The sequence below is a fragment of the Streptomyces sp. TLI_146 genome (assembly GCF_002846415.1).
Classification (GTDB): domain Bacteria; phylum Actinomycetota; class Actinomycetes; order Streptomycetales; family Streptomycetaceae; genus Streptomyces.
In genome coordinates, this window is sequence record NZ_PJMX01000001.1 from 5,985,137 (window position 1) to 6,215,822 (window position 230,686).

Consider the following 230,686-nt stretch of genomic DNA (forward strand, 5'->3'; position numbering starts at 1 on the left):
CCGCCTGGTGGACCTTCTCCATGTACTCCCAGGGGAGCAGGGCCACCGAAACGTCTCCCCAAATGTTCCAGTTCACCGTACTCAGATCGGCGGTCACCGCCACGACGGGGCGAGTCATAGAATGTCGTCCTTCCCAATTCCAGCGAAATCGAGTTTCACTAGAGCGTTACTAGTGCGCTTCTCGGGTGCGCTCCACTTGTCCGCAGCGGGTACGGAGGCTTGGATCAAGAATTACATAGAGAACGCCTCTTTGGAAGAAATCCCAAAATAGGTATCGTGGAAACACCGCCGCTTTGTGGAGGAAAGCGGCCCGTCATCGCGCGCGTTCAACTGCGAGCTGATCGCAGTCGAACACCCCTATGGGGCGTGCGATGCCCTTGCGTACCCTCACGACAAGTGATCGGTCCATCGACCAATCGGTCCATCGGTCAAATAAATGGGGGAGACAACCATGACGGCCGCGACAGAGAACCCCGGCGCCCGTATGTATCAGGAGTTTCTCGGTGTCCATGCGATCCTGCGCCGGGGAACGGAACTGGTGGCGAACGCATTCGAGCGTCTCGGCGACGGCGACCAGGTCAGTGTCAAGGAACTCATCGACACCACGCAGTGGCTCATCGACTTCACGCATCACCACCACGAGTCGGAGGACGAGCTTTTCTGGCCCGTCCTGCACGGGCTCTACCCCGAGTCGGTGGCCTCCTTCGACACCCTCAACGAGGAGCACGCGGAGCTGGACCGGGAACTCCAGGGCCTGAGCCGGGCGGTGGAGCTCCTGACGGCGGCCAACGAGGCGGGCGAGCAGATCGGCGACGCCGCGGTGACCGAGGCGGCCCACGCCGGCACGGCGGCGGCCCGCAAGGTCCGCGACATCCTGGCGGGCCACCTCGACACGGAGGAGCCGGTCGTACGCGACCTCTTCCCCGGCGTCCCCGGCCCGGAGATCGACCGCCTGCGCACCGCGATCACCGAGGGCAGCCCCAAGTCCGGCGGCCACCTGGTCTTCGGCCTCCTGGAGGACCCGGACCTGGCCGAGGGCTACGACGAACTCATCGCCAGCTTCCCCCTGCCCTTCCGCTCCCACCGCCCCGAGCTGCTCCAGATGTACGTGGCCAGCAAGAAGGCGCTGGGGCTCGCGTCGGACTGACGGCAGGGCACGGCGGCACATCCCATCCCCATGATCGGGATCGCACAGCGGCCTCCCGGCGTTGTACGGGCAGGAGAGCCCACACGGAGGTGACCGCTCGTGTTCGGTAGTGCGCTCAATGAGCTGTTCCAGCCTGGGAAGCGGCATGCCGAGGAGGAGAAGCGGCGGCTGGAGATCACCCTCGACGAGGTGGGGGACGCGGACCCCGGGCGGGGGCCGATAGACCTGGGGAGCGGCACCGTTCTCATACGGGTCCCGCCGCCCGTCCCCGACGAGGAGTAGCGCTTACGCCGAAGGGCCCGGCACCCCGTTGAGGAACGGGGTGCCGGGCCCTTCGCCGTACAGCCGAGCGCTACGCGTCGAAGACCTCCGACACCAGCTGCTCCTGCTCCTGCTCGTGGCGCTTCTTCGAGCCCACCGCGGGCGACGAGGAGTGCGGGCGCGAGATGCGGCGCAGGCGCTCGCCGTGCGGGATGTCCGCGCCGACCGCCAGGTCCAGGTGGTCGATCAGGTTGAGCGCGATGAACGGCCAGGCACCCTGGTTCGCCGGCTCCTCCTGGGCCCACAGGTACTTCTCGGCGTTCGGGTACTTGGCGATCTCGGCCTGGAGCTCGGCACCCGGCAGCGGGTACAGACGCTCCAGACGGATCAGCGCCGTGTCCGTCGCGCCGCGCTTGTCGCGCTCCGCCTTCAGGTCGTAGTAGACCTTGCCGGCGCAGAAGACGACCTTGCGGACCGCGTTCGGGTCGACGAACTCGTCACCGATCACCGGGCGGAAGCCGCCGGTGGTGAACTCCTCCGCCTTCGACGCCGCCGCCTTCAGACGCAGCATCGACTTCGGGGTGAAGACGATGAGCGGCTTGTGGTGCGGGTTGTGCACCTGCCAGCGCAGGAGGTGGAAGTAGTTCGACGGGAGCGTCGGCATGGCGACCGTCATGTTGTTCTGCGCGCACATCTGCAGGAAGCGCTCGGGGCGCGCGGACGAGTGGTCCGGGCCCTGGCCCTCGTAGCCGTGCGGCAGCAGGAGCGTGACGCCGGACGTCTGCGCCCACTTCTGCTCGGCGGAGGAGATGAACTCGTCCACGACGGTCTGCGCGCCGTTGACGAAGTCGCCGAACTGCGCCTCCCACATCACCAGGGACTCGGGACGGGCCAGCGAGTAGCCGTACTCGAAGCCCATCGCCGCGTACTCGGAGAGCAGCGAGTCGTAGACGTTGTACCGCGCCTGCTCCTCGGTGAGGTACATCAGCGGGGTGTAGTCCTCGCCCGTCTCCTGGTCGACCAGGACCGCGTGGCGCTGGCCGAAGGTGCCGCGGCGGGTGTCCTGGCCGGAGAGGCGCACCGGGGTGCCCTCCATCAGCAGCGAGCCGATGGCCAGGGTCTCGCCCATGCCCCAGTCGATCGTGCCGTCCTCGACGGAGGCGGCGCGGCGCTGGAGCTGCGGCATCAGCCGCGGGTGGACCTTGATCCGCTCGGGGATGTTCACCTGCGACTCGGCGATGCGCTTCACGACCTCCTGGGAGACCGCGGTGCTCACCGCCGCCGGGAACTCGGCCTGCGGCTCGGGGGACTGGATCTCGCCCGGGTGCGAGGTGGCCTCGCGGACCTCGGCGAAGACCTTCTCCAGCTGGCCCTGGAAGTCCTGGAGCGCCTGCTCGGCCTCTTCCAGGGTGATGTCGCCGCGACCGATCAGCGACTCGGTGTACAGCTTGCGCACCGAGCGCTTCTTGTCGATCAGGTTGTACATCTGCGGGTTGGTGAACTGCGGGTTGTCGCCCTCGTTGTGACCGCGGCGGCGGTAGCAGATGAGGTCGATCACGACGTCCTTGTTGAACGTCTGGCGGAACTCGAAGGCCAGGCGGGCCACGCGGACCACGGCCTCCGGGTCGTCGCCGTTCACGTGGATGATCGGGGCCTCGATCATGCGGGCCACGTCGGTCGCGTACATCGAGGACCGGGAGGACTCCGGCGCCGCCGTGAAGCCGACCTGGTTGTTGATGACGATGTGGACCGTGCCGCCGGTGCGGTAGCCGCGCAGCTGCGACATGTTCAGGGTCTCGGCGACGACACCCTGGCCCGCGAAGGCCGCGTCACCGTGCAGGGCGACCGGCAGGACCGTGAAGTCCGTGCCGCCCTTGTTGATGACGTCCTGCTTGGCGCGGACGACGCCCTCCAGGACCGGGTCCACCGCCTCCAGGTGCGAGGGGTTGGCGACGAGCGAGACCTTGATCTGCTCGCCGTCCAGGCCCGTGAAGGTGCCCTCGGCGCCCAGGTGGTACTTGACGTCGCCGGAGCCGTGCATCGACTTCGGGTCGAGGTTGCCCTCGAACTCGCGGAAGATCTGCGCGTACGACTTGCCCACGATGTTGGCGAGGACGTTCAGGCGGCCGCGGTGGGCCATGCCGATGACGACCTCGTCCAGGCGCGACTCGGCCGCGCTGTCGATGACCGCGTCGAGCAGCGGGATGACCGACTCGCCGCCTTCGAGGCTGAAGCGCTTCTGGCCGACGTACTTGGTCTGCAGGAACGTCTCGAACGCCTCCGCCGCGTTCAGACGGCGCAGGATCCGCAGCTGCTCCTCGCGCTCCGGCTTGGAGTGCGGGCGCTCGACGCGGTCCTGGATCCACTTGCGCTGCTTGGGGTCCTGGATGTGCATGAACTCGATGCCGGTGGTGCGGCAGTACGAGTCGCGCAGCACGCCGAGGACGTCGCGCAGCTTCATCAGGGACTTGCCGGCGAAGCCGCCGACCGCGAACTCGCGCTCCAGGTCCCACAGGGTGAGCCCGTGCTCGGTGATGTCCAGGTCGGGGTGCTTGCGCTGGCGGTACTCCAGCGGGTCCGTGTCGGCCATGACGTGGCCGCGGACCCGGTAGGAGTGGATCAGCTCGAAGACGCGCGCGGCCTTGGTGACGTCGTCGTCGTGCGAGGCGTCGATGTCCTTGAGCCAGCGGACCGGCTCGTAGGGGATGCGCAGCGACTCGAAGATGCCGTCGTAGAAGCCGTCGTCGCCGAGCAGCAGGTTGGCGACGATCCGCAGGAACTCGCCGGAGGCGGCGCCCTGGATGACCCGGTGGTCGTACGTGGAGGTGAGGGTCATCACCTTGGAGATGCCCAGCTTGTTCAGGGTGTCCTGGGAGGTGCCCTGGAACTCGGCCGGGTAGTCCATCGAGCCGACGCCCATGATGACCGACTGCCCGGGCATCAGACGCGGCACGGAGTGGACGGTGCCGAGGCCGCCGGGGTTGGTCAGGGAGACCGTGACGCCGGAGAAGTCGTCCATCGTCAGCTTGCCCTGGCGGGCCCGCTTGACGATGTCCTCGTACGCCTGCCAGAACTCGAAGAAGTTGAGCGTCTCGGCCTTCTTGATGCCCGCGACGACCAGCTGGCGGTCGCCGTTGGGCTTCACCAGGTCGATGGCGAGACCGAAGTTGATGTGCTCCGGCTTGACCAGGGTCGGCTTGCCGTCCTTCTCCGTGAAGGAGTAGTTCATCGACGGCATGGCCTTGATGGCCTGCACCATCGCGTACCCGATGAGGTGGGTGAAGGAGATCTTCCCGCCCCGGGCGCGCTTCAGGTGGTTGTTGATCACGATCCGGTTGTCGAACAGCAGCTTCACCGGGACCGCGCGCACCGACGTGGCCGTCGGGACGTCGATCGAGGCGTGCATGTTCTTCGCCACGGCGGCGGCGGGGCCGCGCAGCGTGACGTACTCCGGACCGGCCGGGGCCTCGGTCGCCGGGGCAGCCTTGGCCGCGGGCTTCGCCGGGGCCGGGGCGGCCGCGGCGGGCTGCGCCGGAGCGGCGGGGGCCTGGGCGGCGGGGGCCGGCGCGGGCGCGGCCGGAGCCGGGGCCTGGGCGGCGGGCGCCGGGGTGACCGGGGCCGGAGCGGCGGGCGCGGCAGGGGTGGCTACCGCAGCCCCCGCGGCTGCGGCGGGAGCCCCCGCGACAGGCTTGTCCGCCGTGCCGGAGGCACCCGGCTTGTAGTCGGCGAAGAAGTCCCACCAGGCACGGTCGACCGAATTGGGGTCCTGGAGGTACTGCTGGTAGATCTCGTCGACGAGCCACTCATTGGCACCGAAGCCGGCTGCAGGGTTCTTGCCCTGCCCGTCTTGGTCGGTCGAGACGCTCGAATTACTGGGGGACTGAGACGACACGGCGGCAACCGCCCTCTTCCGCTTCACAAGGTGATGGACAGCGGAAATAAAGGCTACGCCTCCCTGGCCTGGAGGTGCAGACCGGGCGTGCCACAGTCGCGTAAGTCACACCGGAAAGCGAGTTTCAGGGCAGGATTTGGCGGGAAACAGATCAGGTTCGGCTGGCGAGTGGGTACGCCACAGCGCGGTTGCGACCCCGCTGGAGCCGCATCCCCTGACCACTCACACCCCGCTTGCAGCGGCTCCACTGGAGCGGCTGCGCCGCGCGAATGTCTGCTTCCGGTTCGAACCCTACGTCAATTCGTCGTCCGGGGTACGCCCGGAAGGGTGACCTGGATGCGGCATCCGCGTGATGATTCGGCCACGCCGATGTGGCCGCCGTGCAGATCCACCGCCCAGCGGGCGATCGCCAGGCCCAGGCCCGTACCGCCGTCGCTGCCCGGCCCGTGCGGGGCCGAGGCGTCGCCCCGGTTGAACCGCTCGAAGACCCGGTGCCACTCGGACTTCGGGATGCCCGGCCCCTCGTCCAGGACCTCCAGGTCCAGGGACTCGGGCTGCGGGCCGCGCCGGGCCCGTACGGTGACGCGGCCGTGCGGCGGCGAGTGCTTGACCGCGTTGTCGATGAGATTCGCCACCACCTGGTGCAGCCGCTCCCGGTCCGCGTGCGCGGTCAGCTCGGGCGGCGAGACGTCCAGGTGGAGATGGACGTCGGTACGCGTGTGGTTGCCGGACCCGGAGGACAGGCCGCGCCGGGAGGCGGCCAGATTGGCCTCCTTGAGCACCCCGGACAGATACGGCCACACCTCGAAGCGGTGCGCCCGCAGCGGGACGACGCCGTTGTCCAGGCGGGACAGGTCCAGCAGGGTCTCCACCAGGCGCCCCAGCCGTTCCGTCTGCTTCAGGGCCGTGCGCATCGTCTCGGGGTCGGCGGCCGAGACGCCGTCCACCACGTTCTCCAGGACCGCCCGCAGCGCCGCGATCGGGGTGCGCAGCTCGTGGGAGACATTCGCCACGAGTTCCTTGCGGTGGCGGTCCACGGCCTCCAGGTCGTCCGCCATGCGGTTGATGGTGGAGGCGAGGTCGCCGAGCTCGTCGCGGCGGCCGTCGCCGCGCACCCGGCGGGTGTAGTCGCCGTGCGAGATCGCCCGGGCGACGGTGTTCATCTCGTCCAGCGGCGCGGTCAGGCCGTGCGCCACGAACTGGGTGATGAGCAGGGTGGCTATCACCGAGAAGACGGTGATGAACCGCAGCTCGGTGCGGGTCTGCACGGCCACCATCAGCAGCCCGGTGGTGATGAAGACCGAGACCACGACCAGTGAGCCGAGCTTCGTCTTGATGGAGATGGAAACCTCCCTCAGGCCGCCCCTCAGCCTTTCGCGCACCCGGTCGCGGGCCCCGGCGCCCGGCCCGTTCCGCCGGGCCCGCCCGTTCACCGCCCCGGCCGCCGCCCGGCTCATGGCGCCGGGGTCTCCAGTGCGTAGCCCACGCCGTGGACCGTGCGGATGCGCTCGGCCCCGATCTTCCGGCGCAGCGCCTTGATGTGGCTGTCCACGGTACGGGTGCCCGAGGCGTCCGCCCAGTCCCAGACCTCCGCGAGCAGCTGCTCGCGGGAGAGCACCGCGCGCGGGGTGTTGGCCAGGCAGCTCAGCAGGTCGAACTCGGTCGGGGTGAGGTGCACGTCCTCGCCGCGCACCCGGACCCGGCGCTGCGCGTGGTCGATCTCCAGCTCGCCCAGCCGCAGGATCCCGGTGCGCGGGGTGGCCGCCGCGAGCGTGGCCCGCTCGACCCGGCGCAGCAGCACGTGCACCCGGGCCGCCAGCTCCCGCATGGAGAACGGCTTGGTCATGTAGTCGTCCGCGCCGACGCCCAGACCGACCAGCATGTCCGTCTCGTCGTCGCGCGCCGTCAGCATCAGCACCGGGACCGGCCGGCGGGCCTGCACCCGGCGGCAGACCTCCAGGCCGTCGAAGCCCGGCAGCATGATGTCCAGGACCATCAGGTCCGGCTGCCACGCCTCGGCCGTGTCCACGGCGGCCGGGCCGTCCAGGGCCGTCTGGACCTGGAAGCCCTCGGCCCGCAGCCGTGCCGCGATGGCGTCGACGATCGTCGTGTCGTCCTCGACGACCAGCACCCGGCGCTGGGCGCCGGGGGTCGCCGCGACGCCGTTGTGGGTGGTGTGTGCCTGCTCCATCGCCCCGCCCTGATATTGCTTCCGGGGATCCGTGGGGTGATCCCCTGTGTCCGTCAGAGACTAGAGGCACCGGCCGCGTCCCGGCTACGCAGGGCGAACGGCGAGATGGACCACGTCAGGGACGCCCCGGGCAACTGTGATCTCTTCGGTCCTAACCCCGGAGAATCCGGCATTACGGAGAGCCTCCTCGAAGGCGGGGGACGGCTGCGCGGACCACACCGCGAGGACTCCGCCGGGGGTGAGCCGGTCCCGGCAGGCCGCGAGACCGGCGGGGGAGTAGAGGCTGCCGTTGCTTTCGGTGACGGTCCAGTCGGGCCCGTTGTCGATGTCCAGGCAGAGCGCGTCGAAGGTGTCCTGGGCGCTCGTCACGTACGCGACCAGATCGGTGTGCAGGACCTCGGTGCGGGGGTCGGCCAGGGCGGCCTCGGAGAGCGGTGCCAGGGGCCCCGAGCGGTGCCAGTCGACGACCGCCAACTCGCGTTCCACCACGGCGATCCGGCCCCACCGGGGGTCGGCGGCGGCGTGCGCGAGCGAGAAGCCGACGCCGAGCCCGCCGATGAGCACCGAGGGCCGCTCGCGGCCGGCCGGCAGCGCGTCGCGCGCGGCGTCCACGAGCAGCCGCTCCGAGCGCCCGTCGGAGGTGTCCATCAGGAACGTGCCGTTGGCGATGATCTCGAAGTGCGGGCCGCGCCGCCGGAGCACGACCTCTCCGTACGGCCCCTCGCGCCGGTCGAGTACGACCGGGACGGCGATCGGGTCGGCGATGGACATGCAAGGACCTCCTCGAAAGCGGAGCGAACGGCTCGGAGGCCGACGCGCGGCCTGCGTCAAAGGTTGTCCAATGTGGCACAAGTCATAGACGTGAAGGGGAGCGTTCGCAGAGGGTGAGCGTTGTACAAGCGTAAGCATCAAGGCCGGACGATCACCGGCGCGGCTTGTGGTTCCGGGCGTGTGTGCGGCGCCCGGTGGAAGGGGCCTCACCGGTGAACCCTGGAACGGCGCGGGACCACGCGCGGCTGCTCGACGGCATCCCGCGGCAGCGGCCGACGGCCCGGCGGACGGGCGACGAGACGCCGGAGGGCGGGGACATCGCGAAGAGCCCCGCGGCGGCCGGGACGCCCGCCGGTCCGCAGGTGCGCGGACTGCTGCGCCGCGCCGTCCAGTTGCTGCCGACCCCGACGGGCACGCCCTTCACCTTCGCGTACACCCTGCTGCTGCTCCTCACGTCGCTGTACGTGGAGGTCGGCGACCCGGACACGGTCCGCACGCTGCTCGAAGGCTCCAGCACCGATGTGCAGCACCTCAGCCGCACCCCCGTGCTCGTGCTGCTCGCCAGCGCGCTGTGGATCGCGGGCGGCATCTCCTCGCCGTGGGCCGTCGGCTTCGTCTTCATCCTCACCGCCCTGGAGCGCCGCGTCGGCGGGGTGCGCACGGCCGGGGTGTTCCTGCTCGGGCATGTGGTGGCGACGCTGGTGACCGAGGTGCCGGTGGGCGTCTCCGTGATGGCGGGACAGCTGCCGGACTCCTCGCTGCACCGCCTCGACTACGGCATCAGCTTCGGCCTGATGGCGAGCGTCGGCGCGCTCGCGGGGCTGCTGCCCCCGCTGCTGCGGTGGCCGCTGCTCGGCGTGATGGCCGTGCTGCTCATCCAGGACCTGCTGGACATGGTGGATCCGCTGGCCAGCTGGGGCCATCCGACCGCCCTGCTCGTCGGCGTCGTCTGCTGGCCGGTGCTGCGCCGGGCGGACCGGCGCCGGTCCGGGCGTACCGACGAGCCGTCAGCGGTAGCCGACGGGCAGCTGGGCTCGTACGTTCCGTAGCGCCGGGCCCTGGTGGATGTCGTCGGTCAGGACGACGTGTCCCTCGTACGTGTACTGGTACATCAGCGCGTCGGCGATCGGGCGCCCGGTCGGGCGCGGCGGCAGATGCGCGAAGTCGGCGTCCTTGAGGGCGGTGCGGAGCCTGGCCAGGGCGTCGGGCGTCAGCGTCCCGGTGGTGGTCTTCCCGTCCCGGCTCGTCGAGGTGTACGAGCCGTCCTCCTTGACCACCAGCTCGTTGTGGAGCCCCGCGAACCCGCCGCTCACCACCATCTTGAGCAGCTGCGCGTGCTGGGCGGGCGGCGTGGGCGTGGCGCTCTCCGGCGAGCTGGGCGGCGGCGAACTCGGCGGCGGGGTCTGCGCGCTCAGGGTGCCGCTCGGCGCCGGGGCGGTCGACTTGGAGGCGCCGTCCGCCGGGGAGCTCGTGGAGTCGCAGGCCGTCGCCGCGAGCAAGGTGACGAGCAGCAGCGCTCCGGTCGTCGTCCAGGTCCTGCCCGTGTGGCTCATGCAGCCGAGGATGCCGGATCGGTGGGAGCGAAGTACAGGCTCGCCATCGGCGAATGCGTCGTCCAGCCGAGCGATGTGTACAGCGCCTGCCCGTCGGGGGTGCCCACCAGGACGCCGGTGGTGGCGCCCGCCGCGTGCGCGCCGCTCTGGAGCGTGCGCATGACCAGGCTCGCGAGCCCGCGGCGCCGGTGCTCGGGCGACGTCTCGATCTGGTCGGCCACGGCGGTCGCGCCGGTGGGGGCGATCTGGCCGCGCGCGGCGAAGTGGCCCGCCTCGGTGCGCACCAGGACGCGCAGCACGCCGCCGGTGGTCCAGCGGGTCAGCGTGTAACCGGCCGGGACCTCGGCGGGGGCCGGGGCCAGCGGCACCGTCATCAGGAAGCCGGGCTCGTCGCTGTGCCAGCCGGGGCCGAGCCACGGCCGGACCGTGTCGCCTTCCGCGAAGAGCTTCAGCCAGGTGCCGGGCGCGGTGGTCGCCTCGACCAGCTTGCGCACCGAGGCCTCGTCGGGCTCGGGCAGGACGTGCCGGGAGACCTGCTTGACCTGGCCGACGTCGATGGTCCAGCCCCAGGGCTCGGCGACCGGCGCCGCCGCGCCGCGCGACACGACCCACCCCTTGGTCCAGGCCTCGACGAGCTCCGGTACGGATTCCATGGCTGTCCTCCCCGTAATAGCGATAGAGCCGATGTGAGTAATAGTCCCTATCGCTCTACGACTCTTACAAGAGGTGATCGCTCAGAGCGAACAGCCGGTGGGGAACATTCCTTGGCTCACATGCATTGAGTCGGCATAGCTCAACTTGACTGCCGAAGGGGAGATCATGGCTCACTCGTCCGCACCGCTCACCCTGCCTGTGCTGCCGCTCGACGACGAGGTCGTCCTGCCCGGGATGGTCGTGCCGCTGGATCTGTCCGACACCGAGGTGCGGGCCGCCGTAGAGGCCGCCCAGGCGGCCGTCCGGGCCGACGGCCCCTCGGCGGGCAAGCCCCGGGTGCTGCTCGTCCCGCGCGTCGACGGGGCCTACGCCGCGACCGGCGTCCTCGGCACCGTGGAGCAGGTCGGCCGGCTCTCCGACGGCGACCCGGGCGCGCTCATCCGCGGTGTGGCGCGGGTGCGCATCGGCGCCGGCACCACCGGCCCGGGCGGCGCCCTGTGGGTGGAGGGCACCACGGTCGAGGAGACCGTCCCCGACCCCCTGCCCGGCCAGGTCGCCGAACTGGTCAAGGAGTACAAGGCGCTCGCCACCGAGTGGCTGAAGAAGCGCGGCGCCTGGCAGGTCGTCGACCGCGTCCAGCAGATCGAGGGCGTCTCGGCCCTCGCCGACAACTCCGGCTACTCACCCTTCCTCACCACCGCCCAGAAGGTCGAGCTCCTGGAGACCGCCGACCCGGTCGCCCGCCTCAAGCTCGCCACCGAGCACCTGCGCGAGCACCTCGCCGAGCAGGACGTGGCCGAGTCCATCGCCAAGGACGTCCAGGAGGGCGTGGACAAGCAGCAGCGCGAGTTCCTGCTGCGCCGCCAGCTCGACGCCGTACGCAAGGAGCTGCGCGAGCTCAACGGCGAGTCGGAGGGCGACGCGTCCGACGACTACCGGGCCCGGGTGGAGGCCGCCGACCTCCCCGAGAAGGTCCGCGAGGCCGCCCTCAAGGAGGTCGAGAAGCTGGAGCGCTCCAGCGACCAGTCCCCCGAGGGCTCCTGGATCCGCACCTGGCTGGACACCGTCCTGGAACTCCCGTGGCAGGAGCGGACGGAGGACGTGTACGACATCGCGGGCGCCCGCGCGGTCCTGGACGCCGAGCACGCGGGTCTGGAGGACGTGAAGGAGCGCATCACCGAGTACCTGGCGGTCCGCAAGCGGCGCGCCGACCGGGGTCTCGGCGTCGTCGGCGGGCGGCGCGGGGGCGCGGTGCTCGCGCTCGTCGGCCCGCCCGGCGTGGGAAAGACGAGCGTCGCCGAGAGCGTGGCCCACGCCATGGGCCGCAAGTTCGTCCGCGTCGCCCTCGGCGGCGTCCGCGACGAGGCCGAGATCCGCGGCCACCGGCGTACGTACGTGGGCGCGCTGCCCGGCCGGATCGTCCGGGCCGTCAAGGAGGCCGGGTCGATGAACCCGGTGGTGCTGCTCGACGAGATCGACAAGATCGGCTCCGACTTCCGCGGCGACCCGGCCGCGGCCCTGCTCGAAGTCCTCGACCCGGCGCAGAACCACACGTTCCGCGACCACTACCTGGAGGTCGAGCTCGATCTGAGCGACGTCGTCTTCCTGGCCACGGCCAACGTCCTGGAGGCCATCCCGGAGGCGCTGCTCGACCGTATGGAGCTGGTCCGCCTGGACGGCTACACCGAGGACGAGAAGGTCGTCATCGCCCGCGACCACCTGCTCCCGCGCCAGCTGGAGCGGGCCGGGCTCGACGCCGGCGAGGTGGACCTGGAGGAGGCCGCGCTGCGCAGGCTGGCGGGGGAGTACACCCGCGAGGCGGGCGTGCGGAACCTGGAGCGCTCGCTCGCCCGGCTGCTGCGCAAGGTGGCGGCCCAGCACGAGACCGGCGAGCGCGCCCTGCCCTTCACGGTCACCCCCGACGACCTGCGCGCGCTGATCGGGCGCCCGCACCACGTCCCCGAGTCCGCCCAGGACCCGGCGGAGCGGCGCACCTCGGTGCCCGGCGTGGCCACCGGCCTCGCGGTGACCGGGGCGGGCGGCGACGTCCTGTTCGTCGAGGCGTCGCTCGCCGACCCGGAGACGGGCGCGGCGGGGCTGACCCTCACCGGCCAGCTGGGCGACGTGATGAAGGAGTCGGCGCAGATCGCGCTGAGCTTCCTGCGCTCGCACGGCGCGGAGCTGGAGCTGCCGGTGGCCGACCTGAAGGACCGGGGCGTGCACGTCCACTTCCCGGCGGGCGCGGTCCCCAAGGACGGCCCGAGCGCGGGCATCACGCTGGTGACCGCCCTGTCCTCGCTGCTCAGCGGACGCCTGGTCCGCACCGACGTGGCGATGACCGGTGAGGTGTCGCTGACCGGGCGGGTGCTGCCGATCGGCGGGCTGAAGCAGAAGCTGCTCGCGGCGCACCGGGCGGGGATCACCACGGTGGTGATCCCCAAGCGCAACGAGCCGGACCTCGACGACGTCCCCGCGGAGGTCCTGGAGAAGCTGGAGGTCCACCCGGTCAGCGACGTCCGCCAGGTCCTGGAGATCGCGCTGTCCCCGGCGGAGGTGCGGGTGCCGGTGGCCGCGTAGCGGCCGGTTTGGCCCGGTGTTCGTCTGCGGCCCGTGGTGGGTTGCTCGCGCAGTTCCCCGCGCCCCTAGGTATTTAGGGGCGCGGGGAACTGCGCGCTCAGCCACCCACGGTCCGCAGACGAAGCACTCCCCGCACTACGCTCGCACCGCCCGCTCGTACAGCCCCCGCGCATGCGAGTCGAACAGCACCGCCGTCGACGCCACATCCGTGTCGCCGCCGCTCAGCACCCCGATGAGGCGGCCGCGGTGGTCCGGCCCCCGGTAGTCCGCCAGCCACGGGCTGCCGCTGGTGCCCGTCCAGAACCCGGCGCAGTCGATCCGTACGTCGCTCGCCAGATCGGGGTCCGGGCGGGTGTCGGTGGTGCAGGCGATGGGCCGGTTCTCCGGGTTGTGGTCCTCGTCCGGATAGCCGAAGACGGTCACCCGGCGCCGCGGCCCCGAGCTCCAGTCGGGCTGGGCCGCGCCCACCACGCTTTGCACGCTGCGGCCCCGGGCGTCCGGCTCCAGGGTCAGGAAGGCGTAGTCGAAGGAGTCGTCGCCGTCCCCGGACCACCGCTCGTCGGTCTGGACGGCTCTGACCTTCCAGGTCCCGTACGGGTACGAGCCCTTGACCGCGCCGGAGAAGCCGGGCGCGAACGCCATCGAGCCCGCCGTCCCGGCGTCCGCGCAGTGCGCGGCGGTGGCGACGACGTTGCCCTTGGGGCTGGCGACGACGCTGGCCGTGCACCAGTGCCTGTCGCCGTCGACCAGCACGCCCACGGACGGCAGCCCGGACGTCGCGGCGGCGGACGACTGCGGAGCGGGCGCGGGCGGCACCTCGTCGGGCCGGTCCTGCTGGGGCGCCGACGCGGCCGACGACCAGCCGCACCCCGTGACCAGGGCCAGCATCCCCGCGGCGGACACCCGCCCCACCCTTCGCAGCACGCGCATGGAGACCATCCTGTCGTATGACGGGACGCGGCGCGGTGAGGCCCCCGGAGCGCGTCGGCGCGCCGGGGGCCGTGGCGTACTAGCCGTTGGCCAGTGCCTGGAGCCGGTCGTAGGCGCCGTTGAACTTCGAGTGGTCGCCGACGGTCGGGCCCGACGATGTGTACTGCCACATCGTGTAGTAGCCCCAGCCGGCCGGAAGGGTGCCCGGGTCGGTGTTGTAGCGGGCGATCCACAGCGGGTTGGTGGAGCCGAAGGCGGCCGAGTTGCCGGTGCACTGGGTCCACCAGCTGGTGGCGGTGTAGATGACCGCGTCACGGCCGGTGCGGGCCCGGTACTGGTTCACGAAGTCGCGGATCCAGTTGACCATCCCGGCCTGGGAGAGCCCGTAGCAGGCGGCGCCGTACGGGTTCCACTCGATGTCGAGCGCGCCCGGCAGCGTACGGCCGTCGCGCGACCAGCCGCCGCCGTGGTCCACGAAGTAGTTGGCCTGGGTCGCGCCGCTCGTGGTGTCCGGCGTCGCGAAGTGGTACGCGCCGCGGATCATGCCGACGTTGTACGAGCCGTTGTACTGCTGCGCGAAGTACGGGTTGGTGTAGTACGTGCCCTCGGTGGCCTTGACGTAGGCCCACTTCACCCCGCTGTTCCACAGGGTGCTCCAGGCGACGTTGCCGTTGTGGCTGCTGGTGTCGACGCCCTCCGTCTGGACGGCGCGGGTGGAGCGGGGCGGGCCGCCGGTGCCGTCGTGCGCGGCCACGCCCATGCCCATGGTGGCGGAGCCACGGGCGGGGGTCTGGGCCGCGCCGGAGATGCCGGGGGCGGTGAGGAGGAGGGCGAGGGCCGAGAGGAGGATTCCGGCCGCGGCGAGGGGACCGCGGCGGGCCGTTCCGGGTCTGTGCACGGGCATTGCGTGCCTCCGAAAGGCGTGGGTGGGGGGACGTGCCGGGGAATCGACATGTCGTTGTGGACATGTCATACGGGAAAAGCTACGCACGTAGACCGTGACGCGAAAGAGGTTCCGGAACTGTCATTGGCCCAGGCCTCTGGCAGGACGACGGAGGCCGGTGCGAGCTGCGCCGACCACGCGTCGCTGCAAATAACTTTCAGCCGTGGGCAGTTGGCGGTCCGCCGGCCGCTCCCGCCGTGCCGCCCGCCTCCCCGTCCGGTCCGCCGGGTCGCATTCGCGCCAAAGTCCTCATGTCAACTCACATGCCCCATTGAGGAGTTCATGCCCCACAGGCTTGCATGGTCATGACCAGTCGGCGCCCACCGGCGCCACCGGCCTCCCCTGTGCGGCCGACGCCGTTCGCGGGAGGCACCTCGCAACGGCCCGTGGAGGAAAGACCTTGCACAAGCCCAGAGCAGGCAGAGCCGGAGCAAGCACCACCCGGGGGAGCAGGACGGGCGCGGGGGTGGCCGCGTTCCTGGGGGCCGCCGCCCTCCTCGCCACCGCGGTACCGGCGGCCCACGCCGCGCCACGGACGCAGACGCCGGCCGCCGACGTCGTGCCCGGCAGCGGCACCGAGACCCCCGCCCTCGTCGACGGCCTCCACGAGAGCGCCGACGCCAAGGCGGCGCCCGCCGACGCGGCCCGTAGCCACCTCGCCGCCAAGGAGAGCCGCTACCGGATAGCCGACCCCGGCCGCGACCTCACCCCCGTACAGACGCTGAAGCAGGGCGCGGACGAGACCGTACGGCTTCAGCAGAAGCACCATGGCGTCGAGGTGCTCGGCGGCCAGTACGTGGTGCGGATGGAGAAGAAGGACGGCAAGCGCGTCGTCACCGGCACCTCCGGCAAGTACTTCACCGGTCTGACCGCCGGCACCCGGGCGACCGTCGCCGAGGACGTCGCCGTGCGCCGGGCCGTCACCTCGGTCGCCGCCCGCATCGGCGGCGCCACCCTCGGCAAGAAGGACGTCCAGCCCGCCGAGGGCGCGAAGACGAAGGCGGCCGCCGCCCTCAGCGGCAAGGCGGGCGGCCTGGTCGTCGTCCCCAAGGGCGCGGGCATCCTCACCTACCGCGTCACCGTGCGCGGCACCGACACCGCCACCGGCAGGCCGGTCCTCCAGGACGTGTACGTCGACGCGCACGCGGGCTTCCCGGTACTCCAGTACAGCCTGATCAAGACGATCACCGCGCCGAAGCCCGCGGACGGGGCCGCGAAGCCCACCGCCGCGAAGCCCGCCGCCGCGCGGCAGGCGCCCGCCGCCACCACCCACCCCGGCACCAGCGGCACCGGCGTCAAGTACAGCGGCGAGCAGGTCCCGCTGGACATCTACTTCGACGAGGCGGCCAAGCAGTACAGCCTCGTCGACTACGCGCGGATGGCCACCACCAGCAAGAACACCCTGCACACCTGGGACGCGCGCGCGGTCGACGTCGACGACGCCTCGGGCCGCTGGCCGGCCGGGCTCAAGGAGTTCACCAACGCGGCCCCCGACTACAGCGGCGACGCCACCGCCGCGGGCGCGGTCGACGCCCACTGGGCGGCCGGGCAGGTCTACGACTACTACAAGAAGGTGCACGGCCGCGACAGCCTGGACGGGCGCGGCATGACCATCAACTCGCTGGTCGGTGTGACGTACGCGGGCGGCCCGTTCGTCAACGCCTTCTGGGACGGCCAGAAGATGGTGTACGGCGCCGGGGACGAGCAGTACAAGACGCTCTCCGCCGACCTCGACGTCGTCGGCCACGAGATGACCCACGGCGTGGTCGAGAACACCGCGAACCTCGTCTACGCGGGCCAGTCCGGCGCCCTCAACGAGGCGCTCGCGGACTACTTCGGCAACGCCATCGACGTCACCGCCGGCGGTACGAAGATGGACGACCCGGACTCCGGGCTCCTCGGCGAGAACCTGTGCCGCACCGCCAAGCCGCGCGAGTGCGCCTTCCGCGACCTCAACGACGGCCGCACCACGGCCAAGGACTACCTCGGCGTCACCTTCGGCACCGACAACGGCGGCGTCCACCTCAACTCGACCATCATCTCGGGCGCCCTGTGGGACATCCGCCAGGACCTCGACCCGAAGGACCCCTTCCTCGCGGACCGGCTGGTCTACAAGGCGCTCTCCACGTACATGACCCCGCTGGACGGCTACACCGACGCCCGCAACGCGGTCGTCGCGGCCGCCAAGGACCTGGGGCTGTCGGCGAAGCAGCAGAACGTCGTCAAGCGGTCGTTCAACGCCCACGGCATCGTGCCCGGCTGGGAGAACGCCATCGGCGTCGACTCCGACCGCCTCTTCGGCAAGCTCAACATCGCCGGTACGGGAACGGCCGCGGGCGGCGGCTGGTGGGCCACGTCCAAGTCCAACGACGACGGCAGCGAGGCCTACTCGGTCTACGCCGGGCGCGTCGACGGAAAGGGCACGCCCAAGCTGATCAGCCCCAACGACGGCCGCTACCACGTGTATCCGGCCACCGACGGCAAGACGGTGGTGTGGGCCGCGTTCGGCACGTCCAGCCTCGACATCCTCTCCCGCCCGATCGCGGGCGGCCCGATCAAGACGCTGTACACCTCGTACACCAACGTCCAGAACCTGCACGTCGAGAACGGCACGGTGGTCTTCGAGTCCTTCGACCCGTTCGGCGGGCGGCACGTCGGCTTCCTCAAGCCCGGCGACCGCGAGCCCACCTGGGTGGACGGCGGCCGCTACGAGCTCGGCACCGGACTGCCCTCGCTGAAGAACGGCAGGATCGCGTACGCCAAGCTCTACCCGGGCGCGACCGACTACCGGATCGGCACCGAGACGTACGACATCGCCACGGGCAAGACCCAGCTCGCCCAGCAGCTCGGTGAGCCGCAGGGGATCGGCCAGACCGGCATCACCGGCAAGAACGTGTTCTGGCTGGTCGACGAGAACCCGGCCGACCAGGGACAGATGGCGGTGCGCCGGTCCACCCTGGAGGGCACCGGCACGGTGGACATCAGCGCCGAGTCCGGCCCCGGCGCGCTGATCCCGTTCGACCTGACGGCGTCGGACGACGCGGTCACGGTGAACACCCTGCTGCCGGACACCCAGTACCGCAATGAGACCCTGCCCAAGCTGTGGCAGCTCAGCGCCGACGGCACCCGCAGGGAGCGCCTCTCCTGCAACCGCGGCGAGCAGCTGTACCCGTCCGCCGCGGGCGGCCGCCAGGTCGTCTGGCTGGACGGCACCACCGGCTGGACGGACCTGGTCACCCGGGAGCGGCCGGCCGGCACCTGCTGAATGCTGAATGGGCTCCCCGCATGACGCGTAATTGAGCCAAAGGGCCCCCGGTGCTCGGCGCCGGGGGCCCCTGTCCACGGGGACTGGGAAATACTGTCCCGTCGGGACAGCGTGGGATGGGAGCTGATGTGCACGGTCCGGACCAGGAGTTTCTCGCACTCGAACGCGAGCTGGCGGTGTTCCTGAGGCGTGCCCGGGCGTCGTCGGGCGAGATGGCCCGCGCGGTCCATCCGGAGCTGGAGGCCGCGGCCTACGGGCTCTTCGTGCGCCTGGAGGAGGGCGGCCCGCAGCGGGCCACCGAGCTCGCCGCGTACTTCGGCGTGGGCAAGGCGACCATGAGCCGCCAGCTGCGCGCCCTGGAGGACCTGGGCCTGGTGGCGCGCGAGCCGGACCCGGCCGACGGCCGCGCCTCGCTGGTCCGCCTCACCGAGGAGGGCCTGGCCCGCTTCCGCCGCGTCCGCGACGCCCGCCGCGCCCAGTACGTCACCAAGCTGGCCGACTGGGACCGCAAGGAGATCGCGGAACTGGCGCGGCTGCTGCACCAGCTGAACGCGAGGGCGGACATGCAGGAACCGGGGACGCAGCCCCGTTAGGGGCGCGGGGCGGTGACATTTGCGGCTCCGCCGCGCGGGCGCGCCCAGCCCCCACCGGCCCGCAGTCGCGACTCAAAGCTCCACGTACACGGCGGTGGCGTCATCGTGCGTCTTACTGCGCCGCAGATACGTACGGTCCACGTCACCCCGCTCAAGCTCCCGCACCCGGTCGATCAACCCCTGCGGCCCGGCCTTGCGCAGCAGAGAGAGACATCCAGCCCAGTCGCCCTCGCGAAACGTCTCGACCCACCGCGACGCCCCGTCCGACAGGGCGGCCAGCGCCCGTACATCCCGTACGGGGGTGCGGCCCGTGACCGCCCGCGAGGCCACCGACGGGTCCGCGGCCGCCGTGAAGAACCCACCCTCCCGGTTACGGGCGACCGCGTCGGCCACCTCGTCCGACACCAGCGCGGACCGCGGCACCCGGTCGAGCCGGTCGTCCAGCACCGCCCGGACCACCCCGTCGGGCGACGAGAGAAGCAGCACGGAGTCGGACAGCACCAGATGCTCCACGACCTCCTCGTCCCAACGCGCCACGACCACCGTCGCCTGAGGCGTACGGGGGTGAGAAAGGTCACAGGTGCCGCGGTGGGCGTCGGCGGTGCGCCTGATGGACTCCGCGAGGATCGCGGTCAGCGGTATGTCGCGCCGCGAACCGGACAGTTCGGTCAGAGCGCCGCCGAGCCGCGCGGTGAACCAGGGCACGTCGTGCACACAGTCGCCGTTGCCCGGCGGCGGGGTCACCCCGTCGAGCACCACCAGCACCCCGCCCCGTCCGGCGGCGGGCAGCACGGTGGCGGCCCAGTCCTCGTTGGGGCGTGCGGGGTCACCGGGGGTCGTGGCGAGTTCGATGCGCATACGGCCAGTCTGCACGACGCCTCCACGCGGCCTTCATGGCGGCCAATTGGCCTGGACCACCGGGCCGTCACGCGGCTCCGGCCGGGCCCGACGGCCCGTCGGGAAGCTGTGGGCGGGCATCCTGCCAAAGGCCGCGCGGAAGTTCCAACCGGCCTTCCGCGCGAGCGGTGGCGGCCATTCCGCGGGAGTTGATGGCCAACTCCCGAGTGTTGTTCACTCGTTCGGGTGGCGGAGTGGATGTTGCATGCCTCCTTCCGAAAACCACTGGAATGGTCGGAAGCCGTGCAGGGGTGGGAACGCGTCGCACACGACGCACAAGACGCATGACCGGTCGTCACCTCGGCTTCATGGGTGGACGAGTCAAGATTGAGAGCACCGGTGCAGAACAAGCGGCCTCGGGGCAAGGGCGGCGAGACCGACAAGGGCGCCGCGGGCGCTGAGGGCGCCGCGGACACCGCGGGCGCCGGACGCCCCGTGCGCGTACGGACCCGGCTGGTCACCTCGGTCGCCGTGGTCTCGCTCACCGTCCTGGGCGCGGGTGCGCCCACGCTGCTCACCGCCTCCTCGGACCTCAACGAGTCCCAGAACCTGGTCACCCTGGCCGAGCTGAACCAGCAGGCCGTCACCCTGGCCCACGCCCTCGCCGACGAACGCGACGACGTCGGCGCGTACATCGCGGGCGGCCGCGACCCGCGCAAGGACGCCGCCCTCAAGGACCGCGCCACCCGCGTCGACCGGCGCATCGATGAGATCCGCGCCACGGCCCCCGCGGCCCTCGGCCGCGACCTGGCCACCGTGCCCTCCCTGCGCCGCACCGCCCTCACCGGCAAGGGCACCGCCCTGGAGGCGCACCGCACGTACTCCGACGTGATCGTCAAGCTGCTCGGCCTCGCCGACGAGCTGGCCGACAAGACGCCGCCGCGCGCCGCCGAGGCCACCCGCGCCCCGGCCGACCTGGGCCGCGCCGTCGAACAGGCCTCCGCCACCCGGGGCCTGCTGGTCGCCGCGCTCTCGGTGCCGCAGAAGCCCGGCACCACGGTCTACGACCCGATCTCCGGGCGGTACGTACAGAAGGAAGCGGCCGACGGCGAAGAGGGCCGCACCCGGGACGCCCTGAGCGCCGCCGGGCAGCAGGCGCGGGTGCGCGAGCAGTCCGCGCTCGCCGACTTCGACCAGGCGGCCGCCCCCACCGCGCGCGAGAAGCTCTCCACCACGGTCACCGGCCCGGACGTGGACGCCGCCGAGCGCTATCTCGCCCGCCTCACCGACCAGCCCCAACTCAGCGCCTCCGACCGCAAGCTGGGCGCCGACAAGGTCGCCGCCGCACTCACCGCGCGGATCGACCGGATGCGCGGCACCGAGTCGGCGCTCGCCACGGCCGAGGTGAAGCGGTTCGAGGCGCTGCGCGACGACGACGTGAGCGACCTCGAACTCCGGGTCGCGCTCATCGGCGCCCTGCTGCTGCTCGCCGTCGGCGTCTCCTCCGGCACCGCCCGCAGCCTCACCCGGCCGCTCGCCGTGCTGCGGCGCGGCGCGGCCCGGCTGGCCGCGGCCCCCGAGACGGAGGAGCCGGTCCGCTTCACCGGCCGCAACGACGAGTTCGCCCAGGCCGTACGGTCCCTCAACGCCCTGCACGACCGGCTGCGCGAGCACGCGGGCCGCGCCGACGCCCTCGGCGCGGAGCTGGCCGCCGCCCGCGAGGGCCAGACCGCGCTCGCCGTCGAACGGGCCGAACTCGCCGAGTCCGTACGGGAGTTGACCGCGCAGCTGGAGCGGGGGCGCGGCACTGTGCAGCACACCTTCGTCAACCTCGGTCTGCGCAGCCTCGGCCTGGTCGAGCGGCAGCTCGGCATCATCGAGGGCCTGGAGGAGCGCGAGCAGGACCCCGACCAGCTCGCCACGCTCTTCAAGCTCGACCACATGGCCACGGTCATCCGCCGCCACGGCGAGAACCTGCTGGTCCTCGCGGGCGCCGAGCACCACCACAACCACCCGGGACCGGTCCCGCTCGTCGATGTGCTGCGGGCCGCCGTCAGCGAGATCGAGCGGTACGAGCGGGTCGTCATCCAGGCCCTGCCGCCGCACGCCCAGGTCGCCGGGTTCGCCGCCGACGACCTCAGCCACCTGGTCGCCGAGCTCCTGGAGAACGCCACCTCGTTCTCGCCGCCGGACGCCCAGGTCCAGCTGTCCGGCTGGCAGCTGGAGAGCGGCGAGGTGATGCTCTCGGTCCAGGACGAGGGCATCGGGGTGAGCCCGGCGCGCCGCACCGAGCTCAACATGCGGCTCGCGGACCCGTCGACGTACGAGCCGGGAGAGCCCGGCACCGAGGCCGGAGGGCTCGGGCTGCATGTCGCCGCGCTGCTCGCCCGCCGCCACGGGGTGCGGATCGAACTGCGCGAGCAGAAGCAGGGCGGGCTGGCGGCCGTGGTCGTGCTGCCCGAGGCGATCCTGCCGAAGACGCCCCCGGCCGCGCCGCCGCACGTGGCGCCGGTACCGGGCGACGCGCCGCGCTTCACGCTGCCGGGCGCGCTGGCGGAGGCCAACTCCAACGTGCTGCCCGAGCGGACGGAGCGCACGGGGGAGATCCCGCTGCCCGCCCCCGCGCCGCAGGCGGAGGCCGAGGCGGAGGCCGAGGCGGAGGCGGACACGCACGAGCGGGTCGACGAGCCGACGTTCGAGATGCGGCTCCCGACGCCGGAACCGACGCCGGAACCGACGCCGGAACCGACGCCGCGGCTCGCGCCGGAGCAGCCCGCCGTGACGGCGGAGGCCGAGCCCCGGACCACCGTCCCCGCGCAGCGCGTCACCGACAAGGGGCTGCCCAAGCGCACCCCGAAGGTGGTCAAGGCGGGCACCACCGCCCCGGCCCCGCGCAAGGGCGGCGCGGAGGTCGCCGACGCGCTGCGGCGGCGGCTCGGCGGGTTCCAGCAGGGCGCCCTGGAGGGCCGCAGGCACGCCGAGACCGAGATCCAGGAAGCACAGAGCGAAGCACACGTCGAAGAGAAGAAGGCATCCAGGCCACAGACGGGGGAGACAGTCGAGGAGGCACGCAGTTGACTGCGACCGGCACCGGCACGTTCGGACTGAGCAGCGAAGCCCGCAATCTGCACTGGCTGTTGCGGAACCTGGTCGAGGAGGTGCCGGGACTCCTCTCCGTCGCGGTCGTCTCCTCGGACGGTCTGCTGCTGCTCTCGTCCGACCCGGACCAGCGGCCCGCCCGCACGGAGCCCCGCCCCGAAGGGCCGCGCGGCTCCAGCGCCGACCTCGCCACCATCGTCTCCGGCATCGGCAGCCTCACCCACGGTGCCGCGCGGCTGATGGACGGCGGCGGCGTCAAGCAGACCGTGGTCGCGATGGAGGAGGGCAGCGTCTTCGTCATGGCGATCAGCGACGGCTCGCTGCTCGGGGTGCACGCCACGCCCGACTGCGACGTCAGCGTCGTCGCTTACCACATGGCCCTCTTCGTCGGCCGCGCCGGACACGTGCTCACCCCCGAACTCCGCAGCGAGCTGCGCCAGTCGATGGAGGCCGTCCAGTGACCTCGTCCGCATCCGCCCCGAAGCTGCCGATACGGGGCAGCGGCCGCAAAGCCGCGCGGGTCCGCCCGTACTCGCTCACCGGCGGGCGCACCCGCTTCGGCCATGTGCTCCTCGTGGAGACGTTCGTCGCGGCCATCGAGGCGCCCGAGGAGCGCAAGGCGCTGGGCGGCTCGCCGCTGCGGATGATGCCGGAGATGCGGGCGATCGTGGAGATCTGCCGGGCGATGCGTACGGTCGCGGAGATCTCGGCGCTGCTGAGGATGCCGCTGGGGGTCGTCCGGGTGCTGCTCAGCGACCTGGCCGACCAGGGAAGGATCCGTGTGTACGGGACCGGGCACGGCCCCGGGCGGCCCGACCGCGCGCTGCTCGAAAGGGTCATGAGTGGACTCCGCCGCCTCTGAACTCCTGGCGCCCGAACCCGCCGTACCCGTCGAGGAGGAGCTGCGGCCCTGGCAGCAGGACCGCACCAGGGCCCCCATCGCCACGAAGGTGGTGGTGGCGGGCGGCTTCGGCGTGGGGAAGACGACGTTCGTGTCGTCCGTCTCGGAGATCACCCCGCTCCAGACGGAGGCGGTGATGACCGAGGCGAGCGAGGGCACGGACGACCTCTCCTCGACCCCGCAGAAGACCACCACCACGGTGGCCATGGACTTCGGCCGCATCACGCTCGACGACGACCTCGTCCTGTATGTGTTCGGCACGCCCGGGCAGCAGCGGTTCTGGTTCATGTGGGACGACATCGTGCGCGGGGCGATCGGCGCGGTGGTGCTCGCCGACACCCGGCGGCTGTCCGACTGCTTCCCGGCGCTCGACTACTTCGAGAGCTGCGACCTGCCGTACATCGTGGCGGTCAACCACTTCGAGGGCACCGAGTCGTTCGACCCCGAGGACGTACGGGAGGCGCTGACGGTGCCGCCGCACATCCCCGTGGTGATCATGGACGCGCGCGACAAGATCACGGTGATCGAGTCGCTGCTGGCGCTGGTGGGGCACGCGCTCGAAGAACTGCCGGAGTAACGGGGCGCGCCCCCAGCTCACTTGCTCCCGTATTTGCTCACGTATCTGCTGACGTATCGGAGAACACTCGCATGCGGCGAATCCTGATAGTCGGGGCCGGTCAGTCCGGGCTCCAGCTGGCCCTCGGACTCCAGTCGAAGGGGTACGAGGTCACCCTGATGTCCAACCGCACGGCCGACGAGATCCGCTCTGGGCGGGTCATGTCGACGCAGTGCATGTTCCACACGGCGCTCCAGCACGAGCGGGACCTGGGCCTGAACTTCTGGGAGTCCCAGGCCCCGCGCATCGAGGGCGTGGGCGTCTCGGTGGCCGGGCCCGACGCCTCCCGCCCCGTCGACTGGGTCGGCCGCCTCGACGGCTTCGCGCAGTCGGTCGACCAGCGCGTCAAGATGGCGGGCTGGATGGAGACGTTCGCGCAGCGCGGCGGCCAGCTGGTGATCCACGGGGCGGCGGTCTCGGACCTGGACTTCTTCGCGCGGACCTACGACCTGGTGCTGGTGTCGGCGGGCAAGGGTGAGCTGGTGTCCATGTTCGGCCGCGACGCCTCGCGCTCGCCGTACGCGGAGCCGCAGCGGGCGCTCGCGGTGTCGTACGTGCACGGCCTCGGCCCGCGTCCCGAGCACCCGGACTTCGACGCGGTCCGCTGCAACCTGGTGCCCGGGGTGGGCGAGCTGTTCGTGATGCCGACGCTGACGACGTCGGGCCGGGCGGACATCCTCTTCTGGGAGGGCATCCCGGGCGGCCCGCTGGACGTGTTCCGGGGCGTGACGGACCCGGGCGAGCACCTCTCCCTGACCCTGGAGCTGATGGAGCGCTTCACGCCGTGGGAGTACGCGCGGGCGACGAAGGTCGAACTGACGGATGCCGGGGGCACGTTGGCGGGACGCTACGCGCCCACCGTCCGCAACCCCGTCGGCCGGCTGCCCGGCGGGGGACTGGTCCTGGGCGTGGCGGACGTGGTCGTCGCCAACGACCCGATCACCGGGCAGGGCTCCAACTCGGCGTCCAAGTGCGCGGCGTCGTACCTGGCGTCGATCGTGGAGCGGGGTGATCAGGCGTTCGACGAGGAGTGGATGAAGTCGACCTTCGAGCGGTACTGGGCTACTGCGCAGCATGTGGTGAAGTGGACCAACGCGATGCTGGGGGTGCCGCCGGAGCATGTCCTCAACCTGATCGGTGCGGCGGGCGAACTCCAGCCGGTCGCGGACCGCTTCGCGAACGGCTTCGACGACCCGTCGGACTTCGAGAACTTCTTCTTCGAGGAGGAGAAGGCGGGGGCGTATCTGGCGGCGGCGTCGTCGCAGGCGGCGTAGGTTCCCCCACCCCGCCCCTTCCCTAAACCCTCCGGGGGTGGGTGGGGGTGGAGGCTCGTTTCCCGGGGGCTGCGCCCCCGGACCCCTCTCGGGGCTTCGCCCCGGGCCCCTGTTCGTCTGCGGGCCGTCCCCAACTGGTCGCGCAGTTCCCCGCGCCCCTTAGATGCGCCCCTCCGGGACGCCCCCTGCTGGGCGCGCCCGCGCGGCGGAGCCGCACATGTCACAGCCCCGCGCCCCTGGGGGGTACGGGCGAGTGCGATGGCGAAGCCGAGCACTTCAGGGGCGCGGGGAACTGCGCGAGCAACCCAGCACGGTCCGCAGACGAACTCAAGGGACCCCGGCCGCCCGCCAGAGGCCACGCGGCGGAGCCGCACATGTCACAGCCGGGAAGGGGCGGGGTGGGGGTCACTCCCCCGGAGGGGCATCCGAGCCGTAGCCCTCGTCCGAGTCCGCGTCCGGGGCCGAGTCCGACCCCGCTCCCACCGGCAACCTCGGCGGCCGATAGGACCGCACCGCCCCCGCCCCCGGATCCGGCCGAACCGCCCCCAACAGGGGGTTCGACGCGATCGGGGAGATCTTCACCCGGGTGCCGGGGCGCGGTGCCTGCACCACCAGGCCGTCCCCCAGGTACAGGGCCACATGCGTCGCCCCGGGGTAGTAGACCACCAGATCCCCGGGCCGCAGCGCCCGCAGCGGAACCCGCCGCAGCGACGCCCACTGCTCCTGACTCGTCCGCGGAATGGCCCGCCCCGCGTGCGCCCACGCCTGTGACGTCAGGCCGGAGCAGTCGTACGAGCCCGGCCCCTCCGCCCCCCACACATACGGCTTGCCGAGCTGGCCGACCGCGTACCGCAGCGCCTGCTCGCCCTCCTCCGACGGCGCCCGCACCCCGCTCAGCGCCCCCGTGGCCAGCAGATCCCGCTGGGCCTTCGCCGTTCCGTCCCGCTCCAGGCGGGCCAGCTCGGCGAGTTGGTCCTCGCTGAGGGACGCGAGCAGGCCCTCCACGTCCTTCAGCCGGGTGCGTACCTCGTCCCGCGCCCGGCGCTGGCGCGCGGCCAGCAGGGCCTGCTCGTCCAGCGCCTTGCGCGCCGCCCGCGCCATACCGTCCGCCCGCTTCTCCGTCGCGGCGAGCCGCGCCAGAGACGCCCGGCGCTCGTTCGAGGCGCGCTGGACCAGATGCCCTTGGTCGAGCGCCCCCTGCGGGTCCCTCGCCAGCAGCAGCTGCATATACGTGGAGAGTTCGCTGCGGCCCTGGTACTGCTCCCGGGCCAGCCGCCCCGCCGCCTCCCGGCTCCGCGCCAGCGCGACCCGCGCCTTCGTCAGCCCGGCCGCGACCTTCCTCTCGTCCGCCTTGCGCCGCTTCAGCTGCTCCTCGGCCGCGTTGTACGCCTCGGACGCCTCCTCGGCCTGCCGGTACAGCGTCTGCAACTGCGTCAGCAGGCCGGACACCGAACTCTGCGGCGGAGTGGGTGCGGCCTGCGCCGCGGGGACGCCCGACACGAGCGCCGCCGCGACGGCCGCCGCCGTGCACACCGTACGCAGGGATCTCATCGACACGTGCTCACCTCCGGTCGGATGGTGGCACGGTGATCCGGGGCGCGGCCCGCCGAGTCGGGTGAACGGTGCGGATCCTTCCCCCGTACGGCCGCACCGCGGTGCGGCCGCTTGCCCCCGCGCCCGTCATGTGCGTACGGGAGCGGGGGAGTACGGCTAGCGCACCGGCAGCGCGTACAGCGTCGCCCCGTGCCACACCACCGCCGCGTCCGCGCCCGCCGCCACCGCCCGGTAGGTGCCCCGGTCCGCCGACTGCTCCTTGGAGCCCGCGTCCTGGAACTTCCACAGCCGCTCGCCGCTCGCCGCGTCCAGCGCCGTCACCTGGAACGGGTCGAGCGCCAGGACCGTACGCCCGGACGCGCTCGCCACCGTGCGGGTCTCCACCGGGGTGGTCGGCGCCAGGTCGGTCGAGCCGACCCACATCTCCCGGCCGTCCGGCGCGGCGACCGCCGCCACCTTGGTGGTGGTGTCGGGGGCGTACACAACGCCCTTGTTCAGAAGGGGAGTTCCGTAGGTTCCCGCGCCCTTCCCGCGCTGCCAGCGCAGCTTCGTCGTCTCCAGGTCGAACGCCTGGAGGCCGCCGCCCGCCGTGGTGAGCAGTGTGCCGTCGGGCGACAGCACCGCCGCGTCGGTGGGCAGCACCGCCCCGTACGACCGCGCCCACAGGTCCTTGCCGGTCTTCGGGTCGAGGGCGAAGAACTCCGCGAGCACCTGCTTGGCGCCCTTCGGCGGGGCGGCGGCGGGGCGCCGCGCGATCAGCCGGCCGCCGACGGCACTCGCCCACTCGAACGTCTCGCCCCGGCCGAGCGGGCGGCGCCACAGCGTGGTGCGGGTGGCGATGTCGTACGCGTACAGCGCGGTGTCCTTGCCGGTCGTGGCCGTGAACCACACCGTCGTGCCGTCGTGCGCGCGTACCTCGGGGGTGCCCATGCCGGGTGCGAGCTGGGCGTACGCCACCTTCTGGCGGATCGCGCCGTCCGCCACCGCGAACCAGGTGAAGTCGGTGGGGCCGACGCCGAACGCCACCGCCGCGTCCGGGCCCGCCGGCTGGAGCTGGGCGAGACCGGCGAGCTCGGGGCGGGTCCAGAGCTGTCTGCCGGTGCGCAGGTCGACGCCGGTGGGCGTGGCGCCGGGCACGACCAGGACAGCGCCCTGGACGAGCGGGGTGCCGAGGAGCTTGCCGCCGGGCACCGCGTATCCCCAGCGGGCGGTCGGGGGCGCGCCGGGCACCGGCTGCGGGCGGGCGGCGGGCTTGCTGTCGGCGGCGGGGGCCTTGCCGTCGCCGTCGTCCCCGTCGAACGCCAGCACCCCGGCCGCGCCGACCGCGAGCCCGGCCACCGCCGCGAGCCCGGCGGTCAGCAGCGACCGGCGGTCGGCGGCGAGCCGGGAGAGGGCGCCCGCGGGCGGGGCGGCCCGTGGCGCCTCCTGCGGCGGTACGGGCAGGGGCTGCGGCGCCGACCAGGCGGGCTGCGGGGGAGCCTGCCCGTTCAGGGCCGGGGCGGGCAGCGGGGCCGCGGGCTGCGGCACCCGGTCGGCCACCACCGGGCCGGGCAACTCCTGGGCCCGCGCGGCCCGTTCCGCGATCGCGGCCGTCAGACGCGGCGGCAGCCACCCCGCGCCGGGCCCCGGGGCGACCCCGCCGGGGACCAGCTCGGCGGCCACCTCGGCCGGGGCCGGGCGCGACCCGGGCGCCTTGGCCAGACACCGGCCGAGCAGGGGGCGCAGGGCGGCCGGGACCGGGGTGAGGTCCGGGACCGAGTGCGCGATGCGGTGGGCGGCCGCGTCGGCCGGGCCGGAGTCGAAGGGACCCGCTCCCCCGGCCGCGTACGCGAGGAGCATGCCCAGCATGAAGACGTCGGCGGCGGGGCCGGGCTGCTCGCCCGCGACCTGCTCGGGCGTCAGATAGCCGACGGTGACGCCGAGGCGGCCGCCCTCACCGGCGCTCGCCGCGCTGGCGCCGCCGAGCACGCCGAAGGCGGTGACCAGCGGCCCTTCGGCGGTGAGCAGCACGACATCGGGGCCCAGGCCCTGGAAGGCCTCGCCGGTCACCGCGTGCGCCCGCTCCAGGGTGGCGGCCAGCGCCGCGCCCAGGGTGCGCACGGCCTCCTCGGGCAGCGGCCCGGCCAGCGCCACCGCCTCGGCGAGGGTGAGCGCGGCGGTGAACGGGGTGGCCAGCCACGGCAGCCACTCCTCGGGGCCGGTGGCGAGCACCGGCGGCACCCAGGGCCCGGCGAGCCGCTCGGCGGCCTGCGCCTCGGCGCGGAAACGGGTGCGGAAGGCGGGCAGCGCGGCCAGGTCGGGGCGGGCGGCGGTGACACAGACCCCGCGCCCGTCCGCCCCGTGGGCGAGATAGACCCGGGCGGTGCCGGTCTCGCGCAGCCTGGCCCGCATCCGGTACGGACCGAGCTCGCGCGGTTCCTCGGCGGTCAGCGCCTCCATGGTTCAACTCCCCCTGCGGCACGGCGTGGACCAGCGAGCCTATCGCGCCACAGGAGCCCCTACGCGCGCGGCTTCGGCTTGGTCCAGGGCCAGCGGCGCGGCTCGCGCCCCTCCGGGACGTAGGTGTACTTCCAGCCGCGCGGCAGTCCGAGGCGCTTGCCGTGTCCGGCGGGTTCGCGCCGGTAGGCGTGGACGGTCGGCGGACCGCCGTCGGCGTCCGGGACCGGGACCTCGTACCACTGGGGCGGCTTGTCCGTGGGGCCGACCAGGACGGGCAGGACGCGCCCGTCGAGGGGCCCGCCCACAAAGAGGGTGTTCTCGCTTCGCACGCCTCAAGTGTCACACCGGTGCGGGCCGCGCCGCACGCGTCACAGCAGGTGGGCGGCTTCGGCCAGGACCGGGAGCACCCGGCGGGCGAGGAGTCCGGCCGGGCCGTCGGCGGGCTCCAGGGCCAGCGCGGCCCGGACCACGGCGGCCGCCTGCGGGTCGGTGGCGGCGGTCGCGGTGAGCAGGGCCACCAGGTGGTCGACCAGCCAGTCGCGCAGCTCGGGCAGCGGCGGCTGCTTCTCCTCGTCGAGCCAGATCAGGGAGGCGGCCTCGACCGCCGCGATCCAGGTGCGCACCATCATCCGCAGCCGCGCACCCGGGCTCTCCACCCCCAGGTGGAGGAGGATCTGCTCGGCGGCGGCCCGGCGCACCTCGTCGACTATCGCGGTCGTCCGGGAGGTCTCGGCGACGCTGCCGCCCTGGAGCAGGGCGGAGAACCCGGCGTCGTGCTCGTCGACGAAGGCGAGGTAGCGGTCCAGGGCGTGGGTCAGGCGCTCGGTGAGCGGGCCGGTCTGGGGCTGGGCGAAGCAGAGTTCGAGCTCGTCGGCGGCCGAGCGCAGCGCCGCCTCGTACAACTGCTGCTTGCCGCCCGGGAAGTAGCGGTAGACCAGCGGGCGCGAGACCCCGGCCGCCTCGGCGACGTCGTCGAGCGAGACGTCCTCCGGCGCCCGGTGCGCGAAGAGCGACAGCGCGGCGTCGAGGAGCTGGGTGCGGCGCTCCTCGACGCTGAGCCTGCGGTACGCGGGGGTGGCGGCCGGTGAGGTCATACGGGCAGCGTAATCCCCGGGCCGGCGCTTCAGGCCGGTGCTCGCGCGCGGTTGGCCGGGAGTGAAGGGCCCGGCGAACGGTTCCGCGAACGGTTCGGGAAAGGGCTCGGTGAAGGGCATGCGGGGCCGGTCAGGCCAGCAGACCCGAGCTCTGCCACAGCCGGCGGCCCACGCCGCGCAGCACGCCGATGTCGTCGAGGAAGTCGGTGAGCCGCCGGGCGCCGTTCTGCATCACCTCGCGCCGGTGGCCGCTGGCCTTCACCTGGGCGACGGCCTCCCGGCGGTCCAGGCCCACGTTCTCGTACACCTGGGGGTTGACGAAGCAGGTGGAGAAGACGCGGGCCGCCTCGCCGCAGCTGACCCGGGTCAGCTCCCGCTCCCAGGCGGGCGCGGTGACCATCTGGCGCCGCAACTCCTCCCGGGCGTACCGGACATGGCGGGCCTCCTCGACCACGTGGATGCGGGTGACGCCGCGCATCAGGGTCTGCACCCGGTCGTCCGGGAAGGTCAGCCGCTGCATCCAGTCGAGGATCTCCTCGCCGAGCAGGGTGGCCGCGAAGGAGCCGGGGGTGGTGGAGACGGTCTTCAGGACGCGCGCGAGGTTGTGGTAGAGCCGGGGGACCGGGTAGGTGGGCGATCCGGCCTTCTGGATCATGCGGGCGAACATCATCGAGTGGCGGCACTCGTCGGCGATCTCGGTGAGCGCGTAGCGGACGTGGTTGCTGGTGACCGGCTTGTCGTAGATGTGCCGTACCAGCAGCTGCATCAGGATGATCTCGAACCAGATGCCGAGCGAGCCGAGCGAGGCGGCCTCGTGGCGGGACAGCTCCTGGCGCTGCTCCTCCGACATCTTCCGCCATATCGGGGTGTCGTAGAGGGAGAGCAGCTCCGGCGGCCAGAACCACTTGCCGTCCTCGAACGGCGCGTCCCAGTCCAGTTCCTTGTCGGGGTCGAAGGAGTGCTTGGCGGACGACGCGAGCAGCCGCTCGGCGACCTCCTCGCGGTCCCGGAGCAGGCCGAGCGCGTCGCGGAGCACTTCGCTGTCGGTCACGGTCGTCATGGCGGGGGCACCTCGGTGGGAGTCGGCCTCGAAGGGGGTTACCGGCGGTCAACTCTTATGAGACTGCTTGTCAGCAAGCGCGTCAATCCCTTCGGCCCGACTTGTTGACCCGGCGTCTACCAACGTGTGAGCCTGCCAAGGAGCCAACGTGTAACGGTCAGTCAGGTAGTTCCGCGAGGCGAAGGAGCCGCACGTGTCGACGCACGACCTCTATGTGAACGGCCCGCAGGACCCCCTCTGGGAGATCCCGGCCTCGGGAGCGGCGCGCTTCAGCTGGGACTATGACGACGGACGCGAGCGACTCCTCGCCCTCTACCAGAAGGGCAAGGACAAGCAGTGGGACGGCGCCAAACGGATCGACTGGGACACCGAGGTCGACCCGTACGACCCGCTGGGGACGCCCGACGAGTCGCTGACGCTGTACGGGACGCGCCACTGGGCCAAGCTGACCGGGAAGGACAAGGGCGAGCTGCGCAGGCACTACGCCTCCTGGCAGTTCAGCCAGTTCCTGCACGGCGAGCAGGGCGCGATGGTGTGCGCGGCGCGGATCGTGGAGTCGGTGCCGGACCTGGACGCGAAGTTCTACTCCGCCACCCAGACCATGGACGAGGCGAGGCACGCGGAGGTCTACTCCCGCTTCCTCCACGACAAGATCGGCATGCTCTACCCGGTCAACGACAACCTCCAGGGGCTGCTCGGCGACACCCTGCGCGACTCGCGCTGGGACATGCCCTACCTCGGGATGCAGGTCCTCATCGAGGGCCTCGCGCTCGCCGCCTTCGGCATGATCCGCGACACCACCGACAAGCCGCTGCCCAAGCAGATCCTCGCGTACGTGATGCAGGACGAGGCCCGGCACGTGGCCTTCGGGCGGATGGCCCTGCGCGACTACTACAAGCAGCTGAGCGACGCGGAGCTGCGCGAGCGCGAGGAATTCGTCATCGAGGGCTGCTACTTGATGCGCGACCGGCTGCGCGGGGTCGAGGTCCTGGAGAACTTCGGCATCTCCAAGGCGGAGGCCGAGCAGTTCTCGGAGGAGAACGAGTTCCTGCACCTGTTCCGCAAGCTGCTGTTCAGCCGCATCGTCCCCTGCGTCAAGGACATCGGCCTGTGGGGCAAGCGCCTCCAGCAGGCGTACGTGGACATGGGCGTCCTGGAACTCGGCGACTCCAACCTCGACCTGCTGATGGCCGAGGACGAGGAGATCGCGGAGCAACTGGACCGCGACCGTTTCGCCCAGGAGGAGACGGAGCGGGTGGCGGAGGTGGAGCAGATGATCGCGGAGGGGGCGGCGGGCTGAGGGCCGGGGCGGGGGCCGGGCCCTCGCGTCCGGCTTCGCCCCACGGGGCGCTCACTCAGCAAGCGCCGCCTCCATCACCGCCTTGGCGATCGGGGCCGCGTCGCCGCCGCCGCTGATGTCCGCGCGGTTGGCCTCCGCGTCCTCGACGACCACCGCCACCGCCACCGCGGGCTGGCCCGCGTCGGCGGCCTGGGCCCAGGAGATGAACCAGGCGTAGGGGTGGCCCCGGTTGCCCACGCCGTTCTGGGCGGTGCCGGTCTTGCCGCCGACCTTCGCGCCGGGGATCGCCGCGTTGGTGCCGGTGCCCTTCTCCACCACGTCCACCATCAGCCGCTGGAGCTGCGCGGCGGTGGTGGGGTTCATCGCCTGGCGGTAGGTGCGGGGGCCGTTCTGGGCGACCGTGGTGCCGCGTGCGGTGGTCGTCCGCTCCACCAGGTAGGGGTACTTGAGCTCCCCGCCGTTGGCCACCGCCGCCGCGACCATCGCCATCTGAAGGGGCGTCGCCGTCGTGTCGAACTGGCCGATGGAGGAGAGCGCCAACTGGTCCGGACCCATTTTCCTGTCGAAGTTGGACCTGGCCACCCCGGACGGGATCCGCAGCCGAGTGTCGTTGAACCCGAACCGGCCCACCGCCTCCAGTATCCCGGGCAGCCCCACCTTCACCCCCAGGTGCGCCATCACCGAGTTGCAGGAGACGACCACGGCGTACGCGAGCGAGGCCTTGCCGCAGCCGTCCGCCTCGTTGGGTAGCGCGGTGGTGGTGCCGGGCAGCACATAGGGGTCGGGCGTGGTGGTCGGCGCGTCCACATCGGTCACCGCGCCCGCGTCGAGCGCGGCCGCCGCCGTCACGATCTTGAAGGCGGAACCCGGCGGATAGGTCTGCCGGATCGCCCGGTCGAGCATCGGCTGGTCGGGGTCCGCGTTCAGCGCGGCCCAGGCGCCCTTGACCGCCCGCCCGGTCCCCGACAGCCGCCCCGGATCGTACGAGGGGCTGCTGACCAGCGCGAGGATCCGGCCCGTGCCCGGCTCCAGGGCGGCGACCGCGCCCCGCCTGCCGGCCAGCCCCCGGTAGGCGGCCCGCTGCACGCCCGCCCTGATGGTGGTGACCGCGTCGCCGCCGCGCTGCCGCTTGCGGGTGAGGCCGCCCCACAGCGGCTTGAGCAGCGGCGAGGTGCCGGAGAGCACCGGGTCCTCGGCGGCCTCGACGAGCGTCGTGCCGTACACCTGCGAGGCGTATCCGGTGATGGGCGCGTACAGCGGTCCGTCGGTGTACGTGCGCTCGTACCGCAGCGGCTGCCCGGTGTCCTTGGAGCCGGTGACCGCGTCGCCTTCCACCAGGATGTCGCCGCGCGGCTGGCCGTAACGGGCCAGCGTGGTACGGCGGTTGGCCGGGTCGGCGTCCAGCGCGTCGGCCTGGAGGACCTGGACGCGGGCCGCGTTGACCAGCAGCGCCACCAGGAGGAGCAGACAGCAGGCGGCGGCCCGCCGGATGTAGCGGATCATCGGCTTCCCGTCCGGACGGGGGTGATCGCGTCGCTCTCCACGGCCGGGCGCGGGGTGCGCGCGCTGTCGCTGACCCGGATGAGGAGCGCCACGATCACCCAGTTGGTGACCACCGAGGAGCCGCCCTGGGCCAGGAACGGCATCGCCATGCCGGTGAGCGGGATCAGCCCCGTCACCCCGCCCGCGATCACGAACACCTGGAGGGCGAGGATCGAGGCGAGCCCGACGGCGAGCAGCCGCCCGAACGGGTCGCTCAGCGCGAGGGCCGCGTGGTAGCCCCGGGCGACGAGCAGCGCGTACAGCAGGAAGACGGCCGTGAGGCCCGCGAGGCCCAGCTCCTCGCCCGCCGTCGCCAGGATGAAGTCGGACTTGGCGGCGAACCCGATCAGGATGGAGTGCCCGGCGCCGAGGCCGGTGCCGAGCATGCCGCCCGCCGCGAAGGCGAAGAGCGACTGGGCGAGCTGGCCGGGGCCCTGGCCCGCCTCGATGGAGGCGAACGGGTGGAGCCAGTCCTGCACCCGGCTGTGCACATGCGGTTCGAGCGAGCCGACGGCCGCCGCGCCGGCCGCCGCGAGCAGCAGCCCGACCGCGATCCAGCCGGTGCGGCCCGTCGCCACGTACAGCATGATCACGAAGAGGCCGAAGAAGAGCAGCGAGGTGCCGAGGTCGCGCTCCAGGACCAGGAGGCCGACGCTGAGCAGCCAGATCGCGACGATCGGGCCGAGCACCCGGCCGGTGGGCAGCTGGAGGCGCCAGACGCGGCGGCCGGTGTACGCGAGCGCGTGGCGGTTGGCGGCCAGGTATCCGGCGAAGAAGACCGCGAACAGGATCTTGGCGAACTCGCCCGGCTGGAAGGAGAGTCCGCCCGCCCGGATCCAGATCTTGGCGCCGTTGACGGCGGGGAACGGGATCGGCACCGCCATCAGGGCCAGGGCGGAGGCGGCCGAGAGGTAGGCGTACCGCTGGAGGACGCGGTGGTCGCGCAGGGCCAGGACGACCGCCGTGAAGAGCCCGACGCCGATCGTGGACCAGACGAGCTGGGTGGCGGCGGCGCCGCTGTGCGGGGTCTCCAGGTCGAGGCGGTGGATCAGGACCAGGCCGAGCCCGTTGAGCAGCACCGCGATGGGCAGCAGCAGCGGGTCGGCGTGCGGGGCGCGCTTGCGGACGGCGAGATGGGCGAGCAGGGCGAGCAGTCCGAGGCCCGCGCCGTGGCGGGTCGCGTCGGGCGGGACGGCGCCGCTCTTGGCCAGGCCCACGCCCGCGTATCCGTAGACCGAGACGAGGACGGCGCAGACGAGCAGCGAGAGTTCGACGCCCCGGCGCTTGGCGAGGCGCGGGACGGGCGGGGGGACGTCCGCCGCCGTCGGTGCGGTCATGTCGGGCAACGTAGCAAGCCGGGGCGCCTATGTCCCTTATGTCATAGTGTGCCGAGGGGGCGGGAACGCCGAGGCGGGCAACCGCGGGCGGAAAACTGACGGACCGTCACTGAGGAGTACGGCCATGGGGCCCGTGGAGTTCATCGTCCTCGCCTTCCCCGAGGAGCAGCTTCGGGTGCGGGCCGTCGACTCGCTGGTGGGGGTGCGCAGGTCCCGGGCCGTACGGATGGTCGACGCGCTGGTGGTGACCAGGACCGCGGCGGGCGAGGTGCTCGCCGCCGAGCTCGACGAGTTCGAGGAGCTCGCCGGGGTGCTGGTCGGCGAGGGCGTCGAGCGGCTGATCGGGCCGGAGGACGTCCAGGAGGCAGCGGACCTGCTCGACCTGGGCAGTTGCGCGCTGGTGGTCCTGATCGAGCATCTGTGGGCGGAGGAGGCGGCGAAGGGGGTACGGGCCGCGGGCGGGCATGTCGCCGGGTCGGTGCGGATCCCGCTGGAGCGCCTGGAGGAGGTCAGGGCGGCCCTGGCCGCGCGCACCGAGACCGTACGAGAGGAAGGCTGAGCCATGTTCATCCGGCCCGCCAAGGCGGCGGTACGACCCGTGGTGCGCCCGTCCGGCGCCCCGCTGCTGCGCGGTCTCCTGGTGGGCGGCCCGCGCCCGGCGAAGCGCGCGCCCGCCCCGCAGGAGCCGCCCGGGGAGGGCGGCCCCGGCGACGCCGCACTGGTGGACCTGCTGGCCCGGCTGGGACGGCTGGCTCAGCAGGGAGTCCTCACCCCCGAGGAGTTCACGGCCGCGAAGGCGAGACTGCTCGGGCTGTGAGGTGACGGCTCAGGGACGGGCTCTCAGCACCAGCGGGGCGCCGGGCCGATGTTGTCGATGTACAGCGCCGAACCCCAGGCCCAGGTGCCGTCGCTCAGCAGGTACCAGCGGTTGTCGCCGTCGACGCTGCCGCCGCGGGTCTTGCAGAAGATGTGGACGATCGAGCCGTACCGCGCCATGCCGATGACTCGGCTGCTACGGGTCGGCTTGTCCCGCAGGAGCAGGCCGGACTTGGCCGTCACCCGGCCCTTGTAGTCGTTGTGGACGGATTCCTCGGCGGTCGCGGGACCGGCCGCCGCGAGGGCGGCGACCGCGCCGGTGGCCATGCACAGGCCGAACAGGGCAAGCGGGGAACGGCGGGACACAGTGCCTCCTGGGGAGTGGAGGGCCGTGCTCCACGGCCCTTGGCTCGCCCCGCTCACGTTAGGTTCGCTCGTTGCCGCCCGCAAAGTGCTGAGACCCGTCCGGGTGCCCGGATCCGTCCGGTGCGCCGTCCGGGTCCACGTACTCCGGCAGGGTCAGCCGGGCCACCGCGCCGCCGTCCGCCGCGTTGGCGAAGCTCAGCCGGGCGCCGAGGACCGACGCCTGGCCGACCGCGATGGTCAGGCCGAGCCCGTGGCCCTTGTTGCCGCCCTCGGTCCGGAAGCGCTGGGGACCGTGGTCGAGCAGATAGGGCGGATAGCCGGAGCCGTGGTCGCGCACGGTCACCACCGGCCCGTCCACGCGCAGCTCCACCGGCAGCGCGCCGTGCTTGTGGGCGTTGCCCAGGAGGTTGGACAGGACCCGCTCCAGCCGGCGCTTGTCGGTCTCCACACAGGTGTCGCGGACGATCACGAGCTCGGTCTGCGTCCCGGAGCCCCGCACCACGCGCTCCACCAGCGGCCCCAGTTGCTCCAGGTCCAGCTCGACCCGCTCGCTGCCCGCCTCCAGGCGGGAGATCTCCAGGAGGTCCTCGGTGAGCGAGCGCATCGCGTTCACCCGGTCCCGTACCAGCTCGGCGGGCCGCCCCTCGGGCAGCAGTTCGGCGGCCGCGTGCAGTCCGGTCAGCGGGGTGCGCAGCTCGTGGGCCACGTCCGCGGTGAAGCGCTGTTCGCTGAGCAGCTTGTTCTGGAGCGTCCCGGCCATGGTGTCGAGCGCCCCGGCGACCGTGGCCACCTCGTCCTGGGGGCGCGAAGGGTCCTTCGTACGGGGGTCGTTGACCCGGGCGTCCAGGTCGCCCGCGCCGATCCGGCGGGCCACGGTGGCCGTCTGGTGCAGCCGGCGGGTGACCCGGGTGACGCCGAAGACGCCGACCAGCAGGGTCGCGCCGATGGCGAGGATGGAGGAGCCGAGGATCGCCTGGTCCAGGCCCGTGATGGTGCGGGCGCTCTGGCTGTAGTCGATCGAGACCGCGATCGCGCGGCCGTCGGCCGGGCCCGCCGCCCACATGGTGGGGCGGCCCTTGTCGTCGGCGACGAGCGTGCCGCGCTTGCCGGAGACGGCGAGCCTGCGCAGCGAGCCGGGCAGGTCCTGCGGGTCCAGGCCCGCGCCCGGCGGCGGCGGCTCGCCCGCCTCGTACGCGCGCGAGACCTCCTCCAGCTTGTCCAGCGCCTTGTCACGGGCCTGGCCCACGGTCTGCCGGGTCACCGAGACGTGCACGAGCACACCGAGCAGCGCCGCGAGCGCGCAGCACATCACCGTGATGAAGACGGCGGCCTTCCAGGTGAGCGTCGCCGTCCAGGCGGGCAGGCGCGGGCCCCTCACCGGGCGCTCGCGGAGGCGCGCGGCGACGGGCCGGAGGTCTTGGGGCGGGGCACCGGGGCCGGGGAGTGCTGCGGCTCCACCCGGATGATCTCGTCGCGGGTGGGCAGCATCGCGCGCTGGTGGTCGTCCCACGACCAGGCCGTGCGGTACTCGTACCCGGGGATGCCCGCGGAGACCGAGTGCAGGATGACGTCCCGCCCGGCCAGCTCCACGCCGATCAGCTGGTCCGAGGTGGACATGATGCGGGTGAGGGCGCCGCGGCCGGGCATGTAGCAGCGCACGGCCAGCTGCTGCTCCGGCATCTTGATGCCGAGGATCAGCTCGTCCCTGCCGTCGCCGGTCAGATCGCGGTAGTACGCCCTGAGCACCGGGCAGCCCTTCGGTTTCGCCCGGCACTGGTTCAGCTGACGAACCGTTTCCTCGTAGAGCCCGTCGGTGCCCGTGTACTGGTCGGGGTGGGCCCGCACCTCGGCCTGGACGACCGCGACCGGGTCGAGCGCGCGGACGTCGTCGCCGGGCACCTTGATGCCGGGCACCCGTTCCGTCTGGCCCTCGCCGAAGTCCAGCGGCGTCGTCGTGGGCTTGGGCAGGTCGGGCCACAGATGGACCGGGCCGACGGCCGTGGGCGTCGCGCCCGCGCCCTCCAGGCCGCCCGCGTTGCCGCAGCCGGCCAGCAGCAGGGCCGCGGCGCCGGCAGTGAGCAGCAGGAGGGCCGCGCGGGCGGGACGGCGGTGGCGGGTCAAGGTGCTCCTGTCGTGCGGGCGGTGGCGCCGGGAGCGGCACCGCTCCCGGTCTATTTCACCTTCACCAGATCGGCGTAGAAGATGATGTTGGCCGAGCGGTGGCCGTTCCTGATCGGGCCGCCGCAGGTGATGAGGCGGAGTTCCGGGCGGTCGGTCTTCCCGTAAACCTTATTCGTAGGGAAGTCTGTTTTGTCCACTTGCTGTGTCTCGCGGATCCGGAAGACGGCGGTGGACCCGTCCGCCCTGCCGACCTCGATGACGTCCCCCACGTGCATCTTCTTCACGTCCCGCATGAGGGCCGGGCCCTTCGCGGTGTCGTAGTGCGCGACGATCACGGACGCGCCCTTCTCGCCGGGCGTGACGCTGCCGGTGTACCAGCCCGCCAGTTCCGCCTTGTCGACCGGCGGCACCTCCAGCGCCTGCTTCTCGTCCAGCCCGAGCCGCAGCACCGGGCTCGCGTCGACGCCCGCCGCCGAAATCACCACCCGGGTCGGCTCGCTCGCCTTCAGCGGGCCCACCTGCTGGCGGGCCTGGGTGGTGGTGGCGTTCTGCACGGAGACGTCGGGAGCCTTGGCGCCGGACGAACCCGAGCCGCAGGCCGCGACCCCGCCGCCCACGGCGAGGGCGAGCGCGGCGGCGGCCGCGAGCCGGGCCGTGCGGCGCGGGCGGGAGGGGGTGGACGCAGTCATGTCCACCACCGTAGGCGGGCGGTGTCGCGGAGCTTTCCCGGCTCTGTAACAGCTCTCCACAGCCGGGCGGCAGCGCGCCTACTGCTGGTAGGGGTTCTGCCCGTGCGGCTGGCCGGGGGCCTGGCCCTGCATCTGCTGCGGCTGGGCCTGGTAGCCCGGCTGCGGCGCGGCGGCCGTCGCGAGCAGCTGCTCGGCGGCCTCCTTGGTGATCTGCTGCTCCATGCCGCAGAAGGTGCACTGCGTGCGGTACTTGGTGGAGACCGGGAAGAGCGGGATGAAGAAGAACGTGAACTTGGTGACGTGCTTCCGCAGGCTGTGGGCGGCCGGATTGCCGCAGTTCCCGCAGACGAGCGTCATCATGGCGAGCTGGTACAGATATCCCTTGGTGCCCCATATGAGCATTGGACTTCCCCTCCCGAGGTAAAGCGGCGCGCATGGCACGCGGTAGCGGCTCCGCACTATACGAGCCGCGATATTGCCCTGCGCGGCCGGTGCTGCTCCCATGGTCGTGGGGTGATGCGGGATGTCGGGACTGCGGGTGACACCGGTGCACCGGCACGGACGGGCACGGCTGTACGTCAGCCTCCCGGACGGGCGGAGCGCCGCCTGGTACGACCGGGACAGCGGGCGGGTCAGCCTGCTCCTGGAGGAGTGCCGCGACGCCGTCCTGGCCGCGCTCGCGCCCTTCGTGGTGGGCGAGGTGACGGTGGGCCCGCCGCCCGTACCGACCTCCGCCGACCTGGCCCGGCTCTCCCTGCACCCCGACGACGACCTGGCGCCGAACCGCCCCGGCGAGGCGCTCCTGGGCGAGCTGGAGTCCGCGGGCCCGCCGCGCCGCTTTCGCGAGGACCCGCGCCGGGTGCTGCTCGCGGCGCAGGAGCGGGTCGGGGCGGGCCTGGACGCGTTGGAAGGGGCGGGGTGGCGGGTGCTGCACTCGGTGCCGCTGCCGGGGGACGGGCTGCTCGACCACCTCGTGATCGGCCCGGCCGGGGTGCTCACGTTCCGTACGGTCGCGGCGCACCGGCGCCGGGTGCGGATCGCCGACCCGCTGGTCGGGGTCGGCCGCGGCGCGCCGTCGCCGGTGCTGCGCTGGGTCCGCCGCGACGCGGAACGGGCGTCGCTGGCGCTGGCGGTGGGGGTGCGGGGGGTGCTGGTGCTGGCCGACCCCGACCGCGTCGACCTGCCCGCCCCGCCGGGCGACGTCCGCGTCCTGCGGGACACGGAGCTGCCGGGGCTGGGGCGGCTCGGCGGGGTGCTGAAGCCGGCGGATGTGGAGGGGCTGTATTGGAGGGCCCGGGACCGCCGGACGTGGCTGCGGGTGTGATGCCCCCACGGTGATCGAGGCGGCTCTCCCAGGGGCTGCGCCCCCGGACCCCGTTCGTCTGCGGACCGTGGATGGCTGGTCGCGCAGTTCCCCGCGCCCCTTAAATGCTCGGCTTCGCCATCGCCTGAGCCCGTACCCCTTAGGGGCGCGGGGAACTGCGCGACCAGCCCCCACCGGTCCGCAGAGGAACGGCACCCGGGGCGGAGCCCCGAAGCGGGGTGCAGGGGCCGCAGGCCCCGCCCGGGGGCCGGGGGCGTAGCCCCCGGGAAAGCCGTCCTCAACCCCCACCCACCCCCGGAGGGTTCAGGGAAGGGGCGGGGTGGGGGCATCACACCCGGTGCAGGCGCAGCACCGTCGTCACCCCCAGCCGCGCAGACCCCCGCTCCACCTCCGCCAGCAACCCACCCCCCTCCACCGGCGTGTAGCCCACCTCCCCCCACCCCGGCGCCACCGCCGTCCGCGTCGGAGACGAAGGCGGCAACCGGGCCCGCCCCGCCTCCGCCCGCAGCGCCGACGACAGCGGCGTCGACACCGTCACCGCGTCGTCCCCCGGCAGCACCAGCACCAGCGCGCTGGGGCGGCCCGCCGGGCCCACGTATCCGACCACCACCCCCTCCCACGTCTCCGTGTGCCGCAGCTTGCGCCACGTGCGCGTGCCGCCCCGGTACGGGGAGTCCTCCCGTTTGGCCACCAGGCCCTCGATCCCGCTCGCGGGGAGCGTCTCGTACCAGGTCAGGGCCGTTTCCACGGAGCGGGTCGCCGGGACCGGCTGGAGCGGGGGGCCGAGGGGGGCCAGGAGGGACACCAGGCGGGACCGGCGCTCGCCGTAGCCGAGGCGCCGCACGTCCTGCCCGCGGTCCGCCAGGACGTCGAACGCCGCGTACGACGCGGGCAGCCGGGCCGCGAGCAGACCGGCCCGCCCCGGCGTCGCCGCCGCCCGCCGCTGCACCGCCGCGAAGTCCGTACGGCCGCCCGTCCACACCACCACCTCGCCGTCGAACACGCACCCCGCCGGGACGGCGAGCGCCGCCGCCACCAGATCCGGGAACGCGGCCGTCACGATCCGCCCGGACCGGGCCTGGAGCACCACCCCGTCCGCCTCCCGGAACACCACCATCCGGTGGCCGTCGAACTTCGGCTCGTACCACCAGCCCGGCCCGCGCGGCAGCTCCCGTACCGACTGGGCCAGCGCCACCCGTACCGGCGGCCGCACGCTCACGGCAGCCGCCCCGCCCGGTTGAGGTTGATCAGGGGGGCGAGCAGATCACCGTCGCGCGCCAGCCGGGGTTCTATGTCGCCCAGCAGGAAGACCAGGTCAGCGGCGCTGCCGCAGGACTCCACCTCCTCCCACGACACCGGCGCCGACACCGTCGGCCGCTCCCTCGCCCGGAGCGTGTAGGGCGCCGCCGTCGTCTTCGCCGCCGCGTTCTGGCTGTGGTCGACGAACACCTTGCCGGGGCGGAGCGTCTTCGCCATGCGGTGCGTGACCAGGCCGGGCAGCGCCGCCTCCGCCTCCTGGGCGAGGCCCTTGGCGTACTGGGAGACCCGCTCGGACGGGGTCGGCTCCAGGGGGACGAGCAGGTGCAGGCCCTTGGAGCCGGAGGTCTTCGCGTACGCGTGCAGGCCGTCCGCCGTCAGGCGCTCGCGCAGCCACCGCGCCACCAGGCAGCACTCCACCACCGTCGCCGGGGCCCCGGGGTCCAGGTCGAAGACCATCCGGTCGGCGCGCGCCGGCGCGTCCGCCTGCCACTGCGGGGTGTGGAACTCCACCACCAGGTTCGCGGCCCACATCAGGGTCGACAGGTCCGGGACCGTCACCTGGCGCGCCTCGCTGTCCTCGGAGCGCGGGACCGGGGCCGTCTTCACCCAGGAGGGTGTGCCGGGCGGGGGATTCTTGGTGAAGAAGAGCTGGCCCTCGGGCCCGTCCGGGTAGCGCAGGAACGACACCGGCCGGTTGTGCAGATGGGCGAGGAGCGCCCCGGCGACGGACGCGTAGTAGTGCAGCACCTCGCCCTTGGTGGTGCCGGTCGCCGGATACAGCACCTTCTCCAGGCGGGAGAGCGCGATCCGTCGCCCCTCCACCCATGTGATCGGCGTCATACGATGAGAATCCCACTATTCCCGACAGAGGGGATGAAGAGTGCGATCCATATGGAACGGTGCGATCTCATTTGGGCTGGTCAGCATTCCGATCAAGCTCTTCAACGCTACCGAGAGCCACTCGATCTCGTTCCGCCAGATCCACACGGAGGACGGCGGCCGGGTCCGCTACCGCAAGGTGTGCGAGCTGGACGGCGAGGAGCTGGACGCGTCCGAGATCGGCAAGGCGTACGAGGACGCGGACGGGTCGCTGGTCCCGATCACCGACGACGACCTGGCCGCGCTGCCGCTGCCCACCGCCAAGACCATCGAGATCGTGGCGTTCGTGCCGGCCGACTCCATCGACCCGCTCCAGATCGACACGGCGTACTACCTCAGCGCCAGCGGCGTCCCGGCGGCCAAGCCGTACACCCTGCTCAGGGAGGCGCTCAAGCGGAGCCGGAAGGTGGCCGTCGCCAAGTTCGCGCTGCGCGGGCGCGAGCGGCTGGGGATGCTGCGGGTCGTGGACGACGTCATCGCCATGCACGGGCTGCTGTGGCCGGACGAGATCCGCGCCCCCGAGGGCGTCGCCCCGGACAGCGGGGTGAAGATCCGCGACGCCGAACTCGATCTGGCCGACGCCCTGATGGACACCCTCGGCGAGGTCGACGTCGACTCGCTGCACGACGACTACCGGGAGGCCGTGGAGGCCCTGATCGCCTCCAAGGCGGGCGGCGCGCTGCCCCCGGCCGAGGCCCCGGAGACCAAGGGCGGCGGCAAGGTCATCGATCTGATGGCCGCGCTGGAGAAGAGCGTGCGCGCGGCGAAGGAGGCACGCGGGGAGGAGGGGGCGGAGCCCGCCGAGGTCACCGAGCTCAAGTCGCGCAAGACGGCCGCCAAGAAGACGGCCAAGACGGCGGCGAAGAGGACGGCCAAGACCGCCACCAAGACCACCTCGGCCAAGACGGCGACCAAGTCGACCTCGAAGACCGCCGCCAAGAAGTCGGCCGCGTCCCCCAAGGCCTCCGCCGCCGGTGCCAAGAAGTCCACCGCCACCACGGCCAAGAAGGCCGCGAAGAAGGCGGCTCCCCGCAAGCGCGCGTCGGCCTGACGGCCTTCGTACGCCCACGGGGAGCCCGTGCGGGCGCTCCTCAATACGTGGTCACGCGCTCCGGGCCACCGGCTCGCCCAGCGCCTCCAGCTCCGCGTCCAGGTCGCGCGCCTGCACCTCGCGGGGCAGCGCGAACATGCCGAGCGCCACGAGCACCAGGATCCCGACCCCGTACCACAGGCTCAGGTCGAAGCTCTTGACGAAGTTGTGGCTGACGGCCTTCTGGCCCTGCTCGGTCAGGATCGGCTGGACCTTGTCGGCGCCCGGCACCGAGGAGGGCTGACAGCTGGCCGGGACCTTGGTCGGGTCCGACTCGGCCGACCGGTCGTGCACACAGGCCCGGAAGCCCTTGACGATGTCGTCGACGCCGCCCGGCTGCACCCCGGCGGTCACCAGCTCCTGGCGCAGGGCCGGGGTGACCTTGTCGACGCCGTGGTCCGAGTCGTCGGCCAGATGGCCGAAGAAGAGCACGCCGACCAGGGCGACACCGAGCGCCATGCCGACCTGCTGGGTGGTGCCGAGCAGACCGGAGGCCGAGCCCGCGTCCTTGACGGGCACCTTGGTGAGGATCGCGTCGATCATCGGGGCGACCACCAGACCGAAGCCGAAGCCGGTCACCACCAGCGGCGCGATCATCTGCCAGGACGGGATGCCCGGACCGTAGTGGTGGGCGACGAAGATGTACGCGACGAAGCCGAGCGCGTTCAGGAGCGCCCCGCCGATCAGCGTCAGGCGCCCGATGCGCGGGGTGAACACCTCGACCGCCAGGCCGGAGCCCGCGGCGGCACCGACCGCGAAGGCCGCGCCGGTCAGACCGGCGCGCATCGGCGACCAGCCGAGACCCAGCTGCATGTACAGCGTCCACACCAGGAAGAAGCCGCCGAGCGCGATCCAGAACAGCGTCCACACCAGCATGCCCGCGGTGAACGCCCGCTCCTTGAACAGGCTGAGCACCACCAGCGGCGAGCCCACGGTCCTGGTGCGGTACCGCTCGAAGGCGACCAGGATGCCGAACACCACGACCGAGCCGCCCATCAACAGGAACGTCCAGGCGGGCCAGTCGAGCGCACGGCCCTCGGCGAGCGGGTAGACCAGCATCAGGATGCCGGTCACGGCGATCACCACGCCGATCGGGTCCAGCTTGGGCGCGGCGGGCGACTTCGACTCGCGTACGAAGAACCAGGCGGCGATCAGCGCGCCGACGCCGACCGGGATGTTGACCAGGAAGATCGGACGCCACTCCAGGTCCGCGATGTTCGCGTCGACCAGCACACCGCCGACGATCAGACCGGCCACCGACGCCGAGCCGAGCACCCCGCCCCAGATGCCGAGCACCTTGCCGCGCTCCTCGGAGGGGAACGTGACATGGATGATCGCCAGGATCTGCGGGACCATCAGCCCGGCCATGGCGCCCTGGAAGAAGCGCGCGCCGATGAGCATGCCGGGGCCGCTCGCCACACCGCACAGGGCCGAGGCGACGGTGAAGCCCGCCACGCCGATGAGGAACATCTTCTTACGGCCGTAGATGTCGCCGAGCCGCCCGCCGGTGATCAGCAGGGCCGCGAAGCCCAGTACGTAACCGGCCACGACCCACTCGATCTGGGTGTAGTCGGCGTGCAGGTCCTTCTGGATGCTCGGGATGACGACGTTGACGATCGTCACGTCGAGCATGTCCATGAACCCCGCCACCAGAACGATGATCAGGGCGAGCCAGCGGCGGGGGTCGAGCGGAGGCGCTTCGCCGGACGCGTCGGCTCCGGCGTGGGTGTCGTGAGTCATGGCGTTTCTACCTCTGGCCGATCGTGGTGACCGGGGCCGTACGCGCCCGGTCGTGACGGAAGGAGCGTGATGAGACGAGTGCCATTTGCGGGTCTCCTTGCCACAGCGGCAGGAAAAAGTGCGTCACCAAGATGACGACACAGGGTCCGGGGGTGTGACTTTTCGCAGGTCACACCCCTTTTCCAGGGCTGACGCCCGGTCTGCGGCCGGTCCGGCGCCGCCCGGGCAGGCGGCCGCCCCGCGGATCGCCGGGGCGATCGGGCGGGGCGGGGGCCCGGACGGGCGGGCGGGACGGGGAGGGCGCATGGAAGCGCCCTCCCGCAGAGGATGTCGCGCCCATGACAGGACGACACCACCGCTCAAGAAGGCACTCACATGCTCCGACGGCCTGAAACGGCACCTAAGCCGCTCAAGTCGCTCAAGCGACCGGCTGCTTGTCGGTGTACTCGGCGAGCAGGCGCTGGGCCTCCGCGTCGGCCTCGCCCGCCGGGACGAGGACACCCTCGGGGGTGAGGCGCCGCGGCTCGGTGCCCGCCATCCGCCAGTCGAACTTCGCCGCCAGCTCGAAGAGGTCGGACTGGATCAGCGGGCCGCCCTTCTCGTGCTCGGCGGCGAGCGCGGTCGGGTGGTACAGCTCGTATCCGCCCGGCAGGTGCAGCGTCAGGAAGCGGCAGCCGTCCTCCACCGTCGTGGACCAGGTGTGCTCGGTGCCCTTGGAGATGTGCGCCATGCCGCCGGGGCCGAGCGTGGTCACCTCGCCGTCGATGTACATGACCAAAGAGCCCTCCAGGACGAAGTACGTCTCGTCGGACTCGGCATGCGTGTGGAGCGGCGGTCCGGGGGTGGCGGCGGCTATCTCGCCTTCCACGAGGGCGGCGGCACCATCCGTGGCACCGCTCGGCAGGACGATTTCAAACCCGCGGCGGCCGTCGGGACGGTCCTCGGGGTAGATGATGGTCGTCATGAATCCCTCTCTGGCTTGATTTCTCTCAAGTGGTTACGGGTTTAGCACGGGGTCGCGGGTGCGGGTCAAGCAGCGCTCAACTTGCCCGTCGGGCGCGGCTCCAGTGGCACTCCGGCCCCCTGGACAACAGCTCTAGCACGCCTGTGTGCGAGCGCGGGATTTCCGCAGTTGGACACTTGTGGAGAGGTCCGGCCGTCCCGTCGACGAAATTGCCAGGAGTTCGGGGATGTGGGAAGGAAAGCCCCGCGACTGTCCATTTTCCGTCCGGCATCCGTCCGGCGACTGTCCGATGTCCATCCGGTGTCCGGCCGGTTTTATGCGTACCGCGATCGGGCGATTTCCCGAAATGCCGACGGGCGGGCACGGGACGCGGTGAGCGCCCGTACCCGCCCGTCGGACGGCCGTCGGCTCAGACCCGCTCGGGGGTCCGTACGTGCTCGGGCAGGGGCCCGTACCCGATCATCCGGGCGATCAGCTTCCGCATCGGCCGCACATGCTCCGCCACCGCCAGGAACCGCGGCGGCTTGGACTCGCGGGTGCCGTGCAGCGTCGGCGCGATGAGCTGGTTCTGGAGCAGGATCTGCATGCGCTGGATGGCGACCACCGGGGGCAGCCGCCGCCGCTGCACGGCCGCCAGGTCCTCGGTGCTCACCGTGCCCCGCCGCAGCGGCTCGGCCAGCAGGTTGGCGGTGGCCACCGCGTCCTGCACGGCGACGTTGATCCCGAACCCGCCGACCGGCGACATCGCGTGCGCGGCGTCCCCGATGAACAGCAGGCCCGGCCGGTACCAGCGCTTGAGCCGCTCGACGCGGACCTCCAGCATCCGGGCGTCCGAGAACTCGATCTTGTCCGGCCGGTCGCCCATCCACGGCAGCAGCGCGCGCACGCTGCCGCGCAGCGACTCGATGCCCTCGGCCTGGAGCTCGGCGTACCGGCCCTTGGGGATGACGTACGCGAACTGCCAGTACGTATCCCGGCAGATGCCGATGAGCAGGCCCTGCTGGCCCATGCGGATGAACGTGTCCGGCGGGTCGCTCTCCTCGCGGGGGATCCGGAACCACAGGTCGTCCATCGGCGCCCCGAAGCCCTGCGGGACGAGCCCGGCCGGGCGGCGCAGCACCGAGTCGCGGCCGTCGGCGGCCACGGTGAGCTCCGCGCGCAGCTCGTGCTCGCCCTCGGCGTCGCGGTAGCGCACGCCCCGGGCGCGGTCGCCCTCGCGGATCAGACCGTGCACCTCGGCCCCCATCCTCAGATGGAAGTTCGGGTACTTGGCGGCCTCGGCGGCGAGCAGGTTGAGGAAGTCCCATTGGGGGACGAAGGCGATGTACGGATACGTGCCGGAGAGCAGCCGCTGGTCGGCGACGAGCACGTCCTGGGTGTCGGTGACCATGTTGATCCCCGGCGTGGTGCGGTGCGGCAGCTCCAGGAAGCGCTCGGCGAGCCCCAGCTCGGCGAGGACGTCCAGGGTGGAGGGGTGGATCGTGTCGCCGCGGAAGTCCCGCAGGAAGTCCCGGTGCTTCTCCAGGACGGTGACCTCGATCCCGGCCCGGGCGAGCAGCAGCCCCAGCATCGCGCCGGCCGGCCCGCCCCCGACGATGCAGCAGGTGGTTGTCTCGGTTGCCATTCGTGCCACCTCGGCGTTGCGCATGGATGTCGTACTGAGTCGATCTCGGCGAGCATGCCCCACGGTCGCGGCGGGTGCCAAGGCCGGACAGATCGAACGGGGCGTCAGATCCCTTGCGGGAAGCGGAAGTTGAGGTTCACCGGAGCTCCGTGGTGCCGGATCACCAGGTCTGGCCGCCCTGCTGGCGGGTGGCCGCGTTGAGGCGGTTGTAGAAGTTGCTGACGGCGATCCACAGCACCAGGGCCGCGAGCGGCTTCTCCTCGTAGTGCCGGGCTGCCTCGTCCCAGACCTCGTCGGGGACCGGCTCGGCACGGTCGTTGAGCCGGGTCACGGACTCGGTGAGGGCGAGCGCGGCCCGCTCGGCGTCCGTGAAGTACGGCGTCTCGCGCCAGGCGGCCACCGCGAACAGGCGCTCCGCGCTCTCGCCGCCCTTCATCGCGTACCGGGTGCCGGAGTCCACGCAGGCGCTGCATCCGTTGATCTGGCTGGCGCGCAGATGGACGAGGTGCATCGTGGTGGCGGGCACTCCGGCGCTGTGGGTCGCCTTCTGAAGTCCCCGAACGGCCTCCATCGCCCCCGGGACGAGCGTCGCCGGGCTCGGCATCCGTGCTTCCATGACTGTTCTCCTGGCTGCCACTCGTCGTGTGGCCTGGGCTCCGACTGTCATGGAATTGACGAAGTGGGGCGGGGAAGTGTGACGGCGCTTTCGGGCCCGGTCCTCGTCCGCGGGCCGGTGGGGGCCGGTCGCGCCCACGTGTCCGGGCCGCTCGTGGCACAGCCTCGCGCCCCCGGGAGGTGCGGTGCCGCCGGAGCTCTCAGCTCAGCCCTGACGTCCTGAACACCTCTCGCGCCGTCTCCCTGTCCACCCTCGCCGAGATCTGCCGCAGCGCCGTCTCTCCGCACCGGAGCGTCCCGCGCGTCACGCTCGTACGGGCGTCCGCGTCCAGCAGGCGCCACAGCGGGGGGTTGGCGACGAGGACCCGGGGGTCGAGCTCGGCCCGCCCGCCCTCCGCGTCGCGCAGGACCAGGCGCTGGGCGACCCCGTCCGACCAGCGCACCGACACCAGCCGGTCGGTGCGCACGGCCCGGGTGCGCAGCGGCCCGCGCGCGACCAGCAGGCCCTGCCCCGCCGACACCCGGGCCGGCCACAGCACCAGGAGCAGCAGCACGGCCAGGCCCGTCCACAGCGCGCCCCGCCAGGGCGTGAGGGTGCCCGCGCCGGTGTCGATGAGCAGCAGCAGACCGAGCAGCACGGCCGCGCACCCCACCGCCGAGCGGGCCTCACCCGCCCAGGTCCGGTCGTACGCGGCGGGCGGAGCAGTACGGAGTGTCCGGCGTCCCATGGCTCTCATGCCCGTGACGCTAAGGACGCCGCCGGGGCCCGTTGGCGTCCGCTGACGAACCGTTGACGCCCGCCCGGAAAGTCTTGACGGCGGGCATATGGCCTCCTGACGCCACCGCCATGGCCCTCCCTGGCCGGAAGCCGCGTATGAAAGGCGTCAAGGACGCGCCAGTAGCCGTCAGGGGGCCGTCAACGAAACGTGCGGCGGCCGCGCGGAGGGGTTTGCTCTAGAGGTCCGCCCATTTCCCGCTCATTTCCGAGCCTCTTCGAGTTCTGGAGTTCGCGATGGCCGATCTGGCCTTCGTCGTCACCACGATCGCGGTTTTCGCGTTGGTGGCGCTCATTGCCAAGGGGGTGGCGAAGCTGTGACTGCCGAGAACATCGTCGGTCTGATCGTGGCCGTCGCCCTGCTGGGATACCTCGTCCTCGCCCTTGTGTACCCGGAGAGGTTCTGAGTCCCGCCATGTCTCCTGTTCTTTCCGGTGTGCTCCAGTTCGCCGCGCTCGCGGCGGCCCTGGGCCTGTCCTACCGGCCGCTGGGCGACTACATGGCCCGCGTCTACTCCTCCGAGAAGCATCTGCGGGTGGAGAAGTGGATCTATAAGGCCGTGGGTGCCAACCCGTCCACGCAGATGCGCTGGCCCGCGTATCTGCGGGGCGTGCTGGCGTTCTCGGCCGTGAGCGTCCTGTTCCTCTATCTGCTCCAGCGCCTTCAGGGGCATCTGCCGGGCTCGCTGGGTTTCGTGTCGATTCCGGCGGATCAGGCGTTCAACACGGCGGCGTCGTTCGTGTCGAACACCAACTGGCAGTCGTACTCGGGCGAGCAGGCCATGGGTCATGTGGTGCAGACCGGCGGCCTGGCGGTGCAGAACTTCGTGTCCGCGTCGGTGGGTATCGCGGTCGCGGTCGCTCTCGTACGAGGTTTCGCCCGTTCGCGGACGGGTGAGCTGGGCAACTTCTGGTCCGATCTGGTGCGCGGCACCGTGCGGATCCTGCTGCCGATATCGGTGGTGGGCGCGCTGGTGCTGGTGGCGTGCGGGGCGATCCAGAACTTCGCCGGTATTCACGAGGTCGGCCAGTTCATGGGTGGTTCGCAGCAGTGGAACGGCGGGGCGGTCGCCTCGCAGGAGGCGATCAAGGAGCTGGGCACGAACGGTGGCGGTTACTTCAACGCCAACTCGGCTCACCCCTTCGAGAACCCCAACGGCTTCTCCAACCTGTTTGAGGTCTTCCTGATTCTGGTGATCCCGTTCGCGCTGACGCGCACCTTCGGAAAGATGGTGGGGAGTGTTCGGCAGGGGTACGCGATTCTGGCGACGATGGTCACCATCTGGGTCGGGTTCACCGCGTTGATGATGTGGACCGAATTCGCCCACCACGGACCGGCGTTCGACGTCGCGGGTGGGGCGATGGAGGGCAAGGAGACCCGGTTCGGTATCGGCGGCACGTCGATCTTCGCGGTCGCCACCACGCTGACCTCCACGGGCGCGGTGGATGGTTTCCATTCCTCGCTGACCGGTTTCGGCGGTGGTATCACGCTGCTGGGGATGCAGTTGGGCGAGATCGCGCCGGGCGGTACCGGTTCGGGTCTGTACGGGATGCTGGTGATGGCGATCATCGCGGTGTTCCTGGCGGGCCTGATGGTGGGGCGCACGCCCGAGTATCTGGGCAAGAAGATCGGCACGCGGGAGATCAAGTTCGCGGCCTGCTACATCCTGATCACTCCGGCGCTGGTCCTGGTGTTCACGGCGATCGCGATGTCCCTGGATTCGACGGGCGCCTCGATGACGAACTCGGGTGCGCACGGCTTCTCCGAGGTGCTGTACGCGTACACCTCGGGTGCCAACAACAACGGCTCCGCGTTCGCCGGTCTGAACGCCAACACCGAGTGGTTCAACACTTCTATCGGTCTTGCGATGTTGCTGGGCCGGTTCCTGCCGATGGTGTTCGTGCTGGCGCTGGCGGGTTCGCTGGCGGAGCAGAAGCCGATCCCGGAGACGGCGGGCACGCTGCGCACCAACAAGCCGCTGTTCACGGGCCTGTTGGTCGGCACGATCCTGATCGTGACCGGTCTGACCTATTTCCCCGCGCTTGCGCTGGGACCGCTGGCGGAGGGGCTGGCGTCATGAGTACTGAACTGAAGCAGCAGGAATCGCCGGCGCCGAGCCGTGCCCCGCACAGCGACGTCCCTACCGGTCACAAGGACCAGGGGAGGGTCGGCGGGGGCCTGTTCGACCCCAAGGCGCTGGTGAAGTCCTTCCCGGACGCGATCAAGAAGCTCGACCCCCGGGTGATGGTCAAGTCGCCAGTGATGTTCGTGGTCGAGATCGGGTCGGTCCTGACCACGGTCCTGGCGGTCAAGGACCCGGGGGACTGGTTCGGCTGGGCGATCGCGGGCTGGCTGTGGCTGACCACGATCTTCGCGAACCTCGCGGAGGCGGTCGCGGAGGGCCGGGGCAAGGCGCAGGCCGACACCCTGCGCAAGGCCAAGACCGACACGGTGGCCCGGCGTCTGGTGGGCTCCACGGAGGAGCGGGTGCCCGGCACCGAGTTGAAGATCGGTGACCTGGTGGTCTGCGAGGCGGGCGACATCATCCCGGGCGACGGTGACGTCGTCGAGGGCGTCGCGTCCGTGGATGAGTCGGCGATCACGGGTGAGTCCGCGCCGGTGATCCGCGAGTCCGGCGGCGACCGCAGCGCGGTCACGGGCGGTACGAAGGTGCTGTCCGACCGGGTGGTCATCAAGATCACGACGAAGCCGGGCGAGACGTTCATCGACCGGATGATCAACCTGGTCGAGGGCGCGGCACGCCAGAAGACCCCCAACGAGATCGCCCTGAACATCCTGCTGGCGTCCCTGACGATCGTGTTCCTGCTGGCGGTGGTCACCCTCCAGCCGTTCGCGAAGTACGCGGGCGCCGAGCAGTCGATGATCGTGCTGGCCGCCCTGCTGGTCTGCCTGATCCCGACGACGATCGGCGCGCTGCTCTCCGCGATCGGCATCGCGGGCATGGACCGCCTCGTCCAGCGCAACGTCCTGGCGATGTCGGGCAGGGCGGTGGAAGCGGCGGGCGACGTCTCCACGCTCCTGCTGGACAAGACCGGCACGATCACGCTGGGCAACCGGCAGGCGTCCGAGTTCGTGCCCGTACGCGGGACGACCGAGGCCGAGGTGGCCGATGCCGCGCAGCTGTCCTCGCTGGCCGACGAGACCCCCGAGGGCCGCTCGATCGTGGTGCTCGCCAAGGAGAAGTACGGGCTGCGCGAGCGTCACCAGGGCGAGTTGACGGACGCCGAGTGGATCGCGTTCACCGCCCAGACCCGTATGTCGGGCGTGGACGTGGACGGGCGCAGGATCCGCAAGGGCGCGACCGGGTCGGTCGTGGCGTGGGTGAAGGAGCGGGGCGGCAGTGTCTCCCAGGACGCGCAGGCGCTCACCGACCGGATTTCCCAGGCTGGTGGCACGCCGCTGCTGGTGGCTCTGGAAGACGCTGAAGGCGCCCGCGTCCTCGGAGTGATCCACCTCAAGGACGTGGTGAAGGAGGGGATGCGGGAGCGGTTCGAGGAACTGCGCCGGATGGGCATCAAGACGGTCATGATCACGGGTGACAACCCGCTGACCGCGAAGGCCATCGCGGAGGAGGCGGGCGTGGACGACTTCCTCGCCGAGGCCACCCCCGAGGACAAGATGGCCCTCATCAAGCGCGAGCAGGCCGGCGGCAAGCTGGTCGCGATGACGGGCGACGGCACCAACGACGCCCCCGCGCTGGCCCAGGCGGACGTGGGCGTGGCCATGAACACGGGCACGTCGGCCGCCAAGGAGGCCGGCAACATGGTCGACCTCGACTCCAACCCCACCAAGCTGATCGAGATCGTCGAGATCGGCAAACAGCTCCTGATCACCCGAGGCGCGCTCACCACGTTCTCCATCGCCAACGACGTGGCGAAGTACTTCGCGATCATCCCGGCGATGTTCGCGGTGGTCTACCCGGGCCTGGACAAGCTCAACATCATGAGCCTGCACAGCCCCGAGTCGGCGATCCTCTCGGCGGTCATCTTCAACGCCCTGATCATCATCGCCCTCGTACCGCTGGCCCTGAAGGGCGTGCAGTACAAGCCGACCAGCGCCGACAAAATGCTCCGCCGCAACCTCGGGATCTACGGCCTGGGCGGCCTGGTCGCCCCGTTCATCGGCATCAAGCTCATCGACCTGCTCATCACCCTCATCCCCGGAATCGGCTGATCCGTCATGAACAACTCGGTATCCCACACGGCCCGGTTGATCGGCGCGGGCCTGCGCGCCCTGCTGGTCCTCACGGTGATCTGCGGCGTCCTGTACCCGCTCGCCGTCACCGGCATCGCGCAGGCCGCCTTCGGCGGCAAGGCGAACGGCTCGGAGGTCAAGTCCGGCGGCAAGGTGGTCGGTTCGGAGCTCATCGGCCAGCGCTACGACCTCCCCAAGAAGAACCCCTCCGACCCCGAGGAGGCGGCCCGCCCGGACCCGCACTGGTTCCAGCCGCGCCCGTCCAACGGCCTGGGCTCCAACAAGGCCAACGGCGTCAACACCCAGTACGACCTGCTGGTCTCGGGTGCGACCAACCTCTCCGGCGACAACGACAAGCTGATCCAGCAGATCAAGGACGCCAAGGCGGCGGTGGTACGGGACAACTCGACCCCGACGTACAAGGTCAACCCCTCCGACGTCCCCGCCGAAGCGGTCACCTCCTCCGGCTCGGGCCTGGACCCGGACATCTCCCCGGACTACGCCAAGCTCCAGATCCACCGGGTGGCGCAGGTGAACGGCCTGCCGGTGGCGACGGTGGAGAAGCTGGTCGCGGACCACACGAGCGGCCGCATCCTCGGCTTCATCGGCGAGCCGCGCGTCAACGTCCTGAAGCTCAACATCGCGCTCAAGGAGACAGCGGGGAAGTGACGGGCTTAGACCGTGTCCTACATGGTGAGTTTGAGTAAACGTTTGTAGCAGCAGATGGCTGCGGCGAGGCCAAGAAAGGCCAGGTAGTTGATGGGTTGGCGTTCGTATCGGTGGTTGAGTCGGCGGTAGCCGGTCAGCCACGACATCGTCCGCTCGATCACCCACCTGCGGCGGCCGAGGCGTTCGCTGGACTCGATGCCCTTGCGGGCGATGCGGACACCGATGTGCTTGCCCCAGAGCCATCGTCGCAGGTGGGGGATGTCGTACGCCTTGTCTGCGTGCAGCCGTGTGGGTTTGGAATCGGCTGCGTGGGTTTCGTGTCCCATGTGGAAATGGGACAGCATCGGCTTCAGGGCGAGGCTGTCGTGGGTGTTGGCCGCGGAGAGTCCGACCCGGAGGGGCAGGCCGTCCGCATCGGACAGGATGTGCATCTTGGAACCGGGCTTACCCCGGTCCACGGGACTCGGACCTGCAAGTTCGCCCCCTTTTTCGCGCGGACGTGAGCCGAGTCGAGGACCGCACGGGACAGATCCACCAGGCCCTGCTCGTCCAGGAGCTGGAGAACCCGCTGGTGCAACCGGCCCCAGACCCCGGCACGCGACCAGATGAGGAAGCGACGATGCACCGTCGACTTCGACGCACCGAAGCAGGGCGGCAGAGCGCGCCATGCGCACCCACTGACCAGTACGTAGACGATCGCGGCGAAGACCGCCTCGTCATCAATGTTCGCGACTCCGCCGCCCTGCGGACGCACACGCGCCGGCGGCAGCAACGGCCTGGCCAACTCCCACAGACCAGCCGGAACGATCCAACCCCACCGCCCACTCCCCATAACCCACTCAACGACCAACTGGCCATGTAGGACACGGTCTTAGGGCGGGGTCGGGGAGCGGGCCGATGACCAGGGTGCTGGTGGTGGAGGACGAGCCGCAGCTCGTACGGGCGCTGGAGATCAACCTCAGAGCGCGCCGGTACGACGTGGACGCGGCCCCCGACGGCGAGACGGCCCTCACCCTGGCCGCCGCGAACCCACCGGACGCGGTGCTCCTGGACCTGGGTCTGCCGGACATGGACGGCATCGACGTGATGCGCACCCTGCGCCGCTGGTCACGGGCGCCGATCCTGGTGGTCTCGGCCCGCAGCACCTCGGACGAGAAGGTGGAGGCGCTGGACGCGGGGGCGGACGACTACATCACGAAGCCGTTCAGCATGGACGAGCTGCTCGCGAGGCTGCGGGCGGCGACGCGGCGGGGGGACGGGGGCCGGGGCGGAGGGAGCCTTGAGGCGGACCCCGCCGACGGGGCCGCCCCGGCCCGGGTGTCGACTCCCTCCTTCACCCTGGACCTCCTGGCGAAGAAGGCGACCCGGGACGGCGAGCCCGTACGCCTGACACCGACGGAGTGGCACCTCCTGGAGGTCCTGATACGCCACCGGGGCCGCCTGGTCACCCAGCGCCGGCTGCTCCAGGAGGTCTGGGGCCCGACGTATCGCACCCAGAGCAACTACCTCCGCGTCTACATGGCCCAACTGCGCCGCAAGCTGGAGGCGGACCCGTCCCACCCCAGGTATCTGGTGACGGCCCCGGGGATGGGCTACCGCTTCGAGGAGTGAGCGGCCGCGATGCGGGGGGAGAAGGCGGCTCATAGACTGGCCGTGGCGATATATCCCTGTTGGTACGGATAAGGGAGATGCGGTCCATGTCCAAGCGAGGTAACAAGCGACGCGCACGGAAGAAGAAGAGCGCGAACCACGGAAAGCGCCCGAACACCTGAGCCCGTAGGTCGATGGGCCCATAGGCCGCCGACGTGTCGGCGCCGTGCGGACCGCTGTTCACCGCCCCTACTGGCACGTTGTGCCACCCCTCGGGGCGCGGAGGCGCCATCCCTCACCCCAGGCGGGGCCGCAGGCCGTTGTGCCCGCGGCCCCGCTCCGGCGTTGGGGTCAGGACGGGTCGCCGTACTGGAGGCCGCGGCCGTTGGTGCCGATGTAGACGCGCCCGTAGGTATCGGGGTCGCCGGTGACGACGCCACCGCTGATGTTGCCCCACTGGTGGGCGTCGTCGTTGACGCGGAGCCAGGTGGCGCCCATGTCGGTGGAGCGGAAGACGCCGAAGACGTCCTTGACGGTACCGATCAGGTACAGGGCCTGGTAGGAGGCGCCGGGTGCGGCCTTTCCGAAGCCGAGGGCGGAGGCGGACTTCACCGTGCTGAGCGTGGTGAAGGTGCGGCCGCCGTCGGTGGAGTGCAGCAGCCCCTTGTCATGGCCGGCGATCCACAGGTCCCCGGCGATGCCGGGGACGGCCGTGAGCCGGCCGTCGGGCAGGTTGCCGGCGCGGGCGGTGAAGGTCGCGCCGCCGTCGGTGCTGGCGTAGAGCGTGCCGCCGGCCAGTGAGTAGAAGGTCCTGGCCGAGGAGCGGTCGGCGACGACCACGGCGTCGTTGCCCAGGCCGCTGACCCTCGACCAGCTCGCCCCCTTGTCGGTCGAGCGGTACGGGGCCTGACCGGCCTCGGTCCAGACGATGCTGGAGCCGTCCGCCGCGAGCGCGATGTGACCGTCCTGGGCACTGGGCACCGGCTCGGCCTTGAAGCCGTTCCAGCTGATGCCGCCGTCGGTGGAGTAGGCGCCGTCCTGCGCGCCACCCCGGCCGACACGCACCATCATCGAGGGGTTGGACTGGGCGAAATCGATGTCGGTGCTGTTGGCCATCATCGGGTTGCTCAGCCGCCCGGAGGGCACCTTGGTCAGGTCGTCGTGGCGGAAGCCGCCCTGGTCACCCATGGCGGTGATGACGGCGGCGCCGCCGGGAGGGGCGATCGCGTCCATCAGCGCGGTCTCCTCCAGCCCTCGGGCGCCCATGCTCCAGTGGCTGGTGCCGCCGCTGTCGGAGGCGCCGGCGTCCTTGCTGCGCAGGATGCCGTTGCCGGTGCCGTACAGCACGTGCCCGGAGTTGAAGGGGTCGATGGCCAGGGCGGTCATCCAGTGCCCGGTGTGGGTGCCGACGTAGGGAGCGCCGGAGGCGTCGCGCACCGACTTGTCGGCCAGTGCCTTCCAGGTGGTGCCGCCGTCGGTGGTCCGGTAGATCTCGTCCTCGGGCCACCAGCGGCCGAGGGTGGTGACCATCACCGTGGACGGCTTCTGCGGGTCGACGGCCAGACCGGAGAACCCGTAAGAGCCCTGGGACGGGGAGATGTTCTTCCACGCCCCGCCCGTCGGCGTGTACTTCCACACCGAACCCCCTGTTACGCCGTTGGGCCCGAGGTTGTTGGTGTACGTCAGGTACAGCGAGCCGTCACCGGAGACCACGCCGTGCTGCGGCATCTGGCCGGTGGGCTGCCCGGAGACGGCCTGCCAGGTGCTGCCGCCGTCGGTGGAGCGGTAGAGGGAGGTGGACTTGTCAGCGACGCCGACGTAGATCGTCCTGCTTCCGGCCGGGCCGTACGTCACGAAGGAGATGCCCGCGCCGCTGCCCGCCCCGTCCTTGACGGGGAACGAAGAGACCTGACTCCATGTCACACCGTGGTCGGTGCTCCGCCACAGGCCGTTCTTGCGGGTACCGAGCAGCAGGGTGCCGTTGTTCGCGGGGTCGATCACCAGCCGTTCGCCCGCCCCGCGGCCGTCCTCGTTGGCGCCCAGCTTGAAGGGCAGATCGGTGCGCTGGAAGGTGCGGCCACGGTCCGTGGAGCGCAGGATCGCGCCGTTGCCCGCCCAGCTGTTGGTGTAGGTGCCCGCCCCGAGGTAGAGCCGGTCGGGGTCGACGGGGTCGGTGGCCAGTGCGTCGATGCCCAGCAGGTTCCAGTCCTTCTCGCCCACCCAGTCGGTCAGCGGGATCCACTGCTCGGCCGCGGTGTCCCAGCGGTAGGCGCCGCCCATGTCGGTGCGCGCGTACAGCAGGCCCTTCGCACGCGGGTTGAACACCAGCCCGGTGACGTAACCGCCGCCCACCACCCGGGCGTTGTTCCACACATACGGCCCGGTTCCGGCCGTCTGGGACTCGGCCGTCCTCACCAGCTTCCACTGCTGGTTGGTGCTGCCCTTGCCGGGATACTGGATGACCACCGCGCCGTCGGCCGTGGAGCCTCCGGAGACGTCCAGGACCTGGCCGCTCCCGCGGGAGGTGAAGGTGACGGCGTCGGAACCGCTCACCTCGTCGATCCGCCACTCCTGAGAGGGGGAGGAGCTGTCGGTCTGCTGCTCGGCGGCGGCCGCCTGGGCGGACGAACCGCCCGCTATGCCCAGCACTTTGCCGCTGTTGCGGTTCACCAGCTCGTAGTAGCCGTCCCCGGCGGGTCGCAGCCTCCACTGCTGGTTGGCGGTGTTCTGGTCGGTCCACTGCTGGATGCGGGTGCCGTCGGCGGTGGAGAAGGCGTTGACGTCCAGCGCCTTGCCGCTGCGTACGGAGACCAGCCGGTAGTAGGCATTGCCGTCGACCGTCGCGGCCTGCGAATCGTCCTGCACGAACAGGAGATACGGCACGACGAGAGCGGGCGCTCCGAGCAGCAGTCCGGTCGCGGTCCAGCGGCGGCGGTGACGCCCGCGGCGCCCACCGTTCGTGGGGTTCTTCATGGGGGGTTGTTTCTCCTCGCGTATCACCGTGGATCGGGCAGTCAGCGCTGCGGGGTGAGGACACCCGGCCGGTACGGCAGCCGGTCGTAGGGGCCGTCCGCGGTGGGGGACTTGCCCTGGTAGAGGAACTGCAGGTGGCAGGGGTCGATCGTCATGGTCTGATCGGGGTTGGTGCGGATCAGATCACCGTGGCTGATGTCGTGGGTCCAGGTGGCGCCGCTGTTGGCCTTGCCCGCGAAGGGGCTGCTCTCGGTGGCGGCCTGCGGGGTCCACGTACCGTTCAGGCTGGTGGCCGTGAACGAGCGGAAGTAGCGCCCCTGCGCACCCTTCGCCTCGACGATCATGAGGTACTGCTGCCGGCCCTGGACCTTGTAGACCTGGGGGGCCTCGAACAGCTTGGCCTCCGTATCGCTCATGACCGTCGTGTACGACGAGCCGAAGCTGCCCGGGAAGTTCCCGATCGGCATGCTCGCGCGGTAGATCTTGCCGTTGTCACCGGCGAAGAACAGGTACATGTTCTGGTCGTCGGCGATCAGGGTCTGGTCGATCGGGCCGGTGGGGGAGTCGGTGCGGGGGATGCTGCCGGTGAACAGCGGCTGCGGCGCGGACCAGCCGTTGGGGTTGGTGGGGTCGCTCGACGTGCGGTAGATGAAGGGCCACTGGCCCCACTGGTACGCGAGGACCCAGACCTTCTTGGGCGCGAAGTAGAACAGCGTGGGCGCGACCGCGGGCTGGTTCATCGCCTTCTGTCCGGCGGACGCCATGTCCGACCAGTCGGTGAAGGGGCTGAACGTCATCGAGCCGTACTTCGACCCGTTGAAGTTCGACCCGTAGACCAGGTGCTTGCCGCCCAGCACCACGTGGGTGAAGTCCTTCAGCGAGGCCCACCCGTTCGCGGGCTGCGCCAGGGCACCCGTCGAATTCCACTTGTACGTCGACGGGAGCGCGCACGTGCCGCCGCCCGATCCGGACGGGGCGGTCCACTTCTGGTTGCCGACGCCGCCACAGGCGTGCAGCTGGATCTTCGTGCCGTTGGCGGTGGCCGCGCCGACGGCGTCGAGGCACAGCCCCGACCGGACGCCGGTGATCGTGCCGTTGGTGTTGATGTCCCACTGCTGGTTGGTGCCGCCGTTGCAGTCCCAGATGACCACCGCGGTGCCGTTGGTGGTGCCCTTGTTCTTGGCGTCCAGGCACTTGTCGCCGTGGATCTTCAGCTCCTTGCCGGCGGTGTGGGTCCAGCGCTGGTTGGCCTGGCCGCTGCAGTCCCACAGCTGCGCCTGGGTGCCGTTGGCGGTGGTGGAGGCGGGGATGTCGATACAGCGGCCGGAGGCCACGCCCTTGATCTCCCCCGTACTGGTACCGGTACCGGTACCGTCGGACGGCTTGCTCGGGGTGGTAGCCGGGCCGGAGTTGAGGGCACTCATGACGGCGGCGTACGCGGGTTTGGGCTTGCCGTTCCTGTCGAACAGGAGCGGGCTTTCGCCGCTGCGCCAGGAGTCGCTGTCACGAACGCCCCACACCGTGATGCCGGTGCAACGGGCCACGGACAGGCATGCTTTGACCGCGTCGGCGTAGTGGGTGGGCGATGCCTGGGCGATGTCCAGCTCGGTGATCTGGACATCGACGCCCAGGGCCGCGAAGTTGGCCAGGGTGGTCTTGAAGCTCGCCGGCGGGCCGCCCGCTCCGAAGTGGCTCTGGAGCCCGACGCAGTCGATGGGAACGCCGCGGGACTTGAAGTCCTTGACCATTCTGTAGACGCCCTGGGTCTTGGCGTCCGACCAGTTCTCGATGTTGTAGTCGTTGTAACAGAGCTTGGCCGAGGAGTCGGCCGCACGGGCGGTGCGGAACGCCTCCTCGATGAAGCCGTTGCCCAGAACCTTCTGGAACACCGAGCTGCGGAGCCGGCCGCCGGGGCCGTCGGCGAATGCCTCGTTGACCACGTCCCACGCGTAGATCTTGCCCTTGAAGTGGGTCATCGTGGCGGTGATGTGACGGTTCATCACGCCGCGCAGCGTGTTCGCGTCGCCGATCGAGCCGACCCAGGCCGGGAGCTGCGAGTGCCAGACCGTGGTGTGGCCCCGCACGCGCTGGCCGTTCGCCTTCGCACGATCGACGATCCGGTCGGCGCGGCCGAAGTCGAAGTTGCCGCGGGACGGCTCGACGGCGTCCCACTTCATCTCGTTCTCCGGGGTGATCATGTTGAACTCCCGGTCGACGATCGCGGTGTACGCCGAGTCGCCGAGCCTGCCGGCGGCCACAGCGGTGCCGAAGTACCTGCCCGAGGGGGCCGCCTGCGTACCCAGGCTCGCGGCTCCGGCGGAGCTGGGGAGGAGCGTCACGACACCGGCCACCACCGCCGCGGCCGACAGTCCTATCGTCACTGTCCGGCGACGCCGGCTGAGCCGGTGCAGGCCCTTCATGATTCTCCTCGGGGGTCGCGGGTCACCCTGGGTGCCGTGATCGTGGGGGCGTGTCGCGTCATGGGAGGGGCTTTCTTCCGGGGATACGTCAAAGGGGTATCGGGGAACCCGCCACGCCTGCCCGTCTTGGTGAGCGGCGGGAAGAGCACCCCATGTAAAGGAGGCTTCCGCCCTCGCGGTCTCGTAACGGAAAAGTCGCGCCGTCCGGACGATTGCTCAGTGATGCATCTCGCGGGCAGAAAGCGTTATGCCGAGCCCCGCGGTCTGGTCGTCGCTGTGGAAAGGGCGCGCCGCCCTGATCACCAGTGCGGGTTTTCGGAATGGCGGCAGCGGTCGATGAATACGGGCCGAAGCCGGGTCACATGGAGTGCGGGCCGAAGCCGGGTCACATGGAGTACGGGCCGAAGCCGGGTCACATGGAGTACGGGCCGAAGCCGGATCACATGGAATACGGGACGAAGCCGGATCACCTGCTCAAGGAGCGGTTCTCAGGCCCATTCTCAGGCCCAGGACCTGCGCAGGATGAAGGAAGCCTGGCCGGCGAAGGCCCGAGTGCCGTCGGACCCGTCGAGCCAGACGCCACCGTCGCGGTGGCGGATGACCGATCCCGGATAGTTGTGCGCGTGCAGGGTCACCGACCCGGCGACCGCCCCCGGGCGAGGACAGAAGGTGGCGTCTTCACGGAACAGCTCGCTGCCGTCGTTGCTGCTCAGCCGCAGCCGCAGGTAATGGTGGCGGAGGTACCGGCCGTCCGCGGCGCGGAAGGTGACGCACCGTGTGTCGGCCAGCCCCCCGACGACCGTGAAGGTGGCCCGCTGCCGTGTCTGCGTGCTGCTGGACGTGGAGACGCGGCCGAGCGTCGTGAAGTCGCCGGCATACGTGAGGTACAGGGCGGACTGGTCCACGGACTCCAGCGACTGTGCGCCCAGCGGAACAGTGCCTGCGGAGGCGGACGGACTCACCGGGGATGGTTCGGCCGACGCGGTGGTGCGCGACGGGATCGGCGTGGGAGTGCCGACCGTGGGGTCGCCGGCCGTAGGGGTGGCGACCGTAGGAGTGGCGATGACCCCGGGCTCCCGATGCGCCGGTTCGGGCCAGCTCGCGTAGGTGGCGATCCCGGCGATGAGCACCGCGCCGGTGGCGAGGCTCACCAGCTGGTGAGCGCTCGCCGCGTGGAGTTTGCCGATCAGCGGGCTGTGGAGACCGCCTCCCGCCGTCGCCGTGCCGGCGGCGGCGTGTGCCGTGGCCAGCCCGGCGGCGCTCGCGGCCGTGCCCGAGAGCAGGCCCTTGGCGGCCAGCGCGGCGACGAGCCCGGCAGGGACGGCCAGCGGCGCGAGGCTGAGGAGCAGTAGTTCGGCCGGAACCCGTTCTGTCGTCGTCGCCCCGCAGACCGGGCAGCCGCGGGTGTGCCGCGCGATCCGCTTGCGCCACACCGATGCGGGGAGACCGTCCCAGCCGACGACGGTCTCGTTCAGCTGCGGACAGCGCGGGTCGGCCTCCAGCGCGGCGACGATCGCGCGGCTCAGTTCCAACTGCTCGCGCATGCGTTGCAGGCGTACTCCGACGTGGGCGACGGTGAGTCCCGTCGCGGCGGCGATGTCGTCACGGCTCAGCGAGCCGGCGCGTTCCTGCCACCACAGCGACAGCAGCGCCCGGTGGTCCTCGTCGAGCCACCGGGCGGCTTCGACGGCCTGTCGGCGCTCGTCCGACAGATGCAGACGCAGGATCGTGACGTCCTCGGGTTCGGCCCCGGCGTCCGGTATCCGGCGTGCCTCGTCGATGACCGTGGTGCGGTCGGCGAAGGTGCGTTGCCGGTGCCAGTGGGTGTTGATCTGGCGGAGCGTGATCGACACCAGCCAGGACCGGAAGCTCTCCGGGGCACGCAGGGCAGGCAGGTCGCGCACCACGCGCAGCAGGGTCTCCTGGACGACGTCGTCGGCGTCGGCGTGTCCGCTCAGCGCTCGCCCGACGATGTTGTAGACCAACGGCAGGTACGCGGCGATCAGCTCCTCGCGCGCCCGGTCGTCACCGGCCTGCGCCGCGACGACCAGCCCCGCGTGGTCCGCGTCCATGAGCCCCATTCCCACCTTCCTCAGGGGAGCGGCCTTCCCGCAGGGAAACGATCCGCCGAGTACGGCGCCTCACCTTAGCGTCGGCAAGGTACGCGGCCAAAGCCTGCGCCGTAGGCCCACGGACCGGCCCGTACCGGCTTTGGAGGGGCTGGTACCACGCGGTGTGGACTTGCCGGTGATGCTTCATGGTCCATGCTCCATGGCCGACTCCCACAGATCATCTGGGTGCGTTCGAGTAGTCGGCGGCCAACTCGTGGAAGTGATCACTGTGATGCACCCGCTTCCGGCAGCACCCACCGGCACACGCAAGAAGACCCCGCACCCAGCGAAGTGGCTGGTGGCGGGGTCTTTAGGCACCTACTGAAAGGTGCCCCCGGCAGGATTCGAACCTGCGCACACGGCTCCGGAGGCCGGGTGAGGGCTGGCGGTGGTTGCTGCGCTGACCTGCTGCTGGGCGGTCGCCCGGGGGTCTGGCGAGGAAGATCATCACGTCCCTATTACGTGGGGCCCGATGTGCGCTTGCTCGTACGGCCGTATCGTCGAGTGCATGATCTCGGGCGACGGCAGCACGCAGGGCGGCGCGACGGAGTTCACGGCGGAGGCGGTGGGTTCCGTGCTCCAAGAGGCTTGTCGGCAGGCCGACTTGGAGCCATCGGGTGCTGAGTTGGTGCGGCTGGGGTCGAACGCGGTGTACCGGCTGGCGGCCGTGCCTGTGGTCGTGCGAATAGCCCAGGACCTGGACGCGCTGGGGGAGATGCAGCGGGTCGTGCGGCTGGCCCGTTGGCTGGAGGCGGAACGCTTTCTGGCGACTCGGGTATGGGGCAGCTTCGAGCAGCCGCTCGTGGTCGCCGGCCGTGTGGTGACGTTCTGGGAGAGCGTCCAGGAGCGCGAGGAGTACGGGACGGTCGGGGAACTGGCCGATCTGCTGCGGCGGCTGCACTGGCTGGAGGAGCCGGAGTCGCTGAGACTGCCGTACTTCGATCCGTTCGCGAAGCTGTCGGGCTCGCTGCGGCGGTTAGACGGGGTGAGCGGCGTATCCGGCGAGGACCGGGAGTTCCTGGATGAGCGGGCCGGGCGCTTGCAGAAGGAGTACGACCGGATCGACTTCGTGCTGCCTTTCGGGATGATCCATGGGGACGCGAACGTCGGCAACGTGCTGCGGCACCGGAACGGCTCGGCTGTCCTGATCGACCTGGACGGCTTCGCTCTGGCACCGCGGGAGTGGGATCTCGTCCTCACGGCGATGTACTACGAGCGGTACGGCTGGCACACGCGTGAGGAGTACCGGGAGTTCGTCTACCGCTACGGCCTCGACCTGATGAACTGGCCTGGGTACTCCGTGCTCGCGGACGTGCGCGAGCTGATGATGGTCGCGTGGATGGGGCAGCAGGTGGCGACAAGCGCCAAGTCGGCGGGGGAGTTCGCCCGCCGGGTGCAGTCACTTCGGACGGGGGAGGGACGGCGGGAGTGGAAGCCGTTCTGATGGGTGGCGGCTCGCGTCACCTGGTGGCGAGGCTCGTGGTTGCGATCCACAGTCGGTGCTCGGCGGCCTGGTCCTCGAAGTTCCTCACGACGGCTGAGGAGTTCCCCGTACGGGAGAGATGGGCGCGGAACTCCGCCAGGTAGCTCACGCAGCGAGCGGACTTCAATTGCTCCCCGAGATCTAGCGCGTCCAGAGCCACTCGGCAGGCTTCCTCCGGCTCTCCAGCCCGTAGATGGGCGTCCGCCAGGATCATGGTCGCGAAGAAGTCGCTCCGTACGTGGTTGCCGCTCATCGCGTTCTCGGCGTTGGCGACGGCTTGCCGGGCGCTGTTCACGTCGCGGAAGCAGTGCGCGGCCTCGGCCGCGAGCTCGGTCGTGTCGAAGTACGAGATCCACTCGGGCTCGTCGTCGCTGTTCTTGCTGTCGAGCGCGTTCGTGGCGGCCACCAGGGCGCGCTCGGTGGCCTTGCAGTCGCCCGTACGAGCGAGGGCGCGAGCCTCCATTGCGTGGAACTGGGCCCGGAGCGTCGGCGTCGCCACGGTGGAGATGCCCATGAGGGCGGCGCGTGCGAGCGTGGCGGCCTGCGTGTACCAGCCGAGGAAGGTCGCCTGGTGGCTCATGGCCGAGAGGATGCTTCCGGCGAGACGCCGGTCATTGGCGTCCTGGGCGAGCCGGAGGGCTTGGAGGAAGTACCGCTGCGCGAGTCCGTGGTGGCAGGCGTCATACGACATCCAGCCGGCCAGGAGCGTGGCCTCGGCGACGGCGGAGAAGAGCACGCGGCCGACCGCTTCCGTGTACTGCCCGGTGAGGAGCGGTGCCACGTCCCGGCTCAGATACTGGATCACGGCGTGCCGCGCGTGATCGCCACCGAAGCGATCGTCGAGCTGGGCGAACATGTCGCTGGTCGCCTTGATCGTGGCCACGTCGGCCAGTCCGACGCGGACGCGTCTCCCGTCTTGGTCGCTGGGGAAGGCTGGCTCCGGCGCCACGAGCCACCGAAGGGAAGCCTCGTTCCACGCGGGCTCGGAGGGTTCGGCGGTGAGGAGTGGTTCGTACCCGTTGAGGTCCGCGCGCCACAGCCGATCGACGTTGTCAAAGGCGGCTTCGGGGCTTGCTGGGTACGAGGCATCGAGCAGACCGGAGTCCTGGCTCCCGACATGGTTGAGCCCGAGCTCGGCCGCACTGACCCCGAGTGCAGTGCAGATCAACGGGCCGTAGAACTCGTCGGGGACGCTGTGGCCGTTCTCCCAACTGGCAATGCGTCGCTTCACGCTGGCATCGGCCGGGAGCTGGTGTCCGCAGTGCGCGGCGAGCGTACGCAGCTCGCGGACCAGCCGCGGTTGGCTCCAACCGCGATTCGTCCGGGCCGTGCGTAAGTGGCTGCCGACTGACTGTGTCGGGTCCGTGGTCGTCGCCCCCTCCATAGCGCCGCGACGGTGCCTGAGTTTCCCGCGCGTCTGAATGTACGGACTCGAAAGCGCCGATGTGAGGGGCAGACCGTAGTTCGGTGAACCGGGCGAGCGGGTGACGGGGGATGACGAGCCCGTCAGGTGGGCGTCATCCCCCGTCGCCACTCGTCATCTGCCCAGCTCAGGGGCCTTGGCGAGAGCCTGTCTCCACGCCGGTTGACTGCCGCCGGGTGAGAGCGACTTGGGGTGAGATGACGTGCAGAGGATGACCAAGAGGGGTGTCGAGTGGCTATCGGCTGCGTCGGAGGAGCCGAGCGTATGCCAGGCGGTCTGGCGGGAGAATCCGCGGCTTCCCTACCTGTTGCCCACCGGGCGTCTCTTCGACGTCGTGGTGGTTCCCCAGCGGGTCGGGCTTGAGGTCTTCGATCAACTGGTGCGCCGACAGATGCCGGTTGGGCCGGTCATGACCGACCGGAGGGCTCAGCAAGTGGGCTTCTTCCTCAACTCCGACTGGCGGAAGTCGTTCGAGGACTTCGTGTGCAGGGAGACGGACAGTCCGCCCGAGTACAAGTACCTCGACGACGGCTCCTATGTCGTCGTGCCGGGTCCGATGCCCCTGGCGGGCGACCGGTACGAATGGCTCCGCGCGCCCCTTCGCCGGCCGGAAGCCAACCCGCAGCGCCCGGCCGCGCTGGCGGTCATGCTCGTCGCGGCGGCTGACCTGGTCGCTCGGGTCGAGCACTACGGCGAGCGGTACTCGACACCTGCGGCTGTGGCGAGCCAGGTCCTGGAGGAGGCTGGGCCCGATGCGCAGTGAGGGCGAGCCGGACAACGACACGGCTCACTGGTCGCCGTTGGACAGCGACTCCTGGTACGCCGCGCGGAACGCGACGGCTGCCCTCCGCGACGTCCTCACGGCGGCGGGCATGGAACGGGACTTCCCGTACCTGAGAGCGGAATCGAATGCCTTCGGTCACGGCCTGGTCGAGCTGGGCCGTGTGTCCCCGGTGACGGCGGAGCGCCTGGCGGAACTGCTGCGCCTGGCGGCTGCGTGCGCCCGGACTCCGGACGGCACGTGCAGCCAGAGCCCGAGCCAGTAGGAGCGGAGAGGGGTAGACGAGATGACAGACCCACGAGGAGTGGTGGCGCGTCGGGCAGAGGACTTGGAGCCCGGGGTGCCGTACGTACGAGGCTGGCTGAGGGCCCGGCGTGGAGCGATGGCCTTGGCAGAACAACTGGCAGGGCTCGGCCTGGACACGGACTTCCCCGGCCTGAAGGCGGACGTGAACGTGAGAGGCGAGGGCCTGGTGTGCCTGGGCGCGATACGCCCGGAGACGGCTGAGTTGCTGGCGGAGCTGATCACGGCAGGGTTGTCCGCTGAGATGGCTGCTAAGGCGAAGCGCTCCGAGGCTCCAGCTGCCTGACTGATCCCCGTATCTGTGGTCGGCCCCCGCGACGGGCCGGGACCGGCGCCCCAGCGCCGCAGCCCGGCTTGGCGCGGGGGCCGACCACGCCATTGAGGTCAGAGCCGAGGCGCAGGCAAGGACCACAGAGTGAGCGACACCGCTGCGTATCCAACGGCACGACGACAGACGCGACTTGAGGTCTGAGCACCTTGTCGCAACATCTGCTAATGTCGTCGTCGTGAAGGGGTGTGAGGCTGAAGAAGCCCGTTGCGGTTCGTGACCGCTGGCATCCACAGAAGAGGGAGGTCCGGGTTCGAGTCCCGGCGGGTAGCTTAACTGGAAGAGCGCCCTCTTTTCACTTCTACCACCCTGCTCTCTGCATTGCTGCGGTTCCCTCAGCGTTGGTCAGATTGAGCGCCTGGTAGTAGCTGCGGAGGAAGCCCGCCAACTTTCTTTTACGCTGTGCAATGTGGACCAGCTGCGGGTGTTCGGAGACGAAGTCTTCGAGTGCAACGTCGGCCCACGTGTCGCGTGAAAGACCGTCCCTGAGCGCGAAGTTCATTTCCTGTGATATCCGCTTTGTTACCGCTAGTGCTAGCACTAGCTCTCCGTGTGAGAAAGTAACGGGGACGCCGATCTTAACGCGGGTAGCCGGGGAATCGCCCGTTACTTTCATCCACTGGGCGAGTGCCCTATGAGATAGATTATTGGCTGCCGTGACAAGTCCCTGCTGGGGTTTTCCGCCTGCATGAATCACTGCGTTACGCATGCGGCGAATCAGGTGGTATTGCTCGATAGAATCACTTGGGAGCTGTTTACCGATCTTCTGTTCGAACAGCCCATGCATAGACGATGCACGTGCATTTCTTATTTCCGCTGAAGTGATTTGCCCATCCCTGAGTAAGAGGGCGAAGCAGGTATTGGCGAAGTCCTCATGAATGGCGAGGGCGTAGGGTACAGCCATAGCGCCTAGGTGCTGCTCCGCTTGAGACAGCAGCGAGCGGGCATTCGCCGTCGTGAGGTTCATGCGCCGAATATGGGGCACTGCCGGGAATATCTCGGGCAGAAGGCGAGTGCTGCCATCGGTCAGGCTCAGCGTGTTCTCTGCGAGGCGGGAGCCTGCCAGTAGTGCCATCATGGCATCGCTCGCCCTGACTCTCTCCTGGTCGTATGCTCGGTACTCGGGGAAATGTACGACGGTCACGTTTGCCCTCTCATACCGTTAGCCAGAGATAGTCGTCTTTGCCGATAACGCCTTCGAATTTCGGAACACGTAGACCTTTGCTGAAAACCGCATACTCGACCCCTAAGTGACGCACCTGCGCACTGTGCGATATTTCGAACTGAATGCACCGGTGATTGGGGTACAGGCTTTCTGTAATCCGGCTCTCGGCGTCGTAGGTCAGAATCCATTTAATGGGACTCGTGGACAAGACCGATGCTAGTTCGTTGTGGTCTTCTGAACTAAGGCTGTCCATGTAGAGACGGTCGCCCTGTACTAGGTATGGCGGGTCTACATACGCTACGACATTCTCACCCAGGTACTCAAGGCTCTGGAGGTGATGCCGGCCATCCTGTTGCGACAAGGAGACGCGGTCTCGATGCGATCCAAGCAGTTCTATACGCTTTGCTAGCGCTTCACGGTTGAAGCGTGCATCTATCTTCCACTTACCTTTCTGCTCGAATCCTCCGATGGGGCGAGCTCGAAGGATTCCCGATCGGTTGCTTCGGTTCAGGAAGAAGGTCGCAAACCCGAGCTCTAGATCGTCTTTTCCTAAAGGCGCAGCGTACGTGTCGGCGGCCATACGCCAACTTTCGATCGTCACCTCGGCGTCGCGTACCATAGCCGCGAATTCGCCGGTCCTGGTAAAAACACACCGCCAGAAGGCGGCGATTCCTGGATCTGCATCATTCAGATGTATGTGATCTACGGTGCCGTCAATGAGAAGTTTAAGTGCAGCGCCAGCGCCTCCACAGAACGGTTCCGAATAGTGAGTTGGTCGGGGATTCTGGGAGTCAATCAGGTGTTTGATATATCCGGCTAGGCGAGCCTTTCCGCCTGGGTAACGGAGAGGGCTAATGTATCTCGTCATTTGGGATTTTCCCCCAAATACTCGTCCAGCTTTAGGAGCATGGGTGTGTAAACCACGCTGAGTGTCGTGATATCCACGATCATGGGTTGGACGTCCCATTGATGCATGAAGCTGTGTAGATTTTTAACAGACAAAGCACCGTCGTTCTGAGACATCCTGCGTGCTTCGTCGAGCTTCCTGTCCGTACTTTCTGGGTCGATATGGCGTAGAGCGACCCCGATTCGATCCCGCAGCTTGTCTTGCCGTCGACGCCAATCCTGCCTTTCTGCTGCCTCTGTCACGGCGATGTCGATGACGGCGCGGATCATGATGGCTGCAACGTTTGGCGACTCGGCGATGACAATTTTCTTCGCCTCGTTCAGGATCTTTGCCGTCCTAGGGCTGATATTCCGCATGACGACATTTTGAAAGACGCGTTTGTCTTGTTGAGGTCTATTGGGTCCCGAGGCTCTTGGGCTGGCGTGTGTGGAGAGTTGACTTTGTGTTTGGGTGGCGGCAGGGGGGCTCGACGTTTTCTGCTTTGGCGTGAAGCGGGGATGAACCAGGCGCTGAGAATTCTGTGGTAGATCATCTTTGATTGCGCCGAGATACTCGCTACGCTGGTCCTTGCTCTTCACCCTAGATACCGAGAGGTGGGTTGCCAAGTCAGAGAACAGACGTCGCACCGAGTTATGCATTGCTTCCGGCTCATACTCGGCCAGGATTCCGTCATCCCGGAAGTCAAACCCCAGGGAATTCCTGACTTTAGGGTCGGAAAGCAGGCGAGCGAGAGTGGTGAGCCGCGTCGAGCGAACAATCTCTATGTCGCGCAACAACTTCTCGTCGAGGCTGTACCACTCCGATACTTGCTGCATAAAGCGCAGGGCTTTTTCGGTAGGGGTTTTCTTCTCTGCGAAACGTGTCTTTTGTTCGGTGGTCCAGGGCTGGATTCCGACACCCTCGTTTTCGCCGGTGTGTCTAAGGGTGATCCAGTGACGTGCTTCTTCCCTGCTCTCCGCCACCACGCAGCGTACGGATTTAGGGTAAGAATGGCGGCGCGCGGAAATTGCAAACATTTGCCGAATGCGAGGATCTTCGACTAAGGATGGATCGGCAAGCGCCTTGAGTGCCGCGATTCTACGGTTCCCCTCGATGATGACTGGATGGTCGTCTTCATAGACTACGACAGGGAATTCGGTGGGATTAACTCCCTTTTGGGCGATGTCTTGAGCCAATCGCAATAGCTTCTCGGGGTCCTTCCCAAGCAGAGCTGCGATGGCTTCGCGTGTCGTTGGTGTCGGCACAGCATGTCGGGGGTTGTTACCGTCCAGTCGTAAGTCCGCCACCGCGAAGTCCCTCTGTTCCATGGGGAGATGATCGCATCGTGGAGCCGCTGCGTGGTAGCGGTCGTCAAAGATCGCTGTGGATGCTCGGTGGAACAACCGGTTGGCGGAACGGGTTTGGCCGGGGGCCTGTCCGGTCTGGGGAGCTGGCCGTGAAGCCGACCGGCCCCATCCGCAGCGTCCCCCTTCTCCGACGTCAGGCCGCTGATCGCTGTGCCCGCGGCACGGGCACCGGTCTTAGCTCCGAGCGGTGAGCGAAGCGAGCCGCCTTGATTAAGTAGAGAAAGTCTGAGCCAGGTGCCGCGTCAGAGCGTGTACGAGAGTTCCAAGTCATCCCCCGGGAGGTGGAACTCCTCCAAGGCGAGCGGCCTGCCCCCGGTCCTCAGCGTCACCCGCAGGATGTGGAGCATTGGCACCCCGTTGGGCAGGCGGAGGGCCTTCGCCTGGTCAGGGAGGGGCATCCGTGTGCGCAGGTACTCCGTGAAGTGGAGTTCGTGACCCAGGTCGGCCAGCGCCGCGTAGAGCTCCGGAGCCGGAGGAGGAGCCTCCTCCTCGTATGTCGTCGTCGGGGCCCTCGAAACGGGGGCTCACTGGTTCATCGACCTGCGGCGGGTGCCGCACTGGCTGATCGTGGGAGCGACCCGCTCCGGTAAGTCCACGCTGATCAACGCACTCGTCGCGGGCCTCGCTCCGCAACCCGTCGCGCTGGTCGGGATCGACTGCAAGGGCGGCATGGAGCTCTCGCTCTACGGGCCCCGGCTCTCCGCCCTCGCGACCAACCGCGCCCAGGCGGTCAAGCTCCTGGCCGCGCTCGTGGACGTGACCCTCGACCGGATGGCGGTCTGCCGTGCGGCACACGTCCGGAACGTGTGGGGCCTGCCGGATGAGCAGCGTCCTGTACCCGTGGTCGTGATCGTCGACGAGATCGCGGAGTTGTTCCTGATCGCGAGCCGGAGCGAGAAGGACGAAGCGCAAGCGGCGGCCACTGCCTTGATCCGCCTGGCCCAACTTGGCGCGGCGCTCGGCGTGTTCCTCATCGTCGCCGGACAGCGTATCGGCTCCGACATGGGACCGGGGGTCACGGCCCTCCGCGCTCAGCTCGCCGGGCGAGTCTGCCACCGGGTCTCAGACCCCGGTACGGCGGAGATGGCGCTGGGGGATCTCAACCCCGACGCCCTCAAAGCGGCTCAGGCCACCACACCCGAACAAGCCGGTACGGCGGTGCTCGCCTCCGGGGACGGCTGGGAGCGTGCTCGCTCCCACCTGGTCTCGGAGGAGGACGCTGAGGCCATCGCGGCCGAGTACGCCCACCTCACCCCCTACATGCCGGAACTCATCGACGCGATGAGCGGGACGACCGCACGTATCGAACGCCTCGACCGCGACGGCAGCGAGTGAGGGGAGAACGCCGTGCTCGTATCCATGTCGGCCGTGGTGCTGCTGGGCCTGCTGATCTGGTTCCTCCTGCGCATCCGCTAGCTGCGGTGGGCCGACTTCTTGATGTGCAGAGCGTTCGGCTTCCTGCTGGCCGACACCGTGGCCGCGCCGGCCGTACAGGCGGTCCTGGTCGGAGTCTCCGGCTTCCTCGGCCAGCTCCACTTCTGATCCACCCCCAGCACGCGTAAGGAGAGGTGAACCATGCCGAAATCCGTCGTCGCTATCCCGCCCGAGGAGCGGCAGTGATCGCCCGGATCAAGGGTTCCCAGCGGGGCGCGAAGTCGCCAAACCCGACCCCGCCGGGGACCCACTCCATCCGCCACGTGAGCAGTGAAAGGAGTACTTATACCTTGTCCATCGCGAGTCATTCGTGCAAATCCCCTCGGCCGCAATGTGAGTTACGGGATGAGGAGCGTCCGCTGCCTCGGCCGTGAGCAGGTCGTCATGGTCGGACTGGACGGAGCTGAGCACCGTCTCTTCCCCGCGCACGCCGCCGCGCTCTGGCTGACCGAGCCGACTCTCCGGTTCAGTGCCAAGACGCCGACGGAAGCGATCGCGGCTGTGATGCGCCAGGCGTTCAGGGGGTCCCGATGAACGCCCCGACGGGGAGCATTGCCGCTCTCCTCGACCGAGCCGCGGAGCCCGGCTTCGACGCATGGCGCCGGAACATCATCCGCCTCGGCGGCTGCACGAACCCCGTCCACCTGGTCGGCAGCGCGACCGTCTTCGACGCGGGGAGCGGGGAAGCGCTGTGGGCGTACGCCTCTGATGTGTACGGCGGGCGCCTGCTGACCTCCTGCGGCAACCGCCGGTCGTCGGTCTGCCCGACCTGCGCACGCCTCTATCAGGCGGATACGTACCAACTTATCCGGGCCGGGCTGGTCGGCGGCAAGGACGTCACCGAGGAGGTGGGTGGGCACCCCCGGGTGTTCGCCACCCTCACCGCTCCCGGCTTCGGGCCGGTCCATACGCGGCGTGAGCGCGACGGCCGGGTACGCGTCTGCCGACCGCGTGGGGCGGGGGAGTCCTGCCCACACGGTCGGCCGGCGGGCTGCCTGCTGCGGCACGGCGATGGTGACGCCCGGCTCGGAGAACCGCTCTGTCCTCGCTGCTATGACTACGCGGGCGCGGTGCTCTGGCAGGCGAACGCCGGACACCTGTGGCATCGCTTCGCCGTGGAGCTCCGGCGTGAACTCGCCCGCCGAGGCGGGCTCTCGCGGGGCGAGCTGGGGGAGTGGGCGCGGCTCTCCTACGCGAAGGTGGCCGAGTACCAGCGTCGCGGTCTGGTCCACTTCCACGCGGTCGTGCGGCTGGACGGCCCGGACGGCCCGGGGACCACCCCGCCGGCTGGGCGTCGACAGGGCTCCTCGCGGAAGCGGTGAGCGCGGCTGCGGGCGCGGTACGTCTCGTTGCGCCTGGCCCGGACGTCGTGGGGCGGCGTGTGCTCCGGTTCGGTCGACAGATCGATGTACGCCACATCGCGGCCTTCGGGGCTGGGGAGTCGCTGACCTCTGCGGCTGTCGCGGCCTACATCGCCAAGTACGCGACGAAGGGCGCCGAGTCGGCCGGCGCAGTGGACGGGCGCATCCGCCGGGCGACCGACCTGGTTCTCCTGCCGGTACGGGCGCACACCCTCCGCATGATCGGTACGTGCTGGTGGCTCGGCGGGCTCCCGCCGTTCGAGCCGCTGGGGCTGCGGCGGTGGGCGCACATGCTGGGGTACGGGGGCCACTTCTCGACCAAGTCGCGGCGCTACTCGACGACGCTGACAGCGTTGCGCACGGCGCGCGCGGATCACCGCGCGGAGGAGCAACGGGCGGCGCTCGGTCTGGGGGAACGGTCCACCGTCACGGTGGGCGCGTGGCGGTACGCCGGGCGCGGCTACTCGCCGGAGGCGGCTCTCATCGCGGCCTCGGTCCGCGAGGGCGGTGGTCCTCATGGCGCGTGAGCGGACTGCCGAACTCCTCACCGTCCGCCAGGTCCTCGACGAGCTGGGCGGGATCTCCCGGCGCACCTTCTACCGCTGGCGCGATCTCCGCATCGCACCCCGCTGCATCCGCCTCCCCAACGGCGAGCTGCGGGTCCGGCGTGACGTGCTCGCGGCCTGGCTGGAGGAGCTGGCGGAGGGGGCCGCCTCGTGAAGTCGTACAAGGTGGTCGTCTGGAAGCTCAGCATCAACAGGTCCGCCAAGAAGCCGACGTACCTGGTGCGCTGGTCAGTGGATGGTGAACCGTTCCACGAGTCGCACAAGACGAAGGGCCTGGCCGACCGCTTCCGCGCGAAGTTGCTGGGGGCCACGGACATGGGTGAGCCGTTCGACACGGTGACGGGGCTTCCCGACTCCTTACGAGGGGGAAAGGCGTCCCTGTCCTTCCTGGAGCTCTCGGTCAAGTACATGGATCACCGGTGGGTGGATGCGTCGGCGAAGCAGCGGGACAGCATGACTGATGCCCTTTCCACGGTCATCCCGTCGTTGGTGAAGCCGCTGAGAGGGAAACCGAGCCCGGAGGAACTGCGGCGGGCATTGCGCTCCTACCTGCTGCCGCCTCCGCGACGGGATCGGGAACAGCCGGAGGAGGTGGCGGCTGCCGGACGCTGGATCGGGAAAGCGTCGCTTCCTGCGCCGGAGCTGCAAGACGTGGCCAGAGCACACGATGTGGTGGCCGCTCTGGAACGGCGGCTCGACGGCAAGCCTGCGGCCACGCAGACCTATCGGCGGCGGCGAGCGGCCGTTTTCAACGCTCTTGAGTACGCAGTCGAGTTGGAGATGTTGACTGCCAATCCGCTCGGTCGTGTGCGGCGCAAGCGCGGGCGCAGAGCCCTTCAGGAAGTCGACCGTCGCGTGGTGGTCAATCCGGGGCAGGCCCGGGAGCTGTTGGCCGCGGTGACCTATGTCGGTGGTTACGAGCGAGCCAGCGGTTGGCGCTTACGGGCGTTCTTCGGATGCCTGTACTACGCGGCGCTGCGGCCGGCAGAGGCGTTGGGCCTCCGGCTGTCCGATTGCACCATTCCGGAAGAGGGCTGGGGCCGCATCGAGGTGGCCGAGACGCGGCCGACCGCGGGGAAGGCGTGGACCGATTCCGGGGAGGCGCACGACCGGCGCGGGCTGAAGCAGCGGGCGGAAGGGGAAGTGCGGGTGGTGCCGAGACCGCCCCCGCTCGTACGAATGCTGCGGGAGCACGTGGAGGTGTTCGGCACGGCCAAGGACGGGCGGCTCTTCAAGAGCGAACGGGGCAACGTCGTTGCGGCGTCCTCGTACTCCCGCGTCTGGAAGCAGACACGGGAGCTGGCACTCCAGCCAACGCAGACGGCATCCGTACTGGCCTCCCGGCCGTACGACCTGCGCCACGCGGGCGTCTCCCAGTGGCTCAACTCCGGCGTACCCGCACCAGAGGTGGCGGCCCGTGCCGGGCACTCCGTGGACGTGCTGCTCAAGATCTATGCCAAGTGCATCGACGGTCAGGAGCAGGAAATGAACGACCAGATCATGGTTGGACTCGGAGAAACAGCCTAACGCTGTGGAATTTGCGACTTGGGGACCGGGGATCAAAACCCGGTCCCCAAGTCATTCATGTGGCGCGCCGATTAGAAGTGCAGAACTGCGTAGATGTCATGGACTACGCCGCCATGGTGTGAGCAGGCTCCTTGTTTGCCGATGGAACTTGATGGCCAGCCATCGGCGCACCCTGTCCCGCTTGGCATGTCGACCCATGCCACCGTCTCCGGGGTATCCAGCACCTGTTGGGCCTGGGAGCGGTCTGACCAGTTGAAACAGGCTTGGTGCTGAAGGATGACCTCCGATGCTTCCCCCAGGTACTTCCTGCGCTGGTTGTATGCAATCAGAATCCACTTGTCCGTAGCGTTTGATTTTGGAATGTATTCGTTGCCAGGCCACGGAGATGAAATCGGGTCACCGATGACAGGAATCTTCTCTAGGTCCGCCTCCTTGACCGCCGCTGCGCGCTGGCTCCGGGGGGCTTTGCATGCTGCCTCGATCGCATCGTGCTGCCATGCGCGCCAGATGCTCCAAGCGATTGCGGCGACGACGAGGCTGAGTATCCCCATCATGATGATCTTCACGGTCTGGACAAGCTGCGCGTCCCGCCGTGCAAGCGCGTCCCGCCGCTCGCGATGCAGCTCGGCAACCCGCTCTCTTTCCGCTGGGGTGGCGTGGTAGCGACATGCTCCGGTTTCCGTCGCTCGGAGTCGGCATGGTGTGCCCTTGGTGGTCGGCCGTCCACACGGGGGTGAGGCCCTTGTGCTCGGCCGGGGTCGGTATCGGCCTGCTGGGCGCCGGGGGCTTCGCGGCATAGGAGCGTTATAGCGAGTGCGAGCTCGGCCGTCTCCGGGTCTCGCAACTGTGGTTGGAGATCGTCCAGTACCTGGGCGGCCGCGGTGGTGGGCACGCGTGCTGACCTGGGGGGAAGGGTTCCAAGGTCATTACGTCGTCATTACGTGATCACTGTCATGCGGCCGCTTCCGGCGGCATCCGACTGCACAAGCAAGAAGACCCCGCACCCAGCGAAGTGGCTGGTGGCGGGGTCTTTAGGCACCTAGTAACAGGTGCCCCCGGCAGGATTCGAACCTGCGCACACGGCTCCGGAGGCCGTTGCTCTATCCCCTGAGCTACGGGGGCGTTCACCGCTTGGCGGCGACGGGTTGAACACTACCAGCTCTCGCGGGGTGGCTGTGAACAGGTATTTCCGGTGGCCGGCGGGGGTGGGGTCCCCCGCAGGGGGCGGAAGTGGGGAAAACCCGGACGCGGCGACGGTCGCGGACCTAACCTCGAGATGTGTCAGGCGTGTCCGGCCGGGTGCTTGTTGTCGACGACAACAAGGTCATCCGGCAGCTGATCAGGGTCAACCTCGAGCTGGAGGGCTTCGAGGTCGTGACCGCGGCCGATGGTGCCGAGTGTCTGGAAGTGGTGCACCGGGTCTGTCCGGATGTCATCACTCTGGACGTCGTGATGCCGCGGCTCGACGGGCTGCGTACGGCCGCGCGGCTGCGGGCCGACGCGCGTACGCGGCATCTGCCGCTCGCGATCATCAGTGCCTGTACGCAGTACGAGGTGGAGAACGGGCTCGCGGCCGGTGTGGACGCGTTCCTGGCCAAGCCCTTCGAGCCGGCCGAGCTGGTCAAGGTCGTACGGCAGCTGATGCACCGGGAGGCTCCGCCGTCCGCCGACGGCAACAGGGAGCCCGGACGAGCCGGTCGGGCGGCCGGTACGAGTCGCGGCTGAGCCGCGTCAGCAGGGGGTATGCCTTTTGGGCCCGCCCCGGTGCGGACCCCTATTCCCGTCAGTCCCTATTCCCGTCAGTCCCTCCGGCCCCGCCGACAGCCACGGGCCGCCCGTACGAGTCGCGGCTGCGGGGGCGGCTGAGGGGTAGGGGAGTACGGCCCTCGCCCCCGGTGGAAGCCACCCGCCCCGAGCACGGGCGCGCCCAGTCCCGCCCGCGCCTCCACCCAGGCCCCGCCGCACACCCATCCCCCCCGCCCCCCCGAAGGCCCCCCCGCCCACATCCCGAAACCGATTACCCGCCCCCACCCCCCTCTCCCATACGCTGTTCCCGTGACCCCCGCAGAGCTCTCCCGTACCGTCGTGCGCGCCGTGCGCAGCGCCGTCGACGAGGGTGGGCTTCGTGTGGTCGTGCCCGAGGACGTCAAGGTCGAGCGGCCTCGGCCGGGTGGGGGCGGGGACTACGCCAGTGCCGTCGCGCTGAAGCTCGCCGCCGCCTCCGGGCTCGCTCCCCGCGCCGTCGCCGAGGCCCTGCGCGGGCACCTCACCGGCGCCCCCGGGGTCGCGCGCGTCGACATCACCGGGCCGGGGTTCCTGAACTTCACCCTCGACCCCGGGCCCGCCGCCCACGACGAGCTCGTACGCCGGGTCCTCGCGCTCGGGCCGCGCTACGGCCACGGCGACTCCCTCAGCGGGCAGCACACCTCCTTCGCCCCCGTCGACGAGCCCCGCGCCCGCGCCGTCACCTCCGTGGTCGTCGAGCTGCTGCGGTCACAGGGCGCCACCGCCGAGATCACCCCGTACGGGAACGAACGACTCCACGTACTCCCGGACCCGGACCCGGAGACCGCACGTGTCGCCGGTCCCGACGCCGCCCGCTGGGCCCACCTCCGCGCCGCCGCCCACGACCGGCCCGCGCTCGCCGCCGAGCTCCTGGCCCAGCGCGACAGCAACCCGTACTTCCGTGTGCGGTACGCGTACACCCGCACCCGCGCCCTCACCCGCAACGCCCACGACCTGGGCTTCACCAGCGCCCCGGGCGCCCTGGAAATCCCCGAAAGCGGCCCCGGCAACCCTGACGCCCCCCACCGTGCCCCCGGCAACCCCGGCGTCCGGGGAGCCACCCACCGCACTCCGGACCACGCCCCCGGCGACCTCGGCCTCCCCGAAACCGCCCCCGGCAACCCCGCCGCCCCAGCAGCCACCCCCCGCACCCCGGACCGCACCCCCGGCCCCACCCCCCTCCACCACCTCCTCACCGACCACCCCGACGTCCTCCTCCGCGCCGCCCGTCTCGCCGCCCCCGACCGGGTCGCCCGGCAGCTCGAAGCCGTGGCCGACGCGCTGCTCGACTTCCAGCACTGTGTGCTGCCGCTCGGGACGAGAAACCCTTGGCCGCCCACCGTGCCCGGCTCGCGCTCGCCGAAGCCGCCGGGGCGGTGCTCGCCGGTGGCCTGTCCCTGTTCGGTATCGACGCCCCTGAATTCCTGTGAACTCGTGACAGCCGTACGAGTCGTGAGAGTTGTGAGAGTGACCGCATGAGCCGTTCCGCACACCCCGCCGGGCCCCGTCACGCCGACGTCCTTCCCGAAGGGCACTACTCGGCCCCGCCCGCCGACCTCAACTTCCTCGACCCGAAGGTCTGGTCGCAGACCGTCGGGCGCAACGCCGACGGGCTCGCGACCGTCGCCGGACTCGATGTCGCCTCGCTCGCCGAGGAGTTCGGGACCCCCGCGTACTTCCTCGACGAAGCCGACTTCCGCTCCCGCTGCCGCGCCTGGGCCGACGCCTTCGGCAAGGATGCTGACGTCTTCTACGCCGGGAAGGCTTTTCTCTCCCGCGCCATCGTCCGGTGGCTCCACGAAGAAGGGCTCAACCTCGACGTCTGCTCCGGCACCGAGCTCGCCACCGCCCTCTCGGCCGGAATGCCCGCCGAGCGCATCGCCTTCCACGGCAACAACAAGTCGGAGGGGGAGATCCGGCGGGCTGTCGAGGTCGGGGTCGGGCGGATTGTTCTGGACTCCTTCCAGGAGATCGTCCGCGTCGCCCACATCGCCCAGAGCCTCGGCAAGCGCCAGCGCGTCCAGATCCGGGTGACCGTCGGCGTCGAGGCGCACACCCATGAGTTCATCGCCACCGCCCACGAAGACCAGAAGTTCGGCATCGCGCTGGCCGGGGGGCAGGCCGCCGAGGCCGTTCGGCGGGCGCTGAAGCTCGACGGGCTGGAGCTCATCGGGATCCACTCCCACATCGGGTCCCAGATCTTCGACATGGCGGGGTTCGAGGTCTCCGCCCGGCGGGTCGTGCAGCTGCTCGCCGACGTGCGCGACGAGCACGGCGTCGAGCTGCCCGAGATCGACCTCGGCGGCGGGCTCGGCATCGCGTACACCTCCGACGACGACCCCCGCGAGCCGCACGAGATCGCCAAGGCGCTCAACGAGATCGTCACCCGCGAGTGCGAGGCCGCCGGGCTGCGTACGCCGCGCATCTCCGTCGAGCCGGGGCGCGCGATCGTCGGGCCCAGCGCCTTCACGCTGTACGAGGTCGGGACCATCAAGCCGCTGGACGGGCTGCGGACCTATGTGAGCGTCGATGGCGGCATGTCCGACAACATCCGGACCGCCCTCTACGACGCCGAGTACTCCGTCTCCCTCGTCTCGCGCACCTCCGACGCCGAGCCGATGCTGGTACGGGTCGTGGGCAAGCACTGCGAGAGCGGCGACATCGTCGTACGGGACGCGTTCCTGCCCGCCGACCTGGCGCCCGGCGACCTCATCGCGGTGCCCGCCACCGGGGCGTACTGCCGCTCCATGGCCAGCAACTACAACCACGCCCTGCGGCCGCCCGTCGTGGCCGTCCGCGACGGCGAGGCGCGCGTCATCGTGCGGCGCGAGACCGAGGAAGATCTCCTGCGGCTCGACGTCGGATGATGAATAAATGAATAGATCGATGAATAAATAGTGGAATATGTGTCTCAGGATCCGGACGGAGGGCAGAAACCTCCGTCCGGTGAGTGAGACTGGTTGGCATTCAAGCTGGTAGAAGGAAACGAGGTCGGATGATGCGTACGCGTCCGCTGAAGGTGGCGCTGCTGGGCTGTGGAGTGGTCGGCTCAGAGGTGGCGCGCATCATGACGACGCACGCCGACGACCTCACGGCGCGCATCGGCGCGCCCGTGGAGCTCGCCGGTGTCGCCGTGCGCCGGCCCTCGAAGGTGCGCGAGGGCATCGACCCCGACCTCGTCACCACCGACGCCACCGCCCTCGTCAAACGCGGCGACATCGACGTCATCATCGAGGTCATCGGCGGCATCGAGCCCGCTCGTACGCTCATCACCACGGCTTTCGAGCACGGCGCCTCCGTCGTCTCCGCCAACAAGGCGCTGCTCGCCCAGGACGGCGCCGCGCTGCACGCCGCCGCCACCGAGCACGGGCGGGACCTGTACTACGAGGCCGCCGTCGCCGGTGCCATCCCGCTGATCCGGCCGCTGCGCGAGTCGCTCGCCGGTGACAAGGTCAACCGGGTGCTCGGCATCGTCAACGGCACGACCAACTTCATCCTCGACAAGATGGACTCCACCGGCGCCGGGTACCAGGAGGCGCTCGACGAGGCCACCGCCCTGGGGTACGCGGAGGCCGACCCGACCGCCGACGTCGAGGGCTTCGACGCCGCCGCCAAGGCCGCCATCCTCGCCGGGATCGCCTTCCACACCCGGGTCCGGCTCGACGACGTGTACCGCGAGGGCATGACCGAGGTCACCGCCGCCGACTTCGCCTCGGCGAAGGAGATGGGCTGCACCATCAAGCTGCTCGCCATCTGCGAGCGTGCCGCCGACGGCGGGTCCGTCACCGCGCGGGTGCACCCGGCGATGATCCCGCTCGACCATCCGCTGGCCTCCGTGCGCGGCGCGTACAACGCCGTCTTCGTCGAGGCCGAGGCCGCCGGACAGCTGATGTTCTACGGGCCCGGCGCGGGCGGCGCGCCGACCGCCTCCGCGGTCCTGGGCGACCTGGTCGCGGTCTGCCGCAACAAGCTCGCCGAGTCCACCGGCCCCGGTGAGTCCGCGTACACCCAGCTGCCCGTGAGCCCCATGGGCGACGTGGTGACGCGCTATCACATCAGCCTCGACGTGGCCGACAAGCCGGGTGTGCTCGCCCAGGTGGCCACCGTCTTCGCCGAGCACGGGGTGAGCATCGACACCGTGCGCCAGCAAGGCAAGGACGGTGAGGCCTCCCTCGTCGTCGTCACCCACCGCGCGGCCGACGCGGCCCTCACCGGGACCGTGGACGTGCTGCGGGGGCTCGACACCGTGCGGGGTGTCGCCAGCATCATGCGTGTTGAAGGGGAGTAACGAGCAATGACCCACCAGTGGCGCGGAATCATCGAGGAGTACCGGGACCGGCTCCCCGTCTCCGCTACGACCCCGGTCGTCACCCTCCGCGAGGGCGGCACGCCGCTCGTGCCCGCGCAGGTGCTCTCCGAGCGCACGGGCTGCGAGGTCCACCTCAAGGTCGAGGGTGCCAACCCGACCGGGTCCTTCAAGGACCGCGGGATGACGATGGCGATCACCCGGGCGAAGGAGGAGGGCGCGAAGGCGGTCATCTGCGCCTCCACCGGCAACACCTCCGCCTCCGCGGCCGCCTACGCGGTACGGGCCGGGATGGTCTGCGCCGTGCTGGTGCCGCAGGGCAAGATCGCGCTCGGCAAGATGGGCCAGGCGCTGGTGCACGGCGCGAGGATCCTCCAGGTGGACGGGAACTTCGACGACTGCCTGACGCTGGCGCGCGGGCTCTCCGACAACTACCCGGTGGCGCTGGTCAATTCGGTCAACCCGGTCCGCATCGAGGGCCAGAAGACCGCCGCGTTCGAGATCGTGGACATGCTCGGCGACGCGCCCGACATCCATGTGCTTCCCGTCGGCAACGCCGGCAACATCACGGCGTACTGGCGCGGTTACCGGGAGTACGCGGCCGACAAGCTGGCCACGCACACCCCCCGGATGTGGGGCTTCCAGGCCTCCGGCTCGGCGCCGATCGTGCGCGGCGAGGTGGTCAAGGACCCGTCGACGATCGCCACCGCGATTCGCATCGGCAACCCCGCGTCCTGGCAGTTCGCGGAGGCCGCGCGCGATGAATCGGGCGGTCTCATCGACGAGGTGACGGACCGTGAGATCCTGCGGGCCTACCGGCTGCTCGCCGCCCAGGAGGGCGTCTTCGTGGAGCCCGCCTCCGCCGCCTCGGTCGCCGGTCTGCTCAAGGCCGCCGAACAGGGTCTGGTCGACCCCGGCCAGAAGATCGTGTGCACGGTCACCGGCAACGGCCTGAAGGACCCGGACTGGGCCGTCGCGGGCGCTCCGCAGCCGGTCACGGTCCCGGTGGACGCGGCGGCCGCGGCCGAGCGCCTCGGTCTGGCGTAGCCAAAACCCGTACAACGCCGTGCAACTCGGCACGTAGGGGCGCAGGGGGCTCGCGACACGCATCGTGCGCCTCCTGTGCGCCCTATGTCGCCACTGAACCTTCCTTCGATAGGCTGTACCCAACCCACCCCGCCGCATATGCCGCGGTGCAGTTGCCCCCGTGGCCGTCGGGTCTTGGGTACCTCTTCGAAAATCTCGCAGCAGTCTCACAAGGAGAGTCATCAGAGCGATGGCCGGTCCCGCATTCCGCGCCGCCGCCGTACGGGTGCGCGTCCCCGCCACCAGTGCCAACCTCGGCCCGGGTTTCGACTCCCTGGGCCTGTCACTGGGGCTGTACGACGACGTGGTCGTCCGCGTCGCCGACTCCGGCCTGCACATCGACATCGCGGGCGAGGGCGCCGAGACGCTGCCCCGCGACGAGAGCCACCTCCTCGTACGGTCGCTGCGCACCGCGTTCGACCTGCTCGGCGGGCAGCCGCGCGGCCTGGAGGTCGTCTGCGCCAACCGCATCCCGCACGGCCGCGGCCTGGGCTCCTCGTCGGCCGCCATCTGCGCCGGCATCGTCGCGGCGCGCGCGGTGACCATAGGCGGCGACGCCCGGCTCGACGACGCGGCGCTCCTTGAGCTGGCCACCGAGATCGAGGGCCACCCGGACAACGTCGCGGCCTGTCTGCTCGGCGGGTTCACGCTCTCCTGGATGGAGGGCGGAGCCGCGCGGGCCATCAGGATGGACCCTGCGGATTCCGTCGTTCCGGTGGTCTTCGTGCCCGGCAAGCCGGTGCTGACGGAGACCGCGCGGGGACTGCTGCCGCGCACCGTCCCGCACGGGGACGCGGCGGCCAACGCCGGGCGTGCGGCACTGCTCGTGGAGGCGCTGACCAGGCGCCCCGAGCTGCTGCTCCCGGCCACCGAGGACCGGCTCCACCAGGAATACCGGGCACCGGCGATGCCCGAGAGTGTGGCGCTGGTCAACCGGCTGCGGGCGGACGGCGTCCCCGCAGTCATCTCCGGCGCGGGGCCCACGGTCCTGGCGCTGGTCGAGGACGGTGCGGCCGACAAGGTCGCACGGCTGGCGGGCGACGGGTGGGCCGCGAACCGGCTCCGCCTCGACGCCTCGGGCGCGAGCGTCCTGCCCCTGGGGTCCTAGGCCATCGCGGTCATAGGGGCGTCAGGGCGGGACGCGCGGCTTGCCGGTGATGAGAGGGGGAATGTTTGTTGGATCCGGTAGTGTTAACCTCAAGTCTGCATCGGTCGTCATTGTGGCGCGGTGCTTCGTGTCCCCTTCAGGGACCGCCTTTCTTCCGGGAGCCTCCCAAACCGCCAGCGCAGCCTGCCTGAGCAGTTTCCGAGCACGCTCCGGAACCGGCACGACACCCCCCGCTTTTCCTCAGGGGGCCGAGTAGGGGAACTCGGGCCGGACCCCACGCACGTTTATCTCTCCGCCGTACGCGGCGGACCACCGCCCCGGCACGGTCAGTGACCCCAGGTCACGGGCCATGTTCGGACAGCACAACCGGTCGCCGAGCCAGACAGGCCGACGTCCGCTCCAGGGAAGGACCCTTCGTGAGCGACACCACCGATCTGATGGGCGTGACTGCCGACACTTCTGTCGGCGACGCCGCGCCCGCCGCAGGTGCTGCCTCGGGCACCACCTCACGGCGCCGCCGCTCCGGCACCGGCCTCGACGGCATGGTCCTGGCCGAGCTGCAGCAGGTCGCGTCCGGCCTCGGCATCAGGGGCACCGCGCGGATGCGCAAGAGCCAGCTGATCGAGGTCATCAAGGAGGCGCAGTCCGGTTCCGGCTCCGCCGCCCCGGCCAAGGGCGCCGACGCGGCCGAGACCAAGCCCAAGCGCCGCGCCACCTCCAAGGCCCGTACGGGTGACGAGGCCGCCGAGAAGCCTGCCGCCCAGCAGCAGATCGAGATCCCCGGCCAGCCGGCCTCCGACGACCAGCCCGCGGGCGAGCGCCGTCGCCGGCGTGCCACCGCGGCCGCCGGATCGCCGGAGAGCGCGACCGCCGTCGCCGAGCCGCAGACCGCCAAGGCCGAGGCCAAGGCGGACGTCCGGGCCGAGCAGAAGACCGACGCCCAGCCGGACGCCAAGGCCGCCGAGGCCGTCGACGGCGCCGAGGGCCGGCGCGAGCGCCGGGACCGCGGCGAGCGTGGCGAGCGCGGTGGCGAGCGGGGCGACCGCCAGGGCCGCCAGCGCGGCGACCGTGACCGCGGCGAGCGGGGCGAGCGCCGCGGCAAGGGCGACGACCAGCAGGGCCAGGGCGGCCAGCGCCAGCAGCGCCAGGGCGGCCAGGGCCAGCAGAACAACGGTCCCCAGGACGACAGTTACGACGACGAGGGCCGCCGCGGCCGCCGTGGCCGTTACCGGGACCGCCGCGGCCGCCGCGGTGGCCGTGACGAGTTCGGCGCCGAGCCGCAGGTCAACGACGACGATGTGCTGATCCCCGTCGCGGGCATCCTGGACATCCTCGACAACTACGCGTTCATCCGGACCTCCGGCTACCTGCCGGGCCCGAACGACGTGTACGTGTCGCTGGCCCAGGTCCGCAAGAACGGTCTGCGCAAGGGTGACCACGTCACCGGCGCCGTGCGGCAGCCGAAGGAGGGCGAGCGCCGCGAGAAGTTCAACGCGCTGGTCCGCCTGGACTCGGCGAACGGCATGGCGGCCGACTCCGGCCGGGGCCGTCCCGAGTTCAACAAGCTGACCCCGCTCTACCCGCAGGACCGCCTCCGTCTGGAGACCGACGCGGGCGTGCTGACCACGCGGATCATCGACCTCGTGTCGCCGATCGGCAAGGGCCAGCGAGGCCTGATCGTGGCCCCGCCGAAGACCGGCAAGACCATGATCATGCAGGCGATCGCCAACGCGATCACCACCAACAACCCCGAGTGCCACCTGATGGTCGTCCTGGTCGACGAGCGTCCGGAAGAGGTCACCGACATGCAGCGGTCGGTGAAGGGCGAGGTCATCTCCTCGACCTTCGACCGCCCGGCCGAGGACCACACCACGGTCGCCGAGCTCGCCATCGAGCGTGCCAAGCGTCTGGTGGAGCTGGGTCACGACGTGGTCGTGCTGCTCGACTCGATCACCCGTCTGGGCCGTGCGTACAACCTGGCGGCCCCGGCCTCCGGCCGCATCCTGTCCGGTGGTGTCGACTCGACCGCGCTGTACCCGCCGAAGCGCTTCTTCGGTGCCGCGCGCAACATCGAGGACGGCGGCTCGCTGACCATCCTGGCCACCGCGCTCGTCGAGACCGGCTCGCGCATGGACGAGGTGATCTTCGAGGAGTTCAAGGGCACCGGCAACATGGAGCTCAAGCTCGACCGCAAGCTCGCCGACAAGCGCATCTTCCCGGCGGTGGACGTGGACGCGTCCGGCACCCGCAAGGAAGAGATCCTGCTCGGCAGCGACGAGCTCGCCGTCACCTGGAAGCTGCGCCGGGTGCTGCACGCGCTCGACCAGCAGCAGGCGATCGAGCTGCTCCTGGACAAGATGAAGCAGACGAAGTCGAACGCCGAGTTCCTGCTCCAGATCCAGAAGACGACCCCGGGCAACGGCAACGACTGACGTCACCGCCACAGCCTGCGAGAACGCCCCCGGCACCTCGGTGCCGGGGGCGTTCTCCGTACGTACGAGGCCCTGCTGGCCGTACGAGAGCTTCACCACAGGCCCAGGGCGTTCTTAAGGCGTTCTTAGAACCCTGTGCAACCCTTCTTGGTGCTTCTCCGTCTGACAAGTGTCGACAAACCGTGCCTGACAGACACGGCGGGGGGTACCAGGAGCGGCAGCGAGGACTGAGGAGAACATGGCCGAGCAGAGCGAGAGCGGCAGCGCCCGAATAACCGGCGGTGGCCGGGGACGGCGCCGCAAGCGCCCCACCACGCGCCGCCGCGCCGTGAAGATAGCGGCCTGGTCCGCGGCGGGCGTCGTGCTGGCCGGCGGGGCCGGCCTCGGGTACGTCTACTTCAAGCTGAACGGCAACATCAAGGGCGTCGACATCAACGCCCAGCTCGGCACCGACCGCCCCCAGGACGTCGACAACGGCTCCATGGACATCCTCGTCCTGGGCTCCGACTCCCGGGCCGGCGCCAACAAGGAGTACGGCAAGGACGACGGCGGTGCCCGCTCCGACACCGCGATGGTCGTCCACGTCTACGAGGGCCACAAGAGCGCCAGCGTCGTCTCCATCCCGCGCGACACCCTGGTCACCCGGCCGTCCTGCGCCACCACGGACGGCAAGACCGACCCGGGCGGCAAGCGCCAGATGTTCAACACCGCGTACGAGGTCGGCGGCCCGGCCTGTGCGGTCAAGACGGTCGAGCAGATGTCCGGCATCCGGATGGACCACTACATCGAGGTCGACTTCACCGGCTTCAAGAAGCTCATCGACCAGCTTGGCGGGGTGCCCGTCACCACCGCGAAGCCGATCAAGGACACCAAGAGCCATCTGGACCTGCCGGCCGGGAAGCACACCCTCAACGGCGAGCAGGCGCTCGGCCTGGTGCGCACCCGGCACGGCGTCGGCGACGGCTCGGACCTCGGCCGCATCCAGCTCCAGCAGGCTTTCATCAAGGCGCTGATCGAGCGGGTCAAGGGCGTGGGCGTCTTCACCAGCCCGACCAAGCTGTACGGGCTCGCGGACGCCGCCACCAAGGCGATCACCACCGACTCCGACCTGAACTCGATCAACAAGCTGATCGGCTTCGGCAACGGGCTCAAGGGCCTGGGCGCCGACGACGTCCACATGGTCACCCTGCCGGTGATGTACGACCCGGCCGACCTCAACCGCGTACTGCCCCAGCAGGCCCAGTCCAGGCAGGTCTGGGACGCCCTGCTGAGGGACCAGCCGATCCCGGCCTCCGCCACCAAGGACTCGGCGGGCGACAAGGGTGACGCGGGCGCCGTGGTCACAACCGGCTGACCTGCGGTTTCGCCGAGCGGGACGGGCCGTGGAATAGATCGGGGCAGACCCCGGTTTTGGGAGATACGGCCAGTCCTGGCAGACTGGTACGTCGGCCCCGGTTCACGTGTGCGCATTCCCGCGCGGACGACCCGGAGCCCTCCCTGAACTAGGAGACACCTTGAAGCGCGACATCCACCCCGAGTACGTCGAGACGCAGGTCAGCTGCACCTGTGGCGCGTCGTTCACCACCCGTAGCACCCTGGCCGAGGGCACCATCCGTGCCGAGGTCTGCTCCGAGTGCCACCCGTTCTACACGGGCAAGCAGAAGATCCTCGACACCGGTGGCCGCGTGGCCCGCTTCGAGGCCCGCTTCGGCAAGGCTGCTGCCGCCAAGAAGTAGCGAGCCACTGCGCCGGTCTTCGGCCGTCCCCGTGCGGGGCGGCTGGGACCGGCGCTTTGCCGTCTGCCGCAGCCACTCAACGATTACTCAGGAGCCCCCGATGTTCGAGGCGGTCGAGGAACTGATCGGCGAACACGCCGGTCTGGAGAAGAAGCTCGCCGACCCTTCGGTCCACGCCGACCAGGCGAACGCGCGCAAGCTCAACAAGCGCTACGCCGAGCTGACGCCGATCGTCGGGACGTACCGCTCCTGGAAGCAGACGGGCGAGGACATCGAGACGGCCAAGGAGTTCGCGGCGGACGACCCCGACTTCGCGGCCGAGGTCAAGGAGCTGGAGAAGCAGCGCGAGGAGCTGACGGAGAAGCTGCGGCTGCTCCTGGTCCCGCGCGACCCCAGCGACGACAAGGACGTCCTCCTGGAGATCAAGGCGGGCGCGGGCGGCGACGAGTCGGCCCTGTTCGCCGGCGACCTGCTGCGGATGTATCTGCGGTACGCCGAGCGCGTCGGCTGGAAGACCGAGATCATCGACGCCACCGAGTCCGAGCTGGGCGGCTACAAGGACGTCCAGGTCGCGGTGAAGACCAAGGGCGGCAACGGCGCCACCGAGCCCGGCCAGGGCGTCTGGGCGCGGCTGAAGTACGAGGGCGGGGTGCACCGCGTGCAGCGCGTGCCCGCCACCGAGTCGCAGGGCCGCATCCACACCTCCGCCGCCGGCGTGCTCGTCACGCCCGAGGCCGAGGAGGTCGACGTCGAGATCAACATGAACGACCTGCGCATCGACGTGTACCGCTCGTCGGGCCCCGGCGGCCAGTCCGTCAACACCACCGACTCGGCCGTGCGCATCACGCACGTCCCGACCGGTGTGGTCGCCTCCTGCCAGAACGAGAAGAGCCAGCTCCAGAACAAGGAGCAGGCCATGCGCATCCTGCGCTCCCGGCTGCTCGCCGCCGCCCAGGAGAAGGCCGAGGCGGAGGCCGCCGACGCCCGGCGCAGCCAGGTGCGTACCGTGGACCGCTCCGAGAAGATCCGCACGTACAACTTCCCGGAGAACCGCATCTCGGACCACCGAGTCGGCTTCAAGGCGTACAACTTGGACCAGGTGCTCGACGGCGACCTGGACGCGATGATCCAGGCGTGCGTCGACGCCGACTCCGCCGCCAAGCTCGCCGCGGCGAGCTGACACCCGTAAGACACCCGGCACTTCCCCCGCCGCACGACCGGGCGGGGGAGGCCCATTGCAGCCCGGAGGACCAGCGTGCCGCAACATTCTGGGGGGCGAACCCCAGGCCCCCGCAGTGTGCTGCTCGCGGAGGTGGCCCAGGCCACCCAGCGGCTGGCCGACGCCGGCGTGCCCTCGCCGCGCTTCGACGCGGAGGAGCTCGCCGCGCACATCCACGGCGTCAAGCGGGGAGAGCTGCACCTGGTCAAGGACGCCGACTTCGACGCCCGGTACTGGGAGGCGATCGCCCGTCGTGAGGCGCGCGAGCCGCTCCAGCACATCACCGGGCGGGCGTTCTTCCGCTATCTGGAGCTCCAGGTCGGCCCCGGCGTCTTCGTGCCGCGCCCCGAGACCGAGTCGGTCGTCGGCTGGGCCATAGACGCCGTGCGCGCCATGGACGTGGTCGAGCCGCTCATCGTCGACCTGTGCACCGGCTCCGGCGCGATCGCCCTCGCCATGGCCCAGGAGGTGCCCCGCTCGCGGGTGCACGCCGTGGAGCTGTCCGAGGACGCGCTCAACTGGACCCGCAAGAACGTCGAGGGCTCGCGCGTCGTGCTGCACCAGGGCGACGCCCTGACCGCGCTGCCCGAGCTGGACGGCCAGGTCGACCTGGTCATCTCCAACCCGCCGTACATCCCGCTCACCGAGTGGGAGTACGTCGCCCCCGAGGCCCGGGACCACGACCCCGAGCTCGCCCTCTTCTCCGGCGAGGACGGCCTCGACACGATCCGGGGCATCGAGCGCACCGCCCACCGGCTGCTGCGGCCCGGCGGCCTCGTCGTGATCGAGCACGCCGACACGCAGGGCGGCCAGGTGCCCTGGATCTTCAACGAGGAGGCCGGCTGGGCGGACGCGGCCGACCACCCCGACCTGAACAACCGTCCGCGCTTCGCCACGGCCCGCAAGGCCCTGCCGTGACCGCCGTCACCCCCAACCGCTTCAAGACCGCGTACGTGTACGAGGAGGCCCCGTAAATGGCTCGGCGATACGACTGCAACGACGCGACCGACCGCACGACCGGTCTGCGCGAGGCCGCCTCCGCAGTGCGCCGCGGTGAGCTCGTCGTCCTCCCGACGGACACCGTCTACGGCATCGGCGCCGACGCGTTCAGCTCCGAGGCCGTCGCTTCCCTGCTGGACGCCAAGGGCCGCGGCCGCAATATGCCCACCCCCGTCCTGATCGGGTCCCCGAACACGCTGCACGGCCTGGTCACGGACTTCACCGAGCAGGCGTGGGAGCTCGTCGACGCGTTCTGGCCGGGCGCCCTGACGCTGGTCGCCAAGCACCAGCCGTCCCTCCAGTGGGACCTGGGCGACACCCGGGGCACGGTCGCGATCCGGATGCCGCTGCACCCGGTCGCCATCGAGCTGCTCACCGAGGTCGGCCCGATGGCCGTCTCCTCCGCCAACCTCACCGGGCACCCCTCGCCCGAGGACTGCGACGCCGCGCAGGGGATGCTGGGCGACGCCGTGTCGGTGTACCTGGACGGCGGCCCCACCCCGGGCATCGTCCCGTCGTCGATCGTCGACGTCACGGGCAAGGTGCCGGTGCTGCTGCGCGCGGGCGCGCTCGACGCCGACGAGCTGCGCAAGGTGGTACCCGACCTCGAGGTGGCGAATTGACAGCCCCTGAGACGGGGCGTGGCATAGGCACCGGGCTCACCGGCACCACCTTCCGCATCCTCCACGTCAGCACCGGCAACGTGTGCCGCTCGCCCATCACCGAGCGGCTGACCCGGCATGCCCTGACCGATCGCCTCGGCGACCCCTTCACGGGCGGTCTGATCGTGGAGAGCGCGGGTACCTGGGGCCACGAGGGCGCCCCGATGGAGGCCAACGCGGCAGCGGTCCTGGCGGACTTCGGCGCGGACGCCTCCGGCTTCACGGGGCGCGAGCTCCTGGACGAACACGTCATCACCGCGGACCTGGTCCTCACCGCCACCCGCGACCACCGCGCCCAGGTCATCTCCATGGGCCACTCGGCGGGCCTGCGCACCTTCACCCTGAAGGAGTTCACCCGCCTGGTCCGCGCCATAGACCCCACCACCCTGCCGGACGCCTCGCAGGAGGGCATGGTCGAGCGCGCCCGCGCCCTGGTCCGCGCGGCCGCGGCGCTGCGCGGCTGGCTGCTGGCCCCGAGCGCGGAGGCGGACGAGGTCAACGACCCGTACGGCGCCCCGATCACGTTCTTCCGCTCGATCGGCGACGAGATCAATACGGCCCTGGAACCGGTCGTGACGGCCCTGACGGGTGTGCGCGCGCCGCACTGACGCGAATCCACTGACGGGAATCCGTCGGGCGCCGGTGCGCGCGTCGGCCTACATTGGATCTGACGCCTCACACCACCCCCTGTCAGGCCCGGAGACCCCGATGACGGTCACCACCGCAGCCGTGTCCGCTGCCCGCGCCACCGCCCCCGAGGGGGCGCTCGACGCCCTGCGGCGCCAAGATCCCGAGATCGCCGACGTGCTGCTCGGCGAGACGCGGCGGCAGGCCACCTCGCTCCAGCTCATCGCCGCCGAGAACTTCACCTCGCCCGCCGTGCTCGCGGCGCTCGGCTCCCCGCTCAGCAACAAGTACGCCGAGGGCTACCCCGGCGCCCGCCACCACGGCGGCTGCGAGGTCGTGGACGTGGCCGAGCGGATCGCCGTGGACCGGGCCAGGGCGCTCTTCGGCGCCGAGCACGCCAACGTACAGCCGCACTCCGGCTCCTCGGCCGTGCTCGCGGCCTACGCGGCGCTGCTGCGCCCGGGGGACACGGTGCTGGCCATGGGGCTCCCGTACGGGGGACACCTCACCCACGGCTCGCCCGCCAACTTCTCCGGCCGGTGGTTCGACTTCGTCGGCTACGGCGTCGACCCGGAGAGCGGCCTCATCGACTACGAGGAGGTCGCGGCCCTCGCCGAGCGCCGCCGCCCGAAGGCGATCGTCTGCGGCTCGATCTGCTACCCGCGCCACCCCGACTACGAGGCGTTCCGCGAGATCGCCGACTCGGTGGGCGCCTACCTCATCGCGGACGCGGCGCACCCCATGGGCCTGGTGGCCGGGGGAGCGGCGCCCAGCCCCGTCCCGTACGCCGACGTGGTCTGCGCGACCACCCACAAGGTGCTGCGCGGCCCCCGCGGCGGTCTGCTGCTGTGCGGCGGGGAGCTGGCGGCCCGGATCGACCGGGCGGTCTTCCCGTTCACCCAGGGCGGCGCCCAGATGCACACCATCGCCGCCAAGGCGGTCGCGTTCGGGGAGGCGGCGACCCCGGGGTTCACGGGGTACGCCCATCAGGTGGTCGCCAACGCGCGCGTGCTCGCGGCCGGGCTGGCCGCCGAGGGGTTCGGCGTGGTGACCGGCGGCACCGACACCCACATCATCCTGGCCGACCCCGCTCCGCTGGGGGCCGACGGAAGGGCCGCCAGGGGCCGTCTGGCGGGCGCCGGGCTCGTCCTGGACACCTGCGCCCTGCCGTACGACGAAGCGCGCGGCATCCGGCTCGGTACGGCCGCGCTGACCACCCAGGGGATGGGCGAGGCGGAGATGGCGAGGATCGCGGTGCTGTTCTCGGCTGCGCTGCGCGGGGCCGCCGAGGCGGGCGGTGGGGCGGGCGGTGGGGCGCATGCCGACATCCGTGCCGAAGTGCGGGAGCTCGCGGGAAGATTTCCCCCGTATCCGCACTAGATGGGGTTGATATCCCCACTGGATGGGGTTGACTGCAACCATCTCGTGTACCCGCATGTCCTCAACCATGTGGGCGCGAAGCTAGTGTGTGGGGCTGAGATGGCCAGCGATACCTCTGGGGCAGCCCGTGCGTGAATACCTGCTGACGCTCTGCGTCACGGCCGCGGTGACCTACCTGCTCACCGGGCCGGTGCGGAAGTTCGCCATCGCGACCGGCGCGATGCCGGAGATCCGTGCCCGGGACGTGCACCGCGAACCGACGCCGCGGCTCGGCGGCATCGCCATGTTCGGCGGGCTGTGCGCGGGCCTGCTCGTCGCCGACCACCTCGACAGCCTCAACGGCGTCTTCGAGCGCTCCAACGAACCGCGCGCGCTGCTCTCGGGCGCGGCCCTGATCTGGATCATCGGCGTCCTGGACGACAAGTTCGAGATCGACGCCCTGATCAAGCTGGGCGGTCAGATGATCGCCGCCGGTGTGATGGTCGTGCAGGGTCTGACGATCCTGTGGCTGCCGATCCCGGGCGTCGGCGCGGTCTCGCTCACCTCCTGGCAGGGCACGCTGCTGACGGTCGCCCTGGTGGTGATCACCATCAACGCGGTGAACTTCGTGGACGGCCTGGACGGCCTCGCCGCGGGCATGGTCTGCATCGCCGCCGCGGCGTTCTTCATGTACGCGTACCGGATCTGGTTCGGGTACGGCATCGAGGCCGCGGCCCCGGCCACCCTCTTCGCCGCCATCCTGATGGGCATGTGCCTGGGCTTCCTGCCGCACAACATGCACCCGGCGCGGATCTTCATGGGCGACTCGGGCTCGATGCTGATCGGGCTCGTCCTCGCGGCCGGCGCCATCTCCATCACCGGCCAGGTCGACCCGGACGCGCTGCGGATGAACCTCAGCCTCAGCGGCAGCGAGCGCGAGGCCACCCACGCGATGCTCCCGGTGTTCATCCCGCTGCTGATGCCGCTGACCATCATCGCGATCCCGATGGCCGACCTGGTGCTGGCGATCGTGCGGCGCACCTGGAAGGGCCAGTCGCCGTTCGCCGCCGACCGCGGCCATCTGCACCACCGGCTCCTGGAGATCGGCCACTCGCACAGCCGGGCCGTGCTGATCATGTACTTCTGGGCGGCCCTGATCGCCTTCGGGACGCTGGCGTACTCGGTGCACTCGGCGTCGATGTGGATCGTCTTCGTGATCGTCGCGCTGAGCGCGGTCGGTCTGGTCCTGCTGCTGCTCCCGCGCTTCACCCCGCGCGCCCCGCGCTGGGCCGAGGCGTTCGTCCCGCCGCGCTACCGGCGCCGTACGCGGCTCGCGACGGCGGCCGCGGGCGCGGAGGGCACCGAGGAGTGGGACGAGGCCGAGGAGGAGCGCACACCGGTCGGCGCGGGCGTCTCCGGCGTCAACGGGGCGACCGCCATCGGCCCCCGTTCGCGCTTCCCCGACCGGCGGAAGACCGGCGCGTCACGCTGACGAATTGCCGCACCGAGCCCCAATACCAGACAAGTTGCCGCTCGCTCTGCACATGCGCGCGCGTTCACTCTCATGTGTGACGGGCAGCACACCATCATGGTAAAGACCTCATCAAATAGTTTGTGATACGGTTCACGAGACCCGGCAACAGAGCCGAAGGACCGTAGTGCGACGGCCCATTGGCCCGAGGGATCCCCTCGGCCGGGGCCTACGCTCGTCCATGACGACACCCTGCCCCCACCCAGTAAGCGGAGCTGCCGCCATGCCGTCCAACGACGCCCGCACCCTCCTTCGGACCGCCCTTCCCACCGCTGCCGCCGGCGCGATCGCCGTCGCCGTCAGCGCTGGGGTCGCGGGCGGCAAGGGGGCCATCGGCGCCGTCATCGCGACGGTCGTGGTCATCGGCTTCATGGGTATCGGGCTGCTCATCCTGGAACGCACGGCAAAGAACCTGCCCCACCTGTTCCAGGCCATGGGGCTGATGCTGTACACGGCTCAGTTGCTGCTGCTCTTCATCTTCGTCGCGGTCTTCAAGGACACGACGCTGTTCAACCCCAAGGCATTCGCCGCCACGCTCATCGCGCTGACCCTCGTCTGGATCGGCATGCAGGCACGTGCGCACATGAAGGCCAAGATCCTTTACGTCGAGCCGGATTCGGAGGCTCAGAAGCCCACGAAATCCGGGTCTTCGTCGTGAAAGGTAGGGGCGGAATAAATGCGAGTTCGAGACCCTGCTATCGTCCGGTGCCAACTGCGGCACTGCGGGCGCGGGCATCTGAGCTGACGCCTGCTCGATCGCGAGGCTTGATGCCCGACCGCCGCCCCATCATCCGTAACACCAGTCCAGTGCCGAACCGCGGCTGTGCGCCGCGCCGACACAACGAGGTTGCCGTACCTATGCGCCACGCTGAAGGAGCCCGCGGTGAGTGCTGACCAGACCCAGCTCGCCTTCGACTGGAACTGCCGCATCCTGTCTGACAACGGCTGTGGCTTTCCGGCTCCGGGCCTGAACTCCTTCCTCTTCAAGCCGCTCTTCACCGTCGGCGGCTATGAGTTCAACAAGGTGATGCTGCTCGCGCTCGTCACCACGGTGCTCGTCAGCAGCTTCTTCTGGGCGGCTTTCGGCAGGGCCAAGGTGGTCCCGGGCAAGCTCCAGATGGCCGGCGAGGCCGGCTACGACTTCGTACGCAAGAACATCGTGTACGAGACGCTGGGCAAGAAGGAGGGCGAGAAGTACGTCCCCCTGATGGTCTCGCTGTTCTTCTTCATCTGGATCATGAACATCTGGTCCGTGATCCCGCTGGCCCAGTTCCCGGTGTCCTCGGTCATCGCCTTCCCGATGGTCCTCGCCGGCCTCGTGTGGGTCGTCTGGGTGGGCCTGACGTTCAAGCGTCACGGCTTCGTCGGCGGTCTGAAGAACATCACCGGCTACGACAAGTCGCTCGGCGCGGTCCTGCCGCTCGTGATGGTCATCGAGTTCCTCTCGAACCTGTTCGTCCGGCCGTTCACGCACGCGGTGCGACTGTTCGCCAACATGTTCGCCGGTCACCTGATGCTGGTCATGTTCACGGTTGCCTCCTGGTACCTGATGAACAGCTACATGATCCCGGCCGCCGGTGTCTCGTTCGTCATGACCATCGTCATGATCCTCTTCGAGCTTTTCGTGCAGGCCGTCCAGGCGTACGTCTTCGTGCTGCTGGCCTGCTCGTACATCCAGGGCGCTGTGGCCGAGCACCACTGAGTCCTGGGCCCGCCCCGCAAACCCCCAGTCGTCCGGTGGCCAACCCCCACCGGTCCATGAAAGAGAAGGAAGAACTGGCATGTCCCAGATCCTCGCTGCCTCCGAAGTCACCGGCTCGCTCGGCTCGATCGGCTACGGCCTCGCGGCCATCGGCCCCGGCGTCGGCGTCGGCATCATCTTCGGTAACGGCACCCAGGCCATGGCCCGTCAGCCCGAGGCCGCCGGCCTGATCCGCGCCAACCAGATCCTGGGCTTCGCGTTCTGTGAGGCGCTCGCCCTCATCGGCATCGTTATGCCGTTCGTGTTCGGTAAGTAAGCACCTATTACTGACACACATCGACGAAAGGCACTGATGTGATCGCCAACCTGGTTGCACTCGCGGCCGAGGAAGAGCAGAACCCGCTCGTACCCGCGGGCCCCGAGCTGCTCGTCGGCGCCATCGCCTTCGCCATCGTCTTCTTCGTCTTCGCCACGAAGCTGCTCCCGCGTATCAACAAGACGCTGGAGGAGCGGCGCGAAGCCATCGAGGGCGGTATCGAGAAGGCCGAGGCCGCGCAGACCGAGGCTCAGAGTGTGCTGGAGCAGTACAAGGCCCAGCTCGCCGAGGCCCGCCACGAGGCTGCCCGCCTGCGCCAGGAGGCGACCGAGCAGGGCACCGCGCTCATCCAGGAGATGAGGGCGGAAGGCCAGCGGCAGCGTGAGGAGATCATCGCTGCCGGCCACGCCCAGATCGAGGCCGACCGCAAGGCCGCGGCGCACGCGCTCCGTCAGGACGTGGGCAAGCTCGCCACCGACCTGGCCGGCAAGCTCGTCGGCGAGTCCCTTGAGGACCACGCCCGGCAGAGCCGCACCATCGACCGCTTCCTCGAGGGTCTCGAGGACGCTTCGAAGGCCGAGGCCACGCGATGAACGGAGCGAGCCGCGAGGCACTGGCTGCCGCGCGCGAGCGTCTCGACGCGCTGATGGACAACACGTCCGTCGACGTGGCGAAGCTCGCCGGGGAGCTGGCGGCCGTCACCGCGCTGCTCGACCGCGAGGTGTCGCTGCGCCGGGTCCTCACCGACCCGTCGCAGCCCGGTGAGGCCAAGGCCGAGCTGGCCGGGCGCCTCCTCGGCGGCCAGGTCGGCGGCGAGACCGCCGACCTGGTGAGCGGCATGGTCCGCTCCCGCTGGTCGCAGTCGCGCGACCTGGTGGACGCGCTGGAGGAGCTGGCGAACACCACCGACCTCACGGCCGCGCAGAAGGCCGGCGCGCTGGACGACGTGGAGGACGAGCTGTTCCGGTTCGGCCGGATCGTCGCCTCCAGCACCGACCTGCGCTCCGCGCTGACGAACCGCGCCGCCACCACGGCCGCCAAGGGCGAGCTGCTCGGCAGCCTGCTCGGCGGCAAGGCGAACGCGGTCACCGAGCGGCTCGTCACGCGTCTTGTGACCAAGCCGCGTGGACGTAGCCTGGAAGCGGGACTCGAGTCCCTCTCCAAGCTCGCCGCGGAGCGCCGGGACCGCATGGTCGCCGTGGTCACCTCGGCGGTACCGCTGACCGACGTGCAGAAGCAGCGCCTCGGCGCCGCTCTGGCGAAGGTCTACGGCCGCCAGATGCACCTGAACCTGGACGTGGACCCGACGGTCCTCGGCGGGATCTCGGTGCGGGTGGGCGACGAGGTCATCGACGGCACGATCGCGCAGCGTCTCGACGAGGCGAGCCGGCGACTGGCCGGCTGACCTGCCTCGGCAGCGTCACCTAAGTACACAGCATGACAGCGGCCCGGTTGGGCCGTGCAGAACTTGCAGAAGATTCCTGGGGGTCGCCCCCAGACCCCCTAAGAAGCTTCAGGCCCAACAAGGAGAGCAGGGAACCCAGATGGCGGAGCTCACGATCCGGCCGGAGGAGATCCGGGACGCACTGGACAACTTCGTCCAGTCGTACCAGCCGGACGCGGCCTCGCGCGAGGAGGTCGGAACGGTCAGCGTTGCCGGCGACGGCATCGCGAAGGTGGAGGGCCTGCCCTCCGCCATGGCGAACGAGCTGCTGAAGTTCGAGGACGGCACCCTCGGTCTCGCCCTCAACCTCGAGGAGCGCGAGATCGGTGCGATCGTCCTCGGCGAGTTCAGCGGCATCGAGGAGGGCCAGCCGGTGCAGCGCACCGGTGAGGTGCTCTCCGTCGGCGTCGGCGAGGGCTACCTCGGCCGCGTCGTCGACCCGCTCGGCAACCCGATCGACGGTCTCGGCGAGATCGCGACCGAAGGCCGCCGCGCCCTCGAGCTGCAGGCCCCGGGCGTCATGGTCCGTAAGTCGGTGCACGAGCCGATGCAGACCGGCTACAAGGCCGTCGACGCGATGGTGCCGATCGGCCGTGGCCAGCGTCAGCTGATCATCGGCGACCGTCAGACGGGTAAGACCGCTCTGGCCGTCGACACGATCATCAACCAGCGCGACAACTGGCGCTCGGGCGACGTGAACAAGCAGGTCCGCTGCATCTACGTCGCCATCGGCCAGAAGGGCTCGACCATCGCGTCCGTTCGCGGCGCCCTGGAAGAGGCCGGCGCGCTCGAGTACACGACGATCGTCGCCGCCCCGGCGTCCGACCCGGCCGGCTTCAAGTACCTGGCGCCGTACACCGGTTCCGCCATCGGCCAGCACTGGATGTACGCCGGCAAGCACGTCCTGATCATCTTCGACGACCTGTCGAAGCAGGCCGACGCCTACCGCGCCGTGTCGCTGCTGCTGCGCCGCCCGCCGGGCCGCGAGGCCTACCCGGGCGACGTCTTCTACCTGCACTCGCGTCTGCTGGAGCGCTGCGCCAAGCTCTCCGACGACATGGGCGCCGGTTCGATGACCGGTCTGCCGATCGTCGAGACCAAGGCGAACGACGTGTCGGCGTTCATCCCGACCAACGTCATCTCCATCACCGACGGCCAGTGCTTCCTGGAGTCGGACCTCTTCAACGCCGGTCAGCGCCCCGCGCTGAACGTCGGTATCTCCGTCTCCCGAGTCGGTGGTTCCGCGCAGCACAAGGCGATGAAGCAGGTTTCGGGTCGTCTCCGCGTGGACCTCGCCCAGTACCGCGAGCTGGAGGCGTTCGCCGCCTTCGGTTCCGACCTGGACGCCGCGTCGAAGGCCTCGCTGGAGCGCGGCAAGCGCATGGTCGAGCTGCTGAAGCAGGGCCAGTACCAGCCGATGCCGGTCGAGGAGCAGGTCGTCTCCGTCTGGGCCGGTACCACCGGCAAGATGGACGACGTCCCGGTCAACGACATCCGTCGCTTCGAGTCGGAGCTGCTGGAGCACCTGCGCCGTGAGCGCAAGGAGCTCCTCACCTCCATCGCCGAGGGCGGCAAGATGTCGGACGACACCCTGACGTCGATCGCTGACGCCATCGCCAACTTCAAGCAGCAGTTCGAGACCTCGGACGGCAAGCTCCTGGGCGACGACGCGCCGGTCTCCACCAGCAAGTGACGACGGAAGGGACCTGACTCATGGGAGCGCAGCTCCGGGTCTACAAGCGTCGCATCCGTGCCGTCACGGCGACCAAGAAGATCACCAAGGCGATGGAGATGATCGCCGCCTCGCGCATCGTCAAGGCGCAGCGCAAGGTGGCGGCGTCGATGCCGTACGCGACCGAGCTCACCCGTGCGGTGACCGCGGTCGCGACCGGCTCGAACACCAAGCACGCCCTGACCACCGAGGTCGAGGCGCCGACCCGCGCCGCGGTCCTGCTCATCACGAGCGACCGCGGTCTGGCCGGCGGCTACTCCTCGAACGCCATCAAGCAGGCGGACCGGCTCATCGAGCGGCTGCGCGGCGAGGGCAAGGAGGTCGACTCGTACATCGTCGGCCGCAAGGGTGTGGCCTACTACGGCTTCCGTGAGCGCAAGATCGCGGATTCGTGGACCGGCTTCACCGACAGCCCGGCCTACGCCGACGCCAAGCGCGTCGCGGCGCCGCTGATCGAGGCCATCCAGACGGAGACGGCCGAGGGTGGCGTCGACGAGCTCCACATCGTCTACACGGAGTTCGTGTCGATGATGACGCAGAACCCGGTGGACAACCGGATGCTGCCGCTGTCGCTGGAAGCGGCCCAGGAGGAGAGTGGCGCGAAGGGCGAGATCCTTCCGCTGTTCGACTTCGAGCCGTCGGCGGAGGACGTCCTCGACGCCCTGCTGCCGCGCTACGTCGAGAGCCGTATCTACAACGCACTGCTGCAGGCGGCCGCTTCCGAGCACGCCGCCCGCCGCCGTGCGATGAAGTCGGCCACCGACAACGCCGGGGACCTCATCAAGAGCCTCTCCCGGCTTGCCAACGCGGCCCGCCAGGCCGAAATCACCCAGGAAATCAGCGAGATCGTCGGTGGCGCGAGCGCCATGGCCGACGCGACCGCGGGGAGTGACAAGTAATGACGACCACTGTTGAGACGGCCGCCGCCACGGGCCGCGTCGCCCGGGTCATCGGCCCGGTCGTCGACGTGGAGTTCCCCGTCGACGCGATGCCCGAGATCTACAACGCCCTCAAGGTCCAGGTCGCAGACCCGGCCGAGGACGGCAAGCTCAAGACCCTGACCCTTGAGGTCGCGCAGCACCTGGGTGACGGCCTCGTCCGTACCATCTCGATGCAGCCGACCGACGGCCTGGTCCGCCAGGCCCCGGTGACCGACACGGGCGAGGGCATCACCGTCCCCGTCGGTGACTTCACCAAGGGCAAGGTCTTCAACACCCTGGGTGAGGTGCTCAACTACCCCGAGGCGAACGCCGAGGTCACCGAGCGCTGGCCCATCCACCGCAAGGCCCCGAGCTTCGACGAGCTCGAGTCCAAGACGGAGATGTTCGAGACCGGCGTCAAGGTCATCGACCTTCTCACCCCGTACGTCAAGGGTGGAAAGATCGGTCTGTTCGGTGGTGCCGGTGTCGGCAAGACCGTTCTGATCCAGGAAATGATCTACCGCGTCGCCAACAACCACGACGGTGTGTCGGTGTTCGCGGGCGTCGGTGAGCGTACCCGTGAGGGCAACGACCTCATCGAGGAGATGGGCGACTCGGGCGTCATCGACAAGACCGCCCTGGTCTTCGGTCAGATGGACGAGCCGCCGGGCACGCGTCTGCGCGTCGCGCTGGCCGGTCTGACGATGGCGGAGTACTTCCGTGACGTCCAGAAGCAGGACGTCCTCTTCTTCATCGACAACATCTTCCGGTACACCCAGGCGGGTTCCGAGGTGTCGACCCTGCTCGGCCGTATGCCCTCCGCGGTGGGCTACCAGCCGAACCTGGCCGACGAGATGGGTCTCCTCCAGGAGCGCATCACCTCGACCCGTGGTCACTCGATCACCTCGATGCAGGCGATCTACGTCCCCGCGGACGACCTGACCGACCCGGCCCCGGCCACCACCTTCGCCCACCTCGACGCGACGACGGTTCTCTCCCGTCCGATCTCCGAGAAGGGCATCTACCCGGCCGTGGACCCGCTGGACTCGACGTCCCGCATCCTCGACCCGCGGTACATCGCGGCGGACCACTACGCGGCCGCCATGCGTGTCAAGGGGATCCTGCAGAAGTACAAGGACCTCCAGGACATCATCGCGATCCTCGGTATCGACGAGCTGGGCGAGGAGGACAAGCTCGTTGTCCACCGTGCCCGTCGCGTCGAGCGCTTCCTGTCGCAGAACACCCACGTCGCCAAGCAGTTCACCGGCGTGGACGGTTCGGACGTGCCGCTCGACGAGTCGATCACCGCGTTCAACGCGATCTGCGACGGTGAGTACGACCACTTCCCCGAGCAGGCGTTCTTCATGTGCGGTGGCATCGAGGACCTGAAGGCCAACGCCAAGGAGCTGGGCGTCTCCTGAATCGTCTGACTCGTAAGAGTCGCGTTTCGGCGGAGAGGGGCGGGCGCGTCCCGCCCCTCTCCGTACGCCCACTAGACTTTGACCCAACACCCGGCAGCAACCGCCGGGTGGTGACCCGAGGAGCCCACCTTGGCTGCTGAGCTGCACGTCGAGCTCGTCGCCGCGGACCGCAGTGTCTGGTCCGGCGAGGCCACCCTGGTCGTCGCGCGCACCACGTCCGGCGACATCGGCGTCATGCCCGGTCACCAGCCGCTCCTCGGAGTGCTGGAGTCCGGCCCGGTGACCATCCGTACGAGCGAGGGCAGCACCGTCGTCGCCGCTGTGCACGGCGGGTTCATCTCGTTCGCTGACAACAAGCTCTCCATGCTCGCGGAGATCGCGGAGCTCGCGGACGAGATCGATGTCCAGCGTGCCGAGCGGGCGCTGGAGAGCGCCAAGTCGGCCGAGGACGGCGCCGCCGAGCGTCGCGCCGAGGTCCGGCTGCGTACGGTGTCGGTGCGCTAGCACCCCGCCGAAGAGTTTTGCCCTCAGCCGCGGTCACGGGTCTGGAATTTTCCGGACCCGGCCGCGGCTGAGGCGATGCAGGCACAAGAGACCGGGGCGATCCCCCGGCCCCGAATGGAGCGAGGAGGTCGGTGTAGATGACCCTCGTTCTGCTTGTGGGCGGCCTGGTCGTCGCGCTGGTACTGGTGGGACTCTTCGTCTTCGGTCTGCGCCGGCGGCTGATCCAGCGTTCCGGCGGGACCTTCGACTGCAGTCTGCGCTGGGACGTGCCGGAGGGCGGCGACCCCAGCGGCAAGGGCTGGGTGTACGGAGTCGCGCGGTACAGCGGTGACCGGATCGAGTGGTTCCGTGTCTTCTCGTACGCGCCTCGGCCGAGGCGGCTCCTGGAGCGGTCCGCGATCGAGGTCGTGGCGCGCCGTAAACCGGCGGGCGAGGAGGAGCTGGCGCTCCTGTCCGACGCGATCGTTCTCGGCTGTACGCATCGGGGCGTGCGCCTCGAACTGGCGATGAGCGAGGACGCGCTGACGGGTTTCCTGGCGTGGCTGGAGGCGGCGCCACCGGGCCAGCGGGTGAACGTGGCGTAGGGGTTTCCCCCACCCCGCCCCTTCCCGAAGTCCCTGGCGGGCGCCGGTGTGCCCTAAGGGGCGCGGGGAACTGCGCGACCAGCCCCGCACGGTCCGCAGTCGAAGGCCGAAGCCCTCGTTTTCTGTTTGTCCGCGGGCCGCTGTGGGCCGGTCGCGCCCGCGCGGCGGAGCCGCACATGTCACAGCCCCGCGCCCCTTGGGCACCCCCCGCTGTGGGCAGTCGTTCCGCTGGGGCGGAACGGGTGGGCACAGCGGACCACCGGCCCGCGGACGAAGGGGCAACACCGGGGGAGGGGGACGGGCCCTCGCCCCGATGCCGGACCCCGGGGGCTACCTCAGCCCCGAGTCGATCGCTGTCATCAGCTCGCCGCCAGCCGTGTCGCCGCTGAACTCCCAGAAGAACGCGCCCTTAAGCCCCTGCGTCTTCACGTACGACATCTTCCCCGCGATCGTCGACGGCGTGTCATAGCTCCACCAGTTGGAGCCGCAGCGGGCGTACGCCGTGCCCGCGATCGTCGACGTCGCCGGGCAGCTGCTCTTGAGGACCTTGTAGTCCTCGATGCCCTGCTCGTACGTTCCGGGCGCCGGCCCCGTCGCCGTACCGCCCGGCGCGTCCTGGGTGACACCGGTCCAGCCGCGGCCGTAGAACCCGATCCCCAGGTTGAGCTTGCTCGCCGGGATTCCCTTGCCCCGGTACTTCTGGATCGCCGCGTCCGTGTTGAAGCCCGCGATCGGGATGCCGTTGTACGAGGTGAGCGGCGAGTGCGGAGCCGTCGGCCCCTTCGCGTCCCAGGCACCGAAGAAGTCGTACGTCATCACGTTGTACCAGTCGACGTACTGTGCGGCTCCGGCGTAGTCGGCCTGGTCCATCTTGCCGTTGGCGGAGCCGTCGGCCGTCACGGCCGCCGTCACCAGGTTGGCGGAGCCGAACTTCGCCCGCAGCGCGGACAGCAGGTTCTTCAGCGCGGCCTGGCCGCTGGTGTCGCAGGAGAGCCCGCAGGCGTTGGGGTACTCCCAGTCGATGTCGATGCCGTCGAAGACGTCGGCCCAGCGCGGGTCCTCCACCAGGCTGTAGCAGGAGTTGGCGAATGCCGTGGGGTTGGCGGCCGCCGCGCCGAAGCCGCCGGACCAGGTCCAGCCGCCGAACGACCACAGCACCTTGATGTTCGGGTACTTCTTCTTCAACTCGCGCAGCTGGTTGATGTTGCCCGCGACCGGCTGGTCCCAGGTGTCGGCGGTGCCGTCGACGCTGGAGGAGGCGTCGTACGTCTTCTGGTAGTCGGCGTAGGCGTCACCGATGGCGCACTGGCCGTTGGTGACATTGCCGAACGCGTAGTTGATGTGGGTCAGCTTGGCCGCCGAGCCCGAGGTGACGATGTTCTTGACGTGGTAGTTGCGCTGGTAGACGCCCCAGTCGGTGAAGTAGCCGAGCTTGACCGCGGAGCCCGGGTTCGGGTTGCCGCCGCCCGTCGTGGTGACGGTGGCCGAGCCGGAAGAGGGGCCCGTCTGGTCGGCGGTGTCGCGCGCGGTCACGCTGTACGTGTACGTCGTCCCGGCGGTGAGGCCCGAGTCGGCGTACGTCGTGCCGGTCACCGTCGCGATCTTCGCCGAGCCGCGGTAGACGTCGTAGTTCTTGACGCCCTTGTCGTCGGTGGCGGCGGTCCACGACAGGTTCACCGAGGTGTCGGTGACGCCGCTCGCCGTCGGAGTGCCCGGCGCGGAGGGCGGGTTGTCGCCCGGTGGCGTCGTACTCCCGTCGCAGGAGCCGCCGTTGAGCTTGCAGCCGGACGGGGCGCCGGGTCCCGCGCCGTTGAAGCCGAAGGTGACACTGGCGCCGGGCGCCAAGGTGCCGTTGTACGACTTGTTCTTGGCCGTCCAGTGGTTGGCGTCATGGGTGACGTCCGCGTCCCAGAACGAGGTCACGGACGTACCGGAGGGGTAGTCCCACTCCACGGTCCAGGAGGTGAGCGTCGTGGTGCCGGTGTTCTTGACGGTCCACTGGGCGCCGAAGCCGGAGCCCCAGTCCTGGGTCTTGGTGTAGGTGGCGGTCGCCGAGGCGGCGGCCGCGGCGGGAGTGGCGCCGGCCAGGCCGACGAGTGCGGCCAGGGGAAGGGCCAGCGCGGTGAGGACGGCCGCGGCTCTGGTTCTGAAGCGGGTGCGGGTGCGGATGCGCGTGGGAGTGCTCAAGGAAGCTCCTCGAGTGAGGTCCGACGGGTGTGGGGGTGGGACCCTGCTCCGCCCGGTGAGCACACGGTGGGCCGTGGGCGCGCTCACACAGCAGTGCCGTGAGCGTAGAAAGGTCTGTACCAACCGTCAAGAGGTCCAGACCAACGGCCGGAAGTCGCCGTCAGACGCCCAACTCCTGTGCCAGTACGGCCGCTTGGACCCGGCTGCGCAGCTCCAGCTTCCCCAGCAACCGGCTGACATGGGTCTTCACCGTGGCCTCGGCCATCGCCAGGCGACCCGCGATCTCGGCGTTCGACAGCCCCTGCCCGATGCACGACAGCACCTCCCGCTCGCGGCGGGTCAGCGCGTCCAGGGCGGCCGGGAGCACGGCGGGCGCCCTGGACGCCGGGGCCGCGAACTCCGCGATCAGCCGGCGGGTGACGGCGGGGGCGATCATGCCCTCGCCGCGCGCGACCGTCCGTACCGCCTCGATCAGGTCCCTCGCCTCCGTGTTCTTCAGCAGGAAGCCCGCCGCACCCGCCCGCAGCGCCCCGAAGACGTACTCGTCGAGGTCGAACGTCGTCAGCACCAGCACATCCGCCAGCCGCTCCGCGACCACCCGGCGGGTCGCCTCGACCCCGTCGAGCCTGGGCATCTGCACATCCATCAGCACCAGGTCCGGGCGCAGTTCGCGGGCGAGCCGGACCGCCTCCTCGCCGTCGGCGGCCTCCCCGGCCACCTCGATGTCCGGGGCGCTGCCCAGGATCAGGACCAGACCGGCCCGTACCGACGACTGGTCCTCCGCGACCAGTACCCGGATCGTCATGTGGTCGACTCGCTTTCCTGGATGGGCAGTTCGGCCCGGACCCGCCAGATCTTGGTGCCGTCGTCCGCCGCCTCGGGGCCCGACTCGAAGCTCCCGCCGAGCAGTACGGCCCGCTCCCGCATCCCGACGAGCCCCGCGCCCGAGCCCGGCGCGCGCGGCCCCGGACGTTCACCGTACGGGCTGGTCACCCGGACCGTCAGCGCCCGCCCGGTGTGCGCGAGCGCGGCGGTGACCGTGCCCGGGGAGGCGTGCTTGAGGGCGTTGGTGAGCGACTCCTGGACGATCCGGTACGCGGCCAGCTCGACCGGGGCGGGCAGCGCGGCCCCCTCGGGGCGGCTGTCGTCGAGGGCGAAGTCGAGCCCGCTGGAGGCGCCGTTCGTACGGGCCTGGGCGATCAGCGCGTCCAGGCCCGCCAGCGTGGGTGCGGCGGCCGGGGTGCGCCCGGCGCCGCTGTCGCGCAGCAGCCCGATCAGCCGGCGCATCTCCGCGAGCCCGTCCACGCTGTTCGTCCGGATCACGGTGAGCGCCCGGCGGGTGGTGGCGGGGTCGTCCAGGGAGAGCGCGGCGGTGGAGTGGATGGCGATCGCCGAGAGGTGGTTGGCGACCATGTCGTGCAGCTCGCGGGCCATCCGGGCGCGCTCGGCCACCACCGCCTGGGTGCGGTCGATCTCGGCGAGCAGCGCGGTCTGCTCGGCGCGCAGGGTGGCCGCGTCGGCGGCGTCGCGGTGGTTGCGCACCAGCGCGCCGGTGGTGGCGGGCGCGAACGAGACGAGGCCGGTGAGCAGCCCGATCAGCAGGGCCTCGGGCTTGTGCAGCCAGGCCAGGAAGCCGATGGCCGTCGCCACGGAGATGAGCCCGGTGGTGACGGGGATGCGGCGGGCGGCGGCCGGGGTGCCGTACAGGACGGCCGCGTAGACCAGATCCGTGAACATCAGGACCGTCACCACACTGCCGAGCGTGAACTGGTCCGCGACGATCGCGAAGGTGCCGGTGACCAGGGCGAACCGCGGGGCGGTCCGGCGTACGAGTTCCAGGGCGGCCGTCACGGCGAGCGGCAGCAGCACCCACGCGCCGCCCAGCGGGCGCCCGCCCTGGGTGTGCAGCCCGAGCGCCCAGCCCGCCAGGCCGGTCAGCAGGCCGACGACGGCGATGATCACGTCGTGGCGGTGCGGGCGGCGGCGGAAGAGGTTCACGTTCCCATGAAACACGGGGCCGGGGGCCCGGGCCTCCACGCGCGGGGCGATCCCGCGCTCCATCGAATACGCCGAAGGATGCAGTGTCGTTTCCTCACTGCCGACGACGAGCGGGCCCGATCACGGGCCGACGCTGGAAGGGAGTCCGAGAGAACGGGGAACACCGTGATCGTCACACTGATCGTCATCTGCGAGGTCGGCTTCTGGGTGCTGCTCGCCACAGGCCTGGCGCTGCGCTACCTCGCGAAGCTGCCCAGGACGTCGGTGGCGGTCCTGCTCTGCGAGCCGCTGCTTGAGGCACTGCTCCTCGTCGTCACCGTGATCGACCTCAAGAACGGCGCCGAGCCGGACTGGAAGCACGGCCTCGCCGCCGTGTACATCGGCTTCTCGGTGGCGATGGGCCACTCCATGGTGAAGCGGGCCGACGCCTGGTTCGCCCACCGCTTCGCGGGCGGCCCGCGCCCCGCCAAGGCCCCGGCGGGCGGCGCGGCCCGCACGCTCCACGAGTGGAGGACGGCGGGCCGCTGGGTCCTCGCCGCCGTGATCGCGATCGGTCTGCTCCAGGGCGGGATCTGGTACGTGGGCGGCGACGGCGACACGGACTCCCTGCGGATGTGGCAGCAGCGGATGCTGTGGCTGATCGGCATCAACCTGATCATCGCGCTGAGCTACACGCTGTTCCCGAAGCGGGTGGATGCGGCCGGGTCCCGGCGCTGACGGGCCCCGACGCGGGGCCGTCGCGTGGGTGCGACCGGCCGCGCCCGGTCCACAGAGATCAGCGCTCGCCGCCCGGCACCCACAGCACGTCCCCGACCTCCTTGTTCGCCGTCCTGGCGAGGATGAAGAGCAGGTCGGAGAGGCGGTTGAGATAGGTCGCGGTCAGGGGATTCATCGACTCGCCGTGCACCTCGAACGCCGCCCACGTGGAGCGCTCGGCGCGGCGCACCACCGTGCACGCCTGGTGCAGCAGCGCCGCGCCCGGCGTACCGCCCGGCAGGATGAAGCTGCGCAGCTTCTCCAGCCGCTCGTTGAAGCGGTCGCAGTCCGCCTCCAGCCGGTCGATGTAGAACTGCTCGACCCGCAGCGGGGGGCATTTCGGATCCTCGACCACCGGCGTCGACAGGTCCGCGCCCACGTCGAACAGGTCGTTCTGCACGCGGGTGAGGACCTGCACGACCTCCTCGTCGAGACCGCCGAGCGCGATCGCCGTGCCGAGCACCGCGTTCGCCTCGTTGGCGTCCGCGTACGCCGAGATCCGCAGATCCGTCTTGGGCGTACGGCTCATGTCACCCAGGGCCGTGGTGCCCTTGTCGCCGGTGCGGGTGTAGATGCGCGTCAGATTGACCATGGGGCCAGCCTAGTTACGCGGGGGCCGTGCGCCACGCTTCTGTGCCGACCGTCACGGCCCCCCGGCGGTACGGACATTCCCCGCCCAAGTACGCGGTACGGGACGAGCGATGGGGTCCGTACGGGCCCCGGTGAGACGCCGCTCACCCGTCTTGGTGTGATGTCCGTCATCCGAGACGTGACGCGCATCTCTTACGGCTCCCAAGATGCCTCACGGCCGATAGCCTCCGCCGGAGAGCCGTATCAGTAAGCCGTCAAAGGGGTGTGAAGTGGCCAGGAAGCTCGCCGTCATCGGGGCCGGACTCATGGGTTCGGGCATCGCGCAGGTCTCGGCCCAGGCGGGCTGGGACGTCGTCCTGCGCGACGTCACCGACGAGGCGCTGGCCCGTGGCACCGACGGCATCAAGGCCTCGTACGACAAGTTCGTGAGCAAGGGCAAGCTGGCCGCCGAGGACGCGGAGGCCGCGCTCGCCCGGATCACCACCACGACCGACCTGGACGCGGCGGCCGACGTGGACATCGTCGTCGAGGCCGTCTTCGAGAAGCTGGAGGTCAAGCACGACATCTTCCGTACGCTCGACAAGATCGTGCGGCCGGACACCGTGCTCGCCTCCAACACCTCCGCCATCCCGATCACCAAGATCGCGGCGGCCACCGAGAACCCCGAGCGGGTCGTCGGCGTCCACTTCTTCTCGCCGGTCCCGATGATGCAGCTCTGCGAACTGGTGCGCGGCTACAAGACGAGCGACGAAACCCTGGCCACCGCCCGGGAGTTCGCCGAGTCCGTCGGCAAGACCTGCATCGTCGTCAACCGCGACGTCGCCGGTTTCGTCACCACCCGGCTGATCTCGGCGCTGGTCGTCGAGGCCGCGAAGCTCTACGAGTCGGGCGTGGCCACCGCCGAGGACATCGACCTGGCCTGCAAGCTGGGCTTCGGCCACGCGATGGGCCCGCTGGCCACCGCCGACCTCACCGGCGTGGACATCCTGCTCCACGCCACCAGCAACATCTACACGGAGTCCCAGGACGAGAAGTTCGCGCCGCCGGAGCTGATGCGCCGGATGGTTGACGCGGGTGACATCGGCCGCAAGAGCGGGCAGGGCTTCTACAAGCACTGATTGACGCACCCTCACCTCCCCTCGCCCCGGAATCACTCCATGGGGTGAATTAGGTATCGGTTCGCTTACAGACGGCAACTTCCCTGCGGTCTGTGCAGTCAGTTGGTGCAGTAAGAGACGACAGGCAGACAGGCATACGGAGCACTCCGGGGAGTACATATGCACATCAGGGGCGACCACGTCGAGCTGGTCGTCGGGGGCCGCCTCGACGTCCGCAGCGCGGCGGACGCCCGTACGGTCCTGCACTCGGCGGTCGACGACGGAGCCGGCGACCTGGTGCTCGACCTGACCGAGCTGGACTCCTGGGATGCCACCGGCCTCGGTGTGATCATGGGCGCCCACCGGCGGGCCGGCCGCTGCGGCCGGCGCCTGGTGCTGCGGGGCGTGCCGCCCCAGATGCAGCGCCTGCTGGTGGCGACCCGGTTGCACCGCATCCTCGCCATCGAGGGCGGCATCGCCGCGGAGGCGCTGCCGCGCGTGTGAGCGCGCGGCGCCACTGCCGTACGAGACGCGTACGGGCCTGTTGAGAACGACCTGTGCGGCAGTTGTGCAGGTGATGTGGAATCCGGTCCTCCGCACGCAATCCTCACCGGACTGTGACGCTCTGGGCGGGGTGGCACCCCGCCCGTTCGGAGATACTGGCCGAAGGTTTAGGGTGCGGTCTCCCGCCGGTCGACATCCCTGCGGCGGGTACCGGACCAGAGCGACAGCGCAGTGCGTAGCGGCCGGGTGGGGCAAGGTTACGCAGGCGTATCTGGGGGGCTTTCACCATGAACCCGATGGACACCCGGGGACCGGACGACTTCGACCACGAGCAGGACGGACCGGGCACCGGCGCGGGCGCACCGCGCAAGGAGCGCGACCGCGACGCGGTCACCCCGGAGATAGGCGCGCGCGCCGCCGGACTCGCCCGCACGGTCCAGCTCGTCTCCGGCGACTTCCTGCTCACCGTCAACCCGGTCGACGGCAGCGAGATCGAGCCCTGCCCGCCCGGCGAGATACCCGGCCGCCCCGAGCGCCAGTCCGCCGCCGAGCGCGCCGAGCGGGAGCGCGCCCTGCGCCCGCCGGTGCCCGCCGGGCCCGCGGCGCCCGCGCCGGTCCTGTTGGAGCGCGGCGAGGAGCGCGAGCGGCTCGTGCGCCTGCTGGGCCGGGGCCGCTCGGTCCGGCTGACCGGGCCCGCCGGATCCGGGCGCACGGTCCTGCTCGACGCGGTCGCCGCCGACTGCGCCCAGCTCGCCCCCGACGGCGTCGTCCGCCTCAGCGGCCACCGCCGCACCCCCCAGGAACTGCTGTACGAGCTGTACGCGACGGTCTACCGCGCGCCGCTGCACCGGCCCGACCGGGCCGGGCTGCTCGACCAGGTGCGCGAGATCGGGGCGGTCGTCCTCGTCGACGACCTGGAGTTCGGCGGCGCGGCCCTCGAAGAGCTGCTCGCCGCGGCCCCCGAATGCGCCTTCCTGCTCGCCGCGACGCCCGAGGTGGCGGCGCCGCCGGCCGAGTCGCACCTCGAAGAGGTCTTCCTGACCGGACTCGGGCGCAGCGCCTCCCTGGAACTCCTGGAGCAGGCCGTGGACCGGCCGCTCAGCGACGAGGAGGCCAACTGGGCGGGCGACCTCTGGTTCGAGTCGGAGGGCCTGCCGCTGCGGTTCGTGCAGGCGGGCTCGCTGCTGCGGCAGCGGGACGGGCTGCGCGGCGAGGGCATACCGCGTGACGAGTTCGGACTGCCGGTGGACGAGCCCTCCGACCTCTCCGTCTTCTCGGCCGAGGGCCGCGAGGTGCCGCTGCCGTCGCTGGGCGAGGGCGCTGCCGCCGCCGCGCCGCTGGCGGCCCGGCTCGGGCAGGCCGCGCGGGAGACCCTGCGGTTCGCCGTCGCGCTCGGCGGCGAGGTGCCGCACCAGGCGCATCTGCCCGCGCTCGTCGGGGACACCCACGCGGACGCCGCGCTCGGCGAACTGCTCGGCTGCAGGCTGCTCTCCCCGGTCGGTACGCGCTACCGGCTCGCGGCGGGCGTGCTCACCCAGCTGGAGGCGGCTGGGTACGGGGAGGAGGCCGCGGAGCGTGCGCACACCGCCGCCCAGCACTACGCCTGGTGGACCGGGCACCCCTCGGTCACGCCCGAGCGGGCGGCGGCGGAGGCGGACGCGGTCCTGGCGGCCCTGGGCGCGCTGGTGCCCGGCGGCGACGCCGGCCACCCCGCGACGGCCGTCAAGCTCGCCCGCAGCGCGGCGCCCGCGTTCGCGGCGGGGCTGCACTGGGGGGCGTGGGAGCGGACCCTGCGGATCGGCTCGGCGGCGGCCCGGCTGACCGGCGAGGTGGCGGAGGAGGCGTACTTCCACCACGAGCTGGGCGTCCTGGCGCTGTGCGCGGGGAACGTGGACCGCGCCCGCGCCGAGCTGGAGGCGTCCATCGGGCTCAAGGGCGCGCTCTCCGACAAGCGGGGCACGGTCGCGGGGCGCCGCGCGCTGGCCCTGGTCGAGGACCGCTCGGGCGGCCCGGTGGTCTCGGGCGGCCGCACGCCGTCCGGCGACGAGGTCCCCGCGGCACGTTACGAGGAGTCCCAGTCGCCCCCGGCCGGCGTCCCGGTCCCCGACGCCACTCCCACGGTGCTGATCCCCAGGGGGATGGCCCCCGCCAAGCGGGCGCTCTTCACCGGTACGCGTCGCAATCTGGTGGCGGCGGGTGCGGGGGCGGTGCTCGCTGCGGTCCTGGGCACGGTGGTGACGCTGGGCGCGACGTCCGGCTCCGAGGCGCCCGACAAGGTCGAGCAGCGCCAGTCGGCGAACGAGGACGCGGCGGATCCGGGTCTCCCGGCGGACGCGCCGACATCGGGTGCGCCGTCGCACGGCTCCGGGTCGGGGGCGGGGTCTACGGCCCCGACGCCGTCGAGGCGGGGGACATCGGGGACGGCCCCGTCGTCCCCGTCCGACCGGCCGTCCTCCACCACGTCCTCCGGCAAGCCGTCCACGCCGTCCAGCAAGCCGTCGAAGCCGAGCGGGAAGCCGACGACGTCTACGGGTGGGACGTCCACGACGGGTGGGACCAGTACCGGGGGAACGTCGACGGGCGGGTCCACGACGGGGACTTCCGGTGGAAGCTCTGGTGGGACGTCGACGGGGGGTACGTCTACCGGGGGCACCACGGGTACGACCGGTGATACCACCACGGGGCCCACTACCGGGGGGTCTACGACGGGTGGGTCCACGGGTGGATCGACTGGTGGGACGACGACGGGCGGGGATCCCACGACGGGTGGGTCTTCCACGGGCGGGACGTCCACGGGGGGTACCTCGTCGGGCGGGACGACGGGGACGACGACAGGCACGACGACGGGCTCCACGCCCTCGGGCGGTACGTCACCGAGCGGCAGCGCGTCGCCCACGGCGTGAGTCTCCCCGCCCCGCCCCTTCCCTGAAGCCCTCGGCCGGGCGGCTTGGCTCGTCGGCTGCGGGCTGGTCGCGCAGTTCCCCGCGCCCCTTAAATGCGCCCCTGCGGGGCGCCCGGGTGCTTCGTCTGCGGGCCGTGGATGGCTGGTCGCGCAGTTCCCCGCGCCCCTAACTACCTAGGGGCGCGGGGAACTGCGCGAGCAACCCAGCACGGTCCGCGGACGAACGAAGCGGGGTGCAGGGGCCGCAGGCCCCGCAGAGGGGGCTGGGCGCAGCCCGGCCGGGGTCCTGGGGGCGCGGCCCCCGGGAAACCGAGGGTCAGAACAGGCGGAGCTTGTCGTCCTCGATGCCTCGCATCGCGTCGTAGTCCAGGACCACGCACCCGATGCCCCGGTCCGTGGCCAGCACGCGGGCCTGCGGCTTGATCTCCTGGGCCGCGAAGACGCCCCGCACCGGCGCGAGGTGCGGGTCCCGGTTCAGGAGCTCCAGGTAGCGGGTCAGCTGCTCGACTCCGTCGATCTCGCCGCGGCGCTTGATCTCGACCGCCACGGTCCCGCCGGACGCGTCCCGGCACAGGATGTCCACGGGGCCGATCGCCGTCGCGTACTCGCGGCGGATCAGGGTGTACCCCTCGCCCAGCGTTTCGATCCGGTCCGCGAGCAGCTCCTGCAGGTGCGCTTCCACGCCGTCCTTGATGAGGCCCGGGTCCACGCCCAGCTCGTGCGAGGAGTCGTGGAGGATCTCCTCCATCTTGATGATGAGCTTCTCGCCCGCCTTGTTCACGACCGTCCAGACGCCCGCATCGTCCCCCGTCCCCTCCTTGAGCGTGCAGGGCGGAGACATCCAGTTGAGGGGCTTGTACGCCCGGTCGTCCGCGTGAATGGAGACACTGTTGTCCGCCTTCACCAGGATCAGCCGGGTGGCGGAGGGCAGATGGGCGGTGAGGCGGCCCGCGTAGTCGACGGAGCAGCGGGCGATGACGAGACGCATGGTCGGCAACGCTACTCGAATCCCCCCGCCGAACGCGATTCGTCCGGCAAAGCGCTGTTCGTTATTGGCCGGTTACGTGCCAAGTACCTGTCGCAGCCACCACGCCGCGCCTACCGTGTAAGCGGGAGGTTGTCGGTCAGGCACGCTGCGTGGCCGACTTCGTTCCTTTCCCTGCCCGTAAGACCCCCTCCCCGGGGTCGCGAGAGGAGAAACCATGTCGCTCGACGTCTCACCGGCCCTACTCGAACAGGCCGAGCGAGGCGAGGTCGACGAAGCTGATTTCGTCGACTGCGTCCGGACCTCCCTGCCGTACGCATGGGAGATGATCAGTTCTCTGGTGGCTCAGCTGAGGGTGGACGGTGGTGAGTTCGCCGACAACCAGACGCCTCCGCCGGACGAGCAGGCGCGCGGCCAGCTTCTGCGTGCGCTCGCGAGTGACGCCATCCGCGGTTCGCTCCAGCGGCACTTCGGTGTCCGTCTGGCGTTCCAGAACTGCCACCGCGTCGCCGTGTTCCCCCTGGACCCCTCGTCCGACGAGCGGCTCGCCCGCTTCACCTCGGTCCGGGGCCAACTGCTCAACCAGTCTCCGGAGTTGAGGGACTGCTGACGGCTTCGCCGCCGCTCCGCATCGCGGGAGGTGCAACTGATGCGGAGCGGGGGCCCTTTGTGCGGCCCCGAGACCCCGCGCCCCACTGGGCGTCGTCCCCCTCGGGCCTCACCCCAGCAGCGGCAGCACTTCCGCGCCCAGCCTTCGTACGTTCTCCTCCGTCGCGGCCAGGTCCCCCGATCCCTCCACCAGGAAGGCGAAGCGCGTGATGCCCGTCTTCTCCGAGGTCGCCGCGATGCGGTCGGCCGCCTGGCGCGGGGTGCCCACCGGGTGGAGGCCGCACAGCAGTTCCGTGTACAGCACCGGGTCGCGCATCGCGCGGTGGCGGCCGTCGACCGTCACATGCGCGTCGAGGCCCTGTTTGAGCCAGCCCGGCATCGCCTTGAGCAGTGTCTCGGCGGCCCGGGCGCGGTGGTCCTCGATCTGCGCCACCCCGGCCGACACATGCGGCGCGGCCGCGACCGCCTCCGGTGCCACGCCGGACGCCAGCGCGTGCGAGCGCCACAGCGCGACCATCTCCGCCTTCTCGTCGTCGCCGCAGTGCATCCCGAGCAGCATCGGCAGCCCCCGCTCGGCGGCCAGCCGCACGCTCTTCGGCGAGGTGCACGCCACGATGACCTCGGGGCTCGCCGGACCTTCCGACAGCAGCTCGTCGGGCCTCGGCACCACCGGGACCTCCCGGAAGGTGAAACGTTCTCCCGCGCTCGACACCCGGGGTTCGGACAGCCAGCGCAGCAGCAGGTCCAGGGACTCCGGGAAGCCCTCCTCGTACGCCCGCAGGCCCGCTCCGAAGACCTCCAGGTCGACCCAGGGGCCGCCGCGGCCCACGCCCAGCGAGAACCGCCCGCCGGACGTCAGGTGCAGCAGCGCCGCCTGCTCGCCCAGCGCCACCGGGTGCGCGCTGGGCAGCACGCTGACCGCCGTCCCCACGCGGATCCTTCTCGTACGCCCCAGGAGCAGGGCGGCCAGCGTCACGGCCGACGGGCACACCCCGTACGGAACGAAGTGGTGTTCGGCGAGCCACACCGAGTCCAGGCCCGCTTCCTCGGCCACCTCGGCGGACCGCACCGCCCGGTGCAGTGCTTCCCCCTGGCCCTGGCCCGGGAATTGGGCTGCCAGTACAAAAGTTCCGACACGCATCGCCTTCTGCCTCTCTCGCGGCCGACGCGGCTCCCCCTCTTACCGGCAACAACGCCTGACAAGTGCCAAGGGCACGGCCCAGCGCGAACTTCTTGCGATAGTCCGGTAAGTGTCCCCCGTACGAGTTACCGTGCCACCCCTGTACGAGCTCGGGTACCCGGGGCAAGTACCTCTACGCTGGAGGCAGTCATCCGCCCGGCCCCGTGAGGTGTTTCCGTGTCCCCGCGCCGCAACCGCCCCAAGCCCAAGGGCGGCGACCAACCGACCGAACCCACCGGCGGGGCGGGGGAGCGCTTCGGCCTCCAGCGCTCCGAGACGTACCAGGGCGAGGAGTGGTCCGTCCGGCACGTCAGCGGTGCGAGCGCGCAGGGCAAGCGCTACCGCTGCCCGGGGTGCGACCAGGAGATCCCCTCCGGCGTTCCGCACGTGGTGGCCTGGCCGGAGTACGGCGGCGTGGACGACCGCAGGCACTGGCACAAGGCCTGCTGGAACGCGAAGGACCGCCGCACCAGCAGGGTGCAGCGGTCCAGGAACGCGCCCAGATACTAGCCGCCGGGTCAGACGTCCCGGCTGTTCAGCGCGGCGAACGCGCCGCCGAGCGCGGCGGCCGTGACGGCGCCCAGGATCAGCAGCGGCGTCCAGCCGGTCGGGCCCGAGTCGCTCACCGACGAGTCGTAGAACACGGCCAGTTGGCTGGGGATCGAGTACTCGAACAGCGCCTGGCGCACCCCCTCGAGCGACGGCGCGAACATGAACAGCGCGAGCACCAGCGGCAGCAGCACCACGCCGATCATGACCGTGATCGCGCCGGCCGAGTGCCGGATCAGCGCGCCGACCGCCAGCGAGAGCAGGCCGAGCGTGGAGACGTAGAGGCTGACGCCGACCGTCGCCTTGAAGAGCTGCGAGCCGGTCGGCTGCTCGGCGGAGCTCACCATCCCCATCTGCAGCATCGCCACCAGGCCGGTGCAGAGCGTCACGATGACGAAGGACAGCAGGAAGAAGACGACCGACTTGGCCGCGAGGATCCGGGCCCGGCTGGGGCACGCGGTCAGCGTCGTGCGGATCATCCCCGTGCCGTACTCGGAGGCGATGGTCAGCACGCCGAGCGTGATCACGCAGATCGAGCCGAGCAGCACGCCGTAGAAGCCGAGGCTGAGCAGCGGGGTGTCGCCCATGTGCGCGTCGGAGGCGTTGACCGCGACCGCCGCGAGCAGCCCGATGCCGAGCACGAGCAGGATGAGCACGCCCAGCGTCCACATCGTGGAGCGCACCGAGCGGATCTTGGTCCACTCGGAGGCGAGCGCGTCGCCGAGGCTGGCGGGCCGCACCGGGATCGGCGAGGTGTACGTCCCGAGGGGCGCACCCGGTGCCTGCTGCTGGTAGGGGGTGGTCATCGGGCGTCCTCGGGCTTGGTCAGGGCGGGGGCGGGCGCGGCCGCGGGCTGGGCGGCCGGGGGAGCGTCGGGGGCGGGCTGCGGGGCCGGGGCAGGGGCAGGGGCCTGCGGCACGGGCGGGGCCGCCGGGGCCTGTCCGGGGGCCTGCGGGGCCGCGTACGGGTTCGCTCCGGGCGGCGGCGGGGCGTACCAGCCCTGCGTCGGCACCTCGGGGATCACCGGCGGCGGCTGGTACCCGGGCGGCATCGGCTGCATCAGGCCGGACTTCTGGTCGGCCGTGGAGCGGTAGTCCACCGCGCCCTGCGTCATCCGCATGTACGCCTCTTCCAGCGAGGCCTGGTGCGGCGACAGCTCCCACAGGCGGACGTCCGCGCCGTGCGCGAGGTCGCTGATGCGCGGCAGCGCGAGGCCGGTCACCCGCAGGGCGCCGTCCGGCTCCGGCATGACCTGGCCGCCGGCCTCGGTCAGCGCGGCCGTCAGCTTCTCCCGGCCGGCCGGCTCGGGGGTGCGCACCCGCGCGAAGTCGGCGGAGTTGTGCGAGATGAAGTCCTTGACGCTCATGTCGGCGAGCAGCTGGCCGCGGCCGATCACGATGAGGTGGTCGGCGGTCAGCGCCATCTCGCTCATCAGGTGCGAGGAGACGAAGACGGTCCGGCCCTCGGCGGCGAGCTGCTTCATGAGGTTGCGCACCCACAGGATGCCCTCGGGGTCGAGGCCGTTGACCGGCTCGTCGAAGAGCAGCACCTGCGGGTCGCCGAGGAGGGCCGCGGCGATGCCGAGCCGCTGGCCCATGCCGAGCGAGAACCCCTTGGAGCGCTTGCCCGCGACCTCCTGGAGGCCGACGACCCCGAGCACCTCGTCGACCCGGCGGGCCGGGATGCCGGAGAGCTGGGCGAGCGAGAGCAGGTGGTTGCGGGCGCTGCGGCCGCCGTGCACGGCCTTGGCGTCGAGCAGCGCGCCGACCTGGCGGGGCGCGTTGGGGAGCGTACGGAAGGGGTGGCCGCCGATGGTGACATGGCCGGAAGTGGGCTGGTCCAGGCCGAGGATCATGCGCATGGTCGTCGACTTGCCGGAGCCGTTGGGCCCCAGGAAGCCGGTGACGGCGCCGGGCCTCACCTGGAAGGAAAGGTTGTACACGGCTGTCTTGGCGCCGTAGCGCTTCGTCAGGCCGACTGCCTCGATCATTCTCCAGCCCCATCGACGGTGTGGGTCGTCGGGGCGGTGGCGGATCGCCAGGGTGCCCCCGTATGAGTGAGGAGCTTATCGAGGACTTTACGGTTCCGGCCAAGCGATGAGATGCACGTTACGTAGGCTTATGCCCGAAAGGTGCAGTGCGGTGTCGCGCCCGTAAGGGGCGCGGGGAGTTGCGCGGCCGGCCACGGACGGCCCGCAGTCGAATCACCGCACGGCCCGGCGGAGCGCTAGGCATCGCGCTTCTTCAGGACCAGGTAGCCGCCCACGAGCGCGGCGATCACCCACAGCGCCATGATCCCCAGCCCGGCCCACGGGCCGTACGGCGGCGGCTCGCTGTTCATCGCGTTCGGGACCACCTGCATGATCTTGGAGCCCGCCTGGTCGGGGAAGTAGCGGGCCACCTTCTTGGCGCCCGGCACCGCCGACAGGATCTGTGAGATCAGGAAGAAGAACGGCATCAGGATGCCGAGCGAGAGCATCGAACTGCGCAGCATCGTGGCCACGCCCATCGAGAAGAGCGCGATCAGCGCCATGTAGAGGCCCGCCCCGAAGACCGCCCGCAGCACGTTGGGCTCGCCGATGGTGGTGCGGTGCGGGCCGAGCAGCGCCTGGCCGAGGAAGAACGAGAGGAAGCTGGTCGCCATGCCCACGACCAGCGCGAGCGCGGTGGCGACCAGGAGCTTGGAGAAGAGGAAGGTGGCCCGCTGCGGCACGGCGGCGAGCGAGGTGCGGATCATGCCCGAGCTGTACTCGGTGCCGACCACCAGGACGCCGAACACCACCATCGCCAGCTGCCCGAGCACCATCCCGGAGAAGCTGACGAAGGTCGGGTCGAAGGTCAGCCGCTCGGCCGGCTTGAGGTCGTCGAACTGCGACTTCATCAGCGCGCACAGGGCCGCGCTCACCGCGACCGTGACGACGAGCGCGCTGATGAGCGTCCAGGAGGTGGAGGAGACCGTACGGATCTTGGTCCACTCGGACTTGAGGACCGCGGGTACCGATGCCATGGGTCAGACCCCCTCGCCGTCGGGTGCCGAGCGCTCGGCCGTGAGGTTCCCGGTGGAGCCCTGGACCTTCGTCCGGTAGCTCTCGCCCCAGTTCGGCGTGGTCGCCGGGGGCGGCCCGTGGGCGGTGTCCGAGTGCGCGTGGTACTCCACCGACCCCGCCGTCATCTGCATGAACGCCTCCTCCAGCGAGGCCTGCTGGCCGGAGAGCTCGTGCAGCACGATCTGGTGCTGGGCGGCCAGTTCGCCCAGCCGCTCGATCCTGCCGTTCTCGACCTCCAGGGCGCCGTCGGCGGTCTGGGTCACGGTGATCCCGTTCCGCGCCAGCACATCGAGCAGGTGTTCCCATTGCGGTGAGCGCAGCCGTACGAAACTCCGCGAATTCTGCCGAATGAAATCCGCCATCGATGTATCGGCGAGCAGTCGGCCCTGGCCGATGACGATCAAATGATCCGCCGTCAGCGCCATTTCGCTCATCAGGTGAGACGAGACGAAGATCGTTCTGCCCTCCGCCGCGAGGGCTTTCATGAGATTGCGGATCCAGTGAATTCCCTCGGGGTCCAGACCATTGACGGGTTCGTCGAACATCAGGATCTCGGGGTCGCCGAGCAGCGCGGAGGCGATTCCGAGCCGCTGGCCCATGCCGAGCGAGAACCCCTTCGACTTCTTCTTCGCCACGGCCGTCAGGCCGACCGTGTCCAGCACCTCGGCGACCCGGCGCTCCGGGATCCGGTTCGACTGGGCGAGGCACAGCAGGTTGTTGTACGCGCTGCGGCCGCCGTGCATCGACTTGGCGTCCAGGAGCGCGCCGATGTACTTCAGCGGCTCGTCGAGGTCCCGGTAGTGCCGGCCGTCGATGCGCACGGTGCCGCTGGTCGGGTTGTCGAGATCGAGCATCATCCGCATGGTGGTGGACTTGCCGGCGCCGTTGGGCCCCAGGAAGCCGGTCACCACACCCGGTCTGACCTGGAACGACAGGTCGTCCACCGCGGTCTTGGAACCGAAGCGCTTGGTGAGACCGGCTAGCTCGATCATGTCGCCACGCTAAAGGCGGACAAAGCCCCCCGCCACCGGAGTGGCGAGGGGCTTTCGACCGTACGCACGCAGCCCACGGGGGAGGAGCTGCGGGACCTTCGGGACTAGCGGGACTGCTGCGCCGGAACGCCGCGCGAGACGGGCTCGTCGTCGACCGGGGAGCCGGCCGCCGCGACCGCCGCACCCGTCAGGGTCGCCAGCATCTCGCGGACGTTGGTCAGCTGCGCGTTGATCGAGTCGCGGCGGTTGGTGAGCGCCGCCAGCTCGCGCTCGGATTCCGAACGGATGCGGTCGGCCTTGGCGTTGGCGTCCGCCACGATGTCCTCGGCCTGGCGCTGGGCCGTCTCGACCGTCTGACGGGCCCGGCGCTCCGCGTCCGTACGCAGCTTCTCGGCCTCCAGGCGCAGCTGCTCGGCGCGGTGCTCGATCTCGGCGAGACGCTTCTCCGCCTTGGCCTGACGCGAGGCCAGGTCGCGCTCCGACTGCTCGCGGCGCTTGGCGAGGTTCGTCTCGAAGTCGGCCGCCGCCTGCGCGGCCTTGGCGCGGGTCTCCTCGAAGAGGGCGTCCGCCTCCTCGCGCTTGGACTGCGCGTCCTTCTGCGCCTCGGAGCGCAGCGTGGAGGCGTCACCCTTCGCCTTCTCGACGATCCGGACGCCCTCGTCCTCCGCCTTGGCCTTGCGCTCGGCAGCGAACGATTCTGCGTCGTTGCGCACCTGCTGGGCCGCCGACTCGGCCAGCTCGCGGTGCTGTTCGGCAGCGCGGCGGGCCTCCTCGCGCAGGTCCTTCGCCTCTTCCTCGGCGAGACGGAGGATCTTCTCGACCCGGGCACCGAGACCCGCGTACGACGGCTCCGCGTCGTTCACCTGGGCCTGGGCGTTCTGCGTTTCGAGGTGCAGTTCCTCGATGCGCTTTTCCAGAGAAGTGATCCGTGCCAGAGCGCTGTCACGGTCGGCGACGAGCTTGGTAATGCGGTCGTCCACCTGACCGCGGTCGTAACCACGCCGCACGAGCTCGAAGCCGAAGGGGGAGGAAGTGTCGCTCATGGGGTTCCTGTCGAATGAGACCGGTGAGGTGATAGGGGGAATCCTAGGGGCCCAGGCGGCGTGTCATCGAGCGTATGCCCGTTTGATCTGGAGAATGTCCAGCCTTTTGAGTGGCTAGGCCTCCGAGGACTTGCCACTCGAACGGGTACCCCCGGCGGCCGCACCCGCCTTGGCCGCCTCCTTGCCGCCGGAGGACGGGGCCTCGAAAGACTCCAACGCCTCAAGTACGTCCTGGACACGGGAGATCTCGGCATTGATGTCCGCCCGGCGCCGGACCAGCATGTCCAGCTCGCGCTTGCCCTCCTCGACCGTGCGCCGGGCCTCCGCCGCCGCCTCGTCGCGCAGCTTCGTCGCCTCGCGGATCAGCTCGGCCTTCTTGGTCTCCGCCTCCTTGAGCAGCGCTTCGGCCTTCTTCACGGCCGCGATGCGCACCTTGCTCGCCTCGGAGTTGGCGTCCGAAAGCAGCTCCTTGGCCTTCGCCTCGGCCTGGGCCGTCTGCTCGGTGGCGGCCGTGACGAGCTTGTCGACGCGCTCGCCCGCCGTCTTCATCTGCTCGGCGCTCTCCCGCCGGGCCCGCTCGTGCAGCTCCTCGATCTCCGACTCGGTCCGCGCGCGCACCTCTTCGGTGCGCTCCCTTATGGCCGTCGCGTCCGCCCGCGCCCCGGCCAGCAGCTCGTCCGCGTCCGTACGGGACTTCTCCACCAGGGAGTTGCCCTCCACGGTCGCCTCGGCGACGATCCGCTCGGCCTCCTTGCGGGCCGCGCCGACCATCGTGTCGGCCTGCTCCTCGGCCAGCGTGGCCGCGAGCAGCGCCTCCTCCTGGGCCTTGGCCATGAGCTGGTCCGCCTGCTCGGCCGCGTCCGCACGGCGCTTGTCGGCGGCCGTACGCGCCTCGTCGAGCAGCCGGTCGGCCTCCTCGCGCGCCTCGGTACGGATCTTCTCCGCGGCCTCCTCGGTCCGGGCGCGGCTCTTCTCGGCCTCCGCGCGGATCCGCTCGGCGGCCTGCTGGGCGGAGCCCACGGTCTCGGCGGCCTCGGCGCGCAGCCGCTCCGCCTCCGCGTTCGCCTCGGTGAGCACCCGCTCGGCCTCGCCGCTCGCCTCCGCGACGAGCTTGTCGGCCTGCTCGGCGGCGTCCGCCCGGCGCTTGTCGGCGGCCTGGCGGGCCTCGTCGAGCAGCCGCTCGGACTCCGCACGCGCCTCGGTGAGGATCCGCTCGCCCTGCTCGCGGGCGTCGGCGACCGTCTGCTCGGCCTCGGCGGCCGCGGCGCTCAGCACCGAACTCGCGTCCGCGCGCGCCTCGGTGGTGACGAGCTCCGCGTACGTGTCGGCCTCGGACGTGGTGCGCTCGGCGTGCGCGGTGGCCTCCGCGAGGAGGCGGTCGTGCTCCGACTGGCCCTCGTCGCGCAGCTGCTGGGCCTCCGCCACCAGCCGCTCGGCCGTGGCCGTCGACTCGGCGGCGAGCCGCTCGGCCTCCGCGGTCGCCTCGGTGACCAGCCGGTCGGCCTGGCTCGCGGCGTCGTTGCGGATGCGGTTGGCGTCCTCGCGGGCGTCCGCCCGGGTGCGCGCGGCGTCCTGCTCGGACGAGGCCAGCGCGTCGGAGGCCTCGGTGCGCATCCGCTGCGCGTACTCCGACGCGTCCGAACGCGCCTTCTCCGCCTCGGCGATGGCGTCCGCGACGGTCCGCTCGGCCAGCTCCTTGGCGGCCTCCGACTCCTCCTGCGCCCGGGCGCGGACGCGCTGGGCGTCCTCGGCGGCGCGCTCGCGCTCGGCGTGCGCGTCGGCGCGGAGGCGGTCCGCCTCCTCCTGCGCCTCCGTCTTCGTACGCTCGGCCACGTGCTCGGCCGTCGAGCGCAGCCCGGCGATCTCCTGCTCGGCCTCCTCGCGCAGCCCCGCCACCGAGTCCCGCACCTGCTGGGCGGTCTGCTCGGCGGCCGCGACGAGCTCGGTGGCGCGCCGGTCGGCCTCCTCGCCGAGCCGCTGCGCCTCGGCCTGCGCCTCCTCCACCCGCTTGCGGGCGGAGGCGAGCAGCTCCTCGCTCTGCTCGCGGGCCTGCGCCCGCTCCGAATCGGCCTCGGCACGCGCCGAGTCCAGCGTCTCCCCGGCCTCGCGGCGCCGACGCGCGGCCTCCTCCTGGGCGGCGGCCAGTGCCTCGGCGGCCTCGGCCCCGACCCGCTCGGCGGCGGCCGCGGCCTCCGCGCGCATCCGGTCGGCGGTCTCCTGCGCCTCGGTCTTGAGCCGCTCGGCCTCCGCGGCCGCCTCGGACCGCAGCCGTACGGCTGCGCCCTCCGCCTCGGCACGGGCGGTCGAGGCGTCGGCGGCGGCCTCGGTGCGCAGCCGCTCGGCCTCCTGCTCGGCCTGCGCCTGGAGCGTACGGACGCGCTCGGCGGCCTCCGTACGAAGCCGGTCGGTCTCCTCGGCGGCCTCGCGCCGGATCCGCTCGCTCTCGCCGCGCGCCTCGGTCAGCGCCTGCTCGGCGGAGGCGTGCCGCTGCTCGGCCTCGGTGTGCAGCCGCGTCAACTCGTCGGCGGCGTCGGCCTGGCGGGCGGCGACGGACCGCTCGGTCTCCTCGCGCAGTGTGGCGGCGGCCTGCTCGGCGGCCGTCCGGACGGCCTCGGCCTGCTCCTCGGCCTCGGCGCGCATCCGCTCGGCCTCGGCCCGGGTGCGCTCCAGGGTCTCCTCGGCCTGCTTGCGCAGCGTCGTGGCGCGCTCCATGGCCTCGCCGCGGACCCGCTCCGACTCGGCCCCGGCCGAGGTGCGCAGCTCCTCCGCGTCGGCCTTCGCCTTGGTCAGCAGCTCCTCGGCGGTCCTGGCCGCCTCCTCGATCTGCTGGACGCCCTCGCGGCGGGCCTCGCCGCGGATGCGCTCGCCCTCGGCGACCGCCTCGGCCCGCAGCTGCTCGGCCTCGCCGCGCAGCCTGCGCGCCTCCTCCTGCAGCTCGACCGTCTTGGCCCGGTACTCCTTGGTGTCGTCCTTGGCTGCGCCCTTGAGCTGGTCGGCCCGCTCCTCGGCCTGCGAGCGCAGCCGGTCCGCCTCGGCCTCGGCCTCGCGGCGGATCCGCTCGGCCTCCTCGGACGCCTTGCGGGTGGTCTCCTGGGCGTCCGCGGACGCCTTGCTGAGCACCTCCTCGGCGGCCCGGGCGGCCTTGGCGAGCTGGGCGGCGGTGTCCTCGGCCGCGCTGGTACGGGCCTTCTCGGCGGCCTCGGAGACCGTCGCCTCGGCCTTGGCGCGCGCGTCGGCGAGCACCTGCTCGGCCTCCGCCTTCAGCGCCTCGGACTCCTTGGTCGCCTCGGCGACGAGCCGGGCGATCTCCGTCTTGGCGGTACGGGTGCGCTGCTCGTTGGCCGACTCGGCGCCCGCGAGCTGCTTGGCCGCCGAGTCCTTCGCCTCCGCCAGCACCTTCTCGGCCTCGGCCCGCGCCTCGCGCAGCGCCGACTCGGCCTCCTGCATCCGCTGCTCGGCGGCCCGGCTCAGCTCGGCCGCCTGCTGGCGCGCCTGGTCGGACTCGGCGGTGGTGGACGAGCGCAGCTGCTCGGCGTGGGAGGTGGCCTCCTGGGCCTGGGTGGAGGCGGCGTTCAGCAGCCGCTCGGCGTCCTTGCGGGCGCGCAGCAGGATCGCTTCGGCTTCCGCACGGGCCGACTCGGCCTCGGAGCCCAGCCGTTGGCGGGTCTCCTCGGCGACCCGGGCGGCCTCCGCGCGGGCGGCGGCCAGCGCCGCCTCGCTCTCGGCGCGCGACTCCTCCAGCAGACGCCGGGCCTGCGACTCGGTCCGCGCCCGCAGCTGCTCGGCCCACGCCACGTTCTCGTTGACGTGCGACTCGACGGTGGCGCGCCGCTCGGCCAGCTCCTGGTCGAGCCGCTGGCGGCGGTTGACCGCCTCCGCGTGCAGCTCGGCCTGGAGCCGGGCCTGGTGCTCGGCGTGCTCCTGGAGGATGCGCTGGGTCTGGGCACGGGCGTCGCGCAGCTCGCGTTCGGCGTCCGTGCGCAACTGCTCGGCCTGCATCTGCGCGTTGCGCAGCAGCTGTTCGGCCTGGTAGCCGATGTCCGCGGCGTCGTAGGCAGGACGCGTCGCGAGGTTGCGGCGCGCCTCGTGCAGCTTGGCGCGCAGCACCTCGACCTGGTAGCCGAGGTCCTCGGCGTGCTGAACGGCCTTCTCCCGCTCGGTCTTCAGCCGGTCCATCTCGGCCTCGAACCGCGAGAGGTGGTCGTCAGGCCGGTGGCTGTCCTGGCGTTCGTAGCCCCGCACTGCGCGGTCCCATCCGTCCCCTGGTCGCGAACACTGCCCGTACGAGCACCGTCCGACGACGGACGGGCCCCCGGTGAATGGTGTCAGATCGACAAGGGGGCGTGGGTCCCAGGCCCCGACCCGACCCCGGCCCGGAAGGGCCCACTGTACCGGCCCCGGAATCCCGGGGTCAGTGCTCCGCCGCCGAGGTGACCAGTTCGGTCAGTACGCCGTGGCAGTCCTTGGGGTGCAGGAAGGTGATCCGGGAGCCCATGGAGCCGATCCGGGGCTCGTCGTAGAGGACCCGGACGCCCTTGCCGCGGATGGCCTCGGCGTCCCCATCGACGTCGGCGGTGCCGAAGGCGATGTGGTGCACGCCCTCGCCGTTCTTGGCCAGCCACTTCCCGACCGCGGAGTCCTCCCGGGTGGGCTCCAGGAGCTGGAGGTAGGAGGCGCCGCCGTCCGACGTACCGTTGATCTTGAGCATGGCCTCGCGTACGCCCTGCTCCTCGTTGACCTCGGAGTGGAACACCTCGAATCCGTACGTAGCACGATAGAACTCGACGGTCTTGTCGAGGTCGAAACAGGCGATCCCGATGTGGTCGATGCGCGTCAGCATGGGACCAGTGGAGCGCCCCGGGAGGTGGTTACGCAACGTGCGCGCGATCACACCGGCTGCCCGGTGACGCCGCCGGTACCGCTCAGTACATTTCCAGTAAACCCTCGTTCACTCCTCACCTCCCAAGGGGCTGTGCCTCATGTCTGGAACGACCGGTACCACTTCAGTGATCGTCGCGGGCGCCCGCACGCCCATGGGCCGACTGCTCGGCTCCCTCAAGTCCTTCTCGGGCGCGGACCTCGGCGGTGTCGCCATCAAGGCGGCGCTCGACCGGGCGGGCATCGGCGGCGACCAGGTCCAGTACGTGATCATGGGCCAGGTGCTCCAGGCCGGCGCGGGCCAGATCCCGGCCCGCCAGGCCGCCGTCAAGGCCGGCATCCCGATGAACGTGCCCGCGCTCACGATCAACAAGGTCTGCCTCTCCGGCCTGGACGCGATCGCGCTCGCCGACCAGCTGATCCGCGCCGGCGAGTTCGACGTGGTGGTGGCCGGCGGCCAGGAGTCGATGACCAACGCGCCGCACCTGCTGCCGAAGTCCCGCGAGGGGTACAAGTACGGCGCGATCGAGATGCTCGACGCGATGGCGTACGACGGTCTGACCGATGCCTTCGAGAACATCGCGATGGGCGAGTCCACCGAGAAGCACAACACCCGCCTGGGCATCGAGCGCGCCCCGCAGGACGCGTTCGCGGCCGCCTCGCACCAGCGCGCCGCCGCCGCCCAGAAGAACGGGCTCTTCGAGGCCGAGATCACCCCGGTCGAGATCCCGCAGCGCAAGGGCGAGCCGGTGATCTTCGCCAAGGACGAGGGCATCCGCGCGGAGACCACCGTGGAGTCGCTGGGCAAGCTGCGCCCGGCGTTCGCCAAGGACGGCACGATCACGGCGGGCACCTCCTCGCAGATCTCGGACGGCGCGGCCGCGGTCGTGGTCATGTCCAAGGCGAAGGCCGAGGAGCTGGGCCTGGAGTGGATCGCGGAGATCGGCGCGCACGGCAACGTGGCGGGCCCGGACAACTCGCTCCAGTCGCAGCCGTCGAACGCGATCCTGCACGCGCTGGGCAAGGAGGGCCTTGAGGTCTCCGACCTCGACCTCATCGAGATCAACGAGGCGTTCGCGGCGGTCGCGGTCCAGTCAATGAAGGACCTCGGCGTCTCCCCGGAAAAGGTGAACGTCAACGGTGGCGCGATCGCCCTGGGCCACCCCATCGGCATGTCGGGCGCGCGCGTGGTGCTCCACCTCGCCCTCGAACTCAAGCGCCGGGGCGGCGGTACGGGTGCGGCGGCGCTGTGCGGCGGCGGTGGCCAGGGCGACGCGCTGATCATCAAGGTCCCGGGCAAGTAGGCGCTGTTCCCGCGGTACGTACGCACTGACACTGGTCACTGAACCGAACGGAGCGGCAATGGTGGACGTCCCCGAACTGGTGGCACAGGCGAGGGAGGGCCGGCCGCGTGCGGTGGCCCGGCTGATCTCGCTGGTCGAGGGGGCGTCCCCGCAACTGCGCGAGGTGATGGCGCAGTTGGCTCCGCTGACGGGCGGGGCGTACGTGGTGGGGCTGACGGGATCGCCCGGTGTCGGCAAGTCGACATCGACGTCGGCGCTGGTGACGGCGTACCGGCGGGCGGGGAAGCGGGTCGGGGTGCTCGCCGTCGACCCCTCCTCGCCGTTCTCCGGGGGCGCGCTGCTCGGCGACCGGGTCCGGATGTCGGACCACGCCTCCGACCCCGGGGTCTACATCCGTTCCATGGCCACCCGGGGCCACCTGGGCGGCCTCGCCTGGTCGGCCCCGCAGGCGATCCGCGTCCTGGACGCGGCGGGCTGCGAGGTGATCCTGGTGGAGACGGTCGGCGTCGGCCAGTCCGAGGTCGAGATCGCCTCCCAGGCGGACACGTCGGTGGTGCTGCTCGCGCCCGGCATGGGCGACGGCATCCAGGCGGCGAAGGCCGGAATCCTGGAGATCGGCGACGTGTACGTCGTCAACAAGGCGGACCGGGACGGGGCCGATGCCACGGCGCGGGAGCTCAACCACATGCTGGGCCTGGGGGAGGCCCGGGGCGCCGGTGACTGGCGCCCGCCCATCGTCAAGACGGTGGCGGCCCGCTCCGAGGGCATCGACGAGCTGGTGGAGGCGCTGGAGAAGCACCGGGCGTGGATGGAGGAGCGCGGGGTGCTGGCGGAGCGGCGGCTTTCGCGGGCGTCGCGTGAGGTGGAGACGATCGCGGTGACGGCGCTGCGGGAGCGGATCGGTGACCTGCGGGGCGACCGCCGCCTGGACGCGCTGGCGTCCCGCATCGTCGGGGGTGAGCTGGATCCGTACGCGGCGGCGGACGAGCTGGTGGCGGGCCTGACGACGGGCTCGTGAGCTTTGCCCCACCCCGCCCCTTCACCTAGACCCTCCGGGGGTGGGTGGGGGATTGAGGTGTGTTCCCGGGGGCTACGCCCCCGGCCCCCGTTGCGGGGCCTGCGGCCCCTGCACCCCGCTACGGGGCTCCGCCCCGGACCCCGCTCCTCAAACGCCGGAGGGGCTGATCTGGCGTCGGGCCCCGCTCCTCAAACGCCGGAGGGGTTGATTTGGCACCGGACCCCGCTCCTCAAACGCCAGAGGGGCTGATCTGGCGTCGGACCCCGCCCGAGCGGCCGATGCTGCCGGCGCCGGAGGTGCCTTCAGGGGCGCGGGGAACTGCGCGACCAGCCCCCGCCGGCCCGCAGATCAACGCGAAAGCGGGGCGCGGGGCGCGGGCCGCAGGCCCCGCCCGGGGGTCTGGGGGCGCAGCCCCCGGCAGCCCGCCTCAACCCCCCCACCCACCCCCGGAGGGTCTAGGGAAGGGGCGGGGTGGGGAAAGAACCCCTCAGAGCTTGCCCCGGTGGCCGCGCAAATGCTCCGCCACCGGCGTCAGCGACGCCCGCAGCTCCGCCAGCGCCTCACTCGACAGCAGATCGATGAAGTGCTTGCGCACCGACGCCACATGGTGCGGCGCCACCTTCTCCATCGTCTCCACCCCCGCCTCGGTCAACACCGCGAACAGCCCCCGCCGATCGGACTCGCAGTTCTCCCGCCGCACCAGACCCGCGTTCTCCATCCGCGTGATCTGGTGCGAGAGGCGGCTCTTGGACTGAAGGGTCGCGGCGGCGAGGTCGCTCATGCGCAGCCGCTGCCCCTCGGCCTCCGAGAGGTTGACCAGGATCTCGTAGTCGTTGTTGGTCAGGCCGAACGGCTGCAGGTCCTTTTCCATCTGGTGCGTCAGCATCCTGTTGACGTCCAGATAGGTACGCCAGGCGCACTGCTCGCTATCGGTCAGCCAGTTGGTGGCCGTCTCGGTCTCCATATGTGGATTCTACCTAAGAAGTTGAATTCTGAACGAAGCCTGGGAGTGTGACGCCCCGCACGCACCGGCACAAGGGTGCGTCAGCCGCCCGGTCCAGGTCGTGGTCAGCGCCTGGCAAGGGTGCACGCGTTCGACGTCACACTCCGCAGACTACCGCTCACAGGCCGAAGCGACGCTGGAGGTCTCCGAGCTGGCCGGGAAGACGCGGTACCGAACCCGCCGCCCCGCCCGCCCCGGCCGGCACTCCACCGCCCGGAACGCCCGGCTCCGCAGGCACTTGCCCGGTTGTCTGCTCGGCCATCAGCACCTCGGTGGACTGGAGCAGCACCGTACCGGCGCCCACGAACTCGAACTGGTGCTCCTCGCCGGACGTCCCGCCGAGCCCCGTCAGTGACCGGATTCCGCCCAGTACGCCCGTCATGTAGCCGTGATCGTAGTGGTGGCAGGGCGACGGACAGTCGGCCCAGCCGACCAGCGCCTGCGGGTCCACCCGGATCGGCGGCTCCATGAACACCACCGGTCCGTTGGACGCCGCCACGAACTTCCCGGTTCCGATCAGGGTGAGGAAACCCGGGACGATCGACTGCTTCAGCGCCAGCGTCGGCTGGTAGGCGAGCAGGTTCCCGGCCCGGATGGTGAGGTTGCCGTCCTCCAGGTCGTACGAGTTGACGTCGAAGGCCCGGTCCGCGAGCAGCATCTTCCCGGAGCCCTCCGCCACCACCCAGTCGCTCGCGTGCAGCGGCGAGTGGAAGCTCGTGCGCAGCAGCCGGTCGAGGCGGCCGTGGCCGATGCCGTTGAACTCGATGCGCCCGTAGTAGGCGATCATCTTGCCCTTCTGCAGGAACCACTGGCTCGACTTGAGCTCCACGCAGAAGGTGTACTTGTTGACGTTGTCGTCCGCGGGCAGGGAGTGCGGGTCGAAGATCACTGGGCCGGTCACAGCTTCTCCTCCGAGGCCTGGACGTACACCGCGCCGCTTCCGGACAGTTCGAGCTGGAAGGCCTCTCCCGAGCCCCGGCCCACCATGTCCCGCCAGCCCAGCGCCGTGGACAGCTTGTTGCGTACGTCGCCGTGGTGGGCCACGTACGCCTGCGGGTCTACGTGGACCGGGCGCTGCGGGGTGATCGGCAGCTCGATCACGCCGCCGTGCGCCATCACGGCGACCGCGCCGTGGCCCTTGAGCGTGGTGGTGAACAGGCCCTGGCCCGTCACCTGGCCCCGGACCATGCCCATGACGCCGCCCTGCGAGCCCATGAACATCGTGCCCTGCTGGAGGGTGCCGTCGAAGGCGAGGAGGCGGTCCGCCTCCACGTACAGGGTGTCCCCGGCGAGGTTGATCACCTGGATGTGGTGGCCGCCGTGGCCGAACATCACCGTCCCGCTGCCCTCGACCGTCATCAGCGGGGTCGCCTCGTTGGCCACCCGCCGGCCGATCATCGACATCAGACCGCCCTGGCCGCCCTGCATGTTGGGCGTGAACGACACCTCGCCCTTGTACGCGAGCATCGCGCCGCGCTGGCTGAACATCTTCTGGCCGGGGGCCACCGTGGCCTCGACCATCTTGGAGTTGATCTCGCGGAAGGGCATCAGACGTCCCCGCCGATCGTGTTGCGCTCGCTGGGCTGCACGTACACCAGTCCCTCGCCCTCGAAGCGGATCTGGAACGCCTCGCCCGAGCCCTCGCCGAGCAGGGTGCGGAAGGTCACCCCGGACTGGAAGTGCTGCTGGAGGTTGCCCTGGTGGGCGATGTACGCGCCGGGGTCGACCGCCAGCGGGTACTGCGCGGACACCCGCAGCACCACCGCCGGGCCGTCGGAGACGATCGCCGCCTGGCCGTGGCCCTCGACCGTGGTCGTGAACAGGCCGTTGCCCTGGGTCGCCCCGCGCAGCCCGGTGAAGGTCGTGCCGGTGCGCAGCCCCGCGTCGGTGGCGAGCAGATTGCTCGCCTCGACCCACAGCTTGTCGCCCTGGAGGGAGACCAGGTTGATCTCGGAGGCCCGGTCGGCGAAGTAGCAGGTGCCGTTCCCCTTCACCTCCATCACGGTCATGGATTCGCCGGTGAGGCGGCGGGTCACCATGCCGCGGATGCCCTCACCGCCGCCGGACATCTTCTTGAAGGCCATCTGGCCGTCGTAGGCGACCATCGAGCCGTTCTTCGCCTTGACGGCGTCCCCGGTCATGTCGACGGCCAGCACTTTGCTGCCTTGGAGTCGGAACGTTGCCACGGGCTGACGTTAGCGGCCCCGCCCCCGCCCGACCAGGCCCCTCGGGAGCCGGGCCCCGGCCCTCGGGGACCCCCGCCAAGATCCCGGCGCCGCCGATGTCACAATGGAGAACGTTTGTGCTCGCGTTCACAAGCAACACCCTCCGACCCTCCCACCGAAGGTGCCCCCGTGGACATCAAGACCGCATCCGCCTTCCACCGCCTCCGGCTGGTCTCGGCCCCGGAAGCCGTCTCTTTCCTGCTGCTGCTCGTGTGCTCGGTGCTGAAGCGGACGACCGACGTCAACGCCGTCCCGGTGATGGGCGCGATCCACGGCATCCTCTTCATCCTGTACGTGATCTTCTGGGCCGACGCCTGGAACAAGGCGAAGTGGCCGGTGAAGACCGCCGCCCTGTACTTCGTCCTGTCCGTGCTGCCGTTCGGCGGCTTCGTGGCCGAGCGCAAGCTCAAGCGCCAGGCCGAGGACGCCCTGATCGCCGCCCGCGCCCGCAAGGAAGGCGTGGTCGGAGCGTGATCGTCGCCTTCTCGGTCACCCCGCTGGGCGTCGGCGAGGACGTGGGGGAGTACGTCGCCGACGCCGTCCGCGTCGTACGCGAGTCGGGGCTGCCGAACCGGACCGACGCCATGTTCACCTCCATCGAGGGCGAGTGGGACGAGGTCATGGACGTCGTCAAGCGGGCCGTCGCCGCCGTCGAGGCCCGCGCCCCGCGCGTCTCGCTCGTCCTGAAGGCGGACGTCCGCCCGGGCGTCACCGACGGGCTGACCTCCAAGGTGGAGACGGTGGAACGGCACCTCTCCGGCTGACAGCCTGATTCCGAGAGCCCGCCTGTCACGAGCCCCCGGCCGCCCCGCGCGGCACCGGGGGCTCTTCCATGCCGTACCGCCCGGCAAACCGCGCGGACGAGAACCGCTCACTCGGAGTACTCCAGTCGACACGCCGAAGAATCTCCACTTTCGTGGTGATATCTACCTGGCTCGATCAGCTGGAGGGCACAGTGCGGTCGGAGAGTCCGTCGGAGCAGTACGACTACGAGGCCCACAGCCGGCTCGCCGGACCGCTCACGGAACCGGACCGGGCGGCCTACCGGGTGCGGTACCGAAGTCTCCTCTCCAGCGAACCCCGCCGAATACGCGCCGTGCTCCTGATGACGCTGGCGCCCGTACTCACCGCGGCCCTGCTCGTCTACCTCGTCTGGCCCACCCACTGGGTGGAGCGCGAGGGCGGTGACGAGTGGCTGGTCGGCCTGGACATCGCGATGCTCGTCGCGATCGGTCTGATCGAGCTCTTCATGGTCGTCAACGTGGTCTCCATCGCCCACGCCACGATGGTCGCCCGGGACCCCATACCCGTGTACCCCGAGCCCGGTACCCGCGTCGCCTTCCTCACCACCTGGGTGCCCGGCAAGGAGCCCATGGCCATGGTCCGGGCCACCCTGGAGGGCGCGGTCCGCCTCCACCACCCCGGCCCCCTCGACATCTGGCTCCTGGACGAGGGCGACGACGAACGGGCCAAGGCGCTCTGCGAGGAGCTGGGGGTGCGCCACTTCACCCGCAAGGGCGTTCCCGAGTGGAACCGCAAGAAGGGCCCGCACAAGGCCCGTACCAAGCACGGCAACTACAACGCCTGGCTCGCCATGCACGGCGACGGCTACGACTTCTTCGCCTCCGTCGACACCGACCATGTCCCGCTCCCCAACTTCCTGGAGCGGATGATGGGCTACTTCCGCGACCCCGACGTCGCGTTCGTGGTCGGCCCCCAGGTCTACGGGAACTACGACTCGCCCGTCACCAAGGCCGCCGAGTCCCAGCAGTTCCTCTTCCACGCGCTGATCCAGCGGGCCGGCAACCGCTACCGCGCCCCGATGTTCGTCGGCACCAACAACATCGTCCGGATCACCGCACTGCGCCAGGTCGGCGGGCTCTACGACTCGATCACCGAGGACATGGCCACCGGCTTCGAGCTGCACCGCCGCAAGAACCCGAGGACCGGGCACTACTGGCGGTCGGTCTACACCCCGGACGTGCTGGCCGTCGGCGAGGGCCCGGAGTCCTGGACGGACTTCTTCACCCAGCAGATGCGCTGGTCGCGCGGGACGTACGAGACGCTGCTCAAGCAGTACTGGAAGGCGCTGTTCCGGGTCCCGCCCGGGCGGCTCCTCTCGTACACCCTGATGCTCGTCTACTACCCGATGACCGCCGTCAACTGGCTGCTCGGCATCGTCAGCTGCGTCCTGTTCCTCTGGTTCGGCGCCTCCGGCACCCAGGTCTCCGCCTCCGTCTGGCTGATGCTCTACAGCGACGCCGCCGCCCTCCAGATCGGGCTCTACCTCTGGAACCGCCGCCACAACGTCTCGCCGCACGAACCCGAGGGCTCCGGCGGCCTCGCCGGGATGGGGATGTCCGCGCTCTCCGCGCCCATCTACCTCAAGTCGCTCGGCTCGGCCGTCCTGCGCACCCGCGGCCGGTTCGTCGTCACCCCCAAGGGCGGCGAGGCCAGCCCCGACCGGCTGTGGACCTTCCGTATCCACCTCTTCTGGGCCGCCGTGCTCGTCGTGTCCCTCGCCGCCTCGGTCCACTACGGCCACACCCATGCGGCGATGCGGACCTGGGCGGTCCTGGCCCTCGCCATCGCGCTCGCCCCCGTCGCCGTCTGGTCCTGGACCGCCCGGCGCGAGCGCGCGGCCGCCCGGCGGCGGGCCCTGGCCCGGCCCGCCGAGGCCGAGGGGGCGGAGGCCGCCCTGGCCACCACCACACCGGCCGCCACGACGACCGGAGGGAACTGACCCATGGCCTACCGGCCCTCCAAGAGCACCAAGAAGACGCTCCTCGGCGGCGGCGCGGTCCTGCTGCTCGCCGGGCTCAACGCCCCGGCCGCGCTCTCCTTCGCGGAAGAGCAGTACCACGCGTACCAGATCCGCCGGCCCGACTACATGCGCAAGTACGGCGCCTGGGACACCGTCGACATCCCCGCCAAGTACCGTACGAACGCGATCCACGCGGCCCTGCTGCACACCGGCAAGGTGCTGATCATCGCCGGGTCCGGCAACAAGCAGGAGAAGTTCGACGCGGGCTCCTTCGACACCGTGCTGTGGAACCCGAAGGACAACACCTTCAAGAAGGTCCCCACCCCCGAGGACTTCTTCTGCTCCGGCCACGCCCAGCTCCCCGACGGCCGCCTCCTGGTGGCGGGCGGCACCGCCCGCTACGAGGTCCTGGGCGCCCAGGTCAAGCGGGCCGGCGGCGGGATGCGGGTCAAGAACGAGAATCCGGACAAGCCCGTCACCATCAAGAAGGGCACCAAGTTCCGCTCCCCGTCGGGCGTCGAGTACGTCTCCAAGTTCGACGTCACCGTGCCCCGGGCCAAACGCGAGTTCGTGGTCAGCTACTACGCGACCGGCCAGATGAAGCCCTGGAAGACCAAGGTCACCGCGGCCGAGGCCCGGGTCTTCGTGGAGGCGACCGCCGAGGGCCCCAAGGCGGTGGCCACCGACCAGGCCCAGTACGAGATCGAGGGCCTCAAGGGCGACGACGCCGAGAACACGTACGGCCTCGCCGAGAAGATCACCATGGACAAGCAGGACTTCCAGGGCATCCGGGCGGCCTACGAGTTCGACCCGAAGGCGGAGAAGTACATCCCCGTCGCCCCGATGCGGGAGGCCCGCTGGTACCCGACGCTCACCACCCTCCAGGACGGCAGGGTCCTCGCCGTCTCCGGGCTCGACGACGTGGGCGTGATCCTTGCGGGCGACAACGAGATCTACGACCCCAAGACCAAGAAGTGGGGCAAGGGGCCCTTCCGGTACTTCCCCACGTACCCCTCGCTCTTCCTCACCAAGAGCGGCAAGCTCTTCTACTCCGGCGCCAACGCGGGCTACGGGCCCGCCGACAAGGGCCGCGAACCCGGGCTCTGGGACATCTCCACCAACACCTTCACCAAGATCGACGGCCTCGGCGACGGCGACCAGCTGGAGACCGCCAGCTCGCTGCTGCTCCCGCCCGCCCAGGACCAGCGGTTCATGCTGCTCGGCGGCGGCGGGGTCGGCGAGTCCAAGAAGTCCACGCCCCGCACCGCCCTGATCGACCTCAAGCAGGACAGCCCGGCCTTCAAGACCGGGCCCGCGCTTCCCCAGGGCACCCGCTACCTCAACAGCGTGATCCTGCCCGACGACTCCGTCTTCACCAGCGGCGGCTCCGAGGACTACCGGGGCCGCGGCGCCAGCAACATCCTCAAGGCCCAGTTCTACGACCCCGCCGCCAACGCCTTCCGCGAGGCCGCCGACCCCACGGTCGGGCGCAACTACCACTCCGAGGCGCTGCTGCTGCCCGACGGCCGGGTCGCCACCTTCGGCTCCGACTCGCTCTTCGGCGACAAGGACAACACCAAGCTCGGCAAGTTCGAGCAGCGCATGGAGATCTACACCCCGCCCTACCTCTACCGCGACAAGGACAAGCGCCCCGCCCTCGGCGACGGCCCGCAGGCGGTCGGCCAGGACCGCCGCGCCACCTTCCCCACCGCCCACCCCGAGCGGATCGCCAAGGCCCGGCTGATGCGGCCCAGCGCGGTCACCCACACCACGGACGTCGAGCAGCGCTCGATCGACGTGCGGCTGACCAAGGACAAGAACACCGTGACGGTGGAGGTGCCGCGCGACAAGGCGCTCGTCCCGCCCGGCTGGTACATGCTCTTCGTCACGGACGCCGAGGGCACGCCGTCCGAGGCGAAGTGGCTGCTGATCGACTGAGCGCCGGGAGGGGCCGCCCGCTCAGGCGGCCGAGCGGCGGGCCAGGCCCAGGGCGTACTCCGGCCACCAGGCGCCCGCCGCCGGCCCGCCCCGGCAGGTCCCGTCCGAGTCGCCGGGCCGCTTGATCCACAGATACGCGTCGAGCAGCGGGTTCCCGGTGCTGGTGGTCGGCGCCGTGCCGAGCGCCCGGCCGGGCGGGTTGCACCAGGCCTCGCCGGGGTCGTCGAGCAGCGGCCCGGCCCCGTTGCGGCTGGTGTCGATCACGAAGTGCTTGCCGCCGAGCCCCTGCGAGACCTTGGTGCCGTACGCCCGTACGGCCTCGTCGGTCTGGAAGTTGGAGACGTTCAGCGCGAACCCGTCGGCGCGGGCCACCCCCGCCCGGGTCAGTGGGGCGACCAGCTTGGCCGGGTCGGGGATCCACGCCGGGTTGCCCGCGTCCAGGTACACCTTGGTGTTCGGCAGCTTCTTGAAGTGGTCGATCGCCTCGTTGAGCAGCTGGTAGCGCTCGTCCCAGTGCTCGCGGGTGGTGCAGCCGTCGACCATGTGGGCCACCGCGTCCGGCTCCAGGATCACGATCGCCTTGGCATCCCCGATCGCCTCGGCGAACATGCCGAACCAGGTGCGGTACGCGGCCGTGTCCGCGGCCCCGCCCGCCGAGAGCCCGCCGCAGTCGCGGTGCGGGATGTTGTACGCCACCAGCAGGATCGTGCGCTGGTCCTTGGCCGCGCCCGCCACCGCCCGGCGGATCCCCGGCCCCGGGTTGTCCCACGCGGGCCAGTCCGCCATCGGCCGGTCCGCGATCCGCCGCAGCACCTCGGCGTCGGCGGTGCGCCCCTGCGCCTCCCAGATCTTGATCTGCTTGGCGGCGCTGCTGTCCGGGTCGACCCAGAAGGGTCCGCCGGGCGCCGGTTCCGCGCCCTCGCCCGTGGAGTGGCGCTGGGCGGCGGAGGTGGCGGCGGGGTCCTGGTCGGGGGAGCCGGAGCAGCCGACGGCCAGGGTGAGCAGCGCGGCGGCGAGGAGGGTGCGGTGCCGGGCGTTTCTGTGCCGGGACATGCGGCTCCCTGGGGTCACAGGCGTACACAGGACGCGAACAATCGTGACATATCGGTCACTCTCCGCGAGGGAGCGCCACGGGCCGAAGTGTGAGACGGGGCTGACCGCCATATGACCAGTCGGTAAGGTCGACGCGTGCCCAAGCCGCTCAGCCTCCCGTTCGACCCCATCGCCCGCGCCGACGAACTCTGGCAGCAGCGCTGGGGGCCGGTCCCCTCCATGGGGGCGATCACCTCGATCATGCGCGCGCACCAGATCCTGCTCGCCGAGGTCGACGCGGTCGTGAAGCCGTACGGGCTGACCTTCGCGCGGTACGAGGCGCTGGTGCTGCTCACCTTCTCCAAGGCGGGTGAGCTGCCGATGTCCAAGATCGGCGAGCGTCTGATGGTCCACCCCACGTCGGTGACGAACACCGTGGACCGCCTGGTGCGCTCGGGGCTCGTCGACAAGCGGCCCAACCCCAACGACGGGCGGGGCACGCTGGCGTCCATCACGGACAAGGGTCGCGAGGTCGTCGAGAACGCGACGCGGGATCTGATGGAGATGGACTTCGGGCTCGGCGTCTACGACGCGGAGGAGTGCGGGGAGATCTTCGCCCTGCTGCGGCCGCTTCGCGTTTCCGCGCGCGATTTCGAGGACGAGTGAGAGCTCGGGGCGCGGTGCGATCGGTCGGCTGCGGGTTGTCGTGGGCTGGCCGCGCAGTTCCCCGCGCCCCTAAAAGCGCCCCTCCGGGGCGCCCCGGGAATTGCCGCGCAGCGGCATTCTCAGGGGCGCGGGGAACTGCGCGAGCAACCACCCACTCACTCGCGGACGAACCCCGGGCCTAAAAGGGGCGCGGGGAACTGCGCGACCAGCCGCAGACGGCCCGCAGCGGGGCAGCGCAAGATCGCGTCCGCGCGGCCGTTAGTCTCGTAGGCATGAAAAAGAGCGTGTTGACCCGCTACCGGATCATGGCCTACGTCACCGGTGTCCTCCTCGTCCTGCTCACCCTCGGCGTGATCGCCAAGTATCTGCTGGACATGGACGGCGCGGCCGACTTCACCAAGATCGTGGGCATCGCGCACGGCTGGCTGTACGTGCTGTACCTCGTCTGCGCCTTCGACCTCGGCTCCAAGGCGAAATGGCCGGTCGGCAAGCAGCTCTGGGTGCTCATCGCGGGCACGATTCCCACCGCCGCGTTCTTCGTCGAGCGCAAGGTCTCCCGTGAGGTAGAGGCCCTGGTCACGGACCCGGCGCCGGTCGCGGCCCAGGCGTAGCCTCACCGCCCACGGAGAACCGTGGGCGGTCTGCCATCGACATTTACTAGGACGTCCTAGTAAATTCGAAGGTATGGACGCTGACGCCATCGAGGAGGGCCGCCGACGCTGGCAGGCCCGTTACGACAAGGCCCGCAAGCGGGACGCGGACTTCACCACGCTCTCCGGGGACCCGGTCGAGCCCGTCTACGGGCCCCGTCCCGGCGACACCTACGAGGGCTTCGAGCGGATCGGATGGCCCGGCGAGTACCCGTACACCCGGGGTCTGCACGCGACCGGCTACCGGGGCCGGACCTGGACGATCCGGCAGTTCGCCGGGTTCGGCAACGCCGAGCAGACCAACGAGCGCTACAAGATGATCCTCAAGGCGGGCGGCGGCGGCCTCTCCGTCGCCTTCGACATGCCGACCCTGATGGGCCGCGACTCCGACGACCCGCGCGCGCTGGGCGAGGTCGGCCACTGCGGCGTCGCCATCGACTCGGCCGCCGACATGGAGGTCCTGTTCAAGGACATCCCGCTCGGCGACGTCACCACGTCGATGACGATCAGCGGTCCCGCCGTGCCGGTGTTCTGCATGTACCTGGTCGCCGCCGAGCGGCAGGGCGTCGACCCGGGCATCCTCAACGGCACGCTCCAGACCGACATCTTCAAGGAGTACATCGCGCAGAAGGAGTGGCTCTTCCAGCCCGAGCCGCACCTGCGTCTCATCGGCGACCTGATGGAGCACTGCGCCGCCGGGATCCCCGCCTACAAGCCGCTGTCCGTCTCCGGCTACCACATCCGCGAGGCCGGGGCCACGGCCGCGCAGGAGCTGGCGTACACCCTGGCCGACGGCTTCGGGTACGTGGAGCTGGGCCTCTCGCGCGGTCTGGACGTGGACGTCTTCGCGCCCGGCCTCTCCTTCTTCTTCGACGCGCACCTCGACTTCTTCGAGGAGATCGCCAAGTTCCGCGCCGCGCGCCGGATCTGGGCCCGCTGGATGAAGGAGGTGTACGGGGCGAAGTCCGACAAGGCGCAGTGGCTGCGCTTCCACACCCAGACGGCCGGTGTCTCGCTGACCGCCCAGCAGCCGTACAACAACGTTGTACGGACGGCGGTGGAGGCGCTCTCCGCGATCCTCGGCGGCACCAACTCGCTGCACACCAACGCGCTGGACGAGACGCTCGCCCTGCCCAGCGAGCAGGCGGCCGAGATCGCCCTGCGCACCCAGCAGGTGATCATGGAGGAGACGGGTGTGGCCAACGTGGCCGACCCGCTCGGCGGCGCCTGGTACGTGGAACAGCTCACCGACCGGATCGAGGCGGACGCCGAGAAGATCTTCGACCAGATCAAGGAGCGCGGGCGCCGGGCGCACCCCGACGGGCAGCACCCGATCGGGCCGATCACCTCGGGCATCCTGCGCGGGATCGAGGACGGCTGGTTCACCGGGGAGATCGCCGAGTCGGCGTTCCAGTACCAGCAGTCCCTGGAGAAGGGGGACAAGCGGGTCGTGGGCGTCAATGTGCACCACGGCTCCGTCACCGGTGACCTGGAGATCCTGCGGGTCAGCCACGAGGTGGAGCGGGAGCAGGTCCGTGTCCTGGCGGACCGCAAGAGCGGGCGTGACTCGGCGCGGGTTCAGTCCGCTCTGGACGCGATGCTGTCCGCCGCGCGCGACGGGTCGAACATGATCGCGCCGATGCTGGACGCGGTGCGGGCGGAGGCGACGCTGGGGGAGATCTGCGGGGTGCTCCGTGAGGAGTGGGGCATCTACGTGGAGCCGGCGGGCTTCTAGCGCCTAGCCGTCTGTGGCTGATCGCGCAGTTCCCCGCGCCCCTAGGTGGTTCGTTGTCCGCGGGTCGTCCCCAACTGGTCGCGCAGTTCCCCGCGCCCCTAAAGGCCTGTGGCTGAGCCGGGTTCTCCGGCTGCGGCCAAACCCTTAAGGGGCGCGGGGAACTGCGCGACCAGCCACGCACGGTCCGCAGGCGAACGAGGGTTTCAGGGGCGCGGGGCGCGGGGTTACGGGGACCACGTCACCGCGAACTCCGCACCCCCGCCCGCCGCATTCCGGACCGACAGTTCCGCCCCGTGCGCACGGGCGATCTGGCGGGCCATCGCCAGGCCCAGACCCGAGCCGGGCAGCGCGCGCGCCCGGTCCGCGCGGTAGAAGCGGTCGAAGACGTACGGCAGGTCCTCCTCCGCGATGCCGGGGCCGTGGTCCCGTACCGTCAACCCGCCGACGGACAAGGTCACTTCGACCGGCGCTCCCGGCGGGCTGAACTTCGCCGCGTTGTCCAGGAGGTTGGACAGCAGCCGGGCCAGCCGGGCCGGGACGCCGGGGAGCGTGGCGGAGGCGTCCGCCAGGTCGAGGCGGAACGGCGTGGACGGCCAGTGCGCGCGGGCCGTGTCCACCGTGTGGGCCACCAGCGGGGCGAGGCGCACCTCCTCCAGGAGCGGGGTCGGCTCCTCGTCCCTGGCCAGGTCGATCAGGTCGTTGACCATGACCGTGACCTCGCGGATCTGACGACCGAGCGCCGAGGACGCCCGGGTGCGCTGAGCCTCCGTCAGGCGGTCGGCCCGCGCCAGGAGTTCGGCGTTGGTGCGCAGCGCGGTGAGCGGCGTGCGCAGCTCGTGGGAGGCGTCCGCGACCAGTCGGCGCTGGGCGGTCACCGACTGCTCCAGCTCGCCCAGCATGGTGTTGAAGGACGCGGCGAGCCGGGTCACCTCGTCCTCCTTGCCCAGCGGGCCCGGCGGCAGTTCGATGCGGTGGCTGGGGTCGCGGGTGGCCGCGATGTGCTCGGCGGTCGCGGTGAGCCGGGCGACCGGGGCGAGGCCGGTGCGCGAGACCCAGTAGCCGAGCCCGGCGGCGAGCAGCACCCCCGCCGCGCCGACCCCGGCGAGCAGCCGGGCCGCCTGGCGTACGCCCTCCTCCACGGTGTCCGCCCGCAGGGCGACCTGGAGCGCCTCGCCGCGCGGCAGCGTGGTGGTGAGCATGCGGGCCGGGTGGCCGGAGACGTGGATGTTGGTGAAGTACGGGCGGCGCTGCCCGGCCGCGACCTCGCGGGCCTGGGGCGGGACCGGCAGGAGATAGGGCTTCGCGGGGTCCTTCGCCCGGTCCCTCGGGACGATCTGGGCGCAGGCCGGGGCGGCGAGGAAGCGGCACTCGCCGTTGATCACGCCGGGTGCGGCCCCCCGGTTCTGCTGGGCGGCCAGGGTCGCGGACTGGGTGAGGTTCAGGTCGAGCTGGTGGAACAGCTCGTAGCGGATCACGAAGAACGCGGCCGCGCAGACACCGAGCGCGACCAGCGCCACCGCCGCCGAGGCGGCCACGGCGAGCCGGGTGCGCAGCGGGCGCCTGCGCCGCCAGCGGGCGCCTAGGGCCTGTCCGGCGGGTCTCGTCGGCGCGCGCCGACGGCGCGCGCTCACGCGGTGTCCAGGCGGTAGCCGACGCCGTGGACGGTGTGGACGAGCCGGGGCTCGCCGCCCGCCTCCAGTTTGCGGCGCAGATAACCCACGTACACGGCGAGGGAGTTGGAGTCCGGGCCGAAGTCGCGGCCCCAGACGAGTTCCAGGATCATCTCGCGCGGCAGGACCTGGCCGGGGTGGCGCATCAGCAGTTCGAGCAGGGCGGACTCGGTGCGGCTGAACTCCAGGGGGCGTCCGGCGCGGTGGCCGGTCCGGGTGGCCGGGTCGAGGACCAGGTCCGCGAAGACCAGCCGTTCGGGGTCCGGCTCCTCGGGGGCGGCCCGGCGCAGCAACGCCCGTACGCGCGCGACCAGTTCGTCCAGGGCGAAGGGCTTGACCAGGTAGTCGTCGGCGCCCGCCTCCAGGCCGTCGACACGTTCGCTCACCGAGTCGAGCGCGGTCAGGACGAGGACGGGGGTGCGGTCTCCGAGCGCCCGCAGCCGGCGGCAGACGGCCAGACCGTCCAGGACCGGCATCATCACGTCGAGGACCACCGCGTCCGGCTGCCAGGCGGCGATCTCGGCGAGCGCCGCGAGCCCGTCGACGGCGCCCCGCACCTCGTATCCCTCCACGGTGAGGCCGTCCTCCACGGCGGCCCGCACCTCCGGCTCGTCGTCGACGACGAGGATGCGGGCCGGGGGCCGGGCGTGTGCGCTGCTGCTCATGGGCAAAGAGTGCCAAACGCCGCTCTTAGAAGCCTCTTAAGCCACCCCGCGAACCTTCGGGGCATGCGCACACCCTCTCTGTCGTGATCGGTGCGGGCGGCACCGGCGGCCACATCTACCCCGGGCTCGCGCTCGCCGAGGCGCTGCGCCGGGCCGTCCCGGACGCGGTGATCTCGTTCGTCGGTACGGAACGGGGCCTGGAGGGCGAACTCATCCCCGCCGCCGGATACCGGCTGCACACCGTCGACATGATCCCCTTCGACCCGGCGCTCGGCGCCCGCCGCTATCTGCTGCCCGCGGCGCTGCTGAAGTCCGGCGCGCAGTGCCGGGCGATCCTGCGGGCTCAGGGCGCGCAGGTCGCGGTGGGGATGGGCGGCTATCCCAGCGCGCCCGTCATCGTCGGCGCCAGACTCGCCGGACTGCCCAGCCTGATCCACGAGTCCAACGCTGTGCCGGGGCGGGCCAACCAGTTCGCGGCCCGGCTCACCCGGAACATCGCGGTCGCCTTCGACCGCAGCCGGGCGCATCTGGCGGGCGGCGCCGACGCCGTCACCACCGGGATGCCGATCGCCTCGGCGCTGGCCGGACTCGACCGGCCGTCGCTGCGGGCCGAGGCCCGGCGGGCGCTGGACGTGCCGCCCGGGGCGCGGCTAGTGCTCGTCAACGGCGGCAGCCTGGGCGCGGCCCGGCTCACCGAGGCGGCGGTCGGGCTGGCCCGGCGGTGGCAGGGGCGCGACGACGTCCATCTGCTGATCAAGACCGGTCCCGCCGCCCTTGAGGAGACCCGGCGGCGGCTGACCGGGCTGTGGGGCGCGCGGGCCGTGCCGTACCTCGACCGGATGGACCTCGCGTACGCGGCGGCCGATCTGGTGGTGTGCCGGGCCGGTTCGGCGACGGTCGCGGAGCTGGCCAGCACGGGGGTTCCGGCGGTCCTCGTCCCGTATCCGCACGCGCCCGGCGACCACCAGACGCACAACGCGCGGGTGCTCTCGGAGGCCGGGGCGGGGCTGCTGCTCCCGGACGCCGAGACCACGGCCGACCGTCTCGCCTCGCTCGTCGAGCCGCTGCTCGCCGACCCGGCGCGGCTCGCCGCGATGGCGGGGGCGGCGGATCCGGGCCCCCACGCGCGGGCGGCGGAGCTGCTGGCGGCGCGGGTGCTGGAGCTGGCGGGGGCGACCACTTTTCGTACGAAGGAGCACGCAGCATGAACATGAACATGAAAACGAACTGGAACGACCGGACCGTCCTCGTCACCGGGGCCGAGGGATTCATCGGTTCGACCCTCGTCGACCTGCTCGTCGAACAGGGCGCGCGGGTGCGGGCGTTCGTGCACTACAAGCCGTACGCCGAGAAGGGCCATCTGGCGCACCTGCTCGACCACCCGGCGGTCGAGATGATCGCGGGCGACGTACGCGACGCCGGGCGGGTGGCGGACGCGGTCGCCGGGTGCGACACCGTCTTCCACCTCGCCGCGCTGATCGGCATCCCGTACAGCTACGACTCGCCGGGCGCGTACGTCCAGACGAACGTCGTCGGCACGGAGAACGTCGCGGAGGCCTGCCGCCGGCACGCGGTGCGGCGCCTGGTGCACACCTCGACGAGTGAGGTGTACGGGACGGCGCGGACGGTACCGATCGCGGAGGACCACCCGCTCCAGCCGCAGTCGCCGTACTCCGCGTCGAAGATCGGCGCGGACGTGCTGGCGCTGTCGCACTGGCACGCGTTCGAGCTGCCGGTCACGGTGGTGCGGCCGTTCAACACGTACGGGCCGCGGCAGTCCGCGCGGGCGGTGATCCCGACGATCCTGGCCCAACTGCACGCGGGGGCACGGGAGATCCGGCTCGGCTCGCTCACTCCTACGCGTGATTTCACGTACGTGACGGACACCGCGCGCGGGTTCCTGGCGGTGGCGGAGTGCGAGCGGGCGGTGGGCTCGGTGGTGAACCTCGGGTCCGGCCGCGAGATCGCGATCGGCGACCTGGCGACCGCGCTGATCGAGGCGTCGGGCCGGGAGGCACGCATCGTGGTCGACCCGGCGCGCCTGCGGCCCTCGGGCAGCGAGGTGGAACGCCTCCTGTCCGACAACTCCCGGGCGCGGGAGTGGGCGGGGTGGGAGCCGGAGATGTCCCTGGGGGAGGGCTTGAAGCGGACGTCCGCGTGGGTTGAGGAGAATCTGGGGGCGTTCGGGGCGGGGTACGCGGTGTGACCGGCTGAGTAGCCCCCACCCCGCCCCTTCGGGCCGCCCCAAGGAAGCCGCGCAGCGGCATGTGAGGGGCGCGGGGAACTGCGCGACCAGCCACCCACGGTCCGCAGCCGAACGCGCCACCGCCCCGCACCGCAAAGGGGTTCGGGGGCGCAGCCACCGAGGGTGGGATCAGGCCGTCGCCTGCAGGCCCGTGCAGATCAGGAGGGTGAAGTCGCGGGCCCACTCCCGGTCCACCGGCTCCGCGCTCACCAGCGCCCGGTGGACCACGGCCCCCGCCACCACATCGAAGATCAGGTCGGCGTGGCGCGCGGAGGCGACCGCGTCGTCCTCGTACGGCAGCTCCCCCCGCACCTGCGCCCGCTCGCGGCCGATCAGTACGAGCCGTTTCTGGCGGTCCACGATCGCCGAGCGGATCCGGCCGCGCAGGGCGTCGTCGCGCGTGGACTCCGCGACCACCGCCATCAGCGCCGTCTTGGTCTCGGGGCGCTCCAGGATGGACGCGAACTGGAGCACCACGCCCTCCACGTCCGCCGCGAGGCTGCCGAGGTCGGGGAGTTCCAGCTCGTCGAAGAGGACCGCCACGGCGTCCACGACCAGCTCGTTCTTGCCCGCCCAGCGCCGGTACAGCGTCGTCTTGGCGACGCCCGCGCGGGTCGCCACGTCCCCCATCGTCAGCTTCGACCAGCCCAGTTCCACCAGCGCCTGCCGGGTCGCCAGCAGGATCGCCGCGTCGGCCTCGGGGCTGCGGGGGCGGCCGGGGCGCGCGGTTCTGCCGGGGCTGGAATCGGAACACATGACGTACGACCATACCGGCCGGTAAGGAATGCGCTGTGGGAGAGATCACGGCGCGTTCGGGGCCTTCTCCGGGCGCTCCCGTACCGACTCCAGTTACGCTACGACTCGTAGCGAAAGACTCCAGCGGTCTTTGAGCGACAACCACAGAACAGCAGTACACGCAGGGCCGCAGGCGCCGGGTGGGGACCCGGGTGCGCCGGGATCCTGCCACCGGTTGAGCACACTCGCGCGCGGAAGGGGGAGGATGTACGCATGCAGCCTAGGAACATGTCCATGAGCGGCGTCGTCGACCTCGCCGCGGTGAAGGCGGCCGGTGAGGCCAAGGCCAAGGCGGAGCAGGCCCGAGTCGAGGCCGCCCGTCAGGGCGGGGGCGCGGCCGTACCGCCGTCGGCCCTCGTGATCGATGTCGACGAGGCCGGGTTCGAGCGCGACATCCTCCAGCGTTCGGCCGAGGTGCCGGTCGTCATCGACTTCTGGGCCGAGTGGTGCGAGCCGTGCAAGCAGCTCGGCCCGCTCCTGGAGCGGCTGGCCGCGGAGTACAACGGCCGCTTCCTGCTGGCCAAGATCGACGTCGACGCCAACCAGATGCTGATGCAGCAGTTCGGGATCCAGGGGATCCCGGCGGTCTTCGCGGTGGTCGCCGGTCAGGCGCTGCCCCTCTTCCAGGGCGCCGCCCCCGAGGCCCAGATCCGCGAGACCCTCGACCAGCTGATCCAGGTCGCCGAGGAGCGCTTCGGCCTCACCGGCATCGCCGTCGACGCCGACGCGGACACCGCGCAGGCCCCCGCCGCGCCCGCGGCCGGTCCGTACGACGCCCTGCTCGAAGCGGCCGTCAGGGCCCTGGACTCCGGCGATCTGGCCGGCGCGGTCCAGGCGTACAAGAACGTGCTCGCCGACGACCCCGGCCACCCCGAGGCCAAGCTCGGCCTCGCCCAGGCCGAACTGCTGCGCCGAGTCCAGGACATGGACCCGCAGCAGGTCCGCAAGGACGCGGCGGAGAAGCCCGCGGACGTCACCGCCCAGATCGCCGCGGCGGATCTGGACCTGGTCGGCGGACACGTCGAGGACGCGTTCGGCCGGCTCGTCGAGACCGCCCGGGTCACCTCGGGCGAGGACCGCAACGCGGCCCGGCTGCGGCTGCTCGAACTCTTCGAAGTCGTCGGCACCGACGACCCGCGGGTGACCAAGGCCCGGGGCGCGCTGGCACGAGTTCTTTACTGAACCGGGGCGCGGTCTCCGGGCCGCTCCAGGGGCGCTGAGCTGTCGTCGCGTGCAACTACGCGGCTGACGATTTGGCGACACGGAGACAAGCGGCGGCCGCGTTTTACCAAAACTTGGTAAACGCGGTCGCTGTTACTGGCAGTAAATTGAACTGCTTCTTACGTCCGTATTGAGACGTCTATTTCCCCTTCTGTCCGGTGACTTGGGGGTACGAAGTGTGGCGACCCGATGCCGGGCTGTCGTGCCACGGTTATCCCTCCGTTACTGGCAAGTAACGAACCCCCTTGCGCCCCTCCTCCGAATGGACCACGATCGGCCACGCTCGGTCCAATAACGCACCAGCCCGACAGCCACTCGGGGCTGCGCGTTTCTGGGTCCCCACCGAGCCGGCCGGCGGCCCCGTCGCCGACCGTGGACAGGGGGGTCTCCGCTCACCGGCGGGGCCTGTCCAGCAGGTTGTGCGTGATACGCGTCAGGCGCGACCAGTGGTTGTCGCTCGGGGGTGATCGCCGGTGCTTTCGGACGCGGTACGCGCCTGAAGACTCGGGCGCTCCTTCCCGAGGACGTAGCACTTCTCCCATCCCTGGACAGCCTGCGAAGGTCCGTCCCGGAGATGTACGTCCGAGAAGGAGGAAAGTCATGGAGTCCCAAGTTCGTGGCGGGACCAGATGGAAGCGGTTCGCGCTGGTCATGGTGCCGAGCGTCGCCGCCACGGCGGCGATAGGCATCGGGCTCGCCCAGGGTGCGCTGGCGGCTTCGTTCAGTGTGTCCGGTGTTGACTTCAAGGTCACGGCGGACCAGCTGGTCGGCCACAACATGCTTCAGTACGGGTCGATCGACAGCGGCGCGGGCAAGAACCACCCGGTGGTCGTGTCCGGCTTCAACCACGCCGAGATCACCAATATGTGCCAGTCCGTCGTGACGCCGCTCCCGTTCGACATCCCGGGCATCGGCAAGGCCGTCACGATGAAGATCGAGGCGGGCACGGAGGCGGGCAAGCCCGTCGTGGCGGACAACATCTACCTTGATGTGTCCGAGCTCGACACCGACGCGACGTTCAAGAACATCGACATCGGCGTCGCGGCGGGCGAGGGTCAGGGCACGGGCGACGAACGTGTCGAGATCCAGCCCGGCAAGAAGGGCACGCCGGGCGAGAGCCCCAGCCAGTACGGCTTCGCGCAGCGCGCCAAGGAAGTCGTTCTGGACGGGGTGCAGCAGCGTGCGTGGGCAACCACGGCGGCCAGCTTCAAGCTCAACGGCCTGAAGCTGCGGCTGTCCGGTGGCTCCAACGAGTGCCAGCTCAAGCCCAAGGCTCACTAGAGGCCTCACCCGGCGGTCGGCGAGAGCACGACCCTTCCGGCCGCCGGGTCCTCTTCCTTTCACACAGCAACAGCGGTACCAGGGAGCTGTTTTCCATGAGCGCCGAGACCACAGGTTCCCGCGGGTTCACCTACTGGCGACTTCGTTTCCGTGCCTGGCGGGGCCGCAGGCCGTTCTGGGCGGGGCTGTTCACCATCGCCGGTGGCGTGCCCATCATGTACTTCCCGTACGCCAACATGCACCTGGGCAACATCACGCTGGCCATGTCGACGACGGCCGGGGCGGGTTCGCTGATCATCGGCGTACTTCTGGTGACGCTGGGCGTGACGATGTGGTTCCACCACATCGTCCGGGTGTTCGCCGGTATCGCGGCCATCCTGCTGGCGCTGATCTCCCTGCCCGTCGCGAACTTCGGCGGCTTCGTCATCGGCTTCCTGTTCGCCCTCTTCGGCGGGGCGCTCGCAGTCGCGTGGGTGCCCGCGAAGCCCAGAAGGCGTGATCTGCGCGCCAAGGCCGCCGACCCCTCGGGCGATGAGCCGGACGCACTCCCGGAAGAGGGCAGTGTCCCCGGCCCGCGCGAGGAGGAGTTCGGAACGGCCGCCACGGAAACGACAGTTGACGCCAATGGCGGGAGGAACAGTGCGGGGTGACGAGACGCAGCTGGGCTCGACCGGAGGCGGCGACTCCCGTGGGAGAGGCGGGCCGCGCCACGCGGCCCCGAGGAAGTCGCTGCTGACGAAGCTGCACATGCCCGCGGGCAAGGCGATGGCCCTTGCGGCCATGCCGACGGCCATGTTCGTCGGGATGAGCCTCACGCCCAAGCTCGCGATGGCGGACGACAAGACGGACATCCCGTTCGCGCCCGGCCCCTGTGTGACGCGCTCCGACCAGCCGAGCGAGTCGCCCAGCCCGTCGTCGAGCAAGTCGTCGAAGCCGACGCCGAGCCCGTCGTCCTCCGCTTCCCCCTCGTCCTCGGACAAGGACAAGGAGCCGACCCCGACGACGACGCCGTCGGCGGACAAGGCGCAGCAGAGCCAGCAGATGCCCGCGGGGAAGACCTCCACGCAGGCGCCGACGACGAAGCCGTCCACGACGCCCGCGCCCGCGCCCACGTCCACCAAGTCGACCAACCCGCTCGACCCGTTGGGCCTGGGGGACGTGCTGGGAGACATCCTGGGCGTACACCCGAGCAAGTCGTCGGCACCGGTGACCCCGAAGCCGTCGTCGACCGCGACGTCCACGCCGACGACGAAGCCGACCACCAAGGCTCCGACGCCGAAGACGACGACGGCCAAGCCGTCGACGAAGCCGGTCACGAAGCCGGTTGACAAGACGGCCGAGGCGATCCGCGAGGCGGCCGCGCAGGCGGGCCAGAAGGTCGAGGACCTGGCGGACAACGCCAAGGGCCTGGACGCCAAGAAGGACCCCGCGGTCCCCGACGGCGCCAAGCAGCCCTTCCCGTGTCCCACGGCGGACCCGAAGGCCCTGGCCGACGCCAAGCTCGCCGCGGGCGTCCCGCTGCTGCCGGACCAGCCGTGGATCCTCAAGACCTCCAAGCTGACGCTGGGCGGCCTGAACTACGAGGGCATCGTCGAGGTCAAGACGGGCAGCGGCAAGATCAAGAAGGTCCTGAAGTTCACGGCGAAGTCGGTGGACATCGACAACCTGCACCAGCTGGTCTACGGCCCGGAGCTGAACGGCAAGCCGACCACCGCCCACGTCAAGGCGCGCGCGGGCTCCACGTCGGAGATCCGCAACGGCACGGTGACGATGTACACGGAGGAGCTGAAGGGCAACCTCTTCGGCCTCATCCCGATCACGTTCAGCCCGCAGAGCCCGCCGCCTCTGAACATCCCGTACGTCTTCTTCACGAACGCGACGGTCCACCAGGCGGGCCAGTTCGGCGGAACGCTGACGGTCCCGGGACTGCAGAACTACATCACGGACGGCAGCCCCGAGTAGCCGTACGCGCACAAAAGCCCATCCGGGAGCCGCAGTTGAGCCGTGGCCCGCACCGATATCCGGTGCGGGCCACGGCTGTTCGGCGGCGAGGGGGACAATCACCTGAAGACCTGCCGTACCCTTTAGGGGCTGGGATGAGGAAACGCGCGACCGGGGGCAGGCCCTCATGCGCCGCTTCCCACGGGAAGTGGCCCGGAGCGGGCGCGCCCCCTACCCCCTCCGCCGCACCCTCACCGGCCTCCGCTTCAACACCACATAAGCCACCCCCGCCGCCACCGCGGCCCCCGCCCCCAGCCCCGTCCAGCCCAGGACGCCCATGCCGGAGGAGTCCGTGGTCGTCGCCGCCGTGCCGGCGGGCTTGGGCGGGGGCGTGGGCTTCAGGGCGTCCAGGGTGCCCACCGGCTTTGCCTTGCCCACTGCCGTGAAGCCCCAGTCCAGCAGGGCGCGCGTCTCCGTGTAGACCTTGTCGTGCTTGTTCTCCTGGGGGTTCATCACCGTCACCAGGATCGTGTGGCCGTCGCGGGTGGCGGCTTCGGCCAGGGTGTTGCCGGCGTGGGTGGTGTAGCCGTTCTTGCCGCCGATCAGGCCGGGGTACTTGGGTACGCCGCCGATGCCGGACAGCATGCGGTTGGTGTTGGAGATGCCGAACGGCTTGCCCTTGGTGTTCGGGCCGCCCGGGAACTTCGCGTCCGCCGTCGCGCAGTACTCCTTGAAGTCCTTGTTGCGCAGGCCCGAGCGCAGGAACAGGGTCAGGTCGTACGCCGAGGAGACCTGGCCCTCCGCGTCGTAGCCGTCGGGGCTGCGGACGTGGGTGTCCTTGGCGCCCAGCGCGTCCGCCTTCGCCTGCATGTCCGTCACCGTCTTCGGGACGCCGCCGTTCATCGACGCCAGGACGTGCACCGCGTCGTTGCCCGAGCGGAGGAACACGCCGCGCCAGAGGTCGGCCCCCAGGTACGTCTGGCCCGGGACGATGCCGACCGCGCTGCTGCCGTCGCCCATGCCCGTGAGCTCCGCCGGCTCCACCTTGTGGCTCGCCGTGCCCGGGACCGCCGGCAGCACCGTGTCCGCGAAGAGCATCTTGAGGGTGGAGGCGGGCGGCAGCGGCCAGTGGGCGTTGTTGGCGGCGAGCACCTGGCCCGTGTCCGCGTCCGAGACCATCCAGGAGAGCGCGGAGAGACCGGCGGGCAGCGCGGGGGCGCCCTCGCCGGTCTGCGGGCCCGGGCGGCCCAACTGCTCGCCGCCGAGCGTGGACATGGACGCCGGGGGCTGCTTGGGGGCCCCGGCGCGCGGTACCCCGGGGCTCGGCTTCCCGGGCGACGGCGTGCCCGGCTTCACCGGGTGCGCCGCCGCCGGGGCGACACCGGAGACCGCCGCCGCCACGGTGAGGGCGACGGCCGCCAGCGGGCGGTTGAACTGCACAGTTATCGGGGCACGCATGAACGCGAACGTACCCCACGGAATATGTAGATCCTGTTGCGGGCACTCCGCGACTGGGCAACGGAGACGGTAAAAGGTTTCCCTGTACGGGGGAGGGCCGTGCCCCGTACAGGGAAAGTGCCGCCGCCCCGGCGCCCGGGGGCGGCCCCGGGACTCCTCCCGTGCCGCCGCCCCGACGCCCGAGGGCGGCCCCCCGGGACTCCTCCCGTGGTGCCGCCCTCGAACCCGTACGTACTACTGAGGGGCCGTCAGCCCTGCTGGCCGCCGCCCAGGTGGTGCACCCGGACCATGTTCGTGGTGCCGGGGACGCCGGGGGGCGAGCCCGCCGTGATGACCATCGTGTCGCCCTCGTTGTAGCGCTTGAGCTTCAGCAGCTCCGCGTCGACGAGGTCGACCATCGCGTCCGTGTTGTCCACGTGCGGGACGACGAAGGACTCGACGCCCCAGCTCAGCGCCAGCTGGTTGCGGGTGCCGGCGTCCGTGGTGAAGGCCAGGATCGGCTGGGCCGCGCGGTAGCGCGAGAGGCGGCGGGCCGTGTCGCCCGACTTGGTGAACGCGACCAGCGCCTTGCCGTCCAGGAAGTCCGCGATCTCGCAGGCCGCGCGGGCCACCGAACCGCCCTGGGTGCGCGGCTTCTTGCCGGGCACCAGCGGCTGGAGGCCCTTGGAGAGGAGCTCCTCCTCGGCGGCCTCGACGATGCGGGACATCGTCTTGACCGTCTCGATCGGGTAGGCGCCGACCGAGGACTCGGCGGAGAGCATGACCGCGTCCGCGCCGTCCAGGATGGCGTTGGCCACGTCGGAGGCCTCGGCGCGGGTCGGGCGCGAGTTGGTGATCATCGACTCCATCATCTGGGTCGCCACGATCACCGGCTTGGCGTTGCGGCGGCACAGCTCGATGAGGCGCTTCTGCACCATCGGGACCCGCTCCAGCGGATACTCGACGGCGAGGTCGCCACGGGCCACCATCACACCGTCGAACGCCATGACGACGCCCTCCATGTGCTCGACGGCCTGCGGCTTCTCGACCTTGGCGATGACCGGCACCCGGCGGCCGACCTCGTCCATGACCTTGTGGACGTCCTTGACGTCGTCGGCGTCGCGGACGAAGGAGAGCGCGACCAGGTCGCAGCCCATCTTCAGGGCGAACCGCAGGTCCTCGACGTCCTTCTCGGACAGGGCCGGGACGTTCACCGCCGCGCCGGGCAGGTTGATGCCCTTGTGGTCGGAGATGACACCGCCCTCGATGACGATGGTCTTGACCCGGGGGCCCTCGACCTCGGTCACCTTGAGCTCGACGTTGCCGTCGTTGATCAGGATCGGGTCGCCCTTGGAGACGTCGCCCGGCAGCCCCTTGTAGGTGGTGCCGCAGATCGACTTGTCGCCCGGGACGTCCTCGGTGGTGATGACGAACTCGTCACCGCGCACCAGCTCGACGGGGCCCTCGGCGAACTTCTCCAGGCGGATCTTGGGCCCCTGGAGGTCGGCGAGCACGCCGACCGCCTTGCCGGTGTCGGCGGCGGCCTTGCGGACACGGTCGTACCGTTCCTGGTGCTCTGCCTGGGACCCGTGGCTGAAGTTGAAGCGGGCCACGTTCATACCGGCCTCGATCAGAGCAGTCAGCTGCTCGTAGGAGTCGACGGCGGGGCCCAGTGTGCAGACGATTTTGGAACGGCGCATGAGGCGATCCTATCGGTTTGTTTCGCTCCGGAATATTCCGTCTGGTGGAATGTACAAATGGGCGGAGGCGCGCTCAGTCGTGGCCTCCGGCCCGGTCCCGCTCAGGCTCCGGACCGGACCAGTGCGTACGTCTGCGTCGCGATCTCCAGCTCCTCGTCCGTGGGTACCACTGCCACGGCCACCCGCGCGTATTCCGGCGAGATCAGCCGCGGCGCGTCGGACCGTACGGCGTTGAGCTCGCCGTCGACCGCCAGCCCCAGCTCCTCCAGACCCAGCACGGCGGCCTCGCGCACCGGCGCCGCGTTCTCGCCCACCCCGGCGGTGAAGGCGACCGCGTCGACCTTGCCCAGGACCGCGTAGTAGGCGCCGATGTACTTCTTCAGCCGGTGGATGTAGATGTCGAAGGCGAGCGCCGCGCGCCGGTCGCCCTCGTCGATACGGCGGCGGATCTCGCGCATGTCGTTGTCGCCGCAGAGCCCGACCAGACCGCTCTTCTTGTTGAGCAGGGTGTCGATCTCGTCCGTCGACATCCCGGCCACCCGCTCCAGGTGGAAGATGACGGCCGGGTCGACGTCGCCCGAGCGGGTGCCCATGACCAGGCCCTCCAGCGGGGTGAGACCCATCGAGGTGTCCACGCAGACCCCGCCTTGGACCGCCGACGCCGAGGCGCCGTTGCCCAGGTGCAGCACGATCACGTTGACCTCGGAGGGGTCCTTGCCGAGCAGCTTCGCGGTCTCGCGCGAGACATACGCGTGCGAGGTGCCGTGGAAGCCGTAGCGGCGGATGCGGTGCGCGTCGGCGGTCTCCACGTCGATCGCGTACCGGGCCGCGTGCTCCGGCATCGTGGTGTGGAAGGCGGTGTCGAAGACGGCCACCTGCGGCAGGTCCGGGCGCAGCGACCGCGCGGTGCGGATGCCGGTGATGTTCGCCGGGTTGTGCAGCGGGGCGACCGGGACGAGCCGCTCGATCTCCGCCATGACCTCCTCGGTGATGACGGTCGGCGCGCTGAACTTCAGCCCGCCGTGCACCACCCGGTGGCCGATCGCGGCGAGCTCGGGCGAGTCCAGGCCGAGCCCGTCCTTGGCGAGCTCCTCGGAGACCGCCTTCAGGGCGGCCGCGTGGTCCGCGATCGGGCCGGTCAGCTCGCGCTTGTCGCCCCCGGTCAGCGGGGTGTGCACCAGGCGGGAGGTCTCCTCGCCGATCCGCTCGACCAGGCCCACCGCGAGCCGCGCGGAGTCCGCCATGTCGAGCAGCTGGTACTTCACCGACGACGAGCCGGAGTTGAGTACGAGGACGCGCGACGGAGTCGGGTCGGTGCTGGTCATGCGGAGGTCTCCTGCCCCTTTGCCTGCGCCTGGGCCTGGATGGCCGTGATGGCGACGGTGTTGACGATGTCCTGGACGAGGGCGCCGCGCGAGAGGTCGTTGACCGGCTTGCGCAGACCCTGGAGCACCGGGCCCACGGCCACGGCGCCGGCCGAGCGCTGCACGGCCTTGTAGGTGTTGTTGCCGGTGTTGAGGTCCGGGAAGATCAGGACGGTGGCCTGCCCGGCCACCTCCGAGCCCGGCAGCTTGGTCGCGGCCACCGACGGCTCCACGGCCGCGTCGTACTGGATCGGGCCCTCGATCCGCAGGTCCGGGCGCGCCTCGCGGACCAGCTTGGTGGCCTCGCGGACCTTGTCGACGTCGGCGCCGGAGCCGGAGGTGCCGGTCGAGTACGAGAGCATCGCGATCCGGGGGTCCACGCCGAACTGGGCGGCGGTGGCGGCCGCCTGGACCGCGATGTCGGCGAGCTGCTCGGCGTTCGGGTCCGGGTTGACCGCGCAGTCGCCGTACACCAGCACCTTGTCGGCGAGGCACATGAAGAAGACGGACGACACGATCGAGGCTCCCCCAGAGCCTGAAAGGGCCTGGGAGGTGCCCCCAGGCTTCGTCTTGATGATCTCGAAGGCCGGGCGGATGGTGGCGGCGGTGGAGTGCACCGAGCCGGAGACCATGCCGTCGGCCAGGCCCTCCTGGACCATCAGGGTGCCGAAGTAGTTGACGTCCGCGACCACGTCGTACGCGAGCTCCACCGTCACGCCCTTGTGCGCGCGCAGCTGGGCATACCGCTCGGCGAAGCGCTGGCGCAGCTCGGAGGTGTGCGGGTCGGCGATCTGGCACCTGGTGACGTCGATGCCGAGGTCGGCGGCCTTCTTGCGGATGGCCTCGACGTCGCCGAGCAGGGTGAGGTCGCAGACGTCGCGGCGCAGCAGCACGTCGGCGGCGCGCAGCACGCGCTCCTCGGCGCCCTCGGGGAGCACCACCCGGCGGCGGTGCGCCCGGGCCTGCTCCAGCAGCTCGTGCTCGAACATCATCGGGGTGACGCGGCCGCTGCGGGCCACCGACATCCGGGCCAGCAGGTCGGCGGTGTCGGTGTGCCGCTCGAAGAGGCCGAGCGCGGTCTCCGCCTTGCGCGGGGTCGCGGCGTTCAACTTGCCTTCGAGGGCGAAGAGTTCCTGCGCGGTGGGGAAGGAGCCGCCGCTGACCGCGACCACCGGGGTGCCGGGCGCGAGCCGGTCGGCGAGCTTGAGGATGGCCTCGCCGGGCCGCTCGTCCAGGGTGAGCAGGACGCCCGCTATCGGGGGCGTCCCGGCGCTGTGCGCGGCCAGCGAGCCCACCACCAGGTCGGCGCGGTCGCCCGGGGTCACCACCAGGCAGCCCGGGGTCAGGGCGTTGAGGAAGTTCGGCAGCATGGCGCCGCCGAAGACGAAGTCGAGCGCGTCCCGGGCGAGCCCGGCGTCATCGCCGAGCAGAACCGTTCCGCCGAGGGCCGAGGTGATCTGGGCGACGGTCGGCGCGGCCAGCGCGGGCTCGTCGGGCAGCACATAGCAGGGCACCGGGAGGCGGGCCTTGAGGCGCTCCGCGATGGCCTCGCGGTCCTGCGGGTTCACCCGGTTGACGACCATCGCGAGCACATCGCAGCCCAGTGCCTCGTAGGCGCGGTGGGCGTTGCGCGCCTCGGCCCGCACCGACTCGGCCGGCTGGCCCTTGCCGCCGACCACCGCGATCACGGACGCGCCGAACTCGTTGGCCAGGCGCGCGTTGAGCGAGAGCTCGTCCGGGAGCTGGGTGGCGGCGAAGTCGGTGCCGAGGACCAGGACCACCTCGTAGTCGCGGGCGACCTTGTGGAAGCGCTCGACGAGCTGGGAGACCAGTTCGTCGGTGCCGCGCTCGGCCTGGAGCGCGGAGGCCTCGTGGTAGTCCATCCCGTACACCGTCGCGGCGTCCTGGGACAGCCGGTAGCGGGCCCGGAGCAGATCGAAGAGGCGGTCGGGGCCGTCGTGCACGAGGGGGCGGAAGACACCCACCCGGTCCACTTGGCGGGTCAGGAGCTCCATGACTCCCAGCTCGATGACCTGGCGGCCGTCTCCCCGGTCGATCCCGGTCACGTACACGCTGCGCGTCACGCGTGCTCTCCCGTTCTGTCTGCGTCGTTACTGGTGGGCGGCTCGGGCGGGGGTCCCGGGCGGTGGTCCTGGAGACGGCTCCCGCGCAGGAAAAAAACGCGACGGGGCAGCCTCGTCCTCTTGACAATACCTCTGCGGGTGGCTAAAGCGCCCGCCGGACGGAGGTGGGGGCGAAGGTCCCGGACCCCGGGGGCGGAAGGTCCCGGACCCAAGGGGCGAAAGGCCTCCGGCCGGAGCAGCGCGGCGGCGCTGGGAGCGCGGGGCCCGTGGGGTGCGTGTGACAATCGGGTCGTCGGCCCGGTTCCTCGCGCCGGCGGGCACGGCACCACAGAGCAGGAGACTGAGTCACGATGCGCATCGGAGTCCTCACCGCGGGCGGCGACTGCCCGGGCCTGAACGCAGTGATCCGGTCGGTCGTGCACCGCGCCCTGACCGGCCACGGCGACGAGGTCATCGGCTTCGAGGACGGGTTCAAGGGCCTGCTCGACGGCCACTTCCGCCCGCTCGACCTGGACTCGGTCAGCGGCATCCTGGCGCGCGGCGGCACCATCCTCGGCTCGGCCCGCCTGGAGCGCGCCCGGCTGCGCGAGGCCGCCGAGAACTGCGCCGAGCTGGCCCGCCGTTACGGCATCGACGCGCTCATCCCGATCGGCGGCGAGGGCACGCTGACGGCGGCCCGGATGCTCTCCGACGCCGGGATGCCGGTGGTCGGCGTGCCGAAGACCATCGACAACGACATCTCCGCCACCGACCGCACCTTCGGCTTCGACACGGCCGTCATGGTCGCGACCGAGGCCATCGACCGGCTGAAGACCACCGCCGAGTCGCACCAGCGCGTCATGGTCGTCGAGGTGATGGGCCGTCACGCGGGCTGGATCGCGCTGGAGTCCGGCATGGCCGGCGGCGCCCACGGCATCTGTCTGCCCGAGCGGCCCTTCGAGGTCGACGACCTGGTCAAGATGGTCGAGGAGCGCTTCGCGCGCGGCAAGAAGTTCGCGGTGATCTGCGTCGCCGAGGGCGCGCACCCCGCCGAGGGCGCCATGCCGTACGAGAAGGGCGCGATCGACCAGTACGGTCACGAGCGGTTCGCCGGCATCGGCAACCGGCTGGCCATCGAGCTGGAGCGGCGCCTGGGCAAGGAGGCCCGCCCGGTCATCCTCGGCCACGTCCAGCGCGGCGGCGTGCCCACCGCGTACGACCGCGTCCTCGCCACCCGGTTCGGCTGGCACGCGGTGGAGGCGGTGCACCGGGGCGACTTCGGCAACATGACGGCGCTGCGGGGCACGGACGTGGTGATGGCGCCGCTGGCGTCGGCGGTCACCGAGCTGAAGACGGTCCCGGCGGACCGGATGTTCGAGGCGGAGTCGGTGTTCTGAGGGGAGCCCCCTCTTGCTCCGTGTTCACCTGCGGGCCGTCGCCAACTGGTCGCGCCCACGCGGCGGAGCCGCACATGTCACAGCCCCGCGCCCCTGAATGCGCCCCTGCGGGGCGCCCCGCAGGGGCGCGGGGAACTGCGCGAGCAACCCGCCACTCGCCCGCAGACAAAGGCCGGGCACTACACCTGCGCCAGCGCCCAGAAGTGGTCGACTATCCGCTCCAGGAACTCCCGGCCCGCGTCGCCCGCCGTCGGCTCGGCGGTGGAGCCGCTCGACCCCCAGCTCATCGTCGACACCATCCGGCCCTGGTAGTCGGTGTGCAGCTGCTCCAGGACGTCCTGGAGGTGGTGGCGCGGGAGCGGCAGCAGTTTGGAGGCCGGGCGGACGTACGCCTGCCAGCGCGTGGTGACCGCGCTGCGCAGCAGCTCCGCCAGGTCCTCGTGCTGGCCGGTCGCGGTGACGTACTCGCGCAGCGACAGGTTCAGCGCCTGGGCCAGCGCCTCCGACTGGCGCTCGTTGCCGCGCCAGCGGCCCGCCTCCTCCATCCGGAGGTACGCCCCCGCGTCGAGTCCCACCCGCCGGGCCAGGTCCTCCGGGCTGAGCCCGCGCGCCATCCGGTGCTCGCGCAGGGTGGCGGCCGCGGCCATCAGATCGCCCGGCGAGCACCACAGCACCCCCGCGAGCGCGGTCAGCTCACGGGAGTCGGGCGTGCCGAAGCCCTGTTCCCAGGAGGAGACGGTCTCGGGGGAGACCCGCAGCCCGTACTGGGCGTACAGGCCGTAGGCGACATGGCCGGGCGCCATGCCCAGCGCCTCGCGCAGACGGCGCATGGCGGGGGCGTTGAACGGCGGGGTGGGGTGCACGCGCACACCGTAGGTGCACAGGGTGACGGATGACCACGGTGTGTTCACCCAAATCTGTCAGTCCGTAGGAAGGTACGGCTCCATTTATCGGGTGCGTCACAACCCGTCCCTCACCCCTTGACCGCCCCGCCCAGGGCGAATCCGCCGCCGAGCCGCTGGGCGATGACCACGTAGAGCAGCAGCACCGGCGTGGAGTAGAGGATGGAGAACGCCGCCAGCTCGCCGTAGACCACCGAGCCGTAGTTGCCGAAGAAGGTGAAGATCGAGACCGAGGCGGGCAGCCGGTCCGGCGAGAGCAGCAGCATGAAGGGGACGAAGAAGTTCCCCCACAGCATGATGAAGGTGTAGATCGTCACCACTGTCACACCGGGACCCATCAGCGGCAGCACCACCCGCCACAGCGTCTGCGGCATCGACGCCCCGTCCGTCCACGCCGCCTCCTCCAGGACCCGGGGCACGCCGTCCATGAAGTTCTTCATCAGCCAGATGGCGAACGGGAGTTGCGCGGTGGCCAGGAACAGGGCCGTGCCGTACACCGTGTCGATCAGGTCGACCTGCACGAAGAGCCCGTACACCGGGACCATCACCGCGGTGATCGGCAGACACGTGGTGAACAGGACCGTCAGGAGGTACGGGCGGGTCAGCCGGGAGCGGTAGCGGGAGAGCGGATAGGCGGCCAGCACCGCGCACACCACCGTCAGGGCGGTCGCGCCGCCGCACAGCACCAGGCTGTTGAGCATCGGCGTGAAGGTGATCTCGTCGGTCCACACGGCGGAGAAGTTGTCCAGGGTGGGGTTGCCCGGCACGCGGACCCGCAGGTCCGCGTCCGTGTCGAGCGAGGAGAGCAGCAGCCACAGCAGCGGCAGCGCGAACGCGGCGGCGACCGCGAGCAGCGCGGCGTCGGCGGCCAGCCGCTCCCGGGTCCGGCGGCGCACGCGTCCCAGCACCCTCACACCTCCACCTTCATCAACCGCAGATAGACGACCGAGAACAGCGCCCCCACCAGGAGCAGCAGCAGCGCCACCGCCGTCCCGTACCCGATCAGGCTCTTCAGGAACGCCTGGTCGTACATGAACACCGGGAGCGTCTGGCTGCGCCGCCCCGGGCCGCCCCGGGTCATCGCCCAGATCAGCCCGAACACGGAGAGCGTCTGGAGGGTGTTGAGCATCAGGTTGGTGCCGATGGAGCGGCGGATCATCGGCAGCGTGATGTGCCACAGGCGGCGCGGCCCGCTCGCACCGTCCACCTCGGCCGCCTCGGTGATCTCCTGCGGGATCTCGGCGAGCGCGGCCGAGTAGATCAGCATGGAGAAGGCGGTGCCGCGCCAGACGTTGGCGAACGAGACCGCCAGGATCGGGAGGCCGAACAGCCAGTTCTGGGTGGGCAGATGGAGCCAGTCGAGAACGGCGTTGAGGGTGCCCTCGCGGCGGAAGAAGGCGTACAGCAGGAACGCGGCGACGATCTCCGGCAGCACCCAGGCCGCGATCACCAGCGTCCCGGTGAGCGTGCGCACCGGCCGCGAGGCGCGCCGCATCAGGGCGGCGAGCGCGAGGCCCAGGGTGTTCTGCCCGAGGATCGAGGAGACCACCGTGAACACCACCGTCAGCCATACGGCGTTGCGGAAGCCGGGGTCGGCGAACGCCCGCCGGAAGTTGTCGAACCCGACGAAGCCGGTCCCGGACGAGCCGGTGAGCTGCATGTCGGTGAAGGCGATGTAGACGCAGTAGCCGATGGGCCCGGCGAGGAAGACCAGCAGGAGGAGGGTGGCGGGGGCGAGGGGCAGCCAGCGCAGCACAGCCCCTCCGGCCTTCGAGACGCGGGGCGCCGCGGGCAGAGCCCCCGGCGCACGGTCCGCGCGATCGCCACGACGCCCGCCGCTCACCGCGACGTCACCGCACCCCCGGCGATCGTCCGCACCTGGCCGTCATAGGCCTTCGCCGCCTCGGCCGCTGTCGCATCCCCCGTGGTCACCGCCTCCATCGCCTCCCCGATCGCCGAGGAGACCTGCGGATACACCGGCAGTGCCGGGCGGTAGTGGGTGTACTTCACCAGGCCGGTGAAGAAGTCGATGCCCGGCATGGACTTCAGATACGCCGGGTCCTTCGCCACGTCGTCCCGCACCGCGATCTGCGCGTCCACCACCGCCCACCTGGCCGCGTTGGCCGGGGTCTGCATCGCCTGGAGGAACTCCCAGGCCGGCTCCGGGTTCCCGGCCTTCTGCGGGATCGCCCACGTCCAGCCGCCGGACAGCGAGACCCGGCCGGGCGCCTGCCCGTCCTTCGTCGGCATCGCGGCCTGCCCGAGCACGCTCGGCCACCGCGGCCACTCCTTGGCGCCCTTGGGCCCCCAGAACTGGCCCAGCCACGAGCCGTCCAGCGCGATCGCGAGCTTGCCCTCGGGCAGCCACTCGGTGGCGACGCGGGTGTTCACATTGGGGTCGAGCGCGTCGGAGACGTCCGGGCCCAGCTTCTCGCCGTACACCGTCCGGACGAAGTCCAGCGCGTCCTTGAAGCCCTGCGAGCCGGTGACCCACTTCTTGGCGGCCGGGTCGTACAGCGGGTTCTCGCCGGTCCCGTACAGCAGCATCTCGAAGCCCTGCATCACCGCCGCCTCGCCGACCGCCTTGCCGGTGAGGACGTTGAGCGGGATGACGCCGGGGACCTTCTTCTTGACGGTACGGGCCGCGTCGAGGATGTCCGCCCAGGTGCGCGGCTGCCAGTCGACGGGCAGCCCCGCCTTGGCGAAGAGCTGCTTGTTGAACCACAGGCCCCGGGTGTCGGTGCCGTCCGGCACGCCGTACGTCTTGCCGTCCTCGGCCTTGGCGGCCGCCTTCGCCGTGGGGACGAAGCGGTTCCAGGCGTCCCACTTGGCCAGCCGGTCGTCCAGCGGTCTCAAGTACCCGGCCTTGATGTCGGAGTTGATACGGAAGGTGTCCTCGTAGACCAGGTCCGGCGCGGTCTTCGCCGAGCGCATCATCTGCTGGGCCTTGGTGGCGTAGTCGTTGTCCGGGGCCTGGATGGGGACGAGCTTGACCTTCTTGCCGGGGTGGTCCTTCTCGAACTGCTCCTTCACCGACCGGAGGAAGTCGTCCTTGAAGCGCACCTTGTTGTCGGTGGAGCGGTTGTAGGCGATCTTCACGGTGGCGGAGTCGCCGCCGGAGTCGCCGCAGGCGGCGAGCGAACCGGCGGCGAGCGCGGTGGCGAGGACCAGCGGGGCTACGGCGGTGGGGCGCACGGCACGACCTCCTCGGGCCACGAATGGCTGCCCGGTGAACGTAAAGCTGCCCCGGGGCATGGTCAATGGGGCCCGTCGGCCGCCGCGACCGACCGGCAGCTTGTCTGATGGATCGTCAAGTCGCTTGTCAGCGGCGGGAGTCGACCCAGCGGTACTGGAGCTCCGGGCGGCCGATCTGCCCGTACTGCGGGGTCCGCTCGGCGCGGCCCGTGGTGACCAGGTGCTCCAGATAGCGGCGTGCGGTGATGCGCGAGATGCCGACCGCCTCGGCCGCCGCCGACGCGGTGACGCCCGTCGGCGAGGACCGCAGGGTGCGGGTCACCGCCTGGAGCGTGGGCGCGCTCAGCCCCTTCGGCAGGGCCGTGGGCTGCGGGGCGCGCAGGGTGGACAGCGCCCGGTCGACCTCCTCCTGCCCGCTGGCCTCCCCGGCGGTCGCGCGGAACTCGGCGTACCGCACCAGCCGGTCGCGCAGGGTGGCGAAGGTGAAGGGCTTCAGGACGTACTGGACGACGCCCAGCGAGACGCCCTCGCGCACCATCGTCAGATCGCGGGCCGAGGTCACCGCGATGACGTCGGCGCCGTGCCCGGCGGCCCGCAGCGAGCGCACCAGCTGGAGGCCGTGCCCGTCCGGCAGATACAGATCGAGCAGCAGCAGGTCGACCTCGACGCGCTCAAGCGCCCGCAGCGCCTCGGCCCGCGAGTGCGCGGTCCCGGCCACCGTGAAGCCGGGCACCCGGCCGACGTACAGCCGATGCGCGTCGGCGGCGACCGGGTCGTCCTCGACGACCAGCACTCTGATGGGCGCCGCGTCGGCCGTCATACCGGCACCACCCCACCGCGCAGCGGCAGCCGTACGGTGAACTCGGCGCCCCCGTACGGCCCTTGCGCCAGCTCCACGCTTCCGCCGTGCCGCGCGACCGTCATCCGCACCAGCGCGAGCCCGATGCCGCGCCCCGGGCTCTTGGTGGACCAGCCGCGCTCGAAGACCGCCTCCACGGCGGCCGGGTCGACCCCATTCCCGCTGTCCGCGACCCGCACCACCAGCTCCTCGTCCTCGGTGGTGAGGGTGACCGCGACCCGGGCGCCCGCACTGCCCTGGGCCGCGTCGACCGCGTTGTCCACCAGGTTGCCCAGAACCGTGACCAGGTCGCGGGGCGCCACGGTGGGCGGCAGCAGCCCGTCCTCGATGGCGCTGCCCTCGGTCAGCGTCAGCTCGACGCCGTGCTCGTTGGCCTGGGCGGCCTTGCCGAGCAGCAGCGCGGCGAGCACCGGCTCGCCGACGGCCGTGACGACCTGGTCGGTGAGAGCCTGGGCGAGCTCCAGCTCGGCGGTCGCGAACTCCACGGCCTCCTCGGTCCGGCCCAGCTCGATCAGCGAGACCACCGCGTGCAGCCGGTTCGCCGCCTCGTGCGCCTGCGCCCGCAGCGCCTGGGTGAACCCGCGCTCGGAGTCCAGCTCACCCGAGAGCGCCTGGAGTTCGGTGTGGTCGCGCAGGGTCACCACGGTGCCCCGACGGCCGCCGCTGGAGACCGGGCGGGTGTTGACCACCACGATCCGGTCGGCCGTCATATGGACCTCGTCCGCCCTCGGCTCGCTCGCCAGCAGCGCCCCCGCGAGCGGCGCGGGCAGCCCGAGCTCCGCCACCGACCGGCCCACCGCGTCCTCGCCGAGCCCGAGCAGCTCCCGGCCGCCGTCGTTGATCAGCGCGATCCGGCGCTGCCCGTCCAGCATCAGCAGCCCCTCGCGCACCGCGTGCAGCGCGGCCTCGTGATAGTCGTGCATTTGACTCAGCTCGGCCGCGTTCATCCCGTGGGTGTGCCGCCGCAGCCGCGCGTTGATCACGTACGTGCCCAGGCCGCCGAACGCCAGCACCCCCGAGGCGACCGCGAGCAGCGCCGCCACCTGCTTGCGCACCTGCTCGCTGATCTTGTCGATGGTGATGCCCGCGCTGACCAGGGCGGTGATCCGGCCGTGGTCGCGCACCGGCGAGACGACCCGCACGGACGGCCCGAGCACCCCCATGTGCGTCTCGCTGAACGTCTCGCCGCGCAGCGCGGGCCGGATGTCGCCGAGGTACTTGCGGCCGATCTCGCCGGGCACCGGATGCGTCCAGCGGGTCCCGTCCGGCGCCAGGATCACCACGAAGTCGACGCCCGAGGTGTGCCGCAGGGTCTCCGCGTACGGCTGGAGGACCGCCGTCGGATCCGGGGAGCGGACCGCCTCCACGACCGCGGGCGAGGTGGCGACGGCGGTCGCGATGGCGGTGGTCTGCCGTCGGGCGGTCTCCTCGGCCTGGGCGCGGTCCTGGACGTACGAGTAGAGCGCGCAGCCCGCCACGATCGCCGCGACCAGCACCACCTGCATGGCGAAGAGCTGGCCCGCGAGGCTGCGGGGACGGGGTATGCGCATGCCGGACAGTGTGCACCCGCGCACGTCACCGTCAGGACAAGCCGCGTGAACGAAATGCACGCAAGGGTGACCGGGGTCACAGGCTGGGCGATAGTCGCGGGGATCCATCGAGCCCTCGGGACACAGACGCACGTACGCGGGACGCGTACGGAATCAGTAGGAGGCACCCCGTGACCGCAGCAGCCGCCAGGCGGGACCGTACGCACTATCTGTATCTGGCCGTCATCGGTGCCGTGCTCATCGGCATCGCCGTCGGCTTCGCCGCCCCCGGGGTGGCCGTCGAGCTCAAGCCCATCGGCACCGGCTTCGTGAACCTGATCAAGATGATGATCTCGCCGATCATCTTCTGCACGATCGTGCTCGGCGTCGGCTCGGTCCGCAAGGCCGCCAAGGTCGGCGCGGTCGGCGGACTCGCGCTCGGCTACTTCATGGTGATGTCGACCGTGGCGCTCGCCATCGGCCTGGTCGTCGGCAACATCCTGGAGCCCGGCTCCGGTCTGCACCTCACCGAGGCGACGCGGCACGCGGGCGCCAAGCAGGCCGCGGGGGCCAGCGAGTCCACCGCGGACTTCCTGCTCGGGATCATCCCCAAGACGATGGTCTCCGCCTTCACCGAGGGCCAGGTCCTCCAGACCCTGCTGATCGCGCTGCTCGTCGGCTTCGCGCTCCAGGCGATGGGCTCGGCGGGCGAGCCGGTGCTGCGCGGCATCGGGCACATCCAGAAGCTGGTCTTCCGGATCCTGTCGATGGTGATGTGGGCGGCGCCGGTGGGCGCGTTCGGCGCCATCGCGGCGGTGGTCGGCGAGACCGGCACGGACGCGCTCAAGTCGCTGGCCGTCATCATGGTCGGCTTCTACATCACCTGCGCGCTCTTCGTCTTCGTGGTCCTCGGTACGCTGCTGCGCCTGCTCGCCGGGGTGAACATCTTCCGGCTGCTGAAGTACCTGGGCCGCGAGTTCCTGCTGATCCTGTCCACCTCCTCCTCCGAGACGGCGCTGCCGCGGCTGATCGCCAAGATGGAGCACCTGGGGGTGAGCCGGTCGGTCGCGGGCATCACCGTCCCCACGGGCTATTCGTTCAACCTGGACGGCACCGCGATCTACCTCACGATGTCCTCGCTCTTCATCGCCAACGCGATGGGCGACCCGCTCAGTGCGGGCCAGCAGATCTCGCTGCTCCTGTTCATGATCGTCGCCTCCAAGGGCGCGGCCGGAGTGACCGGCGCGGGCCTGGCGACCCTGGCCGGCGGCCTCCAGTCGCACCGCCCCGAACTCGTCGACGGCGTCGGCCTGATCGTCGGCATCGACCGCTTCATGAGCGAGGCGCGGGCGCTGACCAACTTCGCGGGCAACGCGGTCGCCACGGTCCTGGTGGGCACCTGGACCAAGGAGATCGACACGGCGCGGGTCGAGGAGGTCCTGGCGGGCCGGATCCCGTTCGACGAGGTGACCTTCGCGGCGAGCGACCCGCACGGGCCGGCGCCGGCGCCGGAGAAGCAGCAGGTCACGCTCGCCAAGGACCCCGTCGCCGCGGATGTCCCCGAGGCGAGGGAACCCGCCACCCCCTGAACGCGTCCGGACGGGTGTCCACTACCGTGCGGGGCGTCCGTCCGGAAGAGGGTGACGGGGAGAGCGAGCACAATGAAGATCGACTGGGACCGGCGCACCTGCGCACGCCGGGGGCACGTCACGTACGAGCCGAGCGAGGCGGAGCTGCGCGAGCGGCTGCGCGCCCACACCGGACTCGGCGAGGCCTGGCGCTGTCTGCGCTGCGGCGACTTCGCCCTGGGCACCCCGCACGGCTCGGGGCCCGCCGAGGACGCACCCCTGGTGCCGCGCGGCAAGGTGCTGCGGGACCTGTTCATCCTGCGGTTCCTGGCCGTGGAGCGGCTGGTGCGCGGGGTGTTCATCGTCCTGGTGGCGGCCGCGGTGTGGAAGTTCAGCAACAGCCAGGACTCGGTGCGCCGGCTCTTCGACGAGAACCTGGACGTCTTCCGCCCGGTGTTCCAGCACTTCCACTACGACCTCGACCACTCGCCCGTCGTGGGCACCATCCAGAAGTCCTTCGGCTACAAGCACTCCACGCTGGTGGCGGTGGCGGCGGCGCTGCTCGTCTACGCGCTGATCGAGATCGTGGAGGCCGTCGGGCTGTGGCGGGCCGACCGCTGGGCGGAGTATCTGACCGTGGTCGCCACGGCGATGTTCCTGCCGCTGGAGGTCTACGAGCTCACCGAGAAGATCAGCTACCTCAAGATCGTCACGCTGGGGCTCAACATCCTCGCCGTGCTCTACATCCTGCTCTCCAAGCGCCTGTTCGGCCTGCGCGGCGGGCGGGCAGCCTTTGAGGCGGAGAGGCACAGCGCGTCGCTGATGGAGGTCGAGGCGACGGCCGGCCTCGCGGTGGGGACGACGTGAAGGGAACCGGCACGATGAGCGACACGAGCAAGAAGTTCGCAGTGGTACTCGCCCTGCTCCTGGGCACGGCCCTGGTGGCCCCGGCGGCGGCCGAGGCGGCGCCGGGCGCGGTGGTGCGGACGGTGTCGGTGACGGCACCGGTGGCGGCGCCCGACGCGCTCGCGGGCACGGCCGCCGCGCACCGGACCCACGGCAAGTCGTCCCATGTGACGCTCGCCAAGCCCAAGAAGAAGAAAAAGAAGAAGAGCTTCCTCAAGAAGCTGGGCATCTTCCTGCTGGTGATCTTCCTGCTCTTCGTGGCGGCCGTGATCCTGGTGATCTGGCTGATCGTGCGGCGCATCCGCAGGCGCCGCACGAGCCACTGACGTACACCCGTACACTCGTACACCGGTCAGGGCAGCAGCGCCCGCTCCCCGTCGGTGAGGACCAGATCGGCGGCCGCCGCCGAGTCCCGTACGGACTCGGGGCGGCTGCCGCCCGGAATGGGGATCACGTTCGGCGAGCGGTCGAGCAACCAGGCCAGGGCGATCTGCTGCGGGCTGACGCCCCGGGCGCGGGCCACGGAGTGGAACCCGTCGTACGAGGAGTCGGCGGCGATCGCCGAAGCCCCGTCCAGCGAGCTCCGCGAGATCCCGCCGAGCGGACTCCACGGCAGGAACGCGATCCCCAGCTCGGCGGTGAGCCGCAGCTCGGGCTCGGCGTCGCGGACGGCGGGGGAGTACCGGTTCTGCACGGACACCAGCCGGTCCCCGAGGACGTCGTGGGCCTGCCGGATCTGGTCGGCGTCGACGTTGGAGATCCCGGCGAGCCGGACCGTACCGTCGTCGATCAGCTCGCGCAGGGCGCCGAGCGAGTCGGCGTACGGGACGGCCGGGTCGGGCTTGTGCAGCTGGTAGAGGCCGAGGGCTTCGGTGCCGAGCCGCCGCAGCGACCGCTTCGCGGCCCGCTTGAGGTGCTCCGGCCGCCCGTCGACGCTCCAGTCCCCGTCGTCGGTCCGCCCCCGCCCGCCCTTCGTGGCGACGAGGACGCCGTCCGTGTCGCCGCCGTACGAGGCGAGGGCGCGGGCGAGGAGCAGCTCGTTGTGGCCGGGCTCGCCGCCGGGGGCGTAGTACGAGTCGGCGGTGTCGAGCAGGGTCATGCCCGCGTCGAGCGCGGCGTGGACGGTGGCGAGGGCGCGGGCCTCGTCGGGCCGCCCTTCGATGGACAGGGGCATGGCGCCGTACCCGATGGCGCCGACCTTCAGATCCCCGAGTGTGCGGTAGCGCATGTCAGTTGTCTCCCTTGGCGGCCGAGAGCGTCTGCGCCACGGCGTCGTCGAGCCAGTCCTTGGTGTGCGAGAAGGCGAAGCCGAGCCGCTCGGCGCGGGTGTTGGCCATGCCGTACGAGCGCCGGAAGGAGAACGGCGAGACCTCGCCGACCTCCACCGCCCGGTACCGAGCGGGCCCGCTCCCGATCGCGGCCACGATGTCCTCGGTGGTGAGCGGCCCGTGCGAGGCGGCGTTGACCGGCCCGGTGAAGCCCTGCCCGGCCGCCCAGAAGAGAAAGCCGGCGATCTCGTCGACGTTGATGTAGGTGGCGGGGTGGCTGACCGGCGCGACGGCGATGGGCTCGCCGTCGCGCAGCCGCTCCGCGTAGTGGGTGACGCGCCCGGTGAAGTCGTCGGCGCCGCCGAGGACGTGGGCGACGCGGACCGAGACGTATGGGAAGTCGGGCGCGGCGGCGAAGACGGCCTCGGCCTGGCGCTTGCCCTCGCCGTAGTGCGCTTCGAGGAACTCCGGGTCGCCCCAGGGGAGTTCGAGGTCGACCGCGACCGTGCGCGGATCGACGGCGCTCTCCGGGACCGGCTCGGCCGAGTCCTCGTACTCGTACACCTCGACGGTCGACGTCATCACGTACCGGCGGGTGCGGTGGGCGAAGACGCGGCGGGCGGCGGCGGCCTGGCGCGGGGTGTAGCAGACCTGGTCGAGGACGACGTCGAACGTCCGGTCACCGAGGACGGCTTCGAGGGCGGCCTCGTCGTCGCGGTCGGCGACGAGGTGCTCGACGCCGGGAGGGGGTGGGGAGGACCCCCGGTTCAGTACGGTGACACGGTCACCGGCGGTGACGAGGCGGGCGATGAGCCGCTTGCCGAAGTACCGGTTTCCGCCGATGACCAGCACGTTTCGGGTGGGGACGGGCATGTCGAATGTCATGCACACAGTGTTACGTTGACGGGCGGCATCCTGAAGGGGGAAACATGGGAGAACTGTCGGCTGTACCGAAGGAACCACGGAATTCAAGGGCGTTGACCCACGATTCCTCAACGGCCTTCGATCAGGTGGATCGGCAGCTCCTCGAACTGGTCCAGTCGGAGGGCCGGATCAAGCTGAGCGAGCTGGGGCGGCGGGTGCGGCTGAGCCCTGCCGCCGTGACGGAACGGCTGCGGCGGCTGGAGGCGGGCGGGGCGATCACGGGGTACGGGGCGCGGGTCGACGCGGCCCGGCTGGGCTACGGCATCCAGGCGTTCATCCGGGTCAACCCGCACGGCGGCTACACCCTGAAGCACCCCAGGACGCTGGAGCTGATGGAGCGCGAGGAGATCCGGGAGGTGCACCACGTGGTGGGCGAGGACTGCTGGATCATCAAGGTCGCGGTGACGGACACGGGGCACTTGGAGGAGGTGCTGGCGGAGGTGTCGGCGCTGGGGCGGACGACGACGTCGATCGTGCTGTCGTCGCCGGTGAGCGGGAAGCCGCTGCTGCCGCCGGGCTGAGCTGGATGCTTACCTGGGGGTGGGTAGCTGACAATTAAGTCGGTACTTGTGGGGGGTTGGGGCGGAACGAAGGATCGCCCCATGACGATTTCCGAGACACCTTCCAAGGCATCTTCCCAGGAAGCCCCTTCAGCCGTTCCCGTAACTGTTCTCGGCCTGGGCAACATGGGCCGCGCGCTCGCCGGGGCGTTCCTGTCGGCCGGGTATGCGACCACCCTCTGGAACCGCACCCCCGGGCGCGGCGACGACCTCGTGGCCCGGGGCGCGGTGCACGCGCCGAGCGCGGCCGACGCGGTACGGGCGAGCGCGCTGACCGTGGTGTCGCTGGTCGACTACGACGCGGCCGAGGCGGTGCTGGCGCCGCTCGCGGAGGCCGGGGCGTTCGAGGGCGGCCGGGTGCTGGTGAACCTCACCTCGGACACGCCCGAGCGGTCCCGTTCGGCGGCCGAGTGGGCGGCCGAACACGGCATCGCGTACCTCGACGGCTCGGTGATGGTCCCGACGACCGTCGTCGGCGGCCCCGAGGCGCTGATCTTCTACAGCGGGGACCGCGAGGCGTTCGAGCGGTACGAGGGCACGCTGCGGGCGCTGGGCGCCAGGGCGACGTTCCTGGACGAGGACCCGGGTCTGGCGGCCGTGTACGACCTGGCGATGCTCGACTTCTTCTACACGGCGATGTCGGGCCTGATCCACGCGTTCGCCCTGGCGGGCGCGGACGGGGTGAAGGCGGCGGCACTCGCCCCCCACCTGGACACGATCTCCGCGATCCTGCCGCCGCTGGCGGGGGCGATGGCGGCTCATGTCGACGCGGGCGAGTACCCCGGCGACCTGGGCAACCTGGCGATGGAGACGGCGGGCATCGACCACATCCTGCACATGTCCCGGTCCCGGGGCCTGGACGTGACGGTCCTGGAGGCGGTGCGGGCGATCGCGGGCCGCGCGCTGGAGAAGGGACACGGGGGCGACGACTGGTCCCGCACGGTGGAGGAGATCCGACCTTGAGGCCCCCCACCCCGCCCCTTCCCTGAACCCCTCCGGCGGGGGGCCGGGGGCGTTGCGTTCGTCTGCGGGTCGTGGTGGGGTGCTCGCGCAGTTCCCCGCGCCCCTCAGGGGGTACCGGCGAGGGCGATGGCGAAGCCGAGCCCTTCAGGGGCGCGGGGAACTGCGCGACTAGCCCCCACCGGCCCGCAGGTCAACACGAAAGCGGGGTGCAGGGGCGCAGCCCCGCCTGGGGCCCGGGGGCGTAGCCCCCGGGAAGTCCACCTCAACCCCCCACTCACCCCCGGAGGGTCTAGGTGAAGGGGCGGGGTGGGGCTTCCTCCCTTGCCTTGACGTCTGCGTCAAGGATTACCGTCGACCTCATGCGAATCGGCGAGCTGGCCGCAAGGGCAGGAACCACCACCCGCGCGCTGCGCTACTACGAGTCGCGCGGGCTGTTGACCGCGCGGCGGGCGGAGAACGGGTACCGCGCGTACGACGAGGACGACCTGCGGCTGCTGCGGCAGATCCGGACCCTGCGGGACTTCGGGTTCGAGCTGGAGGAGACCCGGCCGTTCGTGGAGTGCCTGCGGGCCGGTCACGAGGCCGGGGACACCTGTCCCGCCTCGCTCGCCGTGTACCGGCGCAAGCTGGCCGAGCTCGACGGGCTCATCGGGCAGCTCCAGTCCGTACGCGACCAGGTCGGTGAGCAGTTGGCCCGGGCGGAGTCGGCGCGGGCCGAGCTGGAGGCCGGTTCGCTGGTGCCCGGGGTCCCCGGGTGCGAAATGACGGGTATGGAGGAGGGGTTGGGATGAGCGTGCAGGCCGTGGGTGTGGACGTCGTGACGGACGCGACCTTCGAGGCGGAGGTGCTGGCGGCGGATCTGCCGGTGCTCGTGGAGTTCACCGCCGAGTGGTGCGGACCGTGCCGGCAGCTCGCGCCGGTGCTGAGCCAGATCGCCTTCGAGGAGGGCGACCGGCTCAAGGTGGTCCAGCTGGACGTGGACAAGGACCCGGAGACGACGCTGAGGTACGGCGTGCTGTCGATGCCGACGCTGATGGTGTTCCGCGCGGGCGAGCCCGTGAAGTCCATGGTGGGCGCGCGCCCCAAGCGCCGCCTGATGCAGGAGCTGGAGGACGTCCTGTAGTACTTGCCTGCTGGTAGGCGATAAGTTCAGAGAAACCAAAAAGCCCCGGTCCGATTATTGCGGCCGGGGTTTTTCTCTGCGTATAGTGAGTTCTTCGTGTGCGTTCTGTCGGAATGCGCGCGAAAAGCCCTTACAGAAAGCACTGTATCGCGTCAGGAGCGGAATTGTCAACCGAGGAAATTCGGAAAGAACAGCAATTCATCGATGGGCTCTACGCGCGCCTCGAAGACCTGCGCGAGCAGGCCGAGGTGTCGGTGCGGCGCGCCCTGGCGCAGGTCGGGACCGGTCTCCAGGCGCGGCTCGAACGCGATGTGCTGGTGGCCGAGCAGTCCGGGCTGCTCAGCGCGCTCGACGGCGGCGAGAACGGACTCTGCTTCGGCCGCCTCGACTTTTCCGACGGGCGCGCCCACCACATCGGCCGCATCGGAATCCGCCGTGACGACAAGGAACGCACGCCGCTGGTGATCGACTGGCGGGCCGATGTGGCGCGCCCGTTCTATCTCGCCACCGGGTACACCCCGATGGGGCTGCGCCGCAGGCGGCACCTCACCACCCAGGGGCGCACGGTCACCGCGCTGCACGACGAGATCCTCGACCTCACCGACGCGGCCCGCACCGGGCACGAGGGCGCGGACGCCGACGCCGTACTGCTCGCGGCGCTCGACGCGGCCCGTACCGGCCGGATGCACGACATCGTGCAGACCATCCAGGCCGAGCAGGACAAGGTCATCCGGGCCCCGCAGCGCGGCGTCCTCGTCGTCGAGGGCGGGCCCGGCACCGGCAAGACGGCGGTCGCGCTGCACCGGGCGGCGTATCTGCTCTACGCGTACCGCGAGCAGCTGGCCCGGCGCGCCGTGCTGATCGTCGGCCCCAACCCGGCGTTCCTCGGCTACATCGGCGAGGTGCTGCCCGCGCTCGGCGAGACCGGTGTGCTGCTCGCCACCATGGGCGAGCTCTTCCCCGGTGTGCACGCCACCGGCACCGACACCCCGGCCGCCGCCGAGGTCAAGGGGCGCGAGGAGATGGCCGGCGTACTCGCGAAGGCCGTCCGCGACCGGCAGACCGTGCCGCACACCGCCGCCGAGATCGACCACGAGGGGTACGGGACGCTCAGCCTCGACCGGGCCATGGCCGAGGACGCCCGCTGGCGCGCCCGCGAGACCGGGCTGCCGCACAACTTGGCCCGCCCGCACTTCGCCTTCCACATCATCGACGCGCTCACCGCGCAGCTCGCCGAGCGGATCGGCGCCGACCCCTTCGGCGGCGAGAACCTGCTCGGCCCCGACGACCTCGCCCAGCTCGGCAAGGAGATCGCCACCAGCCGCGAGGTGCACGCGGCGATCGAGGAGTTCTGGCCCGCGCTCACGCCGGAGCGGTTCGTCGCCGACTTCCTGGCCGACCCGTCCCATCTGGCGGACATCGACGCGGAGTTGATCCGCCGCGAGGGCGGCGAGTGGACTCCCGCCGACGTGCCGCTGCTGGACGAGGCCGCCGAGATCCTCGGCGAGGACGACTCGGCGGCCCGCGCCGCCGCCGAGGCCGAGCGCCAGGACCGGATCGCGTACGCGCAGGGCGTCCTCGACCTCTCCGCGGGCTCGGAGAGCTTCGAGTTCGAGGACGAGGAGTCCGAGCTGCTCGCCGCGCACGACATCATCGACGCCGAGCGGTTCGCGGACCGCCACGAGGAGGCCGACCACCGCAGCGCCGCCGAGCGCGCCGCCGCCGACCGCACCTGGGCGTTCGGCCACATCATCGTGGACGAGGCGCAGGAGCTCTCCGCGATGGCCTGGCGGCTGCTGATGCGCCGCTGTCCGACCCGCTCGCTCACCCTGGTCGGCGACCCCGCCCAGACCGCCGACGCGGCGGGCGTCGGCTCCTGGCGGCGGATCCTTGAGCCGTATGTGGAGGACCGCTGGGAGCATGTGCGCCTGGGGGTCAACTACCGTACGCCCGCCGAGATCATGGAGGTGGCGGCGCAGGTCTGCCGCGCGGTGGACCCGTCGTTCGAGCCGCCGAGCTCGGTACGGGCCACGGGCGTGCGGCCCTGGGCGCGCGAGGCGGCGCCGCACGCGCTCGCCGAAGCCGTCGCCGAGGCGGTGAAGGCGGAGACCCCCGAGGCCGGGCGCCTCGCGGTCGTCGCGCCCCGCACCCTCCACCCCGCGCTGCACGCGGCGCTGCCGGACGTCCCGCCGGGCGAGCCCGATCTGACCCGCCCGGTGGTCCTGCTGGATCCGCGTCAGGCCAAGGGCCTGGAGTTCGACACGGTCCTGGTGGTGGAGCCCGCCGAGTACGGGGTGAGCGATCTGTACGTGGCGCTGACCCGGGCCACCCAGCGCCTCGGCGTGCTGCACTCGGCGCCCCTGCCGAAGGCGCTGGCCCAGGCGCTGGAGGGCTGACTCACACCGGCCGCCGACTCACACCGGCCGCAGCCACACCGTGGCCAGCGGCGGCAGGGTCAGCTGGATGCTGACCGGCTGCCCGTGGCTCGGTGTGGAGTCCGGCTTGAGGGGGTCCTCGTTGCGGATGTCGCCGCCGCCGTAGCGCGCGGCGTCCGTGTTGAGGACCTCCGTCCAGGCGGGGACGGTGTCGGGGACGCCGAGCCGGTAGTCGTGGCGGACCACCGGGGAGAAGTGGGAGACGGCGAGCAGCGGGGCGCCGGAGGCGTCGTGGCGCAGGAAGGCGAAGACGTTGTCCTCCGCCGCGTCGCCCGCCACCCAGGCGAAGCCGCCCGGATCGGTGTCGCGCTGCCACAGCGGCGGGGCGTCGCGGTAGACCGTGTTCAGGTCGCGCACCAGGTCGCGTACGCCCCGGTGGTCGGGTTCGGCCGAGTACGACGGGTCGAGCAGCCACCAGTCCGGCCCGGTGGTCTCGGACCACTCCGCTCCCTGGGCGAACTCCTGCCCCATGAAGAGGAGTTGCTTGCCGGGGTGCGCCCACATGAAGCCCAGATAGGCGCGGTGGGTGGCCCGCTGCTGCCACCAGTCGCCGGGCATCTTGGAGACCAGCGAGCGCTTGCCGTGGACGACCTCGTCGTGGGAGATCGGCAGGACGTAGTTCTCGCTGTACGCGTACACCATCGAGAACGTCATCTCATGGTGGTGGTACTTGCGGTGGACCGGCTCGTGGGCCGCGTAGCCCAGCGAGTCGTGCATCCAGCCCATGTTCCACTTCAGGCCGAAGCCGAGCCCGCCGAAGCCGCCGGGGCCCACGTGGTGGGTCGCGCGCGTCACGCCGTCCCACGCCGTGGACTCCTCGGCGATGGTGATCACGCCCGGGCAGCGGCGGTAGACCGTGGCGTTCATCTCCTGGAGGAAGGCCACCGCGTCCAGGTTCTCCCGGCCGCCGTGCTCGTTGGGCGACCACTCGCCCTCCTCGCGCGAGTAGTCCAGGTAGAGCATCGAGGCGACCGCGTCCACCCGCAGCCCGTCGACGTGGAACTCCTCGCACCAGTACGTGGCGTTGGCCACCAGGAAGTTGCGGACCTCCTTGCGGCCGTAGTCGAATTCGAGGGTGCCCCAGTCGGGGTGCTCAGAGCGCGCCGGGTCCTCGTGCTCGTACAGCGGCCGCCCGTCGAAGTGCGCCAGCGCCCAGTCGTCCTTCGGGAAGTGCGCGGGCACCCAGTCGACGAGCACCCCGATCCCGGCCCGGTGCAGCGCGTCCACCAGGAAGCGGAAGTCGTCCGGGGTGCCCATCCGGGCGGTGGGGGCGTAGAAGCCGGTCACCTGGTAGCCCCAGGAGCCCCCGAAGGGGTGCTCGGCCACCGGCAGGAACTCGACGTGGGTGAAGCCCAGGTCGCGTACGTACGCCGGGAGCTGCTCGGCCAGTTGACGGTACGTCAGGCGAGGCCGCCAGGACGGCAGGTGCACCTCGTACACCGAGAACGGGGACTCGTGGACCGGCCGGTCGCCGCGCGCCGCCATCCACAGGTCGTCCTGCCACACGTGGTGCGACGCGGTCACGATCGACGCGGTCGCGGGCGGCACCTCGGTGCGCCGGGCCATCGGGTCGGCCCGCAGGGTGTGCGAGCCGTCGGGGCGGGCGATGTCGAACTTGTAGAGCGCGCCCTCGCCGACGCCCGGCAGGAACAGCTCCCACACGCCGGTGGAGCCGAGCGAGCGCATCGGGTACGCAGTGCCGTCCCAGTAGCAGAAGTCGCCGGTGACGCGGACGCCCAGCGCGTTGGGGGCCCAGACGGTGAACCGGGTGCCGGGCACGCCCTGGTGGGTCATCGGGTGCGCGCCCAGCGCCGTCCACAGCTCCTCGTGGCGGCCCTCGCCGATCAGATGCAGATCGAGCTCGCCGAGCGCGGGCAGGAAGCGGTACGGGTCCTCGGCCTCGATCTCGTTGTCGTCGTAGGTGACGAGCAGGGAGTACTGCGGGACCGCGCGCAGCGGCAGCACCCCGCTGAACAGGCCGTCGCCCTCGTCGTGCAGCTCGGCGCGGAGGCCCTTGGCCAGGACGGTCACGGCCTGCGCGTACGGGCGCAGCACCCGGAAGGCGACACCGCCGCTCACCGAGTGCGCGCCCAGGAGCGCGTGCGGGTCGTGGTGCGCCCCGGCCAGCAGCCGGGCGCGGTCCTCGGCGGCGAGCGGCCGTGCGGCCCGGACGCCGTGGCTCCCCGCGCGCTTCGGCTTCGGCGGCGCGTCCGTCTTAGACGACTTGGGGCGGCCGGGCCGGGCGGGGTCGGGGTTCTGCGGGCGGGCGGTCACGGGTACGGCCTCCTCGGGGGTGGTGCGGGGGTCGGGGTCAGTCCTGGGCCAGTCGGCGGACCGCCGCCATCGGGACGGCGAGCCAGTCGGGGCGGTGCCGGGCCTCGTACAGCACCTCGTACACCGCCTTGTCGGTCTCGTACGCCCGCAGCAGCTCGGGCTCGTCGCGGGGGTCGGTGCCGGCGCCCGCCGCGTAGCCCGCGCAGTACGCGTCCCGGCAGGACTCGGCCCACTCCGGGCGCCAGGGGAGCTGGGTGCGGGCCGCGTAGTCGAAGGAGCGCAGCATCCCGGCGACGTCGCGGACCGGCGGCTGCGGGCGGCGGCGCTCGCTCAGCGGGCGGGCGGGCTCGCCCTCGAAGTCGATGACCGCCCAGTCGCCGGTGCCGGTCCGCAGGGTCTGGCCCAGGTGCAGATCGCCGTGGACGCGCTGGGCGGGCCGGGGCCCGGTCACCTTCGTCACCGCGTCGAACGCGGCGCGCAGGCCGGGCACGTAGGGCAGCAGCGTCGGCACCGCCTGCGCGGCCGCCTCCAGGCGCTCGTGCATCGCGGCCGCCAGCAGCTCGGTCTGGGCCCGGCCGAGGCTGACCACCGGCAGCGCGGCGGCGAGCGCGGTGTGCACCTCGGCGGTGGCCCGGCCGAGCGCGTGCGCCTCCCGGGTGAAGTCGCGCCGGTCCGCGAGCGCGCGCAGCGCCAGCTGCCAGCCGTCCTGGGAGCCGCGCAGATACGGCTGGAGCACGGCGAGCGTGGCGTCCTCGGGCCGCTCGGTCTGGATCCAGGCCGCGGGCGCGGGCACCCGGGGGCACCCGTGCCGGGCCAGGACCAGCGGAAGCTCCAGGTCGGGGTTGACCCCGAAGTGGATCCGGCGGAATACCTTGAGGATGAACGTATCTCCGTACACCAGTGAGGAGTTGGACTGCTCGGCGGCGAGCAGGCGCGGCGCGAGTCCGGCGGGGACGGGGACGCCCCCGTCGCAGCCGAAGCGCAGCGGTCCCAGCCGCCCCGGGGTGCGCAGCCGTTCCAGGAGGAGGGCGGCGATCTGGGGGTCCTGGAGCGCGTCGTAGACGGTGAGCCCGGTCAGCGGTCCGGCGGTGGCGTGGCCGACGAGCGCGGGGGCGAGCGGCGGCGGCAGCACCTTCCGTACGCCTAGGAGCAGCTGGTAGACGTCGCCGGCCTCGGGGGCGGCGCCGGGCTGCTCGGCCCGGACGAGCAGGTGCAGACAGCCCGGCAGCAGCTCGGTGACCGAAGCCAGCGAGAAGCCGGTGACCGGGCGGCCCTTGCCCGCGAACCAGCGCTGTCTGGGGAGCCATTCGTGCAGCAGGGGCGCCAGCGACGGCAGCAGCGCGACGGGAGTCAGGGTGGGTGCGGCCTTGGGCATGGCAGCGCGTCCTTTCCCCGGGCTCACAAGGATGTGCGGAGAGTGTCCCGGATTGCGGCATTGGCTGTCCGGCGGCGCGCGGAGCGTCCGGTGTGCCTCTGGGAGCGGTCCGGAGCGTCGCTGAGGAGAGTGCCCCGGGCGGGCCGGAGGAAACCGGCCCGCCCGGGGCCGCCCTGAGGCGCCCTCAGGGCGGGAGAACTAGCCGATCACGATGCAGTCCTTGCGCAGCCGGAACCAGTAGAAGCCGTGACCCGCCAGGGTCAGCAAGTACGGCCACTGGCCGATGGCCGGGAAGCGCACCCCGCCGATCAGCTCCACCGGATGGGCGCCGGCGAAGGCCCGCAGATCCAGCTCGGTGGGCTGGGCGAACCGCGAGAAGTTGTTCACGCAGAGCACGAGGTCGTCGTTGTGCTCCCGCAGGAACGCCAGGACCGCCGGGTTGGAGGACGGAAGCTCGGTGTACGAGCCGAGACCGAAAGCGGGGTTCTGCTTGCGGATCTCGATCATCCGGCGGGTCCAGTGCAGCAGCGACGACGGCGAGGCCATGGCGGCCTCCACGTTGGTCACCTGGTAGCCGTAGACCGGGTCCATGATCGTGGGCAGGAACAGCCGTCCCGGATCGCAGGACGAGAAGCCCGCGTTGCGGTCGGGCGTCCACTGCATGGGAGTGCGCACCGCGTCCCGGTCGCCCAGCCAGATGTTGTCGCCCATCCCGATCTCGTCCCCGTAGTAGAGGATCGGCGAGCCGGGCAGGGACAGCAGCAGGGCGGTGAACAGCTCGATCTGGTTGCGGTCGTTGTCCAGCAGGGAGGCCAGCCGGCGCCGGATGCCGATGTTGGCGCGCATCCGGGGGTCCTTGGCGTACTCCGCGTACATGTAGTCGCGCTCTTCGTCCGTGACCATTTCGAGGGTCAGCTCGTCGTGGTTGCGCAGGAAGATGCCCCACTGGCAGGTCTTGGGGATGGCCGGGGTCTTGGCGAGCACCTCGGAGACCGGGTAGCGGCTCTCGCGGCGCACGGCCATGAAGATGCGCGGCATCACGGGGAAGTGGAACGCCATATGGCACTCGTCGCCCCCGGCCGCGTAGTCGCCGAAGTAGTCGACGACGTCCTCCGGCCACTGGTTGGCCTCGGCGAGCAGCACCGTGTCCGGGTAGCTCGCGTCGATCTCGGCCCTCACCCGCTTGAGGAACTCATGGGTCGCGGGCAGGTTCTCGCAGTTGGTGCCCTCCTCCTGGTAGAGGTACGGGACGGCGTCGAGGCGGAAGCCGTCGATGCCCAGGTCCAGCCAGAACCGCAGCGCGGCCAGGATCTCGTCCTGGACGGCCGGGTTCTCGTAGTTGAGGTCGGGCTGGTGGGAGAAGAAGCGGTGCCAGTAGTACTGCTTGCGGACGGGGTCGAAGGTCCAGTTGGAGGTCTCGGTGTCGACGAAGATGATCCGGGCGTCCTGGAACTGCTTGTCGTTGTCGGCCCAGACGTAGTAGTCGCCGTACGGGCCCGCGGGGTCCTTCCTCGACTCCTGGAACCACGGGTGCTGGTCGCTGGTGTGGTTCATCACGAAGTCGATGATCACGCGCATGCCGCGCTGGTGGGCGGCGTCCACGAACTCCACGAAGTCGGCGAGGTCGCCGAACTCCGGGAGCACCGCGGTGTAGTCCGAGACGTCGTAACCGCCGTCCCGCAGTGGGGACTTGAAGAAGGGCGGCAGCCAGAGGCAGTCGACCCCCAGCCACTGCAGGTAGTCGAGTTTGGCGGTGATGCCCTTCAGATCCCCTACGCCGTCGCCGTTGCTGTCCTGGAAGGACCGCACGAGCACCTCGTAGAAGACGGCCCGCTTGAACCATTCGGGATCGCGGTCCTTGGCGGGAGTGTCCTCGAAGGTGTCGTGGACGGGCTCGTTGACGATCATGGTGTGGGTGACCCTCCGATCGGCGGGGACGGTCGCAGGACCAGGACGTGCGCGGGCGCGCGGCCCGGCTCTAGGCGCACGTAGTTGGTCCTGCCCCAGTGGTAGGTCTCACCGGTGAGCTCGTCGCGCACCGGGACGGACTCGTGCCACGAAAGGCCGAGTTCCGGCATGTCCAACGAGACCGTGGCCTCCTGGGTGTGGTGGGGGTCGAGGTTGGCGACCACCAGAACGGTGTTCGACCCCGAGCGCTTGCTGTACGCGAGCACCGCGTCGTTGTCGGTGTGGTGGAAGCGCAGCGAGCGCAGCTGCCGCAGCGCGGGATGGCGCCGCCGGATCCGGTTGAGCGAGGTCAGCAGCGGGGCCAGCGAGCGGCCCTCGCGCTCGGCCGCCTCCCAGTCCCGGGGCCGCAGCTCGTACTTCTCCGAGTTCAGGTACTCCTCGCTGCCGTCGTGCAGCGCCGTGTTCTCGCACAGCTCGTACCCCGCGTACACACCCCAGCTCGGCGAGAGCGTCGCCGCGAGCACCGCGCGCACCTCGAAGGCGGGGCGGCCGCCGTGCTGGAGGTAGGCGTGCAGGATGTCGGGGGTGTTCACGAAGAAGTTGGGCCGCATGTACGCGGCCGCCTCGCCGGTCAGCTCGGTGAGGTACTCGGTCAGCTCCTGCTTGGTGTTGCGCCAGGTGAAGTACGTGTACGACTGCTGGAAGCCGATCCGGGCCAGCGTGTGCATCATCGCGGGCCGGGTGAACGCCTCGGCCAGGAACACCACGTCCGGGTCGGTCCCGTTGACCTCGGCGAGCACCTGCTCCCAGAACACCACCGGCTTGGTGTGCGGGTTGTCGACGCGGAAGATCCGCACCCCGTGGTCCATCCAGAACCGCAGGATCCGCACGGTCTCGGCGACCAGCCCCGGCATGTCGCGGTCGAAGGCGAGCGGATAGATGTCCTGGTACTTCTTCGGCGGGTTCTCGGCGTACGCGATGGTGCCGTCCGCCCGGTGGTGGAACCAGTCGGGGTGCTTGTCCACCCAGGGGTGGTCCGGCGAGCACTGGAGCGCGAAGTCGAGGGCCACCTCCATGCGCAGATCGCCGGCCGTGCGCACGAAGTGGTCGAAGTCGTCGAGGGTGCCGAGGTCCGGGTGGACGGCGTCGTGCCCGCCGTCGGGCGAGCCGATGGCCCAGGGCACGCCGACGTCGCCGGGCGCGGCCGACAGGCTGTTGTTGGGGCCCTTGCGGAAGGTGGTGCCGATGGGGTGGACGGGCGGCAGATAGACCACGTCGAAGCCCATCGCGGCGACCGCGGGCAGCCGCTCGGCGGCGGTCCGGAAGGTGCCGCTCACCGGCGGCCTGCCGGGCTGGACCACCGCGCCCTCGGAGCGCGGGAACAGCTCGTACCAGGACCCGAAGAGCGCCCGCTCGCGCTCGACCAGCAGGGGCAACGGCTCGCTGGCGCTGACCAGTTCGCGCAGCGGGTAGCGGGTCAGGGCCGCGTCGGCCTCGGGGGTCAGGGCCGCGGCGAGCCGGGCGGCGGCCGGGCGGGCGCCGTCGCGCAGGGCGTCCACCGCGGCGAGCACCGCCTCGCGCCCCTTGGTCTTCGGCACCCCGCGCGCGGCCCGCTCGTACAGCGCGGCGCCCTCCGTGAGGACCAGCTCGGTGTCCAGACCCGCCGGGATCTTGATCCCCGCGTGCCGGCGCCAGGTGGCCACCGGGTCGCTCCACGCCTCGACCGTATACGACCAGTGCCCTTCGGCCGCCGGGGTGACCTCGGCGCCCCAGCGGTCGGTGCCGGGCGCCAGCTCGCGCATCGGCGTCCACGGGCCGGGCCGCCCACGCGGGTCGCGCAGGACCACGTTGGCGGCGACCGCGTCATGGCCTTCTCGGAAGACGGTGGCGGTGACCAGGAAGGCCTCGCCCACCACCGCCTTCGCCGGCCTTCTGCCGCAGTCGACGGCGGGGCGGACGTCCAGGACGGGGATACGGCCGATGGGCATATTCACGGGCTCACCTGGTGGCTGGTGGGTACGGGGCGTGGCGGGGTCTGATCTTTGTAACTGCTCCGTTGACGTTTGACGGGCTGCGGGCATGGCCGCTCCTGTCCGCGTTCACTCGGGTGGCGGTCAGCGGTTGCACAGACGGCGTCCTACCGGAGGAGCCTTCCACAGGCTACGAGTGGGCATTCCGGTGGTTTGTTAACTACCTGGGCGTAACGGATCGGACAAGGAAACGGCCCCGTCTTTCGGCGGGGCCGCACCAGAATTTGCCTACCCACAAGTTCAGTTGGCATCCGGGCCACCGTCCACGCGCAGCAGGCGGTCGGGCGAGCCGGGACCGGCGCGGGTGATCCGGCCGGTGGCCGCCCGCGCGGTCAGGGCCGCTCCCACCTCGGCGGGATCCGCCGCCGGGTACCCGCCGAGGTACAGCGCGGCCGCGCCCGCGACGTGCGGCGCCGCCATCGACGTGCCCGACAGCGTCCGGTACGCCGTGTCGCCCGTGTTCCACGCCGAGACGACACCCGTACCCGGGGCGAACAGATCAAGTGCGGAGCCCCAGTTGGAGAAGGAGGCCCGGGCGTCGTCGCGGTCGCTCGCGCCGACCGTGATCGCCTCCGCGACCCGGGCCGGGGAGTGGCGTGCGGCCGGTTCCCCCTCGTTCCCGGCCGCGACCGTGAAGGTCACCCCGGCGGCGACCGCGCCCCGCACCGCCCGGTCGAGCTCCGGGCTGGGGGCGCCGCCCAGGCTCAGATTGGCGACGGCGGGGCGGTGGGCGTGGCGGGTCACCCAGTCGATCCCGGCTATCACCCGGGCGGTGGTGCCGGTGCCCCGGTCGTCCAGGACGCGCACGGCCACCACCGCCGCGCTCCCCGCCACGCCGGTCGTCGCGCCCGCCAGGGTCGCCGCCACATGGGTGCCGTGGCCGTTGCCGTCCTGGGCGTCGGCGTCGTCGTCCACGAAGTCCCAGCCGCTGCTCGCCCGGCCGCCGAACTCCCGGTGGGTGGTGCGCACCCCGGTGTCGATCACATACGCAGTGACGCCCGCACCGCCGCCCCGCGGCCAGGTCACCTGCGGCGCCGGGGCGGGCGGGGCCCCGCCCGGCCGGTCGTCCTGGCGGTGCTCCAGGGCGACGGCGCTGTCCTGCGCCACCGACACCACGCCCGGGTCGGCGGCCAGGCGCCGGGCCCGGCCGGCGTCGGCGCGGACCGCGTAGCCGTTGAGGGCGGTGCCGTACGTACGGCTGATCCGGGCCCCATACCGGGCGGCGAGCTCGCGGCCCGCCGCGGAAGAGGCGCTGGTGGAGTCCTTGAGCGTGACGATGTAGCTGCCGCCGACCGCGCCCGGCGCGTCCGCGCCGAGCACGCGCCCCTCGGGCGGCGCGGCCCGGGCGGGCAGCGCGAGGACCAGCGCCGCCACCGTGCCCAGCGCCGTCAGCGCCCCGGCCGTGCGCAGCCGTGTACCGCGTGTCGCTCCCATGCCGTGGTCCCCCTCGGGCTCGGCCGACCTTCGCAGCCTCCCGCCCCCGGGGGACGCCCACAAGGGCGCACGCCGGGGGCGGTCGCTTCCGTGCGCCGTGGTAGTGCGAGGCGCCCGCCCACTACCTTCGAGGGTGAAGGGCAGTCGAACAGAGCTGTACGTCCCCCTTGTTGCGTACATCCCCTGCGAAGGTGGAACACGTGAAGGCAATCCGTCGATTCACCGTCCGCCCCGTCCTCCCCGAGCCCCTGCGGCCGCTGAGTGAGCTGGCCCGCAATCTGCGCTGGTCCTGGCATCCGGAGACCCGCGAACTGTTCCGGTCCGTCGACCCCGAGGGATGGCGGGCGGCCGGAGAGGACCCCGTGCGCCTGCTGGGGTCGGTCTCCGCCGCCCGGCTCGCCGCCCTCGCCGAGGACCGCCGCTTCGTGCGGTCCCTGACCGCCTGCGCCGACGACCTCGCCGACTATCTGGGCGGGCGGCGGTGGTACCAGGAGCAGCCCGAGGGGCTGCCCCGGGCCATCGCCTACTTCTCGCCGGAGTTCGGGATCACCGCCGCCCTGCCGCAGTACTCGGGCGGGCTCGGCATCCTCGCCGGCGACCACCTCAAATCCGCGAGCGACCTCGGCGTGCCGCTGATCGGGGTCGGACTCCTCTACCGGCACGGCTACTTCCGCCAGTCCCTCTCGCGCGACGGCTGGCAGCAGGAGCACTATCCCGTCCTCGACCCCAACGAACTGCCGCTGTCACTGCTGCGCGAGGCCGACGGCGAGCCCGCCCGGATCCGTCTGCACCTGCCCGGCGGCCGCGCCCTGCACGCGGTGGTCTGGATCGCCCGGGTCGGCCGGGTCCCGCTCCTGATGCTCGACTCGGACGTGGAGGAGAACGGCCCGGGCGAACGCGAGGTCACCGACCGGCTGTACGGGGGCGGCAGCGAGCACCGGCTGCTCCAGGAGATGCTGCTGGGCATCGGCGGGGTGCGGGCGGTGCGCGCGTACTGCCGGATCACCGGGCACCCCGCGCCCGAGGTCTTCCACACCAACGAGGGCCACGCGGGCTTCCTCGGCCTGGAGCGGATCCGGGAACTCGCCGGTGAGGGGCTGGAGTTCGAGGCGGCCCTGGAGTCGGTGCGGGCCGGGACCGTCTTCACCACCCACACCCCGGTCCCGGCCGGCATCGACCGCTTCGACCGCGAACTGGTCGCCCACCACCTCGGCGACGACGGCGAACTGCCGGGCGTCGACGTCTCGAAGATCCTCCAGCTCGGCATGGAGACCTACCCGGGCGGCGAGCCCAACCTCTTCAACATGGCCGTGATGGGGCTGCGCCTGGCCCAGCGCGCCAACGGCGTCTCCACCCTGCACGGCGAGGTCAGCCGGGAGATGTTCGCGGGCCTGTGGCCCGGGTTCGACCCCTCGGAGGTGCCGATCACCTCCATCACCAACGGGGTGCACGCGCCGACCTGGGTCGCGCCCGAGGTGTTCCGGCTCGGCGCCCGGCAGATCGGCGCCGGGCGCGCCGAGGACGCGCTGACCGTGGGCGGCTCGCCGCGCTGGGACGCGGTCGCCGACATCCCCGACAGCGAGATCTGGGAGCTGAGGCGCGAGCTGCGCGAGCAGCTGGTCCTCGAAGTGCGCGAGCGGCTGTACGCGTCGTGGCGCACCCGCGGGGCCGGTACGGCGGAGCTGGGCTGGGTGGACGGGGTGCTCGACCCCGACATCCTGACCATCGGCTTCGCCCGCCGCGTCCCCTCGTACAAGCGGCTGACCCTGATGCTCCGCGACCGGGACCGGCTGATGGAGCTGCTGCTCCATCCGACCCGGCCGGTGCAGATCGTGGTGGCGGGCAAGGCGCACCCCGCCGACGACAGCGGCAAGCGGCTCGTCCAGGAGCTGGTGCGGTTCGCCGACGACCCCCGGGTGCGTCACCGCATCGTCTTCCTGCCCGACTACGGGATGGCGATGGCCAAGAAGCTCTACCCGGGCTGTGACGTGTGGCTCAACAATCCGCTGCGGCCCCTTGAGGCGTGCGGGACCAGTGGGATGAAGGCCGCGCTCAACGGGTGCCTCAACCTGTCGGTCCTGGACGGCTGGTGGGACGAATGGTACGAGCCGGACTTCGGCTGGGCGATCCCGACCGCCGACGGCTCCGCCACCGACGAGGACCGCAGGGACCAGCTGGAGTCGACGGCCCTCTACGACCTGATCGAGGACCGGGTGGCGCCGCGCTTCTACGACCGGGGCGAGAGCGGGCTGCCCGGCCGCTGGATCGAGATGGTCCGCGAGACCCTGGCCTCTCTCGGCCCCAAGGTGCTGGCGGGGCGGATGGTGCGGGAGTACGTGGAGCGGCTGTACGCGCCCGCCGCCCGGGCCCACCGCGACCTGGGCCCGGACACGGCCCGGGAGCTGGCGGCCTGGAAGGCCCGGGTGCGGGCGGCCTGGCCGCAGGTGGCGGTCGACCATGTGGAGGCGGTGGCCGCGACCGCGCCGAACGGGCACGCGGAGCTCGGCTCCACGCTCGCCCTGCGGGTGCGGGCCGGCCTCGGCGGGCTCCAGCCGGACGACGTGGAGGTGCAGGCGGTCGCCGGGCGGGTGGACGCCGCCGACACCCTCGCCGAGGCCCGTACCGTCGCCCTGAAGCCCGCGGGCGGCCCGGACCTGGAGGGGCGCTGGGTGTACGAGGGCCCGCTCGCCCTGGACCGGACCGGCCCCTACGGCTACACGGTCCGCGTCCTGCCCGCCCACCGGCTCCTCGCCGACGGCGCCGATCTCGGCCTGGTCGCCCTGCCGACCGAGGCGACGGGGGAGGGGGCGGGGGTGCTGATGCGCTGAGCGGAAATGGGTTGTACCGTACGTCGGCCGCTGCCATGCGCCCCGTACGGAACTGCGAGGTCCGATTGTGAACCCTGTCGAGAATGTCACCGCTCGTCCCATACATCCGTATGGGGCCTGGGTGGCACGCACGGGCCTCGCGCTGCTGCCCTTCGCCTCTCTGGGCCTGCTGTGCCCGGTGCCGTCGCTGGTGATCGCCCTGCGGCGGCACCGGAGCGCGGACTGGGTCGCCTTCGCGGTCTTCTGCGCGGTGTGGGTGTCCTGGGTGCTCCAGCTGGCGACCACCCCGGACACCACGCACGGCATGCGGTTCGCGGCCGATGTGCTGCTCATCGGGCTGTCCACGGCCGGGGCGTCCGCGCACGCCTGGAAGGCGTGGCCGGCGGCCCGGCAGTCCCCGAACGAGAACGGCAAGAGCACGTACGGCAATCTCCCGGGGGGCGACCCCCGGACCCTCAGCAGTACGGACGGGGCAGAGGGGTACAACGGACCGCAAGCGCAAGGTGAACAGCAGTGAAGCAGGTCAAGCAGGTGCGTCAGGCGCAGGCGGCGAAGGCCGCCCGCGAGGAGCAGGACAAGCAGGGCCGATACGCGCGCTACCGGCTGCGGTTCGCCCGGCTCACCGCGCTGGCGCGGGTGCACCGGCGCCGGGTGTGGATCGCCGCGGGCGCGGCGGCGGCCGTGGTCGTCGCCGCGGTGCTGGTCTCGGTGCTGGACAAGGACGACAAGCCGGGGCCGCCGGATCCGCGGGCCCGCCAGTACAAGAACGTCGACGCCTGTCTGCTGACCGGGGACAAGGGTGTGACCGAGGGCACCGAGGGCGCGCCGGTATGGGCGGGGATGCAGGACGCCTCGAAGGCCACCCACGCGCGCGTCAACTTCGTCCCGGTGACGGACGAGCAGACCGCCGCCAACGCCACCCCGTTCGTCAACAGCCTCATCCAGCGCTCCTGCGACGTGGTCGTGGCGGTCGGCAAGGCTCCGGTGGCGGCGGCCGAGGCGGCCGCGAAGGCCCACCCCAAGGTCCGCTTCGTGGTGGTCGGCGGCGAGGCCGCGGCGGCCAATGTGACGGCCGTGAAGCCGGGTGACGGAGTGAAGGCGGATGTCGCCCGGGCCGTCGAGCAGGGGGTCAATACACCCGGATAGCCCGGAATTTGTTGTTCCGCACCGCATGAACATGGCAAAGAAATGTCAAAGGATCATGGGGTGGAAGCAACCTCCGTAAAACCGTGAGGCACGATCGCCTGGCTTTGTCTTCTGTAAGCCTCGCGTAAGTAAAGGCTGCCTCAATGCGCGCTCGATGGGCTCGAACGTCCCGTCTCTTGTTTCCACCCGGGAGAACCGGACACCGCAGGGCCAGGAGGATCGCCCTCCTGGTCCTGCTGGCTTTCTCCTTCATGCTGACGACCGAGACGGCGGAGGCCACCGGGGCGACGCTGCCCCGGCTGTCGATGCCCAAGTGGTCCCTGTCGGGCCTGTGGGAGTGGGCCAACAAGTCCCCGCTCGACACCCCGGACCAGCAGGGCGGCACCGCGCGCGGCAAGAGCCACAGCGCCTCCGCCAAGCAGACCCGGGCCAAGGGCGGCAACGGCCACCGGCCCGGCAAGGGCAAGGGCGAGCTCGGTGCGTACGAGCGGCCGCAGGACAAGGCCGAGTTGACGAAGACCGGCAAGGCGGCCGGGAACGCCAAGAGCTTCGACGCGCGCACCAGCAGGCGCGACGCCAAGAAGTCCACGGCGACCTCGGACTTCTACACCAACACCGACGGCTCCACGACGGTGCGCCACTACACCGGCCGCTCCAACTTCAAGGCCGCCGACGGCAGCTGGAAGCAGATCGACACCAAGCTGCGCGAGGAGAAGGGCGGCCGGCTGGTCGAGAACGCCAACTCGCTCGGCGTCGCCTTCGCGCCCGACGCGGTCGCCCCCGACCTCGCCTCGGTCGACTTCGGCTCCGGGCGCTCGCTCTCGTACGGGCTGCACGGCGCCGCCAAGAGCGAGCCGGTGGTCGACGGTGACTCCACCGCCACGTACGACAACGTTTTCAAGGACACCGACCTCAAGCTGTCGCCGCTCGCCGAGGGCTTCAAGGAGCGGATCGTCCTGCGCTCCAAGGCGGCGCCCAACACCTGGGTCTTCCCGCTGAAGACCAAGGGGCTCACCCCGAAGATCGCGGACAACGGCGACGTGGTGTTCACCGACGCCGACGGCAAGGTGACCGCGACCGTCCCGCACGCCTTCATGGAGGACTCGAAGATCGACCCGCGCTCGGGCGACGCCGCCCAGTCCCGCGCGGTCCGCTACGAGCTCACCACCCTGGACGGCGCCCCCGCGCTGCGGATGACCGCCGACCGGGCCTGGCTGGACGACCCGAAGCGGGTCTTCCCGGTCACCGTCGACCCGACGGTGACGGCCAGCAACTCGACGTACACCCAGAACACCATCGGCGGGGACCACTCCACCGAGAACATGATCAAGGTGGGGTCGTACGACTCCGGCACCAACAAGGCGAACTCGTTCCTCCAGTTCTCCTCGCTGGGCACCACGCTGGCGGGCCAGAAGGTCACCGCCGCGACCCTGAACGTGTACGCGGTCTGGTCCTCGACCTGCACCGCCGAGCCGTTCAACGTCCACCCGGTCACCAAGGCCTGGACGCCCTCCACGGTCACCAGCTACCCCGGCCCGACCTACGGCTCGGCGATCGGCTCGGCGACGGTGGCGCCCGGCGCGTCCTGCACCAACTCCTCCAGCTCCACGAGCGTCGGCGTGAAGATGCCCGTCCCGCTCAACACGAGCTGGTTCAACACGGTCGCGGGCGGCGGTGCCAACTACGGCCTCGCGATGACCGCGATCACCAGTGACATGCTGCACTGGAAGAAGTTCCACTCGGACAACTCCACCACCGCGGGCTTCCGCCCGGCCCTGGACCTGACCTACACGGCCAACGCCGCCCCGCAGATCAACGCCCAGTACCCGCCGGAGAACTACCAGGCCAACACGCTCCGCCCGGAGCTCACGGTCTACGCGACCGACGCCGACCACGGCCCGAGCGCCCTGTCGTACTCCTTCGACGTCTTCGACGCGGACAGCGGCAGCCAGACCCCGGTCGTCAGCTCCGGCACCCTCACCCAGGGCGCCTGGGCGATCCCGGCCGGCAAGCTGAAGTGGTCCAAGAACTACCTCTGGTTCGCCACCGTCAGCGACGGCACCAACGCGGTGTCGTACGACAGCCGGTTCACCACCGCCGTGCCGCAGCCCCCGGTGACCTCGGGCCTCAGCCAGAACACCGACGGCCACGAGTTCGACCCCAGCGACGGCAACTACACCACCGACGACACCGACGCGGACGTCGAGGTCACCGGGCCCTCGCTCTCCATCGAGCGCTCCTACAACAGCCTCGACCCGCGCCAGGACAGCGCGTTCGGCGCGGGCTGGGCGACCATCGCGGACATGAAGGCCGCCGAGGTCAAGGACAGCTCCGGCGCGGTCACCAGCGTGGTCATCACCTACCCCGGCGGTGAGCAGGTCGCCTTCGGCCGCAACACCGACGGCACCTTCGTCCCGCCGCTCGGCCGGTACGCCCGCTTCCAGGCGGTCACCGGCGGCTACACGCTGGTCGACAAGGACTTCACCACCTACAGCTTCACCCAGACGACGGCCAAGGCCGGGGTCTACGCGATCAAGACCATCACGGACTTCGCGAACCGCGGTGAGACGTTCAGCTACACCAACAACCAGCTGACCAAGATCACGAACACCACGTCCAACCGTTCGCTGACCCTCGCCTGGCAGACCCCCGCGGGCGCCACCGCCGCGCACGTCAACACGGTCGCCACCGACCCGTCGACCGCGGGCGACGCGTCCACCGCGCAGACCTGGCAGTACAGCTACACCGGTGACCAGCTCACCAAGGTCTGCCCGCCCGCCGACTGGTCCAAGTGCATCACCTACGGGTACGCCACCGGCAACCACTACCGCACCACGGTCCTGGACGAGGACCCGTTCGCGTACTGGCGGCTCGGCGAGGCGGCCGGTGACGGTGTCGCCAAGGACGCGGTCGACCTCAACCAGGGCAAGTACAACGGCATCTACCACAACGTGACCACTGGGGGCACGGGCGTGCTCGCCGGGTCCACCCAGCCGGCCGCCACGTTCAACGGCACCAGCAGCTACGTGGAGATACCCAGCGCCCCGGGCGCGACCCCCTCGTACGCGAGCGTCTCGCTCTGGTTCAAGACCTCCCAGGCGGGCGGTGTCCTCTTCTACTACGGCGACAAGCCGCTGAGCGACCCCGACCCGGTGGGCACCACGACCCACAACACCCCGGCGGTCTACGTCGGCACCGACGGCAAGCTGCACGGCTGCTTCGCCTCGTCGCCCGGCTGCAACACCACGATCGTCTCCGCCGCCGCCGTCAACGACAACAAGTGGCACCAGGCCGTCCTCACCGGCGCCGCCACCACCATGTCGCTCTACCTCGACGGCGTCTCGCAGGGCTCCAAGTCCGGCACCATCAACGACTGGGCGCAGCCCTACCTGACCCTCGGCGCCGGTGTGAACACCGACGGCTGGCCGAACATGAACGCGGCCGACCCGCTCGGCCACTTCAGCGGCCAGCTCGCCGAGGCGGCGATCTACTCCGAGCCGCTGAGCCAGGACGTCATCACCGCGCAGTACCAGGCGGCGACCCGGCCGGCCGGGCTGCTCAACAAGATCACCACGCCGAACGGCAAGATCCAGAGCTCCGTCACCTACTCCACCGCCGACGACCTGGTCACCCAGGCGGTCGACGGCGACGGCGGCACCTGGAAGCTCAACCCGGCCACCGTGACCGGCTCCTCGCAGGTCTACCGCTCGGCCGTGATGGGCGCCGCCCCCTCCGGGTACTGGCGCCTCGGTGACGTCCAGGGCGCGCCGCAGGCCGCCAACGAGGTGCACACCGGCTTCGGCACCTACAACACGGTGACCCAGGGCGCGGAGGGTCCGTTCGGCCCCGACGACGCGACGGCGGTCGACTTCGACGGCGCCGCCTCCTACGCCGAGCTGCCGTACGCCCCGCTGCACCGCTCCGGCAACCGCGCGATCGAGCTGTGGTTCCGCACCGCCAAGCCCGGTGTGATCGCGGCCGACCAGGCCCGGGTCCCGGGCGACCCGGCGGGCGCGGGCGCCGCCTACTCGCCGCTGATGTACGTGGGCGCGGACGGCAAGCTGCGCGGCCACTGGTGGAGCGCCACCGGCAGCGGCACGACCGACTTCGGCTCCAAGGCGGCGGTCACCGACAACGCCTGGCACCACGCGGTCCTCTCCGCCTCCGGCACCACCCAGACGCTCTACCTGGACGGCGAGAAGCAGGCCGACTACACCGGCGCCGCCGGTGACCAGACGACCACCCGCACCTTCATCGGCGCGGGCTTCACCAAGGGCTGGATCAGCTCGCCCTCCGACGTCAGCTACTTCGACGGCTCGATCGCCGAGGTCGCGTTCTACGACGCGCCGCTGACCGCGGACGAGGTCGGCCGCCACTACTCGGCCGCCAAGGCGTCCGCCGGCACCGCGCCGGTGCGCACGGTCAAGCTGACCGACCCGACCGACAAGACGCTGACCTACGTGTACGACGCGGAGCTGGGCAACCGGCTGCTCGCCGCGACCGACACCGGGGGCAACCGGACGACGTACGGGTACGACACGTCCGGCTTCCTGCACACCGTCACGGACGCCAACGGCAACCGCTCGGTGACCGGCCACGACGTGCGCGGCAACACGGTCTCCACGACCACCTGCCAGAACACCGCGGCCAACAGCTGCGCCACCGAGTACTACACGTACTACCCGGACGCGACCACCCTGTTCCCGACGATGGACCCGCGCAACGACCTGGTGCTCACCGAGCGCGACGGCCGTTCCTCGGGCCCCACGGACAACACGTACCTCACCAGCTACACCTATGACACGAGCGGAAACGTCACTTCGGTGACCACCCCGCCGGTGCCGGGCTCGCCCGCGGGCCGTACGGCCTCCACGGTCTACACCACCGCGACCACGGTCGCGGCCGAGGGCGGCACCAACTACGCCCCGGCCGGACTCGTCGCCGAGGTGCGCACACCGGGTGGCCGCAGCACCAAGTACACCTACTTCAAGAACGGCGACCTGGCGCAGATCACCGACGCCAACGGCGCCTCGGTGAAGTACACGTACGACAACCTGGGCCGCCAGATCACCAAGACCGAGGTCTCCGACTCCTACCCGGCGGGTCTGACGACCACGCTGGCGTACGACAAGGACGACCAGGTCATCTCGGAGATCAGCCCCAAGGTCACCAACCGGGTCACCGGCGCGGTGCACCAGGCGAAGTCGACGACCGTCTACGACCCGGACGGCAACGTCCAGTCCCAGACGGTCGCGGACGCCACCGGCGGCGACACCGCGCGGGTCACCTCGATGACGTACGACGCGTACAACCGGGTCGCGACCCGGACGGACCCGGGCGGCGACACCACCGCGTTCGAGTACGACGTCTACGGCAACAAGGTCAAGGAGACGGACCCGGCCGGGAACGTCAACGAGTACACCTTCGACGCCGACGGCAGGCCGCTCACCACCAGCCTGCTCAACTACACGGGCGACCCCAACAGCCCGTCCGCTCCCACCAAGCTGGTGCAGGAGTCGCGGGCGTACGACCCGGCGGGCCGGCTCGCGTCGATCACCGACGCGATGGGCTGGGTGACCGAGTACACCTACACCGACGACGGCCTCTCGGCCACGGTGGTGCGCAGGGACCCGCAGAACAACAAGGCGTTCACCGAGCAGGCGAACACCTATGACGCGGCCGGGAACCTGACCAAGCAGGTCACCAACGACGGCACCACGACCACCTCGTTCACGGTGGACGCGGCCGACCGTACGACCTCGACCACGATGGACCCGGGCGGGCTCGCCCGGACCAACAAGGTCTCCTACGACCCGGACGACAACGTCGTGTCCGAGACGGACTACGACCCGACCGGCGACACCAGCACCACCGACACGCGCTACGACGCGCTCGGCAACGTCACCGGCACCACCGTCCACGACGGCACCACCGCGCCGGTCGGCCGCTGGAAGTTCAACGAGACCAGCGGCACCAACGCGGCGGACTCCTCCGGCGGCAACAACAAGGTCACCTTCGGCTCCGGCGTCACCCGCTCCACCGAGCAGGGCGGCAGCGCGGTCTTCGACGGCACGGCCAACGCGTACGGCCAGGGCACCGGCCCGGCCGTCAACACCAACGGCAGCTTCACCGTCTCGACCTGGGTGAAGCTGGCCGACACCACCGCCAACCACACGTTCGTCTCGCAGGACGGCACGGCCGACCACGGCTTCCAGCTGTACTACTCGACGGCGTACGGCTGGTCGTTCAACCGGACCTCCGGCGACGTGGCGTCCCCGACGCTGGCCCGTGCCACCTCCGGCACGGCGGCGGTGACGGCCAACACCTGGACGCACCTGACGGGTGTCTACGACGCGGCGGCCGGTGAGATCCGGCTGTTCGTCAACGGCGCGCTGAAGGCGACCACCCCGTACAGCGGCTCCTGGGAGGCCACCGGGCCGCTCCAGATCGGCCGCCGTATGTCGGGCGGCACGCAGGGCGAGTACCACAAGGGCTCCCTCGCGGACGTCCAGGTCTACGGCGAGGCGCTCACCGCGACGCAGGTCTCCGGCGTCTACGGCAAGACCCTGCCCGCGGCGGGCAGCTCGGTGCGCACCACCAGCTGGAAGCTGGACCAGCGCGGCATGCCCCTGTCGATGACCGACGCCAACGGCGCGACCACCGACTACGGCTACGACGAGTCGGGCCAGCAGACCAGCGTCACCGAGCCGGCGGTCAACGCCGAGCAGAACGGCGGCACCCCGGTCTCCGTCCGCCCGGTCTCGATGACCGGTTACAACACGTTCGGCGAGGAGACCGAGTCCTCGGACCCGCTCGGCAACGTGACCGTGACGGCCTACGACGGCGAGGGCCAGGAGGCGTCCACGACGCTTCCCGACTACACCCCGCCGGGCGCCACCACGCCGATCAAGGCGGTGAGCTGGAACGAGTACAACCACCTCGGCCAGGTCTCCGCGGAGGTCGACCCGCTGGGCAACCGCACCGAGTACACCTACACCCAGCTGGGCGACCTGGCCTCGGTGAAGGAGCCGGGCGGCGACACCACGCGCTACACCTACGACACCAACGGCGACCAGCTCTCGGCGACCCGCCCCAACGGCGCCCGCCAGGAGTCGACCTACGACTACCTGGGCCGCGAGCTCACCAGCACGGACATCGTCCGCCAGCCCACCCAGCGGGCGTACACGGCGATCAACTACTACGACGCGCCGGGGCAGCAGCTGTCCAAGGTGGTGAGCCCGGCGGGAGTGAGCGAGTCCTACGGGTACAACGCGCTGGGTGAGGTCACGTCCACCACGGACGGGGCCAACAACACGACGCGGTTCACGTACGACCAGGACGGGCAGATACTGACGTCCACGGATCCGGACGGGACGAGCACCAAGAACACGTATGACGGGTTCGGTCAGCTGGTCTCGATGAGCGACCTGGACGCGACCGGCAAGGTGCTGCGGACCACCAGCTCGACGTACGACCGGATGGGCCGGCAGGCCTCGGTGACCGACTTCCGCGGGCACACCACCAACTTCACGGTGGACGCGACCGGAATGATCACCAAGGCCGTGCAGCCGGTCTCCGCGACCGAGTCGATCACGGCGACCTTCGGGTACGACGTGGCGGGCAACAGGACGCGGTTCACCGACGGCCGCAACAACGCCTTCCTCACGACGTACAACTCGTGGGGCAGCCCGGAGTCGACGATCGAGCCGGCCACGCCCGCCTATCCCAACGCGGCCGACCGCACCTTCACCACGACCTATGACGCCAACGGGCGGGTGAAGGAGGAGCGTTCGCCCGGTGGGGTGAAGGTCGTCGACGACTACGACGCGAAGGGACGACTGACCAAGCAGACCGGCACCGGTGCCGAGGCGGCCACGGCCGACCACACCTACGGCTATGACGCCGACGACCGGATCACCTCGGTGACCGGCACCGACGCCGACACCGGCAAGGACACGTTCAGCTACGACGACCGGGGCCAGCTCCTGTCGACGAGCGGCGCCTCCGGCTCCTCCTCCTTCGCCTACAACGGCGACGGCAGGATGACCACGCGCACCGACGCGTCCGGTACCTCCACCTACGGCTATGACACCGCGGGACGGCTGTCCACGGTCAACGACGGCGCCACCGGCTCGACGCTGACCTACGGCTACGACGTCAACAGCAACGTCAAGTCGATCGACTACGGCACCGGCAAGGCCAAGCGCGCCTTCGGCTACGACGCCCTGGAGCAGCTCACGTCGGACACCCTGACCTCCCCGACCGGCAAGACGCTGGCCTCGGTCAACTACGGGTACGACGAGAACGGCAACGAGACGTCGAAGACGACGACCGGGGTCGCGGGCGCCTCCGCCAACACGTACACCTACGACTGGGCGAACCGCCTGTCGTCCTGGAACAACGGGACGACGACGGAGAGCTACGGCTACGACGCCTCCGGCAACCGGACACGCGTGGGCGGCGACACCTACACCTACGACGCCCGCAACCAGCTCACCTCCGACGGGCACAACGCGTACGCGTACACCGCCCGCGGCACCATGAGCTCGATGACGGACGACGGCAACAAGGTCAGCGTCATCAAGGCGGACGCGTTCAACCGGGTGATCAACGAGGGCGACCGTACGTACGCGTACGACGGTCTGGACCGGGTGCTCACCGCCAGTGACCCCGGCACCGGCCCGCTGTTCACCTTCCAGTACAGCGGCCTGGGCAACGACGTGGCCTCCGACGGCTCGTCGACCTACAGCCGCAACGGCGACGGCGGGCTGCTCGGCATCAAGTCGGGCACCAGTTCCGTGCTGGCGATGACCGATGTCCACAGCGATGTCATCGCGCAGTTCACGGCGGGCGGCGAGGCGCTGTCGGGGTCGACCACCTACTCGCCGTTCGGCAAGGTCAACCAGACCGCCACCATGCTGGGACAGCTCGGCTACCAGTCGGGTTGGACCGACCCCGAGACGGCCAAGGTCAATATGGCCGCTCGCTGGTACTCGCCGCAGACCGGCCAGTTCAACAGCCGGGACACGGCGGACGTGGACGGCCTGCCGGCCTCGATCGGCGCCAACAAGTTCGCCTACGCCAACGCCAACCCGATGACCATGACCGACCCCACCGGTCACTGGAGCTTCGGCGGGGCCTGGAAGAAGTTCAAGAAGAAGGTCAAGCACGTCGCCAAGTCCGCTTGGCACAAGACGAAGAAGGCCGTCAAGCACGTCGCCAAGGCCGTCAAGAAGGCCGCGAAGAAGATCAAGCACGCGGTCAAGAAGGCGGTCAAGCGGGTCAAGCACGCGGTCCGCAAGGCCGTGCACTACGTGCACGATGCCGTCAAGAAGGTCAAGAGATACGTCAAGCGGACGTACAAGCGGGTCAAGAAGTACGTCCACAAGGTCGTCAGGACCGTCAAGCGCGCGGTGAAGCACGCGGCCAAGGTGATCAAGAGCGTCGCCCACAAGGTGGTCAAGGCGGCCAAGAAGGTCGGCAGAGCGGTCAAGAAGGCCGTGAAAGCCACCGCCAACTATGTGAAGCAGCACGCGGCAACCATCGTCCCCATCGTCGCGGGCATCGCGGCCGCCGTCGTCTGTACGGCGGCGACGGCAGGTGTCGGTGCGGTGGCCTGCGCGGTCGGCGCGGGTGCTCTGATCAACTCACTCGGCTACGCGATGAGCGACGGGCCGCACACCCTGAGCGGTTTCCTCGGTGCCGCCGCGGTCGGCGCGGCCACCGGACTGATCGGTATGGGTGCGGGTGCGGTCGCCGGACGGGCCCTGAGCACGGCGGTCAGCGCCGTGACCCGGGGCGCGGTGACAGGCGCGGCCAGTGGTGCCGCGGAGAGCGCCGCCACCTACGGCGTCTCCTGCTCCAGCAGCCAGGAGGGCTGCAGCGTCAGTGGCGCTGCCAAGGCGACGGTGACGGGTGCCGCGCTCGGCGGTATCTTCGGCGCCGCGCTCAGCAAGTACGGCCGCAAGGGGTGCACCCCGCACAGCTTCACCCGCAACACCCCGGTGCTGGTGTCGACCACCGCCACCAAGGCCATCTCGCAGATCCGGGTCGGTGACTACGTACTGACCGCCGAGCCGGGCAAGGACAAGAAGGAGAGACACCGGGTCAAGGCGGTCATCGTCACCAAGACCGACCGCGACTACGTCGACGTCGTCGTGGGTTCGAAGTCCGGTCCCAAGACGATCCAGACCACCGCTCACCACCAGTTCTACGACGCCACGACGAACGCCTGGACCCAGGCGGCCGACCTGAAGAAGCAGCACGCCCTTCAGGGGGCGGACGGCGGACGGACGCCGATCCTCGACATCCGCTCCTACCGGTCCGCGCGGATCACCTACGACCTGAGCGTCGACGGCCTGCACACGTACTTCGTGGCGGCGGGCGACTCCCAGGTCCTGGTCCACAACGCCGACGACGTCTGCCCGACCGGCGGACCGGCACCCGACGGGAACGGCCAGTGGCGGCACGGCGGACGGTTCGCGGCCAACCCGGACCGCATCCAGCCCGGTCAGGTGCACCCCGACGGCATGCTGCGGGGGACCAACGAGGCCGGGCACGTCACCAGCCGGCCCTCGTTCCGTACCCCCACGGTGCGGCAGATGTGGGACGACGCCGAGGTCGCACCGGGGCCGCACGGGTCGCAGGGTAGAGTCTGCTCCCGCGGTGGCCCGAGCTGCGAGGGTGTGGTCTACGACGATCCGTACGACCCGAACGGCGGACCCCGCATGTGGGACGGCGGGCACTTCCCGGAGTCGTGGAGCAACCGCAAGTTCCCTCCGAACGTCACGCGTGAAGAAGTCCTGGACAACTACAACACCGATGTCCAGCTCGAATGCAGGCCGTGCAATCGCGCGGCCGGAAACAGACAGGACGGATAGCTGATCGCCATGGCTGCTCTCGTCAACCACTTGGAAGCACGGCTCGGCCGGATGGTCGGGTCGTGGTCGGCGGCCGAGCAGTCCCCTCCGGGCACCCCCCAGGTCGGATACTTCACCGGGGGTGCCCTGGAGGGCGTCCAGTCCTTCGCCACCGTCGGGCTCTTCAGCACACCACTGGTCTCCCGCACCTCCGGCCGTCATCAGCACCTGGAACTGCTGGGGTGCAACCGGCCGCTCGCGGGTGACGAGTACGGCCCGTTCGCGGGAGTCCTGGAGTACGTGTCGGAGCGCCTGGTCACCAGCGGCGACGCGGTTCTGCGCGGGGACGTGATCTCCCTGCCGATGCCGCTGGCGCCGGGCAGTGTCCTGAGCTCCCTCTACGCGTCCTCTCCGGTGTACTTCGACGACGACTTCGCCGAGGTCGTCGTGGAGAACGGCACCACGGTCTCCGTGGTGTGGCTGGTGCCGATCGGCCCCTCGGAGGCGGCCTTCGTCAAGGAGAAGGGCTGGCCGGAGTTCGAGCAGGAGCTGGTCCGCCAGGACCCCGACCTGCTCGATCTGCGCCGTCGGGAGATCACCCTGTGACGGCGGACTGAACGGCACGCGAGAAACGAGCGGTGCCCGGACCCCTTGTGGGGGTCCGGGCACCTTTCACGTTCCGGTCAGCCGCCTGACCGTCAGAACGTGAGCTTGAAGTTGTCGATGTAGCCCGTGTCGTACCGCGCCTTGTCCTGGACCTTCAGCTTCCAGGTGCCGTTGGCGACCTCCGAGGAGGCGTTCACGGTGTACGTGGTGTCGAGGTTGGCCGTCGAGCCGCCGGTCCCCGTGGCCTTCAGGGGGTACACCGAGCCGTCGGGGGCCACCAGGTCGATCTGGAGGTCGCCGATGTAGGTGTGGACGATCTTCACGCCGACCTTGAGGGTGCTGGGCGCGTTGCCCGTGACACCGGAGACGGTGACCGACGAGGTGACCGCCGCTCCCGGGGAGTCCGGGATGCTGACGTTGGTGCCGTTCTCGAAGACCTTGCCGCCCGGGTCGGTGCCGCCGTGGCGGGCGCCGACCGCGATGGCCGCCCACGCGTCGGTGATGTTGTTGACCTCGGCGCTGCCGGCCCCGTACAGCTCGGTGGCCGCGGCGATCGTGCCGTCGCGGGCGCCCTTGTAGTCGGTGGACGAGTTGAACTTGGTGGTGAGCGCCTTGTACCAGATCAGCTGGGCCTTGTCGCGGCCGATGCCGGTGACCGGCAGGCCGTCGGCGGTCGGCGAGTTGTAGGTCACGCCGTTGATGACCTTGGTGCCGCTGCCCTCGGAGGCCAGGTAGAACCAGTGGTTCGCGGGGCCCGAGGAGTAGTGGACGTCCAGGTTGCCGATGCCGGAGTACCAGCTGTCCTTGGAGCCGCCGTCCTTGCTCGGCTTGTCCATGTAGCGCAGCGGGGTGCCGTCGCCGTTGATGTTGATCTTCTCGCCGATGAGGTAGTCACCGGGGTCGGACGCGTTGTTGGAGTAGAACTCCACCGCGGTGCCGAAGATGTCCGAGGTCGCCTCGTTGAGGCCGCCGGACTCGCCGCTGTACTCCAGGCCCGCCGTGTTGGAGGTGACGCCGTGCGTCATCTCGTGGCCGGCCACGTCCAGCGAGGTCAGCGGGTCGTTGTTGCCCGAGCCGTCGCCGTACGTCATGCAGAAGCAGCTGTCGTCCCAGAACGCGTTGACGTACGCGTTGCCGTAGTGGACGCGGGAGTACGCGCCGACGCCGTCGCCCTTGATGCCGCTGCGGCCGAAGACGTTCTTGTAGAAGTCCCAGGTCTGCCCGGCGCCGTAGGCGGCGTCGGCGCCCGCGGTGGCGGCGTTGGAGTTGGTGCCGTCGCCCCAGGTGTCGTTGGTCTGGGAGAACAGCGTGCCGGTGCCGGACGAGCCGTGGTTCAGGTTGTACGTCTTGTGGCCGCCGCGCCCGCCGTCGGTCAGCGTGTAGTTCGAGCCCGACTGCGTGGTGCCGAGGGTGACCTGGCCGCTGTAGTGGGTGTTGCCGACACCGGTCTCGATGCCCTGCCACTGGTACAGCTTCGCGCCGGTCGCCGCGTCGGTGATGACGTGCAGCTGGTTCGGGGTGCCGTCGTCCTGCAGACCGCCGACGACCGTCTCGTACGCGAGGGTCGGCGTGCCCTTGGCCATCCAGACGACCTTGCGCGGGGCGCGGTCGGCGGTGGCCTTCTTGGCGCCCTTGTCGGCGGCGGCCGCGAGCGCCTGCTTCTGCGCGCCGGCCGGGCCCTGCTTGGCGGTGGTGGCGATGTTCTTCAGCTCGGCGCGGTTCGCCTTGAGCACGTTCTGGGTCTGGCCGCTCGGGGCGGTGTCGACGACGAGGTCGCCGCCGAGGACCGGGAGCCCGGCGTAGGTGCGCTCGTACCGCGTGTGCGTGGTGCCGTTCTGGTCCTTGACCACATCGCGGACGGCGAGCTTCTCCTGCGCGCCGAGGCCGAGGCTCTTGGCGGTCTCCGCCGTCCTGGTGCCGGCCTGGCGTATGAGCTCGGCCCGCTGCGAGGGCGAGAGCTTGGCGGGCAGAGCGCCCGGGTTGCGTACGGCCTGCGCCTTGAGGGCGGCGGCCGACGCGGAGTCGTCGGGACGTGCGCTGGCGCTACCTGCCTGGACTCCGACGGTGAGCATGGCGGCTGCGGAGAGCAGAGCGGCGGTTGCGGTGGCACGACGACGGTGCGTGGATCTCACGCGAACTCCTTCTGCGAGGGGGGTACCGGCGGCTGGGTGGGCCGACCGGGCGGAGCATGCGGAGCGGTGGTTCTTGGATCGGGGAGAGAGTGCCAGGAGTGGCCATCCGCTGTCAGGAGCGCGTCAAGAAGTTGGCCGGAAATCGTTCGTTGTACGAAGGACGCCGTTCGTTAAGCGGACGTTTCCTTTGTCAACACCATGTGTACAGGGGGCGGTTGGGTGCGTCGCGATCGACGGGAGTGTCCGGATACGCACCCTGCCCCACCAGCGCGAAAGGCGTCCGGAGGGGGTGCGGAAGCCGGTCGCGACAATGGCCGCAATGCGCCTCCGCACTTGTCGCCCCGAGGGCCCGCCGGGCGTCCGGCAGGCGGACAGTTGGACGGGTGCGGCGGCGATCCGGTTCCCTCCGCCGCACCCTTTTCCGCTGGGCCTCCGCTAGGCCAGGCTCTCGCGCCACGCCCGGTGCAGATCGGCGAACCGCCCCGTGCCCGCGATGAGTTCGGCGGGCGGCCCGTCCTCGACGACGCGGCCGTGCTCCATCACCAGCACCCGGTCCGCGATCTCCACGGTCGACAGCCGGTGGGCGATGACGACGGCGGTACGGCCGTGCAGCACGGTGTGCATCGCGCGCTGGACCGCCCGCTCGCCCGGGATGTCCAGGGACGAGGTCGCCTCGTCGAGGATCAGCACCGCCGGGTCCGCGAGCAGCGCGCGGGCGAAGGCGACCAGCTGGCGCTGGCCCGCCGAGATGCGCCCGCCCCGCTTGCGCACGTCCGTGTCGTAGCCGTCCGGCAGCCGGCTGATGAAGTCGTGCGCGCCGATCGCCTTCGCGGCCCGCTCGATCTCCTCGCGGCTCGCCTCGGGGCGGCCGATGGCGATGTTGTCGGCGACCGTGCCGGAGAAGAGGAACGCCTCCTGGGTGACCATGACGACCCCGCGCCGCAGCTCGGGCACGGCCAGCTCGCGCAGATCGACGCCGTCGAGCAGGACCCGGCCGGTGGAGGGGTCGTAGAAGCGGGCGAGCAGTTTGGCGAGGGTGGACTTGCCCGCGCCGGTCGAGCCGACCACGGCCACGGTCTGCCCGGCCGGGATGGTCAGGTCGAAGCGGGGGAGGACCTCGCCGCCCGTACGGTACGAGAAGCCGACGCCGTCGAACTCCACGCGCCGCCCCGGCAGTTCACCGGACCGCTCCGGCAGCGGCACCGGCCGCTCCGGCTCGGGCACGGTCGGGACCTGGGCCAGCAGCCCGGCGATCTTCCCGAGGGAGGAGACGGCCGCCTCGTACGAGTTGAGGAACATCCCGAGCCGGTCGATCGGGTCGTACAGCCGCCGCAGATACAGCACGGCGGCGGCCAGCACGCCCAGCGCGAGGGTGCCGTCGGCGACCCGGTAGGCACCCCACAGCACCATCGCGGCCACCGCGGTGTTGGCCACCAGTCGCGACCCCACCACATACTGGGCCATCTCCAGGATGGCGTCGCCGTTGGTGCGTTCGTGCCGGTGGTTGAGCTCGTGGAACTCCTCGTCGTTGGCGCGCTCGCGGCGGAACGCCTGGACCGGCCGGATGCCGTTGAGGGTCTCCGCGAACTTGACGATCACGGCCGCGATCGCCGTCGAGCGGGCGTCGAACGCGCGCGAGGCGCGGCGCCGGTAGCGGCGGATCAGCAGGTGCAGCGGTGCGTACGAGGCGACGGCGAGCGCGCCGATGCCCCAGTCGAGCCAGAGCAGCACGACGCAGATGTACACGCCGGAGAGCACGACGCCGATGAGCTCCTGGAGCCCCTCGTTGAAGAGTTCGCGCAGCGACTCCACGTCGGAGGTGGAGCGGGAGATGAGCCGGCCCGAGGTGTACCGCTCGTGGAAGTCCACGCTCAGCGCCTGCGCGTGCCGGAAGATCCGCCCGCGCAGATCGAGCAGCACGTCCTGGCCGACGCGGGTGGAGGCGCTGATGAACGCGTACTGGAGCAGCCCGGCCCCCAGGGCGCAGACGAGGTACCCGGCGCCGACGGCCACCAGCGGCCCGTAGTCGTCCTCGCGGAACGCGGGCACGCCCCGGTCGATGGCGTACGCGACGAGCAGCGGCCCCGCCTGCACGGCCGCCTGCTGCAACAGGATGAGCAGCGCGGTGACCACGACGCGGCGCCGCATGGGGCGGAGCAGGTCCAGGAGGAGGGCGCGGGTGGCGCCGGCGGGGGAGGGGAGGGCGTCGCGGTCGAAGGGATCGCCGGGCGGCGGGGTTCTCGGCCCCTCCGGCTCCTCCGGATCGGCCTGCCGTTCCGTACCGATGGTGGTCGTCATCGTTGTTCCCCCTCGTCCCCCGTGCCGGACATCAGCCAGGCGTACTCGGCGTTGCTGCGCAGCAGTTCCTGATGGGTGCCGACGGCGGCGACGCGGCCGCCGGAGAGCAGCGCGACCCGGTCGGCGAGCATCACCGTCGACGGGCGGTGGGCGACGACCAGCGCGGTGGTCTCGCGCAGGACGTCGCGCAGGGCCGCCTCGACGCGGGCCTCGGTGTGGACGTCGAGCGCGGAGAGCGGGTCGTCGAGCACCAGGAACCTGGGCCGCCCGACGACGGCCCGCGCGAGGGCGAGCCGCTGCCGCTGCCCGCCGGAGAGGCTGAGCCCCTGCTCACCGACCTGGGTGTCGACGCCGTGCGGCAACTCCCGTACGAACCCGGCCTGCGCGACGTCGAGCGCCCGGTCGAGGTCCTCGGGCCCGCCGCCGCCCATCAGGACGTTCTCGCCCACGGAGGCGGAGAAGAGGGTGGGCTCCTCGAACGCCACGGCGACGAGCGCGCGCAGCTCCTCACGCGACATGGAGGCGATGTCGACCCCGTCGAGGGTGATGCGCCCTCCGGTGGCTTCGTACAGCCGCGGCACGAGGGCGGTGAGGGTGGTCTTCCCGGACCCGGTCCCCCCGACGATGGCCATGGTCTCGCCGCTGCGGATGTGGAGATCGATGTCGAGGAGGAGGGGCGGGCTGTCGCCGGGGGCGTCGGGGTAGCGGAAGGCGACTTGGTGGAACCGGATGCCGAGGTCCCCGTGGTGTGCCCGGTCCTTGTCCGCGGGTGTGTGGTGGGCTGGTCGCGCAGTTCCCCGCGCCCCTGGGGGGTGCGGGTCCTCCGGGACGCAACGAGCGGGAACAGGGGCCGCAGGCCCCGTTCCTCCAGGGGCGCGGGGAACTGCGCGACCAGCCACCCGCCGGTCCGCAGACGAACGCGCAGCGGGGCCCGGGGGCGCAGCCCCCGGGAGGGCGGCCTTGCTCACCGGAGGGACTGGCTCGTCCAGGACCTCGAAGTACCGCTCCGTCGCCGTCCCCGCCTCCTGGCTCATCGCCAGCAGGAACCCGATCGAGTCCACCGGCCACCGAAGGGCCAGCGCCGTGGACAGGAACGCCACCAGCGTCCCGGCCGACAGATCCCCGTCGGCCACCCGCACGGTCCCCAGCACCAGCGCCGCCCCGATCGCCAGCTCCGGGATCGCCGTGATCACACCCCACAGCGCCGCCAGCAGCCGCGCCTTGTGCAGCTCCGTGCCCCGCAGCTCCCGCGCCAGCGCACCGAACGCCCGCGCCTGGCTGCGATGCCGCCCGAACCCCTTGATGATCCGGACGCCGAGCACGCTCTCCTCGACCAGCGTCGTCAGATCGCCCACCTGGTCCTGCGCCCGCCGCGCCGCCAGCGAGTACCGCGTCTCGAAGAGCGAGCACAGCGCCACCAGCGGCACCACGGGCACGATCAGCACCAGCCCCAGCGTCCACTCCTGCGACAGCAGGATGACGAAACCCACCAGGATCGTCACCGCGTTGACCAGCAGGAACGTCAGCGGGAACGCCAGGAACATCCGGACCAGGCTCAGATCCGTCGTCCCCCGCGACAGCAACTGGCCCGACGGCCACCGGTCGTGGAAGGACACCGGCAGCCGCTGCACATGCCGGTACAGATCCGCCCGCATCGCCGCCTCCACCCCCGCCAGCGGCCGCGCCACCAGCCACCGCCGCAGGCCGAAGAGGAGCGCCTCGGCCACCCCGAGAAGCAGCAGGACGAGCGCCCCCAGCCAGACCCCGCCGGGGTCGCTGTCGCTCACCGGGCCATCGACGATCCACTTCAGTACGAGCGGGATCAGCAGCCCGAGGCAGGACGCGAGGACGGCGACAAAGGCCGCGCTGAACAGCCGAGTTCGGACGGGGCGTACGTACGGCCAGAGCCGGAGCAGCGTACGGACCGTCGACTGGTTCTTGGGGGGTGCATGTGTGTCTGGCATCAATCATCGAGCCTAAACTTCACCACCGACAACGCCCACCGGCTTTTCGACCGGGGACCAAGGTCGTAGGCGCCGTGCTCCCTCCGCGCTAGCCCGTCACGCGCAGCACCTGCACCGACCGCGCCCCCACCGCCACCTCCCCGCCACCCCGGTGCACCCGCCCGGCCACCCCCGCCTGGTCCTCCGACGCCGTGTCGACGACCACCTCGTACGCCTCGCCCCACGGCGCCCCCGGCACCACGAAACCCGTCGGCCGGCTGCCCGCGTGCAGCACGATCAGGAAGCTGTCGTCCACCACGGGCGCGCCGCGGGCATCGCGCCCGGGGATGTCGCGGCCCGACAGGTACAGGCCGAGCGTGGACGTCGGCGCGTACCAGTCCCGCTCCGTCATCTCCGACCCGCGCGCCGTGAACCACGCCAGATCCCGCAGCCCGTCCGCCCCCTGCGCCCGGCCGGAGAAGAAGGCGCGCCGCCGCAGCACCGGATGGCGGTGGCGCAACGCGACCAGGCGGCGCGCCAGTTCGAGCAGCCCGCGCGGGCCCGGCTCGTCCAGGAGGGACCAGTCGACCCACCCCACCTCGCCGTCCTGGCAGTACGCGTTGTTGTTGCCCCCCTGCGTACGCCCCATCTCGTCCCCGGCCACCAGCATCGGCACCCCCGTGGACACGAGCAGCGTCGTCAGCAGGTTGCGCAGCTGGCGGCGGCGCAGCGCGTTGATCCGGGGGTCGTCCGTCTCGCCCTCCACCCCGCAGTTCCAGGACCGGTTGTCGTCCGTCCCGTCCCGGTTGCCCTCCCCGTTCGCCTCGTTGTGCTTGCGCTCGTACGAGACCAGGTCCCGCAGGGTGAAGCCGTCGTGGGCGGTGACGAAGTTGATCGAGGCGTACGGGCGGCGGCCGCCCCACGCGTACAGGTCGCTCGACCCCGACAGGCGGTAGCCCAGATCGCGCACATCCGGCAGCGCCCCCCGCCAGAAGTCCCGCACCGCGTCCCGGTAGCGGTCGTTCCACTCCGTCCACAGCGGCGGGAAGGCCCCGACCTGGTACCCGCCGCGCCCTACGTCCCACGGTTCGGCGATCAGCTTGACCCGGCGCAGCACCGGGTCCTGCGCGATGACGGCCAGGAACGGGGAGAGCATGTCGACGTCGTGCATCGAGCGGGCGAGGGCGGCCGCCAGATCGAAGCGGAAGCCGTCCACCCCCATCTCCGTCACCCAGTACCGCAGCGAGTCCGTGATCAGCCGCAGCACCTGGGGCTGCACCACGTGCAGCGTGTTGCCGCAGCCCGTGTAGTCGGCGTACCGGCGCGCGTCCGACTGGAGGCGGTAGTACCCCTTGTTGTCGATGCCCCGCAGCGACAGCGTCGGGCCGCGCTCGCCCGCCTCCGCCGTGTGGTTGTAGACCACGTCGAGGATGACCTCGATGCCCGCCGCGTGCAGCGCCCGCACCATCCGCTTGAACTCGCCGACCTGCTGGCCCGCCGTCCCGGACGCCGAGTACGCCGCGTGCGGCGCGAAGTAGCCGATCGAGTTGTAGCCCCAGTAGTTGCGCAGGCCCCGGCGCAGCAGATGGTCCTCGTGGGCGAACTGGTGCACCGGAAGCAGCTCGACCGCCGTCACCCCCAGACGTACGAGATGGTCGAGCGCCGCCGGATGCGCCAGCCCCGCGTACGTCCCGCGCAGCTCCTGCGGGATCCCCGGGTGCCGCTTGGTGAAGCCGCGCACATGCAGCTCGTAGATGACCGAGTCGGCCCACGGCGTCTTGGGGCGGCGGTCGTCCGACCAGTCGTCGTCATCGTGGACGACGACCCCCTTGGGGACGTACGGCGCCGAGTCCCGGTCGTCCCGTACGGTGTCGGCCACCTGCTGCTGCGGCCAGTCCCGTACGTGCCCGTACACCTGCGGCGGCAGCGCGAAGTCGCCGTCGACCGCGCGCGCGTACGGGTCGAGCAGCAGCTTCGACGGGTTCCAGCGGGCCCCCGTCCAGGGGTCCCAGCGGCCGTGCACCCGGTAGCCGTACGGCTGCCCCGGCCGCACGCCCGGCACGAAGCCGTGCCAGATCTCATGGGTGAGCTCGACCAGGGCGAGCCGGGTCTCGGTGCCCGCCGCGTCGAACAGACAGAGCTCCACCGACTCCGCCCCGCCCGCCCACAGCGCGAAGTTGGTGCCCGCCGCCCCGTCCGGCCCCACCCGGAACCGGGCCCCCAGCGGCGTCGGCGCGCCCGGCCAGACCGTCGGCCGCACCGCGCCGGGACCGGCCCGCCGACCGCGGTGGCCGTTGAGCTCCCGGTGTCCTTCCCCCTGCGGAACCGGGCGCCCCACCGCCCGCTCCGCCTCCTGCTCGGCTGCGCTCGACACCCCTCGGCCTCCCGCGGCTCGGCGCCTGGACGGAGCGCGGCGTCCCGGCCGCGGCTCTCCACGCGTGTCCTCGCAGGTTTTCTTCCCGTTACCCGGCTCGTACTCACGTTTCCCCCGGCGGGGCGCGGTCGTTGACCGGTCGTGAGATTCGTACTGAAGCGGGCAGGGGCGACCACCGCGGCCGCCCTGACATGGGTGGGACTGACGGCGGCGCTGGTGGCCGGGGTGGCCGGGTGCAGCGGGGACCTGGACATCGGCGGGGTCGACGGGGTCAAGGACGTCGTCGCGGGCAAGGCGCGATCGCCCAGGGAAGTGATCCTGGTGACCCCCGAGGACGGGGCCAAGGGCGTCAAGGCGGACGGGAGAATCGAGGTGCGGGTGCCCGGCGGGCGCCTGGAGCGGGTCAGGGTGATGAAGTCCGAGGACGCGCAGCCGGAGGAGGTGCCGGGCCGGATCACCGACGACGGCCTCTCCTGGGAGCCGACCCGGGGCGCGGCCGGGCGGCTCGAACTGGCCGCCAAGTACACGGTGGACGCGGTGGCGCTCGACGGCCACGGCCACCGCCAGGCCCGGCACACCAGCTTCACCACCCTGGTCCCCGAGCACCGGTTCATCGGCTACTTCAAGCCGGAGAACCGCTCGACGGTCGGCGTCGGCATGATCGTCTCGTTCAACTTCAACCAGCCGATCGAGAACCGGGCGGCCGTGGAGCGCGCCATCAGGGTCACCTCGAAGCCGCCGGTCGAGGTCGTGGGCCACTGGTTCGGCAAGGAGCGCCTCGACTTCCGGCCCAGGCAGTACTGGAAGCCCGGCACCAAGGTCACCGTGGACATGCGGATGCGCGACGTCCCTGGCGCCCCCGGGGTCTACGGCATCCAGGAGAAGCGGATCGGCTTCACCATCGGGCGCGACCAGGAGTCCCTGGTGGACGCCGACGCGCACACGATGGAGGTGCGCCGGGGCGGCGAGCTGGTCAGTACGGTCCCGATCTCGGCGGGGTCGCCGAAGAACACCACGTACAACGGCAAGATGGTCGTCACCGAGATGTTCGACGTGACCCGGATGAACAGCCGCACGGTCGGCTTCGGCGGGGAGTACGACATCCCGGACGTGCCGCACGCCATCCGGCTGACCGCCTCCGGGACCTTCCTGCACGGCAACTACTGGGCGTCCTCGGGCACCTTCGGCTCCAGCAACACCAGCCACGGCTGTGTGGGCCTGCGGGATGTGAAGGGCGGCAGCCCGGACACCCCGGCGGGCTGGTTCTTCGACCGCACGCTCGTCGGTGACGTGGTGGAAGTCATCAACTCCCGTGACAAAACGGTCGCGCCCGACAACGGGCTCGGCGGCTGGAACCTCGACTGGGCGAAGTGGAGGGCGGGCTCGGCCCTCTGACCTTCCCCCGGCCGGCCGGTCCGGCCCGTACACACCCCCGGTGACGTCGTGATGTAGCCACAGCGAACGCATAGGACCATTGGGACTGAACAGTGACATTCGCGTGGCGGTGAGTGTGCGTCCGGTGTGATTACCTAGGCAATCGTGTGCGCGCGAGGACGCGCGCGGGGGTGTTTTTCAGTGCGGGCCGTGGCGTGATCCAGGCCGTGCGAGGGGAGAGAACTGTCGTGAACGGGCAGCACATATCGGGGGCTCCGACGAGAGCGGCGGGGCGGCGCGGTACGCCGGGTCTGCTGGCTCTTCTGCTGGGGGCGCTGCTCCTGCTGGTCACCGCGTGCGGTGGCGACGACTCCGCCGGCGGCGGTGACGGCAAGGGAAAGGGCGGCGCCGGCAAGGCGGGCGAGGACACCAAGGCCTCGGCCGCGGTCGTCACCATCGCGCCCAAGGACGGCGCCAGTGACGTGCAGACGAGCGGCGCGCTGAAGGTCTCCGCCTCGCAGGGCAAGCTGACCGCCGTAGCGGTCGCGGACACCAAGGGCAACGCGGTGGCCGGAAAGATCTCCCCCGACGGCACCGGTTGGACCCCGGACCAGCACCTCGCCTCCGCCACCAAGTACAAGGTGCACGCGGTCGCCAAGGACGACGACGGCCGCGAGTCCGCCAAGGACACCACGTTCACCACGCTCGTCCCCAAGAACACCTTCATCGGCACCTACGCCCCCGAGGACGGCGACACCGTCGGCGTCGGCATGCCGGTCTCGATCAACTTCAGCCGCGGCATCACCAACCCGCAGGCCGTCGAGAAGGCCATCAAGGTGACGGCCGAGCCGTCGGTGCCCGTCGAGGGCCACTGGTTCGGCAACGACCGCCTGGACTTCCGCCCGGAGAAGTACTGGGCCGCGGGCACCAAGGTGACCGTCAAGTTCAACCTGGACGGCGTCGAGGGCCGCCCCGGCGTCTACGGCAAGCAGACCCGTACGGTGAAGTTCACCGTCGGCCGCTCGCAGGTCTCCACGGTCGACGCCGCCGCCCACACCATGACCGTCGTGCGCGACGGCAAGACGCTCAGGACCATCCCGATCAGCGCCGGCTCCCCGCAGAACACCACGTACAACGGCCAGATGGTGATCAGCGAGAAGTACCAGGTGACCCGGATGAACGGCGCCACCGTGGGCTTCGGCGGCGAGTACGACATCAAGGACGTGCCGCACGCGATGCGCCTGTCCAGCTCGGGCACCTTCATCCACGGCAACTACTGGGGCGACCCGTCGGTCTTCGGCAACACCAACACCAGCCACGGCTGCGTCGGTCTGCGGGACGCGCGCGGCGCGGGCGACTCCTCGACCCCGGCGGCCTGGTTCTACGACCGCTCGCTCATCGGTGACGTGGTCGTCGTGAAGAACTCCAAGGACAAGCAGATCCAGCCGGACAACGGCCTCAACGGCTGGAACCTGTCCTGGGCGGAGTGGACCAAGTAGGACGCCTCCGACAGGAACGGACCCGGTCGCTGTGACGCACAGCACCGGGTCCGTCGTCGTCGGCGGCAACTAACCTGCTGCCATGACTGTGACCCTCGAAGTCTCCGAAGGCGTCGGCACCCTCCGCCTGGACCGCCCCCCGATGAACGCCCTGGACATCGCGATCCAGGACCGGCTGCGCGAGCTGGCCGAGGAGGCGACGCGCCGCGACGACGTACGCGCCGTGGTGATCTACGGCGGCGAGAAGGTGTTCGCGGCGGGCGCGGACATCAAGGAGATGCAGGCGATGGACCACACCGCGATGGTGGTGCGGTCCCGGGCGCTCCAGGAGTCGTTCACCGCCGTCGCGCGCATCCCCAAGCCGGTCGTCGCCGCCGTCACCGGGTACGCGCTCGGCGGCGGCTGCGAGCTCGCGCTCTGCGCCGACATCCGGATCGCCGCCGACAACGCCAAGCTGGGCCAGCCCGAGATCCTGCTCGGCCTGATCCCGGGCGCGGGCGGCACCCAGCGCCTGTCCCGGCTGATCGGCCCGTCCCGGGCCAAGGACCTCATCTTCACCGGCCGGATGGTCCGGGCCGACGAGGCCCTGTCGATCGGCCTGGTGGACCGGGTGGTCGCGGCGGAGAAGGTGTACGAGGAGGCGCACGCCTGGGCGGCGAAGCTCGCCCAGGGACCGGCGCTCGCGCTGCGCGCCGCCAAGGAGTCCATCGACGCGGGTCTGGAGACGGACATCGAGACCGGGCTCGCCATCGAACGGAACTGGTTCGCGGGCCTGTTCGCGACCGAGGACCGCGAGCGCGGGATGCGCAGCTTCGTCGAGGAGGGCCCCGGCAAGGCCAAGTTCCTCTGAGCCGAGCGCGGTTGGATACCGGTCGTACACCCTGCGGGTGGATTAGCCTGGCCTTAACGCAGCCTTAAGTACGACCGGCTCCGAACGCATGGTGATCAGCCGATCGCTGCTCGTCATCGCAGCTCGTGGGCGGTATGGGCGTGATCCACTGCCGTCGGCATATGCTGAACGAGCTCCCCGGAACCTCTGGTTCCGGGGGCCGTTTTCCCCGGGAACGGCCCCGGAGGCGGCTCCGGGCGGCCATGATGGGTCCATGGCGGGGCTGGAGGGTGTGGAACAACCGCGGCAGCGCGCTGGCGCGACCGCGGCTCGGTGGTCGCCGGCCGTCGAGGACGAACGGGCGCTCAAGGCGCTGGAGTTGTTCGGCAACCCGACGGACGAAGAGGTACGGCTGCCGTCCCGGCCCGAGTCCGCGGCGACCGCGCGCCGGCTCACCCAGTGCGTGATACTGCGCCAGTGGGCGCTATCCCCGGCCCTCGCCGAGCAGGCGATCCTGCTCGTCTCCGAACTGGTCGGCAACGCGGTCCGGCATACCGGTGCCCGCGCCTTCGGGCTGCGGATGATGAGACGGCGGGGCTGGATCCGGATCGAGGTGCGCGACCCTTCGCGCGGGCTGCCCTGTCTGATGCCGGTCCACGAGATGGACACCAGCGGGCGCGGGCTCTTCCTCGTCGACAAGCTCTCCGACCGCTGGGGCGTGGACCTGCTGCCGCGCGGCAAGACGACCTGGTTCGAGATGCGGGTCGCCGACCGCTGAGCCGGGCCCCTGGTCCATGGACGCTCTCGGACGCACCGAAGCCCCCGTGCCTGCCGGGTGCGGCCTGCCTGCGGGGGCTTCTGAGGAGCGCCGCCGCGGACCGGAGGGGGTGTGATCCACGGCGACTGAAGACGACCGAGCTCGGGTCAATGAGCGGTCGTGTCTCCGACTATGGCAGACGGGGGGCCTTCACGCCAAAAGTCCTTACTCGGACAAACTTCCCCATACCGTGACAGTTTAGCTGTGAATCGTAGGTGAACTAGAGCACGTACCTTGTTAATGCTGAATAAGTATGGGTGTCGCTGAGTGAATCATCGAAGCTGCCTGTCCGGTGAATGGCGTGTCCCGGCGACCCGCAAAGGTCCTGAAATGGGTCAATCATTACCTTCCGCCTGTGGGCGCACTTAAATGTCCATGTGCTGAATCCATCTCCCCGTGGGGTCGACCGCCGCAGCGCACTGCGTGCCGGGGCGGGGGCGGCCGTCGTGGGGGCCTTCGCGGCCGGCTGCACGGACGACGAGGGCGGCGCCGGGCCGCCGCCCGCCACCGCGACGCCCACCGCGCCCGCCGCCTCCGCCCGTCCCGGCACCACCCGCGCCGCACCGGCCCCCCGCGCCTTCCCGGCGCAGCCCGACCAGATCGCGCACGGGCCCCGCGACCGGCCGAAGGTCGCGCTCACCTTCCACGGCCAGGGCGACCCCAAGGACGCCACCGCCGTCCTCGCCGAGGCCGAGCGGGCCGGCGCCAGGGTCACCGTGCTGGCCGTCGGGAGCTGGCTCGACGAGCACCCGCGGATGGCCGGCCGCATCCTCGACGGCGGCCACGACCTCGGCAACCACACCCAGCGCCACATCGACATCTCGGCGCTCGCGGAGCCGGACGCGTACGCCGAGATCACCGGCTGCGCGGACCGGCTGCGCCGGATCACCGGCTCCATCGGGACCTGGTTCCGGCCCTCCCGTACCCAGTACGCGACGCCGCTCGTTCAGAGACTGGCCCGGCGGGCCGGGTACCCGCATGTGCTCTCGTACGACGTCGACTCGCTCGACTTCACCTCGCCCGGCGCCCCGGCCGTGACGCGCAACGTCACCGGGCGGATCCGCAACGGATCCGTGGTGAGTCTGCACTTCGGCTACGCGGACACGATCGCCGCGCTGCCGGCCCTCCTCGCCGACCTCGACCGCCGCGGACTGCGCGCGGTGACCACCACGGAGTTGCTGACCTGATGCCGACCCCCACCAAGAGGACCGCCGCGCTGCTGTGCGGCCTCCTGCTCGCCGCGCTCGCCGGCTGTAGCTCGTCCGCGGACAAGGGAGGGAACGAGGCCCTGGGCACCAAGGGCGCCGCGCAGCCCGTGCCGAAGCAGGCCGTGCCCCAGGGCCTGCCCGGGATGCCGCCGGTCCTGGACCCCAAGGACGCCTACGCCGCGGACCGCCCGGGCGCCCTCCAGCCGGCCGTGAAGAACTTCCTCGAACGCGTCTACGTGCCCAACACCAACTCCAACACGGTGTCGGTGATCGACCCCAAGACGTACAAGGTGATCGAGACCATCCCGGTCGGGCACCAGCCCCAGCACGTCGTGCCCTCCTGGGACATGAAGACCCTGTGGGTCAACAACGACCTGGGGGACAGCCTCACCGCCATCGACCCGGCGACCGGCAAGACGGGCCGCACGGTCCAGGTCTCCGATCCGTACAACCTCTACTTCACGCCGGACGGCAAGTACGCGGTCGTGATGGCGTCCATGGACCGCGAGCTGGTGTTCCGCGAGCCCGTCAACATGAACCGGGTCAAGACCGTCCCGGTCCACTGCGCGGGCGTCAACCACGCCGACTTCTCCATGGACGGCCGGTACTTCATCGTCTCCTGCGAGTTCTCCGGTGAGCTGCTCAAGGTCGACACGGCGAAGATGCAGGTCATCGCCCACCAGAAGCTGCCGTTCGAGGGGGCGATGCCGCAGGACGTGAAGATGTCCCCGGACGGCAAGACCTTCTACATCGCCGACATGATGGCCCACGGCATGTGGGTCATGGACGGCGACCGGTTCAGCACCCCGACGCTGCTGCCCACCGGCAAGGGCTGCCACGGCCTGTACGTCAGCCGCGACTCCAAGGAGATGTACATCTCCAACCGCGGCGAGGGAACCATCTCCATCTTCGACTTCGCCCAGAACAAGCTGACCAAGAAGTGGCACCTGCCGGACGGCGGCAGCCCCGACATGGGCGGGGTCTCGGCCGACGGCAAGGTCCTGTGGCTGTCCGGCCGTTACGACGCCGAGGTGTACGCGATCGACACCGCCACCGGCAAGGAGCTCGCCCGTATCCCGGTCGGCTCGGGCCCGCACGGCCTCGCGGTCTATCCGCAGCCGGGCCGCTACTCGCTGGGCCACACCGGCATCTTCCGCTGAGTCCATATGGATGCACGCACGGCCGTCCCCGGGATGTCTCCCGGGGGCGGCCGCGTCTCACAGGCCGTGTCTCACCGTCCGGGTCTCACCACAGCACCGGCAGCCGTTCCGGCAGGCGCTTGATGAAGCCGGTGCGCCACACCAGCTGCTGCGGCGGGACCGCGAGGCGCAGCCCCGGCAGCCGCTCCACCAGTACGCCGAGCGCGACCTCCGCGTGCGCCCGGCCAAGGCCCGTGGCCGGGCAGAAGTGGCGGCCCGCGCCGAAGGAGAGGTGCGGGTTGACCTCGCGGTCCAGGTCGAGCCGTTCGGGGTCGGTGAAGACCTCCGGGTCGAAGTTGGCGCCCTCGACCAGCACGAGCACCAACTCGCCCTTCTTCACCAGCACTTCGCCGACCCGGACGTCCTCGGTGGCCAGCCTCGGCAGGCCGTCCCCGATGGAGAGGTTCCACCGCAGCAGCTCGTCCACGGCCCGGCCCATCCGGTCCGGGTGAGCCCGCAGGTACCCGATCAGCTCCGGGTGCTGGAGCAGCGCGAGCACCGCGAGCACCAGGAACGCGGACGTCGAGACGGCGCCCGCGCCGAACAGCGAGACCGCGACCGTCGCCAGCATCTCGTCGGTGAGGTGCGCGGACTCCTCCTCCGTACGCAGTTCAGCGAGGCGGCCGAGCAGGCCCGCGCGCTGGTCCTCCGGCGCGTTGAGCCGGTCGACCATGTACCCGAGGTCCTTGTACCAGTTGAGGCGGGAGCCCTCGAAGGCGTGCGGGCTGGTCATGAACGCGATGTCAAGACCGCTCATCAGCCGCCGCCAGTCCGCGAACGGCACCCCGACCACCTTGCAGTGCAGGGCCGCCGAGAAGGGGTCGGCGAACCCCGCCCGGAAGTCCGCCGGCGGTCCCTCGGTGAGCAGTCCGTCGACGAACTCGTCGGCCCGCTCCCGCAGCCACTCCCGCAGGCCGTCGGTGCGCGGGTTGAGCGCCTTCATCACGGCGCCGCGCAGCCCCGCGCTGTTGATGTTCCCCATGTTGTTGACGACCTCCGGCGGGATCGTCAGCGCGTACTGGCGCGGGGCACCCGGGGCCGCGGTGTCCTTGAGGCTGAACCGGTCGTCCTCCAGGACGCGTTTGGCCAGCGCGTAACTGCTCACCAGCCAGGCGGTGTCGCCGGTCAGGGTGCGCACCCGGGCCACCGGCGCCTTGGTGCGCAGGGCGGCGCACTCCTCGGGGAGGACATCGCCGCGCCGGCCGAGCGGGAAGTCGAGCAGGGGGCCGGTGTCGGTGCTGGTGGTGCTCGTGGTGCTGGTGCGGCTCATGCGGCGACTCCTTCCGGGTGGACGGCCTGCGGGCGCACGATCGCGTACGCCTGGTTGCGGGAGGCGCGCAGGCCGCCGCCCTTGGCGTAGAGGAGTTCGGTGAGCGGGATCAGCGCGTGGTAGCTGGACACCGAGGACGGGACCTGGAGGATTCCCGGGGTGTCGAGGAAGAACGGCAGCTCGGCGGCGATGTAGTCGAGGCAGGCGCCGAGTTGCGCCGGGCTCACCGGGGCGCCGTCGGCCTTCCCGGCCAGGAACGCGGCGGCCATCTCCTCGCAGCCCGTACGGAATTCGCGGTCGGTCGCGAGGAAGTGCCGCACCCGGCGGTGCAGCAGGTCGTACACAGGGTTGCCCTCGAACTCGGAGAGCGCGTGCACCCCGACCGGGAGCCCGGGGCGGGCGGCCTCCTCGACGCCCCGCACGATCCTTCTGCGGACCGCCTTCAGCTCCTTGGCGGCCCGCCTGCGCGCGTGCTCGTCGTCGTAGCCGAGGGTCGCGAACATCCGGTCCACATGGCGGTCGGCGTAGACGAGGTCGACCCGGTCGAAGCGGGCGGAGGCCCAGCGGACGAGACCGGCGATGCGGGCGGCGCTGAAATAGCTGTTTCCCGGACTCACCCCGATGAGGACGTGGTCGCCCTCGTCCCAGATGAAGCGACAGCTCCGGGTGAACGGCTGGAAGGTAAAGGTGGTGGTTGCTTCAGTGGTGGCAGTCACTCCTGAATCGCCCCAGCGCCGCGAGTCCCTGGGAGCCCTGTGCTCCCGGTGTGGCGGCGACAGCACGAAGTTATCGCCCGGTGGCGGAGCGTAGGGAAGAGGGTCCCGGACTTTTGGCGGGAATTCGCCCCCACGAAATGCCGGGGGCGATGTTTGCGGGACGCGGTGGGGCCGACGGGGGTGCGAAAAGAGGCTCTCGGTCGGTCTCGGCGCGGCTCAGTGCGCGACGAGCAGCGCTTCCGAGCCGACGGGGCGGTACCCCGCCGCCTGGAACGTCCGTACGCTGCGGGCGTTGCCGGGCGACTGCTGGGCCCAGATCACCGGCTCGGGCGCCAGATGCCGCGCCGCCAGCGCGAGCTGTACGCCGAGCCCGCGCCCCCGCACGCCGTCGTCCACCTCGATGGCCGCCTCCCAGCGGCCCGCCACGCCCCGCCCGAGGACCAGCACCCCGCCGGGCGTCGCCCACACCCGCACCTCGTCCCGGAACTTCAGCGCCCGGGCCACCCGGGGATGGCCGGGGTCCTCGAGCTCGGTCAGCGCGAGCGGCGGCTCGCCGGGCAGGGCGGGTGCGCAGGTGAGGAGGTCGACGCAGTTCATCCGACGGCCGGTACGGGCCATCAGCGCGGTCAGGAACGAGGGGTTCATCGAGGCGGCGAACGGATCGGCGTCGGTGGCCGCGAGGGTCTGCCGGATCCACTCCGGGTCCTCGTCCAGGAACACCACGGAGTGCGCGGTGAACGCGAGCACTCCCGCGTCGCGCGGGTTCGGCTGGGGAACGACGGTGGTCGCCCCGTCCGTCGGCGGGAAGTGCCCGCGCGCGGCGGCGGCCAGTATGTCGCCCAGTTCCTGCCCCATGCCCTGCAACCTCTCGTGGCCGTCCGTTCTCCTCCCCCATGATCACCCATGGACGGGGGGCCGGGCGCCGTACGGAAAGGGCCCGGGGCCGGTTAGTCTGACCCCCGTCAAAAACGCACCAAGATAGGGGTGGACCCAGTGGCGGACATCGAAGAGGCCCGCAAGGCGTTCGCGCGGCTCGACGTCGACGGCAACGGCGAGGTGACGGCGACCGAGTACAAGCAGGTCATGGCCCAGCTGGGCGACTTCCACGTCACGGAGACCGTGGCCCAGGCCATCATCAGGGCCAAGGACGCCAACGGCGACGGCAAGCTCTCCTTCGAGGAGTTCTGGGCGTCCCTCGACAAGTGACCCCCGCTCTCACGTCCGCCGGCCCGTGGTGACACGGGTCGGCGGACGTCGTTTTTCCCCGGTCGCGGCTCCGCCCGCCCGCCGCGCATCATGATCGATCGTGGACCGTCCAATAACAGAACCGCACGCGTCATCTTAGGAAAAACTCGAAGGTGATCGAGGCAAGAACGGCCTCAACAAGGGTCGCGCCGCTCGATATCGCCACCTCGCGAGCGCTTCATCAACTAGATTTTCGCCGGGGACTTCGCTACCGTTCTGGCACGTTACTCACCGGTCCGATTTTCGAACCCGGCTCGGTGGGATGAAGTGAATAGGATGAAAGGAGTTGACCATGCCTTTCTCATTATCACTCGGGCGGGAAGGAACGTGGGGCCGGATCATGCGTCGTATTTTTTCCTGGGTGAGGCCGGGCGGCACCGGCCGCCGGTCGGCGGACGACGGGAATCCGGATGCGGACACCTGCCTCTTCTGTCGGCGGGAGCGGCCGGACCTGAACCGGATCATGCATGAGAACAAGACTTTTTATATCCGCTACGACAACTTCCCCGCAGCGGAAGGCCATGTCGAAATCGTTCCGAAGCGCCATGTCGAGTCGTTTTTCCAGCTGACGACCAGGGAGCTGAAGGACGCCTATTCCCTGATCCGCTTTGCGCGGGAGAACATCGACGACCGGCATCATCCCGACGGATACACGATCGGGGTGAACGAGGGGCGGGCCGCCGGGAGGACCATCGACCACCTCCATATCCATCTGATTCCCCGGCATCACAACGATGTGGCCGACCCGCGCGGCGGCATCCGCCGGGCGGTTCCCAACTGTGAACCGGACACCTGGACGGCCCGGCCGGAACCCGGGGAGAAGGCGGCCGAGGATCTCGCCGGGGCGCACCGGGGCCGGAACTGACGGCGGTCCTCCGGTACGTGAGCACGGTCCCGCGGGGCCTAGATGTCGTCGAGACCGCCGTGCCCGAGCCGTGAGCACAGGGAATTGATCTCGTCCCACAGAGCCCGGTGATCGAGGGAGTCGTGTCCGCGGCTCGCGTCCACGCTGACGCATCCGCGAAAGGTGCCGGCGCCCCCTCGGATGGGGCTGGCGAAGACCGCTCCGCGGTGCCGGACGCGCTGGAACTCCGCCCAGTCGAATCCCATGACGGCTTCGGCCCCATGGGCGGCCCGGTAGGCCTCGAACTTCCCCTGGTCGCTCAGCTCGGCGGCCAGTTTCGCCACGTCCTTCGAGACCTCGGAATTGCTTCTCCAGCAGAGCCCGACCACGCCCACGCCTTTGGGCGGGGCGAACGTCCTGGTCGTCGGAGTGCTGCCGAGGCGATAGGTCGCGACGCGCTGGAGATATCCGTGGACGGGATGGCGGAGCGACCTGCGGATGCGCCAGATGTGCAGACCCAGGTCCTGGAGTTCGACGGGTGGCTGCGCGCGTACCGCGAGGCACAGCATCTTTCCGTAATGGGTGAGTATCTCCTGGCGGATGGCCGAGCTCCGCTCGACCCTTTTCCGCTCGGACAGTGCCTGGAAAGGGGTGAAGGCCCCGAATATCCCGATGACGCAGATCAGCGTCACGATGACAAAGGGCCGCCCGCCCGATAAGTCGGTCCAGAACTTCCGGTCGGGGAAGTCGTACTGACGAGCCACCATGCAGATACTGGCCGCGAGCAGGATCAGACGATCCAGGATCTTGGCCGTCAAGGACCTCATTCGCACATTCTAGTGCGGACTCCCGCAGATGCCCCCGAGCAGTTCCTGAATTCTCCGCCGCTCCTGCGCTATTCCTCCACGCGGCCGGTGGCCAGCAGACTGATGTCGGATTTCTGGTGCTTCCAGGCAACTCCGGGAAGCGGGCGCACCGCGCCGAGGTGGTTTACGGACTCCGCCCGGCCGGTGCCCGTGGCCTCGCCGATGACATGGAACTCCAGCCCCGCGAGATCGAACTCGGCCCGGCACTTTTCGAGCTTTCCCGGATCCAGGGTGAAGGCGAGCTGGAAGTCGGAGGAGGCGCTCATCGACAGCGCCAGGGGTTCGACGCCCATGAGGTCGGCGACCATGCCCACGGCCGGCTCGACGGGCACGTCCTCCTCGACCACGCGGAACCCCACGCCGCTCGCCTGCGTGATCTGCTCGATGGTGGCCTTGAGGCCGTCCGAGGTGTCCTGGCAGGCCGTCGCGTACGCCTTCGCACCGAGGATCCTGCCTTCGGCGACCCGGGCCCGGGGACGCCTCCAGCCGTCCAGCAGCCTGCGCTCCACCTCTTCGGGCAGCCCCTTCTCGAACGTGTCCCGCTTGGGGAAGTAGGCGACGGCCGCTCCCAGCAGCCCGCACGGGCCGGTGACACAGAGCAGGTCGCCCGGGCGCGCACCGCTGCGCATCAGCGCGCTCCCCGGCTTGCACACCCCGAACGCCGTGGCGGAGAGGATGATCCGCTCGGCGTTCCCGATGTCGCCGCCGACGTTCAGCGTTCCGCAGTCCGTGCAGCCCTGGTGGATGCCCGCGATCACCTCCTGGAACTCCGCGTCGTCCACCTCGTGGGGATAGCGGACCACGCTGAGCACGCCGATCGGGGTGGCTCCCATGGCGGCGATGTCGCTGACGTTGGCGACGGCCAGGTAGTAGCCGATGTCGAACCCCGAGAGCAGCCCCATCTCGTAGAGGACGAACTTGGGGCCGCGGACGTAGTCCGAGCCGACGACCAGGCTCATGGGCGAGCTCAGGTCGTAGACGGCGCAGTCGTCCTTCGCGTCCGCCCCCGCGGTCAGCCGGACGTCGAGTCCGTCCGCGCCGACGCTCGTTCCCGACTGTCCGGTGAGGAACTCACCGATGAGCTGCTGCACCCTGGTCGGCTCGTCCGAGTAGGCCGGCTGGCGAGGAGTCACGATGTCCTGTTCTTCCCGGGGGCTCATGAGGTGTGCCGCCGCAGCCCGTGCAGGGCGGAGGCGAAGACGGCCGACGCCGGGCTGTAGGTCGAGTCGACCTCCATCGCGTTCGGCATGGCCCGGATGGCGTCGCGGTTCCGAAGGTCGCGTTCGGTGGCCGGCCCCACGCTCGTGGAGCGGTCCTTGAGGTGGCGGTACTGCGCCCGGCGGCGTTCTCGGCGAATCGTCTCGCTGGCCGTCAGATAGACGTGCAGGGAGGCGTGGGGGAGGAGAGTGACGGCCACATCCCGACCGACCGCGACGATGTCGTCGTACTTCTCCACGATGCTCTGGTGCAGGCGGAGGATTTCCCGGCGGCAGGCCTCGTCCTGTGCGATCGCTTTGAGATTGCCGTCCAGCGAGGCGTGCCAGATTTGCTCGGTGATGTCTTCGCCTCTGAAGAGAATCGCGTGATGCTGGCAGATTCCCCTTTTCCCCTGCCGGTGGTGGACCTCGGGCCGGTGGACGAGAAGCGATCCGAGATCCGTCCTCAGCCTTTCGACGGGTACGTGATCGAGGGCGTAGGCCAGGCTGCGATAGGTGACACCGGTGTCCAGGAAAGCCAGGCCGAGTTCTTCCGCCAGGCTGGTGGCCAGGGTGGTCTTTCCGCTGGCGGTCGGACCGTCGATGGAAATGGATACGGCGGGCATGTACGTCCTCCGGGCCGGCTTCATAGCGGGTTTCGGTCCGGGCCGACGCGCCAGGCCGACGTCAGCGCGACCGTTTCGCGAAAGATTTCCTTGCGGACCACGAGCGCGTAGTCCCACAGCGGGTCCGCGATTCCGACGATCTCCGCGACCTTCGAACGCAGATATTGGCGGGGCATGGCAGGCCGGGGCCGGTAGACGTTCATCCCGTCCTCGTGCAGGCACATGAAGTAGGGGACGTCGTCGAACGCGGCCAGGTGCTCCAGGCCCGCGAGAGCCGTCGGGGCCAGCCCGTCGGCCAGGATGAGCTCGTCCACCCGGCGGCCGTCGACGGGGAGGATGTGCCAGTGCGCATGGGATATACAGGCGCTGGACTGCATTCCGGGGCTGGAACCGTGTTCCAGCACGGTGAACATGCCGAACGTCTCCCGATAGGCGGGCTCGACCTTTCCCAGCAGCTCCGGGAGTTCTTCGTCGAAAACATTGGCCAACTGCGCAAAGCTGAAATAGTGATCAACGGGCAGAAGGAGAAGATGGCCGAGGGTCATGGGTGACAGGTCGGCCAGTAAGCGGAAGTTTTCCGTCGAGTGGATGAGGCGGCTGGGCGGCTCTCCCCTGTACACCATCGAAAACGTGGTGTCCCGTGAACCGGCGAGTTCCTGGCAGAGGTCGGATCCGACGCACTCAATCCCGCGCGGCATGTTCCACTCCTCGACTTGTGGAGCAGGTGCGTCCTCGGATGAAGGCCGGAAAGACGGCGATAACGTACTGTAGTCGCCCGTAGCATGCAAGCGGAGTACGGTAATAGGCCAAAGTGGGTCGACAGGTTCCGATCAATAGGGTGATCGAGGATTCCGCGCCCGCTGCCGAGGCTCGCCTTTTCGTTCGGAGCGCCGGGGCGCCGCCCCCTTCACGGCAAAAGGCGGCGGCGAGGACCACCAGGTCCTCGCCGCCGCCTTGCCGGAGTGTCAGACCGCCGTCAGCACTCGATGATGTTGACGGCCAGACCGCCGCGCGCGGTCTCCTTGTACTTCACGGACATGTCGGCGCCGGTCTCCTTCATGGTCTTGATGACCTTGTCCAGGGACACCTTGTGGCTGCCGTCGCCGCGCATCGCCATCTTCGCCGCGGTCACGGCCTTCACGGCCGCCATGCCGTTGCGCTCGATGCACGGGATCTGCACCAGACCGCCGACCGGGTCGCAGGTCAGGCCCAGGTTGTGCTCCATGCCGATCTCCGCGGCGTTCTCGACCTGCTCGGGGGTGCCGCCCAGGACCTCGGCCAGCGCGCCCGCGGCCATCGAGCAGGCGGAGCCGACCTCGCCCTGGCAGCCGACCTCGGCGCCGGAGATCGAGGCGTTCTCCTTGAAGAGCATGCCGATCGCGCCGGCGGCCAGCAGGAAGCGGACCACGCCCTCGTCGTCGGCGCCGGGCACGAAGTTCATGTAGTAGTGCAGCACCGCCGGGATGATGCCCGCGGCGCCGTTGGTGGGCGCGGTGACGACGCGGCCGCCCGCCGCGTTCTCCTCGTTCACCGCCATCGCGTACAGCGTCGCCCACTCCATCGCGTGCGCGTCCGGGTTGCCCTCGGCGCGCAGCTGGCGGGCGGTGGTTGCGGCCCGGCGGCGGACCTTCAGACCGCCCGGCAGGATGCCCTCGCGGGACATGCCGCGCGAGACGCACGCCTGCATCACACGCCAGATCTCCAGGAGCCCGGCGCGGATCTCGTCCTCGGTGCGCCAGGCCTTCTCGTTCTCCAGCATCATCGCGGAGATCGACAGGCCGGACTCCTTGGCGAGACGCAGCAGCTCGTCGCCGGTGCGGAAGGGGTACTTCAGGACCGTGTCGTCCGGCACGATCGGGTTCTCGCCCGCGACCGCGTCCTCGTCGACGACGAAGCCGCCGCCCACCGAGTAGTACGTCTTCTCCAGGACCGGCGCGCCCTCGCTGTCGTACGCGAAGATCGTCATGCCGTTGGCGTGGTACGGCAGCGCCTTGCGGCGGTGCAGGATCAGGTCCTCGTCGAAGTCGAAGGGGATCTCGTGGGCGCCGAGCAGGCTGATCCGGCCGTCCGACTTGATCCGCTCCACCTGCTCGTCGGCGCTCTCCACGTCGACCGTGCGCGGCGAGTTCCCCTCCAGGCCGAGGAGGACGGCCTTGGGGGTGCCGTGGCCGTGGCCGGTGGCGCCGAGCGAGCCGTACAGCTCGGCCCGTATCGAGGCGGTGTGGGCCAGCAGGCCCTCGTTCTTCAGGCGCCGCGCGAACATCCGGGCAGCGCGCATCGGGCCGACCGTGTGGGAGCTGGACGGGCCGATGCCGATCGAGAACAGGTCGAAGACCGAGATGGCCACGGGAGACTCCTAGAGGGGTAGACGCCGTTGTCTGCCGGGGTGGTGCAGAGCGAGCAGGTGGAACGGGCGGTGCAAGGGTTCGGGGCACCGCACTCACTGTCCAGTGTGCGCGGTGCCCCGAAGGTTCGTACGAATAAAAGGGTACGAAACTACTTCAGGCCGGGGTACAGCGGGTGCTTCGCGGCCAGGGCGGAGACCCGGGCCGAGAGCGCGGCCTTGTCGAAGTCCGGCTTCAGGGTCTCGGCGATGATGTCGGCGACCTCACGGAAGTCGTCGGCGTCGAAACCGCGGGTGGCCAGCGCCGGCGTGCCGATCCGCAGGCCCGAGGTGACCATCGGGGGCCGCGGGTCGTTCGGGATGGCGTTCCGGTTGACCGTGATGCCGACCTCGTGGAGGCGGTCCTCGGCCTGCTGGCCGTCCAGCTCGGAGTTCCGCAGGTCGACGAGGACCAGGTGGACGTCCGTGCCGCCGGACAGGACCGAGACGCCGTGCGCGGTGACGTCGTCCTGGACCAGGCGCTCGGCCAGGATGCGGGCGCCGTCCAGGGTGCGCTGCTGGCGCTCCTTGAACTCCTCCGAAGCGGCGACCTTGAAGGACACCGCCTTGGCCGCGATCACGTGCTCCAGCGGGCCGCCCTGGAAGCCGGGGAAGACCGCGGAGTTCAGCTTCTTCGCGAAGTCCTTGTTCCGGGCCAGGATGATGCCGCCGCGCGGGCCGCCGAGCGTCTTGTGCGTGGTGGAGGTGACCACGTCCGCGAAGGGCACCGGGTTCGGGTGCAGCCCGGCCGCGACCAGGCCCGCGAAGTGCGCCATGTCGACCCACAGGAGGGCCTCGACCTCGTCCGCGATGCGGCGGAACTCGGCGAAGTCCAGCTGACGCGGGTAGGCGGACCAGCCCGCGATGATCACCTTGGGGCGGTGCTCCTTGGCCAGCCGCTCGACCTCGGCCATGTCGACCAGACCGGCGTCGTCGACGTGGTACGGGACCACGTTGAACTGCTTGCCGGAGAAGTTCAGCCGCATGCCGTGGGTGAGGTGGCCGCCGTGCGCCAGGTCCAGGCCGAGGATCGTGTCGCCGGGCTGGGCGATCGCGAACAGGGCGGCCTGGTTGGCGGAGGCGCCGGAGTGCGGCTGGACGTTGGCGTACTCCGCGCCGAACAGGTCCTTGACCCGGTCGATCGCGATCTGCTCGGTCACGTCCACGTGCTCGCAGCCGCCGTAGTAGCGGCGGCCCGGGTAGCCCTCGGCGTACTTGTTGGTGAGGACCGTGCCCTGGGCCTCCATGACCGCGACCGGAGCGAAGTTCTCCGAGGCGATCATTTCGAGGGTGGACTGCTGGCGGACGAGCTCGGCGTCGACGGCGGCGGCGACGTCCGGGTCCAGCTCATGGAGGGACTGGTTCAGAAGCGACATCGGAAGTTCCCTGGAGTGGTAGGTCAGCCGGCGGCGAAGGCGGTGTACTCGTCGGCGGAGAGCAGGTCGCCCGGCTCCTCGGCGACGCGCACCTTGAACAGCCAGCCGCCCTCGAAGGGGGCGGAGTTCACCAGCGACGGGTCGTCGACGACGTCCTGGTTGGCCGCGACGACCTCGCCGGAGACCGGCGAGTACAGGTCGCTGACCGACTTGGTCGACTCCAGCTCGCCGCAGGTCTCGCCCGCGGTGACGGTGTCGCCGACCGCCGGGAGCTGGGCGAAGACGACGTCACCGAGCGCGTTGGCCGCGAACTCGGTGATGCCGACCGTCGCCACACCGTCCTCCGTGGCCGACAGCCACTCGTGCTCCTTGCTGTAACGCAGCTGCTGAGGGTTGCTCATGACCTGAATTCTCCTGTACGAGGGGGAGTGGTGGTGAACGGGAAAGTCATGCGGTGCGTGTGCGAGGGGTCACTTCTGCCGCTTGTAGAACGGCAGCGCCACGACCTCGTACGGCTCATGCGTACCGCGGATGTCGACGCCGACACCGGAGGTGCCCGGTTCGGCGTGCGCGGCGTCCACGTACGCCATGGCGATCGGCTTGCCCAGCGTCGGCGACGGGGCGCCCGAGGTCACCTCGCCGACGACCTCGCCGCCCGCCACCACGGAGAACCCGGCGCGCGGCACCCGGCGGCCCTCGGCGACCAGACCGACCAGCTTGCGGGGAGCCTTCGCGGCGGCGCGCTCGGCGGCGGCCTCCAGGGCGGCGCGGCCCACGAAGTCGCCGTCCTTCTCGAACTTCACGACCCGGCCGAGCCCCGCGTCGAACGGGGTGAGGGAGGTGGTCAGCTCGTGCCCGTACAGCGGCATGCCCGCCTCCAGGCGCAGCGTGTCGCGGCAGGACAGACCGCACGGCACCAGGCCCGCGTCCTTGCCCGCCTCGGTGAGCGCCTGCCACAGCTTCTCGGCGTCGGCCGGGGCCACGAAGAGCTCGAAGCCGTCCTCGCCGGTGTAGCCCGTACGGGCGATCAGCGCCGGGACGCCGGCCACGGTGCCGGGCAGGCCCGCGTAGTACTTCAGGCCGTCCAGGTCGGCGTCGGTGAGCGACTTCAGGATGCCGGGGGACTCGGGGCCCTGGACGGCGAGCAGCGCGTAGTTGTCGCGGTCGTCGCGGACCTCGGCGTCGAAGGCGGCCGCGCGCTCGGTGATCGCGTCCAGGACGACCTGGGCGTTGCCGGCGTTGGCGACGACCATGTACTCGTCCTCGCCGAGGCGGTAGACGATCAGGTCGTCGACGATGCCGCCGTCCTCCTGGCAGATCATCGTGTAGCGGGCGCGGCCCACGCCGATGGTGCTCATGTTGCCGACCAGCGCGTAGTCCAGCGCCTGCACGGCCTGCGGGCCGGTGACGGTGATCTCGCCCATGTGGGAGAGGTCGAAGAGACCGGCCCTGGTGCGCACGGCGGTGTGCTCGTCGCGCTCGCTGCCGTACCGCAGCGGCATGTCCCAGCCGGCGAAGTCGGTCATGGTCGCGCCCAGCGAACGGTGAGTTGCGTCAAGGGCGGTGAGACGGGGATTGCTCATGAGGGTGTGACTCCCAGGGCATGACGGCGAGGACGATCCTCCCCATCTGTCATCGGAACCTGAGAGGTTCGCCGGGAGACCCGGCTTGCACCTTGGGTGGAGCCGCGCCGTCCGGGAACGCGCGACTCGCTTTTCAGATCTGCCTCATCCACGCGGTACGGGGCCTGAGAGATTCAAGGGAGGGACTTGCTCCTTCGGCGCCCCGCGGTCCTCCCGGCCTTCTGGGGCCTTGGGGGAACTGCCGGGGACTCTCCCGCGTGGATTCAAGCGGCCGGTATGCAGTTTGGCGCGCACATCATTGCACGCCTCCCACGGGCAGAACATCACCCGAGTCTCATTACCATCCTTTTACGCGCATGGGGAAAGGGTCGCACGACCCGGCAGGGGGAGCACCGATGACGGTTCACACGACGGCGGCGACGCACGCGGACGCCCCGGTTCCGGTGGTACGGGACCTGCGCGGCCGGGGCGGTCGCTCACCGCACACGCTCCGGTTCGCCGAGGGGGACGTGGTGGTGGTCTCCGGCCTGCCCGGCAGCGGCAAGACGACCCTGCTGCGCCGGGCCGTCACCGGCGTCGGCATCGACTCGCAGGACACCCGCCGCGCCTGGGAGGCCCGGATGGGCGGGGTGCCGTACGCGCTGTACCGGCCGGTAGTAAGGGTCGCCCACTTCCTGCGGATGCACCGGGCGCTGCGGTCGGGCGGCGGCCTGGCGGTCCACGACTGCGGCACCCACGCCTGGGTGCGCTGGTCGCTGGCGCGGGCCGCGGCGCGGGGCGGCCGCGCGCTGCACCTGGTGCTGCTCGACGTCTCCCCGGAGACGGCCCTGGCGGGCCAGGTCGCCCGTGGCCGCAAGGTCTCCTCGTACGCCTTCGCCCGCCACTCCAGGGCGGTGCCCCGCCTGATAGCCGCGGTGGCGCGGGGCCGCCTGCCGAGAGGGGTGGCGTCGGCGGTGCTGCTGGACAGGGAGGCGGCACAGACGGTGAACCGGATCGCCTTCGAGGAGGGCCCCGGCCGGGGCTAGAGTTTGAGCACGGGGACGACGCAACCTCCTGCTTTTCAGGGGCGCGGGGCTGTGACATGTGCGGCTCCGCCGCGTGGGCGCGACCACCAGCCAGAATCGGCTCGCAGATGAAGGACGGCAGATGGACCTGCTCCACCCACACGGCGGCGGAGGCTGGCCGGGCAACGAGCTGGAGGAGGCGCTGGCGGCCTCGCTCGGCGTCCCGGGCGCGGGCCCCCGGCTGATAGAGGTCCTGGGACGCAACCCGGTCTGGATCCCCCTCCCCAACGGCGGCAGCCGGGACAGCGCCGACCTGGACCTCCCCACCATGGAGATCGCGGGCCTGCCCTACGTCCCCGTCTACAGCTCCGAGCAGCAGTTCCTCCAGTGCGTCGGCCCGCACATGTCGTTCGCCGTGGCCCCCGCCGTGGAGTTCGCCCGCGGTCTGCCCCCGCAGCTCGGCATCGCGCTGAACCCGGAGGGCGCCGTCGGCGTACCGCTGCCGCCGCCCGCCGTCGCCGAGCTGTGCCGCACCGGGCGCACCGCGCTCGACGGGCCCGCCTCCGGCGCCCGGGTGCGGCTCTTCGAGCCCGACTGGCAGGAGGACCCGGTCGACTTCCTGTCCGCCGCGGCCGAGGAGTTCGACGCCACCGGCGTGGTGCGCACCGCCCGCCGCGCGCTGGCCTCCATCGAGGGCGACTCCCCGACGCTCTTCATCGGCGTGGAGTTCTCCACCTGGGACGGGGCCGGGCGCAACGCCCCCATGGAGGCGCTGGGCCGGGCGCTGGGCCGGGTCCCGGTCGGCTGGCCGGTGAACCTGGTGCTGCTCGACGTGGCCCAGGACCCGGTGGGCGACTGGATGCGCGAGCGAGTGCGCCCCTTCTACACGCGGGCCACCCCCTAGCCGCTCCCGCATAAGCTGGTTTCATAATCCGTAGACCCCCACGGCCGCACGCCTGTGCACCGGCGGCGCGGGGGAACGAAGAGGGGCGGGACCCAGGGTGAGTGCGTCAGGCACCGCGGCGGCCGGGCAGGTCGAGCACATGCTGCGCCAGGTGGCCCCCGGACGCTACGACGCGTACGAGGCGCTGCTGCACGCCCTCGCCGACCCCTCCTCCGGCCGGCTGTGGATGCTGCTCTGGCACGGCCGGCCCGGCGCCCCCGACGCGCAGTACGGGAACATGGAGGTCGACGGGGTGGCGTACGCGCCCTGTGTGACCTCCGCCCAGGAGCTCTCCGCCAGCGGCTGGAACCGGGCCCACGAGGTGGTCACCGGCCGTGACATCGCCCGCACCCTCTACCCCGACCGGTACGGGATCTGGCTCAACCCGCACGCCCCCGGCGGCGGGGTCGGCATCCCCTGGCCGGATCTGCGCCGGATCGCCACCGGCCTGGACCGGATGCCCGCGGGCCCGCTGCGGATCACCGAACCGGCCGTGGAGATCCCGCAGTTCTACGCCCTGCTGGCGCAGCACGCGCACCGCACCCCGGCCGTCCGGGCGCTGCGCCGCGCCTGGGTGCAGCCCGCGCTCGGCACGCCATATCTGGCCATCGGGCTCGACCTCTACGACACCGGGCCGCAGTCCGTGGACGCGGTGCGCGCGATGATGCAG

General features: G+C 70.8%; 189 protein-coding genes, 2 tRNA genes, 4 pseudogenes and 1 riboswitch (2 of these 196 cut by a window edge). Of the genes and pseudogenes, 101 read left to right on the forward strand and 94 right to left on the reverse strand.

The genetic code is table 11. The annotated features are described in order from the left end of the window. On the reverse strand, nucleotides 1–118 hold the 5' end (the start) of the coding sequence (locus tag BX283_RS26920; protein WP_257583887.1) for a gamma-glutamyl-gamma-aminobutyrate hydrolase family protein. 578 nt of this gene lie to the left of the window's left edge; 118 of the gene's 696 nt are visible here — the first part of the coding sequence; the start codon lies at nucleotides 116–118; the stop codon falls past the left edge of the window. 333 nt (nucleotides 119–451) lie between these two features. Between BX283_RS26920 and BX283_RS26925 the strand changes: the two genes are divergently transcribed. Together BX283_RS26925 and BX283_RS26930 are read left to right on the forward strand one after the other, a co-directional pair. Beyond that, nucleotides 452–1,147: a hemerythrin domain-containing protein gene (locus BX283_RS26925; protein ID WP_180357261.1), complete on the forward strand. Its 696-nt coding sequence runs from the start codon at nucleotides 452–454 to the stop codon at nucleotides 1,145–1,147. 99 nt (nucleotides 1,148–1,246) lie between these two features. Next, nucleotides 1,247–1,429 carry a DUF6191 domain-containing protein gene (locus tag BX283_RS26930; protein ID WP_101390088.1) on the forward strand — a complete coding sequence of 61 codons (183 nt, stop codon included), beginning with the start codon at nucleotides 1,247–1,249 and terminating at the stop codon, nucleotides 1,427–1,429. A 70-nt stretch (nucleotides 1,430–1,499) separates the two neighbouring features. Here BX283_RS26930 and BX283_RS26935 read toward each other — a convergent pair whose 3' ends face one another. The 4 genes from BX283_RS26935 to BX283_RS26950 form a co-directional block, all read right to left on the reverse strand. Then, a complete protein-coding gene (locus BX283_RS26935) occupies nucleotides 1,500–5,300 on the reverse strand; it encodes a multifunctional oxoglutarate decarboxylase/oxoglutarate dehydrogenase thiamine pyrophosphate-binding subunit/dihydrolipoyllysine-residue succinyltransferase subunit (RefSeq protein ID WP_101390089.1) in 3,801 nt (1,266 codons plus the stop codon). A gap of 296 nt (nucleotides 5,301–5,596) precedes the next feature. Beyond that, nucleotides 5,597–6,757 carry a cell wall metabolism sensor histidine kinase WalK gene (locus BX283_RS26940; protein ID WP_257583888.1) on the reverse strand — a complete coding sequence of 387 codons (1,161 nt, stop codon included), beginning with the start codon at nucleotides 6,755–6,757 and terminating at the stop codon, nucleotides 5,597–5,599. Further along, nucleotides 6,754–7,491, reverse strand: coding sequence for a response regulator transcription factor (locus BX283_RS26945; protein ID WP_067163879.1), 738 nt, complete (start codon nucleotides 7,489–7,491; stop codon nucleotides 6,754–6,756). The genes BX283_RS26940 and BX283_RS26945 overlap by 4 nt, the downstream gene beginning before the upstream one ends. Nucleotides 7,492–7,575: 84 nt before the next feature. Next, on the reverse strand, nucleotides 7,576–8,262 hold the full coding sequence (locus BX283_RS26950) for a spermidine synthase (protein WP_101390090.1): 687 nt from the start codon (nucleotides 8,260–8,262) through the stop codon (nucleotides 7,576–7,578). A gap of 212 nt (nucleotides 8,263–8,474) precedes the next feature. Here BX283_RS26950 and BX283_RS26955 point away from each other — a divergent pair, with 212 nt between their 5' ends. Continuing rightward, nucleotides 8,475–9,311 carry a rhomboid-like protein gene (locus tag BX283_RS26955; protein WP_180357262.1) on the forward strand — a complete coding sequence of 279 codons (837 nt, stop codon included), beginning with the start codon at nucleotides 8,475–8,477 and terminating at the stop codon, nucleotides 9,309–9,311. Here BX283_RS26955 and BX283_RS26960 read toward each other — a convergent pair. Next, nucleotides 9,270–9,815 carry a hypothetical protein gene (locus BX283_RS26960; RefSeq protein WP_101390091.1) on the reverse strand — a complete coding sequence of 182 codons (546 nt, stop codon included), beginning with the start codon at nucleotides 9,813–9,815 and terminating at the stop codon, nucleotides 9,270–9,272. The genes BX283_RS26955 and BX283_RS26960 overlap by 42 nt on opposite strands. Further along, on the reverse strand, nucleotides 9,812–10,468 hold the full coding sequence (locus BX283_RS26965; protein WP_101390092.1) for a GNAT family N-acetyltransferase: 657 nt from the start codon (nucleotides 10,466–10,468) through the stop codon (nucleotides 9,812–9,814). Before BX283_RS26965 ends, BX283_RS26960 begins: the two co-directional genes overlap by 4 nt. A gap of 166 nt (nucleotides 10,469–10,634) precedes the next feature. Between BX283_RS26965 and lon the strand changes: the two genes are divergently transcribed. Next, on the forward strand, nucleotides 10,635–13,046 hold the full coding sequence (gene lon / locus BX283_RS26970) for an endopeptidase La (RefSeq protein ID WP_101390093.1): 2,412 nt from the start codon (nucleotides 10,635–10,637) through the stop codon (nucleotides 13,044–13,046). Nucleotides 13,047–13,181: 135 nt separating this feature from the next. On the opposite strand, the gene BX283_RS26975 is transcribed toward lon, so the two are convergent. After that, complete coding sequence (locus BX283_RS26975; RefSeq protein ID WP_257583889.1) at nucleotides 13,182–13,976, reverse strand: serine protease; 795 nt, start codon at nucleotides 13,974–13,976, stop codon at nucleotides 13,182–13,184. Nucleotides 13,977–14,055: 79 nt separating this feature from the next. After that, a complete protein-coding gene (locus BX283_RS26980) occupies nucleotides 14,056–14,880 on the reverse strand; it encodes a lysozyme (protein ID WP_101390094.1) in 825 nt (274 codons plus the stop codon). Nucleotides 14,881–15,319: 439 nt separating this feature from the next. Here BX283_RS26980 and BX283_RS26985 point away from each other — a divergent pair, with 439 nt between their 5' ends. Further along, nucleotides 15,320–18,184 carry a M4 family metallopeptidase gene (locus BX283_RS26985; RefSeq protein ID WP_373979295.1) on the forward strand — a complete coding sequence of 955 codons (2,865 nt, stop codon included), beginning with the start codon at nucleotides 15,320–15,322 and terminating at the stop codon, nucleotides 18,182–18,184. Nucleotides 18,185–18,300: 116 nt separating this feature from the next. Next, nucleotides 18,301–18,777: a MarR family winged helix-turn-helix transcriptional regulator gene (locus tag BX283_RS26990; RefSeq protein ID WP_101390096.1), complete on the forward strand. Its 477-nt coding sequence runs from the start codon at nucleotides 18,301–18,303 to the stop codon at nucleotides 18,775–18,777. A gap of 72 nt (nucleotides 18,778–18,849) precedes the next feature. Here the strand turns inward: BX283_RS26990 and BX283_RS26995 are convergent, their stop codons facing one another. Beyond that, nucleotides 18,850–19,635, reverse strand: coding sequence for a hypothetical protein (locus BX283_RS26995; RefSeq protein WP_101390097.1), 786 nt, complete (start codon nucleotides 19,633–19,635; stop codon nucleotides 18,850–18,852). A 378-nt stretch (nucleotides 19,636–20,013) separates the two neighbouring features. On the opposite strand from BX283_RS26995, the gene BX283_RS27000 reads away from it, so the two are divergent. From BX283_RS27000 to BX283_RS27020, 5 genes are all read left to right on the forward strand, one after another. Then, nucleotides 20,014–22,692: a nitrate- and nitrite sensing domain-containing protein gene (locus BX283_RS27000; RefSeq protein ID WP_101390098.1), complete on the forward strand. Its 2,679-nt coding sequence runs from the start codon at nucleotides 20,014–20,016 to the stop codon at nucleotides 22,690–22,692. Next, nucleotides 22,689–23,174, forward strand: a complete 486-nt coding sequence (locus tag BX283_RS27005; protein ID WP_101390099.1) for a roadblock/LC7 domain-containing protein — start codon at nucleotides 22,689–22,691, stop codon at nucleotides 23,172–23,174. The genes BX283_RS27000 and BX283_RS27005 overlap by 4 nt, the downstream gene beginning before the upstream one ends. Beyond that, the gene (locus BX283_RS27010) at nucleotides 23,171–23,575 is read left to right on the forward strand and encodes a DUF742 domain-containing protein (RefSeq protein WP_101390100.1); all 405 of its coding nucleotides are present in this window, start codon (nucleotides 23,171–23,173) and stop codon (nucleotides 23,573–23,575) included. Before BX283_RS27005 ends, BX283_RS27010 begins: the two co-directional genes overlap by 4 nt. Further along, nucleotides 23,556–24,191 (forward strand): ATP/GTP-binding protein, encoded by a 636-nt coding sequence (locus BX283_RS27015; protein WP_101390101.1) that lies wholly within the window; start codon nucleotides 23,556–23,558, stop codon nucleotides 24,189–24,191. Before BX283_RS27010 ends, BX283_RS27015 begins: the two co-directional genes overlap by 20 nt. A 71-nt stretch (nucleotides 24,192–24,262) precedes the next feature. Further along, nucleotides 24,263–25,504, forward strand: a complete 1,242-nt coding sequence (locus tag BX283_RS27020; protein WP_101390102.1) for a styrene monooxygenase/indole monooxygenase family protein — start codon at nucleotides 24,263–24,265, stop codon at nucleotides 25,502–25,504. Between the two features lie 405 nt (nucleotides 25,505–25,909). On the opposite strand, the gene BX283_RS27025 is transcribed toward BX283_RS27020, so the two are convergent. The 5 genes from BX283_RS27025 to BX283_RS27045 all read right to left on the reverse strand — a co-directional run bounded on the left by BX283_RS27025 (nucleotide 25,910) and on the right by BX283_RS27045 (nucleotide 31,651). After that, nucleotides 25,910–27,061, reverse strand: coding sequence for an NlpC/P60 family protein (locus tag BX283_RS27025; protein WP_373979296.1), 1,152 nt, complete (start codon nucleotides 27,059–27,061; stop codon nucleotides 25,910–25,912). Between the two features lie 153 nt (nucleotides 27,062–27,214). Beyond that, nucleotides 27,215–29,497 carry a PQQ-binding-like beta-propeller repeat protein gene (locus BX283_RS27030; protein WP_101390104.1) on the reverse strand — a complete coding sequence of 761 codons (2,283 nt, stop codon included), beginning with the start codon at nucleotides 29,495–29,497 and terminating at the stop codon, nucleotides 27,215–27,217. A 59-nt stretch (nucleotides 29,498–29,556) separates the two neighbouring features. Next, entirely contained in the window at nucleotides 29,557–29,826 is a 270-nt protein-coding gene (locus BX283_RS27035; RefSeq protein ID WP_101390105.1) for a hypothetical protein, read from the reverse strand. A gap of 39 nt (nucleotides 29,827–29,865) precedes the next feature. Then, nucleotides 29,866–30,591 (reverse strand): TetR/AcrR family transcriptional regulator, encoded by a 726-nt coding sequence (locus BX283_RS27040; protein ID WP_101392595.1) that lies wholly within the window; start codon nucleotides 30,589–30,591, stop codon nucleotides 29,866–29,868. Between the two features lie 130 nt (nucleotides 30,592–30,721). Further along, on the reverse strand, nucleotides 30,722–31,651 hold the full coding sequence (locus tag BX283_RS27045; RefSeq protein ID WP_101390106.1) for a diiron oxygenase: 930 nt from the start codon (nucleotides 31,649–31,651) through the stop codon (nucleotides 30,722–30,724). A gap of 193 nt (nucleotides 31,652–31,844) precedes the next feature. Here BX283_RS27045 and BX283_RS27050 point away from each other — a divergent pair, with 193 nt between their 5' ends. Continuing rightward, on the forward strand, nucleotides 31,845–32,951 hold the full coding sequence (locus BX283_RS27050) for a ferritin-like domain-containing protein (RefSeq protein WP_101390107.1): 1,107 nt from the start codon (nucleotides 31,845–31,847) through the stop codon (nucleotides 32,949–32,951). Nucleotides 32,952–33,002: 51 nt separating this feature from the next. On the opposite strand, the gene BX283_RS27055 is transcribed toward BX283_RS27050, so the two are convergent. Next, nucleotides 33,003–34,454: a penicillin-binding transpeptidase domain-containing protein gene (locus tag BX283_RS27055; RefSeq protein ID WP_101390108.1), complete on the reverse strand. Its 1,452-nt coding sequence runs from the start codon at nucleotides 34,452–34,454 to the stop codon at nucleotides 33,003–33,005. Further along, nucleotides 34,451–35,830, reverse strand: coding sequence for an FtsW/RodA/SpoVE family cell cycle protein (locus BX283_RS27060; protein WP_101390109.1), 1,380 nt, complete (start codon nucleotides 35,828–35,830; stop codon nucleotides 34,451–34,453). Before BX283_RS27060 ends, BX283_RS27055 begins: the two co-directional genes overlap by 4 nt. A gap of 124 nt (nucleotides 35,831–35,954) precedes the next feature. Here BX283_RS27060 and BX283_RS27065 point away from each other — a divergent pair, with 124 nt between their 5' ends. Further along, nucleotides 35,955–36,389, forward strand: coding sequence for a DUF6325 family protein (locus tag BX283_RS27065; RefSeq protein WP_101390110.1), 435 nt, complete (start codon nucleotides 35,955–35,957; stop codon nucleotides 36,387–36,389). Nucleotides 36,390–36,392: 3 nt separating this feature from the next. Next, nucleotides 36,393–36,647: an SHOCT domain-containing protein gene (locus BX283_RS27070; protein WP_101390111.1), complete on the forward strand. Its 255-nt coding sequence runs from the start codon at nucleotides 36,393–36,395 to the stop codon at nucleotides 36,645–36,647. 23 nt (nucleotides 36,648–36,670) lie between these two features. Here the strand turns inward: BX283_RS27070 and BX283_RS27075 are convergent, their stop codons facing one another. The 5 genes from BX283_RS27075 to BX283_RS27095 all read right to left on the reverse strand — a co-directional run bounded on the left by BX283_RS27075 (nucleotide 36,671) and on the right by BX283_RS27095 (nucleotide 40,224). Then, a complete protein-coding gene (locus BX283_RS27075; RefSeq protein WP_101392596.1) occupies nucleotides 36,671–36,973 on the reverse strand; it encodes an SH3 domain-containing protein in 303 nt (100 codons plus the stop codon). 97 nt (nucleotides 36,974–37,070) lie between these two features. Then, nucleotides 37,071–38,390 (reverse strand): HAMP domain-containing sensor histidine kinase, encoded by a 1,320-nt coding sequence (locus BX283_RS27080; RefSeq protein ID WP_257583890.1) that lies wholly within the window; start codon nucleotides 38,388–38,390, stop codon nucleotides 37,071–37,073. Next, the gene (locus BX283_RS27085; protein ID WP_101390112.1) at nucleotides 38,387–39,133 is read right to left on the reverse strand and encodes a hypothetical protein; all 747 of its coding nucleotides are present in this window, start codon (nucleotides 39,131–39,133) and stop codon (nucleotides 38,387–38,389) included. Before BX283_RS27085 ends, BX283_RS27080 begins: the two co-directional genes overlap by 4 nt. 50 nt (nucleotides 39,134–39,183) lie before the next feature. Beyond that, the gene (locus BX283_RS27090; protein WP_101392598.1) at nucleotides 39,184–39,822 is read right to left on the reverse strand and encodes a class F sortase; all 639 of its coding nucleotides are present in this window, start codon (nucleotides 39,820–39,822) and stop codon (nucleotides 39,184–39,186) included. A 78-nt stretch (nucleotides 39,823–39,900) separates the two neighbouring features. Then, nucleotides 39,901–40,224, reverse strand: a complete 324-nt coding sequence (locus tag BX283_RS27095) for a zinc-ribbon domain-containing protein (RefSeq protein WP_101390113.1) — start codon at nucleotides 40,222–40,224, stop codon at nucleotides 39,901–39,903. A gap of 121 nt (nucleotides 40,225–40,345) precedes the next feature. On the opposite strand from BX283_RS27095, the gene BX283_RS27100 reads away from it, so the two are divergent. Then, on the forward strand, nucleotides 40,346–41,146 hold the full coding sequence (locus BX283_RS27100) for an NERD domain-containing protein (RefSeq protein WP_101390114.1): 801 nt from the start codon (nucleotides 40,346–40,348) through the stop codon (nucleotides 41,144–41,146). Between the two features lie 328 nt (nucleotides 41,147–41,474). On the opposite strand, the gene BX283_RS27105 is transcribed toward BX283_RS27100, so the two are convergent. Together BX283_RS27105 and ligD are read right to left on the reverse strand one after the other, a co-directional pair. After that, nucleotides 41,475–42,365 (reverse strand): ATP-dependent DNA ligase, encoded by an 891-nt coding sequence (locus BX283_RS27105; protein WP_101390115.1) that lies wholly within the window; start codon nucleotides 42,363–42,365, stop codon nucleotides 41,475–41,477. Continuing rightward, the gene (ligD, locus tag BX283_RS27110) at nucleotides 42,362–43,246 is read right to left on the reverse strand and encodes a non-homologous end-joining DNA ligase (RefSeq protein WP_101390116.1); all 885 of its coding nucleotides are present in this window, start codon (nucleotides 43,244–43,246) and stop codon (nucleotides 42,362–42,364) included. Before ligD ends, BX283_RS27105 begins: the two co-directional genes overlap by 4 nt. A gap of 40 nt (nucleotides 43,247–43,286) precedes the next feature. Here ligD and BX283_RS27115 point away from each other — a divergent pair, with 40 nt between their 5' ends. Beyond that, nucleotides 43,287–44,336 carry a Ku protein gene (locus BX283_RS27115; protein WP_101390117.1) on the forward strand — a complete coding sequence of 350 codons (1,050 nt, stop codon included), beginning with the start codon at nucleotides 43,287–43,289 and terminating at the stop codon, nucleotides 44,334–44,336. Between the two features lie 51 nt (nucleotides 44,337–44,387). On the opposite strand, the gene BX283_RS27120 is transcribed toward BX283_RS27115, so the two are convergent. The 5 genes from BX283_RS27120 to BX283_RS27140 all read right to left on the reverse strand — a co-directional run bounded on the left by BX283_RS27120 (nucleotide 44,388) and on the right by BX283_RS27140 (nucleotide 50,046). After that, nucleotides 44,388–46,115 (reverse strand): MFS transporter, encoded by a 1,728-nt coding sequence (locus tag BX283_RS27120; RefSeq protein WP_101390118.1) that lies wholly within the window; start codon nucleotides 46,113–46,115, stop codon nucleotides 44,388–44,390. Between the two features lie 418 nt (nucleotides 46,116–46,533). After that, nucleotides 46,534–47,079 carry a cupin domain-containing protein gene (locus BX283_RS27125; RefSeq protein WP_101390119.1) on the reverse strand — a complete coding sequence of 182 codons (546 nt, stop codon included), beginning with the start codon at nucleotides 47,077–47,079 and terminating at the stop codon, nucleotides 46,534–46,536. Between the two features lie 409 nt (nucleotides 47,080–47,488). Beyond that, nucleotides 47,489–48,703 (reverse strand): FAD-dependent oxidoreductase, encoded by a 1,215-nt coding sequence (locus tag BX283_RS27130; RefSeq protein ID WP_101390120.1) that lies wholly within the window; start codon nucleotides 48,701–48,703, stop codon nucleotides 47,489–47,491. Nucleotides 48,704–48,863: 160 nt separating this feature from the next. After that, complete coding sequence (locus tag BX283_RS27135; protein ID WP_101390121.1) at nucleotides 48,864–49,319, reverse strand: carboxymuconolactone decarboxylase family protein; 456 nt, start codon at nucleotides 49,317–49,319, stop codon at nucleotides 48,864–48,866. Between the two features lie 199 nt (nucleotides 49,320–49,518). Continuing rightward, nucleotides 49,519–50,046, reverse strand: coding sequence for a hypothetical protein (locus BX283_RS27140; RefSeq protein ID WP_101390122.1), 528 nt, complete (start codon nucleotides 50,044–50,046; stop codon nucleotides 49,519–49,521). Between the two features lie 364 nt (nucleotides 50,047–50,410). Here BX283_RS27140 and kdpF point away from each other — a divergent pair, with 364 nt between their 5' ends. Genes kdpF through BX283_RS27160 form a run of 4 tightly spaced genes read left to right on the forward strand, consistent with a single transcriptional unit; the run spans nucleotide 50,411 to nucleotide 54,977 of the window. Next, nucleotides 50,411–50,500 carry a K(+)-transporting ATPase subunit F gene (gene kdpF / locus BX283_RS27145; protein ID WP_063801986.1) on the forward strand — a complete coding sequence of 30 codons (90 nt, stop codon included), beginning with the start codon at nucleotides 50,411–50,413 and terminating at the stop codon, nucleotides 50,498–50,500. 8 nt (nucleotides 50,501–50,508) lie between these two features. Next, nucleotides 50,509–52,173, forward strand: a complete 1,665-nt coding sequence (kdpA, locus tag BX283_RS27150; RefSeq protein ID WP_101390123.1) for a potassium-transporting ATPase subunit KdpA — start codon at nucleotides 50,509–50,511, stop codon at nucleotides 52,171–52,173. After that, nucleotides 52,170–54,287, forward strand: coding sequence for a potassium-transporting ATPase subunit KdpB (kdpB, locus tag BX283_RS27155; RefSeq protein ID WP_101390124.1), 2,118 nt, complete (start codon nucleotides 52,170–52,172; stop codon nucleotides 54,285–54,287). Before kdpA ends, kdpB begins: the two co-directional genes overlap by 4 nt. Nucleotides 54,288–54,293: 6 nt before the next feature. Continuing rightward, nucleotides 54,294–54,977 carry a potassium-transporting ATPase subunit C gene (locus BX283_RS27160; RefSeq protein ID WP_101390125.1) on the forward strand — a complete coding sequence of 228 codons (684 nt, stop codon included), beginning with the start codon at nucleotides 54,294–54,296 and terminating at the stop codon, nucleotides 54,975–54,977. 17 nt (nucleotides 54,978–54,994) lie between these two features. On the opposite strand, the gene BX283_RS27165 is transcribed toward BX283_RS27160, so the two are convergent. Beyond that, nucleotides 54,995–55,809, reverse strand: a protein-coding gene (locus tag BX283_RS27165) for an IS5 family transposase (RefSeq protein WP_101390126.1) whose coding sequence is annotated in 2 segments (ribosomal slippage) — nucleotides 54,995–55,467 and nucleotides 55,467–55,809 — 816 coding nt in all. Because the reading frame shifts where the segments join, the coding sequence is not laid out codon by codon here. A 65-nt stretch (nucleotides 55,810–55,874) separates the two neighbouring features. Between BX283_RS27165 and BX283_RS27170 the strand changes: the two genes are divergently transcribed. Together BX283_RS27170 and BX283_RS42475 are read left to right on the forward strand one after the other, a co-directional pair. Beyond that, on the forward strand, nucleotides 55,875–56,588 hold the full coding sequence (locus BX283_RS27170; protein ID WP_101390127.1) for a response regulator: 714 nt from the start codon (nucleotides 55,875–55,877) through the stop codon (nucleotides 56,586–56,588). An 86-nt stretch (nucleotides 56,589–56,674) separates the two neighbouring features. After that, on the forward strand, nucleotides 56,675–56,749 hold the full coding sequence (locus BX283_RS42475) for a 50S ribosomal protein bL37 (RefSeq protein ID WP_371657075.1): 75 nt from the start codon (nucleotides 56,675–56,677) through the stop codon (nucleotides 56,747–56,749). A gap of 169 nt (nucleotides 56,750–56,918) precedes the next feature. On the opposite strand, the gene BX283_RS27175 is transcribed toward BX283_RS42475, so the two are convergent. The 4 genes from BX283_RS27175 to BX283_RS40755 form a co-directional block, all read right to left on the reverse strand. Next, nucleotides 56,919–59,540 (reverse strand): RICIN domain-containing protein, encoded by a 2,622-nt coding sequence (locus tag BX283_RS27175; RefSeq protein WP_101390128.1) that lies wholly within the window; start codon nucleotides 59,538–59,540, stop codon nucleotides 56,919–56,921. Between the two features lie 41 nt (nucleotides 59,541–59,581). Further along, nucleotides 59,582–61,960 (reverse strand): non-reducing end alpha-L-arabinofuranosidase family hydrolase, encoded by a 2,379-nt coding sequence (locus tag BX283_RS27180; protein WP_101390129.1) that lies wholly within the window; start codon nucleotides 61,958–61,960, stop codon nucleotides 59,582–59,584. Between the two features lie 500 nt (nucleotides 61,961–62,460). Further along, nucleotides 62,461–64,032, reverse strand: coding sequence for a sigma-70 family RNA polymerase sigma factor (locus tag BX283_RS27185; protein ID WP_101392599.1), 1,572 nt, complete (start codon nucleotides 64,030–64,032; stop codon nucleotides 62,461–62,463). A 368-nt stretch (nucleotides 64,033–64,400) separates the two neighbouring features. After that, a tRNA-Arg gene (locus BX283_RS40755) sits at nucleotides 64,401–64,488 on the reverse strand. A gap of 91 nt (nucleotides 64,489–64,579) precedes the next feature. Here BX283_RS40755 and BX283_RS27190 point away from each other — a divergent pair. Continuing rightward, complete coding sequence (locus tag BX283_RS27190; protein ID WP_101392600.1) at nucleotides 64,580–65,515, forward strand: phosphotransferase family protein; 936 nt, start codon at nucleotides 64,580–64,582, stop codon at nucleotides 65,513–65,515. 16 nt (nucleotides 65,516–65,531) lie between these two features. Here BX283_RS27190 and BX283_RS27195 read toward each other — a convergent pair whose 3' ends face one another. Then, a complete protein-coding gene (locus BX283_RS27195) occupies nucleotides 65,532–66,785 on the reverse strand; it encodes a hypothetical protein (RefSeq protein WP_180357263.1) in 1,254 nt (417 codons plus the stop codon). Nucleotides 66,786–67,188: 403 nt separating this feature from the next. On the opposite strand from BX283_RS27195, the gene BX283_RS27200 reads away from it, so the two are divergent. The 3 genes from BX283_RS27200 to BX283_RS27210 all read left to right on the forward strand — a co-directional run bounded on the left by BX283_RS27200 (nucleotide 67,189) and on the right by BX283_RS27210 (nucleotide 68,347). After that, the gene (locus tag BX283_RS27200) at nucleotides 67,189–67,740 is read left to right on the forward strand and encodes a bifunctional DNA primase/polymerase (RefSeq protein ID WP_306822868.1); all 552 of its coding nucleotides are present in this window, start codon (nucleotides 67,189–67,191) and stop codon (nucleotides 67,738–67,740) included. Beyond that, nucleotides 67,730–68,023, forward strand: a complete 294-nt coding sequence (locus BX283_RS27205; RefSeq protein WP_101390132.1) for a hypothetical protein — start codon at nucleotides 67,730–67,732, stop codon at nucleotides 68,021–68,023. Before BX283_RS27200 ends, BX283_RS27205 begins: the two co-directional genes overlap by 11 nt. 123 nt (nucleotides 68,024–68,146) lie before the next feature. Further along, nucleotides 68,147–68,347, forward strand: coding sequence for a hypothetical protein (locus BX283_RS27210; protein ID WP_306822825.1), 201 nt, complete (start codon nucleotides 68,147–68,149; stop codon nucleotides 68,345–68,347). A gap of 343 nt (nucleotides 68,348–68,690) precedes the next feature. On the opposite strand, the gene BX283_RS40095 is transcribed toward BX283_RS27210, so the two are convergent. The 4 genes and pseudogenes from BX283_RS40095 to BX283_RS27225 form a co-directional block, all read right to left on the reverse strand. Continuing rightward, nucleotides 68,691–69,356: a hypothetical protein gene (locus tag BX283_RS40095; RefSeq protein ID WP_218976527.1), complete on the reverse strand. Its 666-nt coding sequence runs from the start codon at nucleotides 69,354–69,356 to the stop codon at nucleotides 68,691–68,693. 187 nt (nucleotides 69,357–69,543) lie between these two features. Then, complete coding sequence (locus tag BX283_RS27220) at nucleotides 69,544–70,521, reverse strand: DNA adenine methylase (protein WP_306822826.1); 978 nt, start codon at nucleotides 70,519–70,521, stop codon at nucleotides 69,544–69,546. Continuing rightward, on the reverse strand, nucleotides 70,419–71,768 hold the full coding sequence (locus BX283_RS40100) for a ParB/Srx family N-terminal domain-containing protein (protein ID WP_143676458.1): 1,350 nt from the start codon (nucleotides 71,766–71,768) through the stop codon (nucleotides 70,419–70,421). The genes BX283_RS27220 and BX283_RS40100 overlap by 103 nt, the downstream gene beginning before the upstream one ends. 281 nt (nucleotides 71,769–72,049) lie before the next feature. Further along, a pseudogene (locus BX283_RS27225) lies at nucleotides 72,050–72,259 on the reverse strand (UTRA domain-containing protein); the annotation flags it as partial. A 43-nt stretch (nucleotides 72,260–72,302) separates the two neighbouring features. On the opposite strand from BX283_RS27225, the pseudogene BX283_RS27230 reads away from it, so the two are divergent. From BX283_RS27230 to BX283_RS27255, 4 genes and pseudogenes are all read left to right on the forward strand, one after another. After that, nucleotides 72,303–73,142 (forward strand): annotated as a pseudogene (locus tag BX283_RS27230) (FtsK/SpoIIIE domain-containing protein); the annotation flags it as partial. 629 nt (nucleotides 73,143–73,771) lie between these two features. Continuing rightward, nucleotides 73,772–75,129 (forward strand): annotated as a pseudogene (locus BX283_RS27245) (replication initiator). Beyond that, a complete protein-coding gene (locus BX283_RS27250) occupies nucleotides 75,119–75,322 on the forward strand; it encodes an AlpA family transcriptional regulator (RefSeq protein WP_101392601.1) in 204 nt (67 codons plus the stop codon). The pseudogene BX283_RS27245 and the gene BX283_RS27250 overlap by 11 nt, the downstream one beginning before the upstream one ends. Beyond that, a complete protein-coding gene (locus BX283_RS27255; RefSeq protein WP_101390138.1) occupies nucleotides 75,319–76,695 on the forward strand; it encodes a tyrosine-type recombinase/integrase in 1,377 nt (458 codons plus the stop codon). Before BX283_RS27250 ends, BX283_RS27255 begins: the two co-directional genes overlap by 4 nt. Before the next feature lie 71 nt (nucleotides 76,696–76,766). On the opposite strand, the gene BX283_RS40105 is transcribed toward BX283_RS27255, so the two are convergent. Together BX283_RS40105 and BX283_RS27260 are read right to left on the reverse strand one after the other, a co-directional pair. Beyond that, nucleotides 76,767–77,261, reverse strand: a complete 495-nt coding sequence (locus BX283_RS40105) for a hypothetical protein (RefSeq protein WP_143676460.1) — start codon at nucleotides 77,259–77,261, stop codon at nucleotides 76,767–76,769. Between the two features lie 484 nt (nucleotides 77,262–77,745). Continuing rightward, nucleotides 77,746–77,817: transfer RNA gene (locus BX283_RS27260), tRNA-Arg, on the reverse strand. A 156-nt stretch (nucleotides 77,818–77,973) separates the two neighbouring features. Between BX283_RS27260 and BX283_RS27265 the strand changes: the two genes are divergently transcribed. The 25 genes and pseudogenes from BX283_RS27265 to BX283_RS27385 all read left to right on the forward strand — a co-directional run bounded on the left by BX283_RS27265 (nucleotide 77,974) and on the right by BX283_RS27385 (nucleotide 104,168). Then, nucleotides 77,974–78,420 (forward strand): response regulator, encoded by a 447-nt coding sequence (locus tag BX283_RS27265; protein WP_180357265.1) that lies wholly within the window; start codon nucleotides 77,974–77,976, stop codon nucleotides 78,418–78,420. A gap of 330 nt (nucleotides 78,421–78,750) precedes the next feature. After that, nucleotides 78,751–79,910, forward strand: a pseudogene (gene nrtL, locus BX283_RS27270) (ArgS-related anticodon-binding protein NrtL). Between the two features lie 45 nt (nucleotides 79,911–79,955). Then, nucleotides 79,956–81,347 (forward strand): diaminopimelate decarboxylase, encoded by a 1,392-nt coding sequence (lysA, locus tag BX283_RS27275; RefSeq protein ID WP_101390140.1) that lies wholly within the window; start codon nucleotides 79,956–79,958, stop codon nucleotides 81,345–81,347. Nucleotides 81,348–81,478: 131 nt separating this feature from the next. Further along, the gene (locus BX283_RS27280; protein WP_101392602.1) at nucleotides 81,479–82,768 is read left to right on the forward strand and encodes a homoserine dehydrogenase; all 1,290 of its coding nucleotides are present in this window, start codon (nucleotides 81,479–81,481) and stop codon (nucleotides 82,766–82,768) included. 6 nt (nucleotides 82,769–82,774) lie between these two features. Continuing rightward, nucleotides 82,775–83,833, forward strand: coding sequence for a threonine synthase (gene thrC / locus BX283_RS27285; protein ID WP_101390141.1), 1,059 nt, complete (start codon nucleotides 82,775–82,777; stop codon nucleotides 83,831–83,833). A 229-nt stretch (nucleotides 83,834–84,062) separates the two neighbouring features. Then, a complete protein-coding gene (thrB, locus tag BX283_RS27290; protein ID WP_067163925.1) occupies nucleotides 84,063–84,980 on the forward strand; it encodes a homoserine kinase in 918 nt (305 codons plus the stop codon). A gap of 416 nt (nucleotides 84,981–85,396) precedes the next feature. Further along, on the forward strand, nucleotides 85,397–87,412 hold the full coding sequence (gene rho, locus BX283_RS27295) for a transcription termination factor Rho (RefSeq protein ID WP_101390142.1): 2,016 nt from the start codon (nucleotides 85,397–85,399) through the stop codon (nucleotides 87,410–87,412). A gap of 238 nt (nucleotides 87,413–87,650) precedes the next feature. Beyond that, complete coding sequence (locus tag BX283_RS27300; protein ID WP_101390143.1) at nucleotides 87,651–88,766, forward strand: LCP family protein; 1,116 nt, start codon at nucleotides 87,651–87,653, stop codon at nucleotides 88,764–88,766. A 160-nt stretch (nucleotides 88,767–88,926) separates the two neighbouring features. Beyond that, nucleotides 88,927–89,148 carry a 50S ribosomal protein L31 gene (gene rpmE / locus BX283_RS27305; protein ID WP_101390144.1) on the forward strand — a complete coding sequence of 74 codons (222 nt, stop codon included), beginning with the start codon at nucleotides 88,927–88,929 and terminating at the stop codon, nucleotides 89,146–89,148. Nucleotides 89,149–89,248: 100 nt separating this feature from the next. After that, a complete protein-coding gene (gene prfA, locus BX283_RS27310; protein ID WP_101390145.1) occupies nucleotides 89,249–90,328 on the forward strand; it encodes a peptide chain release factor 1 in 1,080 nt (359 codons plus the stop codon). A 75-nt stretch (nucleotides 90,329–90,403) separates the two neighbouring features. Beyond that, nucleotides 90,404–91,285, forward strand: a complete 882-nt coding sequence (gene prmC / locus BX283_RS27315) for a peptide chain release factor N(5)-glutamine methyltransferase (RefSeq protein WP_101390146.1) — start codon at nucleotides 90,404–90,406, stop codon at nucleotides 91,283–91,285. A 56-nt stretch (nucleotides 91,286–91,341) separates the two neighbouring features. Then, entirely contained in the window at nucleotides 91,342–91,989 is a 648-nt protein-coding gene (locus tag BX283_RS27320; RefSeq protein ID WP_101390147.1) for an L-threonylcarbamoyladenylate synthase, read from the forward strand. Beyond that, nucleotides 91,986–92,636, forward strand: coding sequence for a protein-tyrosine-phosphatase (locus tag BX283_RS27325; protein ID WP_101390148.1), 651 nt, complete (start codon nucleotides 91,986–91,988; stop codon nucleotides 92,634–92,636). Before BX283_RS27320 ends, BX283_RS27325 begins: the two co-directional genes overlap by 4 nt. A 100-nt stretch (nucleotides 92,637–92,736) precedes the next feature. Then, a complete protein-coding gene (gene glyA / locus BX283_RS27330) occupies nucleotides 92,737–94,035 on the forward strand; it encodes a serine hydroxymethyltransferase (RefSeq protein ID WP_101390149.1) in 1,299 nt (432 codons plus the stop codon). Between the two features lie 115 nt (nucleotides 94,036–94,150). Continuing rightward, a complete protein-coding gene (locus BX283_RS27335) occupies nucleotides 94,151–95,506 on the forward strand; it encodes an MraY family glycosyltransferase (RefSeq protein ID WP_180357487.1) in 1,356 nt (451 codons plus the stop codon). Between the two features lie 262 nt (nucleotides 95,507–95,768). Continuing rightward, nucleotides 95,769–96,203, forward strand: coding sequence for a hypothetical protein (locus BX283_RS27340; RefSeq protein ID WP_101390151.1), 435 nt, complete (start codon nucleotides 95,769–95,771; stop codon nucleotides 96,201–96,203). A gap of 273 nt (nucleotides 96,204–96,476) precedes the next feature. Continuing rightward, entirely contained in the window at nucleotides 96,477–97,247 is a 771-nt protein-coding gene (atpB, locus tag BX283_RS27345) for a F0F1 ATP synthase subunit A (RefSeq protein ID WP_101392603.1), read from the forward strand. 79 nt (nucleotides 97,248–97,326) lie between these two features. Further along, a complete protein-coding gene (gene atpE, locus BX283_RS27350; protein ID WP_067163944.1) occupies nucleotides 97,327–97,563 on the forward strand; it encodes an ATP synthase F0 subunit C in 237 nt (78 codons plus the stop codon). A 38-nt stretch (nucleotides 97,564–97,601) separates the two neighbouring features. Further along, a complete protein-coding gene (locus BX283_RS27355) occupies nucleotides 97,602–98,156 on the forward strand; it encodes a F0F1 ATP synthase subunit B (RefSeq protein WP_101390152.1) in 555 nt (184 codons plus the stop codon). Continuing rightward, entirely contained in the window at nucleotides 98,153–98,968 is an 816-nt protein-coding gene (locus tag BX283_RS27360) for a F0F1 ATP synthase subunit delta (RefSeq protein ID WP_101390153.1), read from the forward strand. Before BX283_RS27355 ends, BX283_RS27360 begins: the two co-directional genes overlap by 4 nt. 139 nt (nucleotides 98,969–99,107) lie before the next feature. After that, a complete protein-coding gene (gene atpA, locus BX283_RS27365) occupies nucleotides 99,108–100,700 on the forward strand; it encodes a F0F1 ATP synthase subunit alpha (protein ID WP_101390154.1) in 1,593 nt (530 codons plus the stop codon). Nucleotides 100,701–100,720: 20 nt separating this feature from the next. Continuing rightward, nucleotides 100,721–101,638: a F0F1 ATP synthase subunit gamma gene (locus BX283_RS27370; RefSeq protein WP_101390155.1), complete on the forward strand. Its 918-nt coding sequence runs from the start codon at nucleotides 100,721–100,723 to the stop codon at nucleotides 101,636–101,638. Further along, entirely contained in the window at nucleotides 101,638–103,080 is a 1,443-nt protein-coding gene (gene atpD, locus BX283_RS27375) for a F0F1 ATP synthase subunit beta (RefSeq protein ID WP_101390156.1), read from the forward strand. The genes BX283_RS27370 and atpD overlap by 1 nt, the downstream gene beginning before the upstream one ends. A 129-nt stretch (nucleotides 103,081–103,209) precedes the next feature. Further along, on the forward strand, nucleotides 103,210–103,584 hold the full coding sequence (locus BX283_RS27380) for a F0F1 ATP synthase subunit epsilon (RefSeq protein WP_101390157.1): 375 nt from the start codon (nucleotides 103,210–103,212) through the stop codon (nucleotides 103,582–103,584). A gap of 137 nt (nucleotides 103,585–103,721) precedes the next feature. Further along, complete coding sequence (locus tag BX283_RS27385) at nucleotides 103,722–104,168, forward strand: DUF2550 domain-containing protein (RefSeq protein WP_067163959.1); 447 nt, start codon at nucleotides 103,722–103,724, stop codon at nucleotides 104,166–104,168. 330 nt (nucleotides 104,169–104,498) lie between these two features. On the opposite strand, the gene BX283_RS27390 is transcribed toward BX283_RS27385, so the two are convergent. The 3 genes from BX283_RS27390 to BX283_RS27400 all read right to left on the reverse strand — a co-directional run bounded on the left by BX283_RS27390 (nucleotide 104,499) and on the right by BX283_RS27400 (nucleotide 108,353). Further along, the gene (locus BX283_RS27390; RefSeq protein WP_180357266.1) at nucleotides 104,499–106,355 is read right to left on the reverse strand and encodes a glycosyl hydrolase family 18 protein; all 1,857 of its coding nucleotides are present in this window, start codon (nucleotides 106,353–106,355) and stop codon (nucleotides 104,499–104,501) included. A gap of 160 nt (nucleotides 106,356–106,515) precedes the next feature. After that, entirely contained in the window at nucleotides 106,516–107,160 is a 645-nt protein-coding gene (locus tag BX283_RS27395) for a response regulator transcription factor (RefSeq protein WP_101390158.1), read from the reverse strand. Beyond that, a complete protein-coding gene (locus tag BX283_RS27400; RefSeq protein ID WP_257583893.1) occupies nucleotides 107,157–108,353 on the reverse strand; it encodes a sensor histidine kinase in 1,197 nt (398 codons plus the stop codon). Before BX283_RS27400 ends, BX283_RS27395 begins: the two co-directional genes overlap by 4 nt. A gap of 165 nt (nucleotides 108,354–108,518) precedes the next feature. Here BX283_RS27400 and BX283_RS27405 point away from each other — a divergent pair, with 165 nt between their 5' ends. After that, complete coding sequence (locus tag BX283_RS27405; RefSeq protein WP_101390160.1) at nucleotides 108,519–109,070, forward strand: hypothetical protein; 552 nt, start codon at nucleotides 108,519–108,521, stop codon at nucleotides 109,068–109,070. A gap of 58 nt (nucleotides 109,071–109,128) precedes the next feature. Here BX283_RS27405 and BX283_RS27410 read toward each other — a convergent pair whose 3' ends face one another. Continuing rightward, nucleotides 109,129–109,701 (reverse strand): cob(I)yrinic acid a,c-diamide adenosyltransferase, encoded by a 573-nt coding sequence (locus BX283_RS27410; protein ID WP_101390161.1) that lies wholly within the window; start codon nucleotides 109,699–109,701, stop codon nucleotides 109,129–109,131. A gap of 268 nt (nucleotides 109,702–109,969) precedes the next feature. On the opposite strand from BX283_RS27410, the gene BX283_RS27415 reads away from it, so the two are divergent. From BX283_RS27415 to BX283_RS40760, 3 genes are all read left to right on the forward strand, one after another. Then, the gene (locus BX283_RS27415) at nucleotides 109,970–110,818 is read left to right on the forward strand and encodes a 3-hydroxyacyl-CoA dehydrogenase family protein (RefSeq protein ID WP_101390162.1); all 849 of its coding nucleotides are present in this window, start codon (nucleotides 109,970–109,972) and stop codon (nucleotides 110,816–110,818) included. A gap of 159 nt (nucleotides 110,819–110,977) precedes the next feature. Then, complete coding sequence (locus BX283_RS27420; protein WP_067163978.1) at nucleotides 110,978–111,301, forward strand: STAS domain-containing protein; 324 nt, start codon at nucleotides 110,978–110,980, stop codon at nucleotides 111,299–111,301. Nucleotides 111,302–111,588: 287 nt separating this feature from the next. Then, the gene (locus BX283_RS40760; protein WP_101390163.1) at nucleotides 111,589–114,204 is read left to right on the forward strand and encodes an ATP-binding protein; all 2,616 of its coding nucleotides are present in this window, start codon (nucleotides 111,589–111,591) and stop codon (nucleotides 114,202–114,204) included. A gap of 315 nt (nucleotides 114,205–114,519) precedes the next feature. On the opposite strand, the gene nucS is transcribed toward BX283_RS40760, so the two are convergent. Then, nucleotides 114,520–115,191 (reverse strand): endonuclease NucS, encoded by a 672-nt coding sequence (gene nucS, locus BX283_RS27430; protein WP_101390164.1) that lies wholly within the window; start codon nucleotides 115,189–115,191, stop codon nucleotides 114,520–114,522. Nucleotides 115,192–115,405: 214 nt separating this feature from the next. Here nucS and BX283_RS27435 point away from each other — a divergent pair, with 214 nt between their 5' ends. After that, nucleotides 115,406–115,798 carry an SCO5389 family protein gene (locus tag BX283_RS27435; protein WP_101390165.1) on the forward strand — a complete coding sequence of 131 codons (393 nt, stop codon included), beginning with the start codon at nucleotides 115,406–115,408 and terminating at the stop codon, nucleotides 115,796–115,798. Between the two features lie 108 nt (nucleotides 115,799–115,906). On the opposite strand, the gene BX283_RS27440 is transcribed toward BX283_RS27435, so the two are convergent. After that, nucleotides 115,907–116,938, reverse strand: a complete 1,032-nt coding sequence (locus BX283_RS27440; protein ID WP_101390166.1) for an LLM class flavin-dependent oxidoreductase — start codon at nucleotides 116,936–116,938, stop codon at nucleotides 115,907–115,909. A gap of 216 nt (nucleotides 116,939–117,154) precedes the next feature. On the opposite strand from BX283_RS27440, the gene BX283_RS27445 reads away from it, so the two are divergent. Beyond that, entirely contained in the window at nucleotides 117,155–117,487 is a 333-nt protein-coding gene (locus BX283_RS27445) for an ATP/GTP-binding protein (RefSeq protein WP_101390167.1), read from the forward strand. Between the two features lie 8 nt (nucleotides 117,488–117,495). On the opposite strand, the gene BX283_RS27450 is transcribed toward BX283_RS27445, so the two are convergent. The 7 genes from BX283_RS27450 to mce all read right to left on the reverse strand — a co-directional run bounded on the left by BX283_RS27450 (nucleotide 117,496) and on the right by mce (nucleotide 127,447). Further along, nucleotides 117,496–118,332 carry an ABC transporter permease gene (locus tag BX283_RS27450; RefSeq protein WP_101390168.1) on the reverse strand — a complete coding sequence of 279 codons (837 nt, stop codon included), beginning with the start codon at nucleotides 118,330–118,332 and terminating at the stop codon, nucleotides 117,496–117,498. Next, nucleotides 118,329–119,516 carry an ABC transporter ATP-binding protein gene (locus tag BX283_RS27455; protein WP_101390169.1) on the reverse strand — a complete coding sequence of 396 codons (1,188 nt, stop codon included), beginning with the start codon at nucleotides 119,514–119,516 and terminating at the stop codon, nucleotides 118,329–118,331. The genes BX283_RS27450 and BX283_RS27455 overlap by 4 nt, the downstream gene beginning before the upstream one ends. A gap of 236 nt (nucleotides 119,517–119,752) precedes the next feature. Then, complete coding sequence (locus BX283_RS27460; RefSeq protein ID WP_101390170.1) at nucleotides 119,753–120,532, reverse strand: ABC transporter permease subunit; 780 nt, start codon at nucleotides 120,530–120,532, stop codon at nucleotides 119,753–119,755. A gap of 3 nt (nucleotides 120,533–120,535) precedes the next feature. After that, nucleotides 120,536–121,564 carry an ABC transporter ATP-binding protein gene (locus BX283_RS27465; RefSeq protein WP_101390171.1) on the reverse strand — a complete coding sequence of 343 codons (1,029 nt, stop codon included), beginning with the start codon at nucleotides 121,562–121,564 and terminating at the stop codon, nucleotides 120,536–120,538. 104 nt (nucleotides 121,565–121,668) lie between these two features. Further along, a complete protein-coding gene (locus BX283_RS27470; RefSeq protein ID WP_101390172.1) occupies nucleotides 121,669–122,607 on the reverse strand; it encodes a cellulose-binding protein in 939 nt (312 codons plus the stop codon). A gap of 114 nt (nucleotides 122,608–122,721) precedes the next feature. Then, nucleotides 122,722–126,849 carry a polarized growth protein Scy gene (gene scy, locus BX283_RS27475; protein ID WP_101390173.1) on the reverse strand — a complete coding sequence of 1,376 codons (4,128 nt, stop codon included), beginning with the start codon at nucleotides 126,847–126,849 and terminating at the stop codon, nucleotides 122,722–122,724. A gap of 169 nt (nucleotides 126,850–127,018) precedes the next feature. After that, nucleotides 127,019–127,447: a methylmalonyl-CoA epimerase gene (gene mce / locus BX283_RS27480; RefSeq protein WP_101390174.1), complete on the reverse strand. Its 429-nt coding sequence runs from the start codon at nucleotides 127,445–127,447 to the stop codon at nucleotides 127,019–127,021. A 139-nt stretch (nucleotides 127,448–127,586) separates the two neighbouring features. Between mce and BX283_RS27485 the strand changes: the two genes are divergently transcribed. After that, nucleotides 127,587–128,789 carry an acetyl-CoA C-acetyltransferase gene (locus BX283_RS27485; protein WP_101390175.1) on the forward strand — a complete coding sequence of 401 codons (1,203 nt, stop codon included), beginning with the start codon at nucleotides 127,587–127,589 and terminating at the stop codon, nucleotides 128,787–128,789. Between the two features lie 58 nt (nucleotides 128,790–128,847). Continuing rightward, complete coding sequence (gene meaB / locus BX283_RS27490; RefSeq protein WP_101390176.1) at nucleotides 128,848–129,807, forward strand: methylmalonyl Co-A mutase-associated GTPase MeaB; 960 nt, start codon at nucleotides 128,848–128,850, stop codon at nucleotides 129,805–129,807. 487 nt (nucleotides 129,808–130,294) lie between these two features. On the opposite strand, the gene BX283_RS27495 is transcribed toward meaB, so the two are convergent. The 4 genes from BX283_RS27495 to BX283_RS27510 all read right to left on the reverse strand — a co-directional run bounded on the left by BX283_RS27495 (nucleotide 130,295) and on the right by BX283_RS27510 (nucleotide 132,996). Beyond that, a complete protein-coding gene (locus tag BX283_RS27495) occupies nucleotides 130,295–130,771 on the reverse strand; it encodes a MarR family winged helix-turn-helix transcriptional regulator (protein ID WP_101390177.1) in 477 nt (158 codons plus the stop codon). Between the two features lie 157 nt (nucleotides 130,772–130,928). Then, nucleotides 130,929–131,711, reverse strand: a complete 783-nt coding sequence (locus BX283_RS27500) for an AIM24 family protein (RefSeq protein WP_101390178.1) — start codon at nucleotides 131,709–131,711, stop codon at nucleotides 130,929–130,931. After that, the gene (locus BX283_RS27505; protein ID WP_101390179.1) at nucleotides 131,708–132,358 is read right to left on the reverse strand and encodes an AIM24 family protein; all 651 of its coding nucleotides are present in this window, start codon (nucleotides 132,356–132,358) and stop codon (nucleotides 131,708–131,710) included. The genes BX283_RS27500 and BX283_RS27505 overlap by 4 nt, the downstream gene beginning before the upstream one ends. Then, complete coding sequence (locus BX283_RS27510; protein ID WP_101390180.1) at nucleotides 132,358–132,996, reverse strand: AIM24 family protein; 639 nt, start codon at nucleotides 132,994–132,996, stop codon at nucleotides 132,358–132,360. Before BX283_RS27510 ends, BX283_RS27505 begins: the two co-directional genes overlap by 1 nt. Before the next feature lie 168 nt (nucleotides 132,997–133,164). Between BX283_RS27510 and BX283_RS27515 the strand changes: the two genes are divergently transcribed. The 4 genes from BX283_RS27515 to BX283_RS27530 all read left to right on the forward strand — a co-directional run bounded on the left by BX283_RS27515 (nucleotide 133,165) and on the right by BX283_RS27530 (nucleotide 137,737). After that, nucleotides 133,165–133,509: a DUF3817 domain-containing protein gene (locus BX283_RS27515; RefSeq protein WP_067163999.1), complete on the forward strand. Its 345-nt coding sequence runs from the start codon at nucleotides 133,165–133,167 to the stop codon at nucleotides 133,507–133,509. Further along, the gene (locus BX283_RS27520) at nucleotides 133,506–133,799 is read left to right on the forward strand and encodes an MTH1187 family thiamine-binding protein (protein WP_101390181.1); all 294 of its coding nucleotides are present in this window, start codon (nucleotides 133,506–133,508) and stop codon (nucleotides 133,797–133,799) included. Before BX283_RS27515 ends, BX283_RS27520 begins: the two co-directional genes overlap by 4 nt. A 179-nt stretch (nucleotides 133,800–133,978) precedes the next feature. Further along, a complete protein-coding gene (locus BX283_RS27525; RefSeq protein ID WP_257584387.1) occupies nucleotides 133,979–135,778 on the forward strand; it encodes a cellulose synthase catalytic subunit in 1,800 nt (599 codons plus the stop codon). Between the two features lie 3 nt (nucleotides 135,779–135,781). After that, on the forward strand, nucleotides 135,782–137,737 hold the full coding sequence (locus BX283_RS27530; RefSeq protein WP_101390183.1) for a kelch motif-containing protein: 1,956 nt from the start codon (nucleotides 135,782–135,784) through the stop codon (nucleotides 137,735–137,737). Between the two features lie 21 nt (nucleotides 137,738–137,758). Here the strand turns inward: BX283_RS27530 and BX283_RS27535 are convergent, their stop codons facing one another. Continuing rightward, nucleotides 137,759–138,790 carry a glycoside hydrolase family 6 protein gene (locus tag BX283_RS27535; protein ID WP_101390184.1) on the reverse strand — a complete coding sequence of 344 codons (1,032 nt, stop codon included), beginning with the start codon at nucleotides 138,788–138,790 and terminating at the stop codon, nucleotides 137,759–137,761. A gap of 135 nt (nucleotides 138,791–138,925) precedes the next feature. Here BX283_RS27535 and BX283_RS27540 point away from each other — a divergent pair, with 135 nt between their 5' ends. The 3 genes from BX283_RS27540 (at nucleotide 138,926) to BX283_RS27550 (ending at nucleotide 141,820) form a co-directional block, all read left to right on the forward strand. Further along, a complete protein-coding gene (locus BX283_RS27540; RefSeq protein ID WP_101390185.1) occupies nucleotides 138,926–139,435 on the forward strand; it encodes a MarR family winged helix-turn-helix transcriptional regulator in 510 nt (169 codons plus the stop codon). A 272-nt stretch (nucleotides 139,436–139,707) separates the two neighbouring features. Then, a complete protein-coding gene (locus BX283_RS27545; RefSeq protein WP_101390186.1) occupies nucleotides 139,708–140,046 on the forward strand; it encodes a DUF3817 domain-containing protein in 339 nt (112 codons plus the stop codon). Between the two features lie 73 nt (nucleotides 140,047–140,119). Beyond that, a complete protein-coding gene (locus BX283_RS27550) occupies nucleotides 140,120–141,820 on the forward strand; it encodes a methylmalonyl-CoA mutase (protein ID WP_101390187.1) in 1,701 nt (566 codons plus the stop codon). Nucleotides 141,821–142,044: 224 nt separating this feature from the next. Here the strand turns inward: BX283_RS27550 and BX283_RS27555 are convergent, their stop codons facing one another. After that, nucleotides 142,045–143,451 (reverse strand): sensor histidine kinase, encoded by a 1,407-nt coding sequence (locus BX283_RS27555; protein ID WP_373979297.1) that lies wholly within the window; start codon nucleotides 143,449–143,451, stop codon nucleotides 142,045–142,047. After that, a complete protein-coding gene (locus BX283_RS27560) occupies nucleotides 143,448–144,155 on the reverse strand; it encodes a response regulator transcription factor (protein ID WP_101390188.1) in 708 nt (235 codons plus the stop codon). Before BX283_RS27560 ends, BX283_RS27555 begins: the two co-directional genes overlap by 4 nt. Nucleotides 144,156–144,238: 83 nt before the next feature. Here BX283_RS27560 and BX283_RS27565 point away from each other — a divergent pair, with 83 nt between their 5' ends. Further along, nucleotides 144,239–145,363, forward strand: coding sequence for a glycosyltransferase (locus BX283_RS27565; protein WP_101390189.1), 1,125 nt, complete (start codon nucleotides 144,239–144,241; stop codon nucleotides 145,361–145,363). Further along, on the forward strand, nucleotides 145,360–146,361 hold the full coding sequence (locus BX283_RS27570; protein WP_373979298.1) for an SDR family NAD(P)-dependent oxidoreductase: 1,002 nt from the start codon (nucleotides 145,360–145,362) through the stop codon (nucleotides 146,359–146,361). Before BX283_RS27565 ends, BX283_RS27570 begins: the two co-directional genes overlap by 4 nt. Before the next feature lie 168 nt (nucleotides 146,362–146,529). On the opposite strand, the gene BX283_RS27575 is transcribed toward BX283_RS27570, so the two are convergent. Beyond that, nucleotides 146,530–147,156: a TetR/AcrR family transcriptional regulator gene (locus BX283_RS27575; protein WP_101390190.1), complete on the reverse strand. Its 627-nt coding sequence runs from the start codon at nucleotides 147,154–147,156 to the stop codon at nucleotides 146,530–146,532. 252 nt (nucleotides 147,157–147,408) lie between these two features. On the opposite strand from BX283_RS27575, the gene BX283_RS27580 reads away from it, so the two are divergent. From BX283_RS27580 to BX283_RS40765, 4 genes are all read left to right on the forward strand, one after another. Then, entirely contained in the window at nucleotides 147,409–148,377 is a 969-nt protein-coding gene (locus BX283_RS27580) for a tetratricopeptide repeat protein (protein WP_101390191.1), read from the forward strand. Between the two features lie 639 nt (nucleotides 148,378–149,016). Next, nucleotides 149,017–149,697: a DUF6230 family protein gene (locus tag BX283_RS27590; protein WP_101390192.1), complete on the forward strand. Its 681-nt coding sequence runs from the start codon at nucleotides 149,017–149,019 to the stop codon at nucleotides 149,695–149,697. 95 nt (nucleotides 149,698–149,792) lie between these two features. Further along, on the forward strand, nucleotides 149,793–150,347 hold the full coding sequence (locus BX283_RS27595) for a DUF6114 domain-containing protein (protein WP_101390193.1): 555 nt from the start codon (nucleotides 149,793–149,795) through the stop codon (nucleotides 150,345–150,347). After that, nucleotides 150,337–151,659, forward strand: coding sequence for a hypothetical protein (locus BX283_RS40765; RefSeq protein ID WP_180357488.1), 1,323 nt, complete (start codon nucleotides 150,337–150,339; stop codon nucleotides 151,657–151,659). Before BX283_RS27595 ends, BX283_RS40765 begins: the two co-directional genes overlap by 11 nt. Before the next feature lie 210 nt (nucleotides 151,660–151,869). On the opposite strand, the gene BX283_RS27605 is transcribed toward BX283_RS40765, so the two are convergent. The 4 genes from BX283_RS27605 to pta all read right to left on the reverse strand — a co-directional run bounded on the left by BX283_RS27605 (nucleotide 151,870) and on the right by pta (nucleotide 158,223). Next, complete coding sequence (locus tag BX283_RS27605) at nucleotides 151,870–153,096, reverse strand: D-alanyl-D-alanine carboxypeptidase family protein (RefSeq protein ID WP_101390194.1); 1,227 nt, start codon at nucleotides 153,094–153,096, stop codon at nucleotides 151,870–151,872. Nucleotides 153,097–153,344: 248 nt separating this feature from the next. Further along, on the reverse strand, nucleotides 153,345–154,775 hold the full coding sequence (gene pyk / locus BX283_RS27610) for a pyruvate kinase (RefSeq protein WP_101390195.1): 1,431 nt from the start codon (nucleotides 154,773–154,775) through the stop codon (nucleotides 153,345–153,347). Nucleotides 154,776–154,876: 101 nt separating this feature from the next. Continuing rightward, nucleotides 154,877–156,100 (reverse strand): acetate kinase, encoded by a 1,224-nt coding sequence (locus BX283_RS27615; protein WP_101390196.1) that lies wholly within the window; start codon nucleotides 156,098–156,100, stop codon nucleotides 154,877–154,879. After that, nucleotides 156,097–158,223 (reverse strand): phosphate acetyltransferase, encoded by a 2,127-nt coding sequence (gene pta / locus BX283_RS27620; RefSeq protein ID WP_101390197.1) that lies wholly within the window; start codon nucleotides 158,221–158,223, stop codon nucleotides 156,097–156,099. Before pta ends, BX283_RS27615 begins: the two co-directional genes overlap by 4 nt. A 350-nt stretch (nucleotides 158,224–158,573) precedes the next feature. On the opposite strand from pta, the gene BX283_RS27625 reads away from it, so the two are divergent. Next, nucleotides 158,574–159,599: an ATP-dependent 6-phosphofructokinase gene (locus BX283_RS27625; RefSeq protein WP_101390198.1), complete on the forward strand. Its 1,026-nt coding sequence runs from the start codon at nucleotides 158,574–158,576 to the stop codon at nucleotides 159,597–159,599. A gap of 179 nt (nucleotides 159,600–159,778) precedes the next feature. Here BX283_RS27625 and BX283_RS27630 read toward each other — a convergent pair whose 3' ends face one another. From BX283_RS27630 to BX283_RS27655, 6 genes are all read right to left on the reverse strand, one after another. Next, nucleotides 159,779–160,429 carry a helix-turn-helix transcriptional regulator gene (locus tag BX283_RS27630; protein ID WP_180357489.1) on the reverse strand — a complete coding sequence of 217 codons (651 nt, stop codon included), beginning with the start codon at nucleotides 160,427–160,429 and terminating at the stop codon, nucleotides 159,779–159,781. A gap of 143 nt (nucleotides 160,430–160,572) precedes the next feature. Next, the gene (locus BX283_RS27635; RefSeq protein ID WP_257583895.1) at nucleotides 160,573–161,415 is read right to left on the reverse strand and encodes a carbohydrate ABC transporter permease; all 843 of its coding nucleotides are present in this window, start codon (nucleotides 161,413–161,415) and stop codon (nucleotides 160,573–160,575) included. Next, nucleotides 161,412–162,257 carry a carbohydrate ABC transporter permease gene (locus BX283_RS27640; protein ID WP_101390199.1) on the reverse strand — a complete coding sequence of 282 codons (846 nt, stop codon included), beginning with the start codon at nucleotides 162,255–162,257 and terminating at the stop codon, nucleotides 161,412–161,414. Before BX283_RS27640 ends, BX283_RS27635 begins: the two co-directional genes overlap by 4 nt. Nucleotides 162,258–162,340: 83 nt before the next feature. Further along, nucleotides 162,341–163,696, reverse strand: a complete 1,356-nt coding sequence (locus tag BX283_RS27645; RefSeq protein ID WP_257583896.1) for an extracellular solute-binding protein — start codon at nucleotides 163,694–163,696, stop codon at nucleotides 162,341–162,343. A 127-nt stretch (nucleotides 163,697–163,823) separates the two neighbouring features. After that, nucleotides 163,824–164,516: a response regulator gene (locus BX283_RS27650; protein ID WP_101390201.1), complete on the reverse strand. Its 693-nt coding sequence runs from the start codon at nucleotides 164,514–164,516 to the stop codon at nucleotides 163,824–163,826. Next, nucleotides 164,513–166,105 carry a sensor histidine kinase gene (locus tag BX283_RS27655; RefSeq protein ID WP_101390202.1) on the reverse strand — a complete coding sequence of 531 codons (1,593 nt, stop codon included), beginning with the start codon at nucleotides 166,103–166,105 and terminating at the stop codon, nucleotides 164,513–164,515. The genes BX283_RS27650 and BX283_RS27655 overlap by 4 nt, the downstream gene beginning before the upstream one ends. 170 nt (nucleotides 166,106–166,275) lie before the next feature. Here BX283_RS27655 and BX283_RS27660 point away from each other — a divergent pair, with 170 nt between their 5' ends. The 3 genes from BX283_RS27660 to BX283_RS27670 all read left to right on the forward strand — a co-directional run bounded on the left by BX283_RS27660 (nucleotide 166,276) and on the right by BX283_RS27670 (nucleotide 168,884). Further along, on the forward strand, nucleotides 166,276–167,673 hold the full coding sequence (locus BX283_RS27660; RefSeq protein ID WP_101390203.1) for a cation:dicarboxylate symporter family transporter: 1,398 nt from the start codon (nucleotides 166,276–166,278) through the stop codon (nucleotides 167,671–167,673). Between the two features lie 72 nt (nucleotides 167,674–167,745). Continuing rightward, nucleotides 167,746–168,519, forward strand: a complete 774-nt coding sequence (locus BX283_RS27665; protein ID WP_101390204.1) for a DUF2127 domain-containing protein — start codon at nucleotides 167,746–167,748, stop codon at nucleotides 168,517–168,519. 14 nt (nucleotides 168,520–168,533) lie between these two features. Next, entirely contained in the window at nucleotides 168,534–168,884 is a 351-nt protein-coding gene (locus tag BX283_RS27670; protein WP_101390205.1) for a hypothetical protein, read from the forward strand. Between the two features lie 26 nt (nucleotides 168,885–168,910). Here BX283_RS27670 and BX283_RS27675 read toward each other — a convergent pair whose 3' ends face one another. Together BX283_RS27675 and BX283_RS27680 are read right to left on the reverse strand one after the other, a co-directional pair. Then, entirely contained in the window at nucleotides 168,911–169,786 is an 876-nt protein-coding gene (locus tag BX283_RS27675) for an aldo/keto reductase (protein WP_101390206.1), read from the reverse strand. 1 nt (nucleotide 169,787) lies between these two features. After that, complete coding sequence (locus BX283_RS27680) at nucleotides 169,788–170,711, reverse strand: NAD-dependent epimerase/dehydratase family protein (RefSeq protein WP_257583898.1); 924 nt, start codon at nucleotides 170,709–170,711, stop codon at nucleotides 169,788–169,790. Nucleotides 170,712–170,755: 44 nt separating this feature from the next. On the opposite strand from BX283_RS27680, the gene BX283_RS27685 reads away from it, so the two are divergent. From BX283_RS27685 to BX283_RS27705, 5 genes are all read left to right on the forward strand, one after another. Continuing rightward, entirely contained in the window at nucleotides 170,756–171,271 is a 516-nt protein-coding gene (locus tag BX283_RS27685) for an Lrp/AsnC family transcriptional regulator (protein ID WP_101390207.1), read from the forward strand. Between the two features lie 81 nt (nucleotides 171,272–171,352). Then, nucleotides 171,353–172,273 carry an NAD(P)-dependent oxidoreductase gene (locus BX283_RS27690; RefSeq protein WP_101390208.1) on the forward strand — a complete coding sequence of 307 codons (921 nt, stop codon included), beginning with the start codon at nucleotides 171,353–171,355 and terminating at the stop codon, nucleotides 172,271–172,273. 359 nt (nucleotides 172,274–172,632) lie between these two features. Beyond that, entirely contained in the window at nucleotides 172,633–173,064 is a 432-nt protein-coding gene (locus tag BX283_RS27695; RefSeq protein WP_101390209.1) for a MerR family transcriptional regulator, read from the forward strand. Continuing rightward, nucleotides 173,061–173,396 carry a thioredoxin gene (trxA, locus tag BX283_RS27700; RefSeq protein WP_101390210.1) on the forward strand — a complete coding sequence of 112 codons (336 nt, stop codon included), beginning with the start codon at nucleotides 173,061–173,063 and terminating at the stop codon, nucleotides 173,394–173,396. The genes BX283_RS27695 and trxA overlap by 4 nt, the downstream gene beginning before the upstream one ends. A 179-nt stretch (nucleotides 173,397–173,575) precedes the next feature. Next, nucleotides 173,576–175,792 carry an AAA family ATPase gene (locus tag BX283_RS27705; protein ID WP_257584391.1) on the forward strand — a complete coding sequence of 739 codons (2,217 nt, stop codon included), beginning with the start codon at nucleotides 173,576–173,578 and terminating at the stop codon, nucleotides 175,790–175,792. 18 nt (nucleotides 175,793–175,810) lie between these two features. On the opposite strand, the gene glgB is transcribed toward BX283_RS27705, so the two are convergent. The 5 genes from glgB to BX283_RS27730 all read right to left on the reverse strand — a co-directional run bounded on the left by glgB (nucleotide 175,811) and on the right by BX283_RS27730 (nucleotide 184,852). After that, nucleotides 175,811–178,105, reverse strand: coding sequence for a 1,4-alpha-glucan branching enzyme (gene glgB, locus BX283_RS27710; RefSeq protein ID WP_101390212.1), 2,295 nt, complete (start codon nucleotides 178,103–178,105; stop codon nucleotides 175,811–175,813). A gap of 37 nt (nucleotides 178,106–178,142) precedes the next feature. After that, on the reverse strand, nucleotides 178,143–179,480 hold the full coding sequence (locus BX283_RS27715; RefSeq protein WP_101390213.1) for a maltokinase: 1,338 nt from the start codon (nucleotides 179,478–179,480) through the stop codon (nucleotides 178,143–178,145). Between the two features lie 198 nt (nucleotides 179,481–179,678). Further along, nucleotides 179,679–181,388 carry a maltose alpha-D-glucosyltransferase gene (gene treS / locus BX283_RS27720; RefSeq protein ID WP_101390214.1) on the reverse strand — a complete coding sequence of 570 codons (1,710 nt, stop codon included), beginning with the start codon at nucleotides 181,386–181,388 and terminating at the stop codon, nucleotides 179,679–179,681. Then, complete coding sequence (locus tag BX283_RS27725) at nucleotides 181,385–183,376, reverse strand: alpha-1,4-glucan--maltose-1-phosphate maltosyltransferase (RefSeq protein WP_180357492.1); 1,992 nt, start codon at nucleotides 183,374–183,376, stop codon at nucleotides 181,385–181,387. Before BX283_RS27725 ends, treS begins: the two co-directional genes overlap by 4 nt. A 282-nt stretch (nucleotides 183,377–183,658) precedes the next feature. Continuing rightward, nucleotides 183,659–184,852 (reverse strand): S8 family peptidase, encoded by a 1,194-nt coding sequence (locus BX283_RS27730; RefSeq protein WP_101390216.1) that lies wholly within the window; start codon nucleotides 184,850–184,852, stop codon nucleotides 183,659–183,661. A gap of 200 nt (nucleotides 184,853–185,052) precedes the next feature. On the opposite strand from BX283_RS27730, the gene glgP reads away from it, so the two are divergent. The 5 genes from glgP (at nucleotide 185,053) to BX283_RS27755 (ending at nucleotide 200,291) form a co-directional block, all read left to right on the forward strand. After that, nucleotides 185,053–187,680: an alpha-glucan family phosphorylase gene (gene glgP / locus BX283_RS27735; RefSeq protein WP_101390217.1), complete on the forward strand. Its 2,628-nt coding sequence runs from the start codon at nucleotides 185,053–185,055 to the stop codon at nucleotides 187,678–187,680. Nucleotides 187,681–187,801: 121 nt separating this feature from the next. Further along, nucleotides 187,802–188,197, forward strand: coding sequence for a hypothetical protein (locus BX283_RS27740; RefSeq protein ID WP_101390218.1), 396 nt, complete (start codon nucleotides 187,802–187,804; stop codon nucleotides 188,195–188,197). Further along, the gene (locus BX283_RS27745) at nucleotides 188,194–188,826 is read left to right on the forward strand and encodes a BMP family ABC transporter substrate-binding protein (protein WP_180357267.1); all 633 of its coding nucleotides are present in this window, start codon (nucleotides 188,194–188,196) and stop codon (nucleotides 188,824–188,826) included. The genes BX283_RS27740 and BX283_RS27745 overlap by 4 nt, the downstream gene beginning before the upstream one ends. A gap of 251 nt (nucleotides 188,827–189,077) precedes the next feature. Continuing rightward, nucleotides 189,078–199,706 (forward strand): LamG-like jellyroll fold domain-containing protein, encoded by a 10,629-nt coding sequence (locus BX283_RS27750; RefSeq protein ID WP_257583899.1) that lies wholly within the window; start codon nucleotides 189,078–189,080, stop codon nucleotides 199,704–199,706. Nucleotides 199,707–199,715: 9 nt separating this feature from the next. Beyond that, a complete protein-coding gene (locus BX283_RS27755) occupies nucleotides 199,716–200,291 on the forward strand; it encodes a suppressor of fused domain protein (RefSeq protein WP_101390220.1) in 576 nt (191 codons plus the stop codon). 92 nt (nucleotides 200,292–200,383) lie between these two features. Here BX283_RS27755 and BX283_RS27760 read toward each other — a convergent pair whose 3' ends face one another. From BX283_RS27760 to glgX, 4 genes are all read right to left on the reverse strand, one after another. Beyond that, nucleotides 200,384–202,423, reverse strand: a complete 2,040-nt coding sequence (locus BX283_RS27760) for a M4 family metallopeptidase (protein WP_180357268.1) — start codon at nucleotides 202,421–202,423, stop codon at nucleotides 200,384–200,386. A gap of 435 nt (nucleotides 202,424–202,858) precedes the next feature. Further along, nucleotides 202,859–204,721, reverse strand: a complete 1,863-nt coding sequence (locus BX283_RS27765) for an ABC transporter ATP-binding protein (protein ID WP_101390222.1) — start codon at nucleotides 204,719–204,721, stop codon at nucleotides 202,859–202,861. After that, the gene (locus BX283_RS27770) at nucleotides 204,718–206,685 is read right to left on the reverse strand and encodes an ABC transporter ATP-binding protein (protein WP_101390223.1); all 1,968 of its coding nucleotides are present in this window, start codon (nucleotides 206,683–206,685) and stop codon (nucleotides 204,718–204,720) included. Before BX283_RS27770 ends, BX283_RS27765 begins: the two co-directional genes overlap by 4 nt. A gap of 88 nt (nucleotides 206,686–206,773) precedes the next feature. Then, the gene (gene glgX / locus BX283_RS27775; protein WP_101390224.1) at nucleotides 206,774–209,038 is read right to left on the reverse strand and encodes a glycogen debranching protein GlgX; all 2,265 of its coding nucleotides are present in this window, start codon (nucleotides 209,036–209,038) and stop codon (nucleotides 206,774–206,776) included. Between the two features lie 141 nt (nucleotides 209,039–209,179). Here glgX and BX283_RS27780 point away from each other — a divergent pair, with 141 nt between their 5' ends. From BX283_RS27780 to BX283_RS27805, 6 genes are all read left to right on the forward strand, one after another. Next, entirely contained in the window at nucleotides 209,180–210,433 is a 1,254-nt protein-coding gene (locus BX283_RS27780; protein ID WP_101390225.1) for an Ig-like domain-containing protein, read from the forward strand. Between the two features lie 227 nt (nucleotides 210,434–210,660). Then, nucleotides 210,661–211,911 carry an Ig-like domain-containing protein gene (locus tag BX283_RS27785; protein ID WP_101390226.1) on the forward strand — a complete coding sequence of 417 codons (1,251 nt, stop codon included), beginning with the start codon at nucleotides 210,661–210,663 and terminating at the stop codon, nucleotides 211,909–211,911. 82 nt (nucleotides 211,912–211,993) lie between these two features. Further along, nucleotides 211,994–212,761, forward strand: coding sequence for an enoyl-CoA hydratase/isomerase family protein (locus tag BX283_RS27790; RefSeq protein ID WP_101390227.1), 768 nt, complete (start codon nucleotides 211,994–211,996; stop codon nucleotides 212,759–212,761). 148 nt (nucleotides 212,762–212,909) lie between these two features. Beyond that, nucleotides 212,910–213,518 carry an ATP-binding protein gene (locus BX283_RS27795; protein ID WP_257584395.1) on the forward strand — a complete coding sequence of 203 codons (609 nt, stop codon included), beginning with the start codon at nucleotides 212,910–212,912 and terminating at the stop codon, nucleotides 213,516–213,518. 419 nt (nucleotides 213,519–213,937) lie between these two features. Then, nucleotides 213,938–214,744 (forward strand): polysaccharide deacetylase family protein, encoded by an 807-nt coding sequence (locus BX283_RS27800; RefSeq protein ID WP_101392611.1) that lies wholly within the window; start codon nucleotides 213,938–213,940, stop codon nucleotides 214,742–214,744. Continuing rightward, nucleotides 214,744–215,925: a YncE family protein gene (locus tag BX283_RS27805; protein WP_101390229.1), complete on the forward strand. Its 1,182-nt coding sequence runs from the start codon at nucleotides 214,744–214,746 to the stop codon at nucleotides 215,923–215,925. The genes BX283_RS27800 and BX283_RS27805 overlap by 1 nt, the downstream gene beginning before the upstream one ends. An 85-nt stretch (nucleotides 215,926–216,010) precedes the next feature. Here BX283_RS27805 and BX283_RS27810 read toward each other — a convergent pair whose 3' ends face one another. The 3 genes from BX283_RS27810 to BX283_RS27820 all read right to left on the reverse strand — a co-directional run bounded on the left by BX283_RS27810 (nucleotide 216,011) and on the right by BX283_RS27820 (nucleotide 218,805). Next, a complete protein-coding gene (locus tag BX283_RS27810) occupies nucleotides 216,011–217,234 on the reverse strand; it encodes a cytochrome P450 (RefSeq protein ID WP_101390230.1) in 1,224 nt (407 codons plus the stop codon). Beyond that, on the reverse strand, nucleotides 217,231–217,950 hold the full coding sequence (locus BX283_RS27815) for a tRNA-dependent cyclodipeptide synthase (protein WP_101390231.1): 720 nt from the start codon (nucleotides 217,948–217,950) through the stop codon (nucleotides 217,231–217,233). Before BX283_RS27815 ends, BX283_RS27810 begins: the two co-directional genes overlap by 4 nt. 216 nt (nucleotides 217,951–218,166) lie before the next feature. Beyond that, nucleotides 218,167–218,805, reverse strand: coding sequence for a GNAT family N-acetyltransferase (locus BX283_RS27820; RefSeq protein ID WP_101390232.1), 639 nt, complete (start codon nucleotides 218,803–218,805; stop codon nucleotides 218,167–218,169). A gap of 138 nt (nucleotides 218,806–218,943) precedes the next feature. Here BX283_RS27820 and BX283_RS27825 point away from each other — a divergent pair, with 138 nt between their 5' ends. After that, nucleotides 218,944–219,156, forward strand: a complete 213-nt coding sequence (locus tag BX283_RS27825) for an EF-hand domain-containing protein (RefSeq protein WP_067164534.1) — start codon at nucleotides 218,944–218,946, stop codon at nucleotides 219,154–219,156. Nucleotides 219,157–219,535: 379 nt separating this feature from the next. Next, nucleotides 219,536–220,060 (forward strand): HIT family protein, encoded by a 525-nt coding sequence (locus tag BX283_RS27830; protein WP_101390233.1) that lies wholly within the window; start codon nucleotides 219,536–219,538, stop codon nucleotides 220,058–220,060. A 38-nt stretch (nucleotides 220,061–220,098) separates the two neighbouring features. Here the strand turns inward: BX283_RS27830 and BX283_RS27835 are convergent, their stop codons facing one another. From BX283_RS27835 to gcvT, 8 genes are all read right to left on the reverse strand, one after another. Further along, nucleotides 220,099–220,866 (reverse strand): hypothetical protein, encoded by a 768-nt coding sequence (locus BX283_RS27835; RefSeq protein WP_101390234.1) that lies wholly within the window; start codon nucleotides 220,864–220,866, stop codon nucleotides 220,099–220,101. A gap of 68 nt (nucleotides 220,867–220,934) precedes the next feature. Further along, nucleotides 220,935–222,038, reverse strand: a complete 1,104-nt coding sequence (thiL, locus tag BX283_RS27840; RefSeq protein WP_180357269.1) for a thiamine-phosphate kinase — start codon at nucleotides 222,036–222,038, stop codon at nucleotides 220,935–220,937. A 23-nt stretch (nucleotides 222,039–222,061) separates the two neighbouring features. Then, nucleotides 222,062–222,727, reverse strand: a complete 666-nt coding sequence (locus tag BX283_RS27845; protein ID WP_180357270.1) for a (d)CMP kinase — start codon at nucleotides 222,725–222,727, stop codon at nucleotides 222,062–222,064. A gap of 20 nt (nucleotides 222,728–222,747) precedes the next feature. Further along, nucleotides 222,748–223,425, reverse strand: coding sequence for an HIT family protein (locus BX283_RS27850; RefSeq protein ID WP_101390237.1), 678 nt, complete (start codon nucleotides 223,423–223,425; stop codon nucleotides 222,748–222,750). Between the two features lie 278 nt (nucleotides 223,426–223,703). Next, entirely contained in the window at nucleotides 223,704–225,074 is a 1,371-nt protein-coding gene (locus BX283_RS27855; protein ID WP_101390238.1) for an L-serine ammonia-lyase, read from the reverse strand. Between the two features lie 149 nt (nucleotides 225,075–225,223). Next, nucleotides 225,224–226,486: a serine hydroxymethyltransferase gene (glyA, locus tag BX283_RS27860; protein WP_101390239.1), complete on the reverse strand. Its 1,263-nt coding sequence runs from the start codon at nucleotides 226,484–226,486 to the stop codon at nucleotides 225,224–225,226. Between the two features lie 23 nt (nucleotides 226,487–226,509). Continuing rightward, nucleotides 226,510–226,887: a glycine cleavage system protein GcvH gene (gene gcvH / locus BX283_RS27865; protein WP_101390240.1), complete on the reverse strand. Its 378-nt coding sequence runs from the start codon at nucleotides 226,885–226,887 to the stop codon at nucleotides 226,510–226,512. A 69-nt stretch (nucleotides 226,888–226,956) separates the two neighbouring features. Beyond that, the gene (gene gcvT / locus BX283_RS27870; RefSeq protein ID WP_101390241.1) at nucleotides 226,957–228,069 is read right to left on the reverse strand and encodes a glycine cleavage system aminomethyltransferase GcvT; all 1,113 of its coding nucleotides are present in this window, start codon (nucleotides 228,067–228,069) and stop codon (nucleotides 226,957–226,959) included. 143 nt (nucleotides 228,070–228,212) lie between these two features. Further along, a riboswitch (glycine riboswitch) is annotated at nucleotides 228,213–228,335 on the reverse strand. Between the two features lie 129 nt (nucleotides 228,336–228,464). Here gcvT and BX283_RS27875 point away from each other — a divergent pair. From BX283_RS27875 to BX283_RS27885, 3 genes are all read left to right on the forward strand, one after another. Next, nucleotides 228,465–229,094: an AAA family ATPase gene (locus BX283_RS27875; protein ID WP_257583901.1), complete on the forward strand. Its 630-nt coding sequence runs from the start codon at nucleotides 228,465–228,467 to the stop codon at nucleotides 229,092–229,094. A 121-nt stretch (nucleotides 229,095–229,215) separates the two neighbouring features. Continuing rightward, nucleotides 229,216–229,977: an enhanced serine sensitivity protein SseB gene (locus BX283_RS27880; RefSeq protein ID WP_101390243.1), complete on the forward strand. Its 762-nt coding sequence runs from the start codon at nucleotides 229,216–229,218 to the stop codon at nucleotides 229,975–229,977. A 97-nt stretch (nucleotides 229,978–230,074) separates the two neighbouring features. Next, nucleotides 230,075–230,686, forward strand: partial view of an enhanced serine sensitivity protein SseB C-terminal domain-containing protein gene (locus BX283_RS27885; RefSeq protein ID WP_101390244.1) — the 5' portion only. It continues 186 nt past the right edge of the window; the window shows 612 of its 798 coding nt (coding positions 1–612); its start codon is at nucleotides 230,075–230,077; the stop codon falls past the right edge of the window.

Bases quoted from the DNA above. Each gene is read 5' to 3' on its own strand.
- BX283_RS26925 (WP_180357261.1), top strand. From the start codon at position 452: ATGACGGCCGCGACAGAGAACCCCGGCGCCCGTATGTATCAGGAGTTT.
- BX283_RS26940 (WP_257583888.1), bottom strand. From the start codon at position 6,757: ATGAGCCGGGCGGCGGCCGGGGCGGTGAACGGGCGGGCCCGGCGGAAC.
- BX283_RS26945 (WP_067163879.1), bottom strand. From the start codon at position 7,491: ATGGAGCAGGCACACACCACCCACAACGGCGTCGCGGCGACCCCCGGC.
- BX283_RS26950 (WP_101390090.1), bottom strand. From the start codon at position 8,262: ATGTCCATCGCCGACCCGATCGCCGTCCCGGTCGTACTCGACCGGCGC.
- BX283_RS26960 (WP_101390091.1), bottom strand. From the start codon at position 9,815: ATGAGCCACACGGGCAGGACCTGGACGACGACCGGAGCGCTGCTGCTC.
- BX283_RS26965 (WP_101390092.1), bottom strand. From the start codon at position 10,468: ATGGAATCCGTACCGGAGCTCGTCGAGGCCTGGACCAAGGGGTGGGTC.
- lon (WP_101390093.1), top strand. From the start codon at position 10,635: ATGGCTCACTCGTCCGCACCGCTCACCCTGCCTGTGCTGCCGCTCGAC.
- BX283_RS26975 (WP_257583889.1), bottom strand. From the start codon at position 13,976: ATGCGCGTGCTGCGAAGGGTGGGGCGGGTGTCCGCCGCGGGGATGCTG.
- BX283_RS26980 (WP_101390094.1), bottom strand. From the start codon at position 14,880: ATGCCCGTGCACAGACCCGGAACGGCCCGCCGCGGTCCCCTCGCCGCG.
- BX283_RS26990 (WP_101390096.1), top strand. From the start codon at position 18,301: ATGGGAGCTGATGTGCACGGTCCGGACCAGGAGTTTCTCGCACTCGAA.
- BX283_RS26995 (WP_101390097.1), bottom strand. From the start codon at position 19,635: ATGCGCATCGAACTCGCCACGACCCCCGGTGACCCCGCACGCCCCAAC.
- BX283_RS27020 (WP_101390102.1), top strand. From the start codon at position 24,263: ATGCGGCGAATCCTGATAGTCGGGGCCGGTCAGTCCGGGCTCCAGCTG.
- BX283_RS27030 (WP_101390104.1), bottom strand. From the start codon at position 29,497: ATGGAGGCGCTGACCGCCGAGGAACCGCGCGAGCTCGGTCCGTACCGG.
- BX283_RS27040 (WP_101392595.1), bottom strand. From the start codon at position 30,591: ATGACCTCACCGGCCGCCACCCCCGCGTACCGCAGGCTCAGCGTCGAG.
- BX283_RS27045 (WP_101390106.1), bottom strand. From the start codon at position 31,651: ATGACGACCGTGACCGACAGCGAAGTGCTCCGCGACGCGCTCGGCCTG.
- BX283_RS27055 (WP_101390108.1), bottom strand. From the start codon at position 34,454: ATGATCCGCTACATCCGGCGGGCCGCCGCCTGCTGTCTGCTCCTCCTG.
- BX283_RS27060 (WP_101390109.1), bottom strand. From the start codon at position 35,830: ATGACCGCACCGACGGCGGCGGACGTCCCCCCGCCCGTCCCGCGCCTC.
- BX283_RS27065 (WP_101390110.1), top strand. From the start codon at position 35,955: ATGGGGCCCGTGGAGTTCATCGTCCTCGCCTTCCCCGAGGAGCAGCTT.
- BX283_RS27070 (WP_101390111.1), top strand. From the start codon at position 36,393: ATGTTCATCCGGCCCGCCAAGGCGGCGGTACGACCCGTGGTGCGCCCG.
- BX283_RS27075 (WP_101392596.1), bottom strand. From the start codon at position 36,973: ATGGCCACCGGCGCGGTCGCCGCCCTCGCGGCGGCCGGTCCCGCGACC.
- BX283_RS27090 (WP_101392598.1), bottom strand. From the start codon at position 39,822: ATGACTGCGTCCACCCCCTCCCGCCCGCGCCGCACGGCCCGGCTCGCG.
- BX283_RS27095 (WP_101390113.1), bottom strand. From the start codon at position 40,224: ATGCTCATATGGGGCACCAAGGGATATCTGTACCAGCTCGCCATGATG.
- BX283_RS27100 (WP_101390114.1), top strand. From the start codon at position 40,346: ATGTCGGGACTGCGGGTGACACCGGTGCACCGGCACGGACGGGCACGG.
- ligD (WP_101390116.1), bottom strand. From the start codon at position 43,246: ATGACGCCGATCACATGGGTGGAGGGGCGACGGATCGCGCTCTCCCGC.
- BX283_RS27120 (WP_101390118.1), bottom strand. From the start codon at position 46,115: ATGACTCACGACACCCACGCCGGAGCCGACGCGTCCGGCGAAGCGCCT.
- BX283_RS27125 (WP_101390119.1), bottom strand. From the start codon at position 47,079: ATGACGACCATCATCTACCCCGAGGACCGTCCCGACGGCCGCCGCGGG.
- BX283_RS27130 (WP_101390120.1), bottom strand. From the start codon at position 48,703: ATGGCAACCGAGACAACCACCTGCTGCATCGTCGGGGGCGGGCCGGCC.
- BX283_RS27135 (WP_101390121.1), bottom strand. From the start codon at position 49,319: ATGGAAGCACGGATGCCGAGCCCGGCGACGCTCGTCCCGGGGGCGATG.
- BX283_RS27140 (WP_101390122.1), bottom strand. From the start codon at position 50,046: ATGGGACGCCGGACACTCCGTACTGCTCCGCCCGCCGCGTACGACCGG.
- kdpA (WP_101390123.1), top strand. From the start codon at position 50,509: ATGTCTCCTGTTCTTTCCGGTGTGCTCCAGTTCGCCGCGCTCGCGGCG.
- kdpB (WP_101390124.1), top strand. From the start codon at position 52,170: ATGAGTACTGAACTGAAGCAGCAGGAATCGCCGGCGCCGAGCCGTGCC.
- BX283_RS27160 (WP_101390125.1), top strand. From the start codon at position 54,294: ATGAACAACTCGGTATCCCACACGGCCCGGTTGATCGGCGCGGGCCTG.
- BX283_RS27170 (WP_101390127.1), top strand. From the start codon at position 55,875: ATGACCAGGGTGCTGGTGGTGGAGGACGAGCCGCAGCTCGTACGGGCG.
- BX283_RS27175 (WP_101390128.1), bottom strand. From the start codon at position 59,540: ATGAAGAACCCCACGAACGGTGGGCGCCGCGGGCGTCACCGCCGCCGC.
- BX283_RS27180 (WP_101390129.1), bottom strand. From the start codon at position 61,960: ATGAAGGGCCTGCACCGGCTCAGCCGGCGTCGCCGGACAGTGACGATA.
- BX283_RS27185 (WP_101392599.1), bottom strand. From the start codon at position 64,032: ATGGACGCGGACCACGCGGGGCTGGTCGTCGCGGCGCAGGCCGGTGAC.
- BX283_RS27190 (WP_101392600.1), top strand. From the start codon at position 64,580: ATGATCTCGGGCGACGGCAGCACGCAGGGCGGCGCGACGGAGTTCACG.
- BX283_RS27200 (WP_306822868.1), top strand. From the start codon at position 67,189: ATGACCAAGAGGGGTGTCGAGTGGCTATCGGCTGCGTCGGAGGAGCCG.
- BX283_RS27205 (WP_101390132.1), top strand. From the start codon at position 67,730: ATGCGCAGTGAGGGCGAGCCGGACAACGACACGGCTCACTGGTCGCCG.
- BX283_RS40095 (WP_218976527.1), bottom strand. From the start codon at position 69,356: ATGAACCTCACGACGGCGAATGCCCGCTCGCTGCTGTCTCAAGCGGAG.
- BX283_RS27220 (WP_306822826.1), bottom strand. From the start codon at position 70,521: ATGGGACGTCCAACCCATGATCGTGGATATCACGACACTCAGCGTGGT.
- BX283_RS40100 (WP_143676458.1), bottom strand. From the start codon at position 71,768: ATGGAACAGAGGGACTTCGCGGTGGCGGACTTACGACTGGACGGTAAC.
- BX283_RS27250 (WP_101392601.1), top strand. From the start codon at position 75,119: ATGGCGCGTGAGCGGACTGCCGAACTCCTCACCGTCCGCCAGGTCCTC.
- lysA (WP_101390140.1), top strand. From the start codon at position 79,956: ATGAGCCGTTCCGCACACCCCGCCGGGCCCCGTCACGCCGACGTCCTT.
- BX283_RS27280 (WP_101392602.1), top strand. From the start codon at position 81,479: ATGCGTACGCGTCCGCTGAAGGTGGCGCTGCTGGGCTGTGGAGTGGTC.
- thrC (WP_101390141.1), top strand. From the start codon at position 82,775: ATGACCCACCAGTGGCGCGGAATCATCGAGGAGTACCGGGACCGGCTC.
- thrB (WP_067163925.1), top strand. From the start codon at position 84,063: ATGGCCGGTCCCGCATTCCGCGCCGCCGCCGTACGGGTGCGCGTCCCC.
- BX283_RS27300 (WP_101390143.1), top strand. From the start codon at position 87,651: ATGGCCGAGCAGAGCGAGAGCGGCAGCGCCCGAATAACCGGCGGTGGC.
- prfA (WP_101390145.1), top strand. From the start codon at position 89,249: ATGTTCGAGGCGGTCGAGGAACTGATCGGCGAACACGCCGGTCTGGAG.
- BX283_RS27320 (WP_101390147.1), top strand. From the start codon at position 91,342: ATGGCTCGGCGATACGACTGCAACGACGCGACCGACCGCACGACCGGT.
- glyA (WP_101390149.1), top strand. From the start codon at position 92,737: ATGACGGTCACCACCGCAGCCGTGTCCGCTGCCCGCGCCACCGCCCCC.
- BX283_RS27340 (WP_101390151.1), top strand. From the start codon at position 95,769: ATGCCGTCCAACGACGCCCGCACCCTCCTTCGGACCGCCCTTCCCACC.
- atpE (WP_067163944.1), top strand. From the start codon at position 97,327: ATGTCCCAGATCCTCGCTGCCTCCGAAGTCACCGGCTCGCTCGGCTCG.
- BX283_RS27360 (WP_101390153.1), top strand. From the start codon at position 98,153: ATGAACGGAGCGAGCCGCGAGGCACTGGCTGCCGCGCGCGAGCGTCTC.
- atpA (WP_101390154.1), top strand. From the start codon at position 99,108: ATGGCGGAGCTCACGATCCGGCCGGAGGAGATCCGGGACGCACTGGAC.
- BX283_RS27370 (WP_101390155.1), top strand. From the start codon at position 100,721: ATGGGAGCGCAGCTCCGGGTCTACAAGCGTCGCATCCGTGCCGTCACG.
- atpD (WP_101390156.1), top strand. From the start codon at position 101,638: ATGACGACCACTGTTGAGACGGCCGCCGCCACGGGCCGCGTCGCCCGG.
- BX283_RS27385 (WP_067163959.1), top strand. From the start codon at position 103,722: ATGACCCTCGTTCTGCTTGTGGGCGGCCTGGTCGTCGCGCTGGTACTG.
- BX283_RS27395 (WP_101390158.1), bottom strand. From the start codon at position 107,160: ATGACGATCCGGGTACTGGTCGCGGAGGACCAGTCGTCGGTACGGGCC.
- BX283_RS27410 (WP_101390161.1), bottom strand. From the start codon at position 109,701: ATGGTCAATCTGACGCGCATCTACACCCGCACCGGCGACAAGGGCACC.
- BX283_RS27420 (WP_067163978.1), top strand. From the start codon at position 110,978: ATGCACATCAGGGGCGACCACGTCGAGCTGGTCGTCGGGGGCCGCCTC.
- BX283_RS40760 (WP_101390163.1), top strand. From the start codon at position 111,589: ATGAACCCGATGGACACCCGGGGACCGGACGACTTCGACCACGAGCAG.
- nucS (WP_101390164.1), bottom strand. From the start codon at position 115,191: ATGCGTCTCGTCATCGCCCGCTGCTCCGTCGACTACGCGGGCCGCCTC.
- BX283_RS27435 (WP_101390165.1), top strand. From the start codon at position 115,406: ATGTCGCTCGACGTCTCACCGGCCCTACTCGAACAGGCCGAGCGAGGC.
- BX283_RS27440 (WP_101390166.1), bottom strand. From the start codon at position 116,938: ATGCGTGTCGGAACTTTTGTACTGGCAGCCCAATTCCCGGGCCAGGGC.
- BX283_RS27450 (WP_101390168.1), bottom strand. From the start codon at position 118,332: ATGACCACCCCCTACCAGCAGCAGGCACCGGGTGCGCCCCTCGGGACG.
- BX283_RS27455 (WP_101390169.1), bottom strand. From the start codon at position 119,516: ATGATCGAGGCAGTCGGCCTGACGAAGCGCTACGGCGCCAAGACAGCC.
- BX283_RS27460 (WP_101390170.1), bottom strand. From the start codon at position 120,532: ATGGCATCGGTACCCGCGGTCCTCAAGTCCGAGTGGACCAAGATCCGT.
- BX283_RS27465 (WP_101390171.1), bottom strand. From the start codon at position 121,564: ATGATCGAGCTAGCCGGTCTCACCAAGCGCTTCGGTTCCAAGACCGCG.
- BX283_RS27470 (WP_101390172.1), bottom strand. From the start codon at position 122,607: ATGAGCGACACTTCCTCCCCCTTCGGCTTCGAGCTCGTGCGGCGTGGT.
- mce (WP_101390174.1), bottom strand. From the start codon at position 127,447: ATGCTGACGCGCATCGACCACATCGGGATCGCCTGTTTCGACCTCGAC.
- BX283_RS27485 (WP_101390175.1), top strand. From the start codon at position 127,587: ATGTCTGGAACGACCGGTACCACTTCAGTGATCGTCGCGGGCGCCCGC.
- meaB (WP_101390176.1), top strand. From the start codon at position 128,848: ATGGTGGACGTCCCCGAACTGGTGGCACAGGCGAGGGAGGGCCGGCCG.
- BX283_RS27495 (WP_101390177.1), bottom strand. From the start codon at position 130,771: ATGGAGACCGAGACGGCCACCAACTGGCTGACCGATAGCGAGCAGTGC.
- BX283_RS27505 (WP_101390179.1), bottom strand. From the start codon at position 132,358: ATGCCCTTCCGCGAGATCAACTCCAAGATGGTCGAGGCCACGGTGGCC.
- BX283_RS27530 (WP_101390183.1), top strand. From the start codon at position 135,782: ATGGCCTACCGGCCCTCCAAGAGCACCAAGAAGACGCTCCTCGGCGGC.
- BX283_RS27535 (WP_101390184.1), bottom strand. From the start codon at position 138,790: ATGTCCCGGCACAGAAACGCCCGGCACCGCACCCTCCTCGCCGCCGCG.
- BX283_RS27545 (WP_101390186.1), top strand. From the start codon at position 139,708: ATGAAAAAGAGCGTGTTGACCCGCTACCGGATCATGGCCTACGTCACC.
- BX283_RS27550 (WP_101390187.1), top strand. From the start codon at position 140,120: ATGGACGCTGACGCCATCGAGGAGGGCCGCCGACGCTGGCAGGCCCGT.
- BX283_RS27560 (WP_101390188.1), bottom strand. From the start codon at position 144,155: ATGAGCAGCAGCGCACACGCCCGGCCCCCGGCCCGCATCCTCGTCGTC.
- BX283_RS27570 (WP_373979298.1), top strand. From the start codon at position 145,360: ATGAACATGAACATGAAAACGAACTGGAACGACCGGACCGTCCTCGTC.
- BX283_RS27575 (WP_101390190.1), bottom strand. From the start codon at position 147,156: ATGTGTTCCGATTCCAGCCCCGGCAGAACCGCGCGCCCCGGCCGCCCC.
- BX283_RS27580 (WP_101390191.1), top strand. From the start codon at position 147,409: ATGCAGCCTAGGAACATGTCCATGAGCGGCGTCGTCGACCTCGCCGCG.
- BX283_RS27590 (WP_101390192.1), top strand. From the start codon at position 149,017: ATGGAGTCCCAAGTTCGTGGCGGGACCAGATGGAAGCGGTTCGCGCTG.
- BX283_RS27595 (WP_101390193.1), top strand. From the start codon at position 149,793: ATGAGCGCCGAGACCACAGGTTCCCGCGGGTTCACCTACTGGCGACTT.
- BX283_RS27605 (WP_101390194.1), bottom strand. From the start codon at position 153,096: ATGCGTGCCCCGATAACTGTGCAGTTCAACCGCCCGCTGGCGGCCGTC.
- pyk (WP_101390195.1), bottom strand. From the start codon at position 154,775: ATGCGCCGTTCCAAAATCGTCTGCACACTGGGCCCCGCCGTCGACTCC.
- BX283_RS27615 (WP_101390196.1), bottom strand. From the start codon at position 156,100: ATGACCAGCACCGACCCGACTCCGTCGCGCGTCCTCGTACTCAACTCC.
- BX283_RS27625 (WP_101390198.1), top strand. From the start codon at position 158,574: ATGCGCATCGGAGTCCTCACCGCGGGCGGCGACTGCCCGGGCCTGAAC.
- BX283_RS27630 (WP_180357489.1), bottom strand. From the start codon at position 160,429: ATGCGCCGTCTGCGCGAGGCGCTGGGCATGGCGCCCGGCCATGTCGCC.
- BX283_RS27650 (WP_101390201.1), bottom strand. From the start codon at position 164,516: ATGACGGCCGACGCGGCGCCCATCAGAGTGCTGGTCGTCGAGGACGAC.
- BX283_RS27655 (WP_101390202.1), bottom strand. From the start codon at position 166,105: ATGCGCATACCCCGTCCCCGCAGCCTCGCGGGCCAGCTCTTCGCCATG.
- BX283_RS27665 (WP_101390204.1), top strand. From the start codon at position 167,746: ATGAAGATCGACTGGGACCGGCGCACCTGCGCACGCCGGGGGCACGTC.
- BX283_RS27670 (WP_101390205.1), top strand. From the start codon at position 168,534: ATGAGCGACACGAGCAAGAAGTTCGCAGTGGTACTCGCCCTGCTCCTG.
- BX283_RS27675 (WP_101390206.1), bottom strand. From the start codon at position 169,786: ATGCGCTACCGCACACTCGGGGATCTGAAGGTCGGCGCCATCGGGTAC.
- BX283_RS27680 (WP_257583898.1), bottom strand. From the start codon at position 170,711: ATGACATTCGACATGCCCGTCCCCACCCGAAACGTGCTGGTCATCGGC.
- BX283_RS27685 (WP_101390207.1), top strand. From the start codon at position 170,756: ATGGGAGAACTGTCGGCTGTACCGAAGGAACCACGGAATTCAAGGGCG.
- BX283_RS27690 (WP_101390208.1), top strand. From the start codon at position 171,353: ATGACGATTTCCGAGACACCTTCCAAGGCATCTTCCCAGGAAGCCCCT.
- BX283_RS27695 (WP_101390209.1), top strand. From the start codon at position 172,633: ATGCGAATCGGCGAGCTGGCCGCAAGGGCAGGAACCACCACCCGCGCG.
- trxA (WP_101390210.1), top strand. From the start codon at position 173,061: ATGAGCGTGCAGGCCGTGGGTGTGGACGTCGTGACGGACGCGACCTTC.
- BX283_RS27715 (WP_101390213.1), bottom strand. From the start codon at position 179,480: ATGCCCAAGGCCGCACCCACCCTGACTCCCGTCGCGCTGCTGCCGTCG.
- treS (WP_101390214.1), bottom strand. From the start codon at position 181,388: ATGATCGTCAACGAGCCCGTCCACGACACCTTCGAGGACACTCCCGCC.
- BX283_RS27725 (WP_180357492.1), bottom strand. From the start codon at position 183,376: ATGCCCATCGGCCGTATCCCCGTCCTGGACGTCCGCCCCGCCGTCGAC.
- BX283_RS27730 (WP_101390216.1), bottom strand. From the start codon at position 184,852: ATGGGAGCGACACGCGGTACACGGCTGCGCACGGCCGGGGCGCTGACG.
- BX283_RS27750 (WP_257583899.1), top strand. From the start codon at position 189,078: ATGCTGACGACCGAGACGGCGGAGGCCACCGGGGCGACGCTGCCCCGG.
- BX283_RS27755 (WP_101390220.1), top strand. From the start codon at position 199,716: ATGGCTGCTCTCGTCAACCACTTGGAAGCACGGCTCGGCCGGATGGTC.
- BX283_RS27765 (WP_101390222.1), bottom strand. From the start codon at position 204,721: ATGACGACCACCATCGGTACGGAACGGCAGGCCGATCCGGAGGAGCCG.
- BX283_RS27770 (WP_101390223.1), bottom strand. From the start codon at position 206,685: ATGCCAGACACACATGCACCCCCCAAGAACCAGTCGACGGTCCGTACG.
- BX283_RS27790 (WP_101390227.1), top strand. From the start codon at position 211,994: ATGACTGTGACCCTCGAAGTCTCCGAAGGCGTCGGCACCCTCCGCCTG.
- BX283_RS27805 (WP_101390229.1), top strand. From the start codon at position 214,744: ATGCCGACCCCCACCAAGAGGACCGCCGCGCTGCTGTGCGGCCTCCTG.
- BX283_RS27810 (WP_101390230.1), bottom strand. From the start codon at position 217,234: ATGAGCCGCACCAGCACCACGAGCACCACCAGCACCGACACCGGCCCC.
- BX283_RS27820 (WP_101390232.1), bottom strand. From the start codon at position 218,805: ATGGGGCAGGAACTGGGCGACATACTGGCCGCCGCCGCGCGCGGGCAC.
- BX283_RS27830 (WP_101390233.1), top strand. From the start codon at position 219,536: ATGCGTCGTATTTTTTCCTGGGTGAGGCCGGGCGGCACCGGCCGCCGG.
- BX283_RS27835 (WP_101390234.1), bottom strand. From the start codon at position 220,866: ATGAGGTCCTTGACGGCCAAGATCCTGGATCGTCTGATCCTGCTCGCG.
- BX283_RS27845 (WP_180357270.1), bottom strand. From the start codon at position 222,727: ATGCCCGCCGTATCCATTTCCATCGACGGTCCGACCGCCAGCGGAAAG.
- BX283_RS27850 (WP_101390237.1), bottom strand. From the start codon at position 223,425: ATGCCGCGCGGGATTGAGTGCGTCGGATCCGACCTCTGCCAGGAACTC.
- glyA (WP_101390239.1), bottom strand. From the start codon at position 226,486: ATGTCGCTTCTGAACCAGTCCCTCCATGAGCTGGACCCGGACGTCGCC.
- gcvH (WP_101390240.1), bottom strand. From the start codon at position 226,887: ATGAGCAACCCTCAGCAGCTGCGTTACAGCAAGGAGCACGAGTGGCTG.
- gcvT (WP_101390241.1), bottom strand. From the start codon at position 228,069: ATGAGCAATCCCCGTCTCACCGCCCTTGACGCAACTCACCGTTCGCTG.
- BX283_RS27875 (WP_257583901.1), top strand. From the start codon at position 228,465: ATGACGGTTCACACGACGGCGGCGACGCACGCGGACGCCCCGGTTCCG.
- BX283_RS27880 (WP_101390243.1), top strand. From the start codon at position 229,216: ATGGACCTGCTCCACCCACACGGCGGCGGAGGCTGGCCGGGCAACGAG.